Source organism: Rhizobium grahamii, assembly GCF_009498215.1.
Classification (GTDB): domain Bacteria; phylum Pseudomonadota; class Alphaproteobacteria; order Rhizobiales; family Rhizobiaceae; genus Rhizobium; species Rhizobium grahamii_A.
The window spans coordinates 173,015-403,024 of sequence record NZ_CP043499.1; the positions used below are offsets into that span (position 1 = coordinate 173,015).

The 230,010-nt window shown below is 58.2% G+C and carries 209 protein-coding genes, 12 pseudogenes and 1 riboswitch (1 of these 222 running past the window's edge); of the genes and pseudogenes, 98 read left to right on the forward strand and 123 right to left on the reverse strand.

Annotation, left to right across the window (positions count from 1 at the left end):
* Positions 1-378, forward strand: partial view of a sigma-70 family RNA polymerase sigma factor gene (locus tag FZ934_RS19670; protein ID WP_153272619.1) — the 3' portion only. It extends 495 nt beyond the left edge of the window; only the last 378 of its 873 coding nucleotides appear in the window; its start codon lies off the left edge, out of view; its stop codon occupies positions 376-378.
* A 75-nt stretch (positions 379-453) separates the two neighbouring features.
* Here FZ934_RS19670 and FZ934_RS19675 read toward each other — a convergent pair whose 3' ends face one another.
* Positions 454-663, reverse strand: coding sequence for a hypothetical protein (locus FZ934_RS19675; RefSeq protein ID WP_153272620.1), 210 nt, complete (start codon positions 661-663; stop codon positions 454-456).
* A 126-nt stretch (positions 664-789) separates the two neighbouring features.
* On the opposite strand from FZ934_RS19675, the gene FZ934_RS19680 reads away from it, so the two are divergent.
* Positions 790-1,413: a TetR/AcrR family transcriptional regulator gene (locus tag FZ934_RS19680; RefSeq protein ID WP_153272621.1), complete on the forward strand. Its 624-nt coding sequence runs from the start codon at positions 790-792 to the stop codon at positions 1,411-1,413.
* A 74-nt stretch (positions 1,414-1,487) separates the two neighbouring features.
* A complete protein-coding gene (locus tag FZ934_RS19685) occupies positions 1,488-1,676 on the forward strand; it encodes a hypothetical protein (protein ID WP_153272622.1) in 189 nt (62 codons plus the stop codon).
* Here FZ934_RS19685 and FZ934_RS19690 read toward each other — a convergent pair.
* A complete protein-coding gene (locus FZ934_RS19690; RefSeq protein ID WP_153272623.1) occupies positions 1,673-2,104 on the reverse strand; it encodes a DUF1810 domain-containing protein in 432 nt (143 codons plus the stop codon). The two genes, FZ934_RS19685 and FZ934_RS19690, sit on opposite strands and share 4 nt — an antisense overlap.
* A 76-nt stretch (positions 2,105-2,180) precedes the next feature.
* Entirely contained in the window at positions 2,181-2,306 is a 126-nt protein-coding gene (locus FZ934_RS28445; protein ID WP_281409936.1) for a hypothetical protein, read from the reverse strand.
* A 131-nt stretch (positions 2,307-2,437) separates the two neighbouring features.
* On the opposite strand from FZ934_RS28445, the gene FZ934_RS19695 reads away from it, so the two are divergent.
* The gene (locus FZ934_RS19695; protein ID WP_246737982.1) at positions 2,438-2,920 is read left to right on the forward strand and encodes a PadR family transcriptional regulator; all 483 of its coding nucleotides are present in this window, start codon (positions 2,438-2,440) and stop codon (positions 2,918-2,920) included.
* A 46-nt stretch (positions 2,921-2,966) separates the two neighbouring features.
* Positions 2,967-3,569 (forward strand): O-methyltransferase, encoded by a 603-nt coding sequence (locus tag FZ934_RS19700; protein WP_432443678.1) that lies wholly within the window; start codon positions 2,967-2,969, stop codon positions 3,567-3,569.
* Positions 3,570-3,627: 58 nt separating this feature from the next.
* Here FZ934_RS19700 and FZ934_RS19705 read toward each other — a convergent pair whose 3' ends face one another.
* From FZ934_RS19705 to FZ934_RS19715, 3 genes are read right to left on the reverse strand one after another with little or no spacing between them, the layout of a single operon-like run.
* Positions 3,628-4,674 (reverse strand): flagellar hook-associated family protein, encoded by a 1,047-nt coding sequence (locus tag FZ934_RS19705; RefSeq protein ID WP_153272625.1) that lies wholly within the window; start codon positions 4,672-4,674, stop codon positions 3,628-3,630.
* A gap of 3 nt (positions 4,675-4,677) precedes the next feature.
* Positions 4,678-6,138: a flagellar hook-associated protein FlgK gene (gene flgK / locus FZ934_RS19710; RefSeq protein ID WP_153272626.1), complete on the reverse strand. Its 1,461-nt coding sequence runs from the start codon at positions 6,136-6,138 to the stop codon at positions 4,678-4,680.
* Between the two features lie 12 nt (positions 6,139-6,150).
* Positions 6,151-7,446 carry a flagellar hook protein FlgE gene (locus tag FZ934_RS19715; RefSeq protein WP_153272627.1) on the reverse strand — a complete coding sequence of 432 codons (1,296 nt, stop codon included), beginning with the start codon at positions 7,444-7,446 and terminating at the stop codon, positions 6,151-6,153.
* 454 nt (positions 7,447-7,900) lie between these two features.
* Between FZ934_RS19715 and FZ934_RS19720 the strand changes: the two genes are divergently transcribed.
* The 4 genes from FZ934_RS19720 (at position 7,901) to FZ934_RS19735 (ending at position 10,982) form a co-directional block, all read left to right on the forward strand.
* On the forward strand, positions 7,901-8,536 hold the full coding sequence (locus FZ934_RS19720) for a TetR/AcrR family transcriptional regulator (protein ID WP_153272628.1): 636 nt from the start codon (positions 7,901-7,903) through the stop codon (positions 8,534-8,536).
* Between the two features lie 96 nt (positions 8,537-8,632).
* Entirely contained in the window at positions 8,633-9,475 is an 843-nt protein-coding gene (locus FZ934_RS19725) for a DUF6502 family protein (RefSeq protein ID WP_153272629.1), read from the forward strand.
* A complete protein-coding gene (locus FZ934_RS19730; protein ID WP_153272630.1) occupies positions 9,472-10,539 on the forward strand; it encodes a DUF5666 domain-containing protein in 1,068 nt (355 codons plus the stop codon). The genes FZ934_RS19725 and FZ934_RS19730 overlap by 4 nt, the downstream gene beginning before the upstream one ends.
* 146 nt (positions 10,540-10,685) lie before the next feature.
* Positions 10,686-10,982, forward strand: a complete 297-nt coding sequence (locus tag FZ934_RS19735) for a hypothetical protein (protein WP_153272631.1) — start codon at positions 10,686-10,688, stop codon at positions 10,980-10,982.
* A gap of 11 nt (positions 10,983-10,993) precedes the next feature.
* Here the strand turns inward: FZ934_RS19735 and FZ934_RS19740 are convergent, their stop codons facing one another.
* From FZ934_RS19740 to FZ934_RS19755, 4 genes are all read right to left on the reverse strand, one after another.
* On the reverse strand, positions 10,994-11,308 hold the full coding sequence (locus tag FZ934_RS19740; RefSeq protein WP_153272632.1) for a DnaT-like ssDNA-binding protein: 315 nt from the start codon (positions 11,306-11,308) through the stop codon (positions 10,994-10,996).
* 14 nt (positions 11,309-11,322) lie between these two features.
* Complete coding sequence (locus FZ934_RS19745; protein ID WP_153272633.1) at positions 11,323-13,506, reverse strand: DUF1217 domain-containing protein; 2,184 nt, start codon at positions 13,504-13,506, stop codon at positions 11,323-11,325.
* A 200-nt stretch (positions 13,507-13,706) separates the two neighbouring features.
* Positions 13,707-14,054 (reverse strand): ArsR/SmtB family transcription factor, encoded by a 348-nt coding sequence (locus FZ934_RS19750; protein WP_153272634.1) that lies wholly within the window; start codon positions 14,052-14,054, stop codon positions 13,707-13,709.
* Between the two features lie 425 nt (positions 14,055-14,479).
* Positions 14,480-15,139, reverse strand: coding sequence for a TetR/AcrR family transcriptional regulator (locus FZ934_RS19755; RefSeq protein WP_153272635.1), 660 nt, complete (start codon positions 15,137-15,139; stop codon positions 14,480-14,482).
* A gap of 181 nt (positions 15,140-15,320) precedes the next feature.
* Between FZ934_RS19755 and FZ934_RS19760 the strand changes: the two genes are divergently transcribed.
* Complete coding sequence (locus tag FZ934_RS19760) at positions 15,321-16,091, forward strand: EF-hand domain-containing protein (RefSeq protein ID WP_153272636.1); 771 nt, start codon at positions 15,321-15,323, stop codon at positions 16,089-16,091.
* Positions 16,092-16,162: 71 nt separating this feature from the next.
* Here the strand turns inward: FZ934_RS19760 and FZ934_RS19765 are convergent, their stop codons facing one another.
* Positions 16,163-16,465, reverse strand: coding sequence for a hypothetical protein (locus FZ934_RS19765; protein WP_113359715.1), 303 nt, complete (start codon positions 16,463-16,465; stop codon positions 16,163-16,165).
* Between the two features lie 222 nt (positions 16,466-16,687).
* Between FZ934_RS19765 and FZ934_RS19770 the strand changes: the two genes are divergently transcribed.
* Genes FZ934_RS19770 through FZ934_RS19780 form a run of 3 tightly spaced genes read left to right on the forward strand, consistent with a single transcriptional unit; the run spans position 16,688 to position 19,790 of the window.
* Entirely contained in the window at positions 16,688-18,058 is a 1,371-nt protein-coding gene (locus FZ934_RS19770) for an amidase (protein ID WP_153273953.1), read from the forward strand.
* Between the two features lie 53 nt (positions 18,059-18,111).
* Positions 18,112-18,972 (forward strand): sugar phosphate isomerase/epimerase family protein, encoded by an 861-nt coding sequence (locus FZ934_RS19775; RefSeq protein ID WP_153272637.1) that lies wholly within the window; start codon positions 18,112-18,114, stop codon positions 18,970-18,972.
* Positions 18,973-18,992: 20 nt separating this feature from the next.
* Positions 18,993-19,790: an HpcH/HpaI aldolase family protein gene (locus tag FZ934_RS19780; RefSeq protein WP_153272638.1), complete on the forward strand. Its 798-nt coding sequence runs from the start codon at positions 18,993-18,995 to the stop codon at positions 19,788-19,790.
* On the opposite strand, the gene FZ934_RS19785 is transcribed toward FZ934_RS19780, so the two are convergent.
* The 5 genes and pseudogenes from FZ934_RS19785 to FZ934_RS19805 form a co-directional block, all read right to left on the reverse strand.
* Positions 19,778-20,464 (reverse strand): hypothetical protein, encoded by a 687-nt coding sequence (locus FZ934_RS19785; protein ID WP_153272639.1) that lies wholly within the window; start codon positions 20,462-20,464, stop codon positions 19,778-19,780. The genes FZ934_RS19780 and FZ934_RS19785 overlap by 13 nt on opposite strands.
* Before the next feature lie 87 nt (positions 20,465-20,551).
* Positions 20,552-20,836 carry a hypothetical protein gene (locus FZ934_RS19790; protein WP_153272640.1) on the reverse strand — a complete coding sequence of 95 codons (285 nt, stop codon included), beginning with the start codon at positions 20,834-20,836 and terminating at the stop codon, positions 20,552-20,554.
* Between the two features lie 89 nt (positions 20,837-20,925).
* A pseudogene (locus FZ934_RS19795) lies at positions 20,926-21,566 on the reverse strand (ThuA domain-containing protein).
* Positions 21,567-21,584: 18 nt separating this feature from the next.
* Positions 21,585-22,685: a Gfo/Idh/MocA family protein gene (locus tag FZ934_RS19800; protein ID WP_153272641.1), complete on the reverse strand. Its 1,101-nt coding sequence runs from the start codon at positions 22,683-22,685 to the stop codon at positions 21,585-21,587.
* 38 nt (positions 22,686-22,723) lie between these two features.
* A complete protein-coding gene (locus FZ934_RS19805) occupies positions 22,724-23,923 on the reverse strand; it encodes an ROK family transcriptional regulator (protein WP_153272642.1) in 1,200 nt (399 codons plus the stop codon).
* Positions 23,924-24,148: 225 nt separating this feature from the next.
* Here FZ934_RS19805 and FZ934_RS19810 point away from each other — a divergent pair, with 225 nt between their 5' ends.
* The 3 genes from FZ934_RS19810 to FZ934_RS19820 all read left to right on the forward strand — a co-directional run bounded on the left by FZ934_RS19810 (position 24,149) and on the right by FZ934_RS19820 (position 27,308).
* The gene (locus FZ934_RS19810; protein WP_153272643.1) at positions 24,149-25,459 is read left to right on the forward strand and encodes an ABC transporter substrate-binding protein; all 1,311 of its coding nucleotides are present in this window, start codon (positions 24,149-24,151) and stop codon (positions 25,457-25,459) included.
* A gap of 66 nt (positions 25,460-25,525) precedes the next feature.
* On the forward strand, positions 25,526-26,467 hold the full coding sequence (locus FZ934_RS19815; protein WP_153272644.1) for a carbohydrate ABC transporter permease: 942 nt from the start codon (positions 25,526-25,528) through the stop codon (positions 26,465-26,467).
* On the forward strand, positions 26,460-27,308 hold the full coding sequence (locus tag FZ934_RS19820) for a carbohydrate ABC transporter permease (RefSeq protein ID WP_153272645.1): 849 nt from the start codon (positions 26,460-26,462) through the stop codon (positions 27,306-27,308). The genes FZ934_RS19815 and FZ934_RS19820 overlap by 8 nt, the downstream gene beginning before the upstream one ends.
* Positions 27,309-27,328: 20 nt before the next feature.
* Here FZ934_RS19820 and FZ934_RS19825 read toward each other — a convergent pair whose 3' ends face one another.
* The 5 genes from FZ934_RS19825 to FZ934_RS19845 all read right to left on the reverse strand — a co-directional run bounded on the left by FZ934_RS19825 (position 27,329) and on the right by FZ934_RS19845 (position 31,018).
* Entirely contained in the window at positions 27,329-28,093 is a 765-nt protein-coding gene (locus FZ934_RS19825; protein ID WP_153272646.1) for a 3-oxoacyl-ACP reductase, read from the reverse strand.
* Positions 28,090-28,911 (reverse strand): bifunctional hydroxymethylpyrimidine kinase/phosphomethylpyrimidine kinase, encoded by an 822-nt coding sequence (gene thiD, locus FZ934_RS19830; protein WP_153272647.1) that lies wholly within the window; start codon positions 28,909-28,911, stop codon positions 28,090-28,092. Before thiD ends, FZ934_RS19825 begins: the two co-directional genes overlap by 4 nt.
* Positions 28,908-29,543, reverse strand: coding sequence for a thiamine phosphate synthase (gene thiE, locus FZ934_RS19835; RefSeq protein WP_153272648.1), 636 nt, complete (start codon positions 29,541-29,543; stop codon positions 28,908-28,910). Before thiE ends, thiD begins: the two co-directional genes overlap by 4 nt.
* Positions 29,540-30,343 (reverse strand): hydroxyethylthiazole kinase, encoded by an 804-nt coding sequence (gene thiM, locus FZ934_RS19840; RefSeq protein WP_153272649.1) that lies wholly within the window; start codon positions 30,341-30,343, stop codon positions 29,540-29,542. Before thiM ends, thiE begins: the two co-directional genes overlap by 4 nt.
* 48 nt (positions 30,344-30,391) lie before the next feature.
* Positions 30,392-30,488: riboswitch (TPP riboswitch) on the reverse strand.
* A 59-nt stretch (positions 30,489-30,547) separates the two neighbouring features.
* Positions 30,548-31,018: an Lrp/AsnC family transcriptional regulator gene (locus FZ934_RS19845; RefSeq protein ID WP_153272650.1), complete on the reverse strand. Its 471-nt coding sequence runs from the start codon at positions 31,016-31,018 to the stop codon at positions 30,548-30,550.
* 121 nt (positions 31,019-31,139) lie between these two features.
* Between FZ934_RS19845 and putA the strand changes: the two genes are divergently transcribed.
* A complete protein-coding gene (gene putA, locus FZ934_RS19850; RefSeq protein WP_153272651.1) occupies positions 31,140-34,847 on the forward strand; it encodes a trifunctional transcriptional regulator/proline dehydrogenase/L-glutamate gamma-semialdehyde dehydrogenase in 3,708 nt (1,235 codons plus the stop codon).
* A 59-nt stretch (positions 34,848-34,906) separates the two neighbouring features.
* Here the strand turns inward: putA and tehA are convergent, their stop codons facing one another.
* From tehA to FZ934_RS19885, 7 genes are all read right to left on the reverse strand, one after another.
* Positions 34,907-35,920: a dicarboxylate transporter/tellurite-resistance protein TehA gene (gene tehA, locus FZ934_RS19855; RefSeq protein ID WP_153272652.1), complete on the reverse strand. Its 1,014-nt coding sequence runs from the start codon at positions 35,918-35,920 to the stop codon at positions 34,907-34,909.
* Positions 35,921-35,996: 76 nt separating this feature from the next.
* On the reverse strand, positions 35,997-37,199 hold the full coding sequence (locus tag FZ934_RS19860) for an MFS transporter (protein ID WP_153272653.1): 1,203 nt from the start codon (positions 37,197-37,199) through the stop codon (positions 35,997-35,999).
* 91 nt (positions 37,200-37,290) lie between these two features.
* Entirely contained in the window at positions 37,291-38,727 is a 1,437-nt protein-coding gene (locus FZ934_RS19865; protein WP_153272654.1) for a M81 family metallopeptidase, read from the reverse strand.
* Between the two features lie 10 nt (positions 38,728-38,737).
* Positions 38,738-40,657 (reverse strand): beta-N-acetylhexosaminidase, encoded by a 1,920-nt coding sequence (locus tag FZ934_RS19870; RefSeq protein WP_153272655.1) that lies wholly within the window; start codon positions 40,655-40,657, stop codon positions 38,738-38,740.
* Positions 40,658-40,691: 34 nt separating this feature from the next.
* Positions 40,692-41,468, reverse strand: a complete 777-nt coding sequence (locus FZ934_RS19875) for an SDR family oxidoreductase (protein WP_153272656.1) — start codon at positions 41,466-41,468, stop codon at positions 40,692-40,694.
* Positions 41,469-41,500: 32 nt separating this feature from the next.
* On the reverse strand, positions 41,501-42,364 hold the full coding sequence (locus FZ934_RS19880; RefSeq protein ID WP_153272657.1) for a MurR/RpiR family transcriptional regulator: 864 nt from the start codon (positions 42,362-42,364) through the stop codon (positions 41,501-41,503).
* 25 nt (positions 42,365-42,389) lie between these two features.
* A complete protein-coding gene (locus tag FZ934_RS19885; RefSeq protein WP_153272658.1) occupies positions 42,390-42,779 on the reverse strand; it encodes a RidA family protein in 390 nt (129 codons plus the stop codon).
* A 110-nt stretch (positions 42,780-42,889) separates the two neighbouring features.
* On the opposite strand from FZ934_RS19885, the gene FZ934_RS19890 reads away from it, so the two are divergent.
* The 4 genes from FZ934_RS19890 to FZ934_RS19905 all read left to right on the forward strand — a co-directional run bounded on the left by FZ934_RS19890 (position 42,890) and on the right by FZ934_RS19905 (position 46,394).
* A complete protein-coding gene (locus FZ934_RS19890) occupies positions 42,890-43,375 on the forward strand; it encodes a hypothetical protein (protein ID WP_153272659.1) in 486 nt (161 codons plus the stop codon).
* 21 nt (positions 43,376-43,396) lie between these two features.
* A complete protein-coding gene (locus tag FZ934_RS19895; RefSeq protein WP_153272660.1) occupies positions 43,397-44,872 on the forward strand; it encodes a M81 family metallopeptidase in 1,476 nt (491 codons plus the stop codon).
* Positions 44,872-45,972 carry a D-TA family PLP-dependent enzyme gene (locus tag FZ934_RS19900; protein ID WP_153272661.1) on the forward strand — a complete coding sequence of 367 codons (1,101 nt, stop codon included), beginning with the start codon at positions 44,872-44,874 and terminating at the stop codon, positions 45,970-45,972. Before FZ934_RS19895 ends, FZ934_RS19900 begins: the two co-directional genes overlap by 1 nt.
* A gap of 119 nt (positions 45,973-46,091) precedes the next feature.
* Positions 46,092-46,394: a hypothetical protein gene (locus FZ934_RS19905; RefSeq protein ID WP_153272662.1), complete on the forward strand. Its 303-nt coding sequence runs from the start codon at positions 46,092-46,094 to the stop codon at positions 46,392-46,394.
* A gap of 3 nt (positions 46,395-46,397) precedes the next feature.
* On the opposite strand, the gene FZ934_RS19910 is transcribed toward FZ934_RS19905, so the two are convergent.
* From FZ934_RS19910 to FZ934_RS19950, 9 genes and pseudogenes are all read right to left on the reverse strand, one after another.
* The gene (locus FZ934_RS19910; RefSeq protein ID WP_153272663.1) at positions 46,398-47,534 is read right to left on the reverse strand and encodes an ABC transporter ATP-binding protein; all 1,137 of its coding nucleotides are present in this window, start codon (positions 47,532-47,534) and stop codon (positions 46,398-46,400) included.
* Between the two features lie 87 nt (positions 47,535-47,621).
* Entirely contained in the window at positions 47,622-48,839 is a 1,218-nt protein-coding gene (locus FZ934_RS19915) for an ABC transporter substrate-binding protein (protein WP_153273954.1), read from the reverse strand.
* 52 nt (positions 48,840-48,891) lie between these two features.
* A complete protein-coding gene (locus tag FZ934_RS19920; protein WP_153272664.1) occupies positions 48,892-49,752 on the reverse strand; it encodes a carbohydrate ABC transporter permease in 861 nt (286 codons plus the stop codon).
* Positions 49,749-50,633 (reverse strand): carbohydrate ABC transporter permease, encoded by an 885-nt coding sequence (locus tag FZ934_RS19925; RefSeq protein WP_153272665.1) that lies wholly within the window; start codon positions 50,631-50,633, stop codon positions 49,749-49,751. The genes FZ934_RS19920 and FZ934_RS19925 overlap by 4 nt, the downstream gene beginning before the upstream one ends.
* Positions 50,634-50,646: 13 nt before the next feature.
* Positions 50,647-51,804, reverse strand: a complete 1,158-nt coding sequence (locus tag FZ934_RS19930; RefSeq protein ID WP_153272666.1) for a Gfo/Idh/MocA family protein — start codon at positions 51,802-51,804, stop codon at positions 50,647-50,649.
* A 260-nt stretch (positions 51,805-52,064) separates the two neighbouring features.
* On the reverse strand, positions 52,065-54,203 hold the full coding sequence (gene scpA / locus FZ934_RS19935) for a methylmalonyl-CoA mutase (protein ID WP_153272667.1): 2,139 nt from the start codon (positions 54,201-54,203) through the stop codon (positions 52,065-52,067).
* 107 nt (positions 54,204-54,310) lie between these two features.
* A complete protein-coding gene (locus tag FZ934_RS19940) occupies positions 54,311-54,589 on the reverse strand; it encodes a hypothetical protein (protein WP_153272668.1) in 279 nt (92 codons plus the stop codon).
* A 108-nt stretch (positions 54,590-54,697) separates the two neighbouring features.
* Positions 54,698-55,858, reverse strand: coding sequence for a fumarylacetoacetate hydrolase family protein (locus FZ934_RS19945; RefSeq protein ID WP_153272669.1), 1,161 nt, complete (start codon positions 55,856-55,858; stop codon positions 54,698-54,700).
* A gap of 221 nt (positions 55,859-56,079) precedes the next feature.
* Positions 56,080-57,917, reverse strand: a pseudogene (locus tag FZ934_RS19950) (IlvD/Edd family dehydratase).
* A 118-nt stretch (positions 57,918-58,035) separates the two neighbouring features.
* Here FZ934_RS19950 and FZ934_RS19955 point away from each other — a divergent pair.
* Complete coding sequence (locus FZ934_RS19955) at positions 58,036-58,941, forward strand: LysR family transcriptional regulator (protein ID WP_153272670.1); 906 nt, start codon at positions 58,036-58,038, stop codon at positions 58,939-58,941.
* 6 nt (positions 58,942-58,947) lie between these two features.
* Here FZ934_RS19955 and FZ934_RS19960 read toward each other — a convergent pair whose 3' ends face one another.
* On the reverse strand, positions 58,948-59,862 hold the full coding sequence (locus FZ934_RS19960; protein ID WP_153272671.1) for a helix-turn-helix domain-containing protein: 915 nt from the start codon (positions 59,860-59,862) through the stop codon (positions 58,948-58,950).
* 86 nt (positions 59,863-59,948) lie between these two features.
* Here FZ934_RS19960 and FZ934_RS19965 point away from each other — a divergent pair, with 86 nt between their 5' ends.
* From FZ934_RS19965 to FZ934_RS19990, 6 genes are all read left to right on the forward strand, one after another.
* Positions 59,949-61,226, forward strand: a complete 1,278-nt coding sequence (locus FZ934_RS19965; RefSeq protein WP_153272672.1) for an ABC transporter substrate-binding protein — start codon at positions 59,949-59,951, stop codon at positions 61,224-61,226.
* A gap of 76 nt (positions 61,227-61,302) precedes the next feature.
* Entirely contained in the window at positions 61,303-62,163 is an 861-nt protein-coding gene (locus tag FZ934_RS19970) for a carbohydrate ABC transporter permease (protein WP_153272673.1), read from the forward strand.
* Positions 62,160-62,996: a carbohydrate ABC transporter permease gene (locus FZ934_RS19975; protein ID WP_153272674.1), complete on the forward strand. Its 837-nt coding sequence runs from the start codon at positions 62,160-62,162 to the stop codon at positions 62,994-62,996. Before FZ934_RS19970 ends, FZ934_RS19975 begins: the two co-directional genes overlap by 4 nt.
* 16 nt (positions 62,997-63,012) lie before the next feature.
* Positions 63,013-64,098, forward strand: coding sequence for an ABC transporter ATP-binding protein (locus FZ934_RS19980; protein WP_153272675.1), 1,086 nt, complete (start codon positions 63,013-63,015; stop codon positions 64,096-64,098).
* A 39-nt stretch (positions 64,099-64,137) separates the two neighbouring features.
* Positions 64,138-66,141: an aldo/keto reductase gene (locus tag FZ934_RS19985; protein WP_153272676.1), complete on the forward strand. Its 2,004-nt coding sequence runs from the start codon at positions 64,138-64,140 to the stop codon at positions 66,139-66,141.
* 177 nt (positions 66,142-66,318) lie between these two features.
* Positions 66,319-66,660 (forward strand): DUF2147 domain-containing protein, encoded by a 342-nt coding sequence (locus tag FZ934_RS19990; protein WP_153272677.1) that lies wholly within the window; start codon positions 66,319-66,321, stop codon positions 66,658-66,660.
* A gap of 18 nt (positions 66,661-66,678) precedes the next feature.
* Here the strand turns inward: FZ934_RS19990 and FZ934_RS19995 are convergent, their stop codons facing one another.
* The 4 genes from FZ934_RS19995 to FZ934_RS20010 form a co-directional block, all read right to left on the reverse strand.
* Complete coding sequence (locus FZ934_RS19995) at positions 66,679-67,032, reverse strand: hypothetical protein (RefSeq protein ID WP_246737984.1); 354 nt, start codon at positions 67,030-67,032, stop codon at positions 66,679-66,681.
* Positions 67,033-67,332: 300 nt separating this feature from the next.
* Complete coding sequence (locus FZ934_RS20000; protein WP_153272678.1) at positions 67,333-68,799, reverse strand: aldehyde dehydrogenase; 1,467 nt, start codon at positions 68,797-68,799, stop codon at positions 67,333-67,335.
* Positions 68,800-68,922: 123 nt separating this feature from the next.
* On the reverse strand, positions 68,923-69,129 hold the full coding sequence (locus FZ934_RS28695; protein WP_153272679.1) for a helix-turn-helix domain-containing protein: 207 nt from the start codon (positions 69,127-69,129) through the stop codon (positions 68,923-68,925).
* Positions 69,048-69,866 (reverse strand): hypothetical protein, encoded by an 819-nt coding sequence (locus FZ934_RS20010; RefSeq protein ID WP_153272680.1) that lies wholly within the window; start codon positions 69,864-69,866, stop codon positions 69,048-69,050. Before FZ934_RS20010 ends, FZ934_RS28695 begins: the two co-directional genes overlap by 82 nt.
* A gap of 740 nt (positions 69,867-70,606) precedes the next feature.
* Here FZ934_RS20010 and FZ934_RS28570 point away from each other — a divergent pair.
* Positions 70,607-70,846, forward strand: a complete 240-nt coding sequence (locus FZ934_RS28570; protein ID WP_348649111.1) for a hypothetical protein — start codon at positions 70,607-70,609, stop codon at positions 70,844-70,846.
* Between the two features lie 519 nt (positions 70,847-71,365).
* On the opposite strand, the gene FZ934_RS20020 is transcribed toward FZ934_RS28570, so the two are convergent.
* The 9 genes from FZ934_RS20020 to FZ934_RS20060 form a co-directional block, all read right to left on the reverse strand.
* Complete coding sequence (locus FZ934_RS20020) at positions 71,366-73,189, reverse strand: TniQ family protein (protein ID WP_153272681.1); 1,824 nt, start codon at positions 73,187-73,189, stop codon at positions 71,366-71,368.
* A 3-nt stretch (positions 73,190-73,192) separates the two neighbouring features.
* A complete protein-coding gene (locus FZ934_RS20025) occupies positions 73,193-74,149 on the reverse strand; it encodes an ATP-binding protein (protein ID WP_153272682.1) in 957 nt (318 codons plus the stop codon).
* Positions 74,146-76,284: an integrase catalytic domain-containing protein gene (locus FZ934_RS20030; RefSeq protein ID WP_153272683.1), complete on the reverse strand. Its 2,139-nt coding sequence runs from the start codon at positions 76,282-76,284 to the stop codon at positions 74,146-74,148. Before FZ934_RS20030 ends, FZ934_RS20025 begins: the two co-directional genes overlap by 4 nt.
* Before the next feature lie 111 nt (positions 76,285-76,395).
* The gene (locus FZ934_RS20035) at positions 76,396-76,650 is read right to left on the reverse strand and encodes a hypothetical protein (RefSeq protein ID WP_153272684.1); all 255 of its coding nucleotides are present in this window, start codon (positions 76,648-76,650) and stop codon (positions 76,396-76,398) included.
* Between the two features lie 114 nt (positions 76,651-76,764).
* Positions 76,765-77,595 carry a hypothetical protein gene (locus tag FZ934_RS20040; RefSeq protein WP_153272685.1) on the reverse strand — a complete coding sequence of 277 codons (831 nt, stop codon included), beginning with the start codon at positions 77,593-77,595 and terminating at the stop codon, positions 76,765-76,767.
* A gap of 255 nt (positions 77,596-77,850) precedes the next feature.
* Complete coding sequence (locus FZ934_RS20045; RefSeq protein WP_153272686.1) at positions 77,851-78,504, reverse strand: hypothetical protein; 654 nt, start codon at positions 78,502-78,504, stop codon at positions 77,851-77,853.
* Between the two features lie 1,360 nt (positions 78,505-79,864).
* On the reverse strand, positions 79,865-80,185 hold the full coding sequence (locus FZ934_RS20050) for a hypothetical protein (protein ID WP_153272687.1): 321 nt from the start codon (positions 80,183-80,185) through the stop codon (positions 79,865-79,867).
* A gap of 64 nt (positions 80,186-80,249) precedes the next feature.
* On the reverse strand, positions 80,250-80,849 hold the full coding sequence (locus tag FZ934_RS20055; RefSeq protein WP_153272688.1) for a hypothetical protein: 600 nt from the start codon (positions 80,847-80,849) through the stop codon (positions 80,250-80,252).
* Between the two features lie 57 nt (positions 80,850-80,906).
* Positions 80,907-81,305, reverse strand: a complete 399-nt coding sequence (locus FZ934_RS20060) for a hypothetical protein (RefSeq protein WP_153272689.1) — start codon at positions 81,303-81,305, stop codon at positions 80,907-80,909.
* 471 nt (positions 81,306-81,776) lie between these two features.
* On the opposite strand from FZ934_RS20060, the gene FZ934_RS20065 reads away from it, so the two are divergent.
* On the forward strand, positions 81,777-82,493 hold the full coding sequence (locus FZ934_RS20065) for a hypothetical protein (protein ID WP_153272690.1): 717 nt from the start codon (positions 81,777-81,779) through the stop codon (positions 82,491-82,493).
* A gap of 12 nt (positions 82,494-82,505) precedes the next feature.
* Here the strand turns inward: FZ934_RS20065 and FZ934_RS20070 are convergent, their stop codons facing one another.
* The gene (locus tag FZ934_RS20070) at positions 82,506-84,602 is read right to left on the reverse strand and encodes a DNA cytosine methyltransferase (protein ID WP_153272691.1); all 2,097 of its coding nucleotides are present in this window, start codon (positions 84,600-84,602) and stop codon (positions 82,506-82,508) included.
* Positions 84,603-84,693: 91 nt separating this feature from the next.
* Positions 84,694-85,287: a type II toxin-antitoxin system VapC family toxin gene (locus tag FZ934_RS20075; protein WP_153272692.1), complete on the reverse strand. Its 594-nt coding sequence runs from the start codon at positions 85,285-85,287 to the stop codon at positions 84,694-84,696.
* A gap of 1,094 nt (positions 85,288-86,381) precedes the next feature.
* Between FZ934_RS20075 and FZ934_RS20080 the strand changes: the two genes are divergently transcribed.
* Positions 86,382-86,594, forward strand: coding sequence for a hypothetical protein (locus tag FZ934_RS20080; protein ID WP_153272693.1), 213 nt, complete (start codon positions 86,382-86,384; stop codon positions 86,592-86,594).
* Between the two features lie 16 nt (positions 86,595-86,610).
* Here FZ934_RS20080 and FZ934_RS20085 read toward each other — a convergent pair whose 3' ends face one another.
* The 6 genes from FZ934_RS20085 to ubiT all read right to left on the reverse strand — a co-directional run bounded on the left by FZ934_RS20085 (position 86,611) and on the right by ubiT (position 90,488).
* The gene (locus FZ934_RS20085; protein WP_153272694.1) at positions 86,611-86,940 is read right to left on the reverse strand and encodes a hypothetical protein; all 330 of its coding nucleotides are present in this window, start codon (positions 86,938-86,940) and stop codon (positions 86,611-86,613) included.
* Between the two features lie 85 nt (positions 86,941-87,025).
* Entirely contained in the window at positions 87,026-87,205 is a 180-nt protein-coding gene (locus FZ934_RS20090; protein WP_153272695.1) for a twin-arginine translocase TatA/TatE family subunit, read from the reverse strand.
* A 326-nt stretch (positions 87,206-87,531) separates the two neighbouring features.
* Positions 87,532-87,948 (reverse strand): hypothetical protein, encoded by a 417-nt coding sequence (locus tag FZ934_RS20095; protein WP_153272696.1) that lies wholly within the window; start codon positions 87,946-87,948, stop codon positions 87,532-87,534.
* Positions 87,948-88,874, reverse strand: a complete 927-nt coding sequence (gene ubiV, locus FZ934_RS20100) for a ubiquinone anaerobic biosynthesis protein UbiV (protein ID WP_153273956.1) — start codon at positions 88,872-88,874, stop codon at positions 87,948-87,950. Before ubiV ends, FZ934_RS20095 begins: the two co-directional genes overlap by 1 nt.
* 4 nt (positions 88,875-88,878) lie before the next feature.
* Entirely contained in the window at positions 88,879-89,856 is a 978-nt protein-coding gene (ubiU, locus tag FZ934_RS20105; protein ID WP_153272697.1) for a ubiquinone anaerobic biosynthesis protein UbiU, read from the reverse strand.
* Positions 89,847-90,488 carry a ubiquinone anaerobic biosynthesis accessory factor UbiT gene (gene ubiT, locus FZ934_RS28450; protein WP_348649112.1) on the reverse strand — a complete coding sequence of 214 codons (642 nt, stop codon included), beginning with the start codon at positions 90,486-90,488 and terminating at the stop codon, positions 89,847-89,849. The genes ubiU and ubiT overlap by 10 nt, the downstream gene beginning before the upstream one ends.
* On the opposite strand from ubiT, the gene FZ934_RS20115 reads away from it, so the two are divergent.
* Together FZ934_RS20115 and FZ934_RS20120 are read left to right on the forward strand one after the other, a co-directional pair.
* Positions 90,456-91,964 carry a UbiD family decarboxylase gene (locus FZ934_RS20115; RefSeq protein ID WP_153272699.1) on the forward strand — a complete coding sequence of 503 codons (1,509 nt, stop codon included), beginning with the start codon at positions 90,456-90,458 and terminating at the stop codon, positions 91,962-91,964. The two genes, ubiT and FZ934_RS20115, sit on opposite strands and share 33 nt — an antisense overlap.
* Positions 91,948-92,586, forward strand: coding sequence for a UbiX family flavin prenyltransferase (locus FZ934_RS20120; protein ID WP_153272700.1), 639 nt, complete (start codon positions 91,948-91,950; stop codon positions 92,584-92,586). Before FZ934_RS20115 ends, FZ934_RS20120 begins: the two co-directional genes overlap by 17 nt.
* Here the strand turns inward: FZ934_RS20120 and FZ934_RS20125 are convergent.
* The gene (locus FZ934_RS20125) at positions 92,541-93,221 is read right to left on the reverse strand and encodes an NnrU family protein (protein WP_153272701.1); all 681 of its coding nucleotides are present in this window, start codon (positions 93,219-93,221) and stop codon (positions 92,541-92,543) included. The genes FZ934_RS20120 and FZ934_RS20125 overlap by 46 nt on opposite strands.
* A gap of 426 nt (positions 93,222-93,647) precedes the next feature.
* On the opposite strand from FZ934_RS20125, the pseudogene FZ934_RS20130 reads away from it, so the two are divergent.
* The 4 genes and pseudogenes from FZ934_RS20130 (at position 93,648) to FZ934_RS20145 (ending at position 96,760) form a co-directional block, all read left to right on the forward strand.
* Positions 93,648-94,189, forward strand: a pseudogene (locus FZ934_RS20130) (iron transporter).
* Entirely contained in the window at positions 94,189-94,530 is a 342-nt protein-coding gene (locus FZ934_RS20135) for a cupredoxin domain-containing protein (RefSeq protein WP_153272702.1), read from the forward strand. The pseudogene FZ934_RS20130 and the gene FZ934_RS20135 overlap by 1 nt, the downstream one beginning before the upstream one ends.
* Positions 94,527-95,381 carry an FTR1 family iron permease gene (locus tag FZ934_RS20140; protein WP_153272703.1) on the forward strand — a complete coding sequence of 285 codons (855 nt, stop codon included), beginning with the start codon at positions 94,527-94,529 and terminating at the stop codon, positions 95,379-95,381. Before FZ934_RS20135 ends, FZ934_RS20140 begins: the two co-directional genes overlap by 4 nt.
* An 80-nt stretch (positions 95,382-95,461) precedes the next feature.
* Complete coding sequence (locus FZ934_RS20145; RefSeq protein ID WP_246737986.1) at positions 95,462-96,760, forward strand: 4Fe-4S binding protein; 1,299 nt, start codon at positions 95,462-95,464, stop codon at positions 96,758-96,760.
* A 169-nt stretch (positions 96,761-96,929) separates the two neighbouring features.
* Here the strand turns inward: FZ934_RS20145 and FZ934_RS20150 are convergent, their stop codons facing one another.
* Positions 96,930-97,283, reverse strand: coding sequence for a YbaN family protein (locus FZ934_RS20150; RefSeq protein ID WP_153272705.1), 354 nt, complete (start codon positions 97,281-97,283; stop codon positions 96,930-96,932).
* A gap of 1,292 nt (positions 97,284-98,575) precedes the next feature.
* On the opposite strand from FZ934_RS20150, the gene FZ934_RS20155 reads away from it, so the two are divergent.
* Together FZ934_RS20155 and FZ934_RS20160 are read left to right on the forward strand one after the other, a co-directional pair.
* Positions 98,576-99,130 (forward strand): hypothetical protein, encoded by a 555-nt coding sequence (locus FZ934_RS20155; RefSeq protein WP_153272706.1) that lies wholly within the window; start codon positions 98,576-98,578, stop codon positions 99,128-99,130.
* A gap of 127 nt (positions 99,131-99,257) precedes the next feature.
* Positions 99,258-99,944: pseudogene (locus FZ934_RS20160) on the forward strand (IS256 family transposase); the annotation flags it as partial.
* A 489-nt stretch (positions 99,945-100,433) separates the two neighbouring features.
* Here FZ934_RS20160 and FZ934_RS20165 read toward each other — a convergent pair.
* The 4 genes from FZ934_RS20165 to nirK form a co-directional block, all read right to left on the reverse strand.
* Positions 100,434-100,799, reverse strand: a complete 366-nt coding sequence (locus FZ934_RS20165) for an Rrf2 family transcriptional regulator (protein ID WP_153272707.1) — start codon at positions 100,797-100,799, stop codon at positions 100,434-100,436.
* A 5-nt stretch (positions 100,800-100,804) separates the two neighbouring features.
* A complete protein-coding gene (locus tag FZ934_RS20170; protein ID WP_153272708.1) occupies positions 100,805-101,500 on the reverse strand; it encodes a Crp/Fnr family transcriptional regulator in 696 nt (231 codons plus the stop codon).
* A complete protein-coding gene (locus tag FZ934_RS20175) occupies positions 101,490-102,452 on the reverse strand; it encodes an SUMF1/EgtB/PvdO family nonheme iron enzyme (RefSeq protein ID WP_153272709.1) in 963 nt (320 codons plus the stop codon). Before FZ934_RS20175 ends, FZ934_RS20170 begins: the two co-directional genes overlap by 11 nt.
* Positions 102,453-102,528: 76 nt before the next feature.
* Positions 102,529-103,674: a copper-containing nitrite reductase gene (gene nirK / locus FZ934_RS20180; protein ID WP_153272710.1), complete on the reverse strand. Its 1,146-nt coding sequence runs from the start codon at positions 103,672-103,674 to the stop codon at positions 102,529-102,531.
* A gap of 202 nt (positions 103,675-103,876) precedes the next feature.
* Here nirK and FZ934_RS20185 point away from each other — a divergent pair, with 202 nt between their 5' ends.
* Positions 103,877-105,091 (forward strand): NnrS family protein, encoded by a 1,215-nt coding sequence (locus tag FZ934_RS20185; RefSeq protein ID WP_153272711.1) that lies wholly within the window; start codon positions 103,877-103,879, stop codon positions 105,089-105,091.
* Positions 105,092-105,977: 886 nt separating this feature from the next.
* Here FZ934_RS20185 and FZ934_RS20190 read toward each other — a convergent pair.
* The 6 genes and pseudogenes from FZ934_RS20190 to FZ934_RS20215 form a co-directional block, all read right to left on the reverse strand.
* On the reverse strand, positions 105,978-106,238 hold the full coding sequence (locus FZ934_RS20190; protein WP_153272712.1) for a ribbon-helix-helix protein, CopG family: 261 nt from the start codon (positions 106,236-106,238) through the stop codon (positions 105,978-105,980).
* A gap of 204 nt (positions 106,239-106,442) precedes the next feature.
* Positions 106,443-106,697 (reverse strand): DUF6522 family protein, encoded by a 255-nt coding sequence (locus FZ934_RS20195; protein WP_194273853.1) that lies wholly within the window; start codon positions 106,695-106,697, stop codon positions 106,443-106,445.
* 10 nt (positions 106,698-106,707) lie between these two features.
* Positions 106,708-107,019 (reverse strand): metal-sulfur cluster assembly factor, encoded by a 312-nt coding sequence (locus tag FZ934_RS20200; RefSeq protein ID WP_153272714.1) that lies wholly within the window; start codon positions 107,017-107,019, stop codon positions 106,708-106,710.
* Positions 107,006-107,520: pseudogene (locus FZ934_RS20205) on the reverse strand (DUF2249 domain-containing protein). Before FZ934_RS20205 ends, FZ934_RS20200 begins: the two are co-directional and overlap by 14 nt.
* Positions 107,504-108,694 (reverse strand): hypothetical protein, encoded by a 1,191-nt coding sequence (locus FZ934_RS20210; protein WP_246738034.1) that lies wholly within the window; start codon positions 108,692-108,694, stop codon positions 107,504-107,506. The pseudogene FZ934_RS20205 and the gene FZ934_RS20210 overlap by 17 nt, the downstream one beginning before the upstream one ends.
* A 198-nt stretch (positions 108,695-108,892) precedes the next feature.
* Positions 108,893-109,177 (reverse strand): DUF2249 domain-containing protein, encoded by a 285-nt coding sequence (locus FZ934_RS20215; RefSeq protein ID WP_153273957.1) that lies wholly within the window; start codon positions 109,175-109,177, stop codon positions 108,893-108,895.
* 223 nt (positions 109,178-109,400) lie between these two features.
* Here FZ934_RS20215 and hemN point away from each other — a divergent pair, with 223 nt between their 5' ends.
* Entirely contained in the window at positions 109,401-110,753 is a 1,353-nt protein-coding gene (gene hemN, locus FZ934_RS20220; protein WP_153273958.1) for an oxygen-independent coproporphyrinogen III oxidase, read from the forward strand.
* Between the two features lie 265 nt (positions 110,754-111,018).
* Here the strand turns inward: hemN and FZ934_RS20225 are convergent, their stop codons facing one another.
* The 6 genes from FZ934_RS20225 to FZ934_RS27875 form a co-directional block, all read right to left on the reverse strand.
* Positions 111,019-111,474 (reverse strand): pyridoxamine 5'-phosphate oxidase family protein, encoded by a 456-nt coding sequence (locus tag FZ934_RS20225; protein ID WP_153272716.1) that lies wholly within the window; start codon positions 111,472-111,474, stop codon positions 111,019-111,021.
* A 364-nt stretch (positions 111,475-111,838) separates the two neighbouring features.
* Positions 111,839-112,111: a BON domain-containing protein gene (locus FZ934_RS20230; protein WP_153272717.1), complete on the reverse strand. Its 273-nt coding sequence runs from the start codon at positions 112,109-112,111 to the stop codon at positions 111,839-111,841.
* Positions 112,112-112,177: 66 nt separating this feature from the next.
* On the reverse strand, positions 112,178-113,407 hold the full coding sequence (locus FZ934_RS20235) for a PAS domain-containing protein (RefSeq protein WP_153272718.1): 1,230 nt from the start codon (positions 113,405-113,407) through the stop codon (positions 112,178-112,180).
* A 90-nt stretch (positions 113,408-113,497) separates the two neighbouring features.
* Positions 113,498-114,526 carry a uroporphyrinogen decarboxylase gene (hemE, locus tag FZ934_RS20240; RefSeq protein WP_432443651.1) on the reverse strand — a complete coding sequence of 343 codons (1,029 nt, stop codon included), beginning with the start codon at positions 114,524-114,526 and terminating at the stop codon, positions 113,498-113,500.
* 10 nt (positions 114,527-114,536) lie between these two features.
* Positions 114,537-115,031, reverse strand: coding sequence for a hypothetical protein (locus FZ934_RS20245; protein ID WP_153272720.1), 495 nt, complete (start codon positions 115,029-115,031; stop codon positions 114,537-114,539).
* A gap of 3 nt (positions 115,032-115,034) precedes the next feature.
* A complete protein-coding gene (locus FZ934_RS27875) occupies positions 115,035-115,190 on the reverse strand; it encodes a hypothetical protein (protein ID WP_194273854.1) in 156 nt (51 codons plus the stop codon).
* 261 nt (positions 115,191-115,451) lie between these two features.
* On the opposite strand from FZ934_RS27875, the gene FZ934_RS20250 reads away from it, so the two are divergent.
* The 11 genes from FZ934_RS20250 (at position 115,452) to FZ934_RS28700 (ending at position 126,672) form a co-directional block, all read left to right on the forward strand.
* Positions 115,452-116,000: a cytochrome c oxidase subunit 3 gene (locus FZ934_RS20250; protein ID WP_153273959.1), complete on the forward strand. Its 549-nt coding sequence runs from the start codon at positions 115,452-115,454 to the stop codon at positions 115,998-116,000.
* 388 nt (positions 116,001-116,388) lie between these two features.
* On the forward strand, positions 116,389-117,102 hold the full coding sequence (locus FZ934_RS20255; protein ID WP_194273855.1) for a c-type cytochrome: 714 nt from the start codon (positions 116,389-116,391) through the stop codon (positions 117,100-117,102).
* A 50-nt stretch (positions 117,103-117,152) separates the two neighbouring features.
* Positions 117,153-118,364 carry a c-type cytochrome gene (locus FZ934_RS20260; protein WP_153273961.1) on the forward strand — a complete coding sequence of 404 codons (1,212 nt, stop codon included), beginning with the start codon at positions 117,153-117,155 and terminating at the stop codon, positions 118,362-118,364.
* A gap of 171 nt (positions 118,365-118,535) precedes the next feature.
* Positions 118,536-119,093 carry a cytochrome C oxidase subunit II gene (locus FZ934_RS20265; protein WP_153272721.1) on the forward strand — a complete coding sequence of 186 codons (558 nt, stop codon included), beginning with the start codon at positions 118,536-118,538 and terminating at the stop codon, positions 119,091-119,093.
* Positions 119,083-120,705, forward strand: a complete 1,623-nt coding sequence (locus FZ934_RS20270; RefSeq protein ID WP_153272722.1) for a b(o/a)3-type cytochrome-c oxidase subunit 1 — start codon at positions 119,083-119,085, stop codon at positions 120,703-120,705. Before FZ934_RS20265 ends, FZ934_RS20270 begins: the two co-directional genes overlap by 11 nt.
* A complete protein-coding gene (locus FZ934_RS20275; protein WP_153272723.1) occupies positions 120,705-121,517 on the forward strand; it encodes a c-type cytochrome in 813 nt (270 codons plus the stop codon). Before FZ934_RS20270 ends, FZ934_RS20275 begins: the two co-directional genes overlap by 1 nt.
* 276 nt (positions 121,518-121,793) lie before the next feature.
* Positions 121,794-122,246 carry a c-type cytochrome gene (locus tag FZ934_RS20280; protein WP_153272724.1) on the forward strand — a complete coding sequence of 151 codons (453 nt, stop codon included), beginning with the start codon at positions 121,794-121,796 and terminating at the stop codon, positions 122,244-122,246.
* 22 nt (positions 122,247-122,268) lie between these two features.
* Complete coding sequence (locus FZ934_RS20285) at positions 122,269-123,609, forward strand: cbb3-type cytochrome c oxidase subunit I (RefSeq protein ID WP_153272725.1); 1,341 nt, start codon at positions 122,269-122,271, stop codon at positions 123,607-123,609.
* Positions 123,610-123,636: 27 nt separating this feature from the next.
* Positions 123,637-124,449: a CbbQ/NirQ/NorQ/GpvN family protein gene (locus tag FZ934_RS20290; RefSeq protein ID WP_153272726.1), complete on the forward strand. Its 813-nt coding sequence runs from the start codon at positions 123,637-123,639 to the stop codon at positions 124,447-124,449.
* A gap of 9 nt (positions 124,450-124,458) precedes the next feature.
* Positions 124,459-126,345: a nitric oxide reductase activation protein NorD gene (locus FZ934_RS20295; RefSeq protein WP_153272727.1), complete on the forward strand. Its 1,887-nt coding sequence runs from the start codon at positions 124,459-124,461 to the stop codon at positions 126,343-126,345.
* 96 nt (positions 126,346-126,441) lie between these two features.
* A complete protein-coding gene (locus FZ934_RS28700) occupies positions 126,442-126,672 on the forward strand; it encodes a DUF6894 family protein (protein WP_432443652.1) in 231 nt (76 codons plus the stop codon).
* 247 nt (positions 126,673-126,919) lie between these two features.
* Here the strand turns inward: FZ934_RS28700 and FZ934_RS20300 are convergent, their stop codons facing one another.
* The 7 genes from FZ934_RS20300 to napE form a co-directional block, all read right to left on the reverse strand.
* Positions 126,920-127,243, reverse strand: a complete 324-nt coding sequence (locus FZ934_RS20300; protein ID WP_194273857.1) for a hypothetical protein — start codon at positions 127,241-127,243, stop codon at positions 126,920-126,922.
* A 604-nt stretch (positions 127,244-127,847) separates the two neighbouring features.
* Complete coding sequence (locus FZ934_RS20305; RefSeq protein ID WP_153272728.1) at positions 127,848-128,558, reverse strand: NapC/NirT family cytochrome c; 711 nt, start codon at positions 128,556-128,558, stop codon at positions 127,848-127,850.
* 5 nt (positions 128,559-128,563) lie between these two features.
* The gene (locus FZ934_RS20310) at positions 128,564-129,019 is read right to left on the reverse strand and encodes a nitrate reductase cytochrome c-type subunit (protein WP_246737987.1); all 456 of its coding nucleotides are present in this window, start codon (positions 129,017-129,019) and stop codon (positions 128,564-128,566) included.
* Positions 129,020-129,033: 14 nt separating this feature from the next.
* Entirely contained in the window at positions 129,034-131,538 is a 2,505-nt protein-coding gene (gene napA / locus FZ934_RS20315) for a periplasmic nitrate reductase subunit alpha (protein WP_153272730.1), read from the reverse strand.
* Positions 131,513-131,797 (reverse strand): chaperone NapD, encoded by a 285-nt coding sequence (locus FZ934_RS20320; RefSeq protein ID WP_153272731.1) that lies wholly within the window; start codon positions 131,795-131,797, stop codon positions 131,513-131,515. The genes napA and FZ934_RS20320 overlap by 26 nt, the downstream gene beginning before the upstream one ends.
* On the reverse strand, positions 131,790-132,362 hold the full coding sequence (napF, locus tag FZ934_RS20325; protein ID WP_348649113.1) for a ferredoxin-type protein NapF: 573 nt from the start codon (positions 132,360-132,362) through the stop codon (positions 131,790-131,792). The genes FZ934_RS20320 and napF overlap by 8 nt, the downstream gene beginning before the upstream one ends.
* Positions 132,298-132,492 carry a periplasmic nitrate reductase, NapE protein gene (napE, locus tag FZ934_RS20330; protein WP_153272733.1) on the reverse strand — a complete coding sequence of 65 codons (195 nt, stop codon included), beginning with the start codon at positions 132,490-132,492 and terminating at the stop codon, positions 132,298-132,300. The genes napF and napE overlap by 65 nt, the downstream gene beginning before the upstream one ends.
* Positions 132,493-132,681: 189 nt before the next feature.
* Here napE and petA point away from each other — a divergent pair, with 189 nt between their 5' ends.
* Genes petA through FZ934_RS20345 form a run of 3 tightly spaced genes read left to right on the forward strand, consistent with a single transcriptional unit; the run spans position 132,682 to position 135,447 of the window.
* The gene (gene petA / locus FZ934_RS20335) at positions 132,682-133,254 is read left to right on the forward strand and encodes a ubiquinol-cytochrome c reductase iron-sulfur subunit (RefSeq protein ID WP_153272734.1); all 573 of its coding nucleotides are present in this window, start codon (positions 132,682-132,684) and stop codon (positions 133,252-133,254) included.
* Between the two features lie 12 nt (positions 133,255-133,266).
* Positions 133,267-134,559, forward strand: coding sequence for a cytochrome b (locus tag FZ934_RS20340; RefSeq protein WP_153272735.1), 1,293 nt, complete (start codon positions 133,267-133,269; stop codon positions 134,557-134,559).
* 3 nt (positions 134,560-134,562) lie between these two features.
* Positions 134,563-135,447 carry a cytochrome c1 gene (locus tag FZ934_RS20345; RefSeq protein WP_153272736.1) on the forward strand — a complete coding sequence of 295 codons (885 nt, stop codon included), beginning with the start codon at positions 134,563-134,565 and terminating at the stop codon, positions 135,445-135,447.
* A 704-nt stretch (positions 135,448-136,151) separates the two neighbouring features.
* Here the strand turns inward: FZ934_RS20345 and FZ934_RS20350 are convergent.
* The 7 genes from FZ934_RS20350 to FZ934_RS20380 form a co-directional block, all read right to left on the reverse strand.
* Positions 136,152-137,747, reverse strand: a complete 1,596-nt coding sequence (locus FZ934_RS20350; protein WP_153272737.1) for a copper resistance CopC/CopD family protein — start codon at positions 137,745-137,747, stop codon at positions 136,152-136,154.
* 53 nt (positions 137,748-137,800) lie between these two features.
* Positions 137,801-138,328, reverse strand: coding sequence for a YcnI family copper-binding membrane protein (locus FZ934_RS20355; RefSeq protein WP_153272738.1), 528 nt, complete (start codon positions 138,326-138,328; stop codon positions 137,801-137,803).
* Between the two features lie 55 nt (positions 138,329-138,383).
* Positions 138,384-138,827, reverse strand: coding sequence for a pseudoazurin (locus FZ934_RS20360; RefSeq protein WP_153272739.1), 444 nt, complete (start codon positions 138,825-138,827; stop codon positions 138,384-138,386).
* A 1,153-nt stretch (positions 138,828-139,980) separates the two neighbouring features.
* A complete protein-coding gene (locus tag FZ934_RS20365) occupies positions 139,981-141,993 on the reverse strand; it encodes a DNA cytosine methyltransferase (RefSeq protein ID WP_194273858.1) in 2,013 nt (670 codons plus the stop codon).
* A 325-nt stretch (positions 141,994-142,318) separates the two neighbouring features.
* Positions 142,319-142,621, reverse strand: a complete 303-nt coding sequence (locus FZ934_RS20370) for a hypothetical protein (protein ID WP_153272741.1) — start codon at positions 142,619-142,621, stop codon at positions 142,319-142,321.
* Positions 142,622-142,748: 127 nt separating this feature from the next.
* Positions 142,749-144,671: a hybrid sensor histidine kinase/response regulator gene (locus FZ934_RS20375; RefSeq protein ID WP_153272742.1), complete on the reverse strand. Its 1,923-nt coding sequence runs from the start codon at positions 144,669-144,671 to the stop codon at positions 142,749-142,751.
* Between the two features lie 14 nt (positions 144,672-144,685).
* Entirely contained in the window at positions 144,686-145,411 is a 726-nt protein-coding gene (locus FZ934_RS20380; protein WP_153272743.1) for a Crp/Fnr family transcriptional regulator, read from the reverse strand.
* Between the two features lie 232 nt (positions 145,412-145,643).
* On the opposite strand from FZ934_RS20380, the pseudogene ccoN reads away from it, so the two are divergent.
* The 16 genes and pseudogenes from ccoN (at position 145,644) to FZ934_RS20460 (ending at position 162,501) form a co-directional block, all read left to right on the forward strand.
* A pseudogene (ccoN, locus tag FZ934_RS20385) lies at positions 145,644-147,265 on the forward strand (cytochrome-c oxidase, cbb3-type subunit I).
* An 8-nt stretch (positions 147,266-147,273) separates the two neighbouring features.
* Positions 147,274-148,008, forward strand: coding sequence for a cytochrome-c oxidase, cbb3-type subunit II (ccoO, locus tag FZ934_RS20390; protein WP_153272744.1), 735 nt, complete (start codon positions 147,274-147,276; stop codon positions 148,006-148,008).
* Positions 148,009-148,017: 9 nt separating this feature from the next.
* On the forward strand, positions 148,018-148,170 hold the full coding sequence (locus FZ934_RS20395) for a cbb3-type cytochrome c oxidase subunit 3 (protein ID WP_153272745.1): 153 nt from the start codon (positions 148,018-148,020) through the stop codon (positions 148,168-148,170).
* A 1-nt stretch (position 148,171) separates the two neighbouring features.
* Entirely contained in the window at positions 148,172-149,035 is an 864-nt protein-coding gene (ccoP, locus tag FZ934_RS20400) for a cytochrome-c oxidase, cbb3-type subunit III (RefSeq protein ID WP_153272746.1), read from the forward strand.
* Between the two features lie 459 nt (positions 149,036-149,494).
* Positions 149,495-151,063 (forward strand): cytochrome c oxidase accessory protein CcoG, encoded by a 1,569-nt coding sequence (gene ccoG / locus FZ934_RS20405; RefSeq protein WP_153272747.1) that lies wholly within the window; start codon positions 149,495-149,497, stop codon positions 151,061-151,063.
* Positions 151,060-151,545 (forward strand): FixH family protein, encoded by a 486-nt coding sequence (locus FZ934_RS20410; protein WP_153272748.1) that lies wholly within the window; start codon positions 151,060-151,062, stop codon positions 151,543-151,545. The genes ccoG and FZ934_RS20410 overlap by 4 nt, the downstream gene beginning before the upstream one ends.
* Positions 151,542-153,815, forward strand: coding sequence for a cation-translocating P-type ATPase (locus FZ934_RS20415; RefSeq protein ID WP_153272749.1), 2,274 nt, complete (start codon positions 151,542-151,544; stop codon positions 153,813-153,815). The genes FZ934_RS20410 and FZ934_RS20415 overlap by 4 nt, the downstream gene beginning before the upstream one ends.
* A complete protein-coding gene (gene ccoS, locus FZ934_RS20420; RefSeq protein WP_153272750.1) occupies positions 153,812-153,970 on the forward strand; it encodes a cbb3-type cytochrome oxidase assembly protein CcoS in 159 nt (52 codons plus the stop codon). The genes FZ934_RS20415 and ccoS overlap by 4 nt, the downstream gene beginning before the upstream one ends.
* Before the next feature lie 19 nt (positions 153,971-153,989).
* The gene (locus FZ934_RS20425; RefSeq protein WP_153272751.1) at positions 153,990-154,658 is read left to right on the forward strand and encodes a Crp/Fnr family transcriptional regulator; all 669 of its coding nucleotides are present in this window, start codon (positions 153,990-153,992) and stop codon (positions 154,656-154,658) included.
* 185 nt (positions 154,659-154,843) lie between these two features.
* Complete coding sequence (locus FZ934_RS20430; RefSeq protein WP_153272752.1) at positions 154,844-156,757, forward strand: methyl-accepting chemotaxis protein; 1,914 nt, start codon at positions 154,844-154,846, stop codon at positions 156,755-156,757.
* Between the two features lie 134 nt (positions 156,758-156,891).
* Positions 156,892-157,611, forward strand: a complete 720-nt coding sequence (locus tag FZ934_RS20435; RefSeq protein ID WP_153272753.1) for a response regulator — start codon at positions 156,892-156,894, stop codon at positions 157,609-157,611.
* Positions 157,612-157,689: 78 nt separating this feature from the next.
* Positions 157,690-158,814: a c-type cytochrome biogenesis protein CcmI gene (gene ccmI / locus FZ934_RS20440; RefSeq protein ID WP_153272754.1), complete on the forward strand. Its 1,125-nt coding sequence runs from the start codon at positions 157,690-157,692 to the stop codon at positions 158,812-158,814.
* Positions 158,811-159,263 (forward strand): cytochrome c maturation protein CcmE, encoded by a 453-nt coding sequence (ccmE, locus tag FZ934_RS20445; protein WP_153272755.1) that lies wholly within the window; start codon positions 158,811-158,813, stop codon positions 159,261-159,263. The genes ccmI and ccmE overlap by 4 nt, the downstream gene beginning before the upstream one ends.
* 320 nt (positions 159,264-159,583) lie before the next feature.
* Positions 159,584-161,358, forward strand: a pseudogene (locus tag FZ934_RS20450) (heme lyase CcmF/NrfE family subunit).
* Positions 161,249-161,749, forward strand: coding sequence for a cytochrome c-type biogenesis protein (locus FZ934_RS20455; protein ID WP_194273859.1), 501 nt, complete (start codon positions 161,249-161,251; stop codon positions 161,747-161,749). Before FZ934_RS20450 ends, FZ934_RS20455 begins: the two are co-directional and overlap by 110 nt.
* A gap of 74 nt (positions 161,750-161,823) precedes the next feature.
* Entirely contained in the window at positions 161,824-162,501 is a 678-nt protein-coding gene (locus FZ934_RS20460) for a CBS domain-containing protein (protein ID WP_153272756.1), read from the forward strand.
* Positions 162,502-163,055: 554 nt separating this feature from the next.
* On the opposite strand, the gene FZ934_RS20465 is transcribed toward FZ934_RS20460, so the two are convergent.
* From FZ934_RS20465 to FZ934_RS20485, 5 genes are all read right to left on the reverse strand, one after another.
* Positions 163,056-163,625 (reverse strand): DsbE family thiol:disulfide interchange protein, encoded by a 570-nt coding sequence (locus FZ934_RS20465; protein WP_153272757.1) that lies wholly within the window; start codon positions 163,623-163,625, stop codon positions 163,056-163,058.
* Positions 163,622-163,783 carry a heme exporter protein CcmD gene (gene ccmD, locus FZ934_RS20470; RefSeq protein ID WP_348649114.1) on the reverse strand — a complete coding sequence of 54 codons (162 nt, stop codon included), beginning with the start codon at positions 163,781-163,783 and terminating at the stop codon, positions 163,622-163,624. The genes FZ934_RS20465 and ccmD overlap by 4 nt, the downstream gene beginning before the upstream one ends.
* Positions 163,780-164,544: a heme ABC transporter permease gene (locus tag FZ934_RS20475; RefSeq protein WP_153272759.1), complete on the reverse strand. Its 765-nt coding sequence runs from the start codon at positions 164,542-164,544 to the stop codon at positions 163,780-163,782. Before FZ934_RS20475 ends, ccmD begins: the two co-directional genes overlap by 4 nt.
* A 115-nt stretch (positions 164,545-164,659) precedes the next feature.
* Positions 164,660-166,261: a methyl-accepting chemotaxis protein gene (locus FZ934_RS20480; RefSeq protein ID WP_153272760.1), complete on the reverse strand. Its 1,602-nt coding sequence runs from the start codon at positions 166,259-166,261 to the stop codon at positions 164,660-164,662.
* A complete protein-coding gene (locus tag FZ934_RS20485; RefSeq protein WP_153272761.1) occupies positions 166,258-166,560 on the reverse strand; it encodes a hypothetical protein in 303 nt (100 codons plus the stop codon). The genes FZ934_RS20480 and FZ934_RS20485 overlap by 4 nt, the downstream gene beginning before the upstream one ends.
* Before the next feature lie 187 nt (positions 166,561-166,747).
* Between FZ934_RS20485 and hemA the strand changes: the two genes are divergently transcribed.
* Positions 166,748-167,962 (forward strand): 5-aminolevulinate synthase, encoded by a 1,215-nt coding sequence (gene hemA / locus FZ934_RS20490; protein WP_153272762.1) that lies wholly within the window; start codon positions 166,748-166,750, stop codon positions 167,960-167,962.
* Positions 167,963-167,999: 37 nt separating this feature from the next.
* On the opposite strand, the gene FZ934_RS20495 is transcribed toward hemA, so the two are convergent.
* From FZ934_RS20495 to FZ934_RS20535, 9 genes and pseudogenes are all read right to left on the reverse strand, one after another.
* Positions 168,000-169,745, reverse strand: a complete 1,746-nt coding sequence (locus tag FZ934_RS20495; RefSeq protein ID WP_153272763.1) for a putative bifunctional diguanylate cyclase/phosphodiesterase — start codon at positions 169,743-169,745, stop codon at positions 168,000-168,002.
* Positions 169,746-169,971: 226 nt separating this feature from the next.
* Positions 169,972-170,235: pseudogene (locus FZ934_RS20500) on the reverse strand (plastocyanin/azurin family copper-binding protein); the annotation flags it as partial.
* A gap of 119 nt (positions 170,236-170,354) precedes the next feature.
* Positions 170,355-171,352, reverse strand: a pseudogene (locus FZ934_RS20505) (FAD:protein FMN transferase).
* On the reverse strand, positions 171,339-171,905 hold the full coding sequence (locus FZ934_RS20510; RefSeq protein WP_153272765.1) for a nitrous oxide reductase accessory protein NosL: 567 nt from the start codon (positions 171,903-171,905) through the stop codon (positions 171,339-171,341). The pseudogene FZ934_RS20505 and the gene FZ934_RS20510 overlap by 14 nt, the downstream one beginning before the upstream one ends.
* The gene (locus FZ934_RS20515; RefSeq protein WP_153272766.1) at positions 171,902-172,729 is read right to left on the reverse strand and encodes an ABC transporter permease subunit; all 828 of its coding nucleotides are present in this window, start codon (positions 172,727-172,729) and stop codon (positions 171,902-171,904) included. The genes FZ934_RS20510 and FZ934_RS20515 overlap by 4 nt, the downstream gene beginning before the upstream one ends.
* A complete protein-coding gene (locus tag FZ934_RS20520; RefSeq protein ID WP_153272767.1) occupies positions 172,726-173,646 on the reverse strand; it encodes an ABC transporter ATP-binding protein in 921 nt (306 codons plus the stop codon). The genes FZ934_RS20515 and FZ934_RS20520 overlap by 4 nt, the downstream gene beginning before the upstream one ends.
* Positions 173,643-175,004, reverse strand: coding sequence for a nitrous oxide reductase family maturation protein NosD (locus FZ934_RS20525; RefSeq protein ID WP_246737989.1), 1,362 nt, complete (start codon positions 175,002-175,004; stop codon positions 173,643-173,645). The genes FZ934_RS20520 and FZ934_RS20525 overlap by 4 nt, the downstream gene beginning before the upstream one ends.
* 11 nt (positions 175,005-175,015) lie before the next feature.
* Positions 175,016-176,935, reverse strand: coding sequence for a TAT-dependent nitrous-oxide reductase (nosZ, locus tag FZ934_RS20530; protein WP_153272769.1), 1,920 nt, complete (start codon positions 176,933-176,935; stop codon positions 175,016-175,018).
* Positions 176,936-176,982: 47 nt separating this feature from the next.
* Positions 176,983-179,196, reverse strand: a complete 2,214-nt coding sequence (locus FZ934_RS20535) for a 4Fe-4S binding protein (RefSeq protein ID WP_432443659.1) — start codon at positions 179,194-179,196, stop codon at positions 176,983-176,985.
* A gap of 208 nt (positions 179,197-179,404) precedes the next feature.
* Here FZ934_RS20535 and FZ934_RS20540 point away from each other — a divergent pair, with 208 nt between their 5' ends.
* The 6 genes and pseudogenes from FZ934_RS20540 to FZ934_RS20565 all read left to right on the forward strand — a co-directional run bounded on the left by FZ934_RS20540 (position 179,405) and on the right by FZ934_RS20565 (position 188,088).
* Positions 179,405-180,262: a ferritin-like domain-containing protein gene (locus tag FZ934_RS20540; RefSeq protein ID WP_246737991.1), complete on the forward strand. Its 858-nt coding sequence runs from the start codon at positions 179,405-179,407 to the stop codon at positions 180,260-180,262.
* Positions 180,263-180,486: 224 nt separating this feature from the next.
* A pseudogene (locus FZ934_RS20545) lies at positions 180,487-182,346 on the forward strand (ABC transporter transmembrane domain-containing protein).
* Positions 182,346-183,311, forward strand: a complete 966-nt coding sequence (hemC, locus tag FZ934_RS20550) for a hydroxymethylbilane synthase (RefSeq protein ID WP_153272770.1) — start codon at positions 182,346-182,348, stop codon at positions 183,309-183,311. Before FZ934_RS20545 ends, hemC begins: the two are co-directional and overlap by 1 nt.
* A gap of 75 nt (positions 183,312-183,386) precedes the next feature.
* Positions 183,387-184,121: a helix-turn-helix transcriptional regulator gene (locus tag FZ934_RS20555; RefSeq protein ID WP_153272771.1), complete on the forward strand. Its 735-nt coding sequence runs from the start codon at positions 183,387-183,389 to the stop codon at positions 184,119-184,121.
* Positions 184,122-186,495: 2,374 nt separating this feature from the next.
* Complete coding sequence (locus tag FZ934_RS20560) at positions 186,496-186,903, forward strand: helix-turn-helix domain-containing protein (protein ID WP_153272772.1); 408 nt, start codon at positions 186,496-186,498, stop codon at positions 186,901-186,903.
* A gap of 801 nt (positions 186,904-187,704) precedes the next feature.
* Positions 187,705-188,088 carry a response regulator gene (locus FZ934_RS20565; protein WP_281409937.1) on the forward strand — a complete coding sequence of 128 codons (384 nt, stop codon included), beginning with the start codon at positions 187,705-187,707 and terminating at the stop codon, positions 188,086-188,088.
* An 81-nt stretch (positions 188,089-188,169) separates the two neighbouring features.
* Here the strand turns inward: FZ934_RS20565 and FZ934_RS20570 are convergent, their stop codons facing one another.
* A complete protein-coding gene (locus FZ934_RS20570; protein WP_246738038.1) occupies positions 188,170-188,493 on the reverse strand; it encodes a molybdopterin cofactor-binding domain-containing protein in 324 nt (107 codons plus the stop codon).
* A gap of 151 nt (positions 188,494-188,644) precedes the next feature.
* Between FZ934_RS20570 and FZ934_RS20575 the strand changes: the two are divergent.
* Positions 188,645-190,573 (forward strand): annotated as a pseudogene (locus tag FZ934_RS20575) (PAS domain S-box protein).
* An 81-nt stretch (positions 190,574-190,654) separates the two neighbouring features.
* Here FZ934_RS20575 and FZ934_RS20580 read toward each other — a convergent pair.
* From FZ934_RS20580 to FZ934_RS20590, 3 genes and pseudogenes are all read right to left on the reverse strand, one after another.
* On the reverse strand, positions 190,655-191,263 hold the full coding sequence (locus FZ934_RS20580; RefSeq protein WP_153272774.1) for a general stress protein: 609 nt from the start codon (positions 191,261-191,263) through the stop codon (positions 190,655-190,657).
* A 21-nt stretch (positions 191,264-191,284) separates the two neighbouring features.
* Positions 191,285-191,596, reverse strand: coding sequence for a PepSY domain-containing protein (locus FZ934_RS20585; protein WP_153272775.1), 312 nt, complete (start codon positions 191,594-191,596; stop codon positions 191,285-191,287).
* Positions 191,597-191,903: 307 nt separating this feature from the next.
* Positions 191,904-193,204, reverse strand: a pseudogene (locus FZ934_RS20590) (mechanosensitive ion channel family protein).
* Positions 193,205-193,395: 191 nt separating this feature from the next.
* Between FZ934_RS20590 and FZ934_RS28225 the strand changes: the two are divergent.
* Positions 193,396-194,727, forward strand: coding sequence for a cation:proton antiporter (locus FZ934_RS28225; RefSeq protein WP_246737992.1), 1,332 nt, complete (start codon positions 193,396-193,398; stop codon positions 194,725-194,727).
* A gap of 11 nt (positions 194,728-194,738) precedes the next feature.
* Entirely contained in the window at positions 194,739-195,674 is a 936-nt protein-coding gene (locus FZ934_RS28230; RefSeq protein WP_246737993.1) for a universal stress protein, read from the forward strand.
* Positions 195,675-195,938: 264 nt separating this feature from the next.
* Here the strand turns inward: FZ934_RS28230 and FZ934_RS20600 are convergent, their stop codons facing one another.
* A complete protein-coding gene (locus tag FZ934_RS20600) occupies positions 195,939-198,374 on the reverse strand; it encodes a membrane-bound PQQ-dependent dehydrogenase, glucose/quinate/shikimate family (protein WP_153272776.1) in 2,436 nt (811 codons plus the stop codon).
* Between the two features lie 551 nt (positions 198,375-198,925).
* Between FZ934_RS20600 and FZ934_RS20605 the strand changes: the two genes are divergently transcribed.
* Both FZ934_RS20605 and FZ934_RS28235 read left to right on the forward strand, forming a co-directional pair.
* Positions 198,926-199,363 carry a hypothetical protein gene (locus FZ934_RS20605; protein WP_246738058.1) on the forward strand — a complete coding sequence of 146 codons (438 nt, stop codon included), beginning with the start codon at positions 198,926-198,928 and terminating at the stop codon, positions 199,361-199,363.
* Positions 199,317-199,418, forward strand: a complete 102-nt coding sequence (locus FZ934_RS28235) for a hypothetical protein (RefSeq protein ID WP_246737994.1) — start codon at positions 199,317-199,319, stop codon at positions 199,416-199,418. The genes FZ934_RS20605 and FZ934_RS28235 overlap by 47 nt, the downstream gene beginning before the upstream one ends.
* 13 nt (positions 199,419-199,431) lie before the next feature.
* Here FZ934_RS28235 and FZ934_RS20610 read toward each other — a convergent pair whose 3' ends face one another.
* The 3 genes from FZ934_RS20610 to FZ934_RS20620 are packed head-to-tail and all read right to left on the reverse strand — an operon-like array spanning position 199,432 to position 200,641.
* On the reverse strand, positions 199,432-199,671 hold the full coding sequence (locus FZ934_RS20610) for a hypothetical protein (protein WP_246737995.1): 240 nt from the start codon (positions 199,669-199,671) through the stop codon (positions 199,432-199,434).
* Positions 199,668-200,423 carry a MauE/DoxX family redox-associated membrane protein gene (locus tag FZ934_RS27880; RefSeq protein WP_194273860.1) on the reverse strand — a complete coding sequence of 252 codons (756 nt, stop codon included), beginning with the start codon at positions 200,421-200,423 and terminating at the stop codon, positions 199,668-199,670. The genes FZ934_RS20610 and FZ934_RS27880 overlap by 4 nt, the downstream gene beginning before the upstream one ends.
* Complete coding sequence (locus FZ934_RS20620; protein ID WP_153272779.1) at positions 200,423-200,641, reverse strand: hypothetical protein; 219 nt, start codon at positions 200,639-200,641, stop codon at positions 200,423-200,425. Before FZ934_RS20620 ends, FZ934_RS27880 begins: the two co-directional genes overlap by 1 nt.
* A 412-nt stretch (positions 200,642-201,053) precedes the next feature.
* On the opposite strand from FZ934_RS20620, the gene FZ934_RS20625 reads away from it, so the two are divergent.
* The gene (locus FZ934_RS20625; protein ID WP_153272780.1) at positions 201,054-201,455 is read left to right on the forward strand and encodes a response regulator; all 402 of its coding nucleotides are present in this window, start codon (positions 201,054-201,056) and stop codon (positions 201,453-201,455) included.
* A gap of 20 nt (positions 201,456-201,475) precedes the next feature.
* Entirely contained in the window at positions 201,476-201,778 is a 303-nt protein-coding gene (locus FZ934_RS20630; protein WP_246737996.1) for a hypothetical protein, read from the forward strand.
* 204 nt (positions 201,779-201,982) lie between these two features.
* Here FZ934_RS20630 and FZ934_RS20635 read toward each other — a convergent pair whose 3' ends face one another.
* The 4 genes from FZ934_RS20635 to FZ934_RS20650 all read right to left on the reverse strand — a co-directional run bounded on the left by FZ934_RS20635 (position 201,983) and on the right by FZ934_RS20650 (position 207,239).
* A complete protein-coding gene (locus FZ934_RS20635; RefSeq protein ID WP_153272781.1) occupies positions 201,983-204,265 on the reverse strand; it encodes an FdhF/YdeP family oxidoreductase in 2,283 nt (760 codons plus the stop codon).
* 201 nt (positions 204,266-204,466) lie between these two features.
* A complete protein-coding gene (locus FZ934_RS20640; RefSeq protein ID WP_153272782.1) occupies positions 204,467-204,880 on the reverse strand; it encodes a hypothetical protein in 414 nt (137 codons plus the stop codon).
* A gap of 87 nt (positions 204,881-204,967) precedes the next feature.
* A complete protein-coding gene (locus FZ934_RS20645; RefSeq protein WP_153272783.1) occupies positions 204,968-205,402 on the reverse strand; it encodes a MarR family winged helix-turn-helix transcriptional regulator in 435 nt (144 codons plus the stop codon).
* A gap of 481 nt (positions 205,403-205,883) precedes the next feature.
* Positions 205,884-207,239 (reverse strand): chloride channel protein, encoded by a 1,356-nt coding sequence (locus FZ934_RS20650; RefSeq protein WP_153272784.1) that lies wholly within the window; start codon positions 207,237-207,239, stop codon positions 205,884-205,886.
* A gap of 638 nt (positions 207,240-207,877) precedes the next feature.
* Here FZ934_RS20650 and nhaA point away from each other — a divergent pair.
* From nhaA to FZ934_RS20680, 6 genes are all read left to right on the forward strand, one after another.
* Positions 207,878-209,071 (forward strand): Na+/H+ antiporter NhaA, encoded by a 1,194-nt coding sequence (gene nhaA / locus FZ934_RS20655; RefSeq protein ID WP_153272785.1) that lies wholly within the window; start codon positions 207,878-207,880, stop codon positions 209,069-209,071.
* Positions 209,072-209,212: 141 nt separating this feature from the next.
* Positions 209,213-209,782 carry a diguanylate cyclase gene (locus tag FZ934_RS20660; protein WP_153272786.1) on the forward strand — a complete coding sequence of 190 codons (570 nt, stop codon included), beginning with the start codon at positions 209,213-209,215 and terminating at the stop codon, positions 209,780-209,782.
* 382 nt (positions 209,783-210,164) lie between these two features.
* Entirely contained in the window at positions 210,165-210,782 is a 618-nt protein-coding gene (locus FZ934_RS20665; RefSeq protein ID WP_246737997.1) for a hypothetical protein, read from the forward strand.
* Between the two features lie 10 nt (positions 210,783-210,792).
* Complete coding sequence (locus tag FZ934_RS20670) at positions 210,793-212,679, forward strand: AAA family ATPase (RefSeq protein ID WP_153272787.1); 1,887 nt, start codon at positions 210,793-210,795, stop codon at positions 212,677-212,679.
* Positions 212,676-212,960, forward strand: coding sequence for a hypothetical protein (locus FZ934_RS20675; RefSeq protein ID WP_153272788.1), 285 nt, complete (start codon positions 212,676-212,678; stop codon positions 212,958-212,960). Before FZ934_RS20670 ends, FZ934_RS20675 begins: the two co-directional genes overlap by 4 nt.
* A 799-nt stretch (positions 212,961-213,759) precedes the next feature.
* The gene (locus FZ934_RS20680) at positions 213,760-214,023 is read left to right on the forward strand and encodes a DUF982 domain-containing protein (protein WP_153272789.1); all 264 of its coding nucleotides are present in this window, start codon (positions 213,760-213,762) and stop codon (positions 214,021-214,023) included.
* 208 nt (positions 214,024-214,231) lie between these two features.
* Here FZ934_RS20680 and FZ934_RS20685 read toward each other — a convergent pair whose 3' ends face one another.
* Positions 214,232-214,831, reverse strand: coding sequence for a hypothetical protein (locus FZ934_RS20685; protein WP_153272790.1), 600 nt, complete (start codon positions 214,829-214,831; stop codon positions 214,232-214,234).
* Positions 214,832-215,368: 537 nt separating this feature from the next.
* Here FZ934_RS20685 and FZ934_RS28705 point away from each other — a divergent pair.
* The gene (locus FZ934_RS28705) at positions 215,369-215,557 is read left to right on the forward strand and encodes a hypothetical protein (protein ID WP_194273861.1); all 189 of its coding nucleotides are present in this window, start codon (positions 215,369-215,371) and stop codon (positions 215,555-215,557) included.
* Positions 215,558-215,956: 399 nt separating this feature from the next.
* Here FZ934_RS28705 and FZ934_RS20695 read toward each other — a convergent pair whose 3' ends face one another.
* The 3 genes from FZ934_RS20695 to FZ934_RS20705 form a co-directional block, all read right to left on the reverse strand.
* The gene (locus FZ934_RS20695; RefSeq protein ID WP_153272791.1) at positions 215,957-216,196 is read right to left on the reverse strand and encodes a hypothetical protein; all 240 of its coding nucleotides are present in this window, start codon (positions 216,194-216,196) and stop codon (positions 215,957-215,959) included.
* 201 nt (positions 216,197-216,397) lie between these two features.
* A complete protein-coding gene (locus tag FZ934_RS20700; protein ID WP_153272792.1) occupies positions 216,398-218,986 on the reverse strand; it encodes a S8 family peptidase in 2,589 nt (862 codons plus the stop codon).
* A complete protein-coding gene (locus FZ934_RS20705) occupies positions 218,883-219,860 on the reverse strand; it encodes an AAA family ATPase (RefSeq protein ID WP_194273862.1) in 978 nt (325 codons plus the stop codon). The genes FZ934_RS20700 and FZ934_RS20705 overlap by 104 nt, the downstream gene beginning before the upstream one ends.
* Before the next feature lie 213 nt (positions 219,861-220,073).
* On the opposite strand from FZ934_RS20705, the gene FZ934_RS20710 reads away from it, so the two are divergent.
* From FZ934_RS20710 to FZ934_RS20730, 5 genes are all read left to right on the forward strand, one after another.
* Positions 220,074-221,219 carry a caspase family protein gene (locus tag FZ934_RS20710; RefSeq protein ID WP_153272794.1) on the forward strand — a complete coding sequence of 382 codons (1,146 nt, stop codon included), beginning with the start codon at positions 220,074-220,076 and terminating at the stop codon, positions 221,217-221,219.
* Positions 221,219-222,352, forward strand: a complete 1,134-nt coding sequence (locus FZ934_RS20715; protein WP_153272795.1) for a hypothetical protein — start codon at positions 221,219-221,221, stop codon at positions 222,350-222,352. Before FZ934_RS20710 ends, FZ934_RS20715 begins: the two co-directional genes overlap by 1 nt.
* A complete protein-coding gene (locus FZ934_RS20720; RefSeq protein ID WP_153272796.1) occupies positions 222,349-223,437 on the forward strand; it encodes a hypothetical protein in 1,089 nt (362 codons plus the stop codon). Before FZ934_RS20715 ends, FZ934_RS20720 begins: the two co-directional genes overlap by 4 nt.
* A gap of 193 nt (positions 223,438-223,630) precedes the next feature.
* Positions 223,631-225,115 carry a S8 family peptidase gene (locus tag FZ934_RS20725; RefSeq protein ID WP_194273863.1) on the forward strand — a complete coding sequence of 495 codons (1,485 nt, stop codon included), beginning with the start codon at positions 223,631-223,633 and terminating at the stop codon, positions 225,113-225,115.
* A 24-nt stretch (positions 225,116-225,139) separates the two neighbouring features.
* Positions 225,140-225,502 (forward strand): hypothetical protein, encoded by a 363-nt coding sequence (locus FZ934_RS20730; RefSeq protein ID WP_153272798.1) that lies wholly within the window; start codon positions 225,140-225,142, stop codon positions 225,500-225,502.
* Between the two features lie 427 nt (positions 225,503-225,929).
* Here the strand turns inward: FZ934_RS20730 and FZ934_RS20735 are convergent, their stop codons facing one another.
* Both FZ934_RS20735 and FZ934_RS20740 read right to left on the reverse strand, forming a co-directional pair.
* Positions 225,930-226,238 (reverse strand): hypothetical protein, encoded by a 309-nt coding sequence (locus tag FZ934_RS20735; RefSeq protein ID WP_153272799.1) that lies wholly within the window; start codon positions 226,236-226,238, stop codon positions 225,930-225,932.
* A gap of 268 nt (positions 226,239-226,506) precedes the next feature.
* Positions 226,507-228,021, reverse strand: a complete 1,515-nt coding sequence (locus FZ934_RS20740) for a hypothetical protein (RefSeq protein ID WP_153272800.1) — start codon at positions 228,019-228,021, stop codon at positions 226,507-226,509.
* 221 nt (positions 228,022-228,242) lie between these two features.
* Here FZ934_RS20740 and FZ934_RS20745 point away from each other — a divergent pair, with 221 nt between their 5' ends.
* Positions 228,243-228,731: a hypothetical protein gene (locus tag FZ934_RS20745; RefSeq protein WP_153272801.1), complete on the forward strand. Its 489-nt coding sequence runs from the start codon at positions 228,243-228,245 to the stop codon at positions 228,729-228,731.
* Positions 228,732-230,010 lie beyond the last annotated feature (1,279 nt).

Sequence of the window (230,010 nt, forward strand, 5' to 3'; positions counted from 1 at the left end):
ACCGATGCTCCGGAGGCGGACACGTCCCGCAAGAAACAAATCGTCAACGCGTTCCTCACAGCCTCGCGGCTCGGCGATATCGGCGCGCTCCTCTCGATCCTCGATCCGCAGGTGGTCTTCACGCCGGATGCGACTGCGATGCGCTATGGGGCCTCTCAAGGCGAGCTTCGCGGCGCGACCGCCGTTGCCGATACCTTCAAGGGCCGCGCCCAGGGGGCGCAGCCGGCGCTCATCGATGGCGAGTTCGGGCTTGTGGTCGTGGTGGGAGGACGATTGCACGTCGTACTGCTCCTCACGTTCGACGGCGAGAAAATCGCCGGAATCGATGCCGTTGCCGATCCGGAATATCTCGGAAAGCTGCGCTACGAGTTGATCTGAGAGTATCGCCCAAATGGAAAGAGCCGCCGCTTGGTCAGCGGCGACTCTTACTGGGGCAGGGAAACGCCCGAAACTTCAGCAAAAGCTGCACATGGCAGCCGGATTGTTGGAAATCACGTTCAGAAATTTGCCCACCGGAGAGGTTCGCTGCTCGCGCTTCCTGGCGGCCGTCTCGAGAAGGCGCTTGAAATCGTCGAGTTTCACGCCGTCGGCGCGGAGCACCATGGCGATCAGGGGATCACGAAGGGCTTCGGTAATGGTCAGGTCGTCTCTGGTCTTGCTCATGGTTTGCCTCCTTTCGTGGGCTGTAGCCCGTGTTCCACTTCAGTCGCATATTCATCGACATTGACTTTTGCGAAGGGTGGTGTTACCGGTAAGTAACAATGCATTTGTTACCGATCGGTCACATGGATGTCAAGGACCTTGTCCGCAAAAAAATCTGAAACTTTGAGCCTGCTGTCTCCCGCAAATACCGACGAGAAAATCCCGCCCAGGGAGCGTATCGTCTCGACCGCCGCCGAGCTTTTTCGAGAGCATGGCATCCGCGGGATCGGCGTGGACGCAATCGCAGACGCCGCTTTGACCAACAAGATGACGCTCTATCGCCACTTCGGCTCCAAGGATGAGTTGGTCTGCGAAACGCTTCGTCGTGCCTCGGAAAAAGCCGAAGCGATCTGGCGCGATCTTGAAACCGCTCACCCTGATGACCCCAAGGGGCAACTCAGGGCTTGGGTCGAAGCGCGAACGCAAAGTCTTTGCGGCGAACACGTCGGTTGTGATCTTGCGAATGCAGCGATCGAGCTGAAAGGTGAGGGGCACCCCGCCTATGGCGTGATCGAGCGCCACAAGGCCGAACAGCGCGACAGACTCGAGGCGCTCTGTCTTGCAGCCGGCGCGCGCGAACCCAAACTATTGGCAGATACATTGACGCTCCTTCTGGAAGGCGCTCGCGTCACGCGCCAGGCGATGGGCAACGACACATGTTGCAATCATTTCTCCAAGGCCTGCAACGCTGCCATGGCCGCTTTTGCCTAGCTGGCACTTCACCGGAACCTGAGCCAATCCCATGCGTTTTCACGATAAGTGAAACCATGGGACGCCGGGCAGCGATGAACTATAGCTACCTCCATCGCCTCTACGCAAAGCGAGCGGAACTAGAGGCAAAGCTTGAGCTCTACGATGCACGCGACTGCTTCGGAGACGACGACATGAACGATGGTACCGGTGACGAGTTGCGTGACCGGCTAAGCGAGGTGTACGACGAGATCGAGCAGCTCGAGCATTCGTCGGCCGGTTAACCGCGCGCATCCAGCAACTCGATAGTCCTCGTGTCGAAGGCGCCATCGTAGAATTGCTCAATGACCTTGTGAAACGCAGAGCCATGATCGCTAATGGCCGCAAACAGCGTCATCGATGAGCGCAATTTGACGTCATCAGGCGAGCCGAAGATGTCGTGAGCCGATTGTCCCTTTATCGCCAGAACGGCATCGACGCATCGATGTAGCCTGGGTCCCAAGATAGGGTCGGCCAGGAACGCGCCAGCCTCCTCGATCGAACGGATCGCATATTTCTCCGCCATGAGGGAGGATCCCAGCCCGGCAATCTGCGGAAAGATGAACCACATCCAGTGTGACCGCTTTCTCCCCGTCTGGAGTTCGCGCAAGGCCTTGTCGTAAACTTCATTCTGCGCGTCGATAAAGCGGTCTAGGTCGAAGTCTATCGTCATGGTGCACCTCCGGGAGGTTAATTGTGGTGATCGATCACAAAGTTCAATCCGAGGGGCAACTGACGCTAAACGCGGCTTATCGCTCTCTTTGTTGAGGCTTGGCGGCTTCGCGTTGTTCCGCATCCCGCAGAAGGTGAGTGTCCAGAAGGCCGAGCGACGCCATCAGGGCGGCGCCGGTGAGGGAGGAAAGCTTGAGCGTCATGCGCATCCGTTGGAACAAACAGCCAATCCTATCGGTAAATTTCGATATATCTTGATTATCGTTATATCGAAATTATATCGACGCACAAACAGCGGCGAAGTCACGACTTCGTCAACACAGGGGTATGGAAGGTGAAGCATCATCACGGCCGCTCGGGTAAGCGACTGTTCGACTACGGAGAGCTCAAGATCCTCCTCGTCGCTATGCTGGCGCAGCGGCCTTCGCACGGATACGAGTTGATCAAGGCAATCGAAGAACGGATGCAAGGCCGCTATTCGCCGAGCCCTGGTGTCATATATCCGACGCTCGCTTGGCTCGACGACATGGGATATGCGCTCGTTGAGGAGGCGATCGGCGGGCGCAAGCGCTATCACCTGACGCCCGAGGGAGAAGCATTTTTCACGGCCAATCGGTCTGCGGCCGAGGAGCTTCTTTCCCGTTCAGCCCCTTCGGAAAACAACGGCGAGTCGATCCCGGATACTTTGGTCCAGCCGATGGAGAAACTGAGCCGGGCCATCAGGCTGCGCACACGCAGGGGGCCGCTCGATGAAATGACCGCGAGGAAGATCGCCGAGCTTATTGACGCAGCGACAAACGAGCTGGAACAGACGTAAGTATCTGCCGGGGGTATGTTGGCAGGAGAATACCGTGGACGAGAAAATGTTGGCAGTGCTCGAGGCCTATCACGAGCTTATTCGGCAGGAGCAAAATACTCCCCGCGAAACGCCGCCCGGCGGCCGCGAGGGCGGCAATGACAGAAGGTTGCGCGCGGTCGGGCCGGAGACTGGTCAGCTTCTGAATATCCTCGCGCGCAGCCTCAAGGCGCCCACAATTCTGGAGCTTGGGACGTCGTTCGGATACTCCGGGATCTGGCTTGCCGATGCGGCACGCGCGTCCGGAGGGCGGGTGATTACGATGGAGCTGCACGCCTATAAGGCGGAGTATGCGAAGGAGATGGCGGCGAAAGCAAATCTTGCCGATTACATCGATTTCAGGATCGGTGATGCCGTTTCAATGATCGCCGACCTGGAGACGATCGACTTCGTTCTCCTCGACCTGTGGAAGGACCTCTACGTGCCGTGCCTGGAGGCCTTTTATCCGAAGCTCAATGCCGGCGCGATCATCGTGGCGGATAACATGCTTCGTCCGGGAGACGACCATATCGCGCATTACGGAAGGACCGTCCGCGCAAAGCCCGGGATCACAAGCGTGCTGTTGCCTGTCGGGGCTGGAATAGAGGTCAGCCGGTTTCAACCGGACTGAGAAGCGGGCATTCGCCCGCGTCTGTTCTTGATGTCAGCCAACAGGTGGGAAACCTCGATCAGAGGTAGTTGACGAGGCTCAGGCTTTGCAGCTTCGAGACCAGCGTATAGGCGGTCTCGAGCTGTGTTTGAAGCGTATTGACCAGTGTCGATGCTTCATAGGTATCCACGCCCTGGAGATCTGTGAGCCGTGTCGTCAGCAGCGAGGACTGCGCATCCAACGCGTCGTTGGCCTTTTCGACACGCTCCTGTGAAAGGCCGAGTACACTCTGTTGGGTCACCAACGCCGAGCTAGCCTGCGAAGCGTAGCTTATTGCCGATGATGTCACTGCGCTCAACGCATCCGCGCTGATGTCCTGCGATCCGATGGCCGAGATGACGGTCGCGGCCAGAGCCAGATACCGCATTCCTTCCGAATTGGCATTTGTTGAGGATGTCACCGTTTCGGATGTGCTGATCCGGCTGGTCATGTTGGTGCTGGAGGCGCTCGACCATCCGCTTGACGAATCTGTCCAGGCGGCTTCGGAGAACATCGGCTCGACGGTATCAGAGATGAATGTCGTCATCTCATCGCCCGTCAGTTCGTTCACCGACTTGCCGAGCCCGGCCGCATAGCTTTGAAGCGCGTCCGAAATCGCAGATGTGACCGATGCACTTTGGTCAGTAAGCGGAGCGACATCCACATTGGTGCCGGCAAACAGGTACTCGCCGTTCACCATCGTATTGGCGCTCGAGATCAGCTGAGAGATCGTGTCGCTCGCCGACTGTTGCGCAACGGTTAGGCTCGTCGAATCCTGGCTACCTTGCAGGGCGGTCAGATTGGAGACGAGCGAGTCCGCGACATCCTGAAGGCTCGAGAGTGCCGACTGGGAGGCGTCAAGACGGACGCTGACGACTGAGTTGTTCGCCTTCAGCGATGCGGCCTGGTCAATCGCGGTGCGCAGATTGATGCTTGTGGCCGCACCCGATCCCAGCGATGCGCCGAGATCGGCATAAGTGCCGGTTGTCGCTTCGGTCGATGCGGTGATCAGACGTGTTTGGGATTGATTGATGGTCTGGCGAAGACTGGTGGCGAGCGCAGTGCTCGAGACGAAAGACAATTTCATGGTTCAGGTCCCCAGGTCGAGCAGCGATTGCAGCATTTCGTTGATCGTGTTGAGCAGCTTGGTCGCGGCCTTGTAGGATTGCTCAATGTCGAGGAGCAGCGTCAGTTCCTCGTCCAGATTGACACCCGTCTCGTTCGAATAGGCCTCGTCGCTGCGGGACAGGGCTGCAGATGTGTTCTCGGCTGCCGATGTCGCACCGCTTCTGTACTCTTCGAGCCAGCCGATCGATGCCGATGCGTAGGACATGATGCTGACGCTGGATGAAAGACCGGCATCGGACGAGAAGCTGCGGGACGTGTCGAGCGCGGAATAGAGCGCGTTCAGGTTATCGGAAAAGCCGCTGTTGCCATCGCTGTTCAGGTCCGTGATTCCGCTGACGGATCCGTCGCGAAGGTTCATCGGGTCGCCGCCTTCGCTGGTGACGACGCTGGAGTTCACCGAGATGGTCGCGGCAATGCCGTTGATGACATCGCTCGACGTCGGCGTTTCACCGTCGGCGCCCGTTGAGGTCGTCCACACGAACAAGCCCGGAACCGTCGTCGTGCCGTCTGTTTCCGAAAAAGCCGAGACAAGAGATTTGGCGATTTCGTCGAGCTGAGCTTGAAACGTCGGAGCGACTTCGTCGCGGAGCTGAAGCAGGGCTTGCAGGCTTCCGTCCGCTGACGTCGTCGAACCCTCCCCGGCCTTCAGCGCGACGCCGTCGACATAGACCGCGTTCCCTTCCGTGCCGGTAACATAGGTGGATGTTGCCTTGAACGTGACGCTACGCGCGGTGGTCTCGAAGAGCGTCGTCCCATCGCTCGTATAGAGCGCCATGTCGTTGTTATCACGCGTCACCGAGGTGACGCCGATGATCGACGAAATCTGCTTCAGCAGCTTGTCGCGCTCATCAAGTGCACTCGACGTATCCGCTCCGGTCGCGGTCGCGACCTTCACGGCATCGTTCGCCGTTTGAAACTGCGAGAGAAGCGTGTTCAGCGTATCGACCTGGGTGGCGATCTCCGCATCGGCGTCCTGCCGAACGGATTGAACGCCGTCGCTGGCTTCATTCAGCGAGTTCGCTAGATCCTGCGCCGCCGTCACAGCCGATTGGGCGGCAATCGTGCTGCTTGGCGACGTCGCGAATGTTTGTAACGCCTCCTGAAAGGAGGCAAGGTATGTGCTTGGGGACGTTTCATAGTCGTTGCCCCCAAGGATCGATCTCAATTGCTCCAGTCCGTCGAGCAAGGTCTGTTGCCCGCTATCGCTCGCATTCGCCTGCAGATACTGCGTCAGCAGCGCATCTTCCTGGGCGCGGGAAACGGCGACGACCTGTGCTCCATCGAGCGAGGTCGTGACCGCTGCTTCCCGGCGCACATAGTCGGTGTTGCTGGAGTTGGCGATGTTGTTGGCAACGATGCTGCTTTGGTAGCTCGTCGTGCTGAATATGCTTTTTGTCGTATTGAGCGCGGCGGACAATGACATGGATGGCTGTCCTTATCGCTTCAGGTTGACGAGAACGTCCATGATGTCCGAGCCGGTCTGGAAGACCTTCGAGTTTGCTGTGTAGGAGCGCTGCGCCTCGATCATCTCGGTCAGTTCGCCCGCGAGATCGACGTTGGAGCTCTCAAGCGCGCCCGATTGGATCGAACCGAGGCCGTTCGATTGCGGAAAGCCCGTGACCGTGACGCCCGAGGCGCCGTTGGCGCTATAGACGTTGCCGCTCAGCAAGGTGAGATTGTCGGGGCTGGCGACGGTCGCAAGCGGAATCTGGTAGAGCGATTTTGTCGTGCCATTCGAATAGGATACGGAAACGACGCCATCCGTTCCGATGCTGACGGAGCTGACCGTGCTTGCCGCCTGGCCGTCGGCCGATCCCGTCGCCGAGAAATCGGAGGCGAGCTGCGTGAAGTCGGAATAATCCATCGTGATTGTCTTGGCTGTGACCGGATCGACGATGTCGGTATCGGTCGCCGAAGTAAGCTGGCCATTCGCATCGAAGCTCAAGCTCGCCACGCTGACGGCGCTCGAGGAATAGGGGAAGGACGTCGTACCGCCCGTCGTGGCATCGGCGTTGCGGTAGACAGCCACTTCCCAGGTCGAACCGGTGATGGCGCCACTTGCGTCCGTCGTTTCGCCGGTCTTGGTGAAATAGTAGTCGTACTGGATCGTGTTGCCGAGGCTGTCGTAGGCAACCAGCGACATCTTCTTCGTATCGTCGGTGACCGTTGATGCATCGTTGGCGCTCGGCAGCGCGCTGGTATCAGAAACGACTTCGGCGCCGGAATCCAGATTGCCGCTGAAGTAGGCCGACGTCGAGGCGACGGCGCTGAGCCCGGACTGGGTGACATTCACAGGAACAAGGCCGTCAAAACCGTTCACGACGACAGCCGGAGCGCCGGAGTCGTAGGAGTAGCCCATCAGCGTGAAGCCGGCGCTGTTGACCAGATTGCCGCTGGAATCGACCGAGAAATCGCCGGCTCGCGTCAGGACCGGTGTGCCGTCGGCACCGGACACGATGAAGAAGCCGTCGCCTGAGATCGCGAGATTGTAGGCCGATGTCGTGTAGGAGATGTCGCCCTGCTCGGAGACAGCCTGGCGTACCGTCGTCTGCACGCCGCCCGAATTGTAGTTGCCGGTCGTGGACGGCAGAACGAGGGAAGAAAACGCAGTGGAAACAGACTTGTAACCCGTCGTATTGGAGTTGGCGATGTTGTCGGCGACCGTGCTCAAGCGGTTTGCCTGCGCGGCCATCCCAGATACTGCTGTTTTCATGCTGCCGAAGATGCTCATAGCGTTTTCCTTGCCGAGACTGGTGGGGACATGCCGCGTATTCGCACGCAAGCGACAGCCGCACGGAAAACGTGTGACGAATCGTGACGCCTGGCGTAGAATAGGATTGGCTTTATCGATGCGGTTCATCCGCACGCTCGCTGGGTCTCGACCAAGCAGCGGCCGATCAGCGGTGAATCATTAAAGAACTTATTGGTACCGTAAAGATAAAGCTAACTTCCGCAACCCTAGAAATCGCCTGTCACTTCTTGGTGTTCGCCGACGTGCGCACAGATCGCGCCTGTGTGTGAAGAGCCGTGGACAGTTGCGTCCGTCCCGTGCTTATTTAGGTATAAGTAGTTGACGTATCAGCGCATGCTGTGATTGTCTCGGCAAATCAGGGTGCCGTCCGGCGGAAGTATCTCTGCATTCTGCTGCTGCTTTTCGTGGTGCCGCCAAGGGAACGTTTGAAGTCATGGACGTGCATGAATCCCCAAAAGTCGTCTCAGAGGTGAAACGCCCGCGCGGTCGTCCGCCGGCTCACGACGAAGCGACACGCCGGGCGCAGATTGTCGAGATGGCGCGCGAAGCATTCTCGGAATTTGGATATGCGGGCACAACCACAGATATAGTTGCTGCGCGGTGCCAAATTTCCAAGCAGACACTCTATCGTCTGTTCCCAAGCAAGGAAGATCTGTTCATCGCCGCAGCGATGACGCCGGCGCAGGATTTGCTCGATCTGCCTCGCCCCGAGGGTGAGGATGTCGCCATGGACGAGGTGATCGCGAGGATCTTCCGCGTCGATAGCGCCCCCGCTCATGGGGCGCTGATCCGCACCGTTACGGGTGAAGCCGCAGATATCCCTGAGATGGCAGAAGCCTTGGCTCTGCGGGAAATTCAGCAGGCAAGAAGCTGCCTGATTGACTGGCTGCGGGGTGAGGTAGCGAAGGGGAGACTTCGTGTCGACAATCCGGAAAGCAGCGCACGGTTGCTGATGGATATGATGTTTGCGGGGATGAGTCCGCGAGGCGGGTGGGACAATGCTACCGCCAGGAAAGAACACCTGGGGAATTGTATCCGGTTTTTCCTGCGGGGCGCTTCCACATCTTGATTTTTGGTACGGATAAGTACTACGTGTGGTTGGCATGATGCGAATGGATGTTGATCCGGGGAGCTGCGGCCTACTGTGTCCAGCACGAGCGGGACGATGATAAAGCAAAGGCCGAAACCTCCGTTTTCAGAAGACGCCTTGCAGCGTACGCTCCTGCGCGTCCTGAGGCCGCTGGTTCGGCTTTGCCTTGCAAGTGGCCTGAACTACGTCGCGTTTTCAGCGCTCATGCGCAGGCTGTTTATCGATGTTGCCGAGAAAGACTTCGCGCTTCCTGAAAAGCAGCAGACGGACAGTCGCATATCGCTGCTAACAGGCATTCACCGCAAAGACGTCAGCAGGCTCCGCGCGGGCAGCCTGTCTGTCGATTCTCTGCCGGCACCTGCCTCCCGCACCAGTCGTATTGTCGCGCGATGGCTTGCCGATCCACGCTGCTGCGATGAGACCGGTGCCCTGAAGGCGTTGCCTCGGTCGTCAGCAGACGGCGGGTTCTCGTTCGAGACCCTCGTGGGAGAGGTGACGAAAGATCTGCATGCGCGCGCCGTTCTCGATGAATGGATTGATCGTGGCCTTGCAGCGCTCGACGAAAACGATCACGTCCATCTGCGTGTCGAATCACTCGTATCGAGCGCCGACATGCAGACGCGGCAGCACTATTTCACCCGTAACCTGCATGATCATGCGATGGCGGCGGTTGAAAACATTCTTGCCGACGCGCCGCCTTCCTTCGAGCGCGCGGTTCACTACAACAACATTTCCGATGCCCTCGCCAAACGCCTCGAAGCTGCCAGCCGAGAGGAAGCAATGGCGATGCTGCTGCGGCTGAATCGTCTGGCCAATCAAGCCATCGAGAGCGACCCGGGTGGCGATCACCGATGGATCGCCGGCGTCTATATTTTTCGAGCCGATGACGATCAGGTGACATCGGAGGCTGGCGAATGAAGCGCTTGGCCACGTCGCGCCGCGGTTTCATGCAGGCTGTCGCTCTTCTACCGTTCGCCTTTGGCGCAAAGGCAGCCGAGAAGCCGAAGCCGCACGATCATGGCATCGGCGGTACAGGTGCGTCTTTGCGCGGCGGCGACGACCACGGTATCGGCGGAACCGGTATCGTCGGGACGATTACCGGGTTTGGCAGCATCATCGTCAATGGCGTGCGAATTCCGTACCCGACGGATGTCCCGGTCTATCTGGACGGCCAGCGCGTGGGCACGGACAAGATGCGTGTGGGGCATGTGGTCCGCGTCTTGCTCGGCGGCTCGCAGGCGGAATCGATTCACGTCACCAGCGAGGTCATCGGCCCCATCTCCAGGATCGGCAAGGGGCGAATAGACGTTCTTGCCCAGTCCGTCGATGTCACGAACTTGACTGCGCGTCCGCGCTTGAGGGCTGGGCAGGTGATTGCCGTCTACGGGATCAGGAAACCAGACGGCATAATTGTCGCTAGCCGCATCGAGAGCCGCCCGGCATCGACAGCCCCAATTTTGCGCGGCATTGCGGAGCGTCGGGACGGAAACCTCGCGGTCGCAGGCTTTGTCGTCGGTCGTCCTTCCGCCAAGCTCGTTGGTCGGCGGGTCGTCGTAACCTTCCTGAACTCAGGCGGCCAGTGGCGCCCCGGTAAGGTGAAAGCGGACGATGTCGTCCCTGGGCTGACACGCGGAACCGTCAATATTGAGACGTTCGTGGAGAGGAACGGGTCGACCATACGTGCCGGCCTCGGATTCCACCTGAATGAAAATGGCATGCAACCGTTTGGTAGAGACGGCCGTGCGTTTCTGAATCTCCCGGTGGCGGGCGGCAATTTCGATCCCGGCCCGCCCGGTTTTGGTCGCCCCGATGGCCGCTTTCGTTTCAATCGAATGGGACCCGGCGGTCCTCGCGGTCATTTCGGCGGGTTCAATCGTCCGGATCCCGGTCCTTGGGGCGGGCATATGGGACCGCCCGGTGGTCCGCCGGGTGGGCCTCCTGGGCCACCTCCCGGCCCACCTCCGGGTCCGCCTCCGCAATAAGGCAGAGCGGGTGATGCCCGCCGCTGCGTGGCGATTTAGCATGAGCTTGACAAATGGGAAAAATTCCCATTTATTTCGAGTCCTCCGATGCTGCTTCGTTTTGCGCGGGGATCATTCGAACTAGCTTGATGGAAAAGGAGCTTCCCTTGGACGACGCGGCCCGGCTCAACGTCATTGCCCTGCCAAAAGGCGAGTTCATGCCGGCAGCCTATCCCTCTGATATGTCTACCGACGATCTGGGCGCCTCCGACGTCATCGTCACCTGGGAAAACCACGATGAGATCGTGGAACTCTTTCGGCGAGCCAACAGCGTCTCCGTGCAGATTTCCGAGCTATGGCAGATCAAGAAAGGCGGTCGCCTGAGCCAGGAGGATGTCGACTTTCTGGCGGACCTGATGAGCCTTCAGGCACGTTTGTCCAAGACCTTGTCACAGGTGATCTAAGCTTTGCGGCCTCAATGCAGTTGAGGCTTTGCCTGCGGAGCGAGGAAGGGAGCGACCTCGCTCGATAACGCTTCCATATCGAAATAGCAGTCGGCCAGCAGGCAGGTGACGATCGCTTCGCACAGAAGCTCGATCTCTGGCGGAATGCCTTGGATTTCACTGCCGCCAGCTTCATATACGCCAACGCGTGGCCAGGCGCGCTTTTGCTGCGGATGCAGCTTCTCTCCAATAAATGGCAAGAGGTCGATAAGCTCGGAAGCGATTGCGACAGCCTGCTCGAGCTCTTCTTCCTCTGTTGTCGGAAGATATGGACGATCTACGGACATAGCAGACAAGCTCCTCAGCCGCTCTTTAGCTGCGCGACCGCAAGAAGCGTGTCGGCGCTGATCGTGGTGGAGCTTCCGCTCAGGATCGTTGCGGCGCTCGAGGTCGTCGTGCCGTTGCTGGTGTCGTACATCGCGGTAAAGCGCTTGATCAGGTCGGTGACCTTGTCGGGGTCGCTGAGATCATCCAGGTCGATGAAGTTCGTAACCATCTCGGCCTGCTTCTCGACATCCATGTTGGATACGTAGCTCGACAGGCCGAACGACGTGGTGAAAAACTCGAACAGCGCGTCATCGCCAAGGATGTCGTAGGCGCTCGATACCGAGGGTGCCATGCGTTCGAAGTAGAGCGCCAGCCGCACCCCGGTGTTGCTGTCGCCCTGATCACTCTCCAGGGTCTGCCGGACGTAGTTGTTGACCGTCTCGATGACGTCACCGCGCTGCTGGACGGTTCCTTCCGCGTCCGAGGACAGATTGCCCTCCGTGTCGAAGTTGAAGGAGCCGACGATCTCGGCAAAGCGGTTGTCCGAGAGGCCGTTGACGTAGCTGTCAGGATCGTCCGGATCGGAAGCAAACATCTTCTTCAACTCAGTGTCGGTGACATCGGCTGGATCGATCCCCTTTGCTTCCAGCATCAGGTTCACCAGCCGGTCGTCGGCAAGCACATCCGATGCCGTCTTCAAGGTCGCCATCTGCGTCGCGAAGTAGCTCATCTCGGTGTCTGCCGCGGTCGACGCCTCCGTCTTGTCGGTCCCGGACAGGTGACGGATCTTGTTCTGCTTGTAGTCGGCGACGAAGTCGTCGATCACCGATTGTGACATCGCCAGCAGGGGAACGGAGGTCTTGCCGTCGGAACCGAAATTGTAGGCGTCACGCAAAGCCGTAAACCGGTCGTCATTGAGCTGGTTGACGTAGCTGTTCGGATCGCTGGGATCGCTTTCGAGGATCTTGCGGAACTGGCTCTTCGTGATCTCCGACGACCCGATGCCGAAGGAGCGCGCTGCCATCTGCCAGAGCTCGGCATCGTCATCGTTGCTGTCGTCGTCATCGTCGGCGTTCGAGGTCAGAAAGTCCTCGATACTCGTGACGCTGGCGAGGCGCGTCTGATAGTTGGCGACGGAAGCTTCGATCCAGGTGTCGACGTCGCTGACGTTATAGTTGTCGGTGAAGGCTGTCGTAGTGGCCGTCGTCTGATCGCTTGTCTGGGCGGTCGTTCCGTCCGCAAGCGCACCGTCGGAATCGAAGTTGAAGGCATCGTGCAGGTCGCCAAGCCCGATGGCGGTCGCCAGCGACGAACTCTTCAACGATGCCGAAATGTAGTTATCCGGATCCGAGTCCGCCAAGCCGTATGCCGTGCGCAGATAGGTGACGAGCTTGTCGTCGGCCATGAGCTGGTCCACCGACGTGATACTGCCAATTCTCTCCTGGAAGTAGGTCGTATAGGACTCTCCCACGGAGCTGGAGGCAAAGGTCGATGAAGAGATAGCGTACATGCTCTCTACCAGCGACTTCTGGTCGTCACTTTGCAGCGGATCGCTGACGCTTCCGTCCGTGTTGAAGTTGAACGCCTTTGCCAGATTGACGTAGGCGTCGTCGCCGAGCTGATTGACGTAGCTGTCGGGGTCGTCGACGTCGCTGGTCAGGACGTCGCGCAGGAAGCTGGTCGAGGTGTAATCGGTGCTGAGGCCGAAAGCTTCGAGAACATAGTTCCGAAGCTTGGTGCTGCCGAGAAGATCATCCACCGAGGTGACGTCGTTGATCGAGCTGTCGTAGTAGTCGGTCGCCTCTGTAATGGAGTCGCTCTCCTCATCGAACGAGCTCTCATATTCGGCCAGGAGCGAAGACTGCTGCACGCTGGTTTGAGCGGTTGCATCCTCGCCGACAAACTTGAACGCCGACGCGAACTGCGAATAGCGATCATCGCTCAACGTGTTCGCGAAGCTCGAGGAGTCGCTGAGGTCGCTTTCCAAAACCTTCTTCATGAAGGCCTTGGCGTAGGTCATGTCCTCCAGTCCATATGCCTTCATTGCATAGGAATAGAGGCGGTAGTCGTCCATGAATTCATCGACAGTGGTGACCTTGCCTATGTTCTCCTTGTAGTAGGTCGTGTCGCTGGCAACCGCGCCCTTGGATGCGACTGCCGACAGCGATTTGTTGAGATTGTTCGCGACCGAAAGGTAGCTGAGATAAGTGGAAACCATGGACCCGCCCCCGAGAAGAGCAAAGGCGGCATTCCAGCCTTTGCTTGCCTCATGTCTGATGCAGGGTGGCGAACCATTCAGCCAAAAGGAGCGATCGGAGACGCAATCCCCCGACGCGACCTACCTGTAGTTATTACAGAACCCAATGGTTCTATAAATGATTCATCACGATGGCGCTAGGGTTTTGTCACGACCGTCGTTCAGCCGCGCGATACCGCCTCGGCGCCATGGCGTGTGATGTCGGGTTCGTACTGCTGATCGACAAGCAAGGCATGCGCGCGCGCGAGGGCGAGTGCGATCGGCTCCTTCTGGATCGAATAGAAAATTGCCTGCGAGGCGCGTCGCGTCGTGACGAAGTCGCATGCTCTCATGATTGCAAGATGTTGCGACAAGGCCGATTGACCGAGGTCGAGTTTCTTGGCGAGCACGTTCACCTGCATTTCGCCGTGCGTGAGATGTTCGAGAATGGTCAAACGGTTGGCGTTGCCGAGAACGGAGAGTTGGTCGGCAAGGAGCTTGATATCGGGATTCCCGGGGCGATACTTCATGGTCGTCCTCAAAAGTCAAAGAGATGCATGCGCGGGCGCCAGCGCCGGGCAACGCAATGCGGGTCTGATCTGAAATGGAGATGCTACGACCTAGGTTGGTCGCACGTTCGGCGCTCGGGCTAAGGCCCGTTCTGGATGTGGGCAGACAGTGCGTCGAGGTCGTCGCGTCTGCAGCGGAATCACCGGGGCCAATGGCGGTCGGCCATGCTGGTCATAAAGAGTGGACATCATGTTCACCTGGTTGAATGGGATAGCCAGACCATCCGCCAGAGCATTAAACAGATCGTTAAAACTGCAGGTTTTTTGCCGCCCAAGGCCTTATTTATGGCCTATTTGGGTTGCCAGAAACAATTTTGCGTACTTTTTGGTTCTGAAATATACCTGCGGGTGCCCTCATTAGGCGCTGACTTAGCGGTCGCCGCGAATCACTTTGCGCCGACACCTCGGGCGAATATGGTCAGACAGCGCTGAAGATGAAGCCGTCGCGCCTGTCGGTCCGGCCATGCCTTTGAACGCCCCTCCGGTGGTCCCATGCCGCCGAAGATCATGTCCATGAGCATGCGCGCGCCGCTCTCTGTATCATCAATCGAGAGCCTTCCGCGCTCCTGCTGGCTGCTCAGCCAGTCTGCGAGCATCTGTCTGGACTTGATCATACCCTCGTTATGAAGCACTTCGCGCAATTCCGGAAACTGGCCGGATTCGCGCATGACCAGCTGGATGAACGCAGCGCGCTCGTCGTCCTCAGCCTCATCGATATCGGTCATGAATATCGCCTGCAGCACTTCGCTGATCGACAGGTTCTCTTCCTCCGGGCGAGGGAGGTCCAGCATCATCTTGCGATGAGCGATAACAACGGCCGTGAACAGATCTTCTTTGCTCGTAAACAGCTTGTAGAGCGTCTGTTTGGAAACGTTGCAGACGCGCGCGACCAAGGCGGTCGTCGTGCCTGCGTAGCCATACTCGACGAAAATCTTGCGCGCGGCGTCGACGATCTGGGCTCTCTTGTCCTCGTCGCTCGACACCTTCGGGCGGCCGCGCGGTCGCGCGGACTTACCGGTTGCCGGGTTGTTTGCTGATCCATCCATGTCGGCCCACCGCTCCAAAGCGTTTCGGCTGCCGAATCGGCAACAGAATGTTCTGGCTGCTTGTCAACTACGACTTCTTGCCGCCAGGGTTGTTATTGCGGGCTCCGCGACCAGTAATTAAAGAACTGCTTAGTTCTGTAATGCGTCGCCTCACCCATCACCCGTCGCATAGGAGCGCATTGTGACAACGATCACATCTACTTCCGCCGCTACATCCTACCGTTATACGAAACTGGCTTCGGACACCACCGAGACACAATCGATTTCCTCTAATATTGTGTCCTCCGGGTCGTCGTCCGATACGTCTTCGACGTCTACGGATGACAGTGCACTTATAGACAGCGCGCAGAAACTTCTTTCGCAGCTGATGTCGATGCTCATGAGCATGCAGCAGAATGGGACGTCGTCCGACAGCGCATCATCCGGCAACCAGCAGTCGGAGACCGATATCGCGACCTCGATGGACAGCGATGGCGACGGCCAGGTAAGCCTCGCCGAATTCGTCGCGGCGAGACCATCCGATGTCAGCGAGGACCAGGCGAGCAATCTGTTCAGCAGCTTCGACACTGAAGATGCCGGCTCGCTGTCGGTCGACGACCTCAACGAGGCCATGTCGCGTAACCAGCCGCCGATGGGCGCCGGCCCACCGCCGCCTCCGCCATCGTCTTCCTCATCGTCGTCCGACGACGATTCGCTGTCGGATCTCTTCAGCTCTCTCGATACGGATGGTGACGGCGTTATCAGCCAGGCGGAGTTCGCAGCGTCGCGCCCCGATGACGTTAGCGAAGATCAGGCAAACGCTCTTTTCGAGAGCCTGGATTCCGAGAGCAGCGGTTCGTTGACGGAGGATCAGTTTGTCGAAGCGTTGAAGCGGCAGATGCAGCCGCCGCAGGGTGACTTCCAGTATCCGGATTTCGATAGCCAGGAAACGAGTCAGCTGTTGACGATCTAATGCTTGCGGCTGCGGCGGGCTGATATCAGTCCCGCCGCCAGCCGGATTTCATCGCTCGTGAGCCCGAAGGCTTAGCAGGAGCGTTCCGGATAAGGGCTGTGTTCCCGGCAGTAGTCCAGGGAAGGCAGCGATTCGGAAATGGAACCGACCGTCTGAGGGTCGAGATTTGCCGGCGTGCTGCCGAGGTGCGCCGTCATGCCCGCGATACCGAGCATCACCAATACGCCCACGACAAAAAAGCGCTCTCCGAGCGAGAGCCTTTGTGCGCTCACATGTTCGGCATAGTCATGCTCGCCTACGCTGCTCGCGTGATCGTCATTTGGATGTTGATGCGACATGCCGTCCTGCACTGCCCAAGTGTTGCTATCAGTCATTTTTGGTTACTCCCAACGCTGCGCACATCAGCCGTGGTCTGCCCTTTCGACGAATCTGCGCACGCAACCGCATTTGTGGTCGCAACTGCCCGAGTATAAGCCCTGTTGGACAAACTCACTGTTCACAAAATCGAACCAATCGGTTTAATCCGATATTTGGGGGCTTGGCGCGGCGGCGAAAGTCGGATTAGTTCGCGCTATCCTCGATGCATGGATGGTCCAATGTCAGATATGTTCGGTGCGATGTCGCTCGCGCAACTCTCCACCTTGATTCAAAATCGTGTCGTGGATCCCGTGGCTGTGACTGAGTCGGTGCTTGAGGCCATCGGAAACCACCACGATCAGTCGATCTTTACTGCGGTCTTCGGTGATCGTGCCCTCCGCGAGGCGGCCGCCTCGTCCGAGCGGCTGCGCCAGGGCCGCTCGCTTGGCATCCTTGATGGTATCCCAATCGCCTGGAAGGACCTTTTTGATATCGCGGGGCGTGCAACGCGGGCGGGGTCGAAGGTGCTCGCCGACGCGGCGCCGGCCGACAAAGACGCCACTGTTGTCACGGCCCTGCAGAGAGCCGGGATGATCGCGATCGGCTCGACAAATATGAGCGAGTTTGCTTTTTCCGGGCTCGGGATAAACCCGCACTACGGCACCCCGTCCAATCCGGCCGCCAAGGGAGCGCCGCGTATCCCGGGTGGCTCCTCATCTGGCGCGGGTGCCGCCGTTGCTGCAGGGTTGGTGCCGGTGGCGATGGGAACCGATACAGGAGGATCTGTGCGAATCCCGGCGGCGTTCAACGGCATCGTCGGCTACAAGGCAACCCGCGGGCGATACCCGATGGATGGTGTATTTCCACTGGCACGAAGCCTTGATTCGCTCGGGCCCCTTTGCCGCAGCGTTCAGGATGCGGTCTGGATCGATGCCGCCATGCGTGGCCTTTCAGTTCCGCAAGTTGCGGCGGGCGATGCTTCGGCGCTGGAGATCGTCATTCCAACAAATGTGGTTTTCGACGGCGCGGAAGCCGGCGTTATCGATGCGTTTGAGACTGCTGTCGAACGGCTGACACGGGCGGGCGCTTCCTTCGCGCGGATGGCGATCCCCGCATTCGACGAGATACTGGCACTGATGGCGAAGCACGGGACGTTGGTGACCGCCGAGGCCTTCGCACTGCATCGGGAGCGGTTGGTCGGGCCGGAGGCGGCAGAGATGGACCACCGCGTCGTGATGCGCACACGCCTTGGCGAGAAGATATCCATGCCTGGCTACGTGGCGATCTTGGAGGCGCGCGATCGTCTGGTGAACGAGGTAACCCGTCTGCTCGGTGATCGGTTGGTAGCGTTCCCATCCGTCGCCCATGTGGCTCCGTTGCTTGCTCCGCTCGAGGCGGATGACGACCTTTTCGTTGCCGTGAACGGCAAGACGTTACGCAACACGATGCTTGGCAATTTCCTCAACTGGTGCGGGGTCTCCGTTCCTTGCGGGACAGGCGAGGCCGGGATGCCGGTGGGCTTCCTTCTATCCGCGCCGGCACGCAAAGATGAAACGCTGCTGAGTGCGGCGTTATCGACCGAAGCAGTTATTCGCGGAGATTTCGTTTGATATTCCAACGCGTTGCAGCCTAGATAAGGCCGAGGACGAGGAGGAGAAAACAGATGGATAGGCAACTGAAAAGCGGGCGCTTCGCGGTGTCCACATGGTCGCTGCACCGATTGCTGGGACCGGTTTATCGCTACAGCCCGGATCCGGACAAAAGCGCGGCCCGCTCCGAACCTTATGGTCCTGGCAACGGCAACCTTCTCGATATTCCAGGTCAACTCGCGTCACGCGGGATCAATCGTCTGGAGATCTGCTCTTTCCATCTGGAGAGCCGGAGCCGAGCCTATTGTGAGGAGTTGCGTGACGCCCTGGCCGGTTCGGGTGTTCTGCTGCAGACACTGCTGGTCGAAGACGGCGACCCGAGCGATGTGCAAACTGCTGAAAGAGATAGCCGCTGGATTGCCGATTGGGCCGAGACAGCAGCCCATCTTGGCGCCGAGCGGATGCGCGTGATCGCAGGCAAACAGGCGCCGAACGAGGAAAACCTTGGACGCTCCGCCAGACACCTGCGGCAGATAGCGGATCATGCAGAGGCATTTGGCATTCGAGTTGTGACCGAGAACTGGTTCGATCTCCTGCCTGCGCCGCAGCAGACAAACTGGCTGCTTGACCGCCTGGAGGGCAAGGTCGGTCTGAACGGCGACCTCGGCAATTGGTCCGCGCCTGCCAAATACGACGGTCTTGCGGACATCATGCGCCGGGCCGAGATTTGCCACGCCAAGGCGAACTACGATGGTCAGGGCATCGATGCCGCGGACTATCGCAAATCTCTCGAAGCATGCCGGACGGCGGGATACGAAGGCCCCTACACCCTGATCTACGACTCGCCATTTTTTGCAGATGAATGGGATGGCATTCTGTTGCAGAAGGAATTCATCGAACAGTTCCATCAGGAAAAGCAGCTTAGCAACGTCTGAGTTGCGAAAAGGAGAATGGCATGAGCGCTTCAACCCCGATCGATGGCTTCGCCACGCGCATCAGAAACGGCGACGGCGGTGGCATGATTTCGGCGTGGATCGGCGTGCCCGACCCTCTGTTTGTCAGCCATCTGGCGCAAGAGGCATTCGACGCGGTCGTCCTCGACATGCAACACGGCGTATGGGACGTCGTACCTGCCGCCAATGGGATCGCCCAGGGGCGGCTGGCGGGCAAGCCGGTGCTGGTTCGCATTCCGGTTGGAGAGTTCTCGCTGGCCTCGCGGCTCCTCGATGCCGGGGCCTCCGGGATCATCGCGCCAATGATCAATTCAGTCGCGGACGCCGAAGCCTTTGTGAAATATGCGAAATATCCCCCACTCGGCGAAAGAAGCTGGGGGCCGACGCTTGCAATGAACCACATGAAGCTGCCGGCCAGCGACTACCTCGCCAGCGCAAACGAAAAGACCGTTGCGATTGCGATGATCGAGACGCGCCCAGCGCTTGATGCGGCGGATGAAATTCTCCGCGTCGACGGGATCGACGGCATATTCATCGGTCCTTCGGACTTGTCGATCGCGCTTTCGAATGGTGCGAAGCTGGCTCCGGATACGCCTGAGATGGACGCCGTGCTGAAGCATCTCGTCGCCCGCTGCCGCGCGCACGGAAAGTTCGCGTGTGTCTTCGGAAGCAACGGCGAACGCGCAGGCGAGCTTCTCAAGATGGGCTTCGATTTCGTGATCGCCGGCGCCGACACTCAACAGCTTCGAAGCGGCGCGGCAAGCGCGATTGCTGCTGCCCGCAAGGTTCAGGCTGGATGATGGGGCGCCTTGGCCAGCCAGATAACGTGGCGGGCGCCGCCACGTTTGCCGTTGGCGCGCGTGTTGACAACATCCACGGCAAAGCCGCAATCACGCAGTCGCCGTGTGAAGCTCTCATCCGGGCCGGATGACCAGACCGCAAGTATGCCGCCGGGGCGCAGCGCGTTTTTTGCGGCCCTCAGCCCGTTGAAACTGTAGAGCTGATCGTTGGATCGGCGAGTCAGTCCGTCAGGGCCGTTATCCACGTCGAGCAGGATGGCATCGAACTTTCGCTTGCTGCTGCTGATCAGCTCCGCGACATCGCCCTCGTGAATTGCCACGCGTGGATCGTCCAGGCAGCCATTGAAAACCGAGGCCATCGGTCCCCGTGCCCAGGCAACCACGGCAGGGATCAGTTCCGCGACGACGATGGCGGCATCCTCGGGCAATACGCCGAGCGCTGCTCGCAGAGTGAATCCCATGCCTAGGCCACCGATCAGCATTGTCGGTCGCCGGCGATCCTTGAAGAGGTCGAAGGAACGGGTTGCAAGCGCTTCCTCCGATCCGCTCAGCCGACTATTCATCAGCTCGTTTGAGCCGAGCATGATCGAGAATTCCTGGCCGCGCTGCTTCAGCCGCAGGTTACCCTGTTCTCCTGGTATGGCGGCGGAATCGAGCTCAATCCAAGGGAGCATAGCAGTGGGGCCTTTCGTTGCCCGGCCCCACTATCACGAAAGCGGCGAGTCCGGGAAACGAAAACCGTCGCCTATGTCAGGTGAGCCTCACCGGTTCGTGTCGCACGCCTGGGCGTTCCGGTTGGCCGAATTTCTCTGGTAGTGCCCGCAACGTGGCACATAGACCGGTGCGGAATAGGAGGTGCTGTTGGTTTCGAATGAGTCCAGCGGGATCGACAAGCCGCTGTCGGCTTGGTCGGTGCCGAGCGATGTGCCTATTGGTGGCGAACCGTCGAAGCGACCGCTGCTATCCATGCCCATGCTGGCTTGTGCCAAGGCGCTGCCTGCAAGTGCAAGAGTGATGATGGAGGATATAACGAAAAGCCTGCGCATGCCGAACCCCTTCAAGTTGAAAACCCAAGAAGGAAACTAGCGCGCCGCGTGGCTTATTCCAGCGGCGCGCTCTACGTCTTTTTGACGGCTCAGCGGGCAGCCCAGTTGGCGCCGCGGCGGAAGATCGTTTTCATCTGCGGGACCGAAAATTCCTTCGCCTGGTGCCCGAGCGAGGAGTAGAAAACCCGACCCTTGCCATACTTGCGCTTCCAGGCAACCGGCATGACGACGCCGTCGATCCAATAGGCGTGATCACCGGTAAAGGTGGTCGTGGCAAGCACCTCATTCGAGGGTCGACATGCATGTAGTATTGCTCGGACGTATAAGGAAAGTCGGCGATGCCTTCCATGATCGGATCGTCCGGGCGGGTGATGTTCACGGTGTAGTCTATGATGTTTCCGGGATGGGCAACCCATTGGCCGCCGACGATAAACTGATACTCGACGCATTCGCGGAAGCTGTCTCCAGCTCCGCCATGATACCCAGCAAGCCCGACGCCGCCTTCCACCGCCTCGGCGAGATTCTTGATCTCTTCCTTCTCGATCTTGGACATGGTGACGATCGGCACGACCAGCGAGAGGTCATGCACGGAGGGGTCGGCAAATGCCTCGGTCGTGTGCTCGACATAGACCTTGAAGCCGTCTTCCTCCAATATGTCCTTGATGATGACGGCGCATTCCTGCGGCTCGTGCCCGCTCCATCCGCCCCAGACGATCAGTGCTTCACGCATATTTCTTCCTCCTGATAATTATCGGCCCAATCGTCCGTCGACGAGCGATTCCGCCAGCGGCGCCGGGCGTTCGGTGTGGGTGCCAATCGAGACGGTGCGACCGGTCTCCGATGCAGTTTGAAAAGCTTCCATGACTTCGAGGACGTGGAGGGCAAGATTGCCGTTGGCGCGGTGCGGCCGGTTCGAGCGGATCGCATGGGCAAGGTCGGCAACACCGATCGAGCGGTAGTTGCCGTCAGCGTAAGGCGCCGTGAGAGGCTGCTGCTCGAAGCTGCCGCCCTTTTTGGCAAGCTCGACATCGCCGCCGAAGTGGTTCGGGTCGGGAACGATCAGCGTTCCTTCCGTGCCGTAAACTTCCAACGGAACATGCTTGTGCGCAGCGACATCGAAGCTCATGCCGATCTGCACGACAGCGCCATTGGCAAACGCCATCATTCCAGCCACGTGGGTCGGGACGTGAACCGGGATCCGCTCGCCGTTTCGCGGCTCGCTGGTGATGACGCGCTCCTTGCGCGGCGTGATGGCGAAGCCTGCGACCTGAGCAACCGGGCCGAAGAGATTGACCAGATCCGTGATGTAGTAAGGGCCCATGTCGAGCATCGGCCCACCGCCAACCTCATAGTAGAAGGCTGGATTTGGATGCCAGCGCTCGTGACCGGGGCACATGAAGGTTGCTGTTCCGCCGACTGGCTGACCGATGACACCCTGATCGATCAGGCTGCGAGCCGTCTGGTGCCCGCCGCCGAGGAAGGTGTCAGGAGCCGCGCCGATCCGAAGGCCCTTCGCCTTGGCAGCGTCGGCAAGCGTCTTGCCCTCGGCGAAGTTGATGCCAAGGGGCTTTTCCGAATAGGTGTGCTTGCCGGCGGCCAGTGCTTGCAGGCCAACGGCCACATGCGCCTTCGGCACCGTCAGATTGACGATGATCTCGATCGCCGGGTCGGCCAGCAACTGATCGATGCTTCTCGCCGGGACGTTGAATTCGGCTGCCTTGGCTTTGGCAAGCGCCTGGTTGAGGTCGGCAACGCCGCGAATGTCGAGAATGGGAAAAGAGGCCATTGCCTTGAGATAGGCACCAGAGATGTTGCCGCACCCAATGATGCCTATGCCGACTTTTTCCATGTTTTCCTCCCGATGGATATGATGTGTTGTTGGAAGCGTCAGAGAGCCGGCCCGGTCGTGTTCCAGGGTGACTCGTAGAGTTCGTAGAGCGCAACCGCCGCGGCGCCCTGCGCCCAGAAGTCATCGCTTGAATCGTCGAAGACGAGTTCTGCAACGCCCTTCAGCGAAGGCGGTGTGGCGAGTGCGTAGGCGTTTCGCAGGCTTTCCAGAAAGGGTTCGCCAAGGGCGAGACTCGAGCCGACCAGAATGACGCGCGGCGGCGCGAAGATCGTCACGATATTGGCGACCGCCACGCCGACGGCTTCACCCGCCCGGATTGCCGCCGTAATGAGCGTGTTATCCTCGGCCTTGATCAGCGTCTGCGCATGCGCCATGCCTCGTCCGAGCCGGATTGCTTCCGCAAAACGGCCACCTGCAGGCTGGTCTCCGAGGATCTCGTTTTCACCGGCCTGGCTCGATAGCCGAACCACCCCCTGAGGCCCCATCCCGAGAACAAGGTCGCCGAGATTGTGGCTGAGGCCGCCGGCGCCGCGGAACAGCTGGTTGCCATGTAGGACGCCGAGCCCGAGGGTCTGCTCAAGCGAAATCACCACCATGTCTTCGAGGTCGCGCGCCTTGCCGAACCAGTGATGGGCAAGCGTGATCGCATGCGCGTCGCTTTCGACGATGGTGGGGGTGTTGAGGCGCGCAGTCATCTCGCTTGCGAAATCCACGTTCGTATCGCGGAAGATCGGGCTGCTGCGAATGTGCCCCGTTCGGTGTTCAATAACGCCGGGCAAGCCGAGACACACGGTCTCGACGTCTTCGAGAGATAGCCCCGCATCGACCACGCAGCGGCGAACGCCATCTTCCACGAGGTCGGCAATCACGCCGATAGGCTGGCGGTCGATCCGTATCGGCAGCGTCAGTTGCGACAGGACATCGCCACGAAAATTGGTCACCACGAACACCAGCCTGTTCGCGGTGATCTTGGCGCCGACAACGCGAGCTGCGTCCGGGTTCAATTCCAGCATGACACGCGGCCGGCCACGTGCCGCCTCGTTGCGGATATCGCCTTCATGACGGGTCAGGATGAGGCCGTCATCGAGCAACGACGCCGTGATCGCCGAAACCGTCGTTGTCGATAGCTGCGTGCGCTCGCTGATCTCGACGCGGGAGATCGGCCCATGCCGGCGGACCGTATCCAGCACGTTCAAGCGATTGATCGCGCGCATCAATTCCGGATCTGCGGTCTTCATGAAATCTAGCGTGGCTCTTCTGTGGCGCCTGTCGCAACGTTTATCGTGACAGGCGGTTATTTTAATCGGTATGCGAATTAAATAGCGTGAGTGCTCAGCCCTCTGTCAAGGCAAATTTGGCAAATTAACGGTGGGGAGTTGACATTCCGGCAAACCTCCCGATGATTTAATCCGCATAAGGGATAAAATTGTAGAGGACGATTTTCCCCTTCAGGAGGAGAACCCATGTTTGACAATCTGAGGGCGAAAGCCCTGCTTCGCAGCCGTTTCATTGCCCGCTCCGCTGCCACCGGACTGGCGCTTCTGATTGCCGCCGGCAGTGCCGCGGCTGATACCACCATCAAGTGGATGCATCTCGAAATCGATCCCAACTACCTCGCCGTCTGGCAGAAGATCGTCGGCAAATACGAAGCCGAGCATCCCGGCGTAAAGGTCGAGATGCAGTTCTTGGAAAACGAAGCTTTCAAGGCAAAGCTCCCGACATTGCTGCAGTCCAGCGACGCGCCGGACCTGTTTTACAGCTGGGGCGGCGGCGTGCTGAAGCAGCAGCTGGCAACCGGTGCCTTGCTGGACCTAAGCGAAGCCATGAACGCCAAGGACGGCGCCTGGGTGAAGAGCTACAACCCCGCCTCGGTCAAGGGCCTGAGCTATGACGGAAAGATCGGCGCCGTACCTTACAGCGTCGGCACGGTATCCTTCTTCTACAACAAGGCGCTGTTCGCCAAGGCTGGCGTTGACGCAACAACGATCAAGACCTGGGATGACTTCCTGGCGGCCGTAAAGAAGATCAAGGATGCTGGAATCGTGCCGATCGCGGGCGGTGGTGGCGAGAAATGGCCAATCCATTTCTACTGGAGCTATCTGGTGATGCGCGACGGCGGCCAGAAGGTTTTCGACGCGGCCAAGAACGGCCAGGGCGAAGGCTTCAAGGACCCGTCAATCATCAAGGCCGGCGAACAGCTGGCCGAACTTGGCAAGCTCGAGCCGTTCCAGCCGGGCTATCTCGGCGCTACCTGGCCGCAGACGCTGGGCGTCTTCGGGGACGGCAAGGCTGCAATGATCCTCGGCTTCCAGAACACCGAAGCGAACCAGCGTACCAACGCGGGCGACAAGAAGGGCCTGTCCGGCGACAACATCGGCCGCTTCGCCTTTCCGGCAGTTGCGGGTGGCGCAGGCGCGGTTACCGACACGCTCGGCGGCCTGAATGGCTGGGCCGTCACCAAGAAGGCGCCGCCTGAGACGCTCGACTTCCTCGCGTATCTGACCAATGCCGAAAACGAGCGAGCCATGGCCAAGGCCGGCATGATCATTCCGGTCGCGGTCGGCGCGGAGGATGGCGTCACCAATCCGCTCCTGCATGAATCCGCGGAGCAGTTGGCACATTCGACCTGGCACCAGAACTTCTTCGACCAGGACCTCGGCCCCTCGGTCGGTCGCGTCGTCAACGACGTGTCGGTTGCGATCGTCTCCGGACAGATGAGCTCGGAGGATGGCGCCCAGCAGATCCAGGACGCTTTCGAGCAGGATCAGTTCTGATCATGACCATCGCGGCGCGGGACCAGTTCTCGCGCCGCTATTTTCTATTCGGAAGTGAGGTCACCCATGGCCAATGTCAGCGCCGCCACAGCCGTTCGGCCCCTGCGCGTTCCCGCGACCGCGTCTGCCCGGCGCAAGCATCCGGCCGTGTCCGGCCGTTTGCCGGTGTTGCTCTTGTTCCTGCCGCCGGCTCTGCTGCTGTTTTCTGTCTTCGTCATCCTGCCGATGGGCGAAGCGGCCTGGTACAGTCTTTACAAATGGGACGGCTACGGCCTGCCGACGCAATATGTCGGCATGCGCAACTTCGAACTGCTGTTCAAGAACGGCGCCTTCCTGACGGCGCTGAAGAACAATGCGATGATCATGATCATCTCGATCATCATCCAGATTCCGCTGGCGATCTGGCTGGCGATGATGCTGGCGCATCGTATCGCCGGTGTCGTGCTGTTCCGGCTGATCTTCTTCCTGCCCTACGTGCTGGCGGATGTCGCAGCCGGCCTGATCTGGCGCTTCGTCTACGACGGCGACTACGGCCTGTTTGCATCGATCGCACATCTTCTCGGCGTCGAAACCCCTTATGTGCTGGCCGACAAGGACCTGGCGATGTACGCGGTGCTCGGCGTGATCGTCTGGAAATACTTCGGTTTCCACATGATGCTTTTCATCGCCGGGCTCCAGTCGCTGGACAAGAGCGTGCTGGAGGCGGCCGAGATCGACGGCGCCAGCGGCTGGCAGCGTTTCCGTTACATCACCCTGCCGCTGCTCGGCTCGACGGTCCGCCTCTCGGTGTTCTTCGCGGTCGTCGGTTCGCTGCAACTGTTCGATCTCATCATGCCGCTGACCGGTGGCGGGCCGTTCAATGCGACCCAGACGATGGTGACGTTCCTGTTCAACTTCGGTGTCGCCCGCATGCAGGTTGGCCTCGGAAGCGCCGTCGGCGTCGTCCTGTTCCTGATCTGCGTCACCCTTGCCTTCGGTTACAAACGGATATTCATGCGCCATGACTGACGTCGTCACATCCGAGCGGCTCAGCGCCGGCACCAAAACCTACCTCTACACCTCGCTGGTCATCATCTCCGCGATCGTGCTGATCCCGCTGGTGACCACGGCGCTCGGCGGCTTCAAGGATCTGGGCGATCTGCGCACCAATCCCTTCGGCCTGCCGGTCGAATGGCATGCAGAGAACTACACCGATATCCTGTTCGGCGATCGCTACTGGCGGCAGATGGTCAACTCGCTGATCATCGCCGCGCTGACAGTGTTTCTCACGGTCTCCGTCTCAGCCATGGCGGCCTTCAGCTTCGCGCATGTGCGCTTCTTCGGCGCGGATTTCCTTCTGAACTACTTCCTCATCGGGCTCATGTTTCCGGCCGCGACCGCCATCCTGCCACTGTTCATTCGCATCCGTGATCTCGGACTGCTGAACACTTATTGGGGCGTGGTGCTGCCGCAGGTCGCCTTCGGGCTCGGGATGAGCATTCTTCTCTTCAGGAATTATTTTCGCAACCTTCCGGAAGAATTGTTCCAGGCGGCTGTCGTCGATGGCTGCGGCTACATTCGCTTCTTCTGGCATATCTGCCTGCCGCTTTCGCGCCCAATCATCGCGACCGTCAGCATCATTTCCTTCGTCGGCAGCTGGAACAGCTACATCCTGCCGCTGATCATGCTGAATTCGGAGAAGATGTATCCCTGGCCGCTCGGCATCATGGTCTATCGTGGCGAGTTCGGAACCGCCTGGCAGCTGGTACTTGCGTTCATCACGCTGACCATCATGCCGACCATCATCGTCTTCTTCCTGGCGCAGAAGCACATCATCGCCGGCTTGACCGCAGGCGCGGTCAAGTCCTGACACGATGACGGAGACGGCGGCTAGCCGAAGACGAGGCCACCGTCGACGATGAGATTTTGTCCGGTGACTGCACGTGCCCACGGGCTTGCGAAGAAGAGAACCGCGTCCGCAGCTTCCTCCGGCGTCGTCACCCGGCGAAGCGGCGTGCTGGCCGCGATCAGGTCAAACACCGCATCGGGTGTCGCGCTGCTTGCCTGCGTGGTCCGCAGCAGACCGCCCGAGACCATGTTGACGGTGATGCCGAGCGGTCCAAGTTCGGCTGCAGCTGTGCGTGTCAGTGACAGAAGCGCACCCTTGGCAGCCGTATAGTCGTGATAGGGGACAACCGGGTTCTGGAAGAGGTTGGTGCCGATCGTGATGATGCGCCCGAAACGGGCCGCGGCCATCGCCGGGCGGGCGGACTGGATCAGGTTCAATGCTCCCTTCACGGCCGTGTCGAGCTGCGCCGTCATCGCCTCCCAGGAAAGCTGATCGAGCTTCGGGCGCTGATCGCCATTGAAGCTGAAATCGGTGAGGGCGTTGTGCACAAGTGTGGTCGGTGCGCCCAGGGTGTTCGTGACGTCAGACACCATGCGTCTGACGGCTTCGGAATCGCGAATATCGGCATGAAACGCCTTGGCCCTGTCACCGAGGCTTTCAGCCAGCGTTTCTGCTTCGCCGCGGCTATTGCGATAGTTGATCGCAACCTTCGCCCCTTCCCGGGCAAAGGCCGTGGCGATGGCCGCACCGAGACCGCGGGCGCCACCGGTGACGATGACCGTCTGTTCGCTGAGCGCTAGTGTCATTTCGAGTGTCCTTCTGTGAGCTTCCAAAGTTCATGAAAATGCTGGACGGGCCCATGTCCCGTTCCGACGTCGAGCGTATCGGCCTCAGCGACGGCTGCGGCCAGATAGGCCTTGGCTGTGCCGATCGCTTCGGGCAGGGCCTTGCCCTTCGCGAGTTCCGCGGCCAGCGCACTCGAGAGCGTGCAGCCGGTGCCATGGGTGTTCGCCGTTGGTACGCGGGCGGCTTCAAACCAGCGAAGCCCATCGGCGGTCGCCAGGACATCCGGACTGTCGGGGCCGGCAAGGTGGCCGCCCTTGACGAGCACGGCTTGAGGTCCGAGCGCGCGCAGCCTTTGTGCGTGGTCGGCCATCTCCGCGCGATTTTCCGCCGGGCGCAGATGAAGCAGTGCCGCAGCCTCTGGGAGGTTGGGTGTCAGCAGCGTGGCGAGCGGCAGCAGCCGGCGCGTCAGAACATCGACAGCCTCGGGATCGAGAAGATTGGCGCCGCCCTTTGCGACCATTACCGGGTCGAGCACGATTGGGATGTCGCGATGGGATTGCAGCACCTCGGCGACGGCATCGGCAATTTCGGCATTGGCGATCATGCCGATCTTGACGGCATTCACCCTCACATCTGCGAAAACCGCCCGGATCTGGTCGGCGACAAAGGCCGCCGGCACGAGATGCACACCGGAAACGCCCTGCGTGTTTTGCGCGGTGAGCGCCGTGAGTGCCGCCATGCCATAGACGCCGCGGGCCGCGAAAGCCTTGAGATCGGCTTGTATGCCTGCGCCCCCGGAAGGGTCGGAGCCGGCGATGGATAAGACGTTGCGGATCATCTCCGTGCCTTTCGAATAATATCGGCAATATCGCGGGCGGCGGCTTCCGGATCGCTCGTGCCGCAAATCGCGGAGACAACGGCCAGCCCGCCGGCACCGGCAGCGAAGACATCGCGGACATGCGTGGCCTTGAGGCCGCCGATCGCGACTGAAGGGACCGGGCAGACATCGACGAGCCGCGCGAGGCCGTCAAAGCCGATCGGTTGCTTGTGATCGGGTTTGGTGGCGGTCGCAAACACCGGTCCGATCCCGGCGTAATCGACGATGTCAGGATTCACAGCCGCTGCCAGCGCTTCGGTCTCGACCGAAAGGCCAAGGATCATATCGGGGCCGATGCGCTCGCGCGCAGCCAGCGCACCGAGATCGTCCTGGCCGATGTGGAGGCCATCGGCGCCGATGGCGATCGCCGCGTCGACGTCGTCGTTGACGATGAGTGCTGCGCCCGTGCCTGACAGCACGGCTTTCAATGCCAGGCCGGTCTCGATCATCCGCGCCGTGTCGGCATGCTTGTCGCGCAGCTGCACGATCGTCGCACCGCCTGCAACCGCCGCACGGGCCGTCTCGACCATGCCGATACCGGCACAGAGATCGGGATCAAGGACAAGGTACAGCGAGAGGTCGAACTGTTTCATGCTTGGCGGACCCTTGCGTGTCTGTCGAGGAATGCGCCGTCGATGCGCGCGAGGCTGTCGAGGAAGCGCACTGAGAACGAGCCCGGACCTTCTGCCTCGGTTGCAGCCGCCTCGCCGGCGACAGCAAACACCGCAAGCGCCGCGATCGTTGCTTCGAAGGGCGCATCGGGGTTGATGGCCGCAAACGCGCCGACCAGGCAGGTCAGGGAGCAACCCAGTGCCGTCACTTGAGGCATCCATGGCGAGCCACCATCGATGCGAACCGCCCTGGTCCCGTCGGTGACGAAATCCGTGGCGCCAGTAACGGCAACGACGGCTCGGTGCGTCTCTGCCAGGAGCCGCGCGGACGCTTCGGCCTGCTCGACGGGATCGCGGCTGTCGACACCCTGACCCCTGCTCGCGCCACCGGCGAGCGCGATGATCTCGGAGGCATTGCCGCGGATCACTGTGGGCTGAAGCTCGAGTAGTGACGCCACCGCTTCCCGCCGGAAAGCCGTGGCGTAATGGGCGACGGGATCGAGCACCCAGGGTTTATGATTGTCCCTTGCGGCGGTGGCAGCGGCACGCATGCCCCGCATCCATCCGGCGGACAGCGTTCCGATATTGATCGTCAGCGCGCCGGCAATGGCGGCGAACTCGCCCGCTTCCTCTTTGGCATGCACCATGGCAGGCGAAGCGCCGGTCGCCAGCAGCACGTTGGCTGCAATGTTCATCGCGACGAAATTGGTGATGCAGTGCACGAGCGGCGGCTGCGCGCGCAAGGCTTCAAGCAGTTTGCCTGGTGATGTCTGGTCTTGCATATTGCCCCTTTCAGCGGGGCGAGACGCGAGGGACGACACGCAAAGCGCGGGAAGTCCCGAGCGACTCCCTCCGCCAGCATTATCTGGTTCAGGTTCAAAGGGTACTTCTCAGCCCGCCTTCCGGCGTGCGCCCCTGTCTCTCATCGTGAATGTTTTCGCAGAGAAGGCTGGCCTTGTCATCTCAAAAATGACGGCTGCGACGGCTCAGAGACCGTTCTCCTTGATCGCCTCCATCGCCACGAAGGTCGACGTATTGGCCACGAAAGGCAGGCTGGAAATCTTCTCTCCAAGCACCTGGCGATAGTTGGCAATATCGGAGGTCCTGATTTTCAGAAGATAATCAAAGGCGCCTGCGATCATGTGGCATTCCTCGACCTCCTGCAGCTTCCGAACTGCTACGTTGAAGGCGTTCAACGCGTTCTCACGCGTATCCGACAGCTTGACCTCGGTGAAGGCGACGTGATTCTTGCCGAGTTTGTTGACGTCCACGATCGCGCGAAAGCCAAGGATATAGCCGTCTTCGATCAAACGTCGTAATCTGACCTGGCATGGCGTGTTGGAAAGACCGACGCGTTTCGCCAGGTCGGTAACGGACATCCGGCCATCGGACAGCAGGGCTTCGATAATCCTGTGGTCGAACTGGTCGATTTCTCTACTGTGGCTGGTTGTATTCACGTGAATTGCCCTCAAATTCCGCCAATCAATGGCGAATTATATTCAACAGGCATTCAAATCAAGTGAAATTGACTTCTCAAACCCTGTTAGCTTCAGGCCCTACGCGGATCAGGAGAAACATATGACGATCGTCGACGGCGCAGCGGCGCCCGGTGCCCCCACAGAGCAGGCTCACAACGCTGAAAATCCGTTCAGCGCATTTGCACCTACGATCCGCGAACAGAGCGATTTGCGTCGCGCAATCACGGCGGCTTACCGTACGCCTGAAACCGTATGCGTTCCACGCCTGGTCGAGGCTGCCGCACTTCCCGAGAAGGTCAGCAAGGCTGCTGCAGCAACGGCGCGCAAGCTGATCGAAGCGTTGCGTGCCAAGCACAAGGGCACGGGTGTAGAGGGACTGGTCCACGAATACTCGCTCTCCAGCCAGGAGGGGGTGGCGCTGATGTGTCTGGCCGAGGCGCTTTTGCGTATTCCGGATACGGCCACGCGCGACGCGCTTATCCGCGACAAGATTTCCGAAGGTGACTGGAAGGCGCATATTGGCGGCGGCAGGTCTCTCTTCGTCAACGCCGCAACCTGGGGTCTTGTCGTGACCGGCAAGCTCACGTCGACCGTCAATGATCGCAGCCTTTCGGCGGCGCTTACCCGCTTGATCGCGCGTTGCGGCGAGCCGGTGATCCGGCGCGGCGTCGATATGGCCATGCGCATGATGGGAGAGCAGTTCGTCACCGGCGAAACCATCGATGAAGCGCTCCAGCGCGCGCGCCCGCTCGAACAGCGCGGTTTCCGCTATTCCTACGACATGCTCGGGGAGGCCGCGACCACGGCTGCTGATGCCGAGCGCTATTACAAGGACTATGAGGCGGCGATCCATGCCATCGGCAAGGCCTCCGACCGCAGAGGGATCTACGAGGGGCCGGGCATCTCGATCAAGCTCTCGGCCCTGCATCCGCGCTATGTCCGCGCGCAAGGCGCACGCGTCATGGGTGAGTTGCTGCCCAAGGTGAAGGCGCTGGCCCTGATCGCCAAGTCGTACGATATCGGCCTCAACATCGACGCCGAGGAAGCCGATCGCCTCGAGCTGTCGCTGGATATTCTCGAGTCCCTTTGCCTCGACGAGGATCTGGCTGGTTGGAACGGCATGGGCTTTGTCGTGCAGGCCTATGGCAAGCGCTGCCCGATGGTGCTTGATTACATCATCGACCTAGCCCGTCGTGCTGGGCGTCGTATCATGGTTCGTCTCGTCAAGGGTGCTTACTGGGACGCAGAAATCAAGCGTGCGCAGGTCGACGGTCTGGCTGACTTTCCGGTCTTCACCCGCAAGATCTACACCGATGTGTCCTACATCGCCTGCGCCAAGAAGCTGCTTGCTGCGACCGATGCGGTCTTCCCGCAGTTCGCCACCCACAATGCCCAGACGCTCGCGACGATCTATCAGATGGCGGGCTCGGATTATTACGTCGGCAAGTACGAGTTCCAATGCCTTCACGGCATGGGCGAGCCGCTCTACGACGAGGTCGTTGGCCGCCAGAACCTGAACCGTCCGTGCCGCATCTATGCGCCCGTCGGGACTCACGAGACGCTGCTGGCGTACCTCGTCCGGCGTCTATTGGAAAACGGTGCAAACTCCTCCTTCGTCAACCGCATCGCCGACCCCAATGTATCGATCGACGAGCTGGTTGCCGACCCGGTCGAGATTGTCGCGAAGATGCCTGTTGTCGGCCAGAAGCACGAAAAGATCGCGCTTTCCGCAGGCCTCTATGGCGCCCGCAAGAACTCCAGTGGTCTCGATCTCTCGAACGAGACGACACTGGACGAACTTACGGCTTCCCTCGAACGCAGCGCGGCGGCAAGCTGGACCGCATCGGTCGGTGCCGCAGCCGCAGGTCCTGCGCGTGAGGTTCGCAATCCGGCAGACGAGAGAGATATCGTCGGTTCCGTGCGGGAAGCGACTGCCGAGGAAGTCGCTGCAGCTGCAGCTCTTGCGCTGAAGGCGGCGCCATCATGGTCCGCAGTCGCACCCGTCGAACGGGCCAGTGCGCTGGAACGAGCCGCCGATCTCATGGAAGAGCGGATGGAGGTCCTCCTCGGCTTGATCATGCGTGAGGCAGGCAAGTCGGTTCAAAACGCAATCGCCGAAGTTCGCGAAGCCGTCGACTTTCTGCGCTACTACAGCGAGCAGGCCCGACGCACCCTCGGTCCTTCGCATGCATCGCTCGGCCCGGTCGTCTGCATCAGCCCCTGGAACTTCCCGCTGGCTATCTTCACCGGCCAGGTTGCCGCTGCTCTGGTTGCCGGCAACCCCGTGCTTGCAAAACCAGCGGAAGAAACACCGCTGATCGCTGCCGAGGCTGTCCGCATCTTGCATGAGGCAGGCATTCCGGCCGATGTACTGCAGCTGATCCCCGGTGACGGGCGCGCGGGCGCCATGCTTGTTGCTGCGCAGGAGACGGCAGCCGTGATGTTTACTGGCTCCACGGAGGTTGCCCGGATCATTCAGGCAGAGCTCGCAAAGCGGCTCTCCACCGATGGTAAGCCAATTCCGTTGATCGCCGAGACCGGCGGTCAGAACGCGATGATCGTTGACTCCTCGGCGCTTGCCGAACAGGTCGTCGGTGATGTCATCGCGTCCGCTTTCGACAGCGCCGGTCAGCGCTGCTCGGCTCTTCGCGTGTTGTGCCTGCAGGAAGATGTTGCCGACCGCACCCTAACGATGCTGAAGGGCGCGCTGCGTGAACTGAACATCGCAAATACCAATCGGCTTTCGGCCGATATCGGCCCTGTCATCACCGCAGAGGCCAAGGATATCATCGAGACGCATGTGAAGGCGATGCATGGCCTTGGTTGCCCCGTCGAACGCGTCGAGCTGCCGGCAGCGACCGACGTCGGAACTTTCGTCGCGCCGACGATCATCGAGCTCCGCCAGCTATCCGACTTGAAGCGGGAGGTCTTCGGGCCTGTGCTCCACGTCATCCGCTGGCGCCGACAGGATCTCGACCGGTTGATCGACGATATCAACGACACCGGTTACGGCTTGACCTTCGGTCTGCATACACGCCTCGATGAAACGATTGCTCACGTTACCTCGCGGGTGAAGGTCGGCAATGTTTACGTCAACCGCAACGTGATCGGAGCCGTTGTCGGCGTTCAGCCGTTCGGTGGTCGTGGATTGTCGGGTACCGGGCCGAAGGCCGGTGGTCCGCTTTATCTCGGCCGTCTGGTGAAGAATCCGCCAATTCCGCCGCAGTACAGCTCTGTCTATAGCGATCCGGGTCTCTCGGATTTCGCCAAGTGGCTCGACCAGAAGGGCCTGGCGGACGACGCCGAGATGGCGCGCAACCTGGGCAGCCAGTCGGCGCTTGGCCTGGAAAGCGAATTGCCGGGCCCAGTCGGCGAACGCAACCTCTATGCCTTGCATCCCCGTGGCACGATCTACTGCCTTCCTATCTCGGAGATCGGCTTGCGCCGGCAGATTTCGTCCGTCCTCGCAACCGGCAACAGCGCCGTCGTCGAATGCGATGACCGATTGCGCTCAAGCCTCGATGGCCTGCCGGCGACGGTGTCGAACAGGGTGGTCTTCAAGGATGCCGCCTCTGCCGGCGCAAGCTTCGCAGGCGTCTTGATCGAGGGCGAGGGCGCGCATCTGACAGCGATGCTGAACAAGATCGCGGCCATGCCCGGTCCATTGCTGCTGACGCAGTCGGCGTCGTCTGACGAGCTTGCACGCGATCCGGATGCCTATTGCCTCAACTGGCTGTTGGAAGAGGTGTCGACCTCGATCAACACCGCGGCGGCCGGCGGCAACGCAAGCCTGATGTCGATCGGCTGATCGAACGTAGATTATGGCCGCAACGCGTGCTCAAACGATCGCGTTGCGGCCATCGATGCTCAGGTCGGAGTAGGGGCAGGTCTCGGCAGGAGTTTGCCTTGGACCAGCAACAGCGCGGTTCCGATTGCTATAGCACCCACTACCACATTTGCGACGACAAACAGGATCGGCGCGAGGATATGCAGTGCGCCTGATGGGTCGCTCCGCGTTACCATCTTGCTTGCCGCAGTCGATAGCGCCGTCACGCCGAAGGTGAAGGCCCAGTAGGATGCCGCGAAGGGCTGCCGCCGGATCCATGGCAGCAATCGCAACATCAGCAGAAGCTGAAGGATCGCGTAGCCCAGCATGGCGTGAGCGAGCATATCAGGTGTTCCGGTCGTGACGCTGAGATAGGCAACGCAGCCGACTGCGGGCGGCGCAAGCTGGATGCCAAGGGTCGGGCGCAACGGTTCAGCCAGAGGTTGAGCGTTGTACAGGCGGTTCAGCAGTACGGACTCGATCGCCAGCCACGAAAAGAAGCCGGCGCCGAAAGCAAGCTGGCCCCAGTCGGGCGAGCCGAACGCGGATACCGCTATCGCCATAACGAAGGAACCGGCAACCGTCGGCAGGTAAAGCACCGCCGTTGTAGCCGCTGGATCGCGATCGCCGCGCCAGAGTATACCGGTCCGCCAGAGAGCGAAGACCAGAGTGAAGATCGCGCCGGCGGCAAACAGCACCAACGCGGCAGCATGGCTGTAAGGTTGCAGCACGATCGCTATTAGCATGGTGGAAACGCCGATGAGGCCGATGAAGCAGCATTGCACCGGATGCTGCGCTTCGACAGCAACGGCTTTGGCGTCGATCAGCCATTTGCCGGCGTAGAGAAGAATGAGCAGCAGCCACACCACGCCTGCCACGATCCCGATGGCCTCGCCAATCTGCGGCGGCAAGTTCCAGATTGGAGCCGCGGCACGCCAGCTGTTCGTCAGGCCCGCCAATCCGAGCACGATGCCGAAGAAAGCTGCCGGGATGCGCGGCATCCGGACATGCACGCCTGTCACGTCGAGTGGAGGTTTGGCTGAAGTGTCGGACATGCGAGAGTATCCTTTGCCGCGATCGTGGCCGGCAGCATCGGTTACTCCGGGATGAGTGACAAGAGGTTGCTTGCCTTTATCTCCGCTGCCTCTTGCCATCGAAGAACAGAAGCATGGCGAGACCGACCAAACCGGCAGCAGCAGCTATCAGCGCGGTACCCGAATAGCTGCTTGTGGCCGTTCCCAGCGCGAAGAGCAGAGCGCTCAGCCCGGCGCTCAGAAAGAGGTTGACCGAGATAAGCGCGCTTCCGAGGCCGGGACGCTCCGCGATGAGATCCTGGAGATAGGTGATCGGAATGCTGATCAGCGCGGCCGCACCGATCCCGCTGAAAATCGTGAGCGCAAAGACGTGCCAGGGTGCGGATGCCAGACCCAGCAGCGCGAGGTAAACGACATAGATTACGGTGCCGATCGCAAGGGTGGTCACATGGCTCATCATTCTCTGCGCACGACCCCATACGAAGATGAAGATGACTTCGAGAAGCGCCACGATCCCGATGAGAACGCCGACATCAGCCACCGTTCCATGTGCCGCACCGGTGACGATCAATGGAAAGATGGTGCCATTGACGTGCAGCATGCTGCTGATCAGGGCGACAGCCACAACCCGGACCATAACGGGCGGTGACACGACTTCACCCAGCGCTGCGAGGTAGGACAGGTGATGCGTCGCCGCATTGTCCGTTCCGCGCTGCCGAGGCAGAAATCCGGCGATCAATGCAAAACAGACGACACAGGCGAGCGCCGCAAACAGGTAGGCCGGCAGCATGGTGTTGGAATTGGCCAGAAGGGCGGCTGTCAACCCCGGCACCAGCACCCAGGCGAGCGAGATCATCGCCCTGACGCCGGAGTTCACGGTGGCGACGTCGTTTCGCTCCATGTCGCGGGTCGCTGCTCGCACGTTGCCGAAAAGCAGGGAGTTGAGCGCCCAGAAGACGGGCAGGAAAATCAGCGCGGCGATCACGAACGTTATTTGTGTCGGCACGAAATAGACCGCGCCGTAACCGATCATACCGAAAACGGCGACCGTCAACATCATGGTTCGGTATTCGCCCAGTCTGTCCGCCAGGTTCCCGAGCAGGATGCTGACGATGACGTTGACACCGGCTGCGCAGAAAATCAGCGCCGAGTAGAGCCCGTTGCTGAGGCCAAGCTCGCGGATTCCGATGATGGACTGGTAAGGCGCTGTGGAAGCGCCCGCGAAGCCGAAGGCAAAAATTGCAAGCATGCTCACCCGGATAGAGGGGGCGCGGAAAACGGCTGGGAGGAGGCGGTTCATCGGTACTGTCTAAACGTGGTCAAATCACCCGGTTGCCGGGCAAGCGTGCTCTGGCAGGTTTCGGGCGAGCCAAACCTGCCAGAGCTGAGTTTCAGCTCTGCCAACGCGCAGAAAGACGTGCGCTCGGTCGAAAATCGAAGTCACGATCGAAGGGGAAGGCGGGCCGGAGCCGGCGGTTGCTTTCGAGATGCTCGATATCCTGGTTTACGACGCCTTGCGTCAGCGCCATCAGGTTCGGGTTGGCGATCGGGGCCAGTTCCGGCGAAAGGTATCCGGACTTGACCGCAAGCAGCCTGACCTTTTCGGGTGCAAGACCGAGCCGGGTGAAATCCGATATGTTGTGATAGGGGCGCCGACGTGCCGCCAGAACGACCGTGACGCCGCCGATGCGCACCACTGCCTGACGTTCCGGCAACGGGCCTGGATTGTCGAGGAACAGCACCTCGGCCTCCACAAGTGCCGGAGTGCTCGATGGATCAAGGCTTCCGCCGATACGCAGCGACAGCGTCTTTCCGAGGCCAGCCGCAAAGCATGCCTCGACGGCAGGGCGGTCGGTGATGCCTGCAACCAGCGCATTTTCAAACTTGCGGGCGAGGAGGGCGTTCAAGACGTCCGCACGATCTCCGACGCCGCCGCCCGTCGGGTTGTCGGCGGAATCCGCGAGAATGAGCGGCGCCGTCTCACACGTCTCGGCAATATCAAGCATTGCCTGCAGCGGCCCGGTCACCGGGCCGAACTGGAAGCCCTCGCGGGCCTCCCAATAGGAGCGGGCGATCTCTTCAGCCACCGCAGTTGCGGCAGCCTTGTCGGTGCCGGTCACGACACCGCAGGCCGTCGCGCGCGGCTCGTCCGCCCAGACGTAACCGATCATGAGATTGGCATCGAGTATGCCGTCGCGCTCATCGAAACGCGGCAGCATGTCGTAGAGAGAACGGGTGGGTTGATCCTCGGTGGAGGTTCGTTCGCCGGGCAGCAGAACCGGTACCGGGGCCCAGGCGACGCCGGGGCGTTGGCCGCTCTTCAGGGCATCAACCAGCATTGACCATGCACGCACCATCGTCTCACGAACATCGATATGTGGCGCGGTGCGATAGGCCGCGAAGATATCGAGCTGGTCAATGATCTTCTGGCTGACATTGCCGTGGAGATCGTAGCTCGCCGCGACAACGCAGTCAGGCCCGACGACGGCGCGCGCTGCAGAAATCCAGTCGCCTTCCGCGTCATCCATGCCATCGACATTCATCGCGCCATGCATGGCTAGATAGAGGCCATCGATCGGCAGGGATGCCTCGAGACGCTCGAGGAATTCCGCCTTGAACGCCTGGTAGGCGGCGTGCGAGACGGGGCCGCCGGGCACGGCCCGGGCGTGCAGAAGCGGGAGGTGCTCAACGCCATCGGCGTTGAGAAAGTTGAAATACTCGGCGTCGAGCAGATCGGTTCCCCGGAGGACGCGGAAGTCCTCAATCGTCATCAGCACCGGGGAGTAGGTGCTGCACTCGGTGTGAATTCCGCCTACGGCAATTCGCATGGAAACTCTCCTAGAGTTTGGGGCTCAGGGGAACGATGGCGGCAAAGCGCTGCCAGTTCTTTTTGGCTTTCGGCGTCCAGGCCGCCTCGGCAATTGCCGGAAGGCGCGGGAATACCAGACGGTTGAAATAGGCCCGTGACAGGTAGTGCTCGGACCAGATGCATGCTTGCACGCCCTTCATCCTGTCCTTGAGGTCCTCGGGGAAGTCACCCTCGGCCTCGTAGGCGTAGGTATGTGCCGGCGGAACTGTTCCGGCCCAGCTGGCGCCCGGTTCCTGGAAGGCTTCCGCCTGGACCATGTCCAGATAGTAGGCCTGCCCGGGTGTCATCACCACCTCGTAGCCCTGACGTGCCAGATCGATCCCCACCTGCGGATTTTCCCAGGCCATCAGCAGTGTGCCTTCAGCCGCAACGCCGCCGCCGTGAGACACTTCGTTCCACCCGGCCAGCTTGCGACCACGAGCCGTCAGCATGTCCTTGATGCGCTTGAGGAAATATGACTGCAGCGCGAAGGTACCGGAAATTCCTTCCTGCTCCATCAGCTTCTTGGCGAGCGGGGAGGCAAGCCACGAGCCGTTCGCGACCTCGTCCCCGCCGATATGGAGGTAGGAAGAGGGGAAGAGCTCGACCATTTCGTCGAGCACCTTCTCAAGGAACTCATAGGTAAAGGGCACTGCAGGATTGAGGGCATTGTTCGGATAGCCCTGGACGGAGTGATAGCTGTCCGGCGCTTCCTGCCCGTCGGTCAGATCCGGAAGGGCAACGAGGGTTGCGGAACTGTGGCCCGGAATATCAATCTCCGGAATGACCTCGACACCAAGGGATGTGGCATGCGAGACGATGTCGCGGACGTCATCCTGCGAGTAGAAGCCGCCGACCGGTTGCGCGCCATTGCCGAGCTGCGGAAGCAAAGGCTCGTCAGGGCCGCGAAGGACGCCCGTTGTCGTCAGCTCCGGGTACGCCTTGATTTCGAGGCGCCATGCCTCGTCATCGGTCAAATGCCAATGGAAGATGTTCAGCTTGAACCAGGCAAGAATGTCGATGAGCCGCTTGATGTCATCGCTCGGATAAAACTGCCGCGAGACGTCCAGATGGCAACCGCGCCAGCTGTAGCGTGGCTGGTCGGCGATGGTGCCGGTTTCAGGGAAGCGGAATGTTTCCGGTGTGCCGCGTGCGCCTTGCAGCAACTGCGCAAGTGATGTCAGCGCATACTGTCGGCCGGCGCTGTCACTATAGCGGATCGTGATGGCATTTGTCGTGAATTCCAGCCGGTAGGCTTCTTTCGCCAGCCCGGTGTCGGTGACGAAGCGCAGTGCCCGTCCCTGCGGGGAAGGCGCCAGATTGAACGGCGCATGACTGCTATCGAAGAGCCGATGAAAGAGTGCCAGGACGGTCGATACGGCACGGATATCGTCGACGGAGGAGCCATCAGCGGGATAAAGAACGACGGGGAAGCCTTCGCCAGCCGTGACGTCGATTTCAGCCGGCCACGGCTGCAAGGCGAACGGCAGGTCCAGTTCGCCTTTCGGCAGCAGCACGGGCGGCGGCTCGTTGACGCGTCCCTCCAGCAGTAGCTCGGACACCGCCACATCGACATGGCTACCGTCCGCGAGCGTGATGTATGCCGATTTTGCACCATCGGTACAATGGCGGGCCGGCCGATGCAGACCGCTGACGGTAAAGGTCCAGCTCTGACCGGCATCCAGCGACAGGCCCGAAGGCGGTGCGAATTCGTGGAAGTTCGCGTTGCGACGCAGGAATGTCGCGTTCTCGCAGGCCTTCGGATCGATGACACGGGTCAGCGAGGTATAGACGAGCTTGAAGCTTGAAAGCTGCCGATCCGACAGGTTGAAAAGCGTGAAGGTGAACCGACCGTTCGGGCCGCCGTCAGGTTGCCACGTGCTTTCCAGGCGGTAGGGAGCCGTTCCCATATCCGTTCCTCTCTTATTCTTTTATTATTGGGTATCAGTAGTCTGCCGATTGCGAGAAGGTCCGGGCGAGCTCCGCCTGGCCTGCTGTGAGACCGCAATCAACCGGCAGGCAAACGCCGGTGATGGCCGCGGCCTGCGGACCGGCAAGGAAGCCAACGGCATTGGCCACATCTTTCGGGTCGACAACGCGCTGCAGCGGATACCACCGGCGTGCTTCCTCGAACACGTTGGGGTTGGCAGCCGCACGGGCTTCCCAGGCCTGCGTTCTGACCGTGCCGGGAGCAACGGCGTTCGAGCGAATGCCGAACTTCCCGTATTCCACTGCCACCAGCTTTGTCAGGTGAAGCAGGCCTGCCTTGGCTGCGCTATAGGCGGGGTGCCCGAAGACACTCATGCCGTTAACCGAGGCGATGTTGATCACGGAGCCCTTGGAAGCCTTCAGAAGTTCCGCAACGGCGCTGAAGCAAAGGAACGGAGCCTCGAGGTTCAATGCGTTGTCGGCACGCCAATCGTCCGCCGTCGTTGCCTGCAGGCTGACCGCGCGCGCCGCGCCGGCATTGTTGACCAGTGTCTTGACCGTGCCGAGCGCTGCGGCCCGCTTTGCCATTGCGGCGGTCCCTTCGATGCTCGTCACGTCACAGGCAACTGCAACGAAACGCTCGGATGACCCGAGTGTGGCGGCAGCCTTTTCCGCAGCAGCGATGTCGATATCGACCAGGAGGATGATGTCATGGTCGTCGGCAAGCCGGCTGGCAATGGCCCGTCCGATATCGCCCGCAGCGCCGGTGACGATCGCTACCGTTTTTGTCATTTCTACATCATCCTTTCATTGGCATGAGACGCTCAGTCACCGAGGAGCTGGCGATCGTCGCCATCGCGGTGAGCGACGAGTTGTTGCTTGATTTTACGAAGAGTCACGGCCGCTTGCGGCTGTATATTGTAGGCCACCAGGCTGGCGAGAATGTCGACGGCGGCAAGATAGGCAATGCGCGTGGACGTCGGGCGAAAGATGTTGTTGCCCTCGGCGAGGTCGATCGGGACTACTATGTCGGCCACTTGAGCCACCGGACTGTCGGCCTGGGTCAATGCGATCGTTGTGACTTTGCCTTCCCGTGCAAGCGTAAACGAGCGGACGAGCTCGGCGTTGCGCCCGGAAAATGACGAGCCGATCATGACGTCGCTGGGCTTTGCGGCCGCGGCCAGCATGAGCTGCATGCCGTGGTCGGAGCTGGAGGTTACCCGAAGACCGAAGCGAAACAGCCGGTTCTGCAGTTCGCTTGCGATCATCGAGGAGTTTCCGCCGGAACCGAAGGCGTAAATCATGTCGGCCTTTGCGAGGTGCTCGGCGGCCATCTCGACAGCTGCCAGATCGAGCGAACGGTGCAAGAGGAAAAGCGCGTTCTGGGCTTTGGTGATGATATCCTGCGCGACATCGGCCGGATTGCTGCTTTTCGGTTCCGGGCGAAGGTAGCGCATCCCGACATAGGCCGTGCGGGCGAGCTGGACCTTGAAGTCCGAAAAGCTTTCGCAACCGACCCGGCGACAGAAGCGGGTCACGGTCGGCGGAGAGACGTCTGCCTTCTCGGCGAGTTCGATGATCGACGCATTCACCGCAAACTCGAAGTCATTGAGGAGAATATCCGCGATGCGGTTCTCGGATGGCGAAAGCCGGGCCTTTTCTTCCTGCAATGTCGAGAAAATATCCATGCCCGGCTCCCCCTGATCGTTCGCGCTACTTTTCCTTTGCCTTATAGGCAACGCAGTCGATTTCAACCTTGCAATCGACCATCATCGACGACTGAACGCAGGCGCGCGCGGGCGGGTGTTCGCCGAAATATTGCTGGTAGATGCTGTTGAACGTCCAGAAATCGCGCGGATCATCAAGCCACACGCCGCAACGCACGACGTGCTCGACGCCGTATCCGGCCTCTTCGAGAATGGCGAGCACGTTCTGAATTGTCTTATGGGTCTGGGCGACGATGTTGCCGTCGATAATCTCGCCATTTTCCATGGCAACCTGACCGGAAACATAGAGCCAGCCGTCGGCTTCGACAGCCCGAGCAAAAGGCAGCGGCTTACCGCCCGCGCCTTTTTGAACCGTGCCATAGCGAGTGATGGACATAGACCGATCCTTGCAAATTATTTTCGTGATGCGTTGACAAATGACCATATAAAGCGGAATTTGACCAGCGAAAAACAACATTCATGAAAAGAATTTCAATAGGGAACCCAATGCGCGATCCTTTTAAGAATCCTTTCCCGGCTTCTGATGTTGCACGTCATTCGATTTGGGAGATGCTCGTTCACCGCGATATCGACGCATTCCTGGCCGCCGATTGGTCAATGGTGGAGCATGACTTCGTGGAAGAGGGTTTCATCGGCATCGACGGACGCAAGAAGGTGAGCCCCGATGACTGGCGACTGGCATTTCCGACGCTTGCCGCCTACCGCGACGAATGGGTGCGCCAGGCCAAGGAATTCGCGAAGGAGAGCTTTGCCGAAGACACCCGCACGGCGATCTTCACGACGACCACATTGGAAGACATCGAAATTTCCGGCGACATGGCGCTCGTGCGCAAGAAGTTTGATGGCGGCCTCGCCAAGGCGGATGGTACGCGCGATGTCATGCAGTGGCAGACACTTTATTACTGCCGTCTGCACGAGGGTCGCTGGAAGATTTCCGGCTTTACCGGCTATCTGCCGAACCCGATGGGCTAATCTAACCTAAAGGCCGAAACCTTGCGGATATTCACGGCAGCGCTCGCCACCGAAACCAACACCTTCTCGCCCATCTGCATCGACCGACGCGCCTTTGAAGCGTCGCTATATGCACCTCCCGGCCAGCACCCGGAAACACCGACCCTGTGTTCGGCTCCGATTACGGTCGGTCGGCGTGTATGCGCGGAAAAGGGATGGGAACTCATCGAGGGGACGGCTGCATGGGCGGATCCAGCAGGCCTCCTCAACCGCGCAGCCTATGAAGGTCTTCGCGATGAGGTGCTGGAGCAACTGAAGGCTGCGATGCCCGTCGATGCGGTTGTCCTCGGCCTCCACGGCGCCATGGTCGCGGCGGGTTATGAGGATACCGAAGGCGATATTCTATCGCGCGTACGTGAGATTGTCGGTCCCGACATCCGCATCTTCGCCGAGTTGGACCCGCACAGCCATCTGACCGCCAAACGCTTCGCGGCTGCGGATGTGTTCGTCTACTTCAAGGAATTCCCGCACACGGACTTTGTGGACCGGGCGGAAGATCTCTGGCGCATCGCGGTCGATACGCTGGAGGGACGGGTCAACCCCGTCATGTCCGTGTTCGACTGCCGGATGATCGACGTCTTCCCGACATCGCGTGATCCGATGCGGTCCTTCGTCGACAAGCTCATGCAGATCGAGCGCGAGGATGCCGACATCTTGTCGATATCGGTCATCCACGGCTTCATGGCCGGCGACGTTCCGGAGATGGGCACAAAGCTCCTCGTCGTGACGAACGACAACGCCGCCAAGGGAAGCGCACTCGCGCGTGAGCTGGGCATGGAGCTGTTTGCGAAGCGCGGCACCTTCATGATGCCGCAGATCGACGAGAAGCAAGCGGTCAGCGAGGCTCTCGCCGCAACGTCCTGGCCGGTTGTCATTGCCGATATGTGGGACAATCCGGGCGGCGGCACGGCCGGCGACGCGACGGTTCTCCTGGAAGAACTACTGGCGCGCGGTGTGACAGACGCGGCGATCGGAACGATCTGGGACCCTATGGCCGTACAGATCTGCATGGCTGCAGGCGAGGGTGCCGAGATTCCGCTTCGCTTTGGCGCCAAGTCAGCGCCGGGCACGGGCAATCCGGTCGATGGTATCGTGAAGGTGGTCAGGATCGTTCCGAACGCGGAAATGCGGTTCGGCGAGAGCTTTGCGCCCTTCGGCGATTCTGCCCATATCGTGCTTGATGGCATCGACATCATCCTGAATTCGACGCGGGCGCAGAGTTTCGATCCGACGTTGTTTTCGGTTATGGGCATCGAGCCGACCTCCAAGAAAATTCTGGTCATCAAGTCGACCAATCACTTCTTTGCATCTTTCTCGAAGATTGCAGCCGAGATCATTTACTGCGCGGCGGGAACGCCCTATCCGAACAATCCAGCGAAGACGCCGTACCGTCGCGCTCGCAAGGATATTTGGCCGATGATAGACGACCCACACGGGTTGACGCAGGGAGCAGTTTGATGAGTGACAATCCGTTTGCCGTTGTTGCAAAGCCCGGTGATAAGCTGGGCGAGTTGTCGACCCCCCGGCCGATCATCGATGAAGATGGGTTGGCGGCAAACATAGCGCGAGTGCAGTCCTACATGGACAGCCACGGCATCGCGTTCCGTCCCCATATCAAGACGCATAAAATTCCCGCCCTTGCCGCCGAGCAGGTCGCGGCTGGTGCCAAAGGCATCAACTGCCAGAAGATCAGCGAAGCCGAAGTCTTTGCCGCTGCCGGCTTCGATGACATCCTGATCACGTTCAATATTCTTGGCCCGCAGAAGCTCGAGCGGTTGGCAGCGCTGAATGAACGCATCGGTGGCCTGAAGGTGGTGGCCGACAGTGCGGTTACCGTCGATGGCCTTTCTGATTGGTTCAGCGCGCGCAAGCCGCTTGTCGTGCTGGTCGAATGCGACACCGGAGGAGGACGCTGCGGTGTTCAGACGCCGGAAGAGGCCGTTTCGCTTGCCGGGCGTATCGACAAGGCGCCTGGTCTCTCATTCGGCGGGCTTTTGAACTATCCGAAGCCGGGCGCCGCCAAGGAGGTGCAGTCGTTCCTGAGTTCAGCTCTGGCACTGCTCGAAAACGAAGGGATTGCCTGCCCGATCGTCAGCAATGGCGGCACTCCCAGCTTGTTTGAGGCGCACCTCGTGCCCGCGGCGACCGAGCATCGGGCCGGAACCTACATCTACAATGATCGCTCGATGGTTCGGGCCGGCCATTGCAGCTTTGATGAGTGCGCCATGCACGTTCTGGCAACCGTGGTTTCACGGCCGACGCCCGATCGCGCCGTGATCGACGCCGGCTCAAAGGCGCTGACATCGGATCTGCTCGGCTTTTCCGATTTCGGCAGTGTCGTCGGCTATCCGGATGCGGTTATTACCGGCCTGTCGGAAGAGCACGGCGTTATCGATCTGTCGAAATGCTCTGGCGATCGTCCTGCCATCGGCGACAAGATTCGGATCGTTCCGAACCACACCTGCGTAGTGTCCAACCTCTTCGATACCATGGTGTTTCACCGTGACGGCGTCGTCACGCGTGTAGAGGATGTCGCGGCTCGCGGCCTCGTCTGGTAACTCTGCCTTTAGCAAGACTTATCGCATGCCAGGGGGCACCACTTCGCGCGTCTTGACGTTTGACGCGCGAAGCGCATTTCTTCCGGAGGCCCATGTTGCAGGTGCCGGGAGGTCTTTCGATGAGATTGTCTGTCGCTTTTGCTTTAGCGGCGAGCTTTGTCTGCATTTCAGCGGCAGAGGCGCCATCGGAATGGCAAACCTATAGCGGGGTGCGAGTCGATTCAGACCCGCAAACACAAGCCCGCTTTGATCGCGCCTACCGCCACTGCGAGCCCCAGGCCGCATGGCAAGGATCGGTTCAGCACGACGCCCTGCTTTACGTCACGGCTCTCAGGAGCTGCATGTATCGCCAGGGCATCGTTGACCGCGGATCGTATTCGTACCCGGTCAACGACTTCTTTGATCACTTCATTGATCGTTAAAGATCAGACAGCAGGCGTTGGGCTCAGAAGGTTAACATCGATGTCCGTCAGTTCGACGTGACGCTCGAATGCGATACCGTTTTCGTCGAACAGATGGCAGTCGACGCGATTGATCCCCGCGGTAAGAGGCTGTTCGGGGCGTACGCTGGCGCTACCCGGCAGCGTCGCGCAGAAATTCTCTCCTTCACCATCCAGCGATGCATAGGCGACTGTCTGGGCGCCAAGGCGCTCGATGACGGTCGGCACGACCGTGAATGTGATATCGCCCGTCCCAAGCTGGATATGCTCCGGGCGAACACCGAGCGTCAACGTCTTCCCGACGGCAGTCTCGCGCGGCGTTACCGGCAGCGTCACGGTCTGTCCCTTGTAGTCGACAGTGACACCAGCATCGCTGACTGCCTTGCAGGTGACGTTCAGGAAGTTCATTTTCGGATTGCCGATGAAGCCGGCGACGAAGATGTTGGCCGGCTTGTGGTAGAGCTCAAGCGGTGCGCCCGTCTGGGCAATCTCGCCAGCGTTGAGAACCACGATGCGGTCTGCCATCGTCATCGCCTCGACCTGGTCGTGCGTGACGTAGATCATCGTGGCCTTCAGCTGCCGGTGGAGCTTAGCGAGCTCGATGCGCATGTCCGCGCGCAACGCCGCATCGAGGTTGGACAACGGCTCGTCGAATAGGAAGATCTTCGGTTCGCGCACGATGGCTCGACCGATCGCGACGCGCTGACGCTGGCCGCCCGAAAGCATGCCCGGCTTCTGCTGCAGTCGCTGATCGAGATGAAGAATGCGCGCGGCGTGCTCGACCTTCGCCTTCAGTTTCTCTTCTTCCATCTTTTCGACGCGAAGCGGGAAGGCGATGTTCTCGAAGACGCTCATGTGGGGATAGAGTGCGTAGGACTGGAAGACCATCGCGATGCCGCGTTTGACCGGCGGCAGGTCGTTGACCCGCAGACCATCGATAACGATATCACCGCCCGACGTCGCATCAAGACCAGCGATCATACGAAGCAACGTGGACTTGCCGCAGCCGGAGGGGCCGACGAAAACAACGAACTCGCCGTTCTTGACCTCGAGCTGAACGCCCTTGAGAACCTCGAAGTCGCCGTAAAACTTCTGAACCTTGTTGAGAAGAAGCTGTCCCAAAACCTGTCTCCGGTCGCCGCGTCATCCGGCGCTTGCATATAATAGATAAAGGATCGCGGGTGTTGCGCCCGCGATCCCAACAAAGGCTTACTTGAACGCTTCGATCTCGCCGGCAGCCTTCTTGAGGGCAGCAGCCGGTTCGGCCTTGCCCGTCACGACGGACTGGACCATCTCGATGATAGAGTTCTGGAAACCCTTGTAGTCGGTGAAGAGAGGCTCAGGACCACCGAACGCGATACCGTCGATGAACGGCTTCCACGACGGATCGGCCTTGACGAATTCGTCAACCTTGGCCGACGGACGCAGAGGCGTCAGACCTGCACCGCCCTGGAGTTCGTATTCGCCCTGCGGGCCCGGCGAGGTGATGAACTTGGCAAATTCAGCCGCCTTCTCTTCCACGCCCGTACCCTTGAACACGGCCAAGCTGTCCGTGATGAGCAGCGTGCCTTCACCCTTGGCCGAAGGTCCGAGCGGCAGCGGTGCGACACCCCAGTTGATCTTGGTGTCCTTGAGGCGGGCAGCAGCGCCCGAACCAGCCTGGATCATGCCGACCTTGCCATCGAGGAAGATGGCGCGGATTTCGTTCTGTTCGTAGGCGGTTGCGCCTTCGACGGAATAAGGCGTGATGTCCTTGTAGGCCTGCAGGGCAGCCAACACTTCCGGGCTGTCGATCACGATCTTGTCGCCGTCGATGACCTTGCCGTTGTTGGTGTAAACCCAATGCATGAACTGGTGCATCGTGTTGTCGAAGGTCTTGGCTGGAAGGCCGTAGCCTGCGATGCCGGTCTTTTCCTTGATGGCCTTGGCGTCGGCAATTTCCTCAGCCCAGGTCTTCGGCGGGGTTTCCGGGTCGAGGCCAGCCTGCTTGAAGAGGTCCTTGTTCCAGTAGAGGGCCTTGGTCGAGAAAGCGACCGGCACGCCCCACTGATTACCGTCGAAGGTGACCGTGTCGACGATGTTAGGATAGTAGCTCTTCTTCTCTTCGTCGGTCATCGGCACCGGAACGATCAGGTCGTTCTGGGCAAATTCCTTGAGCGTGCGCGAGCCGACATAGGCCATGCCGACCGGGGTGCCGGCAGCAGCGAGCGTCGTTGCCTTGTCCTGGCACTGTTCCCAGCCAACAACCTCAACGGCAATCTTCCAGCCCGTGTTCTTGCCTTCCCATTCCTTGATGTACTTCTCATGGATGGGGTCGATCTTGTCGCCGCAATAGATCCAGCTGATCTCCTTGTCAGCCGCATGTGCGGTCATGGTGCCGAGCGCGGTGGAGCCGAGCAGGGCGAGGGCAATCAGCCCGGTCTTCATTTGAATTGTCACTTTGTTAGCTCCCGTTTTTTCTCTGGTGGTTGACTTCGACTTACTGTTTCACCGCGCCAGCGGTCAGGCCGCTGACGAGATACTTTTGAAGGAAGAAGATCACGATCATGGCAGGCGCAATGCCGACGAAGCTTGCGGCCATCAGCTCGTTCCAGACAACTTCCTGTCGGCCGAAATAGGCGAAGAGGCCAACCGGCAACGGCGCGTATTCGGTTTTGGAATTGAACGTCAGTGCGAAGATGAACTGCTGCGCATAGGACCCGATGAAGGTGGTGATCGCGACCACCGTGATGCCAGGCATGGCGATCGGCAGGATAACGCGGCGCAGCGTGTAGAAATGGCTGGCGCCGTCAACGAAGGCCGCCTCGTCCAATTCCCTCGGAATCCTCATCATGTAGGTTCTCAGCAGCCAGATCGCGGACGGGATCAGGAAGGCGATGCCCGGGACCATGATCGCAAAATAGGTGTTGAGCAGGCCAAGCGTGCGCATCAGCCGGAACAGCGGAATGAGAAGCACAGCGCCGGAAAACATGTTCACGGCCAGGAATGCGCCGAGCAGGACGCCCGCACCCTTGAATTCAAAGCGCGCGAAGGCATAGGAGGCGGGGATGACGAGAACCAGGACCGCCGCGGTCACGATGGTCGAGATGAAGAAGGAATTGAAGATGTAGCGCGCAAAACCCGGAACACTGATCCACATCGTCCGGTAGGCCTCGAAGGAGCCGTTCTCGGGAATGAAGCGGTAAGGCGACGAGAACAGCTGGCTCAGCGGCTTCAGCGAGACGAGGAAACCTTCGACGAAGGGTGCGAGCACGAACGTGAGGAACACCGCGATGCCGACATAGATGCCGATGATCTCATACCATTTGTACCGGTTGATCAGCATTGGGGGCTGTTTCATCGCTTGTCTCCAGAAGAAAGACGGCTGGTCAGGCGGAAGTAGCAGACGCAGAAGATCGACAGGAAGATGCAGATCAGCACGGCACGCGCAGCGCCTTCACCATATTTGTTCGATCCGATCGCCGTCTTATAGGTATCGATGATCATCGTCGTCGTCTCGCCGCTCGGACCGCCGCGCGTCAGGATCCAGATGATGTCGAATGAGTTGAACGTCGAGATCAGCGACAGCATCGACATGGTGATCATCGAGGGGACGATCAGCGGCATGGTGATGCGGCGGAAGCGGTACAAACGACCGGCCCCATCCGTCCAGGCAGCTTCATACAGATCTTGCGGGATCGCCTGCATGGCGGCGAGCATATAGAGCGTCACCATGGGGACGCCGATCCAGACGTCGGTGATGATCGTCGCCCAGAACGCCGTTGATCCTTGCGCCAGAAACGCGACGGGGGCATCGGCCAGGCCGAAGCGCTGCAGCATCCCGGAAATCATCCCGAACTGGCCATTATACATCCAGCCCCACATGAAGATGCCGATTGCCATCGGCACGATCCACGGCGGCATGGTCAGCACGCGGAAGAGCGCGCGACCGGGCACGGCCGAGTTCAGCATCGTCGCGCCAAAGACGCCGATGATCATCTTGATCGAGACGGAGAAGAACGTCCAGATGAAGGTCCGGATGATGACTTCCGCGAAGGTCGCGTTGAAGATCTTCTGATAGTTCACCCAGCCGACCCAATTCGTCACCTTCTTCAGCGACGCATCGGTGAAGGAGAGGATGAAGGTATCGACCAGCGGATACGCGACGATCACCGCGACATAGAGTACAGCCGGAAAGAGAAGGATCCAGGCGAAGATGAGGTTGCTTCGTTGAACATTCATCCTGCCGTCCTCCTCAAGCCGCTCTTGCGTGAAGCGCCTCATCGAATCTGTCCCACACGGGGCGCAGGTCGATAACCGCCTTCTTCATCCGGGCTTCGTCCATGGACAATGCAAGGATTCCGGCTTCGAGGGCGTTGAGGGTCGATACCGGCAACTCAGTGCCAGTGCGGACGCTATCGAGCAGATCGGCCGCCATCTGCTCGTCGGCACCGTAGTGCTGCGAGAGTTCGGTAGCGACGTACTTGTTCTCGACCACCTTCTTGCCGGTCAGCTGCTCATGCACATCGAGGTAGCCACGAACGAAATCGCCTTCCGCCATGCCGCGCGAGCCCATGATGGCAAAGCGGCGGAACTGGTCGGGAACGTTCAGGTTGGTATGGAAGTTCATGCCGACGCCATTGGCATATTCAACGATCGCCACCTGGTAGTCGATGATGTCGGCGTCGCTGTCGAAGACCTTGTCCGAGCCCATCCAGCCGCTTGGCTTGCGGTGGAACAGTTCGAGATCGTTGATGCCTTCGCGGGCAGGGTCGTTCACCGGCGTAAAGCTCTTGCGACCGCCGAAGCTTGCGACCCGCTCCGGACGCGCGCCGACGACGCCGTTATAGAGGTCGAGGTCGTGGCAGCACTTCTCTAGCATGAAGCTGCCGGAATAGCGCTCGTAGCGACGCCAGTCGCGCATGAAGAACGCGCCGTGATAGGGCTCGATGTGCTCGGAGGCTTCGATCGAAACGATCTGCCCCAGCTTGCCGGTCGCCTGAATGGCGCGCAGGTCCTTGTAGAGCGGCGAATAACGCAGGACGAGGCCGACCATGAGGCGCTCGTGACCGAACTTGGCCATGAGCTTGGCGAGCTCGATGCTTTCGGCGATCGTGGTGACGATCGGCTTTTCGCAGAAGACCTTCAATCCCGCTTCGAGACCGAGGCGGATATGGTCGAGATGCATGTGGTTTGGCGAGCCGATCATCAGAAGATCGAGCTTTTCGTTGGCAATCAGGTCTGCCGGCGTCGCATATGCCTTGCCCGCGGAAACGCCCTGCTCAACGAGCCCCGGAAGGCCAGCCGGATCCGGGTCGACGTATCCGACGATCTCGAAGCTCTCATCAACCGACTTGAAGACGTAGCCAAGGTAGCCGAGCCGGAAACCGAGCCCGATAATTCCCACTTTCATGCTGTTCTCGTTCCCAATTACGTAATTTATTTTCGTCAAGTTGGGACAAATTTTCGAACTCGTCAACTGGAATCGCGCGAAAAGTTGAAACTATGAAATTAATTTTCATTCTGCCGCGTTTGAAGCAGGAAGCGTTGCCAGCCTCACAAAACGTAATCGTTTTCATGTTGAAACGGCCGGCAATGCCTCTTTTCCGGTCACCAGATGATCGCCATTGCCCGCTCCGCAGACCCTTTTCGTTCAGGTGAAAAAACACCGTCTCAGGCGTTGCGTTTCTTCCCCTCCAGAAGGTCGAGCACGGAGTTCGCGGCCTCCAGAACATTTGTCCCCGGACCGAAGATCGCAGCGATGCCATGATCGGTGAGAAACCGATAATCCTGCCGCGGAATCACCCCACCGGCGACGACGACGATCTCACCGGCTCCCTGCGATTTCAGCGCGTCGACAAGCTGTGGAGCAAGCGTCTTGTGTCCGGCCGCCAGCGACGACATGCCGACGACATGAACCTTGTTTGACACCGCCAGCGCGGCAGCCTCCTCGGGCGTCTGGAAGAGCGGTCCCGCGATGACATCGAAGCCGATGTCGCCGAAGGCCGATGCAATCACCTTGGCGCCGCGGTCATGGCCGTCCTGCCCAAGCTTGGCCACCATGATCCTTGGCTTTCGCCCAAGCGTCGTTCTGACTTCAGTCATGCGCGCCTTCAGGGCTTCCAGCTCGGGCTCATTGCGATAGGCCTCGCCATAGACGTCCTTGATGACATCAGGCGTCGCGGCATGATCGCCGAACGCCTTGCGCATGGCGTCGGAAATCTCACCGACCGTGGCGCGGGCGCGGGAAGCCTCTACCGCGGCCTCCAGGAGGTTGCCTTCGCCTGTCTTCGCGATGTTCGTCAGGCGGTCGAGCGTTTGAGCGACGAGCGAATTGTCACGCCGGCGCTTTGTGTCTTCAAGTCGCTTGATCTGCGCGGTTCTCACCGCCGTGTTGTCGATCTCGAGAATGTCGATCGCTTGCTCGTCTTCAAGCCTATACTTGTTGACTCCGACGATGATCTCGTCGCCCTTGTCGACCGCAGCCTGGCGGCGGGTCGCTGCCTGCTCGATCAGTCTCTTCGGCAGCCCCTCGTTGACCGCCTTCGTCATTCCTCCCAGCGCTTCGACTTCTTCGATCAACACCCAGGCCTTCTCGGCGAGTTCGGACGTGAGGCTTTCGACATAGTAGGAGCCGGCAAGCGGATCGACGACTTTGGTGACGCCTGTTTCATGCTGGAGGATCAGCTGGGTATTGCGAGCGATACGGGCAGAAAACTCCGTCGGCAGTGCGATTGCCTCGTCGAACGAATTCGTGTGCAAAGATTGAGTACCGCCAAGGACGGCCGACATCGCCTCGAATGCCGTGCGCACGATGTTGTTGTAGGGATCCTGCTCCTGCAGGGACACGCCTGACGTCTGGCAATGGGTGCGCAGCATCAGCGACGAGGCCTTCATGGGTTTGAATTCTTCCATGATCCGCGTCCAAAGCAGACGTGCCGCCCGCAGCTTGGCGGCCTCCATGAAGAAATTCATGCCTATGGCAAAGAAGAAGGACAACCGACCGGCGAAGTCGTCGACATTGAGCCCCTTGGCAAGAGCGGCCCGGACGTACTCTCGTCCATCGGCAAGCGTGAAGGCCAGTTCCTGTACCAGCGTCGCGCCGGCCTCCTGCATGTGGTAGCCGGAGATCGAGATCGAGTTGAATTTCGGCATCTTTCTTGCCGTATACTCGATGATATCGGCAACGATCCGCATCGATGGTTCCGGGGGATAAATGTAGGTATTGCGGACCATGAACTCCTTGAGAATGTCGTTCTGGATGGTCCCCGAGAGTGCTTCGAGCGGAACGCCCTGCTCCTCGCCCGCGACGATAAAGTTTGCCAGGATGGGGATCACCGCTCCGTTCATCGTCATCGACACCGAGACCTTCTCAAGCGGAATGCCGTCGAACAGGATTTTCATGTCCTCGACGCTGTCGATCGCCACGCCCGCCTTGCCGACATCGCCTTCCACGCGCGGATGATCACTGTCGTAGCCGCGGTGCGTCGCAAGGTCGAATGCGACGGATACGCCCTGCTGACCGGCCGCGAGCGCCTTGCGGTAGAACGCATTCGAGGCTTCCGCCGTTGAGAAACCCGCATACTGGCGGATCGTCCAGGGGCGCCCGGCATACATCGTCGCGCGAGGCCCGCGGGTGAACGGCGCAAGGCCCGGGAGGGATCCGAGATGCACCAAGCTTTCAGTATCTGCCTGCGTGTAGAGCGGTTTGACGGTAATGCCTTCAGGTGTCTCCCAAACCAGCGTGTCTGGCGACGTCTTGAGTTCCCGTTCGGCAAGTGTCTGCCAATCGCCAAGCGTTTTCGAGTTCATCCTAGAACCTCCGGCATTCTCATTTTGCCGCAGGCTAGCACTTTATTCGCGTCGGTTGCGATAGAGCGTGACGATAAATTTGTCCCGAGGATCGGCGCTCGTACGGATCAATCGTGGAAGCGGATCGGGCGGATTTCCCGGTGCGCGATCTTCAGCGAACGGTCAGGCTGGATGACGTATGTCTCCTCCACCTGCTGTCCGTACTGATCGATGAAGTCGTGCGGGAACGACGAACCGACAGGCGACTTCGTCAATTTCGTGCGCGGCTGACCGCCGTAGGTGATGCTGCCAGGTATCGGATCCAGCCCCGGAGCGGAAAAGTTCTGCGCCGTCGTGCATCCGGCCAGCACCGCAATGCAAATCAGCGCGCCAAGTTTCGTTCGCATTGCACCCTCGCAGATTCGATTGCGTTCTGCCTTCGCATATATGCAAGCCAAAGCCGGCCAGACAGGGGGCCGAATGCCCCCTGCGCAAATTATTCGGGATGCTGCTGCCTAGAGTAGACCGCGCCGTGCGAGATTGGCCATCAACGCGGAAATCCCGAAGGTCCAGGGCGCGCACTCCGTCGAAAGCCGCACGGTGTTCTTCAATGTTCCCAAGCCGGCAGACGAGATTTCGACGATATCGCCAACCTTGTGGGTAAAGCCCTGATTGACCGCATCCCGGTCCTGCGTCGGCGCAAACAACGTGCCGAGGAACAGCATGAAGCCATCGGGATATTGGTGATGCGGACCGCAGGTCTGCTTGACGAGATCGGTCGGATCCCGGCTGATCTTTGACATCGAGCTCTTGCCGTTGAGAACGAAACCATCAGGGCCGGTTACCTTGAGATCAAGTTCCGCCTTGCGCACGGCGTCGAGATCATAGGTGCTGTCGAAAAGACGGATGAACGGGCCGATCGCGCAGGACGCATTGTTGTCCTTAGCCTTGCCTAGCAGCAGTGCGGAACGCCCCTCCACATCGCGCAGATTGACATCGTTGCCGAGGGCCGCGCCCTTGATTTCACCACGGCTGTTGACGGCCAGGACGATCTCCGGCTCGGGATTGTTCCATGTCGAGATCGGATGCAGACCGACATCGCTCCCCCATCCGACCGACGATAGAACTGGGGCCTTGGTAAAGACTTCAGCATCCGGGCCGATGCCGACCTCCAGATATTGCGACCACATACCTTCTTCGATCAGCGCCTGCTTGACGTTTGCCGCCTCGGGGGAGCCTGCCTTGAGATTGTTGAGGCTGCCACCGATCAATGTGCTAACGCGCTCGCGTATCGCGGCGGCTCGATCAGGATTGCCGGCGGCCTTCTCTTCGATGACGCGCTCGATCATGGATTGAGCAAAGGTGACGCCGCATGCCTTGATCGCCTGCAGGTCGCTCGGGGCGAGCAGATAGACCGTCGAATTCGAGGGCGTGCCGTTGCTATTGGCCGCCACGTCTTCGAGCCTTCCCAACGAGGAGCCTTTCGCCGAGCGGACGACGCCGGCGGGATCCGATTGCTCGAGCAATCCGCTGACCGTCGGCACTGCGGGCGATGTGATGTCTATCAGTTCCCCGTCCCGGATTGTCACCACACTCGGGCCCTGAACTGCGGGGTTCCAGGCGCGACCGATAAACAGGCCGCCCGATGCGGCGCTGTCGAGAAGGCTATCAGACATCATCATGTTCCGTCACAAACGAGCGATGGACGCGCTCTTTTTATCGATGGAGATCACGCCGCCCTCCAACCCAACGGCGGGTGAAATCGACCACATTCGAAAGGGCAGGGCAAGGCCGCAGACGGAACAAGAGAATTATATTGCTCAATAAAATCATGGGCCCGTGTCTTGCCGACACGGACCCATCATGTCTATCGCTTCGGCCCGAAGGCGCGCTGGCGTTAGTGGTTGTCGCGCGGAATGCCCTTGGTCTGTGCAATGCGCTGGTACTTGATCGCGGGCTCGAGAACGGCACCGGTCTCCATCTGGCCGACGTAGTTACGCTGGATTTCCTGCCACGGGGTCTGGCTCTCGGGTAGACGTAGCCACCGGCTTCGGCCAGCGCTGCGTGGCGTGCCGCAAGCTCTTCGTCGCTGATCAGGATGTCAGCCGTGCCCTTCTTGAGGTCGACGCGCACGGTGTCGCCCGTTCTCAGGACAGCAAGGCCACCACCTGCGGCAGCTTCCGGCGACGCGTTCAGGATGGAAGGCGATCCCGATGTGCCGGACTGACGGCCGTCACCGATGCAGGGAAGCGAAGAGATGCCCTGCTTCAGCAGATAGTCAGGAGCGCGCATGTTGACGACTTCGGCGGCACCCGGGTAGCCGATTGGGCCGGCGCCGCGCATGAAGAGTACCGTCGAACCATCGATTGCAAGCGACGGATCGTCGATGCGGTGATGGTAATCCTCAGGACCGTCGAAGACCACGGCGCGGCCAACGAAGGCTTCCGGATCGTTCGGGTTGGAAAGATAACGCTCGCGGAACTCAGGCGAGATCACGCTGGTCTTCATGATCGCGGAGTTGAACAGATTGCCCTTCAGAACGCGGAAACCGGCGCGTTCCTTGAGCGGGCGCTCGAACGGACGGATGACCTTGTCGTCTTCGATCGTCGCCGTCGTGTAGTTTTCGCCGACCGTCTTGCCGTTTACCGTCATCGCACTCGTGTTGATGAGGTCGTGCTTGATGAGTTCGCCCATGACGGCGGGAACGCCGCCGGCGTGGTAGTAGTCTTCGCCAAGGTATTCGCCGGCCGGCTGCAGATTGACGAGCAGCGGGATTTCTTCGCCGTAGGTCTGCCAGTCATCGACCGTCAAATCGACGCCGACGTGGCGGGCAAGCGCGTTCAGGTGGATCGGGGCGTTGGTCGAGCCGCCGATGGCCGAATTGACGCGGATCGCGTTGATGAAGGCTTCTTTGGTCAGGATGTCCGACGGCTTCAGGTCTTCGCGAACCATCTCGACGATGCGCAGGCCGCTCTCATAGGAGATTTCCTGGCGGTCGCGGTAAGGAGCCGGGATCGCTGCCGCGCCGGGCAGCTGCATGCCAAGTGCCTCGGCAAGCGAGTTCATGGTCGTGGCCGTGCCCATCGTGTTGCAGTAGCCGGTCGATGGTGCCGACGAGGCAACGAGCTTGACGAAGCCCTGATAGTCGATTTCGCCGCGCGCCATCATTTCGCGGGCCTTCCAGACGATCGTGCCCGAGCCGGTGCGCTCGCCGCGGAACCAGCCGTTCAGCATCGGGCCGACCGACAAAGCGATCGCCGGGATGTTCACGGTTGCTGCGGCCATAAGACAGGCCGGCGTGGTCTTGTCGCAGCCGATCGTCAGCACGACGCCATCGAGCGGGTAGCCGTAAAGGATTTCAACGAGGCCGAGGTAGGACAGGTTGCGGTCGAGGCCTGCCGTCGGACGCTTGCCGGTTTCCTGGATCGGGTGAACCGGAAATTCGATCGCGATGCCGCCGGCGTCGCGGATGCCTTCGCGTACGCGCTTGGCGAGCTCAAGGTGATGGCGGTTGCAGGGAGACAGGTCGGATCCGGTCTGGGCGATGCCGATGATCGGGCGTCCCGACTGCAGTTCTTCCTGGCTGAGGCCGAAGTTCATGTAGCGTTCGAGGTAGAGCGCTGTCATATCAGGATTGTTGATGTTGTCGAACCAAGCCCGCGAGCGCAGCTGCGACGTCTCGCCCTTTTCCTGAACGGCGTTGTGACCCTGAGGGGAAGGGGTTTTTTCAACCACGATGAAGTTTCCTTGCGTTGGCGCTGTTGTTGTCATGCATTTAGCTGATCGGTACTGGATTGTATAATCAGTCTTTCGTATTTTGATATGCAAATTTGTTATATCAAGAGAGGTCAAGGTGGGACTGGACGGTTTCAAGCTGCGGCATATGAAGATGCTGGTAGCGCTCAGCGAACACGGAAAACTGGGCGTGGTTGCCGAAATGTTCGGCATTTCCCAGCCGGCTCTTTCGCGAACGTTGAACGAGCTCGAACAGATGTCGGGCCATCAGCTTTTCGAGCGTCACAATCGTGGACTGATCGCGACGAATCAGGGCGAGGTGATTGTCCGCCACGCGAAGATGCTTCTGGCCGAAGCACAGCGCGCGGAATACGAAATGGTGGTCGCGGCGGCCGGGCAGGGCGGGAGCGTTGCGTTCGGGACGATCATGACGCCGGCGTCGGACTATGTGGCGCCGACCTTAAAGCGGCTGTTCGAGACGCACCCGACGATCGACGTCAGCATCACCGTCGGCAGCAGCGACGTCCTGCTCGAGGACGTTCTCAGCCGGAGGCTTGATTTCGCGGTTTGCCGCATTCCGAGCGGCATGAACCCGCTGTGGTTCGATCATATCCAACTCGGCAAGGAGACACTGCGCATCGTCGCGGCCAAGGACCATCCTCTGGCGGGAAAGGCCGTTCTGGACGAGGAGGATCTGCGCCAGCAGAGTTGGGTGCTGCAGCCGCACGGCTCATTTCTGCGTCAGGTCGTCGACGATTTCATCCGGCGCCACGGGATCATCCCAGCGAGCGTCGTGTCGACATCAGACGCTCTCCTCACAATGCTCCTGATGTTGCAGAGCGAGCGGCTCGGGATCCTCGCCGAGCCAGTCGCGAGGCTGATGGAAGATCACGGACTTTTGCGCACGCTTTCGGTGGCGGGAGATATCTCCGTCCCGGATTTTGGGCTCGTCAAGCTGAAGGACCGCGAACTCTCTGCCTCGGCCGAGTTGCTCTACAAACTGTTCGAATCGACTGCTAGCTGACTGCGATCAGGCAATCGGCACCAGTTGCGCGACCATCCTGACATCTCGCCGGAAATCCGACGGTGACATGCCGGCGATATGCCGGAACGACTTGTTGAACGCGCTGATCGAGCCGAAGCCGCTGTCCATCGCCACCTGCAGCACGTTCGCTCCATCGTTCATGAGCATGGCCTGCGCACGCGAAAGCCTCAGCAGGTTGACATATTTGCTGAGCGTCATGCCCGTGGTCTTCTTGAACAGGTTCATCGCATATTTGGGATGCAGGTCGGCGGCACGCGCGATATCGACCGAATCAATCTCGTGGAGAAAGTTTGCCGCCACGAAATCGCACATGCGAGCCACCGTCCGCGATGATTGAGCGTAGGACTGGTCGATGTCGTCGATTTCGTCCGGACCGCCAGCCGCTAGCATTGTGTAAGGCTCAAGCACGATGCGCTCGACCCGCAGCAGCATTTCTTCCACGGCATGCTGGGCCTTCGCGGGGTCTCCCGACTTGGCATAGCGCACCCATCGCTGAAAGTTCTCCTGATCGGCAGTGTCCGTCGCTGACGTGAAAAGGATATCGCCCTTCATCAGCCGGCTCGATACGCTGATCGGCAGGCGCATGCGGAAGAAATAAACCAGTGGCAGGTGCCCGCCGGCATAAATGGCGTCGTCGCTGCACTCGTCCATCTGATGCGGTTGACCGCCCCAGAACAGGCACATGTCGCCCGCTTTCATGTTCACCTCACGACCATTCATGAGGTAATGCACGCAGCCTTGCATGATGTAGTTGACTTCGACCTGCACATGCCAATGCGGCATGAGCATTACTGACGGATGATTGTGAAACATCTGTAGCGCCGTCGGCAGGCCCTCGATGCTGCTCGCCCCCGGCTGATAGACAGCCCGTCTTTCGATCTTACTTTCCGCCAAATCCATATTCCCTTTTTAGGAGACAGCGGCTCCCTTCCAGATAGTCTAGCCACGTTCGCTAAGGGACGGCAATTGAAAAGGGAGGATTTTCAATGCGCTTCAAACTTATAAGCACGACCGCAATCGTTGCGCTGCTCGCTTCAGGCTCTGCATTCGCGCAGGATTCGGGCAATCTTACGATCTGGAGCTGGAACATCGCCGCGTCGGCGCTGAAATCGACGCTCGAAGGTTTCAACAAGCAGCATCCGGATATCAAGGTCACCGTCGAAGACCTCGGAAACCAGCAGGTTTTCGACAAGATGCTGGCAGCTTGCGCGGCTGGTGGCGAGGGTCTGCCGGATATCGTCACCGTCGAGAATTTCGAAGCTGAGATCTTCTGGAGCCGCTTCCCGGATTGCTTCGCCAACCTGAAGGACCTCGGATACAACGCCGACATCCAGGCAAAATTCCCGGAGTTCAAGCGCACCGAACTTGAGGTCGGTGACGTTGCATATGCAATGCCGTGGGATTCCGGCCCGGTTGCCGTATTCTATCGTCGTGATTTCTACGAGAAGGCCGGTGTTGACCCGTCGACGATCAAGACGTGGGATGACTTCATCGCCGCCGGCAAGAAGATCTCCGCTGCCAATCCCGGTGTCGTCATGGCGCAGGCCGACTTCAACGGCGACAGCGAATGGTTCCGCATGATCTCCAACGAACAGGGATGTGGATATTTCTCGACGGACGGCCAGTCGATCACCATCAATCAGCCGGCCTGCGTCGCGACGCTTGAGAAAGTCAAGGAGATGAAGGATGCCGGCACGCTGACGGCCGCCATCTGGGACGAAAAGATCCAGGCAAATACCGCAGGCAAGGTTGCCAGCCAGATGTATGGCGGCTGGTATGAAGGCACCATCCGTTCCGGATCGCCTGATCTTAGCGGCAAGTGGGGCGTCTATATGATGCCGAGCCTGACGGCAGACGGCCCGCATGCAGCAAACCTCGGCGGTTCGTCGCTTGCGATTGCAGCCAACTCTCAGAACAAGGAAGCCGCCTGGACCTACGTCAACTATGCGCTTGGCACCAACGAAGGCCAGGTGGCGATGCTGAAGTCGTTCGGTCTCGTACCTTCGCTTCTCTCGGCAGTCCAGGATCCGTTCGTCAACGAGGCGCAGCCCTATTGGGGCGGCCAGAAGGTATGGGCTGACATTCTGTCCACCCTGCCGAAGATCGTTCCGAGCCGCGGCACTGCGTTCCAGACGGACGCCGACTCCATCTACAAGGCCACGCAGACGAAGTACTTCGCTGGCGGCTATCCGGATGCGAAGGCGGCCCTCGACGACGCCGCGAACCAGATCGCGACCGCAACAGGTCTTCCCCTTGCGAAATGAGTGACGATGCCGGGCGCTGATGGCGCCCGGCCTCCATCCCGAAGGGGTGGCTCTTTTCGTCTGTGAGGAGAATGGAATGCCGATCCGTACCAGGAACGCCTACACGTTTCTTGCGCCCTATCTTTTGGTTTTTGCTGCCTTTTGGGTATGGCCAATCATCAGCTCGTTTTTGATCTCGTTTCAAAACACGCGCATCAATCCCTGGAAATACAGCCTGTCGATCAACTGGGGGCGCTTGTTCAGCGACCCGGCCTTCTACAATGCGCTCTACAACACACTGATCATTCTCGTCATTCAGGTGCCGGTGATGATCGCGATCGCCACCGTCATGGCGGTGCTGCTGAATTCGCCGCTGCTGAAGGCGCGGTCGCTGTTTCGCTTCGCATTCTTCGCCCCGGTCGTGGTTGGCGAGGTTGCCTATGCAGCCGTCTTCCGCCTGATGTTCAGCTACGATTTCGGGATCATCAACAAGCTGATCGCCGCCGTCGGTCTCACGCCTGTCTCGTGGTTCGACAACGCTCATGCGGCGATGGCGCTGGTGATTATCGCGGTGACATGGCGTTGGGCCGGATATAACGCAATCATCATCCTCGCCGGGCTGCAATCCATCCCAGAGGACGTCTACGAGGCCGCGACGCTCGACCGCGTCAGCAAGGTGCAGCAGTTTTTCCATATCACGCTGCCGCTTCTGAAGCCGATCATCCTCTTCTGCGTCATTCTTTCCGTCATCGGCACCATGCAGCTCTTCACCGAGCCATTCCTGATCACCAATCGCGGTGGACCGGGCGGTGGAACCGAGACCCTGGGGTTGTTGCTCTATCGTCAGGGCTTCCTGTCGTTGAACTTCGGCTATGCCTCTGCGGTGGCCTACACCATGGCTGCGCTAGCGGTCGCCATCTCGCTGCTCAACCTCTGGATCGGGAGGGACCCCAAATGACATCCAAGTCTCAATCTCTCCTCTGGCGTAAGATCGCCCTGCACCTCGCCCTGACGCCTCTCGCGATCATCTGGCTGTTCCCGTTGTGGATGATGATGGTCTTCTCGACCATGCCGGACTTCGGCATTTTCAGTCCCGAGATCATCCTCTGGCCGTCAACGAACTTCCTGGCGAATTTTGCCAACTTGCAGGCCGATACCGATTTCATCGGCGCCATGATCACGTCTGTCTGTGTGGCGACGATTTACACCGTTCTTTCAGTGCTCCTGACGTCGATGGCGGGCTGGGCATTGGCGCGCTACCGGTTCTTCGGTCGCTCCATCATTATTGCGATTATCCTCGGCACCATCACTTTGCCGTTCGCGGTTGTTGTGATCCCGCAGTTCATCATGGTGGCGCGCGAGTTCAGGCTGGCCAACACCTGGGTAGCCCTGATCGTGCCGCCGCTGTTCAATTCGCTTGGCGTTCTCTTCATGCGGCAGGCGTTCTCGATGATGCCGGGCGAGCTTTTCGATGCGGCTCGCGTCGAGGGTGTCAAGGAATGGCAGATCTTCCTTCGCGTGGCCTTGCCACTGGCACGCCCGACGATGGCAGCGCTCGCGATCATCCTCTTCCTGCAGTCCTGGAACAACTACCTCTGGCCACTGCTGATCAGCTCCAAGCCCGGAACCATGACGGCGCCGGTGGCGCTCGGAACCCTGATCGGCCTGACGAAGGTCTCCTGGGGCGGGATCATGGCGGGCGCGATGCTGCTGACAGCTCCGATCCTCGTGGTTTTCGTGTTCCTGCAACGCCATTTCATTGCCGGCATTTCAGCTGGCGCTGTCAAGTAATCGGGGAAACGCCCAAATGTCCGAACTAACGCTCAAGAACGTAGTGAAGCGCTTCGGCGCGCTTGAGATCATTCACGGCGCCAACCTGGAAGTTAAGGACGGCGAGTTTGTTGTCTTCGTCGGCCCTTCCGGCTGCGGCAAGTCCACGCTGCTTCGCATGATCGCGGGGCTCGAGGATATCTCCGATGGCGAGATCAACATCGGCGGCAAGATCGTCAACGACGTCGAGCCGGCGGATCGCGGAATCGCGATGGTGTTCCAGTCCTACGCTCTCTATCCGCATATGACCGTCGAGGAAAACCTGAGCTTCGGATTGCGCATGAACGGCAATCCGAAGGAAGACACAAACAAGCGCGTCAAGCATGCCGCCAACATCCTGCGCATCAACGAACTCATGCATCGCCGGCCGAAGCAGTTATCGGGCGGCCAGCGCCAGCGCGTTGCGATCGGTCGCGCCATCGTGCGTGAACCGCAGGTGTTCCTGTTCGATGAACCTTTGTCGAACCTCGATGCAGAACTGCGCGTGCAGATGCGCGTGGAAATCTCGCGACTGCACAAGCAGCTCGGGACCACGATGATCTATGTGACCCATGATCAGACCGAGGCGATGACGCTCGCCGACAAGATCGTGGTGCTGCGCGCCGGGAACGTCGAGCAGATCGGCGCTCCCCTCGATCTCTACGACGACCCAGCCAATCAGTTCGTCGCGGGCTTCGTCGGATCACCGAAGATGAACTTCCTTCAGGCCGAGGTGGCCGAAGTCACGGGGGACGGCGTGACTGTCACGCTGCCGAGCGATCGAGGCGTCCGCCTGCGGCTGTCGCTAAAAGACGGCGTGGAGGTCGGTATGCCGGTTACACTCGGCATTCGTCCGGAGCATTTCGTCGATGCGGGGCAGGGGGACGCCGACCTTACCGTCGGCATCGATGTCGCGGAGCACCTAGGCAATACGAGCTATGTGTACGCAAGTGCCGGTAGCGGCGAGCAGCTGATCATCGAGCGGCCGGAGTCCCGGACCGCTGGCACGCGCGACAGCCTGACGGTGGGCCTGTCCGCCAAGCGCATTTTCCTTTTTGACAACGCAGGCAAGCGTTTGCGTTGACGCAACTTCCCAAGACAAATGAATGAAAGAGGAATTCTGATGACTACAGATCAACCTATCCGCTGGGGTATCATCGGCCCAGGCACGATTGCGCGCACATTCGCCGACGGTGTGGCCCACTCGCGCAGCGGCAAGCTCGTGGCGATCGCGACACGCAACCCTTCCAAGCCTGGACTGGCGGAGGCGTTCCCGGGCGCCCGGATCGTCGACGGCTACGAAGCCTTGTTGCGCGACAGCGAGGTCGATGCCGTCTATATCTCGACGCCGCATACCGGCCACGCCGAATGGGCAATCAAGGCAATCCGATCAGGCAAGCATGTCCTCGTTGAAAAGCCGATCGCGCTCTCCTCCTACGACGCCGATGCGATCTACAACGAGGCGAAAAAGGCTGGCGTCTTTGCCGGCGAAGCCTTCATGTATCGCGTCCATCCGCAGACGGCGAAGATCATTGAGTTGATCAAGAGCGGAATCATCGGAACGGTGCGTATCATCCGCACAAGCTTCGGCTTCAACATGGGGTCGTTCAAGGCGGAGCATCGCCTGTTCTCGAACGATACCGCCGGCGGCGGCATCCTCGATGTCGGCGGCTATCCGGTTTCGATGGCGCGGCTGATCGCTGGCGCCACGGAAGGCAAGCCATTCCTCGAGCCGGAGAAGGTTTCCGGCGTTGGTCATCTCGGCCAGTCCGGTGTCGATGAATGGGCGTCTGCCGTGCTGCAGTTCCCCAACGGCATCATCGCCGAAGTCTCGTGCTCGATCATGGCCAACCAGGACAACACGCTGCGCGTGATCGGGTCCGAGGGGCGCCTGGAGGTCAAGGATTTCTGGTTTGCCTCCGGCCACAAGGGCGGAATCGGCCATATCGAAATCTTCAAGGGCAACGAGCAGCAGACCATCGACGTCAAGGAAGACCGCTGGCTGTATTCGTTCGAGGTCGATGCAGCCGGTGACGCGATCCGCGCCGGCGAGCATGAGTTCCGCTCGCCCGGCATGAGCTGGTCGGATTCGGTTGGAAACCTTCGTGTTCTTGATCAGTGGCGCGCCTCGATCGGTCTCGAATACGGGGTCGAAAAGGCCGAACGGCGCACCTCGAACCTCGCAGGCGGTACCGTCAAGCGCGGCAACAGCATTCCGCAGCGCCAGATTCCAGGCATTTCGAAGCCGGCATCGGTCGTTACCCTCGGTTTCGAATTCTTCCCGAACTTCGCGTCAGCATCGCTCACCCTCGACGCCTTTTACGAGGCCGGCGGCAATGTCTTCGATACGGCGTTCGTCTATGGTGGCGGCAAGACCGAAAAGATCTTTGGCGATTGGCACACCAGCAGAAACGTGCCGCGCGAAGAGATTGTGTTGATCGGTAAGGGCGCGCATTCCCCTCTTTGCTACCCTGATGTCATCGCCAAGCAGCTCGATCAGTCGCTTGAGCGGTTGAAGACTGACTATGTCGACATCTACTTCATGCACCGCGACAATACCGACGTTCCGGTCGGCGAATTCGTCGACGCAATGGATGACGAGGTCAAGCGTGGCCGCATTCGCGGCATCTTCGGTGGATCGAACTGGACGCGTGAACGCATGGACGAGGCCGCGGCCTATGCCGCAAAGAACGGCAAGACGGCACTTGCCGCACTCTCCAACAACTTCTCGCTTGCGGAAATGCTTGATCCGATCTGGGCGGGATGCGTGACATCCTCGACCGACGAGTGGAAGCACTGGCTGAACGAGCGCCAGGTCCCGAACTTTGCATGGTCGAGCCAGGGTCGCGGCTTCTTTACCGACCGCGCCGGCCGCGACAAGCGGGACGACGAGGAGATCGTGCGTTGCTGGTATTCCGATCGGAATTTCGAACGCCGCGACCGCGCGATCGAGCTTGCGAACAAGCTGGGACGCAGCCCGATCCACGTGGCACTCGCCTACGTGATCGCCCAGCCGTTCCCGGTTATCCCGCTGATCGGGCCCCGCACGATCGCGGAACTGGAGGACAGCCTGTCGGCACTCGACATCAAGCTCACGCCAGAGCAAGTGAAGTGGTTGGAAGCGTAGGATCGCCTTGATCTTGAGATGAAAGCAGGCGGCACTGATACCGCCTGCTTTGTTTTATCTAGCGATTTCAGCTCGATACCCTTTCGCACTGGCACAAGTCTCCGGCCGGGATTATAATGGCACTCCGTAGACCGCCTCGAAGGCGGCCCTCTATCTGGTTTGCGATGAGGGGGAAGCATGCATTGGCTAGCTCTTGCGGCAGCGCCGGCGGCGCTTGTTGCGTCTATGGTTTCGGCACAAGAACCGGTCATCGGCACCTGGAAGACGCAGGTCGGCACCACGGCCGTAATCGACCGGTGTGTCGAAGGCTACTGCATCACCATGAAGACCGGCGATCATGCCGGCCAACGCATCGGCTCGTTCCAGGGGCGCAACGGCAGCTTCGTCGGCACTATCGTCGAGCCCGAAAGCAAGAAGACCTTTGACGGTGTCCTCACTGTTGCGGGTGATACGGTTCGGATGCGGGGATGCACGATGAAGATCGTGTGCCGCTCCCTGATCTGGAAGAGGCTGCAATGACGGTGTGTCGAGCAGCAGCTAGCTGTTGTGTTTCAGGCCGTCGATCACGCCGCGATATTCGCGCGCGAGCGAAATTGCCGCTTTTGCAACCACGGGATTGACGGTTTTTCGATCAATCGCCGCCGAGCAAACTTCGAACACACCGCGCAGCTCGCGTTCGATCGAACTCAGCTCGGGGTATCGCTCAACCAGCATTCTTGGCAGGTATTTAGCTTTGAAATTCATTGGCTTGGATGCCTCTGGCGCATCAGCCTCGATAAACGTTACCTCACGGATGGCAGCTTCCAGCTGCACGGCGGCACTCGCAATATCAGTCATCAAAGCCGTCATTTTCCCACCTGGCAAAATAAACATCTCAAAAATCTCATGCATAGCCCGTGCCAATTCAATTCGGGCCGCGCAATAAACGTGTCCGAGTGCGAAAGGTTTCGCTGGAGGACCTCTATTTTTTCTGAGTGATCTGGTGGGTTTGGTTAGCCGGTGAAGGCGCATCCTCAGTGCACCGTGCACGAAGGTCTGAGCAGCATCATTGAAGACGTGTCAGCGGGCTCTTCAGTGTCGATCGTTTGACAGTCGCGCGTGTCGCCAAGATATGGGGCGTCGATGATATCATTGAAGCCGGAGGAACGTCGTCCACCGGCTTCACAATCGGCGCTCATGCGCTGTAAGCAGCTATATCGCCGTGGATGGGAACAGAATGGCTTTTGTTTCCAGGAAAGCTTCGAGGCCTTCCGGTCCGCCCTCGCGGCCGATACCGGACATCTTGAAGCCGCCGAACGGAGCGGACGGCGCGAGCTCCATGCCGTTGATGTGAACCTGACCGGTTCGAATCCGGCGGGCGACCGCAAACGCCCGTTCGGGATTTCCAAAGATGGAGCCGCTCAAACCGAAGTCGGTATCGTTAGCGATAGCGACGGCATCGTCTTCATCCTCGTAGGCCTGGATCGTGACGACCGGGCCGAAGATTTCCTCCTTGGCGATAGACATCTCGCGCGTGACATTACGAAACACCGTGGGCAGGATGTAGTTGCCGGTTGGTTGCCGCGTGTCGGCGCGGCCGCCAGTCACGACCTCAGCGCCATCCTGAATGCCTTGGGTAATGTAGCTCATCGCCTTGTCGAATTGACGGCGATTGAGGACCGGCCCAACCCGGGTGTCGGGCTCCCACGGGTCCCCAACCTTGAACGCCGCGACTCTTGCCGCATAGGCTTCGGAAATCTCGGCTTCCCGCGCTTTCGGAACGAGAATGCGAGTCTGCGAAAAGCAGAACTGTCCGGAGAACGGCATCGTGAACTGCTCGAGCGTCGGCATGGCCTGCTCGACATCGCCATCGGGAAGAAATATCGCTGCGGACTTCCCGCCCATCTCGAGAGTCAGTCGTCCCATTCTGGCAGAGACCACTGCGCCGATCTGGCTTCCGGTGCCGACGCTTCCGGTAAAGCTGACCTTGGCGATATCAGGAGAGGCCACGAGGCGGGCACTGCCGTCATTATCAGCCAAAACGACGTTGATCACGCCAGGTGGAAGGCTGGCTTCGCGGGCGCACTCCGCGACAAGGTAGGCGTCCAGAGGGCTTTCTGGAGATGGCTTGATGACGCAGGTGCATCCGGCAGCAAGGGCCGCGCCTAGCTTGTTCATCAAGATCGGCAGGGCTGCGTTCCAGGGAATGATGAGCGCAGCGGGGCCGACTGGTTCCGCGACGATACGCGCGTGTCCGCGCGCTGTCGGTCGGTCCTTCTCGAACGCGTAGGTCGTTGCGAGGCCGGCGAAATACCGCAGTCGCGCCACCGCCAGAGGGACGAGCCTGCTTGCGAGCGAGATCGGCGCTCCGACTTGCGCGGTCCAAAGGTTTACAAAGACGGTGGTCCGACGCTCAAGCGCCTCGGCCAGACGTAGCATGTAGTCGGCACGTTCGGCCGCTGTCAGTCTCGGCCAAGGCCCGCTTTCGAAAGCGCTCCGTGCCGCGACAATTGCCAGGTCCACTTCCTGAGGTGTCGCGAGCGACACTTCCGCGATGGACTGACCCGTCGACGGGCTGATGAGGCTCTTCGTATTCGGTCCGGACGCGCGGACCCAATCTCCATCAATAAAAAAGCTATCCAGAAGTCTTGGTGAAATCTCTGTACGCACATCGAACATAGTCGGTCTCCATGAAATGCCTCCGTGGCGCGCCGGGTATATCGCTGCGCAGCCGCGTCGGCTTTCACTCGGGACCGGTGCTTGCATCTAAGGGTGATTTTCGATGCGCCGGTGCGAACCGGATCAGGATTTTTCCCGACGATAGCAGCTGGGCGAGATGCCAAACTTCTTGATGAAGAGGCGCGTCAGATGCGAATGGCTGGAGAGGCCCACGCTGGCGGCGATCTCCGCGATGCCGTCATCCGTGCTTATGAGTGCTTGTCGTGCTCTCTCGAGACGAACATCGCGGAGATATTCGAAGGCGGATTTCCCAGTTGCCAAACGAAACATCTTTTGAAAGTGCGAGCGGCTGTATCCGGCCCCCGGGCAAGTTCATCAAGCGTGAGGTCGTTTTCATGCTCGCTTTCGATCTTGTCGAGGATGCGCCTGAGGACGCGGGGCGGAAGAGGAGAGACTACGGAGCGTTCAAGCCCATCGGAGCGAGCGACGTGCAGAAACCTTGCAATAAGCGCTTGCTCAAGGGATTGCTGGTAGAGAAGACCGCTCTCCCCGGCATTTTCCACCTCGGAAGAAAGAAGGCCGATCAGTCCGGCAAGGGCTTCATCACGAATGCCAAGCTGATCGTGAAGGCGATAGCTCCGCCGTTCATCGATTTCCTCCAGCACCGTCCGCGCCGCATTCGCGTCAATAGTGCAGACGGTCACGTCATAAGGTGTCAACGCCCGGACAGCTGGGAGGCGGCCGGCGGTGCCGAGAGAAAGGAAACCCGGTCGCTTGACCACTCGCTCAAATCGTCCGGCGCGATACGCGCGCTCCGCTACGGTCGTCTCGCGCCACAGCATCACGTAGTGGCTGTCGATATCGTCTTCCTCGCGCTCGATGGGATCGACGATCCTGCGTTCGAGGGTAATTCCGGACCAGAGATGCTCGCTGGAAGGTCCTTTCAACCTGGAGCCTTTGAGCAGCCTATCGATTGATGAAACCATCGTATCACCATACTGGTTGAGTGGACGAATTGAGACCCGTCCAATGCTATCTAATGTGGGCGAGCACGTATCAAACGCCAAGACCCGAGTCTGCAGGCGCAAAACGTCGCAGCTGCGCGTATAGCTGTCCGTCCGCTGGTAAGCCCGCGATGGTTTGCACCTGCGAGTAGTTCTCAATTGGAAAAAAGATAGCAATATCAGAATAATAGCGTTGGGCCGGATCGGGATGATTAGACAAGGTTGTGGTTTTTGCGCGTTAGATTTGAACCTAACCGCGGCAGGTCTTGAAATTCTCAATCAGCCTGAAAATGATCGGCTGGCCTATGCCTTCGTTCAATCGCGTTTGCGTTGGGGCATGACACCGATGCGATAGAGGGCAGTGGGTCCCGGCAGCCCCGGCGATTGTCCCCGGCAAGAACAACCGGCCGACGGGGCATGAGATGCGCGCCCACCCGAACCGTTTCTGGGGTGGAGCGAAAGTGCGACAACTATGTGCGGGTCTTCTTAACGTTCCAACGCCACTATGGGTCCGCACACATGTTCTCTAACCCTCAGGGACCACCTTACATGAAGACGATTTTCGTCGGGGCGCTTCTCGCTGCCCTTATACCTGGCATCAGCCAGGCCAAGACGCTTGCATTTCCGAGCGACGCCCCATCGCCCAGATCGCCATTCCCGATAGCTGGGAACCCGAGGAAACCGAAACCGGGATTCAAGCGACTTCGGATGACTCGGCCATCTATCTTTCGATCGACGTTGCCGACGAGAAGAGCACGGACAAGGTCATCGATGACGCCATTGCCTTTCTCCAAAAGAACGGCGTGAAGGTCGACGGCTCGACGCAGAAGAAGTCCGACGAGCCGATCAACGGCATGGACATGACCAACTTCGACTGGACTGGCACCGACAATGACGGCGCCGTCAACATCGGCCTCTCGCTGCTCTCTCCGAAGCCAGGCAAGCTGCTCGTCATCACCTATTGGGTTTCGCAGGGAACGCAGGAGGCGCATGGGCCTGAACTCCAGGCGATCATCAGCTCCCTGAAACCTGCAGCCGAGTAATGTGGCGCGGGCACGGCCGAGCCGTGCCTGCCCTTGCCCCGAGGTCACCGTGCGCTTCTTCAAAACCTCGGCCGGGGCGTAGTGAAGAAAATTCTGTTCTCTCTGGAACAACTAGAGAATTTTATCACGCAGGCTTCGTTTTTTCCACGTCCCCAAACAACACAAGCGACTGGTTTCGATGCAAAAGCAATCGATTGGGATAGCTTACTCCATGAACGGCAACCAAGATCCGAAATAATTGATCTGCTTCGGACGATGCGGTAGCCGCAGCTTCTTCCCTCCCGCACATGCGGATCGTCAATGCATATGCGAGGTATATCAGTCGCTCCGCCATGTCGACTGCCTCACGAAGGATGGTCGCAAACTGCCGGTGGCCGACAGGGATGCGCCACGGCTCTGGATCGTGCTCGACAAGTCTGGGTGCGCGTTGTCGGTCACACTGCAGGGCGGCAAGGGTCACCGTCCGCACGCAGATAAGCACCACGGCTCAGACGTTTACGAAACCTCTCCGAACTGACTTCATCTCGTCACATCGCTTTTCAAAAAGATAGCACTGGTCCCCGCAGTGCTATTGAAAATTCGCTTCACGCCCCGCATTTCCTCGAGCAGAAATAAGACCAGTGGCGGACGGACGCCAAGGATCTCCGCTGCCTCAACCTGTGAGACCCACTTCTCCTTGAACGTTGCCATTGATGCCAATGTGATCAACCGGTCCTTGCTGTCATTCTCGGCGTCGGTCGGCTCCAACTCGACAAGATTGTGCTGCAGGAGTAGCGGGATGGTTTTAGGCGTGACTCTGAGGAATTTCGCGGCGCGCGATGGAATGAGTCCGTTACCGTCAATTCCGAGGTGGGTAGCCTTTTGTTTCACGTTCCAATGGTTCACGACCTCCTGCGGATCAAAGCGCAAGCTGCCCAAATTGTAGCCGTGATCGGACCCGGCTTTGGTTTTCTCAAGTTCCCCTTGGTGGAGAGCAACAAGCGCATCGAACGGATCGACCCCCGTCACCAGTCGCATTGTGGCGATCGTAAGCATGGTGTTATCTTCCTCGGCGATTGTCACATTTTGGAAGATGCGATGCTTGAACTCGGACAAGTCTCGTTCGGCAATTGCAACAGTTATTTTCGATCCATCGGAGGTTCGCACGCGCGGCAGCAGGTTCGCCTGGAGAATCTGGCGCATTAGCTTAGGAGACGCACCGAGCTGCTTTCCCGCATTAATCCTGCTGACCACCGCGGCGCTCAAGTCAGAAGATAATACCCTATGCGCGTCGCTGATGTCGAAGCAGCTCCTGCCGGTCAGGCGTCTTTTGAGCACCCCGGATTCGTTCAAGAGCTTGATTACTCTGTCTCGTGCGATGCCGTACTCGGCCGCTGCGGAGTGGACGGTATGTCGATAGCGACGACGAACGGGTACGAAGCAAATCTCTCCTGGAGCGAACGGCAAGTTTCGCTCCGCGACGTCTTGAAAGAGCTTCAGGATTTCGGCGAAGTCCTCGCGTGTTGAGTTTTGTCGCAACCAATCCCCGAGGGAAAGAAACCCAAGCCGTGAACGCGTACCGGCGCGCTTGAACCTAATGATCTCGGCGAACGTGTCGCGCAGGTGCTGCTCGCCTTGGCTGGCGATATGAAATCCGATTTCACGTGCGGGCGCTGTCCACAACTCTGCCGGAACGTGAGTTACCGCGCGGCGATGCGCGTGTACGAAGCGGCCAAGATGTTCGCACAGGTCGAGAACGACATAGACTTCAAACCTGTCGAGGTATGAGCAGGTTCGGGCGCCTTTGATCCGGGCCTCGATGTAGGTGTCAACCTCGATAGGCTCCAGTGATGGGAGCGGCTGAACCTTCGATCTGATCAGGGAAAGGTTGGCGTCGACAAACCTGCAAAAGTCATTGCTGTCCCAGGAAGGCGCTTCGACAAGTGGATGGCGATGCTGAGGACAGTGGATCAACGCCCGACATGTCCAACCCGGCCGGACGTAGGGTCTAGCTAGCGGTCGTCCAATGCCGTTTTCCAAGTCATCGAGGATGCAGGCCGGGCAATAGCGAAACCGGATGGCTGCGCGCGCCAGCCGGCCGAACACGGCGTCACCTAGGCGCCATGTCTGGTGATCGGGAGAGTTCACGTGCAGAAACCTAGCCAAGGCGGCGACCTCCGTCCCCGACCATTGAGAAAGAAGTGCGAGGTCTCGCGGCAAACCAGCCGCGAGTCTTCTGGGTCTGATTCCGATAGCGTTCAGGAGTCCCTTGGCTGACCGAAAGCCGTTTGCGGCGCTCAGTCGGGAGACCAGGCTCTCCGTGGTTTCGTAGCCATGAATAGTAACGGGAACCGGCAGTGCCATTGATCAGTCCTCCATCAAGGATACGAGTGTTTCCGACCCTGCGAGATCGCGGTAGTTTGACACGAGGAAGACGTTCTCCTCATCAGTGAGACCGCTCGCCTTCTCGTATTCCCGAGCGAAGTCGACCTTCGTGAGCTGGGTGCGGCCACGATCCAACGCCCGGAAAGACGCATTCTGGATCACCTCGATCATGGTGCCCCACGCCCCGTGTACGGCGAGGCTGAGACGCTCTCGAAACTCAGGTGTCTTCACATCTGCGGCAAACGTTAGGCCGCAGCCGTCCTTGGCGACCTTCGCCATGAGGGTCTTGATCCAATCCTCGTCGGCCTCGAAATCCATGGTGTGGAACGGAATGTTGTGCGTCCGCCGAAAGATCTGCTTATCCTGGCGCATCTTGTGGATGCGAGGCATGCCACTCAAGACCATATGCAGATGCCAGTCGTCCCGGTCCAGCATCTCTTTGAGAAGATCTTGGATAGCTTCGAAGGCCTTCGCCGTATTTGACCGGACGGTATGCTGGAGTTCATCGAGGTGCAAAAGGCTGATCTCACGCTCTTTCAATTGCTCCATCATTGTGTCGCGCAATTGAGCAAGCGTGCCCTCGGTTGGCAGTCCCATTGCCTTCAGGATTTGAACGACGAAGTCGCGCTTCGCGCATTGATGCGGCATCTTCACATAAAGAGCGGGACGCACGGTCTGCCCGTACTTGTTCACATATGGCAGGAACTCGGGCATCTTGGCGATCGCGTGTTTGACAGTCGTGGTCTTGCCCGTGCCCGACGGGCCGTAGATGAAAACTCCACGGCGTGGGGACGGAGCCCCGGCCTTGAAGTCGTCGATATTCTTGACGAAATACGCAAGCTCCTCGTTGACCAGCTCGTCCATCGGGTTGTCGATGTACGTACTACGAACGGTGACACGGAGGGCGCGATGAACTTCAGGCGAGTTTGCTTCGGTCATTGGTCGTCATCCCTTTTGCGATTGAACTTCGAACTCTTGCGAACCGGCATCGGCGTCGGCTCGAGCTCGGGCGGACGTGGACGGGCCACTGTGCCGGCGCGCAGGTTGTCCGGTGGCGGAAGAACGGGCGTATCGGCCGGAATGGGCGTGCCCGTCGGAGGCGATGCGACAAAGCCGCGGAAGAGTTCGGCGCGCTGCTTTTCAAGCCTCGCGGGTGATGCGGCGACGGGGTCTAGGCCAGCCCGCAGCGTCGCTGCCTTGCCATTCTCTCGGTTCCGAATGATCGCGTCACGCATTGCGGGATAGCTGTTCTTAGTGCGCTCACGCTTTTCTGCCAGCACCTCTCTGCGAGCCTCGGTCCACTCCGCCTCGGTGAGATTGGCAGGGAGGTCGATCTTGTTCTCGATTTCCCTCCAACCGCCATCCCGTGTCTCGACGAGAATGCTGTTCACATAGCCGAAGTCGAAGATGACATTGATCGGCCTTTGACCACGATGCATGTGCTCGTCTTCAAGCCAGTCATTGGAGTACGGGATGCCGTATTTGATAATTCCGTACCGACCGATCGTCCCGGTCATTTTTTTCCCGAAGGCGAGAATCTGATCCGCGGCGTGGGGCGGACGAAGCCATCCCATTCCTTCCACGGTATCCACCCACACATTGTGCGGACTGTCTCCGCCCAGCGCGCCGTGGGGGCGAATGTTGTACATGTCCGAAATGCCGTACGCGATGATTTCGCTGAATTCGCTGGCGGCGAGCGAAGCGTGGTGCTTCGGATCATAGTCACCCTTTTCCTTGATGCTGCGGAAGGTCCTCCCATCGAAGAACCGCGTGAAAAGCGGACCAATCGTATGGAACAGGCTTTCGATATGTGGGCGTCCCTTGGCTTTGCCAGGTTCCGGGTGCGTGATCTCGATGCCAAGCGCTTTGAGACTTTCGTGCGTCTCGTCGCCGATGAAGGCCGAACCCCAGTCCGCGTAGAGCGTCGTTGGCTTGATATGGCCAAGCCATGGAGTCTGAGCTCCGACCAGCTCGGACAGCTCCGACTTGTCGGTCATGATCATCCTGACCATGTCCAGACATGCCTGGGTGTTCGCGCTAGTAGCAACCTTTGCCGCAAGAACGTATCGCGTCGTGACCTCAATCGCGACGACCAACCACACACGGATTTTTTTGAGCGTTTCGATTTTGTCGCTATCGAGCCCTTCAAGCATCCCAGCCAATGCGAAAACGACAGAAAGGTCGGTCTTCAACTCATCGATCTCGACGCGCTCGCCAAGGGTGGTTGGATCAAAGCTTCGAAGAACCGGAGCAAAGTGTTTAATCGCCGCGTCGATACCGTGACGCTCAGCCATGACATCGAAGGCAGGAAGTGCATCGATGAGCTCAAAGAACTTCGTCTTGCCGAACTTGTGAAAGGTCAGCTTGCCTTCCGACAAAAGCTGTTCGTTCTTCTTCGAAAGCAGCGCCTCATAGTCCTCGTATACCTGGGTCGGGGTGGGCTTGAGGCGGCTCATGTAGCCTTGGGCCATCGAGACTGCAAAGCTCAAACTCTCTGCAGTGAAGTCGAGCGTGCGGTTTCCCGGTCCCCTGTGCCTCGGCACGATCGCCAGAATATTCCGCTCGTACTTCACCCATTCCTTGTACCGGCGGTTGAACGTTGACACGCTTGGTGGATTGATTGAACTTTGATCAGAGCGCGTCCGCCCGCGGATGGCGAGCCAAGCTGCGTCGATCCAGGCTTGGAACGTCGCGCTTGAACGCGGGACCTTGCCATTGCGCAGGACTTCTTCTTCGTACTTTCGGAAGAGCCGTTCTCTCTGCATGGCAATGCCTTTAACCGCCTCGTCAAATTCGTGAAAATTCTTGCCGTTGAACAGCGTGTGCAGAAACTGCTTGGTCTCGCTGAAAGCACCATATTCAAGACGTCCGCTGCCCGTATCGAGCCGTGAATTGATCTCGGCAAACGTCAAGGGCAGCACCCTGTCGGGATGAATGTGATGGACAAACGTATACCCGGTGAGCGTCCGCTTGCCGGGTACGTATGGTTCGCTACCAAACCAGACCCGATCGATCGACGTCAGGATTGGAATTGGGTGCCGCAACACCTTCGCGGGTAATGGGTAGTGTTCCAAGCAAATCTCCAAGACGAGGAAGGGACGGAGGCCGACTCTGCCGGTCTCCGTTTGCCCGACCGAGGTCGAGTTTCGTCACTTTCGGTATTCGGACTTCGATATGGTTCGACGTCAGCCAGAGGCGCGAGTTTCGGCGCACGCCGGAGTGTAAAATCCGTATTCGACGCGTCCCCGCCCTGATGCCAGGCAGGCATCGAGTTCGGCATTCGTCATGACCAAGACCCTGCGCGGATAGCTATCATAGACGAAAGAGCACCCCGCCAACGTGCGGACGACGAGCGCGTATGGCTCGTCGTCGAACCAGACGCGATCCGCCGACGTGAGTGCAAGGTGACGCAGCACCTTGGAGAGGTGGTTGTGGCTCAAGGAAACCTCCAGGACGAGAGAAGGGGAGGAGGCCGACGGCGCCGGCCTCCGCTTGCTCAACCGCGGTCGAGCTGAGTCTAGTTTTCGTGGCATTCGGACGTCAGGGGGCCGACTTCAGCCGCAGAGTCCGGTCGAAGCTCCCGACGGGGCGAACCCAAGCCAGGTCAGTTCTGTCACCTTCTCGCCGGTCACGGAGAAGAGGTGACCAAGATCGATGAGGCGCCAGATGGCGACCCGGCGCCTAAGTAAAGACGGGCAGTCCCTAAGCAATGTTCCAAGTCGGAACCAACCTTCCTTTCCGACCAACAGTGCGAGCAACTCGTCGACGTCATCCTGATCGTGACGCTCGCGCGACCAACGGATCATTTCCGCATTCTCCGCCGCCTCGATGGTCCCATACCTTTCGGTCAGGAGCTGGATATCGTCGACAGCGCGCGAAGAGGGATGAGCTTTGATGCGCTCAATCAGTTCCTCCATCTCTTCGCGCTTGCGCTCCATTTTTACAACGAAGGCCCTCCGGAAGCCGTTCTTGTAGATCGCAAGGAAGTCGGCGACATGCCTGTGGAGCTTCTTCTCGTCGTCGTGGTAGTGGAATACCGGCGACTGTGAGTAGAGTTGCGCGACGTCACTTCGTGTCTGCAGCCGTAGCGACACCCGGTGCTCAAGTTCGCTTTCGTGGTAGACAACGTAATTGTTGAAGATCGTGTATCCGCGGGCGGTCTTCATCTTCTTCATGGGCGGTACGCGAGCGGCCGGCCCGTGCGTCAGCCGATACAACGTCTTTGGGTTGGGAACCCGTCTTTCCGGAACGGTCAAGGTCCGGCGCAAGGACTTGTCCTGCAACCCAAAGATCCGGTCGTCGCGGTTGCGGCGATCGAGAAAGTCGAGTCCGACCCTCTTGCGTGAGAGGCGGCGGGAAACCGAGCGGGCAAAGGTAACTGACATGCACTTCTCCATCCGAAAACTCGAAACATTGAGGCACAGGCGCCGCGCGCCCTTAACAGGATCGCGACGCCGGCAATCTGATAGCAGGCCCTCGTGCCCGGTGGGCCTCGGCTATGGAACCAAGTGACGCTGCTCGCGAACGATGCGGAAGAGGGTGCTCGGTGCGACCGTTTACCTCCGCACGATCGCGGCCGGAGCAGGTCTGGACTTAGCTTTTCAACTTCAGGGTCGCTTGCCATTAGATTCCTTACGTCCTCAGAACTTCTGAGAATCATGTGCTGTTGCTGACATCACGGAGTCGTCCGGAGTGGCGACCCACTTAGGATCCCACTCATGGCGGAAAGCCTTGAAGCGGCGGACGAAGCGCTGGTGAGGCGGCACACCGAGACCTTTGCGTTCCATGCCAGCGGCGTGGCACAAAACAGGTAGGACGATCCGAAGGGATCTGTCCGACAACCGTGGTACCTCCCCGGCGATGAGCTGCCCGGTCTCTCTCGCTTCGAGAAATAGACGGCACACCTCGTTCAGAAACTCGTTGCGCTCGAGACGCAATCGCTCACGCGCCGGATCGACTTTCATGGGAGGGTGGTAGTCTCGCATGCGCGGGTCCTGTGTCAGGATGTCCTGAAAGGCGGCCGGACCGGGAGCGTACATCGCGCAGGATAGCTCTGCGTTCACGTCTTCGATGTTGGCAGTCAGTCCGGCGAGCGCCACGCACCGCAGGGGCCGCAGCGAGCTGAAGTAAAAATCCGCAGCCTTGGCGATGAGTGCAGCACGAATGTCAGTTGGGTCGGGTTTCCCATCGCGTAGCGGGACGCGAATTTCCTTAGGTTCCCGTCCGATCCTACGCCGAGCCTCCCGATCGTCGAGTTGTAGTTCAAGGGTGTGTACTGCCAAGATGTTCGTCATTGTGTGTTCTCCTGGAAAATGGAAGTCGCTCACCGGTCGCCGAACGACCGGTCGCTGAGGACGCATATGCGGAGGATCCGCGGCCATCAGCGAAAGCGCACTACTCGCGCCTCGTTTCTGCGAAGAACCGGCGCCGAGGCTCGACTAATGTCTCCATGCATCGCACTCGGACGAGGTCGTCGAGGACAGGCCGATTTCGTGTCGGCCATCCACGAGGGGATAGGATGTCGCGTGCGTCGGCGGCGACCCGCTTCGACGAGGCTGGTAAACTGCCGCACGTCTCCTTCGGTGACGAAGTCCCGAAGATGAGGGGGCCAAAGCGTCAAGAGTATTTCACGCCAGGTAACTGGAGTGCGGTACTCGCGCGTTTCGGTGAAAAGTGCCGCCGAGCCCGAGCGGTGTCTCTGTCGAACACTCCGGTAGCTAATTGGCATCTGGGACAGGATGCTCAGGCACCGTCGGCGGCGTTCGTTCCATACTAAAGCCACAAATTGATCAGCGTCCAGAAGTCCAAAAACGAACGACGTCGGAAACGCCCAAGAGAAATCATTCAACATGTTCCGCCAGAACGCGGACGCGTCTGCGTCGCTCCTGCAAAGCATGGCTTCGACGCTCCGGACGATGACGGCGGCAATGGAGTGAAGGGTTCGCCTCCAATCCGCAGGGCGCTCGCGTCGCCAATGGTTGTCAGGCGCGCGCAAAACAGTCCACGCTTGCGAAGACAGGCATCGATCCGCCGCGGCATCACGTCGGACAGGATTTCCTTGATGCCCCTTGGCTAGGGCGGCCACAGCAATAGCAAGCCGTGCTTCGTCGGCGGGGCTTAGCTGGGTGACGGGCTCAGCATCAGCGTCGCTCTTGTCCAGAAACGCCAACGGGCGCACGCAGATTCTCCAAAGTTCAATGGTCATGGCAAAATTCCTTTCTGATGGCGCTCCACTCAGCCCTGGCAGGGTTGGCAGTAAGGTGGGGACGGCGGTCCAGCCCTCTTCGAGTTCCTCAGTGGATTGTGGAACTCTGATGCTGTCCGAAATCTTCGGCGAGGCATCGCGGACGATCGGACAATTCCGACGTTGAAGATCGCCTTCGAACTCTCGAGCAGGTCACCGGATTGCAGCATAACGGGCTTGCCGAGCATCGTTGGAGCGTCGACAAATCGCCGCTGTCCTCCTGCCGGTCCATCGCAGAGGCGGCCGAGATCAGTGTTGAGCTTGGGCTAGGCCCGCCAATCTCCTCAAACTTGGAGAGAGCCGCGAGTGCAGCCTGAATGGTATGCCAATCGACCTTGGACATTTGATTTCCTTCTGCAAAAGAAGTGGAAGGGTTTCGGCATTCGATTGTCGAAGCCCGCGGCTGACATTCAATGCAGGCGCCGCCGATTTGCGGCGATGCGATACCAGATGCCCGCATCAATCTCGTGCTGCAGGCCCTCAACGATCGCGAGGAATTCTTCGAAGCTAACGATCTCTGACGCGTGCGCACCGGTAAGGGCAGCGAACGTGTTCTCCCGCCTTACGGAGCTTTCGTAGGCGGCGTATGCATCGACCGCCGGAACGCGCTTTCTCCTAATGACAAGCTTGGCGAAACTTGTCTGGATAGCCAGGTCACGCACTGAGGCAGCTTCGGTGAGAGCATGTGAGGGGACGTGAAAAGGCGCTACCGCCTTCTGAAAAGCAGTCATCGTAGTCTCCGTTTTCTGGAAGAGCCGGACGACCATCACCGGTCGTCCGAACGTCGGCGTCCGCCTAGTTGTGTTTGCGCGGTCGACCGATCATGGCGGATTTGAACGTCGAGAATTTTGGCAAATAAAGCCTTTCGAACTGCTCGACGCCCTCGTTCATCTCATCGAGGAGTTCCTCGAACTCCTCGTAGGCCTCTTGAACGCCTAGACCGGCCTCGAGCGCCTTTCTGGCAAAAACCACCATGAGGCTGAAAACATGGTTCGTAGCGTTCTGCTGGGCCACGCGGATCGTCTGCGTCGTGTGTTGCCCCGTGCAGAGCAGCGCTTCGACACCACGCGTTTTGTCGAGCAGGGATGCAACTTCAGACTCGTAAATCATGAGAAACCTCTTCTCCATGCAAAGCCAAACTTCGTAGACATTGTTGCGGTCGCCGCTCTCCTCGGAGCGGTCTGCCATCGCAGAGACCGGGGGCCCTCGAGCGAGCATCCGGCTGGGCGGGTGCCTCGCGCTTTCTTGAACGGCACCTTGGTGCGTCGCCGGGGCGGTTCGGCGCGCTTCTTTGCCGCGCTGTTGAGCTAACGCCGCGTCGATGGTTTGACCGTTCTGTCGGTTCCGCGAGCTGCTCGGCGTGAAAAGCGCGCACGGGTTCTCGTTCTGCGACAAGGCAGTTCTCCTGTATTTGGCAATGGGAAGGGGAATGAGGGCGTAGAGGCCGCGGCCTCAGGCGGCGCCTGCGCCTATTCGCGCTGGCGCTGCAGCCTTTTCGTGGGCGACGATCGCCATTTCTATCTCTTTGCGCATGCTGCGAGCGGCCGGCGCCCTGCAGGAGAAGTGAACCGACCGGATTCTTTCATCGCTCCAATAGTCGTCCACGAAGTAAAGGAACTCGGTGAGACTTGGAATGAGCAGCGGACGCCGGACCATCTTGGCAATAGCCTGGATCTTCAGCCCAAGCTTGTAGTGATGGTCACCCCAGCTTTCCGTAAGATCCCTCGCGAGATCAATGGTGCCGAGCAATATAAGAAGCTCAGTTCCCGTACAGGACTCGCCCCATCGACGAGTCATCCATTCGATGAGCACGGGGTTGAACCCGTGAAGATCTGTGATGCGAAATGTCATGCCAAACCTCGTGTTGAACCGGAATGTGCCATGATATTCGGGCCGAAAATCTGCATCCGCAAGAGGTCGACGATCCGGCTCCGAGCGCAGTTTCGGCACGAACATTGGTTAACGCGTACCGTGTCCGTTCTCGTTGTGACATCAGATTTGCGGGAAGGATTCGCGGTCGCGGGACCGCGGCGCGCATCATATGGCTCGTATGCCAAAGGCCTCATGAGGGCATGATATTCGCGCATTTCGCATGGGATTCGTCCCTGATCAGCGAAGATTTCGTACATCTATTTCGACGTCAAACAAGCGCGACGTCAATTAGCATTTTAGTAAAATCTTAAATATAGTTAATGCGATTTCGGCGGGATTCTCGAATCCTGAAAATAAGCAACTGATGAATGTTGTTAGCTCAAGGCCGGTACTTTTGTGGTTTGCGGCCAGGCGTCTGAAGCTCTCTTCGAGTGATCGAGGAGACGAGCGATGTATTTGAGGAACGTCCTGCTGGACATAAAGGACCGGTTGCGGCCGATCACGAGAGACCTCGGACTTCGTCACAAGCTAAGATCGGCCAACTTCGACGACCTTTGTCTTTGCTTTGAGCGCACCGACGAAGACGGCATCCTCTGGCGAGCTCCTGTAACCTTTGTGTTCCCGTCGGCGGAGAACACAGGACAGAAGGAACTCACATGGGAGCACGTTCGTGTTGGCGTGGAAAAGGTCACCATCAGGCCGATAGGTGACAACGGCTGGATTCAGTATGTCGGCGCTGCCGACAATTGTGGGGAACCAATTGGTAAAGGCGAGCGCTTCAAGACTATGAACGCCGCGCTTAAGGGAGCTGCAGTGGCACTGCATCTCTATCCTCTCGCCCCGGTGGACCTGTATGTCCCTTTCGTCATCGAGGACGTGGAGGCTGGTGATATGTGGCCCCATCTGAGGAGACAGTGCCGGCAAGCCGGAATTCACGAGATTAACTTTGGTCGGTCAAAAGATAAATCCGAGTTCTTCTCGTTTAAATTTCACGAGAGTCTGATCGAGATCGTCTATCGCGCGCCGCCAGCGTACCACGCCGACATAGTCATCGACGGACAGGTTCGAGCGACCCAAAACAACAGCAATCGTTGGCGGATCCTGTCTTATCTCGAAATGTACTTGGAAGATATCGAAAGGGAATCGGCGTCTCGACACCGTCGTTAGACAGGGCCTGTCTCAAACCAGCGTAAACGATTGTCGGTACTCGGGATCATCCACTTCTTTAAGCTCAGGCCAATGATCGAGGTCCTGTTGGCGACGCTTTTCCACTTCCTCGGCGGAGATCCGGAAGACCCTGCTTCGATCGCCGACAAACTCGCTAACAGGAATCGTCTCGAGCAGCCTGATCGGTAGTCCTGTTATATCCCGTGCGGTAACTTCGTGAACTAATCGGTGTTCGCAGGCGCGTCGATAATCGAAATCAACTTCTTTCATTGCCGCGTGGATAGCCATTCCGACCATTCTCGCGGCGCTTGGCGGAAAGGATACGGCGACGGGATGTGATCTGAAACTGTGTTCCCTCTCAGCTTCCCATACGTCAGGAAAGCCTTGAAGCACCTTCAGCATTGAAACGCTCAATTTGAAAGGTTTCTTAAATTCCTCTGGCGTCGGAGGCCTTTGCTTGAATCCCGATATGTCGATCCCCAACGCGGCCCACCCGCTCTTTTTGACGTTATGCTTGGGCAGTGGGAATTCGGGTATCGGGGCGTTCCATCGCTTTCCCAGCCATTTTCCAACTGCTTTTCTGAACTTCTTCCGATCAACAGGGTCTTCACTGCTGTTGCGAGCATGTTCGGACATCAGTCGAGCCAAGGACCTGCCTAGACCGCTTGGCAACGGCGGCTCAATTATGGGCATTTTGATATCGACGTCCAACCCCCATCTTGTCCCGACAATCAGTTCGCGTGGCTTCGACTGTGCGATGCCGAACTGACCGAGGTCAATGGAGTGCCAGTTCACGTCGTACCCAAGCTCTTCGAAGCTTGCCGCTAAGGGCTGATCTTTCGAATCTTCAGGTCGGCCTTCGAAAACGAAAACCTTGGGATTGATCGTACTCACAGCGTCGAGGGCGTTATTCAAATACTCCCTTCGATTAGTATAGCTGTGCCAGGGCCGACCGCTCGTGAGGACATCGATGTCTTGCGTGGCAAGCCGGGAATAAACGCCCTTCACGTCCACTGTGAAGCGATCCTCGATGTCCCACAAAGGCATATTCTTTTTCAAATCGATCTTTTGTCGTCCTCCCGCGGTAAAGACGGCAGCGGGCAGAAATCCGGCTGCTCTAAGGCCAAGCGCCATTCCACCGACACCTGCGTCGATATCGACGAACTTCATATTCTCTGGAACGACGGGAACAGGAGACCTCACGCCTAAATGGACCACAGCCGATGATATCTTACCGGCCAAGTACGCAACGCCGCTACCCGGTACCAACGATAGTTCGTCGAGCTTCCCATCTCGAAGGCGCTCTAACTCGTGCCAAGACCCTGCGAGCGCCGCTTCCGCCGCACCTCCTTCGAAAAATCCGCGAACGCTTGGTCGGGGAGGAGTTGATTTGCCGAATAACGTTTTCAGACTGGTCAGCGTTTTCCTGGCCTTCTTCTGAATTGCAGACGTCACATCGCACTGTTTAGCTGCTTCGATAGAGTCGGTTCCGCTGTCTTTGGCGAGCGCGTCCCGCTGCTTAAGAAGTTCCAAAATATCGTTGGCTTCTCGTTCAAGCGAAGCCTTAGTTTTCATGCCGAGCTTACGAGCCGCTTGGCCAAAATAAGCCCGCCGCTCACGCTGGACGATCGTTTCGTGGGGTAATGCTCGCGTTAAGTTTTCGCGGCGAATTCTTTCGACCGCGACCGCGTGCACCCTATCGCCGCGACGCAGCCGGATGAGGGTCTCCGATTTTGATTGCCAGTCGCATTTGACAAACGCTCTGATTGCCTCCTGGGAAACGCAACCTTCTACGAGCGCGTCCCCCACCTCTTCAGCGGCCGCACCAGCGAACTGGTGGTTGAAATCTATGCAGGATCGGGCTTCGGCTGCCGAGAAGCCGACGTCCCTCTGGAGCCAGCGAAACAGATTGACTTGGGAAGTAAGGCCGCCGAGTTCTTTTTCCAGTTCTGCCACCGTTGCAGCCGCGTCGAAAAAAGCGCGGGCCTGGCTTCTCCTAAATGCCAGCAGCTTCTTTCTCGCAACCGACAACGCATCAGCGCTCTCGTCGCGAACGACGAGCCTATTTGATTTGTTCTCTGGTTGCATCGAATCCACGGCTGTACTCATGGGCGAGGCCTACCATCCCTCAGGTTGCAACCGGGCTACGTGATTGCTTCAAATTTTAATGATGTGCCGATTTGATGCGGATCGATCAGGCTTAGCGAAGGGCGGAGCGCTTCATGGCTGCCGGATGGCGAAACTGGTCGTCATTCGCATGATCGATATCTTCCCAACCGTCCGGCTTGGGCACCGCCCACAGATCGAATTCGGGATTATAGACGCCTGGCAGGGCGAAAAATCTGTTGATGTAAATGAAGTCGCGAGTGTTGAAGGTCGCGATCGGGATCTGGTGCGCGATCGACATCGCCGCAAGAATGGCGTCCCCACCCAACTGAATCCGCAATGGTTTGAGCTTGTCTCCGTTCTTGTCCGTCCGCCTTTCCGTCAGGAAAAAGTGCTGCATTGGCGGGCTGGCCGCCATCTGGCCAAGTATCCGTGAAGCCTTCACATCCATTTCGGGATAGGGATCACAGAGGGCGACAAATTGCTCAAACCACCCCAGCAATTCCAGGGCTCTGGGTGGATTGTCACGATGAGCGACCCGAATGCCGTATTCGGTCTCGTAAAGGGATACCCAAGGGACAGCTAGGAAACCAGACGGCAAGGATTCCAGCCAGTCCCATAACCAGTCCGGCGCGTTGGGCAGGTAGGCCTTGCTGATTATGTTCGTGTCCAGCAGCAGCTTTGCCAAGGACCATCACTTTCCTGTGTGAACCGTCAAGAAACAGGAGTAGTGTGGCGTCAGATGGCTTACAAAAGCTTACCGAAAGAATTCGAGTAGTGAGGCTCTATGACTTCCAAGTCAGTTTGGACCGCTGACGCGGCTGCGGGCAATCTCGTGCGCGTTCTAAAACAGGCGAGGGAGTCTGGACCGCAGGAGATTCAGGACGAGACAGGCGTCTATGTTCTAAAGGCTGTCGGAAAGAATTCGAAGGACGACGTTGCTTCATCCTTGCTGAAGCTGCGGCCGAAGCAAAAGCCGTAGAGCCGCCCCTGGTAAAGGATTCGTTAACGTCTCGACAACGCCAAGCTTCCTTTAATATGCCACGCCTGGTGAGAGCCCTGTCCTGTTAGAACACCGACCATGGTATCCGTTGACGCGATGGCCAGCGTACGCGTGGGACTGTGACACGCGTAAGGTCCGGGAAAGTCTGTAGTCAATTCGACCGCCAAGATTCAGCCATCAGTGGCGGGACGGACCTCGCATGGGATTCAAGGCGAAGCAATTGGCCAAGATGGATAGGCGAGGCCCGTGACCGGCGTTCTTGAGGATCCAATCAATTTTGAGAAGCGGCTGCCGAAGCGTAGTGTCCGTTTCGCTCCGCGGCTGCACCTTGCGACCGCTTATCCTTATTCCTTCGATCGTTCCAGGAACTGCTCCACGACGTTCGACATGTCAATCGAGGAGCTACGCTGAGCCGGATGAAATGGGACCACGGTCTTTAATGATGCTACCAGTTTGCTCATTGGTTCGAACAGCCAGGAGGGGACCGGTATCGGAGATGGTCTGTTTTCCGATCCTTCCGATGCGCTCGCCCTGCGCCGGATCATCCTTGTCGGTGGTGTAAGGATGGACGACACCACTTATCCTCCGGGTGGAAGAGTTTAGTAGGCTCGTGCAGGAACCTGTTCCAGCCAGACGGCTTCGTTGGTCCGACAGATGGCATGGATGCCGGGTGCTACTGCAACTCGGTTGAGGATTCCTTTTCAACGTTCATAAATCTGCACAAAATTGGGAACTGGGTGGACTTTCGCCCGTTTTCCCGGATTGGGATGGAGGTTTTTATGCCGCCGCTTATCCGGTTCATGCTGACGCGATTAGCGATCGGTTTTGCCTTGGGTGCTTTGACCGGTATTGTGGTCTGGGCGATTAACCTATCACAATTGTATCCGCCAAACTTGGAGCGCTGGATCGCGCAGTCGCTGTTCGTTTATCTTTTCGCAAGTACGATGGGCATTGGCTATCTTGCCACATCTCTTTTTCTGGATGTTGAGTAAAACAGCCCACTCCACTTCAATTCTGAACAGAGCTGCGTTTCGCCCCGTCAACAGCCAACGGCCGGGTGGACCGCCATCCTCGCAGCCAGTTCATGACGTCGTTCGCCGTAACGAGAAAGGTCTCCGCAACTGGATTGCGGTCGAGCACCGTCTGAGTCAGCGCGATACTGCAGAATGTCTCGGCATATTCGAGGAGCCGCGGCTCATCAGCCAACGGCGGCGACGCTACTGAAAGCAGCGCGCGTCGCGATACCATCACTTCGCGTGTTCGTCCAGATTGAACAAACAGAATGTGCCCAGATTGCACACGTCGATCGAAACGTGCTCGGACGACAACTGGTGTCATATCATCCTCTCCCCCCGCAAACTCATTAATCCCTTGCTGCAGAACGCATCCCTTTCATCAACCCGAAGGTTCGCGCGGCGACGTCTCAACGCCCCTCAATGCGGTGATCGTCCGTGTCGGTGGGCTCGTTGTCCCGCAGGCCTTTTTTGAACGCGTTTATGCCTTGTGCGAGGTCGCCCATTAACTCGGGCAGCTTTCCTTTACCAAAGAACATCAGTACGACGACAAGTACCATGACCCAATGCCATATGCTAAGGCTTCCCATGTTGATCTCCTGTTGAACGAAGCCCACGTTATAACGAGGACGCGCGTCCACGTTTGTGACAGATCAATTAAAGCAGAAGGATATTGACTTTCAGCCCCCCGCGCGACCGCTTTGAAGTGTAAGATCGCCTTCTGACCGTGCGTGCGGTTCGTGCACCGTCTTCTGCTGAGGTAGCTGGACGCTGGCTGAACGCGAGTGAATCTGGAAGCTCGAGCGAGTTTCCATGAGATGCGCTTCCAACGTGGCCTGGATCTCGCCGCTCAGGGGGGCGCCCGAGCTGAAAAGTTCAAGGATGTCGACATGAATATCGACGGCGCTTGAGTATCTCATCTTCGAGCGCCTAACGGTAAGGTTGCAAGGCTCCCGTGAGAACCGCGGAGGTCGCGTCTGTTAAAGGTGAATGCGCGAAGTAGCTGTGAGCCCAGTCTGGCCTGTTCGGCTAGATCTTCGAAAATCATCGCTGCCTCTTCAAGCTCGCCAATATCGGTGGCTGGACCGAGTTCATCGAATTCGCGGAGTAATTCGAGAAGCGTCGCAACTTTCGTTCTTTGACGTATTGCCGAAGAGAATAGCTCGCTTACCACCGAAGCCCGTTCAGAAGGCTCCAAGCTTGCCAATACTTCGCCGACCACCGTGGAGCAGCCACAATCCAGTTCCGGTTTTCTCGTAAATGCTTTGATTTGGCGGAGCGCAGAAAGGGCTCTCCCTCCCTCGGAAAATGCATGCTTTCGTTTGGTCATCATCACCAGTGTCCTTGCGAGTTTCTTTGTCTGGATACCCACTCCGCACCAGCCGAGCCGTGGTGGAAGCCATTGGAGAGCGGTGCTTGGGGGAAAGCGGTCCGGAGCAACGCGACAGCCTCCTCCGTGGAGATCTTGCCGCAACAGAGGTCAGCGAAAATCACCGCTACCAATGCCATGTCACAGTCCTGCGGCGAGAGCCTCAGGGATGACACGCCGAGCGACCTGACGTTTTCCGGCGGTTCGGCAAGGGCCTGGCATGAGTGCGATACGGTCTGAACCCCGTTGAGAGCAAGGAATGGCTGTCCCGAAAGTGTGCCCACCGGAAGGCCGTCAGGTTCGTCTTGGCAAACAAACTGGCAGTTGTCCTTGGTCTTGCCTTTTGAGCGAGCATGCGCGCACCGCGCGGAAATGGCGAGCGGAACGCGGCCAAATGCGAACAGCTCGAACTCTGGGCCGGAACACGCTCGAGTGATCTCGGCAACCGATGTCGCCGGAATTTCAGGAGGCAGGCAGATATTGGTCGCTCCGTTTCGAGCAAGGAAGCGGGCCGTCGCGCCGTTGTAGACGTTCACAAACGGGCCGATGGCGTGTGAACGGCCCTTCAGGAGGTGCAGCGCTGAAAGGTCATTGGCTTCTACAAGGTGGCACTCGTCGCGAGCGACGGCCTGCTGATATTTCGATTCGCGATCCAGCGTTACCAGTGCAAGAGTCGAGAGGCGCACGGTCTTGCCAGCCCGTTCCAAGCGCTCGACCACGGCAGTCATCTCGCTTTCAATGAAGTGCAATCTCTTTGAGCAGATGGTTTCACCGAGGACCACTGTCTCCACGGGAGCCTCATCTGCCATACGAAAGTAAAAATCGCGCCATTTCTCCGTCGACCAAAGATAGAGCAGCGGACCCAGGGTGAGATGAATCGGTTTCATCATGCCTCTATCTCCAGCGCTTCTCGTACGCACCGTGCGTCGTCTGCTGCCCTTCACTGAGAGCCCGCAGACGGGCCATGAGGAGAGAACGGTCGGCAGGAGCCGCTTTGAGGGTCGCCCTTAGCGTTGAAACGACTTCAGCGATATAGGCCTTCCCACGCTGGCGTCCTTCCACCTTCAATGCCTTCACCCCGGCCGACCGCAGCTCGTCAAGCTGGTCCATCACATCGAGAGACACGGGATCTTCAAAGGCATATGTTTTGCTGTCGGAGATCTGAAAGCGTCCTTTGCAGAGCGTCGGGTATCCCGCTGCCTCATCCGCTTGGAATCGATTGATCGTGAAGCCGCCAAGATCCGAAATCATGTCATTGCCCGATTGTCTGTACCGAACGTGGCTAGCGGGCGAGCAGACGCCGTTCATATTCGGAGACTTGCCGGTGGCATAGGAGGAAAGCGAGCATCGGCCTTCGGCCATGACGCAAAGGCCACCGAAAACGAATACCTCAAGCTCGCAGGTCACACGTTGGGCGATCTTTGCGATGTCCTGGATCGTTAGCGTTCGCGGAAGGACTACCCGCGTCGCGCCGAAGCTCTCAGCAAGGAATGTCAAGGCATCCGGGTTTGATGCGGAAGCCTGGACTGAGATGTGAAGCCGTTGATCGGGATATTGTTCTGCCACGTGAGCCATAAGCCCGAAGTCCGCAACGATGAGGGCGTCCGCGCCTGCCTGTCTTGCCTCTCCTGCGCGCCGATACCAAAGCTCTTCCTTACCGGCGGTCATGAAAGTGTTCAGGGCCACAAACGTCTTCACATTTCGGGCGCGTGCATATGCGATAGCCTCTTTCAACTCGGAAAGATCGAAATTCAAACCTGGGAAATTGCGTGCGTTGGTCTCATCACGAAAGCCGCAATACACAGCGTCTGCTCCGGCATCAACGGCTTCGCGAAATGAGGCGGGCGTGCCTGCGGGGCAGATCAATTCCATGGTACGCCCTGCTTTTCGAGTGCATCGCGGCGCACGAGATCCAGCGCTTTCGCGGACCATTCACCGAACGGACCCGTGAGCCTGCTGATCGTGGACACGAGATCAACCTCATTGTCGTCAAGGGCGTTTCTGAGAGCGAGGACTGCTTCCATATCCCCCGTCACCAGGAGCTTCCGTGAGAAGAACAATGCGTCGCCATCGACACGACCTTCCGCCAGTGCGAGCATGAGTACGAGAGGCCCGCTTATTGTGGCGTCGGCCATGGGAAGCTTCCCGCGTCTCATAACTGTCATGGCGCGATCGGCGGGCCGTATCGAAAACGAGAACGGAAAGTCGTTGGGGATGAAGGCGAAGCGCGCCGTTCGATATTCCCCGAGGCGATCAAACAGCTTCGGGTGGATACGGAGAGTTTGTTTTAGGACAGTGTTGGCGACTTGGGCCGCGATCGGTAGCGGAACGAATCTTGCAGTTGCCATCAAGCGAGATGGAGCGAGCATAGGGGCCTCTTGGATTAGATGATGCATCCTAGTTGCGATCGCAGTAACGCTATTTGCTCCCGAGCAAAGACGGCGATGGTTTAGCAATGCCATTGCTGCCCGATGCTGAAAGAAACCCAAGACATCCGACGCCATGTCGATCTCCAAAGCTTCCTGTCGGATTTGACCGACAGAGGACTGCTGGTCGAAGTGCAAGAACCTATTTCCCTTGTGCACGAGGTGACGGCGCTTCATAGGGAGGTTTTACACCAAGGCGGCCCCGCGCTACTGCTGAGGAGACCCGTCGATGCGAACGGGGTCAGCTCCAACATCCCGGTGGTAGCCAACCTTTTTGGCACGAAAGAGCGGATCGAACTTGGGTTTGGACTGGGACCGGGAGGGTTGCCACGACTTGCGGAAGAGCTTGCGGAACTCCAGCGTCCGACCCCTCCGAAGTCGCTCGCCGATGCATGGGGCAAGGTGCCGCTTCTAAAGGCTGCCGCCTCGATGCGGCCGCGGTATTCCAGGAGGGCGCCGTGCCAGGAAGTCCTCTTGCAGGCAGACGAGATCGATCTCGGTCGCCTACCTATACAGTGGTGCTGGCCCGGAGAGCCTGCGCCGCTGATCACATGGCCGCTCGTCATAACCTGCAGTCCTGATGATCCCGACGACATAAACGTCGGGATCTACCGTATGCAGTTGCTTGACAAGCGATCACTCATCGTTCGCTGGCTGGCGCATCGAGGGGGCGCGAAGCACTTCCGGCAGTGGCAGCAGAAGGGCATGGACATGCCCGTGGCGGTTGTGATCGGGGTAGATCCGGCGACGATCCTAGCGGGGGTCATTCCGCTTCCAGAAGGAATGAGCGAGCTTAACTTCTCCGGCCTGCTCCGCGGTTCAAGAACGCAACTGACGAGGTGCAGAACGAACCCGCTCAGCGTGCCATCGAACGCCGAGATAGTGTTGGAGGGCTTCGTATCGAAGGACGAGATCGCGCCCGAGGGGCCATACGGGGACCACACGGGCTACTACAACTCGGTCGAATCCTTTCCGGTCGTTCGATTGAGTGCGATCACCACTAGGCGCTCCCCCGTCTATCTGACCACGTACACGGGGAGGCCCCCGGACGAACCGTCCGTACTCGGCGAGGCGATGACCGAACTCTTCGTTCCGATCGCGAAACGTCAGTTTCCAGAAATTACTGACATCTGGCTCCCGCCGGAAGCCTGCTCCTATCGTGCGGCGGTCGTTGCGATCGACAAACGATATCCTGGGCAGGCTCGGAGGGTGATGATGGGCCTATGGTCGATGCTTCCACAGTTTAACTACACAAAGCTCGTGATCGTCGTTGATTCCGGCATCTCCGTCCGCAGTTGGGACGACGTACTATGGGCGATCTCCACTCGCTTCGACGCCGGGCGCGATCTTGTCGTTCTCGAGAACACACCGATCGACTACCTGGACTTTGCGTCTCCCAAAACAGGACTAGGAACGAAGATGGGGATCGACGCGACGAATAAAATCGGTGAGGAGACCGACCGTGAATGGGGACTGGAACTACAAATGCCTGAAGAGCTCTCGCGTCGGGCCAATGAGATTTGGGAAAGGACGAGGCATGCTTTCGCTCGGTGATGGTTGCGACGTCGTCGTCGGAGTGAGCGGCGCGTCCGGCGCCTCTCTCGGCGTGGCAGTCGTGGATCGCCTAACGGCCGCTGGGATAAGAGTGCATATCGTCGTGACGGAGGCCGCGAAGCGGACCTTGGCGCACGAGGTCGGGTCGGAGGCGCACGGGCGGCTACTGCTCAATGCTCACCGCTGCTATGACGACAAGGATATCGGGGCGGCAATCGCAAGCGGGTCGTTTCCCGTTTCTGGGATGATCGTGGCTCCATGCTCCATGAAGACGCTCGCGGCAGTCGCTACCGGCCTTTCGGAAAATCTTCTTGCGCGCGCAGCAGACGTCCAGCTAAAGGAGCGTCGTCGACTCGTGCTGCTGACACGCGAGACACCTCTTCATTTGGGCCACCTCCGGAACATGACGACCGTGACCGAGATGGGCGCCATCGTGATGCCACCGGTACCCGCCTTCTACAATCGACCGAAGTCCGTCGAGGATATCATCGACCATCTGGCTGCTCGAGCGATCGATCTCCTTGGCTTGCCGCTACCTCCTCAGTCTCGGATATGGAACGGAGAAACGTCCTTTGTTCAGCCGAAGATCGCTATGGGATCAGCACCGAAGAGCATCGCGTGACCACCTCCGAGCAGGAGCCAGCAAGCCAAGGCGGCAGTGACAGCGAAAGCAACGATCATGGCCCCGTCAACCGAAAGGCGGTGCCCAGCAAACATCGCGGCGAACGGTACGATGCCAGTATTTTGAGAGAGAGCGAACCAGCGATCGCCTAGACGTCGCCGGACACGCTTTTCTGTCATCGGGATCGCTCCGAGAGCGAACATGGCGAAGCCGCCGAACAACAACACGGATCGAAGATCTCCGTTTGCTACGATATGCCCGACAGCCCAGATGGCGAAACCCCATAAGACAGGGTGTCTTGTAATTCGTGCGACTGCGCCGACTTCTTCAGAAGAACGGATGGAAACTGACAGTGGATTCCTACTAAAGAGCCCTGCGATTACAAGGAAACCGCCCAGCGGTGCCAAGACGAAAGTCACGGCCGCCTGCCAAGGATGCAGATCCCAAAGCGGTATGTAGTCGAGGGACAGAGCGGCTGAAAACAACCACACGAGCGCGGCGACGGACACTGCAGAATAGCCGACGAAGTACGCCGGCCGTCCAACGCAGCCAATGATACCCGCACGGATCGCAGGTAATGCCGGTATAGAATGCAATAATAGGAAGACTGCGAAGGCAGAGAAAAATGAGATCATTGAGGACTCCTTGGCTCTCCAAATAGCATCATCTTCAGATATGCAGTTTGATCGTCGTCAATCATCCCGCGCTGCATGAGATGGATCAGCAACCGTCGTGTGCTTGCGATTGTTCTTGCGCCCCCCGATATGGATTTTGTTTCCAACTAAGCAAAGGAGGGGGCTTGGGGAATATTGGAGGTTTGCACGACCAAGAATCCTAAGCTGCAGGTTCAACGACGCTGGCCGGATGTCAACTCAGTGGCCTTTCCGTTTGGGCGAAGGAGTTCGCCTCATGGCAACAAGAGCTTCCGAGACGATACCCGATCGCAGATAGGCCTAGCCTTGGAACGACGGCGGCAGCCACGCGTCTTTGCTCCAGCGCAAAGAACGAACTCATCTTGGTCTCTAAATATGACGCCGTAACTCATCTTTAGGGGTCCTTTCATGCTGCGTATTCGTTCTCTCTGCTTTGCTCCCGTCGCACTTGCTGCCATGCCGCTAGTTCTTAATGCCGCAGAGTTTCCAATCGGCGCGCCTCAGGTGGCGGGTGGTATGGAGGTGGCCGCGGTATACCTGCAGCCGATCGAGATGGACCCGCCCGGAATGATGCGACCGGCAGTAGAATCCGACGTTCATCTCGAAGCCGACATTCATGCCACGAGTGACAACGCGAACGGATTTGCAGAAGGAGACTGGGTTCCCAACCTTCACGTTGAATACAAGGTGAAAAACCTCGACAACGGCGCGGAGCAGGCCGGCGCTCTTGAACCGATGGTGGCGAGTGATGGGCCGCACTACGGTGACAATGTCAAGCTGTCGGGTCCCGGTCGCTATGCGGTCGAGATCACCGTGCATCCCGGTGGTCACGGCATGATGAGTTTTGGTCGACACGTCGACAAGGAAACCGGCGTTGCCCCTGGCCCGAGTCGTTTTCCCTCAACTATGACTTCGTTTTCGCGGGGGTTGGAAAGAAGGGGGGCTACTGATGAGCGCAGCCAAGCCACTGACCGTCCTGCCATTGCTTTTTGCTTGCCTGGCATCGCCGACGGTTGCTGAGGAAGAAGACCCCGTTTTCGCCGTGCATTTTAGCAACGGCGTGATATCTCCATCCATCCTTGAAGTCCCGGCAGATAAGCGGTTCAAGATCGAGCTATACAACGATGGCTCGACGCCAATTGAATTCGAGAGCATTCCTCTTCGAAAGGAAAAGGTACTTGCTCCGGGAGCGTCGAGCTTTCTCGTGTTTCGCTCGTTGCAAGCTGGCGATTACGCATTCTTCGACGATTTCCACCTAGACATGCCACCCGCCAGGCTCATCGCAAAATGACGTCTCAAACCCTTCTCGAATCGTTCAGGATCGCCACTGTCGTGTGGCGCGAATCCTTCGAAGCGCTGCTCGTTATCGCCATCCTACAAGCTTGGACAGTACACGAGAGCGTGGAGACCCGGCGGCGGGCTGCCAGATCGATCGCCGGCGGCGCGGCGGTCGGAATGCTGACCGCCGTCGGACTTGCCTTTTTGATGGGCGAAGCTTCCGACTTCCTCGACGGGGACCGCGAAGAAGTTCTTCAACTCATCCTAGCCGCGACGGCATCCGCGCTTATGCTCCGTATGGTCATCTGGATGCGAAGCTCTGCACGTCATGCTTCGAGTGACATGAAATCGCGGGCCGCAGGGCTTGGGAAGACCGGCAACTGGGCCGCACTCGGCCTACTCGCCGCACTTGCGGTCGCCAGAGAAGGTGCCGAGACTGTGGTCTTTCTTTTTGGAATGCTTTCCGGATCGGACTTGGGAAGCGCAGGTGTCGTCGCCGGATCCGGCACACTAGGGCTGGGGGCGGCGCTCATGACCCTGGTGGCGTTCCGATCTGGCGCCTCTTCCTTTTCCAAAAAGGCAGTTTTGACGTTCAGCCAGATTTTACTCTTGGCTTTGGGAAGCGGCCTGCTGATGGCCGCGTTGGACAAGGCAGTTTCACTTGATTTCATCTCGACGATGACTTCTCCCCTATGGGATACGAGTTGGTTCCTGGACGATGCCACCGGGCCTGGCGCGTTCATATCAGGACTAATCGGATACCGGGCTCGACCTGAACTTCTTCCCCTGCTTGCTTTGGGCGGCTATTGGACGACGGCGTTGCTGGCATATGCTTCGCCACTTGCTAATAAGGCTCTTGCATGAGCACGACGCAAAGTTTTGCTGGGAGGTTCGTCAGCGGGCTGGGTGACTTGCTTCTAAGGTACCAGTCCGGGATCCGCCGAATGCAGTGGATGATGATCGCGGCCTATGTTGCGCTACTTGTTGTCCCGCTAGCACTTCCGCTGCCTGGAGGCAGCGATTACATTTGGAACAACCTCGCGCGCTTTGTCCAGTTCGTGTTCTGGGGTGTCTGGTGGCCTTTTGTCATCTTGGGAACAGCTCTGGTTGGTAGGTTCTGGTGCGGGCTGCTCTGCCCTGAAGGAGCTCTTTCGGAATTCGCAAGCGAACGGGGAGCGGGCAGGGCGATACCAAGCTGGATGAAATGGTCCGGGTGGCCGGTGGTGGCTTTTATTTCCACAACTATCTATGGCCAGCTCACAAGTATCTACCAATATCCCAAACCAGCCGCGCTCTTACTCGGCGGATCGACTTTAGCGGCGATGGTCGTCGGCGCGCGCTATGGGAAAGCAAAACGCGTCTGGTGCAGGTTTCTATGCCCGGTAAGCGGAGTCTTCGGCACCGTGTCGAAAGTTGCCCCCTTGCATTTTCGGGTCGAGTCCGACGCCTGGAAACGCTCGTCGCCAGCGGAGGCCGCCGGCGTGAACTGCGCGCCCCTCATCCCAATCAAGACTATGCAGGGGAGTTCGGCCTGCCACATGTGTGGACGCTGCAGCGGGCATCGCGGCGCGATCCGGCTCGCATGGCGCAAGCCGGCGGCGGACATCGTGTTTGGATCCGGCCGAATGGCAGCTCGATGGGACACCATCCTCATCATACCGATACTTCTCGGGCTGGTCCCCGCAGCCCTTCACTGGACAGCCAGCGGAGCGTTCCAAGCCATGAGGACCTGGTTGGTCGAGCGGTGTGTGGAGCTGGGGTTGATGTGGCCGTTGTCGCTCCGGCTTCCTTGGTGGCTGCTGACAAACTATCCATCGGTCAACGACGTGATGAACGTAGTCGATGCCGTCAGTCTGTTAGCGTTTGTTGCTCTCGGAGCATTCACGTCGTCTGTCCTGTTCCTGCTCCCGCTCGTGGCGGCCACGACAATCCTCCGCCGGACGAGGAAAGTTGTCCATCACCTTGCCCAGGCAATGATTCCGCTCGCAACTTCATCGCTATTTTGTGGCCTTCTCGCGCTGACGACAAGCCAGCTCCGGTCTGACGGGATTAATCTGCCAGGCGTGGATGCTGCCCGTGGAGCGTTAGTAGTTGTTGCCGGGCTTTGGTCGGTGGGACTCTTTTTCAGGATTTCGAGCGTCTATTGCAGGTCTATCAACCGGCGCATTATAGCGACAGCACCTATTGCAATGGCTGTTGCCGCGTTCTCAGCAACTTGGCTATTCATGTTCTTGGGAGGCTGATTCACTCAGGGCAGCCGGAGCTTTCCGACTGATCTTCGCACTCCAGACTGGTTGCATCCCGTCGATTGAGCCGTGACCGGCTCCCGCAGCGCAACTCGCCGCGACTTTTTGATTTCGACTACGAAGGGCTTCTGCTTTTGCATGATCTCTCTCGGAAAATGAGACAGGTTTAGGCCGATGGCCGGGTGATGACGAATGCTGCACATGCGCTCAGTGCCGTGGAGACGGTGGCGAGCGCCAACGGGCCGGGATCGAGCCAGACGAGAACGCATAGACTGCATATCATCGCGACTACCGCGGAAACCTTTGCGCCTTGATTTATTGCCTTACGATCTCGCCAAGCTCTGACCGAAGGACCCAACGTCGGGTGAGCCACAAGCCAAGATTCAAACCTTGGCGACACACGGGCGAAAATGCCTGCAGAAAGCAGCAGGAAGGGGGTCGTCGGCAACAGCGGCAGGAACACTCCAACCACGCCGATGATGATCGAGGCCCAAGCAATCGTCAACCACAGCATGCGCATCGGAATCTCCATTCTCCCGTGGACTCTAAGACCTCACGGCATCCTCATCTTTGACGCTGATCAAAGACGACGACGCAGATCCGTTTAAAAAGTGGGTCATCACTTTTGATGGAGGTTGCAATGCTGCCCAGATTCGTCACCGCCTTTCTGAAATCGTCGGGCGATCAAGGCGTCGTGGTAATGGAACACGACGGCGCTCACCGGGTAGTCGTCGTCGATAGGGAGGCGCTTTGCGAGATTTCAAACCCGCCTCGGGCCGACGAGTCCCGTCTTCAACAAAGCATTGGTGCGATTTGCGAAATAGCGACGACAAAGATTCTCAAAGATGGTCGGTCTCCACACTCGCGGATCGCGGTTTCCGCGTCCGACGTCGCAGCGTGGAAGGTTGAACAGGCAAAGCTGCACTGAAAAATTCTCATCGGGACACGGAAGAGTCGGCGCAGGCTCAAGATCCACGCCCTATTTGATGCATTGGCGAAAATTCTTTTTTCCACGAGAAGGCCAGCAGCTTTCCCGGATTGACCTTCCGTACTATGGATGAGGCAATTACGCTGCGCGCTCCAGCAGATTACGATCTGTTCTCTCCGACAAGTGGCGAACAAGTATTCTTCGACACTTTCCGCCTTCACACCTAAAGACGTCAACGCTCACTCCTAGCCGAGCGAATTTGGCTGCCCTCGCGTGGTAGCGCCCGGCGGTACGACTCCCTGTTGGGTCAATAGTTACGAGTCCACTCAATCAAGCGCAGGTCGTCTCCATCCTGTATGACAGTTAGCCGCTTGAGGGTGGCTGCTTGCTTATCGCTAAACTGCACCTTGGTCCCATAGCGTTCGATTTTCCGACGCATGGTCCGATAGGAAGTTACGCTGCCATTCGGACGACCGACCGCTGCAAAGTACGTCATCGATACGGCTGCGAAAATATGCGATGTCGCTATCTGACAGCAAGCGCGGTCCCCCATTGCCTACTATCATACTGAGTATCACCTAAAACGCGATTGCATCAGCTTGCACAATTTTACCGGGTTTCCTGCTCTCTCGTTCACTCTCATGGTCATGCGCGATGGCGAAATACTGCGCCAACCGAAGTATTTCAGGGACAAAGAAAAACTGACAAGATCTTAAATGGCACATGTTGCCCGGAGCGGCCTTCTGGACAGACCGGAGTTAGCTTCTGGAGCCACGGTAAATTTTAGAGGCGTGATAGGGGCGCCGCCGCTCTCCGCATCAGTCGCGACTCAACAGGAAGAGGTTTAAACTTGACGCCCTAAAGTCGTGTAGTTGGGGCATTTGATGAAAACGATTGTGATTGTGGCTACGGCCATTTGCCTTTGCAGTGGCAATACGCTGGCTTGGGAGCGAAAAACAGTCGGCGAAGGAATCGAGAAAATGTGCGAAGCGCGATTTCTCGATGATTGGCCAAGCCAATCAGCCTGCATCAGCCTTCAATGGGAGGCGCTCAAAAGCATGAGCCCTCCGAACGTCGCGCATCCGGAACTGCAGACGCTTTATCAGCAATGCAAAGCAGAGAACTTGAAGTTCGACTTCGCGGCCATCCAGCTTTGCTATTCTGCGAAGGAAGCGGAGCTAGAAGCGAAGAAAAAGGCGACACAGGTCGATGAAGTAAAGAACAAAACGAAGGCCCAGGAGGATAGCTTCAAGAGACTGCCACTCGTCGCTACCTGCAGCGACGGTTCTATCGTAGTTCGCCAGAGGGAAGACGGCGGCTGGAATATTCTGGTGAAGGTCGGTGATGCACCGCCAGTAACCGGATTCGCCGGCGATTACGTCTACTCGTGGGGCAGCAGTTCCATCGAAGTTGATAAATGCATCAAACCAAAACAGTAAAACAGGTGTCGGATTTCCGTGCTGTTGCAATCGACTGTAACACTATAGGGAGGAAACACGAGCCGCCACACCTTCCGAAATTCTGCAATAAAGACGTCCCGATTGCATATGACCCGATCCCCGACGTCGTATCGTCTCTGTCGCGGTCATCATCGCCGTAGGCGTCAACACTGATGGTCGGCGCCAGGTGCTCGGCATGGAGATTGGCACTTCCGAGGCCGAGGCGATCCGGACCGAGTTTCTGCGAAAGCTGAACCGACGGGGCCTGCGCGGCGTCAAGCTCGTCGTTTCCGATGCGCATGAGGGCATCAAGGCCGCCGAATCGAAGGTGCTCTCCGCCACCTGGCAGAGGTGCAGAGTTCACTTCATGCGCAATGCGCTGGCCCATGCGGGAAAGAGCGGAAGGCGTGTCGTCTCCGCCTTCATCGCCACGGCCTTCGCCCAGGACACCCCGGAGGCGGCAAGCACCCAATGGCGCAATGTCGCTGACCAGATCAGGCCGAAGGTGCCAAAACTCGCCACGCTGATGGATAGTGCCGAACGGGATGTGCTCGCCTACATGACCTTTCCCAAGCAGCACTGGGCAAAGCTTCATTCGACAAATCCAATCGAACGTCTCAACGGCGAGATCAAGCAACGCACTGAGGTCGTCGGTATCTTCCCCAACGACGACGCCATCGTCAGGCTGGTCGGCGCATTGCTGCTGGAGCAGAATGACGAGTGGGCCGTTCAGCGATCCCGCTACATGACACTTGAAACAATCGCCACGATGAGCGATGATCCGCTCATCAGACTGCCTGCGCAAGCTAAATGATCCCCGGCTCTGTCCGGAAGGCACGGCGACCGCCGAAGCTACACCAATCCATGGGACACGATCCTCGACTTTCGCGATATCAAGTTCGAAGCTTCGGAACGGCTTATGGGGATTACGCTTCGTCCTACGCGAGACGGATCGGCTGGATCGTTGAAAGTTTGATTACTTGGCAACAAGCTACTGACCCCGTGGAGTGCGGTTAGAGGCGGCCCTCGGTGCGGTTGGTGTCCTAGACGACCGCGGTTTTTGGGAGGCGGCAAAAGGGCTCTTGTCTCGTAGCAGAAGCGTCATTCAAGGCATGGTCTGGGTGATCCAACGTCGCAGTGCTGAAGCAATTACAGGCCTCGGTACACCGCGGTGGGAACGCGAGCACCTGAACTCTCTACACGAGACGGGCAGATTGGAAGATTGGAATGAATGGGGCAGTTCACGTTCCTAATCGCGTGCCGAGTGCGTCGAAGGATCCGGAAAGCAGACGGTTCCGTCTGATCAAAGGATGTCAGAAAGAGTCATCTTCGCGAGATGACGGACATAGGCTGATGCTGCCTCGTCCTGTACCCGACGCCAGCCTACGAGGACCTCATCGCGAACATGACACGCCGGCTGGGAACCAAGCAAGGACTGGACCACGGCGCCGAGGTCGATCGCCTCGGGGGGCAATGCAAGTTTCAGGCCGCCACGTCTTCCCCTTAAGCTACAGAGGAAACCGCCTTTGACAAGCCGGTTAGCGGCCTTCGCCAGATGGGCATGAGAGGCGGCACAGCTCGCGGCCGTCTCACGAATTGTCACCTTGTCCGGAGCTCGAGCGGCTGCGAGCACCAAAAGTCGAATTCCGAGGTCCAACAGCACGGACATATCAATCAGTCCAGTTCGCCTTCCGCAAGCTTTAAGAGGCGCGGAGGGTCGGTTACGGTGAGCTTCTGTCGGCCACCCTCTACTATGCCTCTGGATTCCCAGGCGCTAAGGATGCGCGAAACTGTGTGAAGGGTTGTACCGGTCATCTCTGCGATGTCTTGTCGCGATATTGGAAAGTCGATCCGAATCCCCGCCTCGACGGCCTTTCCTGCCTGCTTCGATAGGCGCAAGACGGCATGAGCGACGCGCTTCTCCACCTCTTCCGTAGACATCTCGCGGATGCGAGTATGGGCTTCTTCGAGACGCTGGCCGATCGTCTGCATCGCAGTCATAGCCAATCGGGGGTTCTGCTCGACAAACCGGGACCACATTTCCGTGGGCCAGCCGATGACCAGGCTTTCGGCCGCCGCTCGGGCGGTGCCGGGGTAGTCATTGCGGCGCAGAGCCATCGCAAAGCCGAAGAGGTCGCCAGGATGAACCATCCGCACGATAATTTGCTGTCCGTCGTGGGTCACCTGCGTGACCTTAAGCCTTCCATGAATGAGCAGAAAGAACGACTTGGCATTTCCGCCCTGTTCGAAGACTGCGTCGCCTTGAGCGACCCTGCGAGGCGTTGCGTGTTCGAGCATCGAATCCAGATCGGGATCAGTCATGCGCTCGAACAGCGGCAGCGACTTCAGGACTGCGCGATCAACCTTCATTGGTGCCTGTCTCCATGTGCGCCTGTTTCGGCCGGGCGATAAGATCGGCCGCGGCTCTTCTTGCGAAGTCCGTGACGCCTTCGATGAGCGTCGGCTGACGGACAAGCCTGAATCCCAGATTATCCGGTGGCGCCCCCACCGAGCATCCGCCTCCTTTGGGGTTGCGAACGAAACTGCTCATTGGCGCGCGGTGCTTTCCGGAAGCAATGAAGATGCCGCAGTCCAAACTTGACGGCTTTTCTTTAGCCTTACCTTGATCAAGATCAACACGAGTGTTGCACGTCGACGTCCACTCCCAAATATTTCCGCCAAAATCCACAAGCCCGGTCTTGCTGACGCCAAACGAGCCTTGCGGCTGAGGGCGAGGGTTCACCGACGCGGCTCGACGTGCTTCTCGTTCGTAGTCGGCGAGCCATCGCACCGCCGGGTTCTTCTCGTCGTCGGCAACTCCCAGAGCGTCGTCTGGGAAGCGGTCGTCGGCAGCATTTGCGAGCTCGAAGTCAGTGGGCAACCTCCAGGTTCGCCCCGTTCGCTTCGACAGCCAGACGGCATAGCGAACTGCGTCATCATAGCTTACTCCCGTTAGAGGCATTTCAGCCGTCGCTCCACCCTCTGGCTCGTCCGCGGGGATGCATTCTCCCTCTTCCACGCAACGACGGTATTCGCTCCGAGTTGTTTGGAATTTCATGATCTGCAGAGGCGTTCGGACGTCGACTTTGGTGAGAGGCGCGTCCACTGCCAGACCCTTGCGAAAGTACTCTGCCGAGTCCCGATATGCGAACGTCCTCGGTGCCACCACAACCGACTCTGGCTCTTCAAGCTTCGGAGCCGCGTTCTCGAAGGGGACTGATCCTGTCTCGACCGCGACCGCTGCCGACAGGGCCACGAGCAGCGCCAGTGGGATGGCGATCGAAACACCCGAAATCTTCTCAGTTCCAGTCTTGCCAATCATGGCTCAAACGCAGAGCGCGCCTCTTGTCAAAAACAGGTTGGTGCGCGGTTATTACCGCGCACTGCACCACTGAATGTTAAGCTCCCGAAGGCGCTTTGACCGACGTCATGAGGTCGTCGTTCCAATCGCCGGTGACCTTGAAGTGGGCCGCCGCACCGAGCTCGAATGCCTCGATCAAGTTATGATTGACGTAGGCGTAGATGCCGGGTTGCGCGAAGGTGTACACGGCAGCACCCGCCGTTCCCCCCGGAATGAACCAAGTTTCCTGGTCTACGTCTGGAACGTTTGCGAATTTCCCGGTCGCCCAAACGTATTCACCATGGCCGCCAATCAGATGGGGTCGGGTATCGCGGTTAGCCTGCGAGTGGATAATCAGCACAGTTTCGCCGACCTTGGCGGTCATTGCGTTTTCCCCGGTCAGGGCGCCGACCGCACCGTTGAAGACGATGTGCGTGGGGACGAGCTTCTTCATGACCTCGACTGTGTCCGCATATGCCTCGCCGGGGCTGTCGTACTTTTTGAAGTTACCCTTCTCGTCGCGAGGGATATAAAAATCCTGTTCGCCGACGTAGTAGACCTTGTCGTACACGATCGGCTTGCCGTGGCCATCTGTCAGGCCTTCACGAGGCAGTACCATGATCGCGCCGTTCATGCCCGAGGTAACGTGCCATGGCACCATTCCGGGAGGTGCGCAGTGATAAACGAAAACCCCTGCCTTCGTCGCCTTAAAGCGGAGTACTGTGCTTTCGCCTGGGTTGACAACTGTCAGCGCGCCGCCGCCAAGGCCGCCGGTGGCAGCATGGAAGTCGATGTTGTGCTGCATGGTGTTTGTTTCGGGATTGACGAGGGTCAGCTCGACGTAATCGTCTTGGTGGACGACCATCAGTGGGCCGGGGACCGATCCGTCAAAAGTCATGGCGTTGACCTCGGTTCCCTCCTTGTCCAGCACCATCTTCTGTTCCTTGATGGTTAGCGTGAACTCCTTGATCTTGGGGCCGCCCTTGGCCTTTTGATCATGAATGTGGACGAATGGCGGTTTCACAAGCTCGACCTTCTCGCGAGGGAGCTTCGAAATATCGACCGGCGCGCTCTTGCCGCCTTGTGGAGTGGCATGCTCATCTTCCGCGTGAGCAGTGCCGGCCACCAGGATGGGCGTAAGAGCACCTGCGACGGCCGCACCCGTCAGCATTGTACGCCGGGTCATCTGAAGAGTATTGTTCATTTCCCTATCTCCTATAGTCGAAGAGCGAGCGAACCCCGCCCGGTCGAAGAAGAGAGTAGTAAAACCGGGCGGGAACTCTTTGAGTTGGAGCAAACTTGCTGTTTGCTGCAGCGCAAAGTGACCGGAAGGCTGTTTGCGTAATGTCAACGACCTGTGCTGCAAAGAACGGCATTTGTGCATGATCAACTTCGGAGACACGATCATGCAGAACAAAAAGAATGACAGCGCCAACGCTCCCCGCGGAATGTCTCGTGAAGGCCTCGTCATCTTCTCTTACGGCTTCAGGCCGTTCTTTCTGGCAGCCGCGATTTGGGCGATCGTCAGCATCGACATATGGGCCGCCTTCCTGACTCTTGGACTTCCGGTGGCGACAGAGTATGGGACGCTCTACTGGCATGCCCATGAAATGCTGTTTGGCTTCGCGCCTGCGATCCTGGCCGGCTTTCTCCTGACCGCCATTCCCAACTGGACTGGTAGGCTGCCTATCGCTGGCAGGCCGCTCATGTGTCTGTTTGCGCTTTGGTCTGCTGGCCGAATCGCGATGCTTTCATCCGGAGTGATCGGGGTCGCGCCAGCCGCGGCGATCGATGCGCTCTTTCTGCCTGTCATGCTTGTCTTGTGCGCCCGAGAAGTGGTGGCGGGTAAGAAATGGAAAGACCTCAAAGTCATCGCGGGACTTGCCGTACTTTCGGCTGCCAACCTCCTGTTTCACGTTCAAGCTATCGCCGGCAATGGCCCGGACGTCTCGATCCGGCTCGGGCTGGGCGCCTACATCCTGCTAGTCACGATAGTGGGCGGTCGAATCCTTCCCAGTTTCACTCGGAACTGGATAAACCAATTCGGTCGAACAGATTTTCCTGTTCCCTATAATCGCTTTGACTCTGCGAGCATCATCGTTGGGGCTCTCTCGCTTGCAATCTGGTCGCTCGCACCAGATTCAATGGTAAGCGGCGCGCTTGGCTTGCTAGCTGCCGGCCTTAACGTGGCGCGTCTTGTCCGTTGGCGCGGTTGGGTTACGTCGCCCGAGCCAATCGTCTTCATCCTGCACGCCGCGTTTGCGTTTGTCCCACTTGGCTTTGCCGCGATCGCCCTTCAGGCGTTGGGACTGCCGGAGCTTGCGGTCATTCATGTCTTCGCGATCGGCGGCGTGTCGTTGATGATGCTGGCGGTGATGACGCGCGCAAGCCGTGGTCACACGGGACGAAAGCTGAAGTCAGGTTTGACAACAAACCTTTCCTACGTCTTGCTCGCATTGGTCGCTCTCATAAGGCCTGTTGCCGAACTTTTTCCGAACTACAGCAGCGTTATTGTGCTGCTCGCGGCAGTCGGTTGGACCGCGGCCTTCGCGCTTTTCGTGTACGAGCATGCCGGGATGCTCTGCATCGGGCGGAAACCACTGACGATCCGCGGAAGCTAATCTGGAGCGTTCACGGTCGTAAATCTAGGCCATTCCCCCTTTTCTGACTCTCGCAAGTTCCGCATCGACTGTGCATCGTCGTTAGTACCGTGTTCGCTGAGGCCATTCGCGATCCAGGCACAGGGCCACGATCAAAGACGCAACGCTCGAACCGTAGCTCGATGGCTGGACGTAACAGAGAAAGGATCACAGTTCTCGAGACAGTCGAAGCGCAGCGATACAAGCGCGAGACATTCTGGGAAACGTCGGGGAAACCGGATGACCAACATTCAGACTGGAGCCACGCTGGGGACCCAAGGGCTTTCCAGCCGTCCAAGATCTCAGTGCGTTTGCTAAACCGAGGAAATCGTCGTGGTCATGGATGATCGTGACGGGCGCGACGCTGTAAGAGCTGTTCGAGCCGGTATAGCATTAATGGGCACGAGCACGTTCATCCGTGGATGGAAGAGGACTTTGGCATCGAACCAGCGGCGAAAGCCCGGCAGGTTGTACGCACGGCAACGGCGAAACACCGCACCAAAGGTGAGAAATTTCATCGGCCTCGAAGTACAAGGATGTTTGGTGGTGGTTGCCCAATTTCGCCTTTTTTCGTCTTGACGTCTGCATTGACACCTTGTTCGGCACAGCGTGTGGTAACGAAAAAGGGGCGCCTTTCAATACCTCCGAGCGAGATCAGCAACGGTATCCGCGCCATATGCCGCTCGGATCGCCCATTACGCCAGCAAGGCGCGGACTGCAGACCGAAGCAAAACTGGCAAAATTTACAGCTTATAAAGAGTTGGAAGAGTCATCATACGACTCTTCCAACACAGGGGACTCTTCGAGTTCGATAGGCAGCCTCATTCCTGACGAATTCGGCCGCGTCTTTTTGAGACTTTCACTCGCGTCATGCAGCCTGTCCGGCAACGATTTTGTCCACATCGGCGATGAGGTCGTCGATGTCCTCATAATCTCCGTCCGCGATCTGATCGCGGCCGCGAACCGCCGCCAACACATCCGCCCCTTCGTTTAGGAGATACGTCTTCAGGGCGCGAACGATGATGTAGTTTCTTGATCGATCGGTAGCTTCAGCGATAGCCTCAATGCTCGCAACGACATCCGAAGGGACAGGGAGAGTTACAGATTCCGATCCATGCGACTTGGTCATAGAACTTCTCCAATTCGGCAAACTGCAAGACAATGTAAGACAAATCGGTTGGCTGGTCACCTCATCTGAGCCCGCTGTAGATCGACGCCACAAACCTGATTCGCATCCACCACCCAGACTGGATAGGCCGCAGGTCGTGGGATCGAGAGCCGGTTACAGTTCCGCCATCGGCAGAATTCCGCCCGCCGCAAACCCGAATACGCACTACTTAATAGCGCAGAACGCCATACGCTCGGTGATCCTGGTTCCGTCTTCCGCAACGACGGCAATCCAAGAGCGATTGCCGATTCGGACGGTGAGCCGTGTTTTCCCTGCATCCGCGCCTTCGCCTCGTTCTATCACGCTGCGAACGAGCCCCTGCTGCATCTGACGGCGGAGGATTTCGGTCGCGACACCGAACCGACCGGCTAGAAAGTCGGCATCTAATGTGAAATCTTTGATGTCAATTTGATCGGCCATCATCTGCTCCTCACTTAGCGACGGAGCCTAAAGAAAACAGCTCCGCCATTTCGGGTGACCATACAGGCTCATAGACGAGTTCCACAGTTGACCGCGGAACCCCTTCTAGCGACTCTACGCGCGTCTTCACCGCATCTGCGAGAAAGGCCGAGGCGGGACAGAAGCGGGTTGTCGTTGTCATCTTGACGCTGACCGCGCGATCCTTGTCGATGGTGACGTCGTAAATCAAGCCTAGATCTACGATGTTCGTTCCGATCTCGGGGTCTTCTATGTCCCGCAAGGCATCGAGTACTATGTCGGATGTTAACTCAGGTTTTGGCATTGGTTCCCTCCAGCGGCGTGCAACGGATCATGATGCGGTAGACCTTTCCCGTCTCGTCGAAGTTGCCGATCCATTCATGACCACGCTCTTTCAGTTCATTGAAGAGAAAAACGGGCTCTCTGTTGAGCAACGCAAACATCACTTCGCCGCTGTCCATCATTTCGAGCCTCGCGAGTATTCGCTCCATCGGCTCGGGGGCGGAAGGTCGGTGAGATCCATATTCCAGACAGGATCAGGCCACAGCGCATCGGGTGCAGACGCCTCTTCGGCAGCGTCCTTTGGGACAAAATCTATCTCCCAATAGTCGTCAGCAATGCGTCGGGCTGTATGATCGAAGCCGCGGTCCGTGAGCTGGCGTATTAGCGGCCGTGGCTCGAAGATCGCATGGAGACGAACGCCTTCGCCAGGCTGCAGGCTGGCAAACGTATCCATGATCAGTTGGAAGGGCATGCCTCCGTCGCGGAGTATCTGTCGTACATCGAGTTCACGAAGCTGAACCATTGGCATCACCTCTGTGGTTGCCGGCGAAGAAAAAGGCCGGGTGTTTGAATGGACTTTTCTTTGTATCCGCATCGACGCACGCCAACGCACGGGAAAGTGCGAGTTCCACGGCGATGGCACCCGTCGAAAGGGTTTGCGCCAAGACGGCGACGCGGAAGGCACCGTCTTGAGAGAAGAGTATCGCAGCAGCCGCCACGACCACGGCGCTGTAAAATATTGTAAACCAGACCGAAGCGCGACCGCCGTGGACAAGATCTGCCAGCTTCGGTGTCGGACGACGTCCAAGAAGCGGCCCGAACGCCTCGATCCATGTCAGAAAAGGGACGATCTTCAAAAGCTGGGCCAGGCCGAGCCCGGTCAGCCATCCAAAGACGAACAGGTAGGTCAGCGAGACGAATATCCTCTCATCGGCGCCTGCAAGCATGGCTACGGGGAAGAAGGCGGCACTGACGCCGAATATGGCGAAGGCAGGGAGCGACCAGTAAGTGTTCACTTCGAGCACCTTCCTCCGCCGGGTCCTGTAGGCATGCACCAGCTCGACAACGTACGCCCCGCCTGCCAGCAGAAAGAACGCCGCGGCGAGCAATCCGAGGATGCGAGCGAAGGTTTCGTCGACGGTCAGCGCGCACGCGGATAGGGCAAGAAGACCGACGACAGCAATGCAACTACGAAGGAGTGTTCTCGAATGTTTCATGTCATCCGAAAGCAAGAACATTGGAAGCAGCTTGTAGCTGACTCCAACAGCGGCGAAGGTCATCCATCCAACCAAGCCGAAACCGGCATGTAGTGGGACTGCCGCAACGACGAATTTCACAACGGTAGGCACGCTTACAACACCCGGAAGGACGATTGCGAACAGCGCGCCCAAACCTACTGTGGCGACGAGACTTGCGATTCCGAGCAGGACGTATGGCGACGCCTCGTGAGCATAGCGCCCGCGCCAGAGCAAAGAAAAAAGCATCGCCGCGATCGACAGGATCGAGGCTACAAGTACCGCGGCCGCAACCGTCATCGTCGGCCCCGCATACGACGAGCCGGCATCGATCAGGCCGAAGCCAGAAAGCAGTAGGACCAAACCTAGCACGATGCTGAAAAGCACCATCAGGCCAAGATTGCCTTTAGGAAGCTCAAGGCCCGTCAAGACAGGTCCGAATTGCAAAAGTGCGCCAATCATCAGCAACAAGAGCCAGCCGATGGTGGTTGAATGCACGATGATGAGAGCACAGGGTTCTGTAACGCCGAAAGACGGCGCCCAGCCCCCTGCCGCAAGCAGTCCTTCTGCAAGCAGCAGAAAGAAGAGCGCCGCTGCGAAGTAGGACATCGTCCACCGCGACAGGCTCGTCCCCATGGGCATCATCGTGCTTCTCCTATCCTAGTGACTGCCGCAGCAGCAGTCGCATCCGGCGTCGAGGCGAATAATTTCGACTCGCCAAACGTCCGGCCCCTGCTCGAGATACTCCCAGGAAAATTTGCCAGGTAATGCAGTCTCGAGCTGGTATTGAAGCGGCCGCGGTTCGTGATCGCTCGTAATGTGCAGCATGTCACCCGGCGTCAGGGTGTGGAGCGTGCCAAAGATCCGGGGGTGACGTTCGCTTGGAGGTAGGATGCGAACGTCGATGTGGGGGATTCCGGCAGATTGGTTCAAGTTCTCGGACATGAAACTGAAATTCCTTTTGATCGCCGCTTGAAGCTCGGTGACGGGCGGCGGCACGCCACGATGTCGGATCACACGATAGCCGCCGACGAGCTGGCGAACTTTGACAGCGGACAAACTTCAGGAAGGTTTCCTTCAGTCTTCGATGCCGTTCATTGACATATGACAAGGAACGCCGACGCGCCCGAGTTCATAAGGAGGCATGATTGAAACAACGGACGAGATGATGTCGAAATATCTGGTGGCCAAGTACGGCGAAGCGCGCCTCCCGCGTTATACAAGCTATCCGACAGCTCCCGCCTTCGGAGAAGCTGTCGGTGCCGAGCAATATGCAGCGGCGCTTAAGGACGTGGCCCGCGGCGATCCCGTGTCATTATATCTCCACGTGCCATTTTGCAGATCGATGTGCTGGTACTGTGGCTGTCACACCACGATTACCCAGAAGGACGCTCCCATCCTTGATTACCTGGATGTCATGAGCCGGGAGATCGAATTGGTGGCGGATGCCGCCCAGGGAGGGATTCCCGTTCGAAACGTGCACTTTGGCGGCGGCACGCCGACCATCATGAAACCGCATGAATTTGCGGCTCTTATGAAGAAGCTGAGAACTTCCTTTTACTTCGAGGACCACGCCAGCATCGCGGTGGAGATCGATCCTAGGACGCTCGACAGCGAAATGATCGTGGCGTTAGGCGAAAACGGTGTGAACCGGGCCAGCCTAGGCGTCCAGAGCTTCGATCCGATCGTACAGAAGGCGATTAACCGAATTCAGACCTTCAACCAGACGAAGGCAGCGGTTGCGGGCTTGCGGGCCTATGGCGTGACCAGCATCAATTTCGACCTGATCTATGGATTGCCATTTCAAACCGTCGACTCGTGCATAGAAACGGTTCAAATGGCGGTCGAACTTCGCCCAGAGCGTTTCGCAGTCTTCGGCTACGCGCATGTTCCTGCCTTTAAAAAGCATCAACGCTTGATCGACGAAACTGCGCTTCCGGGCGCGTCTGAACGCAATGAGCAGGCGGAAGCAATAGCCCAAGAGCTCATTGCAGCAGGCTACGTGCGGATCGGCTTGGATCACTTCGCATTGCCTGAGGATGAACTTGCGGTTGCCTCCACTAACGGGCGGCTCCACAGAAACTTCCAAGGCTACACCACAGACGACTGCAGCACTCTGATCGGTCTAGGCGCGTCGTCGATCGGCCGTCTTTCCTCGGGCTACTACCAAAATCATGTGGCGATAGGACGATATACCGAAATGGTGGCGTCCGGCATTCTTCCGACCGCCAAAGGCTACCTGCTCACGGACGAAGACAGGTTGAGGGCTCAGCTTATCGAGCGCCTGATGTGCGACTTCGAGGTGGACGTTGCCGAGATCAGCGGCAGGGCTGGTTACGAGGCGGAATTCCTGCTCGACCGCAATGAACGCCTTGAAGAGCTCATTCGAGATGGCGTCGCCGTCGTCGTCGATGGTCGGGTGTCCGTCACCAAGGACTCGCGGTTCATGGTACGCGCTGTTGCTGCAGCCTTCGACGCGTATCTCGGCGCATCTGGCAGAACGCATAGCAAAGCAGCTTGAGTTCCATCTCAACCGCTGGGTCCGCACCTAGCCAAGTGAACTTACCCCACACGAATCTTCGCTGTGGGGAAGATTCTAGCTTCCACCAATGTTGCTACGCTGTGGGACATCTTCTCACCGCGTTAGCGAGCAAAGGGTCTTCTGGATACGATTGAGAGAGTGGTAGACCTTGAAGAACACGGCGCTGGCTACGGGTACCTGAACTACATCGTCCCGGAGCCTGAGGCCTAGCGGCAAACTCATTCTAAAAAAATGCGCGGAACCGCTAATCGGCTCTGCTGGCGCTTCGTCCCGAAACCGAATGAACCAAGATACCGTAGAAGGCGTGCGGAGGTTCTGAGAGAACGGGAATCTCGTGCGTCGAAAGAGACCCAATCTCCCACCAGTCGGGCTGGGCCTGTAAGAGCGACCAGGCCCTCATGCGCTCATCCCGCCAGAGATCATTATCGGGAAACTCCTCGAAAGCCCCGTCGATCAACACGCTTGTCCAGCCGGAGGTCGACCGATGCTCGACATGGAGGCAGACCTTCTCGTTCTCTCTCATCCAATCGAGCTTCTTGCCTGGCATCGTGAAGCTATATGCCATGTTGCCGGAGAAGGCGAAGTAGATGGCCGCGATGTAAGGCTGTCCATTTCTGCAGCACGCAAGGTGTCCGAAGCGGGTATGCTCCAGAATCTCGTAGCATTCGTTTGGGCTCAGTTCGCGTAGATGCATCGACATGATGTCTTCTCCTCGGATGGATCTGCCTCTTTCAGCGCAACGAACGAGCGCAATTTATGCAGAATGGGGTGTAGGGACGGCGTGGAAGCGTTCGGCCCCGATCTCGCTCCGGCACTTCACGCATTTTCCGAAGGCGCCGCGTTGGATACGAAGCAAAGCGGCGTCAATAGCGGCCATCTGTTCGGCACCTTCGAGCTGTAACCCCTCGGAGAACCTCGGCATTCTCGACCAGCGTTGCTCGTTCGCCGCTTCTCTATCGAGCGCGACAGACAAATCGGCATCGATCGCTGAGGCTCGCCTTTGAAGATCGTTTTTGAGGTTCGTCAAATGTTCGGGCTTTCTGAGTATCGTTGAGCTTGTTTCCTCAAAAAGCCAAACCCCGCCTCGGACCGGCCGCCATGTGATAGGCCATCGAGATGTCATTGATGACCCTTCGTACGCCTTTCACGCTTTCTGCGGACACCTTCGCTGCTTCCCGTCTGGACGCGCTCCCCAACTTGCCGCGCAAGGTCACGACGCCTTCTGAGACGGTGGCCTTCACGTCCTGATGGGTTAGTCCGAGTTCAAGCTGCAGACGGCTCCTGACGGCTGTGGACAGGGCGTCGTCGCCAATTGGGATAATGTCGGTTACGTCCATCGTAAGAGCCTCCGTTGTGCCGATTGGCATCAAACATGAGGAGTGGACGCACAGCGTTGATGCAAATCAAACAGAAGAACGATTCCGACCGTCGGCCGTATCGAAAGCTCTCAAGACATGTCGGGTACTGTTCAGCAGCGTGTCATTCAGGCGGGAGATCTCAACGAGGCCAACGTTCAACCTCTCTTGGAAGGCCGCGAGGTCCGCGACAAGATCGGAAAGGACACGCGTGCGGAGCCTGCCGGCCTCGACCTTTCCCATGACTCGGATGGCCGCCAGTCCCGTCGACAGTCGTTTCATATCTCCGGCGGCTCTTATGAAGTCGGATGTTTCTCCCTGGATCTTGGCAAGGCCTTCGAACGACCTCGTCCAAAAACTTGAGGTCTGGCTGTCGAGGCACGTAGTCTCCTCTATCCTGTCGATCCTGTCGTCGAGGACTTCTTCGAGGAAGGCCGCGGACATCTCATCTTGGAGCCGCGCCGTTCCGATAAGGAAAGCGCCGTGCTGGATGGCTTCGGTGACCTTTCGGGCGGAGACCGAGAAGGTTTCCAGTGCAGCCTCGATTTCTGTCGCGAGCGTACCGTAGTTCTGGGAGATCTTTCCAATCGCCGCTCCTGAACTTCCGAGACGTCCTGAGTGCACGATCAGGTTCAAAGGAACGAATCGATGATTCGCATATGCTCCCATGATCTCGCGGGCGATGCCGTACAGCCTCCTGGATGTGCCGCAGAGATCTGCAAGCAGTTCGACCAAGCCGTTGCGGGAGCGCCCGATCTTGTCATCGCGGGCAGCAAGTTCAGCGAGAAGACTGCTCGCCATGAACGCGTCATAGTCTTCGAAGTCATGTTCCTGAAGATGCTGCATGAGCAAGCTGGCGCTCTGCTGCGGCGACACCCTCTCACGCTCCTCTATGCTGAGCAGCCGCTCGTACGCTGATTTGACAACCTCAAAAAGCGGACCGGATGGTTTTAGCCGAACGGACAGATATCCGTCCTCGATCGATGTCACGATCGCGTAGACCCAGTAGTGATCTCCATCCTTGGCTCGGTTCTTGATGTAGGCGCCGGTTGGGAGCCCCCGCCGAATCCTATCCCACATCAGCCAGAAAACGCCGCGTGGCATGTCCGGGTGCCGGATCACGTTGTGCGGCTTCCCAAGTAGTTCGTCCCAGTCAAATCTGCTTATTCGTCGAAAGACGCTGTTTCCCGAGCAAATCTTCCCACGCTTGTCGGTTCGCGAAAAAAATAGTTCATCAAATTCGAAGGGAGCCTCGGCTTCATTGTGCTGGCTTTTCATGCGCGCGTCTTCCGTATAGCGGAGGGAAACTTCTCGTCCCCCATTTCTGGGGGTAAAGCATGAAGAATGCATTAACCGAAAATGACGGCGCTAGGATTCCGATATGCCCCTGACGCGGTCGATGAGCCGCTGAACGTTTTCGGGAGCTACCTGGGGAATGATCCCGTGTCCCAGGTTGAAGATCAGCGGGCCGTCGCCAAGGCGCTGCAAAATTGCATCTACGCCTTCATCAAGAGTGCTGCCGCCGGCCGCAAGTCGCATGGGATCGAGATTGCCCTGAACGGGGCCGTCCTTCTGCAGCTCAAACGCGAAGTCGAGTGGGACGGTCCAGTCAAGACCGATGGCATCCGCTCCCGTTCTGCGCCGATATTCTTTCAGCATCAATCCCGCGCCCTTTGGGAAGGCTATGATCTTCGCCGAAGGGCGTCTGGCCCTGATGCCTTTGATCATCCGTGCGACCGGCCGGACGGCGTACGCCTCGAACTCCGGTTCGCCTAAAACGCCCGCCCAGGAGTCGAATATCTGCACCGCGTCGGCGCCTGCGTCTAGCTGAGCGACCAGATACTCCACCGAAACGTCGGCCAATAGCGTGAGCAGCCGTTCGAAGGCTTCTGGATGCCGATACGCAAAGAGACGGGCAGGGGCCTGATCGGGAGTGGCCCTCCCGGCCACCATGTACGTTGCCACCGTCCACGGAGCTCCACAGAAACCAAGTAGGGCCGTGGGGGCGGGAAGTCTGATCCGGAGTGATTCCACCGTCTGAATAACCGGGCTGAGGTGAGCAAAGATGCTCTCGGCGCTCAGGGTCGCGATCCCGTATTCGTCGATCGGATCCATTACTGGGCCATGCCCCTCATTGAAACGGACATTGCGCTTCAATGCATCCGGAATCACTAGAATGTCTGAAAACAGGATGGCGGCATCGAGCCCGAACCGACGTATCGGCTGCAGAGTGACCTCCGTCGCGAGTTCCGGGTTGTAGCATAGCTGCAAGAAGCTTCCCGCCTGCGCCCGCGTTTCCAGGTATTCGGGAAGATAGCGACCAGCCTGCCTCATGAGCCAGATCGGGGGAGGCGAAAGGGTTTCCCCGTCAAGGACGCGAACAAGATTTCTGCGCATGCTCGTCACTTTATGCGGCTTCCACCGCAGCCGCCGAAATATCAACGACAGCTATCTGTCGCTGGTTCATCGCCTTCTTAATCAACAGAATAAACTGGCGTTCCGCCTGAATGTGCTTCCGCATGGCGCAGAAAAACGACCGCAATAGATATCCGATTGCGTCCCAAGACAGGCGGCAGCGGCCGTCCTTGAGCGAAGTGAGAACGTCAACCACCTCCCGTGCGCTCTCAAGATCGCTGATGCGCTCTCGCCGTCGGTGCTCTTCTGCTTCGGATCGCTCGGCTGCTGCCAGAATGTAATGCAGCCCCTGAGATAGTACCTGCTCCTCCAGGCGATGTGTCGCCTGCAACAACGGTATAAGACCGTTCGTTAAGGTGTCGCAAAGCCTCTCATCGAGATGACACGGGAGAAAGTCCGCGATCGCCTCGAGAAGATCGCACCATGACATGAGCTGGCCGTAGCATGCTTCGAGATCCGCGAAGCGGCGTATCTGGAGATTTTCCATGTCCTACCTCTGAAGAAAGAGACTTGCAGCGATAGCAACTGCGGCAACAATCGCGGAGACGACACCGGTTCGTTGCAACACGCCCATGCGATAGAGGGTGATTGCAAAAATCACTATTACAGGGGTAGCGATCGATAGCCCGATCTGAGCATCTGTCATGACAGTCTCCTTTTACGGAGACCATAGAGCGCTCACGAACACGTTTCTTTGAGATCGGTCAAAGAGTGGGCGGAATGAACCAAAGCGGGAGGTGGGGGCCGACTACTCTGAACAATGGCCGACCCGCAACAGTCCAAGCGTCTAACTTTTCGGACATTAACGCTTTACCAGTTTGAAGTTAAGGGACGATTACCGGCTCACCACGCTCGCGTTTGCCTTTTGACAAAGAAGCGCGAAAAAACATCTTTTATTCCGTCGGTCATGACATTGATTGCCGATACATCTGAAGAGACTGCTATCGAAGAAGCCAACGACGACCTGCTCGTCTGGATCCTCGCGTGGAGCGAGCTTGCCGCTTTTGGCGCTCTTCTGGTCGCCTTCGTCGTCGTTTCCTGGCTTCATCCGGAAGAAGTTGCAGCAGGGCGAGCTCGCATGACGCTTGTCGTTCCTGCCTTCAACACTGCGATCCTTCTGCTAAGCGGATGGGCCGCAGCGGTCGCCGCAACGCCAGTACCACTGCTCAAGCGGAGGATCGCGCTGTGCGCGGCTTCTGCAGGCGGACTGCTTTTCGTTGCCCTGAAGCTGTACGAGTACAGCCTGGAAGGTGCGTCTCTGCTTTCGGACGACGCGTTCTCGACCCTCTATATTTTAATGACGGGTTTTCATCTCGTCCACGTCCTCTTCGGTTCGCTGGTGCTGGCGTTGCTTGCCCGCTTTCCTTCCCCCCAGAACGTCCATCTCATGACGACGCTGTGGCATGTGATCGACATCGTCTGGCTTGTCATGTTTCCGATCGTATACCTGATATGAAAAGCGGTACCCTTCCCAAAAGAGCGACGACGCGGGCGCTCGCGATCCTTCTTACCCTAAGTGCGTCCACGGTCGGCTTGACACTGGCATTTGGACGCGGCGGCCTCGCTCTCGCCTGCGTGATCGCGGCTATAGCCGCCTGCAAGGTAAGGATAGTGGCGCTCGATTTCCTCGGTTTGCGTAACAGCCAGGCTACGATGTTTATCGCGATAAGCGGGTGGGCAGCGATCCTGCTGCTAGTTGCGCTAGCCCAGAGACTGCTTTCGTCATAAAGGGCAGATCGAACTCAAGAAAAAGCATCGCATTGCGATTGACAGAGGAACCCAAAGCGCCATTTCTATGAGCGATCACAACCGGAACGACGGCGTGTTCGAGGAGGAACTGGCGCATGCGGACAGTCGTGTTGTCGCTCTGTCTTTTGTTTTGGGGTCTAACGACAGCGGTGGCGCAACAGGCGCAGAGCTATCCTTCCGACATGGCGGAACGAGTGCAGGCATGCACTCCTTGTCATGGACTTCAGGGCCGCGGAACCAACGACCCGTATTTTCCCCGGCTAGGGGGCAAGCCGGCCGGCTATTTGTACAACCAGCTTGAGGCCTTCAAGAACGGGCGTCGCAAATATCCGCCCATGAATTACTTGCTCGCGTATCTGACGGACGACTACCTAAGGCAGTTCGCCGAGTATTTCAGCGACCAGCGTCCCGAGCTTCCAAAGCAGAACCCACCTGAGGTCAGCAAGGAAGTCCTTGACCACGGCCACGCGCTAGTGACGCAGGGCGATCTGGATCGGTCCATTCCCGCGTGCGTCGGCTGTCACGGCGGGTCTCTCACTGGGCAGGCGCCTGGAATTCCGGGACTTCTCGGTCTCCGATCGAGCTACATCAGTGCTCAGCTAGGGGGCTGGCGCTACGGCACCAGAACCGCCAAGGCTCCTGACTGCATGCAGATCGTCGCTGGCCATCTCACTGAAAACGACGTTCGTGCCGTGGCCGCATACCTGGCCACCCTCTCACAGCCACCCGGCTCGGCTCCGTCCCCTGCTGGATCGTTCGCTCTTCCCTTCGCATGCGGAAGTCAGCCTGATGGAGGGAAGCAGCAATGAAGCTGAGGTTGAACGGAAACTCGACCCTGCTAGGGGCGGCGGCTGCCCTTATGCTGGCCCTGCTTCCGGCGGCCGCACAAGATCCGGCCAGCGATCAACGTTCCGATGTAGTTAAGAAGGGAGAGTATCTTGCACGCGCTGGCGACTGTGTAGCCTGTCATACCGCGCCTGAGGGAAAGGTGTTCGCTGGTGGACGGGCAATGCCCACGCCGTTTGGGACGTTGTTCGCCTCAAATATTACGCCCGATGCGGAGACGGGAATCGGGAAATGGTCTGCGGATGAATTCTACGGAGCCATGCATAGCGGGCGCTTCCCGGACGGAGGCCTTATCTATCCCGCAATGCCGTTTCCATCCTACACGAAGGTCACCCGCGAAGACAGCGATGCGATATTCGAATACCTTAAGTCTTTGCCGCCGATCCGGCAGCCAAATAGACCTCACGATCTGAGCTTCCCCTACAACAATCGGTCACTCATCCTCGGCTGGCGGACGCTCTTCTTCAACGAAGGCGAGTTCAAGCGGAACCCGCAGCAATCCGACGAATGGAACCGCGGTGCGTATCTTGTCGAAGGGCTGGGCCACTGCGGTATGTGCCACAGCCCGATCAACGCGCTCGGCGGAACGTCGGAATCAAAGGCATTCCAAGGTGGCCTTATACCTATGCAGGACTGGTACGCGCCGTCGCTGACGTCGAACAAGGAAGCCGGTCTCGGCGATTGGTCGATCGAAGAGATCTCGGACCTACTTCAGAAGGGAGTGTCGGCACGAGGCGCAGTCTACGGACCGATGGCTGAAGTTGTTTACAACAGCCTCCAGTACATGACGGACGAGGACACCCGTGCCATGGCGGTCTATCTGAAGAGCATCGCTCAGGATCAGCCGGAAGCTCCCAGTTCGTCGGTTAATACTTCCGAGGCCAGTCTGTTGATCAGCCTCGGGAAAACCGTCTACGACCGCGACTGCGCAAGCTGTCATGGGGGAAAAGGCGAAGGCAAACCGCCACACTATCCACCGCTGGCCGGCAACCAGTCGATCCAGATGGAATCGGCCGTTAACGGGATTCGAATGGTACTGAATGGCGGCTATCCGCCGGCGACCTTGAAAAACCCGATGCCACACGGAATGCCGCCATTTGCAGTGACGCTCTCCGACGACGAGGTCGCTGCCGTCGTGTCCTATATCCGTACGGCGTGGGGCAACAGGGGCACGCCGGTGAACGCCGCCGATGCCAACAGACTTAGATCGGCACCACTGGAATGAGGGTAAGATGCTGAATTCCGATCCCGGCGCTCCGCCGGATGATACGGCCGTCGAAGCGATAGTCTCGCGCGGTCCGAAAGGAGCCATTTGGGTCGCAGGCATTGCGACCGCGCTTGTTCTGTTCATGTGGTTTCTGTTCTACTTCCTTGTTTTCGTCCCTCGGAGCGGATGATGGCGACAGTTCATGAAAAGGGCTTGGAAATTGCCGAGCGCGTCGAGCGCAGGTGGGCGACCATATCAATTCTCATTATCGTCTTTCTTGCTGGGATGGCAGCGTTCGCCGGCATCCACCAGGCGACGATGCCGCAGAGGACCGTCGAAACGGTCGACCCTACCACGCTCCATCTCCAGGGAGAGTTCATTGAATCCAATCTTGGAAGCGCGGTCGAGAGCGATGGATCTGTAACGGTCCGAGCGGTGGGTCAGCAATACTCCTTCTCCCCACCTTGTCTCGTGGTTCCGGCAGGAACACCGATCACATTTCGGGCTACCAGCGCCGACGTCGTGCATGGGCTGCTAGTGCAAGGTACGAACATCAACACTATGCTGGTGCCCGGCTACGTGTCTGTTCTGCAGGCCTCATTTGCATCGCCGGGCGAACATTTGATGCCCTGTCAGGAATTCTGCAGCGTCGGGCACGAGGGAATGTGGGGTAAGGTAAAGGTGATAGACAAACAGGAATTCCTCGCCGAGGTCGCCGACAAGAGGAGATTGTCCTGTGCTCTTTAACCGCAAACTCATTCTGGCGCACTTTTGGCTGGCCTTTGCAGCTTTTGGTGCGGCGCTCCTTCTCGGGGCTTGGCAGATGTACGTCCGCAGCCCGCTTGCGAACTGGGTGAGCAATCCGGAATGGTACTACCGATCCTTAACGGCTCACGGTACCGTTATGGGGTACGTATTTCCAACCTTGGTCGCCATGGGGTTCGGGTATGCGATCAGCGAGTCGTCGCTCAAGCAGAAGCTCGTCGGCGCTCGATGGGCCTGGATCGGCTTCTGGCTTATCGCAGTTGGAGCGGTAGTCGCGATGGTTCCAGTCGCTCTAGGCCTGGCGTCGGTTTTGTACACCTTCTATCCGCCCTTGATCGGTAGTCCGTTCTACTATCTCGGCGTCGTGATGGTGGTGGTGGGTTCTTGGATCTGGGTAGCGCTGATGTCAGTCAATCTTCGGATCTGGAAGAAGGCGAATCCCGGCGTGCCAGTTCCGCTTCCGATGTTCGCCAACGTCGCAGGATCCTACCTGTGGGCCTGGACGGCGGTCGGAGCCGCGTTGGAGCTACTGCTGCAAATCCTCCCAGTGGCATTGGGATTCAAAAATACGATCGATGCCGGACTGGCACGTGTCTTCTTCTCGTGGACCCTGCACGCGATCGTGTACTTCTGGCTGATGCCGACCTACATCGCGTATTACACTATCGTGCCGAGAGCGATCGGCGGTCGCGTGTATAGTGACACCATGGCCCGCATTTCGTTTATCCTTTTCCTCATCGTAGCGATGCCGATCGGCATCCATCATGCCTTTGCGGATCCTCAGGTCGGCGCCGGTTTCAAATTCATTCACTCAGCATTCACCGCGCTGGTCGCTCTTCCGACCTTGCTTACGGTATTCACCATCTGCGCCTCGGTCGAAATAGCGGCGCGGGCGCGCGGTGGCACCGGGCCATTCGGTTGGATCAAGGCGCTTCCCTGGCGCAATCCGATGATGCTCGCCGTAACCTTCTCCTTCGTGATGCTAGGGTTCGGAGGTGCAGGCGGTCTTATCAACATGAGCTACCAGCTTGACACGACGATCCACAACACGCAGTGGATCACCGGTCATTTTCACCTGATCTTCGGTGGAGCGATCGTGATCATGTATTTTGCGATCGCTTACGATCTATGGCCCCATCTCACCGGTCGACCCCTTGTCAGTATGGGCATGGTCCGTCTGCAACTCTGGCTCTGGTTTATTGGGATGATTGTTACGACGTTCCCTTGGCATTACGTCGGGATTCTCGGAATGCCGCGCAGAATGGCATACTTCGACTTCACAGAGCCGGCCCTCGCCAACGAAGCTATAACGGTAGTTTTGTCGGCGATCGGCGGCTTCATTCTCGTCGTATCCGGCATCCTCTTCATTACGGTGCTGGTGCGATCGCAGCTTCGTCCATCCGAACCATCCGAGGAGTACCGGTTCGCGCTCGCGGTACATCCTCCGACCAGGGTACCGGCTCTTCTGAATAGCTATGGGCTGTGGGTGGCGCTGATGATCGGGCTGACTGTTACAAACTACGGGTACCCCATCTTGCAGCTCGCTGTCAGAAGCGACACCTCTGTACCCGCAGTCTATGTTGGAGAGAAGTGATGGCCGAGCCGGACCTCGGAAAGATCAACGTCAGATGGACCTTCACCAGCGTCGCGGTGACTGCCGGCCTCTTTGTTGCGTCGGTGGTCTTGGGGTTCGTGTTGCTTCCGAATCTCGAGGCAGGGCAACAGGCTGCAAGTCTGTGGGACTCGATCTGTCGTGCGGCCGGGGTGCCGCGCGCGAGCCAGACAGGAGAAACAGTGAAGCCGGAGTATAAGACCTCGCTGGTGAAGATCGCGTCAGCGGTATCAAGCGTCCGCGATGATGCAGCGATAGGTCGTGGTGCAACGCTGGCGCAGCAATGCGCGATCTGCCACGGACCAACGGGCGTGAGCCGAGCCGACTCCCCTAACCTCGCGGGCCAGTACGCGAGCGTGGTCTACAAACAGCTTAGAGACTTTAAAGACGGCGTACGAGTCAACGCAATCATGTCTCCATTTGCGCTGAACCTTTCCGAGCGGGACATGCAGGATCTGGCTGCCTACTACGCGTACCTTCCAAGGTTGCCAGGCTTCCATCCGGCAGGAGGAAACCCTGTCCCTCGTATCGTGGCAAGCGGAGCACCTATGAGGGGAATCGCTCCATGCGGGTCCTGTCACGGGAGCATCGAAAATAAGCTCGGAAGCCCGTGGCTGGAAGGTCAATCTGAGCTTTACCTGAAGACTCAGCTTGCGGCATTCGCCTCCGGCGCCCGTGAGAATGACATCACGAGGCAAATGCGAAACGTCGCTCACGCGATGACTCCAGAGGAAATCGAGGCAGCGGCTAAATATTACGCTAACAAGCCGGCACCGGAGCAGGCGACAGAATAGCCGATCAAAGGTCGTTTGCGAAATCAAGTCGTCAAGCAGCGGAATCGATTGCATTGATGAACGCGTCTGCCATCGTGGACAGCCTCTAAGTCCTCATTCACATCGCCCCTTTCCCAGCATAAGAACAGCCTCGCACCATGGCTTTCGGCCAATTGCCTCGCTGATTGCGAATCCACAAAGACCTCGTTCCGAAAATCACTCATCCCGTGATGACGAGCCACTGTGCTCGATTTCCGACGTCAAGGCGGCTCCGCCAATGACATGAAAGGATGATCGATGGCTGAACGCCTCACTAAAACCGCCGCCCGAAACGTGTTCTACGGCGGCTCCGCATTCTTCTTCGCAATTTTCTTGGGCCTCACGGCCCATAGTCACTACTACATCCGGACTGTGTCTACGGACGAGGCAACCCTTACCGACGGCGTGGCCCGCGGAAAGCGTATCTGGGAAAAGAACGCTTGCATCAACTGCCACACCCTCGATGGCGAGGGCGCCTACTTCGCGCCGGAGCTGTCGAACGTCTGGATACGCTGGGGCGGCGACAAAGATCCCGCAAGCGCTCGTGATGCACTTCACTCCTGGATGGGGGCTCAGCCCTCTGGCATCGAGGGCCGCCGGCAGATGCCGCAGTTCAATCTGACCGACCAGGAAGTAAACGATCTCGCCGACTTCCTCGAGTGGGTCAGCAAGACCAAGACGCAAAACTGGCCGCCGAACCAGGCCGGCTGAGCGAGGCAGAGGGACAATCAATATGAAATACAAAACTCAAAGCGTGGCCATGCTCTACTTCTACGGAGCCCTCGGCCTCTTTATGGCGCAGCTACTCTTCGGCGTCATCGCGGGCACGATCTACGTGCTTCCGAACACTCTATCTGTCGTCCTTCCCTTCAACATCGTCCGAATGATCCATACGAACGCGTTGATCATCTGGCTTCTGATGGGCTTCATGGGTACGACATACTTCCTCATCCCGGAGGAGTGTGAAACTGAGCTCTACAGTCCGAAACTGGCGATCGCCCAGTTCTGGATTTTTCTGGTGGCCGCTGCGGTCGCAGTAGTTGGTTACTTATTCCACATTCACGAAGGCCGCGAGTTTCTCGAGCAGCCATTCGCAATCAAAGTGGGCATCGTCATCGTCGCGCTGATGTTCCTTTTCAACATCACCATGACGGCGCTCAAGGGCCGCAAAACGACGATTACCAACATCCTGCTATTCGGGCTCTGGGGCGTCGCGATCTTCTTCCTTTTCGCTTTCTATAACCCGGTCAATCTTGCGCTCGACAAGATGTACTGGTGGTACGTTGTCCATCTCTGGGTAGAAGGCGTTTGGGAACTGATCATGGCGTCGGTTCTTGCGTTCCTGATGATCAAGCTGAACGGCATCGACCGCGAAGTCATCGAAAAATGGCTCTACGTCATCGTTGGCCTAGCCCTGTTCTCGGGTATCCTCGGCACGGGCCATCACTTCTACTGGATCGGCGCTCCCGGATACTGGCAGTGGATTGGTTCGCTCTTCTCTACGTTGGAAGTCGCCCCGTTCTTCACAATGGTCGTCTTCACCTTCGTTATGACGTGGCGGGCCGGCCGCAAACATGAGAACAAGGCTGCGATCCTATGGTCGATCGGATGCTCGGTCATGGCGTTCTTCGGCGCGGGCGTGTGGGGCTTCCTGCATACGCTGTCGTCTGTGAACTACTACACCCACGGCACGCAGGTTACCGCAGCTCACGGCCATCTCGCTTTCTTCGGCGCCTACGTAATGCTGAACCTTGCCGCGATGGCCTACGCCATTCCTCAGATCCGAGGTCGCGCGCCCTACAATCAGTGGCTCTCGATTAGCAGCTTCTGGATCATGTGCGGCGCCATGTCGGTCATGACTTTCGCGCTGACGTTCGCCGGCGTTATCCAAGTTCACCTGCAGCGCGTGCTTGGCGAATCCTACATGGACGTCCAAGACCAGCTCGCGCTGTTCTATTGGATCAGACTTGGCTCGGGCGTGTTCGTCTTCGTCAGCGCCATCATGTTTATCTGGTCGGTGCTAGTTCCAGGTCGCGCTCGCCTTCCAAACATTGCAGCTCAGCCCGCCGAATAGGCGGGCCTTTCCCTACTGGAGACTGAAATGACAATAGCTCTGAACTTCCCACTGACGCCGAAGTCGGAAATCCCTCATTACTCCCCGCAAGGCAACGAATGCGCCCTCTTCGAGAGCGCGTGGACTCGGCAGTTGCCGGTGCTGCTGAAGGGGCCGACCGGCTGCGGAAAAACGCGGTTCGTCCAGCATATGGCTGCGAAGCTGGGACTTCCAGTTTCGACAGTCTCCTGCCACGACGACCTTACGGCCGCTGACCTGACTGGCCGCTATCTCCTGAAGGGCGGCGAGACGGTCTGGGTCGACGGCCCGTTGACGAGGGCAGTGCGAAACGGTGGGATTTGCTACCTCGACGAGATCGTCGAGGCACGAAAGGACGTCGCCGTCGTTCTCCATCCTTTGACGGACGACCGCCGAATCCTTCCTCTGGAGCGGACGGGCGAAATTCTCGAAGCGCAGCCGGCCTTCATGGTCGTCGTCTCTTACAATCCGGGCTACCAGAACTTGATGAAGGCTCTGAAGCCGAGCACGCGCCAGAGGTTCGTCTCGATCGAGTTCGACTTCCTCCCGCGGGACAAGGAAATCACTACTGTCGCGATCGAAAGCGGACTTTCGGAAGCCAAAGTCGCCCCGCTGGTCGATCTCGCTCGACGACTCCGCATTCTGAAAGGGCAGGACATCGAAGAGGGCGTCTCCACCCGTCTCCTCATCTACTGCGCGACATTGATCGAAGCCGGCATGCCGGTCGCAGACGCCGTTCGCGCAGCTATCGTGGAGCCGCTCACGGACGAACCGGACGTGAAGGCCGCACTCCTTGAAGTGGCCAAGGCGATGTTTGCATAGGATCTAAACATGCTGGAATTTCTGGAACTCGAAGAGACCGTCGGGCGAGCCTGGCATCGCATCGTAGGCGAGACAAGCTCGTGGCCCCATCATCCTGACAAAGCCGTCCGTCTTGCCGACGTAAGGGCGCAGCTCTCGGTCTGTTTCCGGGCTTTCGGTGGGGAGCCGACTTTTCAGATCCAGAAATCCCGGCAGAAAACCAGTTCTCATCGGCTTCGTCTGCGGCAGGTCGTGGGCCTTGGCGAAGAGCGAACCGATCACCCGACTTGGGACAACTCGGCGCTCCATCTTCCGGCAGTGATCGACGTCTTCAACGACCGCGGTCTCAACCGCGATCTCTACTTCTGGCTCGCCGGATACGTCGCGGTTGCCCTAACGGAGAACGTTCCCGTTGATCCGGTGCTCGCTGACATGGCTCGAATCGAGTCGGGTCGAAGGAACAGTAGGTTGGTCGTCACGACTTTTCCGGGAATGGCCGGTAGATACGCTCGACTTGTCCACGCACTGGCTTCCTGCCGTGCCCGAGGAAAGTTGCCTCTAGTCGAGGCTCGCGTCGAGACGTATGCCATGACCGCTCTATCGTTCCCGATCGAATACGACCTTCCGGAAGACGCCAGGCCAGCGATCAGCGGCGCACCAGCGGGCTATCTCCCTATGCTGTCCGTTCCGCTTTGGCCTGATTTTCGGGGCAAAGTCGAGCTCCGAGCCACCGACAGGGACGATCTGCCGTCGGACTCCATTGAACGTGAGAGCGGTGAGAAAAACACGCATGAGGCCAAGCGACAGAATGACTCGGACGACCGCAAGCGCGATCCTTTCATCTTGAACCGGTTCGAGAAGATCTTGGCAATGGCAGAGATGATCAACGTCGACCGTCCGATCGACGATCGCGAGGACGACGAGCCGTCGGCCGCAGAAGAGCTCGACGATGTCGTGCTGAGCCAGACGAAGGAGAAGCCGAAATCGAAGTTCCACTTCGATCTCGATCTCTCGCCAGAGGCTGCCGATACATCGCGGATCGAAGCGGAGTTCGTCTACCCGGAATGGAACTTCAGGAAGAACGAGTATTTGGAGGATCATTGCCGCGTCCTCGTAGGGACCGCCGAGAGCGATGCGTCAGGGTCGTTGGCCACCGACCAGTCGGTCGTGCGTAAGATCAGAAAGCAATTTGAAACCCTTCGTCCCAAGCGGGAGATACGGCGCGCACAGTTGGACGGTAACGACCTCGACATGGATGCCGTGATCCGGTCGCGTATCGACCTAATGGTAACGGGGCAGCCAAACGACCATGTCTATGAATGCGCGCGTCCCGCCACGCACGAACTCGCCACTTCGATCCTTGTAGACGTCTCCCTGTCAACCGATTCCTGGGTGAACAATCGACGGGTGCTCGACGTAGAAATGCAGGCACTCGATGTGCTTGCCCGCGGCCTTGACGCCTGCGGAGATCGGTTCTCGATCGAAACTTTCACATCTCGTCGCCGCGACTGGGTCCGCATGGAAACCATTAAGCGTTTCGACGAGAAATTCACCCTCACGACCGCACGCCGCATCGGCAGTCTAAAGCCGGGATATTACACCCGCATGGGCGCCGCCATCCGCCACGTTTCAACGCAGCTCGACAAGCAGTCGACCCGCAAGCGGCTGCTGATGATCCTGACTGACGGCAAGCCTAATGACGTAGATAACTACGAAGGACGGTTCGCGCTCGAAGACTGCAGGCGCGCCGTCTATGAAGCGCGCGCCCGCGGTCAGGCCGTCTTCGCTGTCACCGTCGATCGGAATGCGGAAGACTACCTTCCTGCTATTTTCGGCCGCCAAGGATATGCGCTGGTGTCGGACATCGCGAAGCTGCCTAGCGCGCTGCCTGCGATCTACAGGAACCTCACCGCGTGACGACGTGCGCTACGCCGATGCTGATCAAGATCAAAGCGGACAAAGACATTTTTCGATAGATGGAAGCTTTGCGAGTCCTGGAAAGGAGCCGCCTCGATGTCGGGTAGGCGTGGGAGCCGATTTTTCTTCAACATTTGTTCGGGGTCCACGCTCGTACGAGACGCCACCGGCTGGGTTCTGCGGGACGTGGAGGAGGCAATCACTGCGGCCCTGGTAAACGGAATCAAGATGGTATCTCCGCTGGGCTGTCGGAATGCCTCGCGTTTCGAGATTACGGACGAGAAGGGGACGGTCGTTGCGACCGTTCCGATCGTCCATGATAATTGACAGCATCTCACGGTGCGGAACCCGGCCGTTCGCTCCCAACGCTGTATCACGCGACGGCCAGATCACGCTGCGTGCTTTTGCTGAACGGGAGCGCCTATGAGCACACTCTTGTGTCAGATGGGCCCACTCCGGCGGGCCTTCTGACATTCAGGAATAGACCTCATGACAAAACGTCTCTATCCCTCGGCTGTTGTTCTCGGTTGCCGACGCTTCTCTTGTCACATGGTTGCTGATCCGCCTCGCGGATCTATGTCTCGAACCGGCTCGGCGGGCGTTGCGACCGGCGTCGAAATACCTCATCGACAACGGCATCAAAGAATTCGAGCGCGTATTGCTCTGCGGCGACTTCATCGTCTGGCGCCAGCTTCAGTGGGTGGCAGCGCTCCCGAACCATGCGCTCGATATTCTCCCGGAGTCTGGCAATCGCACCAGCATTGCGGTGAGCAACCGTGTCCTCGACACAAGCAAGGGCGATGGATTCGAGTACGATGAGCTTCCCCTCGATCTCGCCTTCCGTGGGGATGGGAAAGCGTTCTCCACCCTGCTTTCCGTCGCGTTTCGTCGAGAGCATGCCTGATCCTCCCTTTGGAAAGTTGCGCTCGCTTAAACCGGCACAAGCCGATCCACATCCGTTCGCGCCAGCTTAATCCCTTTCCTTGGGTCAGCACTTTGATGAACGTCAAAGAGTTGGAGACCGTTTGCGGATATCCTGAGCCTTCTCCGACAAAAGAGGTGTCATGACAATGAAGTCTATATTGGCGGCATTCGCTGCGTACGAGGTTGAAGCCGCTCAGCCGGTCGCGTTCACCGCTACTGCATACTAGGTTGATGGCGACACGCGGACTAGGCGATTTGATATCAAACGCTATTGCGGTCGTTCGTTTTTCGCCTCACCATTTCTTCATAGGAAGAGAAATGGGGCGGGTCATTGGGGGATCTCAATCACAGCATATCTGATAGTCGCGGCATCGACGGAGACGGTCTGGACTGTCGTTGACCATGCGTCGCGCGTTTCGGCATTTCAGTCGATGCTCGAAGCGGCGGTCGCCGGCACGACCATGGAGGGCCGTGACCGCGACGTCTACCGCGCTGCTGCGGAAGACATTCTCGCTCTTCTGACGCCTGACTGGGTCTCTCGCAAGATAATGTCCGCCGCAGCACGCGACGTCCTGCCATCATTCCGCTCCGTCCGCCATTTCAAGATGGGCACGCTGCACCGCCTCTTGAAGCTCATCGATCGGACTCTGGCGTACCATCTTCTTGCCTTCCAGCTCCTTAGGCATCTTCCAGCCGGGATCGACGCCGTCCATGTTGGGTAACTCGTGAGCGATCCCCTTGTGACAGTCGATGCACGTCGCCTTACCAGACAGCAGATAGCGCGTGTGAATTTCTGCGGCCCTCTGCGTCTGTTTTTGAAAGTCCATGGCGACTGATGCATGACAGTTCCGACACTCGAGACTGTCGTTGGCCTTCATTCGCGCCCACTCGTGTTGCGCGAGCTCGAGCCGCTTCTCGAGAAATTTGGACCGCGTGTTAATTGTGCCGAAGATCTTTCCCCAGACCTCCTTCGATGCCTGCATCTTGCGGGCGATCTTGTCAGTCCACTGGTGGGGGACGTGGCAGTCTGGGCAGCTTGCTCGGACTCCCGACCGGTTGGAGAAGTGGATGGTCCGGCTTAGTTCCTGATAGACGTTGTCGTGCATCTCATGACAGGACGTGCAGAATTTCTCGGAATTTGTCAGTTCGAGCGCCGTATTGAAGGCTCCCCAAAACATAACGCCGCCCACGAACCCACCCAGCGTCAGGACGCCTAAGCCTATGGTGGCAGCCGGGGTGATGATAATCGACCAGCACCATATGACGATCTTCCTGATCCATCCGAACATGATCGTTACTCGCTTCCCGCGGGCCTGACGCCCAGTTCGCTCATGTCCTTGAACTCGCTCGGCACGAGAGGTTGGGTATCAGCCTGCGGTACATGGCACGCAGTGCAGAAATAACGTCTGGGAGAAACGTCCGCCAGCATCTGTCCCTCGCGCGTCATATAGTGGGTCACACTAATCATCGGTGCCCCGCTATCTTGAGTGAACTCCCGCTTGTGACATGAGAGACAACGGTTGGCGTTGACAGAAAGCTCGTAGCCTTCGATCGAATGCGGAATGATCGGCGGCTGATCGGGATAAGCGCGCATTCTTCGCTGGTCGTCGATAATCCATTTCGGAAGGGGCTTCGCTTCGCCGGTTTCCATCGAAGGGGTCGGACCCTCAAGCTGAGGAACCGTCTGCTGAATCACTTGGGCAACGGACGCCGTCGTCAGGAAGACCAGAAGGCCCGCCGCTACCGCCATCCATCCGGGCCGCTTCAAACAGCGGGGAGTATCTTGACCGCGCATTTTTTGAAATCCGTTTGTTTGGAGATTGGATCGGTGGCATCGAGCGTCACCTTGTTGATCAACTGGCTCGCATCGAACCAGGGGACAAAGATCACCCCGGTGGGCATTCTGTTCCGTCCCCGGATATCGATCCGGGACCGGATTTCCCCCCGTCTGGAGATAATGCGGACCTCTGCCCCCTGATTGATGCCGCGTTTGCGAGCATCTTCTGCGTTCATGAAGCACCGGGCGCCGGGGAACGCCATATACAGTTCCGGGACCCTCATCGTCATCGAGCCGGAATGCCAGTGCTCCAGCACGCGCCCTGTGACTAGCCAGAAGTCGAACTCGTCATCGGGAGATTCCGCAGGGGGTTCATACGGGACTGCCAGTATGACCGCCTTGCCATCCTTCTGGCCGTAGAACTTCACGCCCTCGCCAGGCTTCACATAGGGATCAAATCCTTCGCGATACCGCCACCGGGTTTCTTGGCCATCGACGACCGGCCACCGTAGTCCACGCACCTGGTGGTACATGTCGTAGGGCGCGAGATCGTGACCGTGTCCGCGACCAAACGAAGCGTATTCCTCGAACAACCCTTTTTGGACGTAGAAGCCGAAGGCCTTGGCTTCATTGTTATCATACTCAGCGTCCACCTCGCTAAGCGGAAACCGGTCGACCTCACCGTTCTTGAAAAGCACGTCGAAAAGGCTTTTTTCGCGGTATTCGGGATGTTCGTCTAGGATTTCTTTCGGCCAAACTTCGTCCGTCGTGAAGCGCTTCGAGAACTCCATAAGTTGCCAGAGATCCGATCGAGCTTCGCCCTTGGCTTGAACGAGTTGATGCCAAACGTGAGTTCGTCTTTCGGCGTTTCCGTAGGCGCCCTCTTTCTCCACCCACATCGCTGCCGGCAAGATTAGGTCAGCGCTCATGGCGGTGATGGTGGGATAGGCATCGGATACAACGATGAAGTTCTCGGGGTTTCGATAGCCCTGCCACGTCTCATTGCTGGTGTTGGGGCCGGCTTGTACGTTGTTATTCACCTGTACCCAATAGAAATTCAGCTTCCCGTCCTTCAGCATGCGATCCTGTTGTACGGCGTGATACCCAGGCTTCTCCGGAATGATCCCATGCGGTATCCGCCAAATCTCCTCCGCATGCTTTCGGTGCTCGGGATTGGTCACGGTCATGTCGGCGGGAAGGCGATGCGCGAACGTGCCTACTTCGCGCGCAGTGCCGCACGCAGAAGGTTGGCCCGTAAGCGAGAAAGGGCTGTTGCCAGGCTCCGAGATCTTTCCGGTTAGTAGATGCAGGTTATAGACCATCTGGTTGGCCCAGACGCCGCGAACATGCTGGTTGAAACCCATTGTCCAGAGTGACATCACCTTGCGGTTTGGATCGGCGTAAAGTTCAGCCAATTGCTCCAAAAACCCTGGATCGACCCCAGTAAGTTCTGAAGTCTTTTCGAGAGTGTATTCCGCAACGTGCTGCTTGAAGGTGTCGAAATCGATCGGTTCAGTCTTTCCTGGGTCTACCGAGTTCGCGGCTTCCTGTTCACGCGGATTGTCAGGGCGCAGCCCGTAGCCAATGTCCGTGACACCCTTCGCGAACTTCGTGTGATCCTTCACGAAGGCCTCGTTCACCCGCCCGGTCTGGATGATGTGGTTTGCGATGTAATTGAGGATGGCAAGATCCGTTCCCGGCTTAAAGACAATCGGGATGTCGGCCAGATCCATACTCCGGTGCGTGTAGGTCGAAAGCACGGCCACACGTACGTGCGGCTGGCCGAGCCTTCGGTCGGCTACGCGGGTCCACAGGATCGGATGCATCTCGGCCATGTTCGAACCCCAGAGGACGAAGGCGTCAGCAGCTTCGAAGTCGTCGTAGCAGCCCATGGGCTCGTCCATCCCGAACGTGCGCATGAACCCATAGGCGGCGGAGGCCATGCAATGCCGCGCGTTCGGGTCAAGATTGTTTGACCGGAGGCCCGCGCGCATGAGTTTCGTAGCGGCGTAGCCTTCAAAAATGGTCCACTGACCGGAGCCGAACATGCCTACTGCCGTCGGCCCTTTCTCCTTCAATACCTTTTTGCATTGCGCGGCCATCACGTCGAAGGCTTCGTCCCAGCTTACCGGCTCGAACTCTCCGTCCTTCGCGAAGACGCCGTCGCGCTTTCTCAGAAGGGGCCGCGTCAGGCGGTCCTCGCCGTACATTATCTTGGAAAGGAAGTATCCCTTGATGCAGTTGAGGCCTCGGTTGACTTCCGCCTGCATGTCTCCGTGGGTTGCCACCACCTGTCCGGCCTTGACACCGACCATTACGCCGCAGCCGGTTCCGCAGAAGCGGCAAGGCGCCTTTGACCACTTGATTTCGAGGGCGGTTACGCCGCCAGGGACTGGCTGCGCGGCCGCGGGAAGAGTCACGCCCGCGGCCGCCGCCGCAAGTGCCGCCGCCTGAGCCTTCAGAACATCACGCCTGTTGAACTCTCCGGTCATCGTCCTGCGTCTCCTCTTCGACATGCTCGAAAACCATATTCGCCGCGATAACCCCCTCCAGGAGAGAGATGCTAGTCAGCGCCGTTCCGAGCTCTCCCGTACTCGAGCCTTCGATAACGATGATGAACTTGCCGTTCTCCACGCCGTGAACCTCAATGCTTGCCATGTTTGCAAGCGCACAGCCGACAGAGGCAGTGAACGCTGGCATCGTCGCAACGACAGCGCTGGAAATATGATGGCGGGTCGCTCGATCAGGCATGCAAACCCTCCGGCGAATGACTCTCCATCTCAACCGCGTCAACGGGGCATGACGCAACGCACGCTCCGCATCCAGAGCAGCGATCGGCATTTATGGAAGGTAGGAATGGCCCGCCGATTCGCGGGCGAAAACGTATGGCGTCCTCCGGACAACCGTCACGGCACGATTGACAGGCGACGTCGCGCACAGCCAGACACTCGCCTCCAATGGTCGCGACATAAGGAATAGTGCGCGCAGAGGACAGGGTGAATACCGGTTCGGGACAGACCTGCGCACACTCGCTGCAGAACGTGCACTCGCCATTGCGAAATTCGAGCCTCGGAAGCCCTCCATCAATAACGATTATCCCGGTGGGACATCGCTCTACGCACAATCCGCAGCCCGTGCACGCGCTTGAGAGAAGCATTGTTGACGTTCCCGGCGGGCGAATTGCGTCAGATCGCACGTGACCAGATAGGAGCTGTCGTCGAGATAGGGACGGTCGCTGCGACATGCCGTCCTCAATGGCTCGAGGGCGGCCCAGGAGGGCCGAAAACAATCTGGAACATCCAGACCAGGAAGCCATAGCCGCCGACCACGCCGACAGCTACCACGGGCCATATCGCGAATGCCAGGATAATAAAGACGAGCGTTTCGAACCGACGGCTAGCCTGCCGTTCGTGTTTCTCTGGAGCCTTCCCCGCAAGCTCTGTCATCGCTCGACCTCCTAGTTTTGTTTAGCATAAGTTGTATCAAAATCAAGCTAATGGGCGACCGGACAGGCAAAACACACCACCATCATTGATATAGCGCAAACAGGCTTGACGATGTTGATCGTAGACAACCGGCTGGCCGTCCCAGCGTTGGATTGGTCAAGTTCAACAAAGATCAAGGAAATACGCGTGATGACTGGCAGCGAAGAAGACGAGACAGGTGGGCCGACCCGCCGTGATTTTCTCTACCTGACAACGGGCATAGCGGGGGCCGTAGGAGCGGCGGCCGTCGCTTGGCCGTTCGTCGACCAGATGCGTCCGGACGCGTCCACGCTGGCGCTGGCGTCCATCGAGGTAGACGTCTCCAGTCTCGAGCCTGGCATGTCGCTGACAGCCAAGTGGCGAGGCAAGCCTGTATTCATCCGCAATCGCACGCCTGAAGAGGTGAAGGCGGCTGCGGACACGCCGCTGTCAGATCTAAAGGATCCGGTGGCGCGCAACGCGAACCTTCCCGCTGAAGCCCAAGCCACGGGGACCGATAGGTCTGCAGGCGAAGGTAAGGAGAACTGGATCGTCATGATCGGCTCATGCACCCATCTTGGCTGCGTGCCGCTTGGTCAGGCCGGCGAATACAATGGTTGGTTCTGCCCCTGCCATGGATCGGTCTACGACACAGCCGGCCGCATCCGAAAAGGCCCGGCTCCTGAGAATCTTCCGATCCCGCCGCATGAATTCGTCAGCGATGGCGTGGTCAAGATCGGATGATAGGAGCCCGAAATGAGTGGTGAATCAGAATATCGCCCGTCGACGGGCTTAGAAAAATGGATCGATGCGCGCCTGCCGCTGCCGCGTATGGTCTACGACAGCTTCGTTGCATACCCGGTTCCGCGTAACCTGAACTATGCCTATACCTTCGGCGCCATGCTGTCGGTGATGCTGATCGTGCAGATCCTGACGGGCGTCGTGCTCGCCATGCACTATGCCGCCGAAACGACGGTTGCGTTCAACTCGGTCGAAAAGATCATGCGTGACGTCAACCACGGTTGGCTGCTGCGCTACATGCATGCCAACGGCGCGTCCTTCTTCTTCGTCGCGGTCTACCTGCACATCGCCCGCGGCCTGTACTACGGTTCCTACAAGGCACCGCGCGAAATCCTCTGGATCCTCGGCGTTCTCATCTATCTCCTGATGATGGCGACCGGCTTCATGGGCTACGTTCTGCCCTGGGGTCAGATGTCCTTCTGGGGCGCGACTGTCATCACCGGCTTCTTCTCGGCATTCCCGCTGATCGGTGAATGGCTTCAGCAGTTCCTGCTCGGTGGCTTCGCGGTCGAAAACCCGACGCTGAACCGCTTCTTCTCGCTGCATTACCTGCTGCCGTTCGTCATTGCCGGCGTCGTCGTCCTGCACATCTGGGCGCTGCATGTCACCGGCCAGACGAACCCGACGGGCGTCGAAGTCAAGACGAAGACGGACACTGTCCGTTTCACGCCTTATGCGACCCTCAAGGATGCGCTCGGCGTTTCGATCTTCCTGCTCGTCTACGCCTACTTCGTCTTCTACCTGCCGAACTTCCTCGGTCACGCCGACAACTACATTCCGGCAGACCCGTTGAAGACGCCGGCTCACATCGTTCCGGAATGGTACTTCCTGCCGTTCTACGCGATGCTGCGCTCGATCACCTTCAACGTCGGCCCGATCGACTCGAAGCTTGCAGGCGTTCTCGTCATGTTCGGCGCGATCATCGTGCTGTTCTTCCTGCCGTGGCTCGACACCTCGAACGTTCGTTCGGCGGTCTATCGTCCGTGGTACAGGCTGTTCTACTGGCTGTTCGTGATCAACGCGATCATCCTCGGCTGGCTCGGCTCTCAGCCGGCGGAAGGCCTCTACACCACGATCTCGCAGATCTGCACGCTGCTTTACTTCGCCTTCTTTCTGGTCGTCATGCCGGTGCTTGGTCTCGTCGAGACACCGCGCCGTGTGCCGAACTCGATCACGGAAGCCGTGCTCGAAAAGCAGGGTAAGTCTGCGGCCAAGGCGACTACCGTCAATCCGTTCGATAGGAACTGACATATGATCAAATTGATATCAGCGATTGGCGCATCGGCCATGGTAGCGCTCCTCGCACATTCCGCTTGCGCCGAGGAGGCGCCTCCGCAGCCGCCCGCGCTGCACACGGAAGGGACGACCCCACACTATCCTCTGAGACATCCGAAGGAACAGGAGTGGTCGTTTGCGGGCTTTACCGGCCACTACGACAAGCAACAGCTTCAACGTGGGCTCAAGGTCTACACAGAGGTCTGTTCTGCGTGCCACTCGATGAGAATGGTAGCCTATCGTTCGTTGGCCGACCTAGGTTACAGCGACGAGCAGGTGAAGGCTTTCGCGGCGGCCCACGAGGTGCAGGACGGCCCGGACGCCAATGGTGATATGTACACCCGCAAAGCCGTGCCTTCCGATTACTTCCCGTCGCCGTTTGCGAACGCCGAAGCGGCCGCAGCCTCCAACAACGGTGCAGCTCCCCCTGACTTCTCGCTGATCGCGAAGGCGAGGGGCATTACTCGCGGCTTCCCACAGTTCATTATCGATATGCTGCCAGGCATCGGCGGGTATCAGGAAGGCGGCCCCGACTACATCTACTCGCTATTGACTGGTTACGACGAGACGCCCCCGGCTGGACTCGAAATCGCGGAGGGAACGAACTACAACCCGTATTTCGCCCATTCCGCCGCGCTCGCCATGCCCAAACCAATCTCCGACGACCAGGTCACCTATGAGGACGGATCACCCCAGACCGTCGACCAGTATGCTCGCGACGTATCGGCTTTCCTCATGTGGGCTGCCGAGCCCCATCTCGAGGAACGCAAACGGACAGGGTTCATGGTGATGGTGTTCCTGATAGTCTTCTCCGGCCTGGTCTATCTGACGAAGCGCTCGGTTTACTCGGGTAAGAACTGAAACGACTCGGAAAATCTGCAAGCTATCCGAGACGGGCGCGGAAACGTCTCGTCTTTGCGCCGGCGCAAATAGCCGCCGGCGTCTCGCTCCAGGATGAGGTGACCCGTGCTCAACAGGAGAGAGAACCGATGCGCAAGATCACAGACCTAGGCCTTTGCTTAGTTGCAGTCGCAACACTAGCAGGTTCAGCTCAAGCCGCTGCCTGCTATCGATATGAAATTCTGCCCGTCGCCCTGAGTTGTGCCGAGAACCGCGACAATTCGGCGGACTTCGGCACTCAGTGCACGAGTCAGCCGGCCAAGATCGTCAAAGTGCAGATCGCCTGTCCAAAGGTCGCGGAGCCAGCCTCAAGCGGGGGAATATCCGGAGGCGGGGGTAGCTACGGCGACAATTGCGCGTGCGATCACCAAACTGGCGGTGGCTGGCACTGACGCAATCGCGGATGCACGCCTGGACAGTGCGGGGCAACGGATAACGTTCGATCGGTGGCGAGGTCCACGAGGACAAGGTCGATGACGTCCTCCATCTTGAAGGACTGCGACGCCTTGCCCACGAGCGCCACAAGGCAATCGTCTACGATCCGAACCTCGTGCGTTACGAAGTTTCGTTCGTAACCATTGTCGAGAACAGCGAGTACAAAAAGCAAACGGTTATTATTCATCTGACCCGAATTATGTTGCATTGTGGGTGGTGAGGTTTCACCTTCATTGGGAACGGTTGGTGTCTGAGGCCGATCCATCAATATCCACCGCGTCGTCCAGACCCGCTTCGAGATGCGCGGTGGTAAAATCGTCGATAAGCACTTGGACGTCTACCCTCCACCCGTTGGGACTTCGATAGGGGACATTCTCAGCCCTCCATTCGCCATCCCCGGAATTGAGTAGCTCATATCTTATCGCTTCGACCCCTGCAGTGGGGTTCCAAAGACGTAATGTAACGGCCCTCGGATGCATCGGACCGAAGTCGGATGCAAGTATCGTGACATGCACGCTCGCGGTATCATGAGATTTCGGCTCCAGTTCGAATTGAGCCATGGCCTTTTCTGTATGAATATGGATCGATAGCGGCTGGAGGAGAGCGTATTGGAGCTGGTCGGGTCCGGCGAAGCGCCACAGAGACGCGACGCCCACAATGACGACAGCAAGCACGATCTCGGCCGTTATGCTAATCCGAAGTCGCCCGCAGGCCGAGATGTCTCCCTGGATGGCCGCGCCGGTGAGCCAAAATCGGTTGTAGGCTGCGAGCGCGCACAGCAACGCAACCAAGCCAATTTTGACGAGGAGCACGCGGCCGTACATCGAATCTAGCATCGAACCAAGACTAGGAAGCTCAAGAAAGGCAAGGGTGAGGCCGGCGAGCAGCATCGCGACGAAGGGAATCGGTATTGCGGCGGAAAAGGACCTTAAGGACATCTGGCGAGAGGGGCGACGGCTTAGACGCCAGAGCGGCGGAAGACTGCCTATCCAGAATAGAAGAATCCCTCCGTGGAAAAAGATGCAGGTCTTCGCCAACCATGCGGGGGTGACTACTGCGCTGTGTCCGGTGAAAGTGAACCCTGCGGAAGCAACAGCGATTGCGATCGCCGCGGTCGCCAAAGTGAACGACCGGGTTCGGAATGGCGGTAGCGCGGCGAGAATGAGCGCAACTAGGAATAAGCCCCCGGCTACCGCAACATTGCTTCGAATGGCCATCGATAGCGGCGTTGCGCCGGCGAACGTGAGGTCTGAGCCAATTTCGTCGAGTCCTTGGAGATAGAGCCCCGACCCAAGAAGAGCGAATCCTGCGAACGCAGTAAAAAGTGGTCTCTGGACACCAGCGTCCGAAGGATTGAACAGCGCGCAGAACAACCTTCCGCCCACGACATGCGCTAAAAGGATGATCGAGGCGACATGAATGAGCCAAATGGCGGTATCTAGGGCGACTGAAGGTGTTTCAGACGAGTCAGCGAGAGCTTGAGAAACCGCTCCGACGTGGAACACAACCGTGCCCCCGACTGGGTGACCGTCCTCCGAAACGACACGGTAGCTGGCGATCACGGTGCCGCGGCCAACCGACGGAAGTCGGAGCGTTATGTCCGCACCCCCGCCCGAAGAGACAAGATCAATGCTTTTGTCGTTGGTGAGCCGGGCGCTCGCCCTAACGACTTTCACGGGCTCGTTGAAATGAAGTTGAATCTCCGCCGGCGCGTCGTTCACAACCTGATTGTTGGCGGGAGAGGACGAGATGAGCACCGCGTGAGCGTGTGCGGGAGCCGGAACAACGGCTGAGAGCAGCAGAACCAACAGGACTGCTGCTTGCATGGGGAGGGCCGCCCACGCACGTGCGATAGGCCACATGAGCGGCATTCCCTGTTTTATGATCGGGGCTGCTCGACGATGTCGAAGAACGGCGCGGGAGTTTCATAGTCGTCAGACGTTTTTCCCGCAGCAGGGATCTCAATCCAGCGTTCGGCGGCGCCATCGGTGCATTCCTGAACGATGGGGACGTAGACGCGGGTACCAACGGGAAGTTCCTTGGCCACCGTACCTCGGAATACGAATTCATCATATTCGTCGTCAGGCAGGCTGTTGCCCGAGAAAACAATCTCCGTCGTTCCGTCCTTAACGGCCTCGCCCCAGAGTTCGTACGTCTTGGCGTAGGACCCCTTGATCTTTTCGATGTTCCAGCCGGGCTTAGGCATTGGCTTGGCAGAGAGCAGGCCCTCGGGAATCTTGATGCGAACCTTGATTGTCGGCTTGCCTTCGCAGCCGTGCCCGATACGCACGACCGCCTTGTAGGCTTTTCCAGGATTTGCCTGTGTCTGCTCGAGAGTTGCGTGCGCGTATGCAGTCCCAACAGTAAAGAGTGCGGCGACTACGGCGATCGTTGCATGCTTAAACATCATTGTCTCCTTGGCGGGGCGGCCCCTTTTGGGAGGCCGCCATCGTCCGTGCGACTTACTGGGTGACTTGTGCGAGATCGGCGTCGAGGCGCTTGCGCACAGGGTTCGGCACCTTCGCGGTCTTGATTGCCTCAAGATTGGCCGGTGCGTCGCCCACTTGGATCAGTGCGACCATACCCATGCCAGCATGCGGTGTGCATTTGACGACGTAGGCGCCGGGGACATCGAACTTGGCCTGATACTGTTCGCTTGGCTTGGATTTGAAATCAGTCGCTCCTTCCGGGATCAGACCCTTGTAGGTCTCCACGTTATGGCTCTTGTCGGTAGGGATGAAGGTGACGGTGTCGCCAGGGGCAACCTTGACGAAGCCGGGTTCGAAAACCATCACGCCATCTGCGCCCTTGTTGAGCATGTGAACTTCATGGTCGGCCGCCATCAGCGGCGCAGCCGATGCGATCAGAACCGCCGTTGCAGTGATCAGACCGATATTGAAACGCATTGCATTCTCCTGTGGTAAGGGGCCAACCTTGGCCTCGGGAAGAGTTCTATGCGATAGGCAGCCCCCGCTCTTTGACCAGCGTCAAATTTGGCGCAAAGAGTTGAGAAAATCCGCAAGCGGGAACCGGAAGCGTTGCGAGCCCGTTCTCATCCTTTGATGGCCGGCGTGGTCCTTTATATCATCGGCATTCTCTGCCATGACGAAAGTCCCTCCGAAGCTCTCAGCCCGAGGGGCGTCGCTAGGCTGTGTTCCGGACGAACCGACGCAGGCCGTTTCGACGGACCTGAAGAGGCTGAAATTTCTCGTGGCTGATATCTGGCCACCAGTATCCGAACGGGATAGCGAGCGATGAGGAATCATGTTCCGCGGGAGAGGCTTTTCGAGTTAAGACCCGCAACCACGAGACCGTGCAACGAGCTGAATGATGTTGTTTGGGCATGTTCAAATCTTGGGGTTCAATCGGCGCCCGAGTCAAATCCCGCCGTCATCGGATCGGTCATCGCGTTATCTGAAGCGCGTCGGGCGCAGCCGCCATATCTTCTATATATTCGCAAATTTCGAACGGCTCTTAACTGACTGATGGCATTAGTGTTTCCCGAGCTCGTCAACTGAACTTCACTAGTATCCCACAGAACTTCACTAGCTTTCGCTCAAAAACCGTTCATATCGCTACCAGCAGCCGCGGATTCCCCTTTTTAGGGCATTTATTTCGGAAGTTCGGATACATATCAGCTTTCGTGGTTTGGTCGGGTTTTGCACTACTTCACTCAAACCGAACCCTAATGGCTAGGCGAGTCGAGAAGTGAAGTACCGTCTGAGAAAGGGGCAACTCGGGGATCTGATCCGAATTGCGTATAAATGAGCGAAGGATTGTTTCGTCGAACCGAACGAACCTGCTCAATTTGTAGTTCGAAAGCCCAGAGCCGCAGTCGCAAATCTCAGTAGTCATTCGGGGTTTCGGAATAACAGTTTCCTGCAGACACGCGCTTTCGCCAGCACTTCACTAGCTTGATCACCTACCACAAAGGGCGCCAAACTAGTGAAGTAACGGCGGAAGTCGCTTTCTAGCACTTCGTAATCGAACGACATTTTTTTTGTTTCGCTCCGCGGGAGCGGAAACGGCGCCACTGCCAATCTAACAATCAGGTTCTGCCTACACAGCCGTCGATTCGGTCTTCTTCACAGTAGCGAACGCCAGGTTGGCGAGAGAAGGCGCGTCGATCTTCACCCTGTCCGGTGTATTCGACTCATAAGCCAAGCGGGGGGTCCTCAATGCGGCCTCCCAATTGAAGTCGACTCCCAGTAGGGCGGAGTAGATTGCCATGCCCATGGCCTGTGCTACCCGCGGGACCACAGCATTCGCAATTTGCTGAGACTGCGATGACTTGTCGCCGACAACCAAGTGATCGTCCGGCAATCCGGTCAACCGCATTTTCATGGGCATCGTCAGACCTGGAATAAAGCCTCCGCCTGCGGCGGACGCCATTTCGTCTGTGGGAGGCGCATCCCAAGTCTCCCCGACCAAGACCTCTCGCAGCCCCCAGCGGGCGATCTCCTTTTGTCGACCAATTCGCTTCTCGCCGAGAAGTGTGGAACCGAGACCGCCTAGCTCTTCCTTGTTGTTTCGGACAATGATCTGCGTCTTGCGCCGATTTGCCCAATCAGCCGCACCGGACCACCCGCCGGCGCTCATCAGGTCTTCAAGGGCATGCCCGAGGGTCGCTCGCCATTCGCTGAAGGCCGGTGGCGCTCGAAACCGTGTCATGGCGTCTGGGTGCATCCCGACGATGAAGACCCTGGGACGCTCTTGAGCAATACCGTAGTCTTTAGCATTTAGTGAGACGGTTCGCACGGCGTAGCCAGCGTCCGCAAAGCGCGCGAAAATTTCGGCCCGGTGATCGGCGTGCTTGGCGTCGTTGAACCCTTCAACGTTCTCGAACATAAATGCCTTTGGCCTAACGATATCAACTACCTCGGTCACTGCCGGGAAAAGATCTCGTTCGTCATACTTGCCCGCGCCCTTTCCCGCTCTCGAATATGGCGGACAAGGCGGACCGCCGGCTACGAGAGCGATACGGCCACGATAGACAGAGTAATCTACCTCTTTCATGTCTTTTTCGATGACGTTCCACTGAGGTCTATTCGCCCGAAGGCTTGCTGCCGCGTCGGCATCGAATTCGATCAACGCCTCAGGATCGAACCCGGCGGCCTCAAGCCCCAGTGACATGCCCCCAAGGCCCGCACAGAGCTCCAGGGACCGGAGCCGACGAGTTGGTGCAGTCAGATCGGTTGGCTTTGCAGGTGTCGGTCTACGGAAAGAATGTGAGCCTCGCGGCCTGCTCGTCAACCCGAGCAGTGACCACATGACAGTCAGATCCGTTGGATCGGGATCGTTTACTTCAAGCGCCCAACCGCCTCGGTGTGCGAAGCGTCCACTAAGAAACCGATCGAATCCTGTTCTTGCGCGGGTAATCGAGAGATCTTCATCTTTATCCTGTTCCGCGCCAAACATAGAAGCAAAACGACTGAACAAGATTCTAGCTTCCGCCTGTATGCGGTCAAACTCTCGATCGTACTCTGTACGAGTATCCGGCTCTTCAACGCTAGCCTCGGAGAAGCTGCGGATGAAGTATCGAAAGCGTTTCTCGAACTCGCCAACGGATTCCAGAAACGCGTTTGTTTCCCTATCAAGCATGACGGCCGATTCAACCGCGCGGCGATTGAGTTCGGCCTTCAGTGTCGCGGCGCGACGCTTTTCGAAAACCTCCGCCTTGGACAATCTCTCAGCTTTGTTCCGGCGTCGGATCGCGCTGATGTCGGCTGTATCCAGATGTGCACCGCCAGCCATCGTTGTCAGTGCCTCTGCGCGTGTAACTTCGTCGGTCATCGCGAGTTTCTGCATCACCGCGAAGGGAACCCGCCCTCTTCTCAGGATATTTTCGGCACCCTTGAGCGTTCTGGAGAATTTAACGTAGGTGCCGAGGTCGTTGGATGACAGACCGCAGTGTACCTTAAGAAACGCTTTGGCTTCTCTCGTCGTCGTCGTTTCGAGGAGCCTCTCGACTTCGGACGCCATCTTGAGAGCCTTGTCGGTCATCTGTTCCTGCAGCTTGCTAATTCGATCTTTGGCTGCGGAAAGGGCCTTGGCTTTCGTGTTTATTTCCATAACAAATGCTCCATTTCGGAGCATCAGTAAGGATCGCAGGTTTCTCTTCCGGCAATTAGTTCTTTAAAAATGTCTGCACTCCGGAAGAAATCGTGAGGACCGCCTGCGGGCTTCTCGACCAACTCGGCGAGCGCAGTAAGCTTTTGATCTAGTCGACGATTGATACGGAGCGTTTTTAGACGGGCTGGCCAGAACGACCAGGCGATGAACCATGGCATCTGCGCCCAGCCGTGAGGTGCAGCAGATTGAAGCGAGAATCGGCGTCAGGTTAATAATCCGCACAGGAGAAAACCGGTGCGAGGCGCTCCGGGATGCTCGTATTCAGTTAATCTCGCCCTTTGATAACACGAAGACCGGCGTGCTGAGCCGTGATGACGCTCATGATCGCGTTTACCTCATTGGCGATCACTACGTCGGACCAGAGAGGGGCCGTTTGCTGAACTTCATCACCTACATGGCGGTCGCTATAGGCGGACAGCATTTCGAGAAGCTTTTTAGGAGATTCCGCGGCGGCCCCCAAGATTGCGATCACGCTGAAGTGGGAACGCATTCGCTCCTCAAGCACCTCGATCCGCTTCACAAGCTGTTCATAGGGCACGTCTGTGGTCGAGCTCGCGTGGGATTGCATGTCGGGATCCTGTTCTCTCGGCCGCGGGAGGTGCCTTCTTTTTCTCTGCGCTCCTAAAATGGGGCGCGATGGTTAACAGGCCGTTAAAGGATTAGCAGAATTGAAAGAGTCCGACGCTTTCTGCGGTTCAGGGCCGGTCGAGCAGCTCGCGAATCTTTCCTGCCAATTCTCTTGCGGTGTAGGGCTTGCGAAGCCACTCGGCGCCGGGGATCACGTCCTTGGATGCCAGAGCAGGTTCCGAATAGCCGGATGTGAAAAGGACCCTCAGATCAGGACGCTGTTTAATCGCTTCTGTCGCCATTTCGTCCCCTGTCATTCCGCCGGGCATGACAATGTCGGAGAATAGAAGGGCGACCCCAGGATGTTCCGCGAGTATTTCCAGGGCTCTGCGCCCGCTGTCCGCCTCCAGCACGCGGTAACCCATTTGCTGCAGCCGTGCGACCGCCACCTTTTTCACTCGGGGGTCGTCTTCAACCACGAGCACGAGCTCAGTGCCACGGGGAAGTGGAACCTCGGCGGTTTCCGGCGAAGCCGTCTGCGCGGGTTTGGGTTCGGCAAGAGCGGGCAAGTAGATGCGGATGGTCGTGCCATGACCTAATTCGCTGTAGATTTGAAGATGGCCACCGGACTGCTTGACGAAACCATACACCATGCTGAGACCAAGACCGGTGCCGGCCCCAACATCTTTCGTGGTGAAGAAAGGCTCGATCGCGCGCTTCTTGACCTCATCGGTCATCCCACAACCCGTGTCCGTCATCGATATTAGTACGAAGTGTCCACTACGAACTTCCGGGTACATCTTGGCGTAGTCGGCGTCCAAGCGCACGCGCGAAACCTCGGTCGTCAGGCTGCCGCCCTTTGGCATGGCGTCACGGGCATTGAGCGCGATGTTCAGAATGGCGTTTTGAAGCTGTGAACTGTCGACGAGCGCTTCGAAGTGGGCGCCTGTGAGGACAGTGGAAAGCTTGATATCCTCGCCCAGGGTGCGTCGAAGTAGGTCCGAGAAACTGGTCACGAGGGCGCCAAGGTCGACCTGCTTGGGGCTGAGAGGCTGTCGTCGCCCGAAAGCGAGCAATTGCCCCGTCAACTTCGCGCCATCGGCTGCCGCATCCTGCGCTTCACGGATCATATCCCGAAGGGAACCCTGAGGCAGCTTGCCGTCGATCATCTCCAGATTGCCGCTGATGACCGTCAAGAGATTGTTGAAGTCGTGCGCCAGTCCGCCTGTCAATTGGCCCACGGCCTCCATCTTCTGCGCTTGGCGCAGGTCTTCTTCAATCTTGAGGCGGCTCGTCAGATCCCGGACAAATCCCGTAAAGATACGCTCGCCATTCGCCGTTGCTTCGCCAACGTGAAGTTCCATCGGAAAATGAGACCCATCCGCGCGCTGGCCGGTGACGACGCGGCCGTAACCGATGATTCTCTTTTCGCCGGTGTCGAGATAGTGGTCGATGTATCCATCGTGGGCATCGCGATAGGGATTTGGCATTAGATTGCTGACGTTCTTTCCGCAGATCTGGCCCGCGTCCATCCCGAACAACTTTTCGGCAGCCTTGCTAAACGAAATCACGACCCCCTTCTGGTCGATGACGACCATCGCGTCCGGAACGGTCTCAAGGATTGAAGTTAGGTGAGCCTCTCGCGATTTGATGGCTCGTTCCGCCTTTTTCAACGCGCTAATGTCGCTGTTGGTCTGAATGACGGCCATGTCGCCGTCTGAAAGATTTACGAGGACGCACCGAGAAGCCACGTCCAGGTCATATCCGTTCTTATGACGATGTATGACGTCGCCCTGCCAGAAGCCGCGCGACCTCAACTGCGTCAAAATGTTTTCTCGGGGTGTCGGATAGCGCGTCGCAAGGAGGTCGAAGACCGTTTCGCCAACCGCCTCCTCGCGCGTCCACCCGTACATGTTCTCGCAGCCGATCGACCAGTGGGTGATCGCGCCCTCGAAGCGGTGTACGATGATGTCAGCCCCGTCAAGAACATGCACGAGCGCGTCAAGCTCCTGCGAAGACGCCGTGCGCGGCGATATGAGGCGGTGGGGCATGGCCGTTCCTTCGATCAGTGTAAGCTGACCCTATGGCAGGTTTTGTCAGAAAAATCATCAGTTCCGCCGGAAAGTCGGACAAGCTTGTCCATGCTAATAATCTTTAGATCATGCCGCCCCTCAGCGACGACGACGTCGCGTGCCGCAAGCTTAGTAATCGTCCGAGACACGGTCTCGATGGTCAGCCCGAGATAGTCCGCGATATCCTGCCGGTTCATCGGCACGCGGAGAACGTTCTGACGTCGCGTTCCAGGGCGCGAGGCTAGATTGACGATGAAACTGCAGAGTCGTTCCTCGGCGTTCTTTTTGGAAAGGAGCACCATCTGGTCATTGATCGCTGCGTTCTCGCGGCAAAGAAGATCGATGTAAGCCGGACGGATATTTTCGCAACGGGCGACGTCATGATGGAAGCTGCGGCGCGAGACGCGGCGAATTTTGCACTCATTGACTGCTTCAGCCGTGAACGAGAAGGTCTCCAGGAGGGAGGCGCCGATCACGTCGCCGGCAAAGTGAAAGGCGATGATCACCCGTCGACCTTCGCCTATGATGCGATGAAGGCGGACAACACCCTCGACCACCTGGAAAAGATGCGTGGCATCGTCCCCTTCCCAGCAGATCGCTTCTCCGGCAGCGATCGTTTCCAGCGGGCAAGCATGAAAGACCGAAGAAAGTATCGGGGTTGCAACCGCATGCTTGGTCGGTTGAGCATTCGTGAAAGCGTTCTTGCCCTGCATCAGCATCGTGGTGTCCCCTCGTTGAGTGAACCCAGTAGAACTTGCCCGAGTCACATCACGATGAGAGCAGCGTGCGATTTAGTGCTTGTTCGTAACAGTTTGTGACAGCGTCGGGCTGCGCGTCTTTGTGCTGGTTCGTTGATATAGATCAAGGAGCCGGCGTCGCCCTCATGACAGTCCTTCCTCAAACTACGAGCAAGGCGGTCGTTCCCGGTCGCCTGCGCATGGGGACTACGTCATGAATTACACGATTGAAACAATAGTGGTCGCGGTGGCCGCATTTCTGGCCTTGGTTGCGGCCGGCCTTGCCCACGACCACCTTTTTGCGATCCATATGGGCATCCTATGTTTCTGCCTGTTTGCGGGTACGTTGCTGCTCGTGCGTCGGATCGACTTCTCGAGGGCCGGGCAGGTGTCCAAGGTCGAGACTTCCGGCTATTTCGATGAGGTCATCCGCTACGGGTTGATCGCCACGGTGGGATGGGGCGTGGTTGGCTTCCTCGTCGGAGTGATTATCGCCGCTCAGCTCGCGTTCCCTGACCTGGATTTGGCGCCCTACCTAAATTTCGGGCGACTGCGTCCCGTCCACACCTCGGCTGTCATTTTCGCCTTCGGCGGCAACGCGCTGATCATGACATCCTTCTATGTCGTCCAACGCACCTGTCATGCTCGGCTGTTCGGTGGTAGCCTCGCGTGGTTCGTCTTCTGGGGCTACCAGCTCTTCATCGTCATGGCGGCCACCGGCTATGTGCTTGGCATCACTCAGGCACGCGAGTATGCCGAGCCCGAATGGTATGTCGATATCTGGCTGACCATCGTCTGGGTTGCCTATCTCGTCGTCTATCTCGGCACGATCCTTAGGCGTAAGGAGCCGCATATCTATGTGGCGAACTGGTTTTATCTCGGCTTCATCGTCACCATCGCAATGCTTCATGTAGTGAACAACCTCGCCGTCCCGGTGTCTTTCCTGGGCTCGAAGAGCTATTCGGTCTTCTCGGGCGTCCAGGATGCGCTGACACAGTGGTGGTACGGCCATAACGCCGTCGGCTTCTTCCTGACCGCCGGATTCCTCGGGATGATGTATTACTTCGTGCCGAAGCAGGCCAACCGCCCGGTCTACTCATACCGCCTGTCGATCATCCATTTCTGGGCACTGATCTTCATGTACATTTGGGCGGGCCCCCATCACTTGCACTACACTGCCCTCCCGGATTGGGCACAGACGCTCGGGATGGTCTTCTCGATCATGCTGTGGATGCCGTCCTGGGGGGGATGATCAACGGTCTTATGACGTTGTCGGGCGCGTGGGACAAGATCCGCACCGATCCGATCATCCGCATGATGATCGTTGCCATCGCGTTCTACGGGATGTCGACCTTCGAAGGCCCGATGATGTCGGTGAAAACAGTCAATTCGCTGAGCCACTATACAGAATGGACCATCGGTCACGTTCATTCGGGCGCGCTCGGATGGGTCGGTATGATTACTTTCGGGGCCATCTATTATCTGACGCCTAAGCTCTGGGGCCGCGAGCGGCTCTACAGTCTCCGTATGGTCAACTGGCACTTCTGGCTCGCCACCCTGGGCATCGTCGTCTACGCCGCCGTTCTCTGGGTCGCCGGCATTCAACAGGGTCTGATGTGGCGCGAATACAATTCGCAGGGCTTCCTCGTCTATTCCTTCGCAGAAACCGTCTCAGCGATGTTCCCCTATTACGTGCTGCGCACGCTGGGCGGAACGCTCTACCTGGCGGGCGGGCTCGTGATGGCCTGGAACGTCTTCATGACGATCCGCGGACGCCTGCGCGACGAAGCCGCTATCCCCACCGCTTATGTGCCTCAGGCACAGCCTGCCGAATGAGGTGAACCATGGCATCGATACTGGACAAACATAAGATCCTCGAAAAGAATGCGACGTTGCTACTCGTCGGCTCACTACTGGTCGTCTCGATCGGCGGCATCGTCGAGATCGCGCCGCTCTTCTATCTGCAGAACACGATCGAGAAGGTGGAGGGAATGCGCCCGTACACGCCTCTCGAACTGGCCGGCCGCAACATCTACATTCGCGAGGGTTGCTATCTCTGCCACAGCCAGATGATCCGGCCGTTCCGAGATGAAGTGGAACGCTACGGCCACTATTCGCTCGCCGCGGAATCCATGTACGATCACCCATTCCAGTGGGGATCGAAGCGAACGGGGCCGGACCTGGCGCGTGTCGGCGGCCGGTATTCGAACGAGTGGCATGTCCAGCATCTCTCCGATCCGAGGGGCGTGGTACCAGAATCGATCATGCCTAAATACGCCTTCTTGAAAACCCAAGACGTCACCGTGAAAGACGTCGGCATGGACCTGAAGGCCAACGAGGATGTTGGCGTTCCCTACAGCAATGACATGATCGCCAATGCCGAGGCGGATATGAAGGCGCAGGCAGACCCGAATGCTGATACGACAGCTCTGCTCGCTCGATACCCCAAGGCCAAGATTGGCGATTTCGACGGCGATCCGCAGAAGCTCTCGGAAATGGATGCTCTCGTCGCCTATCTGCAGATGCTCGGCACGCTGGTCGATTTCTCGACCTACGACGATGCGACCGGCTACCGATGAGGTGATCTGATGGAAACATACACGGCAATGCGGCACTTCGCCGACAGTTGGGGGCTTCTGGCGATGGCGGCGTTCTTCGTCTGCGCCGTCGCCTTCACACTCCGCCCCGGCGGCAAGCAGACGGCCAAGGAGGCCGCTGCGATTCCCTTGAAGGACGATTGAGATGGCCGAGAAGCACATTGACGACGTTAGCGGCGTCGAAACCACGGGACACGAGTGGGACGGCATCCGAGAACTGAACAACCCAATGCCTCGTTGGTGGGTCTGGACCTTTTATGTCACCATCCTTTGGGCCGTAGGGTATGCCATCGCCTATCCGGCCATTCCAATGCTAACTTCTGCCACCAAAGGTTACCTGGGGTATTCGACGCGAGCTGAACTTCAGCAGGATCTCGATCAGGCAAAGGCAGGTCAGGCAAAGTTCCACGAGATGATCGCCACTAAGACTGTCGAGGAAATCGATGCCGATGCTACGCTTCGGGAATTCGCGATCGCGGGCGGCGCATCGGCCTTCAAGAACAATTGTGCTCCCTGCCACGGATCGGGCGCCAGTGGTGGGCCCGGCTTTCCGAATCTGAACGACGACGACTGGCTCTGGGGCGGCGACCTGCAGTCGATCCAGACGACAATCGCTCACGGCATCCGTTTCGATGCCGACACCGATACCCATGTATCTGAAATGCCTGCTTTCGGCGAAACGCTTGATGCAACCCAGACCAACCAGGTTGCAGCCTATGTCTGGGGCCTGACCAACACGCCCTCCGATTCTGCTTTGGCCGAGGCCGGCAAACAGATCTTCCTTGACAACTGCGCCGCATGCCATGGCGAGGACGCGAAGGGGAAGGTCGAGATGGGGGCTCCGAACCTGGCGGACGCGATCTGGCTCAAGGCGAAGGGGGAAGAAGCGATCGCAAGACAGGTGGCCTCGCCAAAGCACGGCGTCATGCCCGCTTGGGCTGGACGCCTGGGCGACACGACGGTCAAGGAACTGACCGTCTTCGTCCATTCGCTTGGAGGTGGGAAATGAGAAGCCGCCATATGACAACTCACGATCATGATCCTCTCTTGGCCCTGTACGGCACGCCGCGTTCCGTCATCCATTCGCGAGTTTCGGTCAGGGGTAAGGCGGTCACTACAGAACGAGAGAGCGAAGACCCCGAAAAGATAGGTAGTTCGATGATATCTTTGACTTCGCTCAAAGACCACTCGACGACAAGCCGATAACCACGGTCTGCGAGGACGTCTTAGCGGAAAGTCTCCCCCGCAGTCCTCACGGCTACGCATCATACTCTCCTTCAGCGTAGTCGAGATAGCTTCGCGCAGCGGCATCGCGCCCGCTGCGCGAAGGCAATGATTTCCAGTCTTTTGGGTTCGTGCTTCCTGTCCGGAGCGCGGCCCTTTTTTTTGAAAGTCTTTTCCTTGATCTGAATCAAGGATCGAAGCGCTCAAACGTAGCAAAAGTGCATCCGAACCGTGGGATTTGCACATGAACCTATATACAGCTCCTGATCCGAAGAACGTCCGACGAGTAGACGGTACGGCGGTGGAAACCCGCAGGGACGGCCAGCCGTTGTACGCGGCAAGGAAAAAGATTTTTCCTAAGCGCGCAGAGGGCCGGTTTCGACGCTTGAAGTGGTTCGTGATGCTGGTCACGCTCGGTATCTACTATCTTGCACCTTGGATTCGTTGGGATCGAGGTCCATATGCCCCTGATCAAGCGATTCTCGTGGACCTCGCCTCCCGCCGTTTCTATTTCTTCTTCATCGAGATCTGGCCGCAGGAATTCTATTACGTCGCTGGGCTTCTCGTCATGGCCGGATTCGGGCTGTTTCTCGTGACTTCTGCGGTCGGCCGAGCATGGTGTGGCTATGCCTGTCCACAGACGGTCTGGGTGGACCTCTTCCTCGCGGTAGAGCGCGCCATCGATGGCGATCGAAACGCGCAGATAAAGCTGGACGCCGCATCTTGGAGCTTCGACAAGATCCGCAAGCGCGTTCTTAAACATGCGGTATGGCTGGCGATCGGGGTGGCAACTGGCGGCGCCTGGATTTTCTATTTCGCCGATGCGCCAACCCTTCTTACGTCTCTGGTCCAAGGGCACGCTGCCGGCGTGGCTTATGCCACCGTGGCGACGCTGACCGCGACGACCTACATACTCGGCGGGTTTATGCGCGAGCAGGTGTGCACGTACATGTGCCCTTGGCCACGTATTCAGGGAGCGATGCTGGACGAAAACTCGCTGGTCGTCACCTATAACGACTGGCGTGGCGAACAGCGATCCCGTCATAGCAAGAAGGCCCAGGCGACCGGTCAACCTGTGGGCGATTGTGTCGACTGCAACGCCTGCGTGGCGGTCTGTCCAATGGGGATCGACATACGCGACGGGCAGCAGATGGAATGCATCACCTGCGCTCTCTGCATCGATGCTTGTGATGGCGTGATGGACAAGATCGGCAAGCCGCGCGGCCTTATTGCTTACGCGACTTTGAGCGAGTACGCCAATAACATGACGATCGCGACCGACAATGGTCGCCTGCCAGTGCAGCCTGGGTTGGTCCGCAAAGCGGACGGCACCTTTGTTGATCAGATCAGGCATTTCAACTGGCGGATCATCTTCCGTCCTCGCGTCGTCTTCTACGCCACGGTATGGTGCATGATCGGCGTGGGAATGATCGTCCATCTGGCGATGCGCGAACGGCTGGAATTGAATGTCGTCCATGACCGAAACCCGCAATACGTGCTCGAAAGTGACGGGTCCATCCGCAACGGCTACACGATCCGCGTCCTCAACATGGTTCCCAGGCCGCGAAAGATCGAGTTAAGCATCACCGGCTTGGACGGCGCGACGATGCGTATCCCCGAGCTGGGCAAGCAGGAAAGCAGAAGCTTCACGATCGACGCCGCGCCGGATGCGGCGACGACCCTCAAAGTCTTCGTGACGCGGCACTCTGCGAGCGCTCCGGTTTCGGAGTTCCTGCTCTCAATCGAAGACAACGGCCACTCGGACCGCGCGACGTACCGAGCCTCATTCAACACCCCTGGAGCAGAACAATGACTTCGGTTTCGAAAGGATTCACTGGCAAGCACATGCTTTTGACGACGTGCGGATTCTTTGCGGTTGTCGTTTCGGTGAACGTGACGATGGCATGGTTTGCCTCGTCGAGCTGGAGCGGCCTGGTCGTCGAAAACACCTATGTCGCGAGCCAGCAGTTCAATCAGAAGGCTTCCGCAATAAAGGCAATGGTGGCAACGGGCGTTACGGGCGCGATCTCACTGCACGACAATGTCTTCACTTACAAGCTCCACAATCGCGATGGCTCTCCAGCTCAAGCCGATGAAGTCGAGGCTCACTTTCGGCGTCCTGTGGGCGACCATGAGGACTTCATCGAATCGCTAACGCTTGTCGAGAGGGGGCGATTTGAGGCAAACCGCCACGTTCCCTCTGGCGACTGGATCGTCGAGCTGATTTCGAAGCGGGACGGCGTGGTTGTGATGCACGAAGCTCAGCGCTTCGACACGGCGGGGTTCGGCCAATGACATGCTGCATGATCAACGCCGAGGCCGTGCTCGCGATGAAGCCAAGGGCTTTCAGCTCGGAAGAGATCGCCCTTGCGAGCCACTCGCTCGGGGAGGGACTGCGCCAGCTCGACCTGAGCGTTCCGGACGTCCACTGCGGTGGCTGCATCGGGACAATAGAGAAGGCTCTGTCCGCTTTGACGTTTGTCAGCAAGGCGAGGGTCAATCTCACGTCCCGTCGCGTCACTTGCGTTTACCAAGAGACGTCTCACAGTGCTCCAACGGATCCGGCGCTCATCCTAGAGACTATCGAACAGGCGGGTTATCGCGCCCATCTCTGTGCGCCAGTTGCCGAGCGCGACAGGACGCGCAACCAGCTACTGCTGGCCGTTGGCGTCGCCGGTTTTGCTGCGGCCAACATAATGCTGCTCTCTGTTTCGGTCTGGTCCGGCGCGGACGCCGCGACACGGGACATGTTTCATTGGATTTCGGCGATGATAGCTGCGCCAGCGCTTGTCTATGCCGGAAGGTTCTTTTTTCGCTCAGCCTGGAATGCGCTGAAAAATCGCCGTACCAACATGGACGTGCCGATATCATTGGCTGTGACGCTTTCATATGCGGTGTCGTTATGGGAAACTATGCACCACGGCGAACACGCGTGGTTCGACGCCACCGTCTCCCTGCTGTTCTTTCTCCTTATCGGTCGGACTCTCGACCACGTCATGCGGGAAAAGGCGCGGGCAGCCATTAACGGTCTTGCCCGCATAGCGCCTCGCGGCGCGCTGGTGTTACAGAATGACGGCTCGCGACGATACGTTGCGGTAGAGGATATCGTTGTCGACGACGAAATCGCAGTGGCGGCGGGCGAACGGATCCCGGTTGACGCCGTCGTCGTCAGCGGCGAGAGCGATCTCGATCTCTCGATCGTCACCGGCGAAAGCAGCCCGGTGGCGGCTCGCCAAGGGACATACGCAAGTTCCGGCGCAATGAATCTCACCGGTTCCCTCGTCGTGCGGGCGACCAAGATGGCAAAGGATTCCCTTCTCTCCGAAATCATCTCTCTGATGGAGGCTGCGGAGGGTGGAAGGGCTAGGTACAGGCGCATCGCAGATCGTGCCGCGTCGCTTTATTCACCTGTCGTGCATCTCCTTGCGTTGGCCTCCTTCCTAGGATGGGGTTTCATCGGCGGCGATTGGAAACAGGCCATGCTCGTCGCAGTCGCCGTCCTCATCATAACATGTCCGTGTGCACTCGGACTGGCAGTTCCTGTGGTGCAGGTGGTGGCGGCCGGCGAACTCTTTCGTCGGGGTATAATGGTCAAGGACGGCTCTGCCCTGGAAAGGCTCGCAGAAGTCGACGCAGTGGCCTTCGATAAGACCGGCACGCTCACCATGGGAACTCCCCGGCTCGTTAGTCTGGACGCATCGGATGAAGCGGATATCGCGGTGGCCGCGGGTTTGGCGGCCCACTCGAGACATCCGCTTTCCCAGGCTCTCTTCCGTGGCGTCATCGCGTCGCCTTCTGCCTTCGATCACGTCACGGAGGTGCCGGGCGGCGGTCTGGAAGCGTCCGATGGCGCAACGTGCTATCGAATGGGTAGCTTTTCGTTCGCGTGCGGCAGTGCTCCTTCGCATGATCACGGAACTCTTTCCGAGGTCGTTCTGGCGAGGGATGGCCGTGTCGTCGCCCGTTTTTTCTTCGAAGACAGTGTTAGACCGGGCGCGGCCGACTCGATCCTTCGACTTCACGATATGGGCATCAAGACTTTGATGGTCTCGGGAGACCGCGAAGGCGTCGTGGCGACCACTGCCCGAAGGCTAGGAATCGATGTGGCGTTGGCGGCGCTGACGCCTAAGCAGAAAGTTGATGCGTGCGATAGGCTCCGCGATGAGGGCCGCAAGGTGCTAATGGTAGGTGATGGCATTAACGACGCGCCGGCCCTCGCGTCCGCGCATGTTTCAATTGCTCCTGCCACGGCATCCGACATCGGCCGACAGGCCGCAGATCTCGTCTTCTTTAACGAACGATTGGATGCGGTGCCGCACGCCATTGAAGTGGCTCGGCGGTCGGCTTCTCTCATCCGCCAGAACTTCGCTCTTGCGATAGGCTACAATCTCTTGGCCGTACCGATCGCCGTCGCCGGGTTTGCCACTCCGCTTATCGCTGCGGTCGCAATGTCGACGTCGTCCCTCATCGTCGTAAGCAACGCGTTGCGTCTCAACACTTTCGTCAAGCTGCACCCGGCAAAGGGCGAGGCCGACAGACTGATGCCGGAGGCAACTTCGGCATGAACATGCTGATTTATCTGATCCCGATCGCGCTCCTGATGGGCGGTATTGGCCTTGTAGCCTTTCTCTGGTCGCTCAAAAGCGGTCAGTACGAGGATCTCGAAGGCGCGGCCTGGCGTGTTCTCGCGGACGACGAACAAGAGGAAACACGGCGCTAGAGTGGCCGGGGAGGAAACTATGCTTCAAAAGTTACGCAGCGTAAGACAGTCAGAACTTTTTCGTGGCGTTTCAGCCGAAGTGGCCGCTGAAATCGATGCGATTTGCCGCATCAAGACGTTCTCGAACAACGAAGTGATTCATCCCGAAGGCGAGCTGGCCGTCGCGATTTTCTACGTTGTTAACGGCCTTGTCAGGCTCACGAAGACGGAGGCAGCATCGGGACGTGAGGCTGACGTCTCCATTTGCGAGCCGGGTGAGACCTTTGGGGAGTATCTGCTTACTGAGGGGGTAAACTATGTCACTGCCGCACGCGCGGCAGATGTCACGGATGTCGCCATCTTCGACCTGATGAAACTACGGAAGCTCGCGGGTCGTCATCCAATCCTCCAGACCAATGCCGCGCGGATCATGTCGAGACATCTGAGTGAAGCGTTTCGCTGCATATCGGCAGACCGGCTGCAGACCGCGCCGCAACGGGTAGCAAACTACTTTCTGGGTCGTTGCCCGGAGGGCGCCGCGCAGGCCAGCTTCCGCTTGCCGTTTCAGAAGCGAATTCTTGCAGGAAAGCTTGGTCTGGCTCCCGAAGCTTTGTCCCGAGCGTTCGCGGCGCTTGCCGATGCCGGAGTGAACGTACACGGCAGGACGGTAACTATCCTAAGCGTGGCAAGTCTTCGCGCCGCGTGCTAGGCGCCCCAGAAATGGGGGTGAATAATGAAGATCGCTTAAACGTACTTTAAGGTCTTGACCTTATTTTCGGGGTTGCCGCAATGTTGCGGCCCTTTTTCACAGGCAGAACATGAGGGGATGCCATGAGATTTTCTGCGCGGAATGTCATCCGCTGACAGGATCAGCGAGCGTTTTGCGGAGTTCCGATGCGTCATCTGTCCATTACGATCAAATTTCTTACACTTCTCGCGTCGGTGGGGCTCTTCGTCCTATGTTCGGTCGCCTACTCGAGTTACCAAATGCTGTCGATCGACAAGCAGTATCAGGGCCTTTTGCAAGGCGAGGAAACCGCCGTCATCAATCTCGCGCGCGCGAACCGATCGCTTCAGACCGCACGTGCGGCAATTAGCGACATGCTCATGTCGCGGACCGAGGCCGCGAACCGGTCTGCCATGGCGGAATTGGAGGCTTCGCGCCAAAGCTTCGTGAAGTTCATTGATACCGCCATCGCAGCCCTGCCGGGCAACGACGAGCTACGGCCTATCAAAATCCGGGGCCTCGGGATTATCGACGAGACGTGCAAGCTCTCGATCCAAAAGGCGCTCGTCGCCACCGCGCCTGAAGAAGTCCTGGCATCCCAAGTCGAATTCCTGACGCAATGCCAGCCTCAATTCCCGTCGGTGTCCAAGACCTCGGTCGAAGTCGCGCAGAGGCTTATCGGCGACGTAGACGCGAAGGATGATGCTGCGGAAGACGCCTCCCGGAACGCTGTCTGGACAACTGTCGCGTCAATCCTAGTTGGTCTAACGTTGTTCCTTCTCCTCGGCTTGGCAGGGGTGCGCAAATGGTTGGTGGCTCCGGTCAGCGATCTTTCCGAGGCAATGCGCCGCCTTGCTAATGCGGACTATTCTACCGAAGTGGCGGAGCGTGACCGTCGCGACGAAATCGGCGCCATGGCTCGCGCCGTCCAAGTCTTTAAGGAGAATGGGCAGCGCGGCTTGGAACTGGAGCGTGAGGCGGACGAAATTCGCGGTCGCACTGAGGACGAGCGGCGGCGCAATGCTGAAATCGAGCGGCGGCGTTCTGAAGAAATGGGAACCGCCACGCGAAGCCTGGGATCCGGTCTCAAGCACCTTGCGGGAGGAGATCTGTCCTTCACTCTTGATGCGCCGTTCGCCGCCGATTTTGAAGGGCTGCGAACCGACTTCAACAGCGCTGTGTCTCAGCTCGCGCAGACGCTTGTTGCGGTCTCGCAGGCGACGGCGGCGATCGACGCAGGATCGCAGGAGGTCAGCCGAAGTGCAGACAACCTGTCTAAGCGGACCGAGCAGCAAGCGGCCTCTCTCGAAGAGACCGCCGCCGCGCTCGACCAGATCACCGCCAACGTTGCGAACTCGTCCAGACGCGCAGATGAGGCCCGGTGCGTCGCCGCGGAAGCAGAGGAGAGCGCAGAGCATTCAGCTCAGGTGGTCGCGATGGCGGTAGACGCGATCGAGAAGATCGAGGGATCTTCACGGCAAATATCCAGCATCATTGGCGTAATCGACGACATCGCATTCCAGACCAATCTCCTTGCATTGAACGCGGGCGTCGAGGCGGCACGGGCTGGAGAGGCGGGCAAAGGATTTGCCGTGGTCGCCCAGGAGGTCCGAGAGCTTGCGCAGCGCTCCGCAAACGCCGCACGTGAGATCAAGGATCTTATCCGCACCTCGGAGACGGAAGTCGTCAGCGGCGTCGCACTGGTCCGCGAGACCGGGAGCGCGCTCGACACGATCCAGAAACATGTTGCCAAGATCAACCAGCATATGGATTCGATCGCCATTTCGGCAAAGGAGCAGTCGGTTGGCCTGACGCAGGTGAACACCGCCGTAAACGAGATGGACCAGGTGACGCAGAAAAACGCTGCGATGGTGGAGGAGACAAATGCGGCGAGCGCCACGCTCGCCGGAGAAAGTGGAAAACTACGATCATTCATTTCTGCGTTCCAGCTTCCGCGCGCCATGGCCGGCCCGCAGCCCGAGCAGGTCTTTCGCTTGGGCGGGAATATTAGCATCCTCAGACCTTCGCTAGGACGCGCGGCAGCGGGGGCTCAGACCGTGACCGACTGGAAGGAATTCTGATCTGCTGCCCTATCGCCCGCGTCTCGTTTTTCGCGGGCGATAGGGGTTAATCCAGACCTACAAGTCCGCCGGTGGTAGCGCGGCCTGCAATCCTGCGTTATGTGTGAGGCCCACAGGCAGCAGGACGGAGGCATATGGAACCGGATCGTATTCTCGTCGTCGATGACGACGCCCGGATCAGGCAGATGCTCGTCCGATATTTCGATGACAACGGCTACCGCGTGACGGCGGTCGCAAATGGCGCGGCCATGCGCGCAGAACTTTCAAAGCACGAGTATGTCGCAATTTTTCTTGATCTCGTCCTACCTGGCGGAGAGAACGGCTTCGACCTGCTTAAGGAGCTTCGCGGCAAATCCGACGTTCCCGTGCTGATGCTGACGGGGCAGGACGACGTCACAGATAAGGTCATCGGGCTTGAGTTCGGCGCCGACGACTATGTCGCGAAGCCATTTCACCTTCGTGAGCTTCTCGCCCGCCTGAGAACCGTTCTTCGACGACGGGCCGCTGCAGTTCTTCCCGTTGGAAAATCCGCTCCAGCGGACGAAGCTTTCCGTTTCGAAGGCTACTGTCTTGACGTGCCACGACGTAGACTGAGCTCTCCCGAAGGGGATGATGTTCCGCTTACAACCGGCGAGTTCGACATGCTTCTGGTTTTCGTTCGTAATTCCGGGCGGGTATTATCTAGGGAGACTCTGATGGAGCTCACCCGGAACAGAAATCTTGAGGCTTTCGATCGCGTAATCGATGCACAGATCCTGAGGCTCCGCAAGAAGATCGAATCCGATCCTAAAGCGCCCGCTTTGATTCAGTCAGTTCGGGGCGTCGGCTACGTCTTCACCGGACGTATGCTTTAACAGCGCGATAATTGATCCCCGTCAATGTCCGGGGCGGAAACAGCGCTATTGTACTCTCGCAACAGAGTACGTTTGAACATGACTATTTGGATAATCTTCGCGGTCATCACGGGCATCGTGACGGCCGTGTTACTGCATCCCTTGTCGACGCCGAGTCGTGCCGTCGTGCCGGTAAACAGTGCGGGGCGGATCTACCGCGATCAAATCGCGGAACTCCTCCTCGAACGCGCGGAGGGTAGGATCAGCGTCGAGGACTACGAGCTAGCACGGGCGGAGACCGCAAGGCGCTTGTTTCGAGAATCCGACGCGGAAGATAGGAAGAGTCGTCCTTTGTCACTGGGAAAGGTGAAACTAGCCATAGCGGCCTTCCTGTCGCTTGCCAGCATCTCCCTTTACGTCGCGGTTGGCTCGCCGGACCTACCGTCGCTCCCGTTGAAGGAGAGGCTCGCCCATCCCGGCCAAGATCTCGCCATTTTGATCCGCAAGACGGAAACTCATCTTGAGAAAACGCCGGACGACGGGCGCGGGTGGGACGTGATTGCGCCAATTTACCTGAGAACCGATCGTGCCGGAGACGCTGCCCACGCCTATGAAAACGCAATCAGGCTGCAAGGCCCCAGTACTGACAGGCTAAATGGTTTGACAGAAGCGCTCCTGGCCTCGTCAAATGGCAAGGTCACGGATGCAGTCAAAAGCGTTCTGGAACAGGCCTTGGCGATCGACCCGCAAAATCCGCGAGCCAGATTCTATAGCGCTCTAGGCATGGAACAGGCGGGAAGAGGTGAAGATGCGCAAATGGCCTTCGTGGCGCTAGCCATGGATTCGCCCGCGGGCGCGCCATGGCTTCCGCTCGTGAACGACCATGTCACCAAACACGGTGGGACGTCCGCCACTCCAACCGCCGGCGTTCCAGGTGGTCCGACAGAGGCGCAAGTCGTGGATGCGAGCGCACTGGGCGCTGATGAAAAGACGAAGATGGTCCGCGGCATGCTGACGCGACTTGAGGAAAAGCTGGCCAGAAATCCGGTCAATTTTCAAGGCTGGCTGCAGCTTATCACTTCATATGGGGTCATTCATGACAAGTCTCGCGCGGAAGATGCGCTCGCGCGCGCGCTGGGGAGCTTTCCGGCTAACAGTGACGAAGGTTCCAGGTTGATCGCGGCTGCGCGCGGATATGATGTCGAAAGGAAAACGGATCAATGACGCGAAAGCAGAAACGGCTCGCAGTCATAGCTGGTGGCATGAGTTTTATCATGGCTGCGGTCTTTCTAGTTATGTTTGCCTTCAGCCAGTCCGTTGCCTACTTCTACATGCCATCGGATCTCGCGACGGGAGGCGTTCACCCCGGAACTAGAATTCGTCTAGGTGGTCTCGTCGGAAAAGGCAGCATAAAGCGGGGCACCGGAACCGACATTGATTTTACCGTGACCGATCTCGGCGGGGCGGTCGTGCATGTTCGATACGCTGGAATCCTCCCAGATCTTTTCCGCGAGGGACAAGGCGTAGTCGCTGAAGGGAAGTTCGAAGCCGATGGCCAGCTTTTTTCGGCGGACACCGTACTTGCCAAGCATGACGAACGGTATGTCCCCAAGGACGTCGCTGAAAAGCTGAAAGAACAAGGGCTCTGGCAACACGCGGAGGCGAAACAATGATCATCGAGATCGGCCACTACGCACTCGTTCTCGCGCTGGCGACAGCGATCATCCTTTCGGTCGTTCCGCTCATCGGCGCGCGCCGCCGCGATCAGGCGATGATGGAAGTCGCGTCGCTTGGTTCGATCGTTCTCTTCGGCCTCGTTGCCTTCTCCTTCGGTGCGCTCACCTACGCGCATGTCGTGTCAGACTTCTCGGTCGAGAATGTCTGGCAGAACTCGCATTCGCTGGTGCCGCTGATCTACAAATATTCCGGCGTCTGGGGCAATCACGAGGGATCAATGATGCTCTGGCTCCTTATTCTTGCACTGTTCAGTGCAATGGTGGCGCTCTTCGGACGCAATCTGCCGAACACGCTACGAGCCAATGTATTGGCGGTTCAGGCCTGGGTCTCTGTCGCGTTTATCCTCTTCATACTGCTGACCTCCAACCCTTTCGTTCGTCTCGATCCCGCGCCGGCCGAGGGGCGAGACCTGAACCCGGTGCTGCAGGATATCGGCCTCGCGATCCATCCACCGCTCCTTTATCTTGGCTACGTTGGCTTCTCCGTCTGTTTTTCCTTTGCCGTTGCGGCTCTCCTTGAAGGACGCATCGATGCCGCCTGGGCGCGCTGGGTGCGGCCCTGGACGCTGGCCGCCTGGACCTTTCTGACGCTCGGCATCGCGATGGGATCCTATTGGGCGTATTACGAGCTCGGCTGGGGCGGCTGGTGGTTCTGGGATCCGGTCGAGAACGCCTCCTTCATGCCCTGGCTGGCGGGTACGGCACTGCTGCACTCGGCGCTCGTCATGGAAAAGCGCGAGGCCCTGAAGATCTGGACGGTCCTGCTGGCCATCCTTACTTTCTCGCTCTCGCTGATGGGGACGTTCCTCGTGCGCTCCGGCGTGCTTACCTCGGTCCATGCCTTTGCGAGCGACCCGAGCCGAGGCGTCTTCATTCTCTGTATTCTGTTGATCTTCATCGGCGGGGCGTTGTCGCTCTTTGCCTTCCGCGCGCCGTTGCTTTCGGCAGGCGGGCTGTTTGCGCCGATCTCACGCGAGGGCGCGCTGGTTCTGAACAACCTGATACTTACCGTAGCCTGCGGGACGGTGCTCACGGGCACGCTTTATCCGCTGCTGCTGGAAACCCTTACTAGCGACAAGATCTCGGTCGGTCCGCCCTTCTTCAACATGACCTTTGGCCTCCTGATGATCCCATTGCTACTTGTAGTGCCCTTCGGGCCACTGCTCGCATGGAAGCGCGGCGATCTTCTGGGGCCCTGCAGCGGCTCTATGTGGTCGCGGGCCTCGCTTTCGCTGCCGCACTTGTCTTGTTCTATATCGAGCATGGCGGCCCAATTCTTTCCGTTCTCGGCCTTGCTGCCGGATTGTTCCTCGTGTTCGGCGCTGCTGCCGATCTCTGGTACCGCGCCGGAATTGGCAAGGTGGCGGCGAACGTCGCCTGGCGCAGGCTGACCGGCCTGCCGAGGTCGGCCTTTGGTACGGCGCTTGCGCATGCCGGTCTCGGCATCACCGTTCTCGGCATCGTCGCGGTCTCGACCTTTGCGACTGAACATGTGCTGCATATGAAGCCTGGCGAGACCACAGAAGCGGGCGGCTACTCGCTACAGTTCGACGGCATGCAGCCGTCAACCGGACCGAACTACAGGGAAGATCGCGGTCATTTTAGCATCCGCCGAGGTGGCGTCGATGTCGCCGACGTCTGGTCTGCGAAGCGTGTCTACAGTGCGCGCCAAATGCCGACGACGGAGGCGGGGATACTGACCTTTGGCTTGAGCCAGCTTTATGTCTCCCTGGGCGACCCGACCAATGACGGCGGCATCGTCGTGCGCGTGTGGTGGAAGCCGTTCATTCTCTGCATCTGGGGCGGCGCTTTGGTCATGGCTTCGGGGGATTGCTTTCGCTCAGCGACCGGCGCCTACGCGTCGGTGTGCCCCGGCGCAAGGTCAAGGCCGCTGCAGCAATGGAGCCCGCGGAATGAAGGCGATGAGACGCTCCCGCCAATTTCGGTTGTCGGGGGGCCGTATCGTGCAGGTGCTGATGGTGATCTTGGCAACGTTGTTGCCAATCTCGGCTCTCGCCGTGAACCCGGATGAAATGCTGCCAGATCCGGCGAAGGAGAGCCGAGCGCGGACGCTGTCGGCGGAACTGCGTTGCATGGTCTGCCAGAACCAGTCGATCGACGATTCCAACGCTGAACTTGCAAGGGATCTCAGGCTGTTGGTGCGTGACCGCATAAAGCATGGCGAAAGCGATGAGCAGGTTCTGAACTACATTGTGTCGCGGTACGGCGAATTCGTGCTTTTGAGGCCGCGCTTCAGCGTCCGCACTATGACGCTCTGGGGATCGCCCCTGGTTCTTATTCTCGCCGGCGGCCTCTCACTGCTGGTCTTCTCGCGACGAAGTGCCCGCAGGCCGACTGGGACTTTTTTGAATTCGGAAGAGGAAACAAGACTCCAGAAGCTATTGAAATCGCCGCATCTTTGATCAAAGTCAAAGCGGGGTTCATTTCAGCCAATTACTGTCTCACCATACAATACTTCCAAATATGAGGCAGACAAATGCAGGCCAAGGACGTCATGACTAGGGACGTAGTCCACATCAGCCCGGCGACCGGTGTTCGACATGCCGCAGCCGTCATGCTTCAAAATAATGTCAGCGGTCTCCCCGTGGTAGACGATCAAGGGCGAGTCTGCGGAATGCTGACTGAGGGCGATCTTCTGCTTCGGAGGGAAATAAGGCTTTCTCCGCGACCGGCGCGATCACCGGAAATCATTTCGGAGCTTGATCTCGAACGGTATATCAACAGCAATGGGTGGTCGGTCGCCGACGTCATGTCCCAGGACGTGATCGTCGCCGGTCCTGATAGCGAGATTTCCGACATCGCCGAAAGCCTGCAGACTCATCGGATCAAGCGTTTGCCGATCGTTGAGGACGGAAAGCTGATCGGTATCGTCAGCAGGCGGGATATCTTACCACTCATCATCGATGCGCCTGTGACGATCCTGCCGCGGGGAGACGCTTCGATAAGACTTGCATTGCGTACCCGCCTTAGATCCGATCTCGGGCTGACTCCCCAAAAGGTGCAGGTCACTGTCAAGGATGGACACGTCACACTTGAGGGGCAGGTCGAGTCGGAGCTAAAGCGCAAGGCAGTTCGAAGCCTCGTCGAAGGACTTGGCGTAGGCGCAATCCGCGACCAGATCGAGATCGCCGCGGAGGAGACCCGAACCAGCTAGCATCGGACTGGCTGCGACGAGGCCTGTGGACAATCTGTGGAAAACGCTAGCTCTCTGTTCGTCGTTGCCACGATGTTCCGGGGTATTTTGACGTGAAGGCAGTGGAGGCAGATCGATTGATTGCTCACAACTCTCTACTTTCACTGCATAATCCGAATTGCTATTGTGGATTTGCTGGTCTTGCGAACAAGCCGTGAAACGAAAAGGGAACGACTGCCGAAAGCCATGGGCGGCTGTGCGAAACCGTCGTCGGGATGAAAAGCGAGGAGACCTGTCGGGCTTGCGCTCCCACAAGACCAGGCCTCTGCCAAGGTTTCCCCGACTTGACACGGAAGTGTTCTCCCGACCCGCGCACCGACTATCGTATCTTACGATCTATTTGTCTTTGAGCGGGCTCAAAGAACTCGGAAGCGTATCGGTCTCTCCACCTCTGGCGACCAGCCAGGTCCTCTGCAAGGAGGCAAGGGCGCTCCGAAGCCAGCTACTGGTTCAGCCCGCTTGAAGCGGGTAGCGGCACGAATACTTAAGGCATGCCGCGCCGTCTGGGCGCTGAATCAAGGATTACCCGTCGCCGACAACTGTTCGATAAGAGGCTGAAGTTCGTTCGCGATCGCCCTTTGGTCGAGGGGCCCCACATGTTTGAAAACGATGCGTCCGGCCTTGTCGAGCACGAACGTCTCAGGAACTCCGTACACGCCCCACTCGATCGACTGACGTCCTGATCGGTCAGTCCCGACTGCTGCGTAAGGGTTGCCTTCGCTTTGCAGGAACGCGGTCGCGTCCTTTGCATCGTCCTTGTAGTTGATACCAACCACCTTCACCCTTGCGTCCGAAGAGAGACGCATGAGCAAAGGGTGTTCCTGACGACATGGTACACACCATGATGCGAACACGTTCACGACCGTCACGCTATCCTTGATGACGTCTTCGCTCAAAGCCGAGAGACCTTCCTCCAGCCTTGGCAGGGCCAATGGAGGGTGGATCGCGCCGATAAGCGCGGATGGCAGCGCCGTTGGCGAATATCCATCCTGTGCCTCGCGGTAGAGATTGTTGCCAACAGCAGCCGCGAAGCCGAGAAACACGACAAGCGGTATCGCAGCAGCCAGGCGGCGGCCCGCGATCAACTCTCTCTCCCGATTGACTTTGCGCGTACCGAAGCCAGCGCCGACACCCGACGTCGGAAAGACCTTCCTTTAATCCAGACCTTCGCTGAGGTAGCCAGGAGGACGATAGCAGTAACTGCATACGCGGCCAGAACATAGGCTTCGTGATTCATTTTCATCCATCCTTATGCGCGGCGGCGCGTGCTGAAAGCCGGTAGTGTGAAATTAGCTTTCGACGCCATATCTCGCTTCGGATCGACGCCACGTAGAGCGTCGCAAAAAGACACGCGAACGCGAAACCCATCGTAAGCAAGGGCCGAAGGAACTCCATGTCGAGCGCCGGCCCATCAAGCCGTAGTACGCTGGCGGGCTGATGGAGAGTGTTCCACCAGTCGACTGAAAACTTGATGATGGGTATGTTCACGAAGCCGACCACGATTAATACGGCTGTCACCCTGCCAGCGCGATTAGGCTCATCTATCGCCCGATTGATGGCGAGGATCCCGAGATACATGATGAAGAGTATGAACATCGATGTCAGGCGAGCGTCCCATACCCACCACGTCCCCCACATCGGCTTACCCGATATAGCTCCCGTCAGTAGCGAGACAAAGGTAAAGGCTGCTCCAAGCGGGGCGGCGACGCGCGCAGCGACGTCTGCAAGGGGATGCCTCCAGACAAGCGAGCCAATGGCGTTCATCGTCATGACGCTATAACAGAGCATAGCAATCCAGGCCGCCGGAACGTGTACGTACATGATCCTTACGGTTTCGCCTTGCTGATAGTCCACGTCGGTAGTGAAACTCAACCATAGCCCGAATGTGAAGGCAACCAAAGTCGTCCCCGCCAGCGCGGGGATAACGCTGTCAGCAAGCGCGACGAAGCGAGAAGGCTGTGCAAGGGCACTAAGAGATTTGGAGAACTTGGAAACGAACTTCATGCGGACACCACTATCGTGCCTCGCATCTAAGATAATTGACCTTGATCAAAGAAGACGTCAAAGCGCCAGTGGACCCGAAGTTTGGGAAGGGGCACGCCGCCTCCCACCACTCCTATCAGGCGGCCCGCGCTGCCGGTCCAGTTGTGCCTGGCCGGCGGTGTCCGGTCGAAAAGGACGACATTACGCGCTCAAGCCTGCTTGCCTCCTGTGAGAGAGCTGCAGTCGCGGCCGTGGACTCTTCAACCATTGCTGCGTTGTGCTGCGTATTACGATCAATCTCCGAAATCGTCTGACCGATCTCTCCAAGCCCCGTCGCTTGGTCGCGGGCGCCGATAACAATGCTGTTCATGTGTACACTGATTTCCGAAACTTCCTCGGCGATTGCGCCCAGGGCACTGCCCGCCTTGTCCACGAGGTCTACGCCGTTCTGAACATGTGAGGTTGAAGTGTTGATCAGTACCTTGATCTCGCGAGCGGCCTGCGCGGTTCTTTGCGCAAGCTCGCGGACTTCCTGAGCCACCACGGCGAATCCTTTTCCAGCGTCTCCGGCGCGGGCGGCTTCGACCCCTGCATTCAAGGCGAGAAGGTTTGTCTGGAAGGCTATCTCGTCGATGACGCCTATGATGTTGCGGATTTCGCGCGAACTGGATTCGATACGTTCCATCGCGTCAACGGCGCTGGTGACGATGCGCCCAGACTCGCTCGCCGCAGTCTTCGCTTTCTCCACAAGCTGCCCGACCTTGGATGCGATCTGACTCGTGCGCTGAACCGCATCGGTAACTTCTTCCAGAGCAGCCACCGTCTCTTCGATCGAAGCCGCCTGCCTCTCCGTTCTGACCGACAGGTCGTAAGTGGCGTCCTGGATCTGGCTGGCGCCGCACTGGACCGTGGAGGTCACGCTAGAGGCAGCCTCCACAGTTCTCTCAAGTGCCTGGACCGACTGATTGAAGGAGGCGCGAAGGTTTTCGAGATCACCCGAGAAGTTGTCCGGAATACGGGTCGTTAGGTCTCCCGCTGCGAGATCGTCAAGGGCGCGGGCCAGAACTGTCACGGCGTGTTCGACGCGCCGCTGAGCTTCTTGCCGTTCCGCGTCGGCCCTAGCCCGTTCGTCATCTGCGGCCAGATCGGCCAGTTTCGCACGTCGCGTGGCCTCGCGCTCGCCCTCCTGCGCAAGGCGTGTTGACGAAAGAGCGACTTCCGAAGCCGCGAAGGCGGACATGACGGACTGGGTGAGTGCGATGAGCGCGCCGCTCTGAAGTACGAGAACCACTGCGTGAAGCAGAACACGGTCGATGTTAGATGTGCCAGGAAAGACTGCTTGGGGTATCGCGAAGTATAGCAGAAGATGATGGCCGGCCACGATCGCCGAATAGCCTACGATCGCGCGCCAATCGATCCAAGCGGCGCAGATCGCCAGCGACGCAAAAAAATACATATGCATGTCGATCTGGAGCGGCGAACCTTCGAACTCGGAAACCATGAGCGCAACGCTAGCCGCATGGGCCATCGAAGTCGTGAGGCGCGTCGACGGTCCGGCTCGATCCCGAAGCCATGAAAGCGTGGCCACAAGGGCCACGAGCGCTGACCCGGCGATCGGAAGAAAGCCGATCTTCATCCCCGATGCGACCTCCAGGACAAGCATGACCGCAGCGTTAAACCAGAGAAGCGAAACGATGGCCGGCGAAGCCTTCAGCCGCAGCGTGTCCAAAGAATTCATGGAGCGTCTTTCTGCTGGCAGCCCACGGCCAGCGAGTGATTGAGGACGAGGATCGCGCCGGCGTTCATCAATCGCGTCGCAAAGCCGTCCGTTCTTGAATAGGCCACCGCCATCCAAGACGTTCGACCGAATGCCACCAGCGAGCCATCTGCCTTACCGATCAAGTCAATGGTTTCGCGGGAGCTGCTTCTGGGGTCGGCAACGACAAGGACATAGTGACCGTGGGGGAACGCAACGGCGATCGAAACTAGAAACATGTAGCCGGAAAACGCTAAGACATTGCGGTAAGCAGGCTGCACGTCGATTCCACCGATGTTGATCGACCCCTAATCTAGGGTTCGGCCCTTAATAACTCGTTAGGGCGAGCTTGGCTGCTGCAAACATTTGCGAAGGAGGGATGTTTTTTGGTCCGACCTTGACGCAGATCAAATAAGATCAACGTTCAGGGGGATACTGCTGCGTTGATCGATCGCAAGGAGCATATGCATGGATTTCGAAGCGTTTTTCAAAAGCGAACTGGAAGGTCTTCACGCGGAAGGCCGCTATCGCGTTTTTGCCGACCTCGAGCGCCACCGCGGCGGTTTCCCTCGTGCGACGCGTCACACGAAAGACGGTCCGAAAGACGTTACGGTTTGGTGTTCCAACGACTATCTCGGCATGGGCCAGAACCCCAAGGTGATCGAGGCGATGAAGAACGCCATCGATCACTGTGGCGCGGGTGCGGGAGGCACCCGGAACATCTCTGGCACGACCCACTACCACGTTCTGCTCGAGAGCGAACTCGCCGATCTACACGGGAAAGAATCCGCTCTCACTTTCACGTCCGGTTATGTCTCGAACTGGGCGGCATTGGGCACGCTGGGTTCGAAGATCCCCGGTATGATCATCTTCTCTGACGCGCTGAATCATGCGTCGATGATCGAAGGCATTCGCTACGCCAAGTGCGAGAAGGTGATCTGGAAGCACAACGACGTGCAGGATCTCGAAGCCAAGCTCGCGGCTGCTGATCCGAAGGCGCCGAAGCTAATCGCGTTCGAGTCCGTCTACTCGATGGATGGGGACATCGCTCCAATCAAGGAAATCTGCGACATCGCCGACAAGTATGGCGCGATGACCTATCTCGACGAAGTCCATGCCGTCGGCATGTACGGCCCGCGCGGCGGCGGCATAGCGGAGCGAGAAAAACTGATGGACCGGATCACGGTCATCGAAGGGACACTTGCCAAGGCTTTCGGCGTGATGGGTGGCTATATCGCCGCATCTTCGGCACTATGCGATTTCATCCGGTCCTTCGCGTCAGGCTTCATCTTCACGACCTCGCTACCGCCGGCACTTGCCGCAGGCGCGGTCGCTTCGATTCAGCACCTGAAGGTGAGCCAGTTCGAACGCGCCCGCCATCAGGAGCGCGTGCGGACCCTGCGCTTGCTGCTCGACAAGAGCGGCATTCCACACATGCCGAACCCCAGCCATATCGTGCCTGTCATGGTTGGCGACGCCGCAAAGTGCAAATGGATCTCGGATCTGCTGCTCGACAATTGTGGGGTCTACGTCCAGCCCATCAACTATCCGACGGTGCCGAAGAAGACCGAGCGTCTGCGCATCACGCCGACGCCGCAGCATTCGGATGCCGATATTGAGCATCTTGTCGGCGCGCTGCATTCGCTCTGGTCTCGTTGCGCACTCGCAAGGCAAGTAGCGTAAGCCCTCGGAAATCCGCAGCCGCGTTGTGGCTTCTTCTTCACCGTTTCGAAAGAAGGTTGGCAAGGGCCTCATACGGCATTGGTCGTCCATACTTGTAGCCCTGCGCCGCGGTGCAGCCGAGCGATAGCAGGAACGCTTCTTGTTCAAAAGTCTCGATACCCTCAGCTATCGTCTCGATCCCCATTTCGAGGCTCATCCTAATCATAGCCCGCGTGATGGCGGCGTCACGAGGCTTTGTCGACAGCTCGGAGACAAATCCGCGGTCAATCTTCAAGGTCGTGAGCGGGTATCGCTGGAGCGAACTGAGAGATGCATAACCGGTGCCGAAGTCGTCAAAAGCTATTCCAACGCCGATGTCACGTAACGTGTTCATGGCCTCAAGAGACCGGTCGTCATCGGTGAGAGCGATCGTTTCCGTGACCTCGATCTCAAGCAGAGTCGCTTCGAGCCGATGTTTTTCAAGGGCCTCAGAGACCTTGCGACCAAGATAAGGGGCGCGGAGCTGAGCAGGAAAGAGGTTGACGCCCATCTTGATCGGCTGTGTGCTCAGGGTGTTCATCATCGCCGCTGTTCCGCAAGCCTCATCAAGAGTCCACCATCCAATCTCAAGTGCGAGCGCGCTTTGCTCCAACGCGGGAAGAAATGCACTAGGAAGGAGCAATCCTTTTTCGGGGTGCTGCCAACGGATCAGCGCCTCGACCCCGAAGATGGTTCCAGTTTCGATATCCACTTGCGGCTGGTAGTGAAGGACGAGCTGGCCGGCGCGGAGGGCAAGACGGAGTTCATCTCTCATAGCGCGTCGAGCCCCAGCCTCGCTCCGCAGGGCTGGTTCGTAAACCTGGAACGATCTGCCACCCAAGCTTTTCGCCTTGGTAAGGGCTAGATCGGCGCTGGCGAGAAGCTCGTCTGCATCATCGCCGTCACGGGGGTATGTGGCGCCTCCTATGCTGACGCTAACGTCCAACAGTTGGTCATTCACTTCGAAGGGCATTGAAAATGCCGTCATCACAATCCCGGCCAGTTCCTCAACAGCTTTCTGTTCGGATGTATTCTGCACAAATACCGCGAACTCATCATTACCAAATCGAGCGACCTGGGCAGCGGGAGGGAGCCGATGACGGAGTCGGACTGCGATTGACTGCAGCAATGAATCGCCTGTCGCGTGGCCGTGGGTGTCATTGACGTCCTGAAACCCGTCTATGTCGATCATCAGCACCAGTGCCGATCGATGCGGGACGGTCTCCTTAAGGAAGTCAACGAACCGACCCCTGTTATGCAGGCCCGTCAGGGTATCCTGGCTGGCTAGTCTCAACAGCCGGCTGTCACGCTCGCGACGTTCAGAAATATCCCTTATGACTGCGCCGGCTCCCATTTCGACTCCATCGTGCCAGGCGCATAGTGTGAGCTCTATCGGAAACTCGCTTCCATCTTTACGGATTGCGTAGACCTCGACGGCCTTTCCTCCGAGATTCAACTCGGCTCCTGCCATAGCGCGGGCGAACCCTCGCGCGTGAGCGCTGCGAAGGCGCTCGGGAATGATTATTTCAACCGGACGGCCTATCATCGCCTCTCGTTCGTAACCAAACAGATCCGCCGCAGCGCGATTGACAAATCTGATGTTTCCGCGCGAGTCCACAGAGATGATAGTAAGTGTGGTGGCATCGGCGAAGTTAGCGGCGGCGATTGCGTCAAATCCGACTGTTCGCTTTGGACGCGGAGAAACCATCGATTCCTCTGGGGTCGCCATCGCGTTCTTGCGCAATTCCAAATCAACTAATGTCATCGTGCACCATTGCTAGACTTGCGAAAATAATAGCGTCAAAGGATTAGCAAACCTTGAAATGCCCTTCGCTATCCGGAGAGACGCAGTGATTTAATGGTCAGCCGAAGGCGACGCCTACGGCTAGCAGATGCGAAGAGGATGGCGGTCTGCTTCGCCCTTACCTGACGTTTGCGGATCATCCAAACCGGAGATGCGATGCGCGACAAGTCGCAACGGGAGCCGTCAAAAATGTCTCTTTGACGGTCTCGTTGGTCTTTCCCTTGAAGGCTTTGGCGCCATCTGGGATCATGTCCTTGACAGTCTCAGCGTTGTGGCTCTTGTCGGTAGGAACGAAGGTAACGGTATCGCCGGGCTGGATTTTCGTCAGAAGTGGTTCGAACACCATGACGCCGTCGGCGCCTTTGTTTAACATATGCACCTCGAAATCGGCTGCAGCAACCGAACTAGAATCACTGCGACTGGCGCAGCGAAAACTCCAGTTCTCAAAAATTTCATTTAGTCTCTCCTCCGTACTTTTCCTCTGGAACAAAGATCGATGACTGACTTTGTCGCTGCCATCGATCGAAACTGGGTACTCGGCTGCGAATGCCGCTTAAGTTGCGGGTCCGATCAGGCAGAGTTTCCGAACCGTGCGTGAACCCCTTCATTGCTTATAAGATCGACCATCAGGTCGGGTCCCTTTTCAAGGACCGCCCGAATTTCTCTTTCCTGCATAAGGCAGAACGAGGTAGCCAAGGCGTCCGCGCGGGTCGCGTCGTCTGCCACCACGGACACACGCCGGTAAAGTCGCGGCGTGATGCCGTTCCGGGGTCGATAATGTGGCCGAAGCGACCTGCCTCGTCGAACTCAAATCCGCTGCTGCTTGAGGTCGCAACGGCCTTGTCAATTATTTCGAGAACCTGGTCTGGGTGTTCGTCGTTTTCGCTTTCCGCAAGACCGACCTGCCAAGCAGTCCCGTCCGCACGGGTTCCGATGGCCCGATCCTCGCCCATATCGACAAGGCAGCTAGTGACGCCCGCATTGCGTAGCAGGTCAACGATCCGGTCGGTGATATACCCCTGCGCGATGCCGTTGAACGTCAGCCCCGCGGAAGAGCCTAAAACGACACGATCCCGATTGAACTTGATCCGCTCGAAACCGACAGTCGAAAGAGCTTTTGCGATTTCGGCTATGTTTGGACCCGATGGATCGGCGTTCTGAGAGGAGAAATGATTGTAATATAGCCTCCAAATCGGTTGCACAGTGGGGTCGAACGCGCCGCCGGTCGTCTCCCAAATGCTGCGACTGCTTTGAAGCAAAGTTATAAGGTCCAGTGGAGGAGCGGCAAGAACACCCACCCTATTCAATTCGGAAAGCGCCGAGTCGCTTCGGCTAAGGCTGAAGACCTTCTCGAGTCGGGCCACTTCCGCCACGACAAGCTCGACCAGGCGTGAGGCAGCCGCAGGATCCGGATGGTTAAGAAGAAGGCGCGCTGGCGCGCCGAGAGCTTGGCCTTCCCACGTCGTTGGAGGCGCGGCTGCTTCCGCGTCTCTTAGAAGAGGCAGGCCGGCCACTGCGGCGAAGATTAAAATAGCTCGACGTCGGCTGAACATCCTAACCATGGTCATGTGCCTCCGATATTACGGATGAGTCGCTCGGCGTCTGCTCGCCTGCGTCGGATCCGCTTCCAAGTACGTAGTCGCGAGGAACGTCGTCGAACGTCACCACCTGACCACCATTTTTTCCCGCGAATTCGATAGCCGCGTCTTCTGACGAGAACGGCACCGTCTCCTCTGTCCCCATTCCTCCACGACGAGAACTGCCAATCACGTAAAACGCCTTCCGAGCGTCCACCCAGTTGTCGGCGCCCGGTTTTTCCCAACTCGGCGCCTTGCCCATGTCGGAGACGTAGATGGCGACAAAATCCTTCGGCTCTTCAGGAAGCATTGTGAACGCAAGAGCGTCACGTGCTGAAGAAAACCAGATGGGCTCTCCCACCTTGGCGTCCAGGATGACTTGACCCTTCGGTCCCGCATGCTCGAGGACGTTCATTCCGCAATACCTGCCTATTGCGTCCTTCGTGAGCGCGACGGGAGCCGGCGGTGGCGATTCCTTCTTTTCTTCGCAACCGCTCAGAAACAGCGACGAAAGGAAGATCATTATCGTGATCAGGTTTTTCATAGCTCTCTCCTAGAAAACGTCAGGGAAGCCAGTACCAGAGGACCGGCGGTCCACGCGGCAAGCGCTGCTACCAAGCCAGTCGGTCCAAGTGCCGAGTATTCGGCTACGCCACCCATGCCCGACAGTGCTCGGGCGCCTCCCGATCCGAGGTTGAGCATCCGATAGGCGTCCGTGGGGTTAATGAGTAGCAGAGCGTCGAGCACGCCCGCTGGTAGGGCATGTCCTCCGGCGGCCACCAATGCCCCGAGCAACGCCGTGTCGTAGATCACGACAAAGAGCAGCCAAACGCCAATGGCTACCCCGCCTGCAGTGCTTCGCTCGCTGACCAGACCGCTGATGAGATATCCGACCGCAATGAATACGCCACCCAAGAGTATCGACGATCCGAGCAAAACCAAGAAGGCATACCAGCTTGCGGCATCGATAGTGTTTCCTGTCGCTACAAGCATGATCGCTGTCGCGCCGTAGCCGATCAGTGTTGCGAATGCGAGAATGGCGATGTGGCCGAAAAATTTTCCCAACAGGACCTGGTTTCGTCCAACGGGGTAGCTCAAAAGCAACAGCATGGTGCCTCTTTCCATCTCGCCGACTATGGCGTCATGGGAAAGCAAGAGCGCGATCAGCGGCACGAGGAAGATCGTGAGGCTGGAAAGGCTTACGATGACGACGTCGAGCCGGCCGCTACCAACATTCCCGGTCGGAGCGCTTCCAAGCAGAGAAAGCGTCAACGCGAGTGCGCCGAGAAGAAGCGTTGTCGCAAGGACCCATCTGTTGCGCAGCCCCTCGCGGATTTCCTTTGAGGCTATAATCAGGACGTTTCTCATGCCGCTCTCTTTCCAGCGCTCAGGAAATGAGCATAGAGGTCATCCAATGTGGGCTCGATTATGTGGAGTGCCGCGACGTCGCCAGGGACGACGGTTACGTGACGGAGAAGCTCAATCTTTTCTTCGTTGCTCACTATGGCCTCAAGCGTGCCCGGCACCGTTTCTTTCCAGCCGAAACTCTCGCTTTTAAGTCTCTCGACAGCCCGACTGTTTGCAAGCGTGACGCGCACGTGCGTCGGCAAACGTGCTAGTCCTCGAAGATCGTCCATGGTTCCATCTGCAACGGCCACGCCCTCGTTGACGATTAGCAACCGATCTGCGCGGTCTTCTAGCTCCGTAAGCGCGTGCGAGGAGAGAAGGATGGCCGCACCTTTCGATTTCAGTTCCGCTAACAGGTCGTAAAACCGGCGACGCGATGCTGGGTCGAGGCCGCTCGTCGGCTCGTCCAAAAGGAGAAGGCGAGGCTGCCCCAGCAGGGCTTGCGCCAGACCTAGCCTCTGACGCATGCCTTTCGAATACGTACGAACCGGTCGGCCCGCCGCTTCCGCGTTGAGCCCGACGCGCTCCAGCAGACCCACGGTATCGGATCCCTGCACCTGCTTCAGCTTCGCATAGAATGCGAGAGTTTCCCGACCAGTCAACGCGTTGTGGAATGAAACGCTTTCCGGGAGGTAACCAAGTCTCTGACGCACAGCGACAGCGCCGGACGCTGGGTCTTCGCCCATCACCCTGATACTCCCGCTTGAGGGGCGAATGAGACCGAGCATCAATTTGATCAAGGTGGTTTTTCCAGCCCCATTATGGCCGACGAGCGCCACCATCTCGCCCTCGTTAAGCGCAAAAGAAACATCTCTTACTGCCTGCACGTTTCCGTAGTGTTTGGCGATTTTGGATACGACGACGGTCGGCTCTGTCATTTTAAAGCTCCAGAAGGCGCGGGAGGCACCATCAAGGGGTGATTGTCTATCACGCCGCCAGGAAGCAAGGCCGGGAACTGAGCTTGCGCCCACCGGATCAGTTGGACGGCAGGGCTGGTCGCGAGAAGCTTGGCCTGCGGCGATGTCCACAGAACCTTGTCCATCACGTCGTTGGGGCGGTAGGGATTGTCGCCAATACCGTCGCCGTTGAGGTCGAACGCGGGATTGTCGCTCCAGTAATTGCCGCGACCGTTGGCCGACCAATCGAGGTAGCGAGTTCCGACATACTTCACCTGATTGCGATTGTTTATGAAGGAGTTACCACTCATGGTGTTTCCTTCCGAACCGGCCGTGAAGTGGATGCCGATCGCGCAGCCATTGAACTCGTTGTCGACGAGCTTGTTTTTGTTCGCATTGTAGATGAATACGCATTTTTCAGGGCCAAGGCGGAACCCCGAGATATCTCCCGCAGCAATGGGGCTCGCCGCTTCCGCAGGTATCTCGTCCGCAGACGCCCGTGCGCCGGCAGACGCCCAACGGCTTGCAGGCTGTGATCGTCCGCGTACGACGTTGCCTTCTATCAAGGAACTGTTGGCTGAATTCAGCAGGATACCGTGATCGCGATCACCGTCGGAGACGTTGTCGATGATCTTGAGGCGGTTCGAAAACATGATCGCATACCCGACAGTATTGCCCCACGAAACGTTGCCACTAATCTCGCTGTCGTTTGTGTACATGTAGTGAATTGCAAAACGTAGGTCGTGAAAGTTATTTTTGCTAAAGACATTCCGCTTGCTGGCGTTTGTCGCGATGCCATCGCGCCCAAAACTGATGTCGTTCTCAACAACTTTCGCGCCAGGAGCGTTCCAGACCGTTACGCCGTTTCCAGACTCGCTGAGCCGGCCTTCCTTGATCCCGACGATCCGATTTCCGCGGGTAACGGAATCCTTCGCACCGTGAATGTAAATCCCATAGAGATTCTCTGAGATCAGGCTATTTTCAATGACAGCGCCGGTGGCCGCCTCGGTCGCAAAGACGCCAGAGTCCATCGTTTCCAGGTTTGAGCCGGATCCTCTTATCTCAAGACCACGCAAGGTGACGTCCGCAGCATTTATGGTTACGACCGTTCCCTTGCCATTCCCGACTACGACCGCGCCTGGGGATCCTTGGAGGACCACCGGCTTATTCAGGGTCAGGGGCCCTTGGTAGCGGCCCGATCTGAGAATGATCCTATCTCCCGACACCGCCTGCGCGACAGCCTCGACTAAACTCGGACCTTCCGACGGCGACACAAAGCGATCCGCGGCTGAGGCGGTGGCAGCGATGGCGGCCCAGAGGGCCGCCATCGTGAGTGTCATAACTTGTCGCATCAGATCGTCTTCGGTTCGACCAACATGCGACCCTTCATCTCCATGTGCATCGCATGGCAGAACCACGAGCAATAATACCAGTAGACGCCTGGCTTGCTCGCTTTGAAGGTGACCGAGGCAGTCGCTTGCGGAGCGACCTCCATGTTGATGCCGTAATTCACGATCGCGAAGCCGTGCGTAAGATCCTCGACTTCATCGATGTTCGTAACGTAGACGGTGACCTCGTCTCCCTCCTTGACGGTGAACGATTCCAGGCCGAAGGCGGGTGCCGACGACGTCATGTAGACCCTCACCTTGTCGCCATCCCGGACCACCTGAGAATCCGTCAGGAGGTCGATGTTGTCTTTCTTCGCTTGCGCCACCGCGTCGGCAAAGAAGGCATCATCGCGGCTCCAGATGCTGACCGGGTTGATTTTCGATGCGTGAACGATCGTCGCATCATGCGGTTCTGCGAAGGTTGGGTTGTCATGTACAAGGACCATCTCGTCGCCGGAGATGTCGATGAGCTGGTCGCTTTCGGGCTTCAGCGGTCCTGCGTTGAGGTATCTATCCTTCGAGAACTTGTTCAGGGAAATGAGCCACTTGCCGTCAGCTTCCTTCGTCTGACCCATTGAGCTGTGGTTGTGGCCCGGCTGGTAGTGGACGTCGAGCTTTTGCCGGATCGGATTGACCTTCTCGCCCTTGAAGGCACGCTTGGCGTCTTCGATGTTCCATTTGCAGATCTGGCTGTCGATGAAGAGCGTGGTGTAGGCGTTACCACGGCCGTCGTAGGCCGTGTGCAACGGACCGAGACCGAGTTCCGGTTCCGCGACCACGGTATCTCGCGGCTTGATCTTGTCGTCGAAGAGATCGTCGAACTTGCGCACGTCAAAGACGGTTACGGTTGGGGACAGCTTGCCTGCAGCCACGGCGTGGATCCCGTCAGGCGCCGTGTTCATGCCATGGGGCCCGTTCGAGACCGGAATATAACGGGTGTATTTCGAACCATGTCGTCCATCGATGACAGGGACGCCGCTGATCTCCTTGAAGTCTCCGTTCTTGACGGCTTCCTCAATGCGCTTGATGTTGAAGACGACCACCCAGTCCTGGTCCTTCGCCATCATTTGCTCGAGGTTCACGCCGTTTTCGGAATTGTAGCAGGTGGAGTAGCAATACTTGCCCTGATAGTCGGCATCGACGTTATCAAGGTTGCCATCGACGATGACCTGCCATGCGACCTTCATTGTTTCGCCATCGACCGCGGTGAACACGGCCTGATAGGCCTTCGGATCGTCCAGGATTTTGCCATCGTTCGGGATCGGAACGCCGTCTTCACCGTTGCAGAAGACGTAGCCGGTCTTCGGGTACTTCTGGACACGAAGACCATGAACCGTGTGCTGGTTCGGCAGCTCGATGATCTTGTCGCACTTCATCACATCCAGACGAATGCGGCAGACGCGAGTGTTGGCCTTGTCGTTGGCGTAGAGATAACGCCCATCGTAGGTGCCGTCCGTCTGGGATGGGTGGGGGTGGTGAAGGTCTCCGTTGTGGTAGACGCCGCCTTGGTCCTTGAGGAATTCGACCGTCCTGGGAAGCAGCCCTTCGGTCAAGATTTTGCGGCTCTCGTTGGTCAGTCCCCAACCCGTTGCGCTGCAGCGGTTGAACACCGGAATGCGCATGATTTCGCGCATCGAAGGCACGCCAACTATCCGGATTTCTCCAGACTGGCCGCTAGAGAAGAACGTGTAGTACTCGTCGAGTTCTCCCGGCTTGACTTCCCAGGTCTGCTTGCGTCCTTCCGCGGCCATTGCTTGCGTGGCGAGCGCGCCAGAGAAGTTAAGGGCACCGCCTGCTGCTGCAGCTCCGGCGGCCGCAGCAAGTGCCGTGGTCCCGAGAAGCTGACGTCTGTTGAAACGTGGCTGCGTGTCTTCCGTTGACATGTTTCACTTCCTCAGTTGTGGCCGCGACTGGAACGCCGCGCGCCGATTTAAGCTCTTTCGATGGGTTTCCCGTTGTGGGTGACGACGGTTTTCGGTGGTTTCTCGCCGCGCGACTCCGGTGTGGAGAGCGCCATAAATTTCTCGCGCTTCAGCCGTACCTGGATCATGTGCGGACAGCGGTGGTCATCATGATAAAGTTCCTGGCAATGCATGCAGTAGATGCACTCGTTGACATTGATTTGCCCCTCGGGATGAATGGACTGCACGGGACATTCCTTCGCGCAGCGCTGGCACGGAGAACCGCATTCCGGATATCGCTTCAGCCATTCGAACATTCGAATTCGTCCGGGAATGGCAAGCGCAGCGCCGAGCGGACAAAGGTACCGGCAATAGAAGCGCTCGATGAACAGGCTTGCGATGAGCAGGGCCCCGGCGAAGACGACGAACGGCCAATCGCGGAAAAATTTCAAGATGATTGCTGTCTTGAACGGTTCGACTTCCGCCGCCATCTCGGCGTACGAGATCGAGTAGAACGACAGTCCGAACAGTCCGAGAAAGATGATGTACTTGATAGGCCAGAGCCGTTCGTGCAGCCCCCAGGGAAGCTTGACCTGAGGCACCTTCAGGCGCTTTGCGATGTTGCTGAGCAATTCCTGCAACGCTCCGAAGGGGCAGAGCCACCCGCAGAAAGGACCGCGCCCCCAGAATAGCAGGCCGGCCGCGACCGACGCCCACAGAATGAAGATCAGCGGCGCCGCCAAAAAGAACTCCCAACTGAAGTTTGTGATCAGCGCGTTGGTGAAGGTCAGAACATTGACTACGGATAGTTGGGCGTTCGCATACCAGCCAAGCCACACGAGCGTGAAGACAAGATAGCTGTTCCTCACCCACGCAAACAAAACTGGACGTTTGACTAGCCAGTCCTGGAAGAAAAAGATTGCGGTCAGAACGAGAAGGGCGGCGCCGGTGATCCCGATATTGACGCGGTTCAGAGTCCAGATGCTGATCCAAAGCGGCTGCTCGTCTGATGCCTGCGTTGTTGTCTCCGCTAGGGGGACGACCGTCGGGGTGACGATCGCCCGAGCCGGAGTGGCCGCCTTAGTCACCGTGACGTACTTCGATGGCAACGCATATCCAAGATTGAAGGGAATGACTGCTTTGTCGCGTGCACCGGTGCTGCTGCGCTGTGCCAGAAGCTGGAGTTCCCATGGCTCAGTCACGTCGAACGTATATTCGGGCGCAACGACAAACAGCGCGATCTCCTTCAACGCGGGCGCGTCAGCCGGTGCGAGAGCTGCGATACGAGTATGGTAGCGATCGCGGAATCGGAGGCCCTGTCCGTCCTGTAAGAGCTCGATTCGATCGAATATGCCACCGCGGACGTAGCCTGAACCTTTGAAGGAATACGCACCGTCGCCAGCGACCAGGATCGCAGACTGGCCAGGCTGCAAACGGCTTTGAAGCCTGGCATATGCTGCATCTCCCAGAAGGGTTTTGCCAATCGACGGAACGTTCACCGGTGCCACGTAAAGATCAATGAAGCGGTCGTCCGGTTTGGTCGTTTCCGGATGCGACGCTGCGTCGGGCTGGCCGGCATCATTGAAGGCCTTGGAGACCTCGCCAACAGTTAACCGAAGGCTTCGCACAGACCCGTCACCTAAGAGTGTCTGCCAGTCGCTGACGTCCGTCTTCGTCAGATCCAGGGTCTTCACGTCTGCTTGTTTTTGTACGCCTCCGGCGTCCGCGGGATTAAGTCTGCCACTTCGAATAAGCTTGACCGCGGAGCGGATGACGCTGTCGCCCATGACGAGGACTGTCACGGTTGCACCGCTTACGATCTCGACCTGCGGCGGCCGCTCTTCGCCGACAGCTACGCGGCCGAGATTTTTCCCGATGATGGAATTTAGTGCTGCAACCACCTTGGCCTGGGGAATGCCGATGAGCACGATCGGTTCATGGTGATCGATCAGCTTGATCCCTCGCACAACGCCTGCTGTGTCGATCCCCACGGCGATATGGATAGGCTTGCCAGAATAGCCGGTGGAATTGGTGAAGTCCGAATTTAGATAGGCATAACCAAGCACGTCAGGCCCGCGGTACACTGGCGCGATCGGAGGCTCGCCTTCTGGGTTGCCGAACCGATCAGCACCCTGAAACAGGTCGCTTGGTTGAATCTTCTCGAGATAGGACGGTAGCTGGCCCGCCGACATTGCAGGCGCCGCGAAAGCTGCGAGAAGACCCATTGCCGCTATGAAGAACATAGCTATGCGGCCAATGTCTGCGCCTTTTTGTATTGTTATCATCGCGTCCTTCAGCCCTTCGGTGCGTTCGCGGTGAGAACATATACGGAGAAAAACCATGTGTTATTTGATCAAGATCAACCAAGGATGATGATTTTCCGGTGAAATGCGCAGGCTCAAAGCGTCAAACAACAACCGCGAAAGCCGCAGGCTTGCGAGAAGAAAGGGAATGGACATGTCAACCACTCGCGAGCCATGGAAACTGGCCTCTCTCGCCGAACTGTTGGCGCTCGCGGCTCGAATGGAGCAGGAGGCGATAGACGGGTACCTGGATTTATCTCGGAGGATGGAATCGCTGGAGCGACCAGATCTGGCACGCGTTTTTGACACTCTGGTCGCAGAGGAGCTGAGTCACCTCAGCAAGGTCGACGAGTGGCGACAAGGGCTGGGTTTCTCGACTCCTAGCCAGGCACCGGAAAGTCCAAACGAACTGTTTGAGGACGAAGGCGTCGGGATCGTCTCTCCCGATCTTCTAAGCGCCTATCGGGCCTTTTCAATGGCGGTAAGGAATGAGGAGCGCGCCTTCGTGTTCTGGACCTACGTCTCAGCACACGCGCACTCTGAAGAAATACGGGAAGCAGCCGAGCGTATGGCGCGAGAAGAGCTAGGACATGTCGCAACACTGCGACGAGAACGCAGGCGAGCATTTCACACCGAGCGGGGCCTGAACATCGACGTCACTATAGGCAGCCTGCCCGACCTCGAGCGCAAACTGAAGCACCATCTTGATACGCTGGCAGCATCCGAAACCGAAGCTGGCAAGGAAACGGCGTTGCGATCTTTCTCACGGCAGGCGGAGTTGCGGCTGGCTTCTCTAGTAGGGGCTCCACTTGAGGGGCCCGCGTCCCCAGCAAGCTTTCCGCGATCCGCGCTTGGGTCTCCCCTCGCGTTGGGCGAAATGCTGGTGGACTACTATCTAAATCTAGGAAGCCAAGCCAAGCAGGACTTGGATGCTTCGCGTGGCAGGGCCTTCGCTGCGGAGTTGATCCATTGTCTGGGAGTTCTCCGAGGATATTCGCCCACATAGGTTGGCTCAGGTTTGCGACGGTTGACGCTGACGCCTGATCGTCTGTTGAGACGCATCCCACAGTGGCCTCCGCTGAGACCGGCCGACCTTTAAGCGTCGCAGGTGAGGCTTGCCCATCCGTTCACCGGGTCAAAAAAGGATGCTCGTTATTGATCGCGATCAAAGACTAGGCACGGATTCGACGTGAAAAGGAACCCAACTTAAATCAGGAGTTCCAGGCAATGATGATTGCCCAGCACGACCGTCTCGCCGACGCGCCGACCTCTCCAGCGGATCACAACGGCCACAGTTCTGTGGAGAGTCGCCACGGGCGTAGATCGTTTAGTGGATTGAGAAGGCTGGCCCCGTTCCTGCGAACCCATCGATGGCTTGTCGTCGGCAGCATTGTCTCTCTGGCAGCCGCGGCAGCGATCTCTCTGGCTTTACCAACTGCAGTCCGCCGCCTGATAGACCAGGGATTCACCCGTACCGACGGTGCGTTCGTAGACCGCTACTTTGTGATGCTTGTTGCTCTTGCCGTCGCGCTCGCGGTCGCTAGCGCGTGCAGATATTTTTTCGTGGCCGCGCTCGGAGAACGTCTTGTCAGCGACCTCCGGCTTCAGGTTTTCACAAAGGTTGTGCGCCTGCCTGCGTCCTTTTTCGATGCGAACCGCTCAGGCGAGATCACTTCGCGTCTGACTGCTGACACGGCCCAGATCAAGTCGGCTGTCAGCTTGGCCGCGTCTGTTGCGCTACGCAACTCCATCTTGTGCGCGGGGTCGCTAACGATGATGTTCATGACCAGTCCCAGCTTGTCGTCCATCACCATCGGCGCCATTCCTTTGATCGTCGTTCCCCTGGTTGTTTTTGGTCGCTCAGTTCGACGCCGCTCGCGTGCTGCACAGGATGCTCTGGCGCAGGCGTCCGCGTTCGCGAGTGAGATCATTGCTGGAAGCCGGACGATACAGTCCTTTAATGGCGAAAGAACTGCCGAGCAAAAGTACATCAGAGACGTAGAAGCTTCCTACGCAAGCTCAGTGGGCGCCGCTCGATCGAGGGCCTACCTGACCGCGTTCGCGATCACTCTAATCTTTGCCAGCGTCGTCGGGGTCCTTTGGATTGGCGCGCGGGGCCTGTTGTCATGATCGATGACTGCTGGAAACCTCAGTCAGTTTCTTCTTTACGCAGTCATAGCGGCAGGCTCTCTGGGATCGCTTTCGGAGGTCTGGGGAGAATTGGCGCAGGCGGCAGGTGCTGCAGGCAGGCTCTTCGAGTTGTTGGACGAAGATGACGGTCTTTTGGAGCAGAGCAAAACGGCCGCCCTACGAACTCCGGTGGCGGGCGGTGTCGAATTCCGCGATGTCAAGTTCGCTTATCCAGGCATGCCCGATCGTGAGGTGGTCCAAGGCTTGTCGATGCGGGTTTCTCCGGGCGAGACCGTCGCGGTGGTAGGTGCATCGGGGTCGGGTAAGAGCACGCTGTTCTCGCTCTTGCTCGGTTTCTATAGAACAACCGAAGGGCAAATCTTCATCGATGGGTGCGATGTCGCCACCCTGTCCTTGGAGGAGGTGAGACAGCAAATCGCCATCGTCCCGCAGGATGCCATGATCTTCGCTTCTGCGGTCAGGGACAATATCTCTTTGGGAAAACCGGGAGCGAACGACGCCGAGATTGAATCAGCCGCGGCGCGGGCCCAGGCACACGAATTCATTTCCGACCTCCCGCATTCATACCATACCGTCGTAGGCGAGCGGGGCCTCACGCTTTCCGGGGGACAGCGTCAGCGGATCGCGATTGCCAGGGCCGTCTTAAAGGATTCACCGATCCTTCTTCTCGACGAAGCGACGTCGTCCCTGGACGCCGAAAGCGAGATGCTGGTGCAGAAGGGACTCGAAGAACTTATGAAGGATCGAACCACGATCGTCATTGCACATCGACTCGCTACGGTGCTCAAGGCAGATCGGATCTTGGTCATGGACAGCGGCCGGATCGTCGAGGAAGGAACCCACGCTTCGCTGGTCCGCAATGGTGGCGTATACGCAAGACTTGCTGAACTCCAATTCGACGCGCCAGGCTCGCACGGAAACGAACAGGAGGCCGCCTGATGATCAAGGAGAAATTCGGAAGACGCATCAGGATCGGCACGCGTGCAAGTCCGCTGGCAATCGCCCAAGCCTCAGAAGTCGCCGCGCGTCTTGCCTCTTGTCACGGACTGTCGATCGAATCCTTCGAAATCGTCCGACTGACAACGAAAGGGGATCGGCTCAATGAGCGGCCGCTTCCCGACCTCGGTGTCAAGGGTCTATTTACCCAGGAACTAGAGGAGAGGCTCCTAACGGGGGAACTCGATCTCGCAGTCCATTCGTGCAAGGATGTCGCCACTATCCTTCCGGAGGGGCTCCACATCAGCGCGGTCCTGCCAAGGGAAGACGTCCGTGACGCGCTCGTGTCCAGGAGCGGCGCCCTGTTCTGGGACCTGCCGTCAGGGGCCGTTGTCGGCACCTCCTCCGTGAGGAGAGCGGCGCTCCTTGCGATGCACAGGCCAGACCTCGTTGTCATACCATTTCGAGGCCTCGTTGGTACAAGGCTGCAGAAGGTGTCGGAAGGAATCGTCGACGCCACGCTGTTAGCCAAGGCTGGATTAAACAGGTTGGAACTTGCTGGTGTCGCGACGGAGGTGCTCGATACTCGCCAATTCCCACCTGCTCCGGCACAAGGCGCCATCTGCATTGAAAGCGCCAAGGAAAATAGCATCGTCTCCGATCTGGTTTCGGCTCTGGACGACGCTGCCACAGCCGACGCCGTCCGGTGTGAACGGGCGTTTCTTCGTGTACTCGATGGCTCGTGCCGAACTCCGATTGCCGCTTACGCGACATGTCACGGAAGCGAGGTGATACTTCGGGGAATGACGATCGAGGCAGACGGAAGCAACCCGGTTAGGGTGGTGGTGAGAGGTGCTCGATCGGCGACGGAACAAATCGGGCTGTCTGCTGCAAATTGCGTCCTCTCCCGCCGAGCAGGGCGGCAGATCGAGGAGGCCGCGTTGTGTCCGCATTTTCAGGGGAATTGATCTGCGTCAAGCCGCGTTAAGGTTCGGGTAACTCTTGCAGCCCATAAGTTGGGTGCCCGGAAACCGAGTCGCCCCATGCCAGTCAGTGCCCTGTCAGTGCTTTCGCCCGATGCCTTGAACGAATACATCGATCTCCGGTCGGTGCCAAAGCATCGGTACTTCGGTCAGCACGACATAATCGACCGGCTTAGAAAGGCGGTTGCATTCGACTATATTTTTGTCTCTGGACTGGACGTGGACCACTATCGTTTCGGAGAGGGCTTCTCTATCGACACCGATCTTCCGCCTGCATTCATTGAGGCCTACATGGCGGACAGGCTGCCCCAAACCGATCCCTTTATCCTCGCCGCTCAATCGTCGAGAACCGTCGTTGTCGAGAGCGACGTTTATGCCGGTAAGGAAGTGCCACAGCGTCTGCTTTACCTGCAGCGTATGTTCGGAGTCCACAATCGCACCATCGTGCCTATAATGCGAGATGAAACTGTATATGGAGCGGTCGGCTACACACGCGCGACGCCCTTCGACGCTGGCGAGATCGCATTTCTCGAGCTTGTTTCTGGAACAGTTCACAACGCGTTCACCAAGCCTCTTATGGAGCGATATGCTGCCGACCAGATGCGATTATCAAAGGGTGAGATGGCCTGCCTTTCGCAAGCAAGCTTCGGTTTGACGAGCGAAGGCATTGGCAAAGCCACGGGTTATCAGTTGGAAACTGTGAACAGCTATATCAAATCCGCGACGAAGAAGATCGGAGCAGCAAACCGCACCCAGGCGATCGCTGAGGCAATTCGGCGCGGGCTAATTGCTTGACCTTCGACAGGGCCATGTTGGTCGGTGGTCTGTATTCGGCGATACTGATCTGGCTGAATTACCCCTTCTCATGTTCGACCTCGCTGAAGTTCGGGCGTACGGTTTGTGATCACTGCAGCCGGCAGCACATTCCGAGAGATGAAGATCGATCCTACAGAACGCGAGTGCTCAACAACAGCGTTCGTTTCGGGTTTGAGTTCCTCGAGGCCTGCACCCTGGATTTGGCCGAGTTTCCGGACGCAAGCCAAGCAGGCAGCAGCATCGTCTGGGTGAAATGCTGTGGCGCAAATTCTTGCGGCTAGGGGTGCGTTCCTGAAAAGGACGCCGGCCGTCAAATGGTCGCCTGATAAGGCTCCCGAAAAGCGATTCCGGACACTAGTGAGTCCTCGAAGCGGAGCAAGAAGACGGCGGCGCGAACGGTCATATACCTGCCATCTCGAAATATGAACTCGATGGATGATGCGATAGGGGCACTCCGCACTGGGCGCTTCAGCGCCCAATCGACAATGAAACATTCGATTGGCATGTCGGTCACGTCGATGTCGAGCAGGAATCTCTGCGCACGTTGATTGGCATATGCGATAAGACCCTGGTCATTGACTAGCAGGATTGCCATGCGAAGATCGTTAAGGGCCCTTATGCAACTCCTTAAAATGGCTACCGCTCCAGGATTTAGAACCGCTATTTCGCCGCTGTCCGCGAGGGACTCGTGTCGGCGTGCTCCGTAAGGGCTGATAGCCCCATTTCTAGTGGTAAATGCTTTACGGACGTTTAAACGTGGCAACGTCTTGGGTTGCAGAAGACTGAGGTACATTGCATTCGAGCAATCCGCAGAACGCTCGTTTAAAGATTTCACCTAATTTTGGGGGGCTTTGGACAGGGGAATTCGGTGGCTTCCTGATGGAGCAGCCGGCGCTAAGCCATAGTAGCAATTCGATGTCCAATCACTCGATAGTCAATAAAACCGGCGGTGGCCTAAAATCGCACAGACGCGCTCTGGCACTCCTCATCTCAGCGAGGCGGCTGGACGGTTAATAACCGTGTCGGCGCCCGGCAAGCCGTGGCGATACGAACTTGTACTCGAGCGTGCTGAACAAGAATCCAAGACCTTCGACCTTCGTTGATTGATGCAAGCCGTTTAATGATGGCTTCGAGACTACATATCTACGCACCTGCAGTCTCAAAGACGGAAGCAGCCGACGGGGCAAACCCTGCGGCGTCAATGTTCACGCTTGAACGCCGTAACACAGCGCCAAATAATGCCGCGCGCTGAGTTACTTTTCTAGCCAAGGAAAGGCTTGCAAAGGAGCATGGCCCCCGCCGGGTGCTTGTCGCGATCAAGGAAAGGTTGAACGAGGAAGCTCAGACCGGTTTGTCGCCGACCACTTGAAAAAGGGCTATCCGCGCACGTTACAGGTCTCTCGAAAGAGCCATTCAAGATAAAGCTGTTTTCACCAAAGAACACAGGAAAATTTGGCTCGACCGGAATGCTTAGAAGGCCATGAGCGCGAATCTCGGGGCTGTTCATTTGGGCGTTGACTAGGCGTGCGGTCCTTCCTTCACTTCAAGTAAACTGTCACGGGATTAGGCTTGTGGTCTTTGTTGGCACCATTTCCAGAATCTACGGCTGCTCCAATCAAGCCGCCCACTACGATGTTACCAACCATAGCGTTGTTGCCCTCGTTCGTTGCTACCGTCTCCACCTTCGCGCTGCCAATCTGCTTGCCAAGTTTTGCAGTAGCCGTGAACGGTTTGTTGCGGGGCACTTTCAACTGGCAGGGCGTTGCGGGGCACGACAGACCGATGTCTGTTGTGACTGCGGCGCCCGAGGGTACTGACTGGATCGTAACGAGTTCTGTCGTGCCTCTCACGACGGATGCGCAACCGCATAGGGCCGCGAGGAGCGCGACTGCGGACAATGACCTGATTTTCATTCGATTCCCTCAAGAAATACGAAATGCTACTACCTCCGTTAGTAAATCCTGGCAAGTTGGAACAAGAGGGTAAGTTGAACTCAGTCGTTTCTTTGAGAGCGCGTGGACGCGAAAGCGTCAGTTCTACGATATCCGCCGGCGAGACCCTCCTGAAGTTGTGGCCCTTGCGCCTCATGAATTAATCACCCGGCAGGAGGCCGGTTGGTCAGCCAAGCCCTGAGTTATTGAGCCGCCGGTGTGTATCCCGCCAAAAAGCCGGAAACACTTTCCGCTCCGCGTCGATTGACAAATAACGGGATGTGACGCTGGAGTTCGTCCTTCAGGGGCAGGAGCCCAAGTGGTGGCGAACATCGTATAGGTTGACTTGGTCAGTTCTGGACAAGGGACACCGGGCAGGCTGAACAAGCACGGATCAACTGGTTCGACGTTGAAGGACTCCAATGCCAAGGATTTTAGGTAGCGCTTTCTCCCAGGTTGATAGGGAAGTCGGGGCAAGAATACGCGCCCGGCGAAAAATACTTGGGCTGTCGCAAACGATGTTGGCACAAGAGCTTGGCGTCACGTACCAGCAAGTCCAGAAATACGAAAATGGCAAAAACCGCATAGGGTCAAGCAGCCTTCACACTATTGCGCAGGCGTTAGGTACAACCCCCTCTGTACTGTTCGGTCAAATTGGGGTTGAAGACCCAGGTGGAACGCTGGAATTCCACGCTTTACATGAATTCGTTGGTTCGGCAGAAGGAATCGCGCTTAACCGGGCGTTCGGAAAAATTCGCGATGAGAAAGTGCGGCGAGCGGTCATTGCATTAATCGCGAGCCTGTCTGCGTCGAGACGTGAGCCTCAGTGACCTATGGGTCGGAATAGCCCAGTTCACGGTTACGTCTATCAAGGGCGATGGTGGTGTGGCAGGCTGGTCGTCTTCGAATTTTATTAGGAAACAGCCGAATCGACGCGTTGCCGAGAACCGTGAGGCGCTTACGACCTTTTGTGCCGTGGACGAGCCGAACTGGACGTTGCCGCCAATAATGACCCAGTCCTCTCGCTTGGGCAGGTCATTTATCCGCAGTTCGACCACTTCGTGTCGTCGAATTCCGGTTCGCACAACAGTTCGGCACATGAGCGCCTTTGTGTACGCCCGCCCTGCCTAGACACTGTTTAACCAATGCTTGATCAATTTCGCATCTGGAAGGAGAAGGAAGGGCTTCTTGTCTTCTTGAAACGCCCCGGCCCGAGATGTGATGGTCTTGTTAACGAGAGGCATTCATAGCGGCTCGGGAGAGCGACCGCAACGTCGCTGGCGATGAGGAAGGCCCGAAGGTAGCCGTCGGCTCGCGTGGTTCGGTATCGATATCTATGCTGTCGCACGAGCTTGTAACCAACGCCGTGAAGTACGGCTCCCTCCGGGTCGAAGGCGGTACAGTTGCCGTTCGCTGGCACACGGAGGGCAGGGGGGCCGCAGGCTCAGTTTTGTTTCACCTGGTGCGATGGCGGTGGCCCACCGGCTTTCGAACCCGCAACCAAAAACTTCGGCTTCAACCTAATTAAGATGGGTTTAATTGGAACCGGCAGCTCGACTCCAAGTTACGGACCTAATGGCTTCTCGGTCGACATGTCCGGTAGCTTTCCCAAATGCAGAGGAGCGACTGACTTGGCCCAATCAAAACCCTTCAGGCGACAAGTCGTCCTCGTCGTGGAGGATGAACCACTCCAGCAGATGATGGCAGTCGATTTGGTCGAGGATGCGGGTTTCGAAGCGGTAAAGGCATGTGATGCCGAAGAGGCCGTACGCATTCTGGAAACCCGGACCGATGTCCGCATCGTATTAACCGACGTCGATATGCCTGGAAGCGTGGACGGCCTGATGCTGGCCGCAGCCATCCGTGACCGATGGCCACCGATCGCCATCATTGTGACATCAGGCCGTGTCCGCGAAAGGGAAGTCCGTTTGCCGTCGGGCGGCGTGTTCTTCCTTAAGCCTTACGATACCCGGAAGGTAGCGCAGAAGCTTGTAGAGTTCGGCTCGCGCCACTGATCACACTCCACATCACAGCCTGAAGAAGGCCTTCCTTGTCGGCGGCAAGCGAAACCGTCTGGATCGTGGTCGGACGCCAGGTCAGATAGAACATCTCCTGCCGGTCATCTCAACCCTGACGGATCGCTTGAGGTCAAGGCTCGCCATCACGCCAAGGAAGAGCTGATGCTTAGGACGCAGCGCCGCACCGAATGCTCCGCCGACGAAGGCGTTCTTTACCGTGATGTCCTTGGGATCGAGACCGAAGACGTTGCAGATATAGTCGCGCGCGGCCTGTGGCCCCTCCGAAGGGCGCGCTCCTCGCCATTGATGGTCAGTGTGATATTGTGGCCTGTCTTTTCGGGACGAGAGAAACCTTGATCCATCGCTTATGCCTTTCAAATCGAGTAGGCGTTCAACGAGCATCACCTCGAGATGTTCCCTTGTCGGAGAGGCCGGCACCTGTCGCGGCCCAGAACAGCCATTAGTTCGTTGCCGTACAATTCGGGCGCTTGCTTCATTCGGCCGTGTCGCTAAATCGACAACGTCGAGGCATCCGACTATTTGAGGGGGATAAATGAATACGCGCGCATCCAGTCTGCAGGCTGCATCAGCAGAAGGGCGGTATCGTCTACTCGTAGACGCGATCACGGACTACGCCATCTATCTGCTGGATTCCGAAGGCCATGTAAGCAGTTGGAACGCCGGAGCGCAGCGGTTCAAGGGATACACCGAACAGGAAATTCTGGGCGAGCACTTTTCGCGTTTCTACACGGCCGAGGACAAGGCAGCGGGCGTGCCAGCACGAGCGCTTGCCACGGCCGAGAGTGACGGACGCTTCGAAGCCGAGGGCTGGCGCGTACGAAAGGACGGCGAACGCTTTTGGGCACATGTCGTGATCGACGCCATCCGTGATCAGCACGGCCATCTCGTCGGGTTCGCCAAGATCACCCGCGACCTGTCCGAACGAAAGATTGCTGAGGAAGTGCTCAGGCGCAGCGAGCAGCAGTTCCGGCTTCTGGTGCAGGGCGTCACCGACTACGCGATTTATATGCTCGATCCAGAAGGCAAGGTTGCGAGCTGGAACCCTGGAGCTCGCCGCATCAAGGGTTACGACGAAGAGGAGGTCATCGGGCAGCACTTCTCGCGGTTCTACACCGAAGAAGATCGCGCCGAAGAGATGCCCGCAAAAGCGCTGGCGACAGCCGCCGCCGAAGGCCGCTTCGAAAAGGAAGGGTGGCGCGTCCGCAAGGATGACCCGTTTCTGGGCGACGGTCATCATCGACGCTATCCATGACAACGACGGCAAGCTGCTAGGGTTTGCCAAGGTCACGCGCGACATCACCGAGAAGCGCGAAGCGCAGAATGCCCTGCAGCGGACGCAGGAGGAACTCTTTCAGGCGCAGAAGATGGAGGCGGTCGGCCAGCTCACCGGCGGTGTCGCCCACGACTTCAACAACCTACTGACAGCAATCTTGGGCAGTCTGGAGATCGCGCGGAAGAAGGCTACCGCGGTTCCCGAGATCGTCAACCTTATCGACAACGCGATCACTGGTGCGAAGCGGGGGCCTCCCTGACCCAAAGACTGCTCGCCTTCTCTCGCAAACAGGATCTCAAGCTGGAACCCGTCGACGTGCCTTCTCTGGTCTCGGAATTGGCTGAACTGCTGCAGCGCTCGATCGGACCCACCATCGAGATCAGCACGACGTTCCCGTTGTCGCTGCCGAAGGTACAATCCGACCCAAACCAGCTCGCCAACGCGCTCCTCAATCTGGTGGTAAATGCCCGCGACGCGATGCCGGGCGGCGGAGCCGTGACGATCTCCGCGAAGAAGACGTCGCTCCGGGAGGCGGAGATCAAGGGGGTGCGCGCCGGCGACTACGTCTGTCTCTCGGTGAAGGACGAGGGCGTCGGGATGGATGCCGAAACTCTTGGAAAGGCGACCATCCCGTTCTTCACCACTAAGGGTGTCGGGAAGGGAACGGGCCTTGGGCTTCCTATGGTGCAGGGCCTGATGGCGCAGTCCGACGGAGTTCTCGTCGTGAAGTCGGCACCTGACCAGGGGACCACTGCGGAACTCTGGCTCCCTGTCGCCGGGACGGTGCAGCAAGCGGTCCAACCCGCGCGGGGCCAACCGGAAGTCCGACCGTCCGGGCCACTCACCGTTCTCGCGGTCGACGACGACGCCCTGGTCCTGATGAACACCGTCCTGATGCTTGAAGATCTCGGTCATCAGACGCTTCAAGCGCAATCAGGCGATGAAGCGCTTGCAGTGCTGGTGGCCGGTCCACTGCCAGACATCGTCATAACTGATCACGCGATGCCGCACATGACCGGGGCGGAACTGGCGGGAAGAATTGCCGAAGGCTGGCCCGCACTGAGGGTCATTCTTGCAACGGGATACGCGGAACTACCGGACGGTCTCGAAATCGATCTCCCCCGACTTCCAAAGCCTTTTACCCAGAGAGAGCTTAACGCCGCGCTGGCGGTTGCGACAAACGACTGACGACCATCAGCCTGCTGTGTTGAAGACAAGGGAAACCGCCGACGCCTTTCACGGCGCCGGCGGTTTCTGGTTCGCTCTCGATTACAGACGGTTCGCGCGGTACCGCTTGCGCTCCGCCTCGATCTGCTCAGGCGTGTAGGGTTCGGCAGCTTCGTCGAACCGCGTCCAGCCCTGTTCTGAGTAGCTGGCGCGGCGGGCTGCCACGTCGACCGGCCGGGAACTGTTCAGGATCGCCTGGGCGTCCGCGACCTTGTTCTCGTCGACCTTGGCGGTAACGACCGAGCCGCCGCGGCGGATGCCTTCCGCATAGAAGTTCGCCTCGTCCTCCGGCACGCCTTCCTTGATCATGGCACCGACGATGCCGCCGACGGCCCCGCCTGCAACTGCGCCTGCAACCGCGCCCGCGGCGGTCGCGGCCAGCCATCCTGCGGCGACGACCGGGCCGACGCCTGGAATGGCCATCATGCCGAGGCCTGTCAGCAGGCCGCCGGCACCACCGGCGACTGCACCGATACCGGCACCGGTTCCAGCGCCTTCCTCCGCGTAGCTTCCCTGGCCTTCGACCTCGACGCCGTTCGCCTTGTTAGTGACGATGCTGATGTCGTCGGACGGAACGCCGGCTTTCTCAAGGGCTTTCACCGCTTCGCGAGCGTCGTTGTAGTTGTCATAGAGTCCTGTGATCGTACGCATGTCTTTTTTCCTCGCGCTCGCTTACTTGGCCATCGTCACGTTGCCCTGGAAGTCCAGAGAGACGCCGGCATCCTTGCCGTCTTTCTTAGCGGTCGCTCGCCAGACCCCCTGGTCATCGAGCTTCAGACCCATGACGTCGCTATAGCCGGCGTCTTCGATGCGTTCCTTGGCCTGGGCCTCTGTGAAGCTGTTCTTGCCTGCGACAGGAGCGCCCGGATTGTGTTCGGTGTTGACGGCCGGGGTCGTCTGCGACGTCGACGGGGTCTCGCTCTGCGCAAAGGCCGCGGATGCCGACAGAAACAGGCCGACGGAAACTGCGATGATCGTTCTCATTTAAGTGTCTCCTCTATTGCGAAAAGACAAACCTCGAAAAACGTAGTTTGTTCCGTCGGTTAGACATATTTTCGCAGGGCGGAATCGAGCCGTCTCACTCGCCTAAATCCTGAGGCGCCGACCCTGACGGCGGTGCGCTGATTGTCTCGAAAGGAGGTCGCAGCTATGTGCAAGTGACGTCTTTGGCTAGAAGGCTTATCCCGTTCGTGCAGGTTGATACCAGATGAAGTGTTAGCGGGCAGCCGAGGTGAGTCATTTTGCAACGCTAGATGTGTTAACACCTGTGCGAACGGGATAAGCCATTTGGCTAGTCTGCCCTGATTGGTGGCGAAACTTGAACTGGTGATTTTACGTCGACTTCAAGGTGTGGGTAGGGGATCGAGATACCAGCGCCTTTAAACGCGTCCCATAGTGCCATGAGGACTTGGCCGCGAACATTCGTCAAACCGTTGCTCGGATCTGAGATCCAGAACCTCAGCTTGAAATCGAGCGACGAAGCGCCGAAGGCTGTCAACCAGCAGACCGGTTTGGCGAAGTCGTTCCTGACACGTGGAACGGACGATGCGGTCTCGATCGCCAGACGCACGACCTCATGTGGATCGCTGCCGTACGACGTACCTAACACGACGTCGATCCTGACCAGATCGCTGGAGAATGACCAGTTCACCACCTTCTGCGAGATGAAGTCCTCATTCGGAATGAGGTATTCCTTGCCATCGCGTGTGATCACCGAGACAAAGCGGGATCGCAGATCACGAATGGAGCCGAATGTGTCACCAAGGGTAATGGTGTCGCCGGGCTTGATGCTCTTGTCGAGCAGAATGATGATGCCGGAGATGAAGTTCGATACTACCTTCTGAAGCCCGAACCCGATACCTACGCCCACCGCGCCCGAGAACACCGTAAGCGCCGTGAGATCGACGCCAGTTGCTGTCAGAGCCAAACCCGCGGCGACGACGATTAGGGCGATCTTGATGAGCTTGCTGATAAGCACCTTGAAGGACGGAGACAGATCGCTTGAGCGCTGAATCCAATGCGATGCGATCTTGGCCGCAAAGCTTGCGATCCAGACCAGGACCGTAACGAGAGCTATCGCTTTCAGGATGATTAGTACGGAAAGACGGACCGCCCCGAGATTGATCGAGGCGCTGTCCAGGGCCGCAAAAATCGGGTCATCCAACCCAACTACATAGAGCGCTATGTAAATCCATATCGCCATGGCAGCGACTTTCGCCAAGGTCCTGTTCCGGATGATCCTCGTCAGAACGGAGGCAGCCAGCCAAGCGGCGCTCAAAGTAAGCGTCGACGACACAAGCCATCGGTTCTGATCAGGAAAGTCGCGTTGAAGGACGGCAAGGGCGCCACCGAGCCATACAATCAAGAACAACCATCGCAGCCGACGTAAAACGCGATTACCATCCGCAAAAGGTCGGGGTTGCCCCTTATCATTCGAGCTTTGCCTTCGAGTGAAGGCTCGACCCTTCGTGCGGCTAACGTTGACGCAGCAAAACCTAACGCGATGATAACGATCTGGATGGCAGTCCACTCGTTGAGCAGGACGGAATCGACCCAAGCCATAGCTCGAGCTAACAAGATAGACAGATCCATATCTCAGTCCTCGGATGGTATCTCGGAGAACGGCCCCACACCGGTTTTGTTCAGGATTGTGAATGACGCGCGAAAGGCGGCCATCTGGAAAGGGGTCGGCGTTCGACCCTGGAATTGCGTCCTCGCCAACTCAAGGGGGAACCGGAGCGTGCGTAAACCGTTTGACTGCGACAGAGCGTGGGGACATCAAGTTGACATCTGGTTTTATGAGCTTCGGGAAGCGTTCACGTTTGGCGTGGCCGCTCGGTCTCTTGTGCGCCGCGGCATACTGGAGCGCGGCGGCAGCCGCTGATGGAAAGGCTGCTGGGCCATCCGAAGCCTTGTTTCTGGTTCAGATAATCATCCTCGTCATTGTCGGCAGACTGCTTGGAGAGGCAATGGTTCGCTCGGGTCAACCGTCAATCATGGGGCAGATCATCGGCGGAATTCTCCTTGGTCCGTCCGTGTTCGGACTGCTCGCGCCGGGGGCACAAGCGGCACTCTTTCCCGATGGTGACGCTCAGAAGGCGATGGCCGATGCCGTCGCCCAGCTTGGCATTCTATTTTTGCTACTGCTCGCCGGGATGGAGACCGATCTCGGCTTGGCGCTCAGGCTTCGCCGGGCCGCGGCGGGCGTCTCGCTCACGGGAATCATTTTGCCGTTCGCGTTAGGCTTTGCGCTCGGCGAGTTGGTGCCTGCCGCGCTGCTCCCTGATCCTGACGCACGGCTCGTGACGTCGCTCTTCCTTGGAACCGCGCTTTCCATCTCCTCGGTGAAAATTGTCGCGTCTGTCGTGCGCGAGATGGATTTCATGCGCCGAAACGCCGGCCAACTGATCGTGGCATCCGCCATCATCGACGACACCGTCGGGTGGGTGATCATTGCCGTGACATTCAGCCTCGCGCAAAGCGGGCAGGTCGATCTGACGACTTTGGCCAAGAGCGTGATCGGCACGGTTGCATTCATGGCTTTGAGCTTCACGGTTGGCCGGCGCATCGTCTTTGAGGTCATCCGTTGGACGAATGACAAGTTCAAAAGCGATCTGCCGGTATTGAGCGCCATCATCGCGATCATGGGCGCGATGGCAATCATCACCAATGCAATCGGCGTACACACCGTGCTCGGCGCCTTCGTCGCAGGCATTCTGGTCGGCCAGTCGCCTATTCTAACCAAGCAGATCGAAGGTCAGCTTAGAGGGCTGACGACGGCGCTGTTCATGCCCGTCTTTTTCGGATTGACAGGCCTCAGCACGGATCTGAGCGTGCTTGGGAATCCATCGATCGCTCTCCTCGCAGTCGGCTTGATCGTCATTGCGAGCGTGGGGAAGTTTGCAGGCGCGTTCGCCGGTGCCAAATTCAGCGGCTTTAACAACGCAGAGGCCATCGCACTCGGATGCGGCATGAACGCGCGCGGGTCGACGGAGGTAATCGTCGCATCGATCGGCCTTTCGGTAGGCGTGTTGGACGAGCGACTGTTCTCTGTGATTGTTGCGATGGCCGTGGTTACCACCATGGCCATGCCCCGACACTCCGTTGGGCGTTAAAGCGGCTGCCGATGCGGGACGACGAGAAGAACCGTCTGGAGCTTGAAGCTTTCGAAGACAGCAGCTTTCTTTCTGATTTCGAGCGTGTTCTGCTTGTGACCGATCAGTCATCGAGCAGCGATCTTGCTGCGCGCGTTGCTGGGCATTTTGCGGCTGTCAGAAATATGCCGGTCACAGTTCTCGCTGTTGACGCGCCGGATGGCCGGGTCCGCGCTGATGAGCAGACCGCGGAGGCTGACAAGCCCGCCCAGCGTGTTAGCGATCGTGTTAGAGAGATCGCAGACGGTGCTGTCGAGGCCGCTTCCAAAGAAGGATCTGAAGTCACATCCGACATCCACGTGTCAATCAGGGACAAGGATGGCAAGTTGGAGGATGTCCTCGCAGACACGGCGGAAAAGGGCCACGATATGATGTTCGTGGGCGTCGAGCCTACGACTGCCGAAAAGGGCGGATACAGCGAAAATTTATCGACAATGATTGAAGCATTCGAAGGTACGACCGCCCTCGTCGCATCAAGAGGAAGGATTCCCTCCAGCGATACCCAACTGAGAATTCTGGTTCCTGTCAGCGGGACGAAGCGCTCGATGAAGTCTGCGGAATTTGCGTGCGTCATAGCAAAGGCGAGCGGCGCCGCGATATCTGCGGTTTATTTTCAGGAGCCAGGGCAAGCCGTATCGTTGTCCAGAGTCAGCGACACCGGCAATGTCCACCGCGCTGCCTTCCACCGTATCGATCAGATTGCTGGCTTCTACGGTGTCGAGGTCGAGAAAGTGGTGTCTCAGGGCCCGTCGCCCGAGCTGGCGATCCTCACCCATGCGAGAAAAGGTAAGTTCAACCTGATCATCCTGGGCGTGAGCAGACGTACAGGTACAATCCTCTCCTATGGAACAATTGCAGATACCTTGCTTGAGACCGCCGATAGATCTTTTGTTTTCATCGAGACTTGAGGGTGCAGCATGGCATCTGGTTCATCTCTGATTGCTCGAATGAAGCGGTTATGTTGGGCGATGATGGGACATTCTGATAAGACATTCTGATAAGACCATACTGCTCATCTTGAATCGAGCCTCGCTTTCTCGGTGTCTCCGCCGCGAGGCCACGCAAAACCTAGCTGGGACGAGCGTCCTCCCGGCGTCTCTCCGTAAGCTTTGGAGGTCCCTCGGAAGTTTCCTTTGGCTCCGATGTCGATCACGGGATCAAACGTCAGCTACTCATCCCGGCAACGCATAGGCGATGACATAGTCTCCTGGGGGCGTTTCCATGAAGTGATGGCCTCCGGCAGTGATGACGAGGTACTCACGCCCCTTGTAACCGTAAATCATTGGATTTGCCTGGCCGCCCGCGGGCAAGACCGCAGTCCATACAGTTTTACCCGAGCGGTTGTCGATCGCCCGGATAAGGCCGTCCGTAGCGGCGGCAATGAAGGTTAGGCCGGACGCCGTGACAACCGATCCGCCATTGTTGGGCGTACCGATAGTGAAGTTGAGCCCGGTTGGTACGCCGAACGGTCCATTGTTTCTCGCCGTGCCGAGCGGACGATCCCAGAGTGTCTTGCCGGTCTTGATGTCGATGGCCCGGATGCCGCCATATGGAGGCTCCTTGCACAGAAGCCCAGTAAATGGCAGCCGCCAGCCAGCGTTGACCTGAACCGCGTACGGTACACCGGTTTGCGGATCGCCAGCACCCTCTGCCTTTGCAGGGGCGTTGGGGTCAAGCTCGTCACGCGGAACCCAACCCTTGGCATCTGCCTCGCTGCGAGGAACGAGGATATTGTAGTTCGGCATATCATTGTAATTAGCGACGATGATGCCGCGAGAAGGATCGATCGCAACGCTACCCCAGTCCGAGCCGCCGTTGTAACCAGGATATTCGATAGAGTGCAGGCTTGCTTCCGGTGGCGTGTACTGTCCCTTGTAGCTTGCTTGGGCAAACTCAGCGCGGCAGACGATCTGGTCAAATGGGGTCATGCCCCACATGTCGGCCGGAGTTAGGTCGGGCTTGCTCAGGTGGTTGAACAGCGAGTAGGGCTGGGTCTTCGAGCGCTGGTCGGGCTCGACGCCACCGCCTGGCACCGGGCGTTCCTCGACGCCAAACAGCGGCTTTCCTGTTCGGCGGTCGAGAATATAAGTCTCGCCCTGTTTTGTCGGGAAGACGATCGCCGGCGTTGCGCCCTGGGGACCGGGGAAGCTGATAAGGCTCGGCTGGGCGCCCGGATCATAGTCCCACACGTCGTTATGCACGTTCTGGAATTTCCAAATCGGCAAACCTGTATCAACGTTGAGTGCGGTAAGTGTCGTGCCATATTCCCGTTCGTCCGGTGAGCGCTGGCTGCTGTAATAATCGCCTGAAGGATTGCCGACGGGGAGGTAGACCATGCCGAGCTTGTCGTCGCCAGTGAAATTCGTCCACACGTCCGGCGAGCCGGAGGTGTATGATTGATCGCCGGTGAGTGGCTTTGATGTGGTGGGATGAGCTGGATCCCAAGCCCACTTCAGTTCGCCCGTCCGGGCGTCGAATGCCTTGATCACTCCCGAGGGACCATATGCCCGCTGGCCGTCGAGGACCTCGTGACCGACAACGATCGTGCCGCGTACAACCACCGGAGCGGAGGTGATGGCGACGTAACCTGGCCAATCAGGACCAATATGGTCTTCAATGCTGACTGCACCCGCGTGACCGAAACCTGAACAGGCTTTGCCCGTGCTCGCATCGACGGCGACGACCCTTCCGTCCAATGTTCCTTCAATTATGCGCTTCGCACAATCACCAACCGGGCTGATAGGTGGCGATGATGGGGTACCCTGGTTGTCGGAATTTGTCCTCTCATCGAAATAGACGAGTCCCCGGCAGGCGGCTGTGTAGGGGATAGCTTTGTCGGGAACATGAGGATCATAGCGCCAGCGTTCTTTTCCGTCGCCAGCATCGAGTGCGATTATCACATTATGAGGAGTGCAGGTGTAAACCGTGTCGCCGATCTTGATCGGCGTGTTCTCAAGACCATAGCCCTTCTTGGGTGTATCGCCGGTCTCGTAAGTCCAGGCGACCTTTAGCTGCGATACATTTTCCGGGGTGATCTCGGAAAGCGGCGAAAAACGCTGTGCGGCGAGGGAACGGCCATATGCGTACCAGTCATCGTCATCCGGTTTGGACACTTGGCCATCGCCGGTATTGGCCGCGTAACTATCTTTTCCAGGGTTTGGCACCTCTCCATCATGGTGATATCCATGCGGCGCAAAGGCCAGCCCCGCGCCTGCGCAGATGATCACGGCCAAGAGTGTGGCCAGGCTATAGGAGATTGTCCTGGAGAAGTTCAGACGCGGCATCAGCAGAGCAAGTACGAAGCCGGCGATCAGGACGACGTCAAAACGCGGGATCCAGCCCCAATAGTCGAGGCCTGATTCAGACGCAGTCCAAATTACGGTGCCAACAAAGACGAGCGCGTAAACATAAACCGCGGACCGCCTTCTGAGTATCCATAATATCCCTGAAAGGAAAAGGCCGATCCCTGCCATTGCGTAGTACCAGTTTCCGCCAACGGAGATCAGCCATGCCCCTTCACCGGCGAGGACGAGGCCGACAAGTGCCAGCAAAGTTCCGAAAAACAGCAGCAGCCAATCGCGCTTCAGGTCCGGCGAGCTATGAGCCATCGTATGGTCCTTCGTACAAAGGCGGGGCGACTTCGACCGTGACAGACGGTGACGAAGAAATATCACTATGTGACATATCGCGACTCCCAACGATGGCAAGTTCACCAGGCCTAAAATGCCGGCCTGGCAACGTTCTCTCGCTTTTTTTGAATTCTGGCTGACTGGACGCCGACAAAACCCTTGAAACGACGAAGTTTGAATTTTATATCATGCCGTGATGTATATTTGGGTGACACTTTCCAGCTCATGCCAATCATGCCGGGTCGAAAAGTGAGCTGCCTTCCTGACGCTGTTTTGGCCGAGAAACTTGGTTTGTCTATGCGGGAGTTCCAGCGCTACCGGGCGCAGGGGCTGGTCTCCGTCAGCATCGAAGACAACCAAGGCAGCTCTCGCGTCACCTGTGGTCTCGGCAACAGAGTGTGGGAGGGGACTGTGGAACGTGGGGTGCTCATCGCCGAGGAGGTTCGCTATTTGAGAGGCGTAAAGGCTCAAAGCGGGTCGCAAGGTTCTGGAGACAACATCAGACACTCGAAAAAAGGAAACAACCGCACATGAATAAGCGAGCTTTCGCCGTCCCTCTCATCTTTCTGGCTAGCGTCACGTCGGCAGCGGCGGCCCCGAGAGTGGCGACCAGCGGAGACTGGGGCGTCTATTCATACCAACGAGACGGGAAGGCAGTATGTTACGCGCTGTCAGTACCCAGGGATGCCGAACCCGCAGGGGTCGATCACGGCAGGAACTACTTTCTGATCGCGCCGGCTCAGGGTGCCGATCGAAAAGAGCCAGAAGTCATCGCTGGATATCCATTGAAGGCCGGATCGATGATCGAGGTATCCATAGGTCAGAAGACGTTCCGCATGTTCACGAAGGACAACACGGGCTGGGTCAACAACACGGTCCCGCGCTCCGGAGCTGATGCAAGCCTTGCGATCGGGGCGAACCATGGTTCTGCAGGCGGTCTCGGCGCGGGGAACCCACACGCGCTATAGCTATTCACTCGACGGAATTTCGAAGGCTTTGGATCGCGTGTCGAACTGCAAGTGATTTTGCTTCGGCGCTACTCGATACCAAAGGCGGCGTCGGCTTCGGGAGTGGCGACCTCATGCCGGCGATGAGCGGCGGTGCGTCCACGTCCTGCGAGCAGCAGATCGAGTTCAGCTTTTGAATTTCCAAAACGCTCGATAAGCCTGCAAGCTTCGTGCCTGCTAACGCCGTACTGGCGGCGCAGGGAAAGGACGTCGTGCTGCATTTCCTGATCACTGTGGGAGGAGCCTGTAGCGTCGAGGTTCTCAATCATGTCAAAGCTGCCTTTACGATCATCCAGACGGCCATCGCGACCATCATCAGGTTTTCTGTCAGTGATATGAAGCCCAGCGGAACGTTGCTGTCACCGCCGACGCAGGCGCATTTGAGCTCGCGCTTTTCGACATAGACCGCCTTGAACACGGACCAGGCGCCGATTGTGCCGATGATCAGGGCAACCGGAGAAGCAATGAGGCCGAGCACTCCTCCCGCAATCATCAGAACGCCGGCGAACGCTTCCGCAAATGGATAAAGATAGGCGTAACGAACCCAACGGCGTGCCAGCAGGTCGTAGCCCAGGAACATGTTCGAGAAGCTTTCGAGATCGCGCAGCTTCAGGATCGCCAGAACGCACATGCTGAGTGCGATGAACCACTCGACCGTTCGGATAGTGGCCGGCGTGCCCGACGCATAGCCGGCAGCCAAAGCCATCAGAGCTGTCATCGCAAAGACGGCAGCAACAGGCGTGTAGGAAACGGCGTTTGGATCCTTGACCGGTTTGCCAAAGAACCGTCTGAGGTCGTCGTTTCCTCCGATGCGCCTGCCGTCGATGAAGGTTTGCGGAGTCGCCTCGACACCGTTGTCTTTCTGAAAGCGGTCTGTCACGTCGCGCGTCGTCAGCCAGTGGTCTTCGACGTCGTATCCCTCACGCGTCAGAAGATCGACGGATTTCAGGCCGAAGGGACAGATATGGTCTTTCATGACCATACGATAGATGATCGCCTTTCTGGGCGCCCTCATCAGCATCACGGCATTCCCGGTTCTGGTGCGGAGGCTCGCCGAAGGTCAGCGTCCTCGTATGCCCATTGGGCAAACTCGGCAAGCCCCTCGGACCTGGTGATCAGAATGCCGAAAACGCGCTGGCTATAGGAGACAACGCCGCGATCGACCAACGTCACTATTCTCTGCCGCGATCCACCGCGCGACACGTAGGCATGATCTCGCTTGATGAGTGAAGCCTGCATCTCCGTACTCCCGTTCTGCAAGGGATAATGGAAACGAGGCGCTGCAGTTCCGTCGCCGTGAAAAATATATCATGGCGTGATGGGTTTGGCTGCTTAGAGATAGAAGAGAATAAAGACCGATCCGCTGGAAATTCCAGCGCACAAGACGGCGGCACCCGCCAGAAAGAGCTTCAAATCCATTTTGTCAGCCTCAATCGACGGACTGGTCGGTCGCGACTTGCGAGACCATATCCGGCAGCTCTCCGGGGATTGCAGCGATAGCGAACATGACGGCCACGTAGGTTGCAAGACTGCTGAAAGGAATGCTGTTTTCGTCACCGCCTCATCCTTTTATATCATGTGGTGACATTCTTTAACCCTTCGCCCATATTGTCAATCCTGAATGCAGGCTGAACAAAAGAAATGGGGAGCGATGACTGTCGAAAAAATTCTGATCGTGGAGGACGACTCCATTCTGGCCGCCGACCTGCGGGAAATCGTGTCAAGTTTTGGTTTCGAGACTTCGGGCATTGCCGACACTTGGGAAACTGCCAAAGCGCTCGCTCCCTTCAGCACGATCGCGCTCGTCGACATTAATTTGCGTGACGGGGCGACCGGGCCGAGGATCGCGCAGTACCTGGCCAGCGAGTTCGGCGTCGCCGTGGTGATGGTAACCGGAAGCCCAGAGGACGTGCGCTCCGGCCTCCTTGACGTCGTTGGCGTGATCTCCAAGCCAGTCCATCCTACGATAATCGGGAAAGTGCTGACCTACCTGCAGGAGGTTCGCAAGGGCGGCCGGGGCATCCCGCCGGGTGGAATGCGTCTTTTCGGCTGAATTCAACAGGGCACGGGGGAATGATGGACGATATACGCGCGGAACTCGGCCATTGGGTGGGCCGAATTGAAACTATTCTCATCGAGAGAGGTGTGCTCGACGAGCAAGGGCATATCGCAACGGGCATCGGCCTCTCTCTCCCAGCGGAAATCGAGGAAACGCTCGACGGGTTCATCGAGAACCCGATCGAACTGATCGGTCTTTTGAAGATTTCCCGTGACGCTCGCGATGGCCGACCGCTCTCGCCGGCTGTCCTCATGGCAGCACACCTCATGGCGCGCGAGGTCCTGCAGGCTCTTCAGGGCGCCGAGTCGAATCCTTAAGAGGTCCGCTGCGACCTCGCATCAGACCGTCATGGCAACGATCCAAACAATAGCCCCTATCCCAAGGACTGTCGCAAGGCCGATAGCGATGTAGTTCGGTTCACCATTCATCATATCATATAGCTAGCCCTGGGAAACCGAAGTCAGAGGGCCGCGAGTGTTTCGAAGCGGTGAATATCCGACTTCCGGTTGCCTTCTAAAAGATCAGACATCCGGTTCTATACGGACGGGAATCGATTTCGAGGCTGGCGTCTTCGACAGTTCATCGTGGTGGTCGATGGCGTTCAGAATGTTGCATTCGGGATAGTAGGAGCAGATCGTGCCCTTCGGCAGCGCATGAGGGGTAACGACAAGCCCTGCAAGCTCTCGTCTGCGGCCATCCTCGAAGTCGCTGACAAGCCTTACCTTTTGTCCCGGCTCAAGTCCGGCCGCCGCGATGTCATCGGCGCACATCAGGACGACGTCGCGCGTGCCCTCGATCCCGCGGAAGCGATCGGAATAGCCGTAGATCGTTGTGTTGAACTGGTCGTTCGACCGCATCGTCAGCAGTCGATAGCGGCCCGGCTTGTCGTCGAAAGACAGCGAGTTCAGTTGGTCGGGGGTTGTGAAAAGGGCTTTCTTCTCCGGCGTCTTCCACACTCGTTCGTGCGCGGCGTTTCCGCGATAGAAGCCGCCGGGAATGTTCAGACGAGCATTGTAATCCGCGAAGTCTTCCGGATAGGTCTTCTCGATGAGGTCGCGCACAAGCGAATAGTCTTCGGTCCACTCGTCCCAAGTTACTTTCGGATTTTGCGGAAGCGTGGCTTTTGCGATGCTCGCGATGATCGCCAACTCGCTTTTGAGATGCTCCGATGCCGGCCTGCGTTTTCCGACCGAACCGTGGATATGCGAGAAGCTGTCTTCGATTGACACGGACTGGTTTCCCGTCGCCTGCTCATCGATCTCGGAGCGGGAGAGGCAGGGCAGGATATAAGCTTGGCGACCGGGAAAGAGATGGCTTCGGTTGAGCTTGGTCGACACCATCACGGTCAATTCCTGGTCGGACCATGCCCGCTCCATCTCCTTCTGATCGGGTACTGCTCGCAGGAGGTTGCCGCCAAGCGAAACGAAGCCCTTTATTGTGCCTTTCATTAGGCCTTTTACGGCATCGACGATATGGGTGCCGTCTTCCGTCGGCGGGTCGAAAGCAAATAACGCCTTGAGCTTATCCATCGGGACGAGTTTGGCTTTCTCGGCGATCCCGACAGTTCGCTGGCCCTGGACGTTCGAATGACCGCGCACTGGACAGACGCCAGCACCGTCGCGTCCAATGTTTCCGCGAAGGAGAAGAAGATTGACGAGCATCGCAATGTTAAGGGCACCCCTGGAATGTTGCGTCAGTCCCATCCCATACACACCGATAACCCGCTCCGCCTTGACGTAGATGTCGCCTGCGTTGCGGATGTCGGCTTCGGCCAGGCCGCTCTCGCGTTCGATGTCTGTCCAAGAGACACGCCGGACACAATCGATGAAGTCTTCGAAGCCTGTCGTGTGCTGCTCGATGAAGGGGACATCGAGGACGCGCTTGACGCCCCGCGCCTTGGCGTCGTCGTCGGCTTCGACCACCACCTTGCAGAGGCCGAGGATTGCCGCAACGTCGCCGCCGCACTGGACCTGCAGGTAGAGGTTCGAAATTAAAGTCTCTTCGCCCGTCAGCATTTGGCGCGGGCTTTGCGGATTGACGAAGCTGACGAGACCTTGCTCGATTACCGGATTGAAGGTGACGATTTTGGCACCGCGCTGCTTCGCCTCCTGCAGGGGATGAAGGAACCGCGGGCTGTTGCTGCCAGGGTTCTGGCCAAAGAAGAATAAGCAATCGGTTTCTTCCAGATCCTTCCACACGACGGTTCCGACCGGCGAGCCGATCACGTTCGTGAGGCCGACCGACGTCGTCTCGTGACACATGTTCGAGCTTTGCGGGAGGTTGTTGTTACCGTAGAGACGCGCCATGAGCGCATAGAGGTAGGAGGCTTCAAGGCCGGCATGACCGGAGGAATAGAAAACGACGTCTTTCGGGGCTAGGCGTTTCAACGAATCGCCGATTGCCGCGAAGGCCTCCTCCCAGCCTACTTCGACGTACCGATCGGTTTGGGCGTCGTAGCGCATGGGATGCGTCAGTCTCCCGGTCATCTCGAGGTCATAGTCCTTCCATTCCCGGAGTTCGCTGACTGTATGATCCTTCCAGAACTCGGGCGTGCATCGCGCCGACGTCGATTCCCACAGCGTCGCCTTGGCGCCGTTCTCGCAGAATTCGAAGGGATGATAGTTCGCCGGTTTGGGCCAGGCGCAGGAAACGCACATGAAGCCTCCCGGCTTGTTCTGGCTCTTTAAGGTCTCCAAAACCGTAGGGTTGGACAGGCTCTCGCCGTAGATGCGTGCGATCGATCTCAGCGAACCCCAACCGCCAGCCGGACCTTCGGACGCGGGGTCTGTCAAATGCTCGTTCATGAAAGCCTCTCCTCGGATACCATAGACAAACGCCCCTGCGCCGTCGCGGTTGCTTGATGAAGAAGTTTTAATGAGCGGGGCTCAAACGATCTTGCGCCGACGGTGTCGGATGAAGCCGATCAATGAAGAAAGGCGGCCCGCCCGAAATCATTTCGGGCGGGCCGCTGGCTAGCCGGACATCTCATCGCATCCGGCCAGTCTCTAGCTGTCCGTGACCGCAGGATCGGTCGCAGTCGGCAGCTCCTTGAGTTTCATGAGCTGATCGGCGCAGGCGTCGGTCGCATTGGCAACGGTGTCGTCGATACCCGCAACTTTCGCCCATCCACCTTCCTTGATGAAGTCGTCGCGTTGCCACGACGATTTAGCCTGCAGAGCTTTGAGATTGTCTGCCGCATCACTCGCTGTGACGAAATTGTGCACGCATACGCCGGCAACCAGTTCGGTCCTTGCGTCCCGCACGGCAATATCTGTCATCACATGCGCACGCCCCGTTGTCGTCCAGCCTCCCCAGGTGAAGCCGAGCAGCATCGTCACTGCCGATGCGGCGACTATTGACCATCCCCACATTGTCTTGGATGGCCGGTAGTTCGACCAGCCCCGCATATCATCCGTCATAGCTGTTCTCCTCCTTTATATCACGTCATGATACAAAACGAGGGCTAGAGATCAATCACGGCGTGATCAAAAAAAGGTGACGTGCCTTCAGGCCAACTCGGTGACCTGGCGCAGGCGAGAGAGTGATTCCGCCAGCAGCGGCTCGTTCTCCAACATGCCCTCGACATGGACGCGGGCGAGAGCTTCCAGCACGTCACGACCTTTTGACGTCATGCCGATCATGACGCTGCGCTTGTCGTCCTCAGCAGGAATTCGTTCAGCTAGCCCCGCAGAACACATGCGATCGACGAGCTGAACGGCGCCGTTGTGGTGCATAAGCATTTGCTCGGCGAGATCACGCAGCCTCACCTGCCGGTCAGGAGATGAGCGCACGACAAGCAGGGCCTGATATTGGGCCGAGGTTACGCCCGCTTCGGCGAGCGCGGCCTCGCTGAACGCTAGGAAGCGTCGCATGGCAAGCCTGAAGCCGGCCAATCCGTCATAGACTTGGTCGCTTAGGGCCGCTGATTTTGAACGGGGCATGAAAAAGACCTTGTATGTGTCATGATATGATATAAATTCGCGTGGCCACGCTTGGGAGAACGGTTCGCGAGCAGATCGAGTTCATGCGGGAGGCGCTGCAAAGCAGCGGCATTTACTTGACGTTCGCGAACCATCATCCCATCAAATTGGCGTGATGACTGTGCCAAATTCGTGACGTCGAAAAATTTTCAGTGCAGGTGGTTCGTTCGACAATGCCCGTGGAAATCAGCCGATATGCGATCCGGTTGGAACATGACAGCACATCGACGGTCTACGATATCTGTACAGGCTGGCCAGCGGAGTATCTCGGCCGATCGCTGGATGGACTTCAAGAAACAGAAGCTCGTCGGTTCTGCATGGTGATCAACGCGATCTATCGTCATCGCATGCGAACTATCGATCACGAGATCGAACAATAGGCGCTTTCCGAAGCGGGCCGTTAACGCTTTCAACAATAGCGAAGGGTCATGCTCTGAAACCCTCAGAAATGATGCTCATCGGGATCGATATCGAGTTTGCGCCGCGCCCGGATGGCCGCGGCGATGAACACCCGTGACAGGCCATGATAGAGCGGTTCGCGGGAGAGAATGCGCGAGGTCACGTAGCCGATCATCGAGACCGCCATGATCGGGATGACGGCCTGGTGGTCGCCGGTCATTTCCAGAATGATGACGAAGGCGGTCATCGGCGCCTGCACGACGCCGGAGAAATAGGCGGCCATGCCGAGGATGGCGGGGAGCGCGATGCTGGTGCCGAGCAGCGAGCCGACAGCGCTGCCGAAACCGGCGCCGACGGCGAGCGATGGCGCGAAGATGCCGCCCGGAATGCCTGAGATCATCGACAGGAAGCTTGCGGCCAGTTTCTCGACGAAGAACAGCAGCGGCAGCGCATGGCCCTCGACTGCGCCGCGCGCCTGCTCGTAACCGGTGCCGAAGGTGGTGCCGCCGGAGAGGATGCCGATCACGGCAATCGCCAGCCCGCAGATCCCGGCGAGTACAAGCATGCGCTTCAGGGGTTGCGGCTGCGTCCAGCGGCGGATCCTCTGGCCGAAATGCAGGGCAAAGCCGCTAAACGCTGCGCCGAGCGCGCCGCCGCCGATACCGCAGACCAGCACGAGGCCCCAGTCGCGCAATTGCGTTGGCGCCGCAGAGGCTTCGCCGAAATAGTTATAGCTGCCGGAAAGCCCCAGCGCCGCAAGACCGGCGAGGATGACCGCGGTCAGCACCAGCCCGTTGGCCCGCGACTCATAGGTGCGGCTCATCTCCTCGATGGCGAAGACGATACCGGCGAGCGGCGTGTTGAAGGCCGCCGCGATGCCTGCAGCCGACCCGGCGAGGATCAGCCCGCGTGCCTGCGCCATGCCGCCAAAGCGGGCGACCGCCAGCATGATCGAGGCACCCACCTGCACCGTCGGCCCTTCGCGGCCGATTGAGGCGCCGGAAAACAGCCCGAGCACCGTCAGCACGATCTTGCCGAAGGCGATCCGGAGCGACAGGAGCCGTGTGCGGTCCTCTTCCTCGCGCAGATGCCGGGCGGCGATCGCCTGCGGAATGCCGCTGCCCTGCGAATTCGGAAACAGCGTCGCCGCCAGATAGGCCGACAGCATGAAGATCGAGGGGGTCAGGGCGAGCGGCAGCAGGAAAGCCCATTCGCCCGAGGATGTCAGGGTGCCGAACGCCTTCTGCGCCAGGTCGGCGAGCTTGGCGAAACCGACGCTGATCACCCCGATCGCCAGGGCGCCGCACCAGAACACCAGCCGCGGCCGCCAGAGCGAAAACGATCCCCAGAAAACACGGGAACGGCGGAGCAGCTTGGAATTGCGATAGGAGGCGGGCATGGGGAACTCGGAAAGAGCGACGCATTCGCAAGATCAGTCAGTTACGTGCGTCTCGGATGGAAATTCCCAATTCGGTTTATAGGGTTCATCCAACATCCAAAACACGAAGCATACGGCGCAAACCAGGACGCTGCCTATCACTGTCGCCAGAACAATCTTGGTGTCTCGCTGCACGTTCGAATTCCTATAAATATCATCACGTGACATATTGTTTGAGGTGCTTTCCGTCAATATCGAAAAAGTGTTTCGTTGGGTCATAGAAGAACGTGTCGCGTTGCCTGATTTCCTTGCAGCCAAGGAGAGCATTGCGTTTGGCAGCCACGGCATTGGCTGGCATACGATAACCGCTGGCTTATAAGAGAGTTCCGCCCGAAATGCTGCGGATATATCAGACCGGCGGGGGTGCAACGGTGTGCCCCACAATCAGCGGCGTCGAGACAAGAACGACGAGAAGAGCGAGACCGAACAGGGCGAGCAGTAACTTGGTTTTGTTGGACATGATCTGAATTATAGCCCGTTCATGGTGGCGGTGTGTTCACGCTTCCGCTATTTATCTCACATGGCGTGTGCTGCGTGCGCCGCGGGCTTCCCGAAATTGACGGAGACTACGATCAACCCTTCAATGGGAGTGCGAACCTATGTCCACGCCAAACTCGACTGGCCGAATCCAATCCACCCTCCGACGGTTCCTCGACAATGAAGCTTCCGGAGGACTTGTTCTGATGGCAGCGGCCGCCCTGGCACTCGCCGTCGCCAACTCGCCTTTTGCTTTCGCCTATTTTGACGCGCTGCATCTCTACATCGGCCCGCTCAGCCTGCTGCACTGGATCAACGACGCCCTGATGGCCGTATTCTTCCTGCTTGTCGGACTTGAGATCAAGCGAGAGATGCTCGATGGGCAGCTATCGACATGGAGCCGCCGCATCCTTCCGGGAGCCGCCGCCGCCGGCGGCATGATCGTGCCAGCGCTTATCTATGTAGGTTTCAATCTCGCAAACCCAGCGAGCCTGCGCGGGTGGGCAATTCCAACGGCCACCGACATCGCCTTTGCACTCGGCGTGCTGTCATTGTTCGGAAAACGGGTTCCAGCCTCCCTCAAGATCTTCCTCGCCGCACTCGCCATCATCGACGATCTGGGCGCTGTCCTTGTCATTGCAATCTTCTACACGAGCGAGCTCAATCTCGCGGCGCTCGGCGGCGCGGCGATCGTCCTCGGCATTCTGGTCGCAGTGAACAGGGCAGGGGTCCGAAAGCTCTCGCCATACCTTTTGCTCGGAGCGGTCCTCTGGCTCTTGGTATTTGCATCCGGCATCCACGCAACGCTCGCGGGGGTAATGCTTGCGATGGTCGTTCCGATCAAAACGACGCCCGGTGCACCCGAGGCACGGGATGACGAGTCGCCGCTGCACCGCTTGGAACATCTGCTTCACAAGCCAGTCGCATTCTTTGTCGTCCCGATCTTCGGCTTTGCGAATGCGGGCGTTTCGTTGGTGGGCACGTCACTGGCGACCTTTGCCGACCCGCATACTCTCGGCGTCGCGACGGGGCTGTTCGCCGGAAAGCTGGTTGGCGTTCTTACCGTAGTCGGGAGCCTGGTGAAGCTCGGGTGGGCGCAGCTTCCCGCTCGGGCAACCTGGACGCAGATGACTGGCGTGGCTGTTCTCTGCGGCATTGGCTTTACTATGAGCCTGTTCATCGGTCTGCTTGCCTTCGACGATCCGGCCATTCAGGACAAGGTTAAGATCGGGATCCTCGCTGGTTCTGCGCTATCCGGCATCGTTGGATCATGTGTGCTTATGGCTGGTGGCAGACGGGTGTTAGCCGCCGAATGAAGGATTGCCATTCGGGTTGCGGGAGCTATCTGCGTCCGTCCGTCTTGCAATGGGGGAATAGCATGAGTTCGCGTCTGATTTGGTCCTTCACGGTTCTGGCGCGGCGTATATGGTTCAGGGCGAGATTGTTTTCGATCGTACGTGAGCGCCCACCGTGAACGGGAGGAACGCCTCCGTGAACTGAATGAGAGGTTGTCGGCGCTGGCTTCGACTGACAGTCTCACGGGACTGACCAACCGTCGCGCTTTCGACAACGCGCTTGCTAAGGCTACTGGTCCCGGACGACGGTTATCGCTTCTGATGATCGACGTTGATCGTTTCAAGGCATATAACGATGGATATGGTCATCTTGAGGGCGACGAATGCTTGCGGCAGGTGGCTGAACGATTGGCGGAGGCATTCGGTCTGGTATATGGCGCCGTCGCCGCTCGGTACGGCGGCGAGGAGTTCACCGTATTGCTGCCGTCGGTCGACCTCGATGAAGCACGATCGCTCGCGCTGATGACGTGCAACAGCGTCCGTGCACTCTCCATCCCACACGCTTTCAGCGAAAAAGGTGTCGTCACCGTGAGCGTGGGGATCGCCGCCACTACCGGTGGATCACCGCGCGAAATTCTAAGAGCAGCCGACGCTGGACTTTATGCCGCCAAGGCTGCTGGTCGCGGTTGCGTGCGTGCGGCATCTGAAGCCGAAGGGCAACGACAGGCATAGATCCGTCGGTGTCAAAAATTCGTACCGGCGGATGGAGCCTGCATTCCTCAGATCCCAGAGCGATGATTATTCGCTGTTTATGCGGGGCCTTCATCGCTACAAGTTGTCATCGGCCCCACCACCGGCGTGTCGAGGCGAGAGCTCCACATCGAATGGACTTCGACGTCACCGACGAGCTCAAGGTTCAGCTCTCCACCCAGTTCTCGCCGATGCGGGACAAGCTCGACGTTCTGAACCGCCGCGAATCGGAATCTTGTTGACTTTCGAAATTTTGTTCATATTTTGTTCACCATGATGAACGCCCTTCGAATATCGCGAATACGTTGATTGTCCTTTCGCCTGCGGGCGAATCGGCACTATCTTTCGTATTCGGGATCATGCGATGAGCCATTCTCATTTCGAAATGCCTCCGGCGTTGTACGACGCCTATGCGGTGGCTACCACCAAACAGTTCTACCCATCGGGCACCGTGCGTTGTTCCGGTGTTCTCATGTTTCGGACGCAGCTTGCGAGGGATCTGGGGTGCCTGCTCGACGTCGACCAGAGCGTCGTCGCATGGACCTGCCTTCCGCGTAGCGTGGACACCGTGGACGGGCCGCACGTCTTCGACTTTCTTGTAACCTACAACGACGGCACCAACGTCTATTTCGATGCGGCGGAGGATGCGGCACACGTTCCCGACGTCACCGAGGCGGCCGCCATCGCGGGTCTGCGTCACTGTTTCGAATTCCGCGAATTCATCGAAGGTGGCTTCCGCCTTCTGAACGCACGCGATCTTCTCCGGTACGCGCGGTGGAGAACGCCGCTCAACGACCGTGTCCGCGTGCTTGCGGTCATCGAGGAGGCGGGATCCCTCCAGATCGGCGAATGCCTTAGTCTGTTCCGCGAAGTGGCGCCCATGACGGGCATCGCCTGGATGGCACTGCACCGGTTGATCGACCTCGATCTCGACGACGCGATGATCGGTCCCGAGACGGTCGTCCGTCGCTTTCAGCGCTGAGGTTCGCTCCATGGCTTTTCCGAACAGACCAAGGCTTCTCGAGCCGAACGTCGAGCGTGTCGTCTATAGCCTCGGGATCCGCAAGGCGCTCGGCGACCTTGGCGACATCGCTTATCTCAGGCGCCCGATCGCGGTGCTTCGTCTTCCCAAAGGGGCGGACGAAAAAGGATATCTGGATGCTGCGGCGATGATGATGCTCGTCGCCGCACCGAAGCAAGAGCAAGCGCGCGTCCTTGCGCCGCGCCGCGATCGACGCGGAGCCTTGAATTTCGACGAGATCATGTTGGAAGTCGCCGAGGAACGGGGCCTCGTCGTTCTCGTGGATGATGCACGCAACATTCCAGGCAGGCTGCGCGCCGCGGCCGACGTGGTCGCGGACATCGCGCCCGTTTCGGCGGTGGATCTGCGGACCGCGGTCGAGCAGGTTCTCGGGCTAAGCCTTACGGACCGTCAGGCGCGGAGACTGCTGACCTTACCTCTGGACGTGATGTTGGCCGCCATGAGACCGGGGCGGAGCGTCAAGGAGATCGTCAATGCAGTGAGGGCGATCGACGTTGTTTCCGAACAATCTGGGCCCGATCAGTCCGGGCCAAGGCTCGAGGCGCTGGGGGGATACGGCGAGGCCAGGCGTTGGGGGCTCGACCTCGCGGAGGACGTCGCCGCATGGCGCGACGGACAGATCGCCTGGACCGAACTCGATGCAGGACTGCTGCTGAGCGGTCCACCGGGCACGGGGAAGACCCTGTATGCGGCGGCGTTGGCGCGCTCCTGCGATCTCTCGTTCGTGCCGACGTCGGTGGCTCAGTGGCAGGCGACCGGTCATCTCGGAGACCTGCTCGCCGCGATGCGGGCGTCGTTCAAGATGGCGACCGAGCGCGCGCCCGCGCTGCTCTTCATCGACGAATTCGACAGCATCGGCGACCGGGCGCGCTTTTCAGCCGACCACGCGAGCTATTCGACGCAGGTGGTTAATGGTCTGCTCGAGTGCATCGACGGCTCCAGCCGGCGAGAGGGCGTGGTGGTGGTCGGCGCGACGAACAACCCCGATGCCATCGATCCGGCCTTCCTCCGACAAGGGCGATTGGGCAGGCACATCCGTATTCCTCTCCCGGCCATGGAGGATCGGGCGACGATCGCCGACACCTATTTGAACGGGGCGTTGTCAGCCAAAGACCTTCGGGAGTTCGCGGCGGCCACCGAGGGAATGTCTGGCGCAGACATCGAGGGAGTGGTTAAGGAGGCGCGACGACGGGCACGCCGAAGCATGGTGCGATTGGACGGCAGGCTGCTACAGGCAAGCCTGCCTCCGGCGCTCCCGCTTGTCGGTCACGAGCGATGGATCGTCAGCGTGCATGAGGCGGGACACGCCGTCGTTGGGCTTGCGCTGGAGCTAGGCGAACTCCAGTCGGTCGGGATCGTCCCCGAGGTTCGTGCGACACAAACCAGTGCGGGAGGAGCGCATTTCCAATCCGTCCCCAAGATCGTGCGTTCGAGGCAGTCGTACCTGGACGAGATCTGCCTGCGGCTAGGCGGCATCGCCGCCGAGCGGGTGTTCACCGGCAGCGTGACCGATGGAGCCGGAGCAGGCGTCGCGAGCGATATCGCGGTCGCGTCCGACATGGCGACGCGGATGGTTTCCGAATTTGGCATGGGAGGCATGCTTCGTCATCTGCACGCCCCCGGCTTCGAAGAGCGCCGGCAGCTTCGGATCCAGCATCGCGAGATCGAGATGGAGGTCGCGTCGCTGCTGTCCGAGCAGCTCGAGCGAGCGGAGGTCATCATTCGCGAACGGATGACGGTGGTGGATGCGGTCGCAAGGCTGATCGTTCAGGAAGGAGCGCTGCCGGGAACGGTCGTTGCGAGGCTGATGTCGGCGGGCGAGGGGGAGGCGAAATGAACAGCACGTGGAAACTGGTCGTGAGGAGCTTCAAGACGCATCCCCCTGCGCAGGCCCGCGCGCGGATTGAGCAGGCGATCCTGGAGGAGGGCGGTGTTCCGCTCAAACTGCGGGAGGCACGCCGTCGGCTGTTCATCCTCACGACACGCGCGACGAGCGGCAAGCCGGTGATCATCGAAGGCGAGGACGGCCTCGCGTGTCTCATTGCGCTCGACGATCTGGTCGAGATCGTAATGGACCCGCCTCCGACGCTCGCAGAAGTGATGCGGAGGGGGCGTTGAGTTCTCGGCTACCTGCCTTGATAGCAAGGTCTCACGTGATCCATTTTTTGGTTCGATCGATCCAAAAAATGGTTGGTATCGAGCGAACTTGGTAGCGGCCGGCCGGCGGGGTAGTCAAACCTTTGTTGATTTGTAAACGCTCAAGCCGATCGGGCGTCGCCGGTGAAGACTGTCGATCTCGGCATTCGGGAGTTATCTGGAGCGATCCGGTCGGATTGCGACAAGGGGATATAACCGGAAGGAATAGCCCCTCCGCAACGGGTGGAGGAGCTTTACGGATTGTTGAAGCAAATCAAAACCCGGCAGCTCCGCGAGCCAACCGATGAACCGTCGAACATTTGTCGATGACCAGCGTTTAAGCCCTACCCACATATTTCCTCTCCCGAGACTTGCAACCCCGGCATCCGTTGGCGGGGTCTTTTTGCGAGCTTGACCCCGTGGAGACAGAGAACTATTTCGCATTGGCCGTGCTTCCCGTGTCCTGAAGGCGGCATCAGGAGGGCTCGACCCGAAAAGAGGTTGAGCCCTTGCTACCCTTAAATAGCCTGGCGAATCCTGCAGTAGCGCTCCGAACGGAAAAGCGGCTACAAAGGATCGCCGATGACCAAGTCTCCCCAAGACGTCACGTCGGCCTGCCGGCCCGGTCACCAGTTTGCCGTTGACCGGGCCGGCTGCGGTCTTGATATTGCTGCTGGCTGCCGATCACGAAAAAATGCAATCGCTAAGTCACGGTTTTCGGTTGCCGAAACCGTTTTTTGTCCTAGGCTTTTTCTCGGCATACGTCAGTTGGAGAAGAAAAATGAACCAGGAAAGAGTTGAGTTTTCCGAGTTTATCCTTTGGGAAGTGCCGGTCTTCATCCGAATTGGCAGCGGCGTAAGGGAAACGATTGACGGGCCCAGAGAAGCGCTTGAGCATCTCCTTAACAGATGGCCTGCCGAGCGCGGGCAACAGTATGAGAGCGCCAAAGCTGCATGCCGGCTTTCTGTCCAACATTACGGCTCTCTTGAAGAAGCTCGTGACAGTTTTTTATCTGCGGCGAGGGAGGCAGGTGTTCTCGCCTGACATGATTGGGGCACCTCCTTTGTGCCTATTGCCATAATCAATGACCAAGCCGCTTCTGTGATTAACCTCGATCGCATCGATGTTCTCGAATATGCAATATATAGGACGTGCGCCTATTCGCATTCCAGGCGCTGCGCGTGCTGTTCAACTTCTGCCGCCTTCTGACCATCGTCGAAGTGTCGACAACCTTTTATGACGTTAGTACCAGTCAGGGATGCTTTGTAATCTCAGCCACCTCGGAGAGGTAGGCTTCCGCTTGATCTCTCAGGTTCTCGAAGTAAGCTCGTGCGGTCTGCGGCGCAGATTGCAGCGCGGGCTCAATGCCCGCATAACCTCGTTCGATGATCATCGCCAAGCCCCATCCGCCGATGCTGATAGGATGAGCGATTTCGCTTTCAAAGGCCGAGATCGTGCCGTCTCGCAGATGGTGAAGGAGCCCATTTATCATCTCCTTATCCCAATAGCGCATATCGGTTTCGGCGTGAGTCTTTTCCTCCTTGTCCATCTCACCGAGCACCACATACGCGATCCGAGCGGTCCGCGCAGCGAGAATCCGATGCTTTCGAAGCTGGATCGCAAAACCAGTTCTCTGGTGGAGATCAGCATCCCGGACCTGTCTGGAGAGGTAGAGTATGGTTGGCACCGCCGCGAGAACGGCCGCCCATCCGCTCGTCGCTGCGATCCATTCCCTGGCACAGGATTCACTAGGGTTGCATAACAGCGTTAGCGTGTCGGCACCCGCGAAGAAGGCCACCGCAATCGCAGCCGCTACGCATAAGAGCGCAGCTATAATCCAGAGTGTTCGCATGTTGTGTCCCTTATTCCCGCAAAATGGAAATTGGGGACATTTGACTAATGATGCAAGCTTTGTAGCGTGATGAAAGCACGGCATTACGGAGCAAATGCAGACACTTGCTCCGAATGCCGGTAAATTTGTAGGTCCGCCGAAGTTGATCGGTCGCGCGACTTGCGCGTCACTCTCGCGATCAGTCGAGCCGCGATGAAACTCACTGCCGGGTCAGCTTCCCCGTTACACGAAAAACAGGACCGCCATGCGCGGAGATCCCGTCGTAAGACAGTGCTGCGTCGCCGGCCTTAGACAGAGTGGAAAGGCTTCGTGCTGCGATCGGTGCGCGTCTGGAGCAGTTGAAGACAAAGCTCGCTGAACGGGCTGCCGCGCCGGTGCCACCACCTCGTCCGTTAGGCCCGAGCTCAACACCTGCGTCCCTGGAACGCAGCGAGGAAAAGCAGCTCGTACTCCCCGTTGAGCCGCCGCAACCCAAGCTGACCGGGCTTCGCCGCCGCGCCGAAGAAAGGCATCGCACGTCTTGGGAGCAAGGTTCGCTTGCGTTACCTCGATCGTGGCCAGGAGACCTATCAGTTCACTATCTGGAAGGATCCGAGCGTTCCCGAAACGGGTCTGGCGAACCAGAACGCACCCTTGGCGAAAGCCGTTCTTGACGCGGAGGTCGGAGACGAACTGGAGATCCTCGGGAGGCTGATCAGAAAAGCTGTAGTAGAAAGCGTAAATTAGATTTCAATCTGGCCGGGCCGGCCGGATTGTACGCCTAAACGCGATCGAAAAGACGCGAAATCTCGGTCTGCTACTTTCTCAAAGCATTCAAGGGTGAGATCGCCCTGTGTGCAATCCTCGCGCTTGATTGGCTCGAATCCAGCATGCACTCGACCATCCCTGTCTAGCCGCCTCATTGTCTTCGGGCGGATGCATGGCACATGTCGGCGACGGTTTGATGAACGCCTTCACTCGCTGCAAGTGGAGATGAGTAGGAGAATGCGACGATCGCGCAAAAGTTCGTGGGTTCTCCTATGCGGCTCTCTCGTTGGCACAACGATCTAGCCGAAGCCTCTCGCCCGTAAAAGTCTTGGACGGCGCGCCCTCGCCAGTCTCTCAACCTTTTTCCTATCTAGGCGATTATTCGGCAGCCTGGCGAAGCGGAAAGTGCTCCGGCGGGTTTACGGGAGCAATGATCTTGAACTCGCCGATCATGTGGTGCTGGTCGGATCCTGCGACGGCGAGCGTCCAAAAGTCTGGGTCTGCACCGAAGATAGTAGAAACCTGCACGATGGTTTTCTGACCCCCTGTGTGCTTGTCGGACATTGCCCAATAAAAAGCGTTCGGAACCAAACTTATCAAGACGCCCACTCCCAACATGACGAGCAGATGATATCAGACCCGTGAGAAAGGACTATCCCCCACTGCGAATGAAATCATGGCCACGCCATCGGCCGCCGAGGGCCTCCCGAGGCTACATCTGAAAAGAGCCGGATTGTTTAAAGCGGCGGTGATGATTAGTCACCGAACCTCCCAGAATCTGATGCGACCGAGATTGTACGGCAAACGTTGGTCCTATTCTCAGGGAAGGGGAGTGATCGAAACTGCTGGCTTGATTGGCAACCGGATCGCGACCTCGTCGTAAACGGGCAGATCGGCATCCGTTTCGATCGTGATCGCTATCGCGAAACCTATATCGTCATCAGAGCCCAGCCCAGTTTCACGCTCACGTTGAACACGGAACTCAATTCGCTCGTTTGCAACGAAGGCAGCGGCCTTCGCGCCCGTGAAAACCCGATGGGCTACCGTTCCCCGTCTAGTGGCATTCACGTCTGGTTGATGTTCGTGCTTGTCCAAGCCAAGTCGTCCGAGATCATCACCATTCAAATCGGTCAGGATAAGCCGCGTCGTCTTATAGCTACGCCGTCCAGGAGCCGTCGGCGAGAACCATACGAGCGTCACCGCTATCGATTTGGGAACAGCCTGCCCTGAAAGCGACGGTGGTAATGGCAAGCTCACGATGGAAGCTGCCATTTTGGGGACATCGCCAACAGCCCAAGCCGTCGCCCTATTCTTTACGCAATAGAGGACGTCCTCATGATCTACCACACCATATCCAAGCAACCTGGTCGCATTCGCACGACGCCGCTGCCAATTGAGGCCAGCACCGAAGGCGGAATCAATGGTTTTGATGGCGTCAGTCCAGCGAGCGCGGTGCACGAGCAAAGCTTTAAGGAGGAGGGCGCGGTGCCGTCCACTGAGACCCAGGAATGCGGATCCATAAGCCGTCTCTAGTACATCGTGAAGTCGATGCGCAGTGCGTGTAGCGATCGCGGCCGCGGTGCTTGTTTGTCCCACAAAGCCAAGTGCGGAAGCAGACGCAACTCTGGAAAAAGGCGGGTATGCGGCCTTCAGGCCGAATGGTTCATTGAACGGTACCGGTCGGACCGAAACGCCAGTTGCGCCGACCGTCGGAAGTACGTGCTCCTGTCCTCCAGCCATAAGGATGTCGGGCTTGATGCTACGTCCATAGCCGAGGCCGGGCGCGGAACTTGGGTTGGGAAGTGAACCAATCTTGTCGTAGGGCAGGATTCCCGATGCACTCTGGGCGGTCTGATCGGCTCGATCGCGGTTGATTGCGCCGATCGTGAGCGCATTAATCGCATCCGCGGGTGCGAGCAACGATCTATCGCGGATGGCTGCGGCAACGCCAGCAAGCACCGCAGCTTCACGCGCCGATGGTGTGGCGGCTAAAAATGCTGGGATGTCTGAGAAACCTGTCAGAGGGAGGTCATCGAGTCCTTCAAGGTCGAGATTGCCTGCACTTACAACAAACAGGATTCCATAACGCCACGAAAGATCGTCGATTGCTCTTGCCCAGCGAGACATGCGACCCGCAAATCGGCGTCGATTGTCACCCAAGGAGACGTTGATGACCAGCACGCTAGGCGCGGTCGCGGGTTCGCCATTCATGCCCGCCTTCATTCTAACCACTGCGTCATAGAAGTCGTCGACCAGCAATCTGTCGCTCGGAAAAACCTCTTCGACGGAACCTGCCGTCCGCGCATACATCACCGGCCGCATGTAAAGAGGACGACTGATTGGTGGGGAGGGCTCGCCGTTCAGATCGCCATGGATGATAAGGGAAGCCATCGCTGTCCCATGAACACGGAATCCTACTGCCAGCTTCTGAAGATCTGTGGGATCGTCATAGTGCACACGGTCCTTCAGGTAGGCGTGCTCCAAAAACGGAACGGCGTCGAACAAGGCCGCAATCGGCTCCCGTCCAGGCAACTCGTCTGGAGCATGGCCAATTTCCCCCTCGGAAACGTCGGATTTCACTGAAATCGACGCCTGCGGTCCGATGGACATGACGTGATCAAGGCCGGCCAAGGATTCGTCCGATCGTTGAATGATCAGCTCTACCTGCTTGGCGGGCAGTTCGACCAACAAAGCGTCGGACGAAAATTCAGGATGGCGACTATGATGCAGTAATGTCCCGCCTGCCAACTTTACCGCGTTAACTACAGAATCCGCAGCGATCTTCGCCTGCGCGGCAGATTCCCTGAAAACAAGCTCCACCTCCACGGCAATCGACCGGGTCGGGGTTTCGTGTACAATTTCTCTAAGAACTTCGGCGTCAGTTTCCGAAACACGATCCTGAGCGCTCCAACGCCGGATTGATTTAAGGCAGGCGAACAGATTTCTTATGGGAGCGCTAAACGAGGATTCATCGCCCGCCATCCATTGGCGCCAGAAACGTTCAATGTCTGCCAAAGCCGACTGACTAGGCAGCATCAGATACAGGAAACTGTCGCCTTCGTCCTCGGCGTCCGTTGAATCACCGAGATCCTCCTCAAGGTCCTCGCCTACCAATTCGAGGCCTGGAATCGCTTTAAGCGCCCTCGCAAGGTTCTGAATTTCACCGCTGACGGTAAATACGAGAAGGGTCTCAGGCAGCAGAGCCGTGGGATCACGTGTGATGAGGCCCGAAGATCCTGAAGAAGCAAGCACCTGTGAAACGCGGTCGAATTGATCTTCAAACCGGCTCTGCTGGCGCGATCGGCTAAACGTCTTGTTTCCCGGAAGTTTTCGTCTTTTTCCGTTCAGTCTTTCGGACAATTTTGGGCGGTCTAGCCTTAGAAGCGGCTTCGTCGGGTCTATGGTCATCCGTTGGCCAATCCAATTCTGGGAAACGCATTTCGATCTCGCGCCTCAAAGACCCATGAACATCGATGTCATCGAGCACGGCTCGTCGACGGACGTCGAGCGTGAAATCCTTCAACTCTGCAAATGACTTGTTAGTAAAGCACTGGCCCAATACCTGGATGAGCCCAAGGCTGGCGTCCAGATCAAGCTGTTTGACAAGGAATCCTATTGTCCGAGAGTAGTTAGGTGGGTCGAGCACCAGCTTGACCTCAAATCGGCGCCAGACTGCGCGGTCCAGCATTTCAGGATGGTTTGTCGCAGCTACCGCCACCACGTGCGACGGAAGAGTGTCGATCTGTGTCAAGAGAGACGCAACCGCGCGCTTCATTTCGCCGGTCTCTTGCTTATCAGCACGTTCCTTGCCGACAGCCTCGAACTCATCGAAAAACAGCACGCAGGGTTGCCTACGCGCCTGCGCGAATAGGCTCTCGATCCGACGGTTTGTCTCTCCAAGAAGGGATCCGACAAGCGATCCGTAGCTGACGACGTACAACGGATACCCAAGATCGTGCGCAACAGCTTCGGCAACGGATGTCTTACCGTTTCCTGGCGGCCCCGAAAGTAAAAGCTTGTGTCTGGGAGAAAGTCCATTCTTAAGAAGCTTACCGCTTTGCTTTTGCTCCGTGAGGAGCGCCAGGAGGCTCGACCTCGATCTGTCGTCGAGATCGAGCCGATCTAGTCCGGCTTTCGCGGGAAGTTCGACGAGTAGCCCCTCAGGCGCATCCCCATTTCCGGTTCGAGTTAGCGTCGGTTCGACTATCTTTTGCCCGTCGATAGCGGTTCGAATTCTATCGGCAGCGCGATTATGTCCAAGTTGGACCTCTTCATTAGCCATGGCTTCAGCCGCAGCCTTGACGCCTTCGATATCCTCTCGAGACGCTGCTCGTATTAGTGTGAGTACAAGATCAAGACGGGGCATTGGCGGCTAAGATTTCGAGTAAGAGTTTTACTTTAACTATATCAGGAGCGTGAAGTAAGCATGCTTGACGACTGACGCCGTTGATGAAATTCATACCCGCGTTAAGGTTGATTCAGCAAGACTCAAATCATGCAATCTGCAATCGTACATTTTGTGCAGTGTGAACCGGACCAGCCACAGACGCACGCAATTGTAATCGGCATCGGGGCATACCCCCACGGGCAGCTTAGTGAGCGGCTGAAAGTTGGCAATTTGGATTCGCCGGTCGCGACGGCCAAGGCGATCGCCGACTGGCTTATCAACGAGCACAATGACCCGGTTTGTCCATTGGGATCGGTTTCGCTGCTGGTATCCACGGAAACTCCGTACATCTACACGAATCCTAAGACAGGGGTCGAGTATGAGGTACCATCAGGTACGACAGACGAAATCATTGATGCGCTCGACAACTGGTCGGCTTCCGCGTCCAGCAGCTTTGAGAATCGCAGCTTCTTCTATTTCTGCGGCCATGGATTGAGATCGGGCTCTTCCGATTGTCTCCTCACGCGATCTTTCGGGGAAAACTCTCGGCGTCATATGGAAGGCGTTATCGATGCCCAGATCGAAAATGCGATGCGTATCCTGGGGCCAGGAGAGCAAATCTACTTCTTCGACACGTGCCGGAACGACGGAACGGCTCTTCTTACCCAGGGATCTCCGCCAACGCAGGCGCTTTCCCCGACCCCCACTTTCGATAGGATCGGTATACCGAGGATCAGCAGACTGTACGCATCCGCCGAAGGGACCAAGGCTTATGGCAAGCCTGGGGGGCTTTCGCTCTTTGCTTCAGAATTCCTCGATGCGGCAAAGAGCGCAGCGGTTAAAAACGTCGACAGTCGAGGAAGAGGTTGGTGGTTTAACACCGGTGAACTTCAGAAACACCTCCTGCGCTTTGTCAATCGCCAGACCTGTCAGAGTTCCGGCGAACCTCTCAACATCAGCTTTATCGGTCCTAAACCACAAAATATTCCAGTTGTACTGTGCTGCGATCCGCGCGAGAGTATTTCTCGGGTGAGTGTGTCGTGCCACAGCGATGGAATCATGATCTACAGCTTCAACGGCAGTGCAAGCCTGTCGGAAGACGTATGGCGTTTGGCCTTGGAGCACCAAATGTACGATTTTTCAGCGGTTCCATGCATCGAGGGGGAATTTGGGCCTTTTCCCACGACGGCAATCCCGATATCTCCCCCGTTCGTTGACGTTGTGATGGACATCGAGGAGAGGACGTTTTTCTGATGGGCGATTTGCGCATCATGTTCATCCACGGGGAAGGGGAGCGCGCTGATCGCGTCTCAGCGCAGATCCGAAAGGTTGCCGAACTCGACGGAGAGCCCTCCGGCGAATGGCGGGACGAGTTCCGTCTCCGGATGGGCGATTTTAAGCAACTCCATCTCGGCGCTGGGCATTATGTCGTCGATGCTATGTGGCGAAACGGCAAATCTACTTCGTACCGCTGCGTAGTTCAATCCGATCGGGATACGCAACTCAACTTACGCGCCCCAAGTTTGAGAAGGGAATCCACGACATCCGATCGGGATTTTTCTCGTCCATCAGCCGGAGGGATGACTCGTAGAGCCACGGCGTCGGCGTACGTTAAGACGTACGACGTCTTCGCTGCAGACGATGCGGCGGACACATGGAGTTTTGTCACAGACCAAGAGCGCATTGCGGGACAGACGACATTGTCGTCGCAAACGCCGCCTTTGGAGCGTTCGAAAGACCTTCGACTTGAGAACATTTTCTCGGCAGAGAGGCATTGGATAAAGTACTGGACCGATGACGGCTGGACGGTCTCAAGTCTCCCGTTCGATCCTGGAATAGCCGACGAGACATGTATTCTGAGATCTGCGCCTGCAGGAGTGCCCTTTGTTATCATGGCAGACCCAGATGCTGCAGTGATGGCCGATTTGCTTCCAGCAGGAAACTCCGACGCCATGCGTAGATACGCGGCTGCGACGTTCGATGAGCTTTCCGAGGCCGATAGGCTTCAACTGGCGAGAACTAGACCCTTAGAAGTCTGTGCCTTTGCTTACGCAGAACATGAAAATTTTCACCAAGAAAAATGGGTTACCATGCTGGGTAACATGCCCAGTCACCAAAAATGGCTGTCGGATATCTCTGTGATCCTTGGATGGCGTCGGCTCATGGTCGCGCGAAACCGCGAAGAATGGTCATATGCATGTCAAACGCTAATTTCGGCCGTTGAAGTCGGCGTTCCGTATTATTCCATGGGAGTGAAGCTGTTGTCCGATGCCTTTGCGATGCTCGCCGGAATGGAAGGCGACAACTACAGCAACTACGCGGAAAAGACGCGTTCCGTAGCGGCGCGTGCGGTCCCTACCGAGGCTTTCACCACGGTTCGTACATGACGGGTCAAGTCGTACTTCACTTGCTTCCTGCTGAAGACGGTGATTGTCTATTAGTCGAAGCCAAATCCGATGGTGACGAGGTTGCCATCATCCTCATCGATGGTGGGCGTGGAAGAACCTATTCCAACTGGAAACCCTACCTCGACAAGGTCCTAGGTCCTCGGAGGACGATCGACCTCTTAGTTGTGACCCATATCGACGAAGACCACATTGACGGGGTACTGAAATTTCTGGGCGATGAGGCGCGAGATATCGCGGTCAGCGAAGTTTGGTTCAATGGCCATCTTCAAGTTTCGCGCTCACTATCGAAGCAGGAATTGGAGGCCTATAGCGTTTCCCAAGCCGACGATCTATCCGAGGCACTTTCCAAATCACGTATACCTTGGAATTCGCAATTCGGAGGCGGGCCGATCCACCGAGAGGCTTTGAACGGTGGCACCGTCGCTATTGGACCGTTCACGCTGAGCTTACTGACGCCAAGTCGCAGGAAACTGAGTGCGCTAGCTGGCGTTTGGCCCGCCGTGCTGCAAGAGCTGAAAGCTGACAACAGCGATGACGACCCAGAAGGGTTGGAGGGGTTTGGGGTCGGTCTGGACATTGATGAACTCGCTGCAAGTCCGGACAGCAACGATACCTCGCGGCCAAATGGGAGCAGTATCGGCTTTCTACTCGAAGCATTCGGAAGAAAACTACTTCTTGTTGGCGACTGCCATCCCAACGATCTCTGGGACGGGCTCATTCAGATTGGGGCTAAGGTGACCGCTCCACTCAGCGTCGACATTATGAAGGTATCGCATCACGGCGCGGCAAAGAACACCACCCGCAAGCTACTTTCCTTGGTAAGAGCCGAAGCCTACGGATTTTCCACCGATGGCAGTGCGCACCCGCATCCCGACGCTACCGTGGTGGCCAAGATAATCAAGTCGTCAGCGTCACCGAAACTTTTGGCGTTTAACTATAGGACGGACCTCAGCAAAGTATGGGACGATCCGGAACTGAAGGAATGTCGGAAGTTTGAAACCAGGTTCCCGGATGAGGACGCTCCTGGCTATCTCAAACTTGTGCTGCCTCCGCGCGAGACATAGAGGCTCGCGTGCTGGGTAAGATCCGAGGCAGACAGCCGTAATGCAGCTCTCATAGCCCTCCGATCGTCATTTTCCCAGCCCAAGGACGCCCCGTCGAAAGTTTAGGGAAAACACACAACCTGATAGCGAAGCGCTTGAGTGGAATCACGTGGTTGGTTATGAAATTCTACATATCCAAGTAAAGATGAAGAACATGACGCAGCACTATTCGAGCGTAGCAGAATTCTCAAGATTTCTTTCAAGCAAGAAGAAAATATGGAGACGAAATGTCCATGCGAATTCTGTGGGATCAAAGCGTCATTATCGCGATCTCATCCGCCGGCAGGTAAGAGCTTTCAGATCGATTTTCGGCTCGGCCGAAGTACCGAAGGCTGCCCATGCAGCTTCTGCTGGCCTGTGGACCAGCATTCCTTTCGACCAGATGCACATTATCCTTCCCGCGGAGCAGCACCGGCGGAGTGAACGAGAGAGGGAAACCGACCGCGACGCACGTAGAACACTACGGCGTGCAGTCCGTACAACGCTTGTCGGAGATCGAGGCAGTCTCGAATTGGTGAGCGCTAAGAACGTTGACGCGGGTAGGAATTCGCTCGTCGCCCGCTCCGCACGGAGCGGGAATGGTTCAATTCGGGGCCTGTACTTCGAACGACTTGGCGTGGCCGTCGTGCCGCCCTTGACGAGCGAACAGGTCCAGGAACTCGAGGGGGAGGGGCTAGTTGTCATGAAAAACGAGCCCGTTGTTCTCGACCGTCCGACGCCCGAAGCCGGCAGCCAATCGGCGGCTTACAGTACTTGGCATCTCTCGGCTGTCGGTATCGACGCCACAAAGCCCCGCCGTTTCACAGGCAAGGGGGTGACGATTGGTGTGCTTGATACAGGTATCGACCAAAGCCATCCGGAATTCGAAGATAAGAATGTCGATTTCTGCGAGTTCGATCAGAACGGACTTCCCAAGACAACCGCGGCCATTGACTATGACGTCCATGGGACCCATGTCTCCGCACTAAGTGCTGGACGAAATGTTGGCGTCGCGCCCGAAGCGTCGCTTGCAGTTGCGGCTGTGATGACGGAGATGCAGGACGGAAAGATGATCGGCTATGACGCTCAAATCTTGGGCGGACTTAACTGGCTCGCGTCCAAGGCTGGAAGAGATGGCATCGGCGTGGACATTATCAACGCTTCGCTCGGTAGCAGCGGTGCGGAAAAGCGCTATTTTGGCGCCTTCCTGCCCCATCACGCAGACGGCCGGCTCATTGTCGCGTCCATTGGGAACGAGGGCGACGAGGGTGCCGGCACTCACTTAGACCCCGCACGCTACGACTTCGTTATCGGCGTCGGAGCATGCGACCGAAACAACAACATGGCGACTTTCAGTGCGTGGGGCAGAACCTATCCGCAGAACGGTGACGATCATAAGCCGGATCTCGTGGCACCCGGTGTAGCAGTCGAAAGCGCGCTTCCGCAGGGAAGATATGGCTGCATGGACGGAACGTCGATGGCCAGCCCAATAGTCGCCGGTGCTGCGGCTTTGTTGATCGAGCACAATGAGTCTCTGCGAGGGGACTCCATAGGGCTTAAGCAACGCATCTTAGAGTTAACTTGTGCTTTACCAACGACCGCTCATAATAGAAACGCAAAGCGATTTGGTAGAGGTCGACTTGACCTTTCGCTAATGTAGCGGCCTCGCAACAAGGGCTTCAGTATGCTGGACAAGGAAATGAAGCGCCTAATCGACCAATCAGATCCGTTCAGGAATTTGGTAGTCGTTGTCATGCTTGATGCAACCAGAGATATTTACGAAGTAGCGAAAATTTCCGATCGGGCTGCACGGAGCCGCGCACTAGAGCAGGCGGTTTGGAAGCTAAAACGGCCGGTTTTGGAGATGATAAAGCGCTACAGGCACGTCGGCCTCATCGTCGTCAACGAGCTTGACAATTCTCCATCGTTGGTTGTTGCCGGGCCAGCACGGGCATGGCAGGTACTTATGGAAGAAAACGCAGATCTAGCGAACGACCCGAGGGTCGAGTTGGTGCCCAATCAGGCGAACTGGCACCTCGCTCAATAAACTTGCCCAAGGTGGACGATATGGGCCGTCCCCGCTCGAACTCTTCAAACATCACATAGGCGATCGGGTTGACGCTCGTCGATATGAAAATCTCCCTGCGGGGGGCAGCACGGGACAAGCAGCCGCCATCGGACTGCGGACTGCGGACTGCGTTCGAGGCGCTACTGGGTACTTTATTCGAGGCAAGGATCTCATTGGCCGGCGGGAAAATATCTTCGTTATCTGCGTGTGCGAGATTTCCATTCACCGACACGAAAGCCAACATAGGTGCCTACCACCGCGCCAAAAAACCAGCCCCAAACCGCGAACCCTCCACCACTGCGAGCAACGCCAAAATTTCCAATGAAAAAGAGTCCTAGGCACACTCCGGCAACGGCACCCGCAAAGGCCCAAGCGAGGCGGGGCCATCTATCAAAAAGCTCTTTCACTACCTTCCCACCCTCCGGTTGAAGTTCTGAACAGCGGTATTGAATTCTTCAGTGGCGCGCTCGTTCTCATCGAAAAGGCAGTCAGTGAATTTGGCTACCTTATTGCGGTAATCTTCCATTTCTGACCTGCACCTGTTGAACGAAAGTTCGTCAAATTGGCCGAACATGGTCGCGCAAAACGGCGGCTCCGGCCGCTCAATGGTGCGTTTGTCGATGCTGAAGCTTTTCCTGAAGTCACGGCATTTTGAATCCATGAAGTCAGCGGCCTGCGATTGCACTCCGATCGCAAACAATATGCATGCAGTCATTGTGGTTCGTCCGAGTGTGAGTCGAATAGCTCTCATGATTCCCCCTGGGCAGGGAGAAAACGACGAATGTCCGCGAACTGCAAGATCACAGGCTGCTTACAGCGATCTTTGGGAATTTATTTAGGAAGCGCCACAAGCGCATCCGTCGGACTGGACTGCGAAATCTGCGATGACTCAGACGTGGGAGTTGAAGATCGATCCAAAAGAGGCGGCAGCAGTAGTCGCGCTTCGGGCGTATGACGGCAACGGTTTAACCGTGGCGCGAGATTTATGCCCCCGATTTACTCAAGGATGACATTCGCTTCCGAAACTCACGGATTAGGCTGAATGGCAGTATCCTCGGGTTGCTGCAAATGACGGGAAAACGACTGACGACAACATGCTCGATCTCGCCGGAAAGTGCATGCCCGGCCAGCACATGCTCTCGACGTCTGTCCTTATCGAGGGCGCGTTCGTAAGCGCGGACGAGGCGGTGGTTGTATCGGGCAAATCGCTCGGGGCTTGCCTCAAGATAACCGAGATCCAGAAAGTTATTTTTGCACTGGATGTTCCAGACGACGCCGTCTTCTAGCGCGATGACGTCGAATTCGTGGCGACCAATACGCTTGATATCCTTTATCTCGAATCCTTGCGCCAGCAGCTCATTTGCCACGGCTTTCTCGAAAATAAAGCCTGATCTGATTTGAAACCGCTTGATCTTGTCCAGGGTTCTTGCACGCCAGTAATAGGCGAAACGACTAAGAAGCGTGACGGTAGAATGAAACACGCCGTCGACCTGAACGAGCGGCGCGTAGGTTTCGGCACTCTCCGAATAGCTGATACCTTGGAACACCAAGGCGTCCTGAAGGTCAGCACTGATTTCCATCCGTTTGAGGAGCTTTATCATGTCCCTTTCGGGTATCTTCACCCAAAAATCTCGGTCCACAAAGTTACGCGAGATATTGCGTATCAATGCCGCGGCTCGTCCGAACTTCGTATTGGATAGGTCGAATTCCGAGTAGGCGGCTTCCAGCAGAAGCAGATCGTTACGAAGCTCGGCCGCTGAGAAAAGGCGATCAGGCCTAAGTTTTTCCGCTCTGCCAAGCATCGAGCGACCCTTCTCGTCGAGTTCCATCTCGGTGATCCTGGACCGCTCAGGCTCCAGAAAGAGGCCGTCCAGACTCGCAAATTCGACTGCGCGTCCGTCGCCGATATCAAGCTTGTCGGTCGACGCACGGATCAGCAACGCATTGCGTGAAGATGTGAGGGGGATGGCGTGGAACTCGATGATCGGGAAGAATACGACGACGGGGTCCACGGTGCCCACCACGATGTCCCCGGTGCAGGCGTCAGGAAGACGGTGAAGGAGCGCCACGCAGGCGCGACGTCTTGACTGAAGGTAACCGATCAGCGTTCCCAACGTCGTGAAGGACGAGGCCAGCAGCGGCTGCCCATTCTGCCGGAGGGATATCCCCAAGGCATTAAACTGCATCATCAGGCTGGTAAAGCGGGCGACGTATTTGTCGTCGAACCTTTTAGCGAGACCGAGCCGTACTCTTTGAAATTGAGATGCAGACAGGGTGAGCTGAAGAACCGGAAGCCCGAAAAGCGCGGCAGCGAAATCCTTCTCCCATTCAACAGTCAGGAGATTTACTGTCTCTTCGATCGCCCTGATCGTATCGAGCCACGCGAATGTCGCTGTCGCCCTGTCGAACTTGGATAGCGTCTCTGATATGATCTGTTCTTCGCGAGCAATGCGAGCGTTCAATGCATCCGTGGGTGAATCGGGGCCTAGAATTTCCAAGTTGCGCCTCTCTCTGTTTGGCCAACAGATCTCATTGTCCATAGAGTCGAGATGCGATCCATACAAAAAATATCCGATCCACGTGACCGAAAAGATGCTTCCAAATTGACTGAGGAAACATCGACAAACCTCTACGTTTTCTGTCAAATGACGTTTTTCGTTCTTGACTTGTTCCTTAGGTTATCTCCAAATCCGCGGTGCAAAATCTACGGAGCCACCGAATGAGCAATTTGGAGTTACGCGAGTTTCATTCTTTTCTTGAAGCGCTGATCGAAGAGTCATCGCGAGAGCAACGTTTCTCGATCGAACAGGTCATAGGGAGCATACTTTCCAAGCATCCTCAACGACTGGAGAAGATAAAGGATGAGGTGGTTGTGCTCGGTCTTCGAGCGCTCATCAGAAACAACTGCCGTGCAAAAGGGAGTTCGACCAACAATGGGCCGGACATGTTCGGGCACTACCATGTCGGAAAGTGCGTTTCGGTTCCCTACAAGAATGAGAAGGGCAAGCTGCGGTGGGGTAAGAAGCGCCGCACCGAGCTTTCGTTCGACGACCTCGACGAGATCATTGCGCGGTGGGACGACAGTCCTTCTAAGCAGTCGCGCGATCGGAAGGATTTCGACGAAATAGCACGCCGGTCGGCTCCTTATCGTGCCGTCGCTAGAACGATCGGCGAAGCCTTGGAAATGGCTGAACGGGATGGGATTTAAGCAGTATTTAATGTCTGGAAAGTCGTCTGGAAGCGAAGGGGTAAATGGCGTCTGACCAGGTTTCCGGGCGGGAGTAGCCGGTAGACCTCAAAGGAAATTGGTCAAAGATTGCGAGAGCGAAGGGGCTCTCGCGATTCCTCTGAGCGGAAGTCTTCTGGTCGTCGACCTCAATCCTTCCCGCTTCGATATCGAAGTCCGGATGAAGGATTGGACAGCGCCGTTCTCTAAATCGTCACCGCGTTGACGGATGATCGCGTTGCTGAACATTAATACCTTAGGCAGAGCGCTCCGCATCCCTGAGGTCGCGTTAAGGATGCGGTTGAGGTTTTTCTTCTCGATCGTATCGGTGAGCGGGGACAGCGCCGAATCTCGTTCGATCAGCCTGCTCGGATGAGATCGATCCAGTTCTCGAAAAGCCGAGGAATGGGGCGAAAAGCCGCGAAAGCTAGGCCGTCATTGCCGCCGTGATCGCCAAAGGAGCGGGCTCTTCCCGAGGCTTGCCACTGGGAGCGAAGGTCGAGCAAAAACCAAAGAAAGCCTTCCGACCAATTTTGGATTGAGATGTTCGCTAACGGCAAGGTCACCGGTGCACTTGCTTGGCAATTCCTGGCCTCCTATCAGGTTCACCGAGCCAAGTGGCTCCGCGAAAAGGCTGCGGGTGCGATCAACGAGATTCAGGCGAAGACCGATTGGTCAGCGATCGACGCAGTCAAAATTCAAAGCGATCGATCCCGGCGAGAAACGTTTCCGTCCGACGGTGACAGGCCGGAGGGGGGCGCTGTCACCTCGAAACGCGCGGCTGCCGCTCTTCATGCTAACGACTTCTGCGGCCAGTGGCACGCCGGCCATCATCGAAGCGGAAGGTGGGCTGGTCTGCTTAATTGCGATCGACGACTTGGTGGAGATCGTGATGGAGAGCGGACCCTCTCTCGCGGAAGTGATGGACAAAGCCAGAGTGCGCTGAACAGGCCGAAAGTTGCGCGGCCCGCCGAGTCAGAACCAACGTCTCTCGAATTGAGTCATTCCTGGCTCTTGCTCGAGAAACGCAAACGGCATCGCGCGACAATTTCCATCCGGCCCCTTCACGCCTGTGCCAATTGCTCGTCCAGCCAGTCCAACGCCCGTCTGTTGAGAAGGGAACGATTGCCCTTGTCGAAATGGCCGGCAGTCCCTTCTGCCGCGGTGAACCGAAGCAGGGTTTTCCGGCAACGCAGAGCGTCAAACATGAATTCGCTGGCCAGGTTATCGTTCTCCGCGCGCCTTTTTAAGGCGTCGGATG

Bases quoted from the DNA above. Each gene is read 5' to 3' on its own strand.
- FZ934_RS19675 (WP_153272620.1), bottom strand. From the start codon at position 663: ATGAGCAAGACCAGAGACGACCTGACCATTACCGAAGCCCTTCGTGAT.
- FZ934_RS19680 (WP_153272621.1), top strand. From the start codon at position 790: ATGTCAAGGACCTTGTCCGCAAAAAAATCTGAAACTTTGAGCCTGCTG.
- FZ934_RS19685 (WP_153272622.1), top strand. From the start codon at position 1,488: ATGAACTATAGCTACCTCCATCGCCTCTACGCAAAGCGAGCGGAACTA.
- FZ934_RS19690 (WP_153272623.1), bottom strand. From the start codon at position 2,104: ATGACGATAGACTTCGACCTAGACCGCTTTATCGACGCGCAGAATGAA.
- FZ934_RS28445 (WP_281409936.1), bottom strand. From the start codon at position 2,306: ATGACGCTCAAGCTTTCCTCCCTCACCGGCGCCGCCCTGATGGCGTCG.
- FZ934_RS19700 (WP_432443678.1), top strand. From the start codon at position 2,967: ATGTTGGCAGTGCTCGAGGCCTATCACGAGCTTATTCGGCAGGAGCAA.
- FZ934_RS19705 (WP_153272625.1), bottom strand. From the start codon at position 4,674: ATGAAATTGTCTTTCGTCTCGAGCACTGCGCTCGCCACCAGTCTTCGC.
- flgK (WP_153272626.1), bottom strand. From the start codon at position 6,138: ATGTCATTGTCCGCCGCGCTCAATACGACAAAAAGCATATTCAGCACG.
- FZ934_RS19715 (WP_153272627.1), bottom strand. From the start codon at position 7,446: ATGAGCATCTTCGGCAGCATGAAAACAGCAGTATCTGGGATGGCCGCG.
- FZ934_RS19720 (WP_153272628.1), top strand. From the start codon at position 7,901: ATGGACGTGCATGAATCCCCAAAAGTCGTCTCAGAGGTGAAACGCCCG.
- FZ934_RS19725 (WP_153272629.1), top strand. From the start codon at position 8,633: ATGATAAAGCAAAGGCCGAAACCTCCGTTTTCAGAAGACGCCTTGCAG.
- FZ934_RS19730 (WP_153272630.1), top strand. From the start codon at position 9,472: ATGAAGCGCTTGGCCACGTCGCGCCGCGGTTTCATGCAGGCTGTCGCT.
- FZ934_RS19740 (WP_153272632.1), bottom strand. From the start codon at position 11,308: ATGTCCGTAGATCGTCCATATCTTCCGACAACAGAGGAAGAAGAGCTC.
- FZ934_RS19745 (WP_153272633.1), bottom strand. From the start codon at position 13,506: ATGGTTTCCACTTATCTCAGCTACCTTTCGGTCGCGAACAATCTCAAC.
- FZ934_RS19750 (WP_153272634.1), bottom strand. From the start codon at position 14,054: ATGAAGTATCGCCCCGGGAATCCCGATATCAAGCTCCTTGCCGACCAA.
- FZ934_RS19755 (WP_153272635.1), bottom strand. From the start codon at position 15,139: ATGGATGGATCAGCAAACAACCCGGCAACCGGTAAGTCCGCGCGACCG.
- FZ934_RS19765 (WP_113359715.1), bottom strand. From the start codon at position 16,465: ATGACTGATAGCAACACTTGGGCAGTGCAGGACGGCATGTCGCATCAA.
- FZ934_RS19770 (WP_153273953.1), top strand. From the start codon at position 16,688: ATGTCAGATATGTTCGGTGCGATGTCGCTCGCGCAACTCTCCACCTTG.
- FZ934_RS19775 (WP_153272637.1), top strand. From the start codon at position 18,112: ATGGATAGGCAACTGAAAAGCGGGCGCTTCGCGGTGTCCACATGGTCG.
- FZ934_RS19780 (WP_153272638.1), top strand. From the start codon at position 18,993: ATGAGCGCTTCAACCCCGATCGATGGCTTCGCCACGCGCATCAGAAAC.
- FZ934_RS19785 (WP_153272639.1), bottom strand. From the start codon at position 20,464: ATGCTCCCTTGGATTGAGCTCGATTCCGCCGCCATACCAGGAGAACAG.
- FZ934_RS19790 (WP_153272640.1), bottom strand. From the start codon at position 20,836: ATGCGCAGGCTTTTCGTTATATCCTCCATCATCACTCTTGCACTTGCA.
- FZ934_RS19800 (WP_153272641.1), bottom strand. From the start codon at position 22,685: ATGGAAAAAGTCGGCATAGGCATCATTGGGTGCGGCAACATCTCTGGT.
- FZ934_RS19805 (WP_153272642.1), bottom strand. From the start codon at position 23,923: ATGAAGACCGCAGATCCGGAATTGATGCGCGCGATCAATCGCTTGAAC.
- FZ934_RS19810 (WP_153272643.1), top strand. From the start codon at position 24,149: ATGTTTGACAATCTGAGGGCGAAAGCCCTGCTTCGCAGCCGTTTCATT.
- FZ934_RS19815 (WP_153272644.1), top strand. From the start codon at position 25,526: ATGGCCAATGTCAGCGCCGCCACAGCCGTTCGGCCCCTGCGCGTTCCC.
- FZ934_RS19820 (WP_153272645.1), top strand. From the start codon at position 26,460: ATGACTGACGTCGTCACATCCGAGCGGCTCAGCGCCGGCACCAAAACC.
- FZ934_RS19825 (WP_153272646.1), bottom strand. From the start codon at position 28,093: ATGACACTAGCGCTCAGCGAACAGACGGTCATCGTCACCGGTGGCGCC.
- thiD (WP_153272647.1), bottom strand. From the start codon at position 28,911: ATGATCCGCAACGTCTTATCCATCGCCGGCTCCGACCCTTCCGGGGGC.
- thiE (WP_153272648.1), bottom strand. From the start codon at position 29,543: ATGAAACAGTTCGACCTCTCGCTGTACCTTGTCCTTGATCCCGATCTC.
- thiM (WP_153272649.1), bottom strand. From the start codon at position 30,343: ATGCAAGACCAGACATCACCAGGCAAACTGCTTGAAGCCTTGCGCGCG.
- putA (WP_153272651.1), top strand. From the start codon at position 31,140: ATGACGATCGTCGACGGCGCAGCGGCGCCCGGTGCCCCCACAGAGCAG.
- tehA (WP_153272652.1), bottom strand. From the start codon at position 35,920: ATGTCCGACACTTCAGCCAAACCTCCACTCGACGTGACAGGCGTGCAT.
- FZ934_RS19860 (WP_153272653.1), bottom strand. From the start codon at position 37,199: ATGAACCGCCTCCTCCCAGCCGTTTTCCGCGCCCCCTCTATCCGGGTG.
- FZ934_RS19865 (WP_153272654.1), bottom strand. From the start codon at position 38,727: ATGCGAATTGCCGTAGGCGGAATTCACACCGAGTGCAGCACCTACTCC.
- FZ934_RS19870 (WP_153272655.1), bottom strand. From the start codon at position 40,657: ATGGGAACGGCTCCCTACCGCCTGGAAAGCACGTGGCAACCTGACGGC.
- FZ934_RS19875 (WP_153272656.1), bottom strand. From the start codon at position 41,468: ATGACAAAAACGGTAGCGATCGTCACCGGCGCTGCGGGCGATATCGGA.
- FZ934_RS19880 (WP_153272657.1), bottom strand. From the start codon at position 42,364: ATGGATATTTTCTCGACATTGCAGGAAGAAAAGGCCCGGCTTTCGCCA.
- FZ934_RS19885 (WP_153272658.1), bottom strand. From the start codon at position 42,779: ATGTCCATCACTCGCTATGGCACGGTTCAAAAAGGCGCGGGCGGTAAG.
- FZ934_RS19890 (WP_153272659.1), top strand. From the start codon at position 42,890: ATGCGCGATCCTTTTAAGAATCCTTTCCCGGCTTCTGATGTTGCACGT.
- FZ934_RS19900 (WP_153272661.1), top strand. From the start codon at position 44,872: ATGAGTGACAATCCGTTTGCCGTTGTTGCAAAGCCCGGTGATAAGCTG.
- FZ934_RS19905 (WP_153272662.1), top strand. From the start codon at position 46,092: ATGAGATTGTCTGTCGCTTTTGCTTTAGCGGCGAGCTTTGTCTGCATT.
- FZ934_RS19915 (WP_153273954.1), bottom strand. From the start codon at position 48,839: ATGAAGACCGGGCTGATTGCCCTCGCCCTGCTCGGCTCCACCGCGCTC.
- FZ934_RS19920 (WP_153272664.1), bottom strand. From the start codon at position 49,752: ATGAAACAGCCCCCAATGCTGATCAACCGGTACAAATGGTATGAGATC.
- FZ934_RS19925 (WP_153272665.1), bottom strand. From the start codon at position 50,633: ATGAATGTTCAACGAAGCAACCTCATCTTCGCCTGGATCCTTCTCTTT.
- FZ934_RS19930 (WP_153272666.1), bottom strand. From the start codon at position 51,804: ATGAAAGTGGGAATTATCGGGCTCGGTTTCCGGCTCGGCTACCTTGGC.
- scpA (WP_153272667.1), bottom strand. From the start codon at position 54,203: ATGAACTCGAAAACGCTTGGCGATTGGCAGACACTTGCCGAACGGGAA.
- FZ934_RS19940 (WP_153272668.1), bottom strand. From the start codon at position 54,589: ATGCGAACGAAACTTGGCGCGCTGATTTGCATTGCGGTGCTGGCCGGA.
- FZ934_RS19945 (WP_153272669.1), bottom strand. From the start codon at position 55,858: ATGTCTGATAGCCTTCTCGACAGCGCCGCATCGGGCGGCCTGTTTATC.
- FZ934_RS19960 (WP_153272671.1), bottom strand. From the start codon at position 59,862: ATGGATTTGGCGGAAAGTAAGATCGAAAGACGGGCTGTCTATCAGCCG.
- FZ934_RS19965 (WP_153272672.1), top strand. From the start codon at position 59,949: ATGCGCTTCAAACTTATAAGCACGACCGCAATCGTTGCGCTGCTCGCT.
- FZ934_RS19970 (WP_153272673.1), top strand. From the start codon at position 61,303: ATGCCGATCCGTACCAGGAACGCCTACACGTTTCTTGCGCCCTATCTT.
- FZ934_RS19975 (WP_153272674.1), top strand. From the start codon at position 62,160: ATGACATCCAAGTCTCAATCTCTCCTCTGGCGTAAGATCGCCCTGCAC.
- FZ934_RS19980 (WP_153272675.1), top strand. From the start codon at position 63,013: ATGTCCGAACTAACGCTCAAGAACGTAGTGAAGCGCTTCGGCGCGCTT.
- FZ934_RS19985 (WP_153272676.1), top strand. From the start codon at position 64,138: ATGACTACAGATCAACCTATCCGCTGGGGTATCATCGGCCCAGGCACG.
- FZ934_RS19990 (WP_153272677.1), top strand. From the start codon at position 66,319: ATGCATTGGCTAGCTCTTGCGGCAGCGCCGGCGGCGCTTGTTGCGTCT.
- FZ934_RS19995 (WP_246737984.1), bottom strand. From the start codon at position 67,032: ATGCATGAGATTTTTGAGATGTTTATTTTGCCAGGTGGGAAAATGACG.
- FZ934_RS20000 (WP_153272678.1), bottom strand. From the start codon at position 68,799: ATGTTCGATGTGCGTACAGAGATTTCACCAAGACTTCTGGATAGCTTT.
- FZ934_RS28695 (WP_153272679.1), bottom strand. From the start codon at position 69,129: ATGTTTCGTTTGGCAACTGGGAAATCCGCCTTCGAATATCTCCGCGAT.
- FZ934_RS20020 (WP_153272681.1), bottom strand. From the start codon at position 73,189: ATGGCACTGCCGGTTCCCGTTACTATTCATGGCTACGAAACCACGGAG.
- FZ934_RS20025 (WP_153272682.1), bottom strand. From the start codon at position 74,149: ATGACCGAAGCAAACTCGCCTGAAGTTCATCGCGCCCTCCGTGTCACC.
- FZ934_RS20040 (WP_153272685.1), bottom strand. From the start codon at position 77,595: ATGTCAGTTACCTTTGCCCGCTCGGTTTCCCGCCGCCTCTCACGCAAG.
- FZ934_RS20045 (WP_153272686.1), bottom strand. From the start codon at position 78,504: ATGACGAACATCTTGGCAGTACACACCCTTGAACTACAACTCGACGAT.
- FZ934_RS20050 (WP_153272687.1), bottom strand. From the start codon at position 80,185: ATGACTGCTTTTCAGAAGGCGGTAGCGCCTTTTCACGTCCCCTCACAT.
- FZ934_RS20060 (WP_153272689.1), bottom strand. From the start codon at position 81,305: ATGACATTTCGCATCACAGATCTTCACGGGTTCAACCCCGTGCTCATC.
- FZ934_RS20065 (WP_153272690.1), top strand. From the start codon at position 81,777: ATGTATTTGAGGAACGTCCTGCTGGACATAAAGGACCGGTTGCGGCCG.
- FZ934_RS20070 (WP_153272691.1), bottom strand. From the start codon at position 84,602: ATGAGTACAGCCGTGGATTCGATGCAACCAGAGAACAAATCAAATAGG.
- FZ934_RS20080 (WP_153272693.1), top strand. From the start codon at position 86,382: ATGCCGCCGCTTATCCGGTTCATGCTGACGCGATTAGCGATCGGTTTT.
- FZ934_RS20085 (WP_153272694.1), bottom strand. From the start codon at position 86,940: ATGACACCAGTTGTCGTCCGAGCACGTTTCGATCGACGTGTGCAATCT.
- FZ934_RS20090 (WP_153272695.1), bottom strand. From the start codon at position 87,205: ATGGGAAGCCTTAGCATATGGCATTGGGTCATGGTACTTGTCGTCGTA.
- FZ934_RS20095 (WP_153272696.1), bottom strand. From the start codon at position 87,948: ATGATGACCAAACGAAAGCATGCATTTTCCGAGGGAGGGAGAGCCCTT.
- ubiV (WP_153273956.1), bottom strand. From the start codon at position 88,874: ATGATGAAACCGATTCATCTCACCCTGGGTCCGCTGCTCTATCTTTGG.
- ubiU (WP_153272697.1), bottom strand. From the start codon at position 89,856: ATGGAATTGATCTGCCCCGCAGGCACGCCCGCCTCATTTCGCGAAGCC.
- FZ934_RS20115 (WP_153272699.1), top strand. From the start codon at position 90,456: ATGCTGAAAGAAACCCAAGACATCCGACGCCATGTCGATCTCCAAAGC.
- ubiT (WP_348649112.1), bottom strand. From the start codon at position 90,488: ATGGCGTCGGATGTCTTGGGTTTCTTTCAGCATCGGGCAGCAATGGCA.
- FZ934_RS20120 (WP_153272700.1), top strand. From the start codon at position 91,948: ATGCTTTCGCTCGGTGATGGTTGCGACGTCGTCGTCGGAGTGAGCGGC.
- FZ934_RS20125 (WP_153272701.1), bottom strand. From the start codon at position 93,221: ATGATCTCATTTTTCTCTGCCTTCGCAGTCTTCCTATTATTGCATTCT.
- FZ934_RS20135 (WP_153272702.1), top strand. From the start codon at position 94,189: ATGAGCGCAGCCAAGCCACTGACCGTCCTGCCATTGCTTTTTGCTTGC.
- FZ934_RS20140 (WP_153272703.1), top strand. From the start codon at position 94,527: ATGACGTCTCAAACCCTTCTCGAATCGTTCAGGATCGCCACTGTCGTG.
- FZ934_RS20145 (WP_246737986.1), top strand. From the start codon at position 95,462: ATGCAGTGGATGATGATCGCGGCCTATGTTGCGCTACTTGTTGTCCCG.
- FZ934_RS20150 (WP_153272705.1), bottom strand. From the start codon at position 97,283: ATGCGCATGCTGTGGTTGACGATTGCTTGGGCCTCGATCATCATCGGC.
- FZ934_RS20155 (WP_153272706.1), top strand. From the start codon at position 98,576: ATGAAAACGATTGTGATTGTGGCTACGGCCATTTGCCTTTGCAGTGGC.
- FZ934_RS20165 (WP_153272707.1), bottom strand. From the start codon at position 100,799: ATGTCCGTGCTGTTGGACCTCGGAATTCGACTTTTGGTGCTCGCAGCC.
- FZ934_RS20170 (WP_153272708.1), bottom strand. From the start codon at position 101,500: ATGAAGGTTGATCGCGCAGTCCTGAAGTCGCTGCCGCTGTTCGAGCGC.
- FZ934_RS20175 (WP_153272709.1), bottom strand. From the start codon at position 102,452: ATGATTGGCAAGACTGGAACTGAGAAGATTTCGGGTGTTTCGATCGCC.
- nirK (WP_153272710.1), bottom strand. From the start codon at position 103,674: ATGAACAATACTCTTCAGATGACCCGGCGTACAATGCTGACGGGTGCG.
- FZ934_RS20185 (WP_153272711.1), top strand. From the start codon at position 103,877: ATGCAGAACAAAAAGAATGACAGCGCCAACGCTCCCCGCGGAATGTCT.
- FZ934_RS20190 (WP_153272712.1), bottom strand. From the start codon at position 106,238: ATGACCAAGTCGCATGGATCGGAATCTGTAACTCTCCCTGTCCCTTCG.
- FZ934_RS20195 (WP_194273853.1), bottom strand. From the start codon at position 106,697: ATGGCCGATCAAATTGACATCAAAGATTTCACATTAGATGCCGACTTT.
- FZ934_RS20200 (WP_153272714.1), bottom strand. From the start codon at position 107,019: ATGCCAAAACCTGAGTTAACATCCGACATAGTACTCGATGCCTTGCGG.
- FZ934_RS20210 (WP_246738034.1), bottom strand. From the start codon at position 108,694: ATGATTGGCGCACTTTTGCAATTCGGACCTGTCTTGACGGGCCTTGAG.
- FZ934_RS20215 (WP_153273957.1), bottom strand. From the start codon at position 109,177: ATGTCCGAGAACTTGAACCAATCTGCCGGAATCCCCCACATCGACGTT.
- hemN (WP_153273958.1), top strand. From the start codon at position 109,401: ATGTCGAAATATCTGGTGGCCAAGTACGGCGAAGCGCGCCTCCCGCGT.
- FZ934_RS20225 (WP_153272716.1), bottom strand. From the start codon at position 111,474: ATGTCGATGCATCTACGCGAACTGAGCCCAAACGAATGCTACGAGATT.
- FZ934_RS20230 (WP_153272717.1), bottom strand. From the start codon at position 112,111: ATGGACGTAACCGACATTATCCCAATTGGCGACGACGCCCTGTCCACA.
- FZ934_RS20235 (WP_153272718.1), bottom strand. From the start codon at position 113,407: ATGAAAAGCCAGCACAATGAAGCCGAGGCTCCCTTCGAATTTGATGAA.
- hemE (WP_432443651.1), bottom strand. From the start codon at position 114,526: ATGCGCAGAAATCTTGTTCGCGTCCTTGACGGGGAAACCCTTTCGCCT.
- FZ934_RS20245 (WP_153272720.1), bottom strand. From the start codon at position 115,031: ATGGAAAATCTCCAGATACGCCGCTTCGCGGATCTCGAAGCATGCTAC.
- FZ934_RS27875 (WP_194273854.1), bottom strand. From the start codon at position 115,190: ATGACAGATGCTCAGATCGGGCTATCGATCGCTACCCCTGTAATAGTG.
- FZ934_RS20250 (WP_153273959.1), top strand. From the start codon at position 115,452: ATGACATTGATTGCCGATACATCTGAAGAGACTGCTATCGAAGAAGCC.
- FZ934_RS20255 (WP_194273855.1), top strand. From the start codon at position 116,389: ATGCGGACAGTCGTGTTGTCGCTCTGTCTTTTGTTTTGGGGTCTAACG.
- FZ934_RS20260 (WP_153273961.1), top strand. From the start codon at position 117,153: ATGCTGGCCCTGCTTCCGGCGGCCGCACAAGATCCGGCCAGCGATCAA.
- FZ934_RS20265 (WP_153272721.1), top strand. From the start codon at position 118,536: ATGGCGACAGTTCATGAAAAGGGCTTGGAAATTGCCGAGCGCGTCGAG.
- FZ934_RS20275 (WP_153272723.1), top strand. From the start codon at position 120,705: ATGGCCGAGCCGGACCTCGGAAAGATCAACGTCAGATGGACCTTCACC.
- FZ934_RS20280 (WP_153272724.1), top strand. From the start codon at position 121,794: ATGGCTGAACGCCTCACTAAAACCGCCGCCCGAAACGTGTTCTACGGC.
- FZ934_RS20285 (WP_153272725.1), top strand. From the start codon at position 122,269: ATGAAATACAAAACTCAAAGCGTGGCCATGCTCTACTTCTACGGAGCC.
- FZ934_RS20290 (WP_153272726.1), top strand. From the start codon at position 123,637: ATGACAATAGCTCTGAACTTCCCACTGACGCCGAAGTCGGAAATCCCT.
- FZ934_RS20295 (WP_153272727.1), top strand. From the start codon at position 124,459: ATGCTGGAATTTCTGGAACTCGAAGAGACCGTCGGGCGAGCCTGGCAT.
- FZ934_RS28700 (WP_432443652.1), top strand. From the start codon at position 126,442: ATGTCGGGTAGGCGTGGGAGCCGATTTTTCTTCAACATTTGTTCGGGG.
- FZ934_RS20300 (WP_194273857.1), bottom strand. From the start codon at position 127,243: ATGCTCTCGACGAAACGCGACGGAAAGCAGGGTGGAGAACGCTTTCCC.
- FZ934_RS20305 (WP_153272728.1), bottom strand. From the start codon at position 128,558: ATGTTCGGATGGATCAGGAAGATCGTCATATGGTGCTGGTCGATTATC.
- FZ934_RS20310 (WP_246737987.1), bottom strand. From the start codon at position 129,019: ATGGCGGTAGCGGCGGGCCTTCTGGTCTTCCTGACGACGGCGTCCGTT.
- napA (WP_153272730.1), bottom strand. From the start codon at position 131,538: ATGACCGGAGAGTTCAACAGGCGTGATGTTCTGAAGGCTCAGGCGGCG.
- FZ934_RS20320 (WP_153272731.1), bottom strand. From the start codon at position 131,797: ATGCCTGATCGAGCGACCCGCCATCATATTTCCAGCGCTGTCGTTGCG.
- napF (WP_348649113.1), bottom strand. From the start codon at position 132,362: ATGGCTTCCTGGTCTGGATGTTCCAGATTGTTTTCGGCCCTCCTGGGC.
- napE (WP_153272733.1), bottom strand. From the start codon at position 132,492: ATGACAGAGCTTGCGGGGAAGGCTCCAGAGAAACACGAACGGCAGGCT.
- petA (WP_153272734.1), top strand. From the start codon at position 132,682: ATGACTGGCAGCGAAGAAGACGAGACAGGTGGGCCGACCCGCCGTGAT.
- FZ934_RS20340 (WP_153272735.1), top strand. From the start codon at position 133,267: ATGAGTGGTGAATCAGAATATCGCCCGTCGACGGGCTTAGAAAAATGG.
- FZ934_RS20345 (WP_153272736.1), top strand. From the start codon at position 134,563: ATGATCAAATTGATATCAGCGATTGGCGCATCGGCCATGGTAGCGCTC.
- FZ934_RS20350 (WP_153272737.1), bottom strand. From the start codon at position 137,747: ATGCAAGCAGCAGTCCTGTTGGTTCTGCTGCTCTCAGCCGTTGTTCCG.
- FZ934_RS20355 (WP_153272738.1), bottom strand. From the start codon at position 138,328: ATGTTTAAGCATGCAACGATCGCCGTAGTCGCCGCACTCTTTACTGTT.
- FZ934_RS20360 (WP_153272739.1), bottom strand. From the start codon at position 138,827: ATGCGTTTCAATATCGGTCTGATCACTGCAACGGCGGTTCTGATCGCA.
- FZ934_RS20365 (WP_194273858.1), bottom strand. From the start codon at position 141,993: ATGGAAATAAACACGAAAGCCAAGGCCCTTTCCGCAGCCAAAGATCGA.
- FZ934_RS20370 (WP_153272741.1), bottom strand. From the start codon at position 142,621: ATGCAATCCCACGCGAGCTCGACCACAGACGTGCCCTATGAACAGCTT.
- FZ934_RS20375 (WP_153272742.1), bottom strand. From the start codon at position 144,671: ATGCCCCACCGCCTCATATCGCCGCGCACGGCGTCTTCGCAGGAGCTT.
- FZ934_RS20380 (WP_153272743.1), bottom strand. From the start codon at position 145,411: ATGCTGATGCAGGGCAAGAACGCTTTCACGAATGCTCAACCGACCAAG.
- ccoO (WP_153272744.1), top strand. From the start codon at position 147,274: ATGGCATCGATACTGGACAAACATAAGATCCTCGAAAAGAATGCGACG.
- FZ934_RS20395 (WP_153272745.1), top strand. From the start codon at position 148,018: ATGGAAACATACACGGCAATGCGGCACTTCGCCGACAGTTGGGGGCTT.
- ccoP (WP_153272746.1), top strand. From the start codon at position 148,172: ATGGCCGAGAAGCACATTGACGACGTTAGCGGCGTCGAAACCACGGGA.
- ccoG (WP_153272747.1), top strand. From the start codon at position 149,495: ATGAACCTATATACAGCTCCTGATCCGAAGAACGTCCGACGAGTAGAC.
- FZ934_RS20410 (WP_153272748.1), top strand. From the start codon at position 151,060: ATGACTTCGGTTTCGAAAGGATTCACTGGCAAGCACATGCTTTTGACG.
- FZ934_RS20415 (WP_153272749.1), top strand. From the start codon at position 151,542: ATGACATGCTGCATGATCAACGCCGAGGCCGTGCTCGCGATGAAGCCA.
- ccoS (WP_153272750.1), top strand. From the start codon at position 153,812: ATGAACATGCTGATTTATCTGATCCCGATCGCGCTCCTGATGGGCGGT.
- FZ934_RS20425 (WP_153272751.1), top strand. From the start codon at position 153,990: ATGCTTCAAAAGTTACGCAGCGTAAGACAGTCAGAACTTTTTCGTGGC.
- FZ934_RS20430 (WP_153272752.1), top strand. From the start codon at position 154,844: ATGCGTCATCTGTCCATTACGATCAAATTTCTTACACTTCTCGCGTCG.
- FZ934_RS20435 (WP_153272753.1), top strand. From the start codon at position 156,892: ATGGAACCGGATCGTATTCTCGTCGTCGATGACGACGCCCGGATCAGG.
- ccmI (WP_153272754.1), top strand. From the start codon at position 157,690: ATGACTATTTGGATAATCTTCGCGGTCATCACGGGCATCGTGACGGCC.
- ccmE (WP_153272755.1), top strand. From the start codon at position 158,811: ATGACGCGAAAGCAGAAACGGCTCGCAGTCATAGCTGGTGGCATGAGT.
- FZ934_RS20455 (WP_194273859.1), top strand. From the start codon at position 161,249: ATGAGACGCTCCCGCCAATTTCGGTTGTCGGGGGGCCGTATCGTGCAG.
- FZ934_RS20460 (WP_153272756.1), top strand. From the start codon at position 161,824: ATGCAGGCCAAGGACGTCATGACTAGGGACGTAGTCCACATCAGCCCG.
- ccmD (WP_348649114.1), bottom strand. From the start codon at position 163,783: ATGAAAATGAATCACGAAGCCTATGTTCTGGCCGCGTATGCAGTTACT.
- FZ934_RS20475 (WP_153272759.1), bottom strand. From the start codon at position 164,544: ATGAAGTTCGTTTCCAAGTTCTCCAAATCTCTTAGTGCCCTTGCACAG.
- FZ934_RS20480 (WP_153272760.1), bottom strand. From the start codon at position 166,261: ATGAATTCTTTGGACACGCTGCGGCTGAAGGCTTCGCCGGCCATCGTT.
- hemA (WP_153272762.1), top strand. From the start codon at position 166,748: ATGGATTTCGAAGCGTTTTTCAAAAGCGAACTGGAAGGTCTTCACGCG.
- FZ934_RS20495 (WP_153272763.1), bottom strand. From the start codon at position 169,745: ATGACATTAGTTGATTTGGAATTGCGCAAGAACGCGATGGCGACCCCA.
- FZ934_RS20510 (WP_153272765.1), bottom strand. From the start codon at position 171,905: ATGAAAAACCTGATCACGATAATGATCTTCCTTTCGTCGCTGTTTCTG.
- FZ934_RS20515 (WP_153272766.1), bottom strand. From the start codon at position 172,729: ATGAGAAACGTCCTGATTATAGCCTCAAAGGAAATCCGCGAGGGGCTG.
- FZ934_RS20520 (WP_153272767.1), bottom strand. From the start codon at position 173,646: ATGACAGAGCCGACCGTCGTCGTATCCAAAATCGCCAAACACTACGGA.
- FZ934_RS20525 (WP_246737989.1), bottom strand. From the start codon at position 175,004: ATGACACTCACGATGGCGGCCCTCTGGGCCGCCATCGCTGCCACCGCC.
- nosZ (WP_153272769.1), bottom strand. From the start codon at position 176,935: ATGTCAACGGAAGACACGCAGCCACGTTTCAACAGACGTCAGCTTCTC.
- FZ934_RS20535 (WP_432443659.1), bottom strand. From the start codon at position 179,196: ATGTTCTTCATAGCGGCAATGGGTCTTCTCGCAGCTTTCGCGGCGCCT.
- FZ934_RS20540 (WP_246737991.1), top strand. From the start codon at position 179,405: ATGGACATGTCAACCACTCGCGAGCCATGGAAACTGGCCTCTCTCGCC.
- hemC (WP_153272770.1), top strand. From the start codon at position 182,346: ATGATCAAGGAGAAATTCGGAAGACGCATCAGGATCGGCACGCGTGCA.
- FZ934_RS20555 (WP_153272771.1), top strand. From the start codon at position 183,387: ATGCCAGTCAGTGCCCTGTCAGTGCTTTCGCCCGATGCCTTGAACGAA.
- FZ934_RS20560 (WP_153272772.1), top strand. From the start codon at position 186,496: ATGCCAAGGATTTTAGGTAGCGCTTTCTCCCAGGTTGATAGGGAAGTC.
- FZ934_RS20570 (WP_246738038.1), bottom strand. From the start codon at position 188,493: ATGCTCGTTGAACGCCTACTCGATTTGAAAGGCATAAGCGATGGATCA.
- FZ934_RS20580 (WP_153272774.1), bottom strand. From the start codon at position 191,263: ATGCGTACGATCACAGGACTCTATGACAACTACAACGACGCTCGCGAA.
- FZ934_RS20585 (WP_153272775.1), bottom strand. From the start codon at position 191,596: ATGAGAACGATCATCGCAGTTTCCGTCGGCCTGTTTCTGTCGGCATCC.
- FZ934_RS28230 (WP_246737993.1), top strand. From the start codon at position 194,739: ATGCGGGACGACGAGAAGAACCGTCTGGAGCTTGAAGCTTTCGAAGAC.
- FZ934_RS20600 (WP_153272776.1), bottom strand. From the start codon at position 198,374: ATGGCTCATAGCTCGCCGGACCTGAAGCGCGATTGGCTGCTGCTGTTT.
- FZ934_RS20605 (WP_246738058.1), top strand. From the start codon at position 198,926: ATGAATAAGCGAGCTTTCGCCGTCCCTCTCATCTTTCTGGCTAGCGTC.
- FZ934_RS28235 (WP_246737994.1), top strand. From the start codon at position 199,317: ATGGTTCTGCAGGCGGTCTCGGCGCGGGGAACCCACACGCGCTATAGC.
- FZ934_RS20610 (WP_246737995.1), bottom strand. From the start codon at position 199,671: ATGATTGAGAACCTCGACGCTACAGGCTCCTCCCACAGTGATCAGGAA.
- FZ934_RS27880 (WP_194273860.1), bottom strand. From the start codon at position 200,423: ATGCTGATGAGGGCGCCCAGAAAGGCGATCATCTATCGTATGGTCATG.
- FZ934_RS20620 (WP_153272779.1), bottom strand. From the start codon at position 200,641: ATGCAGGCTTCACTCATCAAGCGAGATCATGCCTACGTGTCGCGCGGT.
- FZ934_RS20625 (WP_153272780.1), top strand. From the start codon at position 201,054: ATGACTGTCGAAAAAATTCTGATCGTGGAGGACGACTCCATTCTGGCC.
- FZ934_RS20630 (WP_246737996.1), top strand. From the start codon at position 201,476: ATGATGGACGATATACGCGCGGAACTCGGCCATTGGGTGGGCCGAATT.
- FZ934_RS20635 (WP_153272781.1), bottom strand. From the start codon at position 204,265: ATGAACGAGCATTTGACAGACCCCGCGTCCGAAGGTCCGGCTGGCGGT.
- FZ934_RS20640 (WP_153272782.1), bottom strand. From the start codon at position 204,880: ATGACGGATGATATGCGGGGCTGGTCGAACTACCGGCCATCCAAGACA.
- FZ934_RS20645 (WP_153272783.1), bottom strand. From the start codon at position 205,402: ATGCCCCGTTCAAAATCAGCGGCCCTAAGCGACCAAGTCTATGACGGA.
- FZ934_RS20650 (WP_153272784.1), bottom strand. From the start codon at position 207,239: ATGCCCGCCTCCTATCGCAATTCCAAGCTGCTCCGCCGTTCCCGTGTT.
- nhaA (WP_153272785.1), top strand. From the start codon at position 207,878: ATGTCCACGCCAAACTCGACTGGCCGAATCCAATCCACCCTCCGACGG.
- FZ934_RS20665 (WP_246737997.1), top strand. From the start codon at position 210,165: ATGAGCCATTCTCATTTCGAAATGCCTCCGGCGTTGTACGACGCCTAT.
- FZ934_RS20670 (WP_153272787.1), top strand. From the start codon at position 210,793: ATGGCTTTTCCGAACAGACCAAGGCTTCTCGAGCCGAACGTCGAGCGT.
- FZ934_RS20675 (WP_153272788.1), top strand. From the start codon at position 212,676: ATGAACAGCACGTGGAAACTGGTCGTGAGGAGCTTCAAGACGCATCCC.
- FZ934_RS20680 (WP_153272789.1), top strand. From the start codon at position 213,760: ATGAACCAGGAAAGAGTTGAGTTTTCCGAGTTTATCCTTTGGGAAGTG.
- FZ934_RS20685 (WP_153272790.1), bottom strand. From the start codon at position 214,831: ATGCGAACACTCTGGATTATAGCTGCGCTCTTATGCGTAGCGGCTGCG.
- FZ934_RS20695 (WP_153272791.1), bottom strand. From the start codon at position 216,196: ATGTTGGGAGTGGGCGTCTTGATAAGTTTGGTTCCGAACGCTTTTTAT.
- FZ934_RS20700 (WP_153272792.1), bottom strand. From the start codon at position 218,986: ATGACCATAGACCCGACGAAGCCGCTTCTAAGGCTAGACCGCCCAAAA.
- FZ934_RS20705 (WP_194273862.1), bottom strand. From the start codon at position 219,860: ATGGCTAATGAAGAGGTCCAACTTGGACATAATCGCGCTGCCGATAGA.
- FZ934_RS20710 (WP_153272794.1), top strand. From the start codon at position 220,074: ATGCAATCTGCAATCGTACATTTTGTGCAGTGTGAACCGGACCAGCCA.
- FZ934_RS20715 (WP_153272795.1), top strand. From the start codon at position 221,219: ATGGGCGATTTGCGCATCATGTTCATCCACGGGGAAGGGGAGCGCGCT.
- FZ934_RS20720 (WP_153272796.1), top strand. From the start codon at position 222,349: ATGACGGGTCAAGTCGTACTTCACTTGCTTCCTGCTGAAGACGGTGAT.
- FZ934_RS20725 (WP_194273863.1), top strand. From the start codon at position 223,631: ATGACGCAGCACTATTCGAGCGTAGCAGAATTCTCAAGATTTCTTTCA.
- FZ934_RS20730 (WP_153272798.1), top strand. From the start codon at position 225,140: ATGCTGGACAAGGAAATGAAGCGCCTAATCGACCAATCAGATCCGTTC.
- FZ934_RS20735 (WP_153272799.1), bottom strand. From the start codon at position 226,238: ATGACTGCATGCATATTGTTTGCGATCGGAGTGCAATCGCAGGCCGCT.
- FZ934_RS20745 (WP_153272801.1), top strand. From the start codon at position 228,243: ATGAGCAATTTGGAGTTACGCGAGTTTCATTCTTTTCTTGAAGCGCTG.